Source organism: Mesorhizobium sp. RCC_202 (assembly GCF_041355295.1).
GTDB lineage: Bacteria > Pseudomonadota > Alphaproteobacteria > Rhizobiales > Rhizobiaceae > Mesorhizobium.
Window position 1 is genome coordinate 287,306 of the sequence record NZ_JBFUPO010000005.1, and the last position, 202,419, is coordinate 489,724.

General features: G+C 63.0%; 202 protein-coding genes, 3 tRNA genes and 2 pseudogenes. 100 read left to right on the forward strand and 107 right to left on the reverse strand.

Going from position 1 to position 202,419, the window contains the following annotated elements; all coding sequences use genetic code 11:
* Window positions 1–7: 7 nt before the first annotated feature.
* Genes AB6802_RS14225 through AB6802_RS14235 form a run of 3 tightly spaced genes read right to left on the reverse strand, consistent with a single transcriptional unit; the run spans window position 8 to window position 3,394 of the window.
* Complete coding sequence (locus AB6802_RS14225) at window positions 8–1,381, reverse strand: MlaD family protein (RefSeq protein WP_371010745.1); 1,374 nt, start codon at window positions 1,379–1,381, stop codon at window positions 8–10.
* Window positions 1,382–1,395: 14 nt separating this feature from the next.
* Window positions 1,396–2,205: an ABC transporter ATP-binding protein gene (locus AB6802_RS14230; RefSeq protein ID WP_371010746.1), complete on the reverse strand. Its 810-nt coding sequence runs from the start codon at window positions 2,203–2,205 to the stop codon at window positions 1,396–1,398.
* Window position 2,206: 1 nt separating this feature from the next.
* Entirely contained in the window at window positions 2,207–3,394 is a 1,188-nt protein-coding gene (locus tag AB6802_RS14235; RefSeq protein WP_371010747.1) for an ABC transporter permease, read from the reverse strand.
* A 77-nt stretch (window positions 3,395–3,471) separates the two neighbouring features.
* On the opposite strand from AB6802_RS14235, the gene dgcA reads away from it, so the two are divergent.
* Window positions 3,472–4,455 (forward strand): N-acetyl-D-Glu racemase DgcA, encoded by a 984-nt coding sequence (gene dgcA / locus AB6802_RS14240; protein ID WP_371010748.1) that lies wholly within the window; start codon window positions 3,472–3,474, stop codon window positions 4,453–4,455.
* On the opposite strand, the gene AB6802_RS14245 is transcribed toward dgcA, so the two are convergent.
* Together AB6802_RS14245 and AB6802_RS14250 are read right to left on the reverse strand one after the other, a co-directional pair.
* Window positions 4,426–5,640 (reverse strand): MFS transporter, encoded by a 1,215-nt coding sequence (locus tag AB6802_RS14245; RefSeq protein WP_371010749.1) that lies wholly within the window; start codon window positions 5,638–5,640, stop codon window positions 4,426–4,428. The genes dgcA and AB6802_RS14245 overlap by 30 nt on opposite strands.
* Window positions 5,641–5,835: 195 nt before the next feature.
* A complete protein-coding gene (locus AB6802_RS14250; RefSeq protein ID WP_371010750.1) occupies window positions 5,836–6,633 on the reverse strand; it encodes a UDP-2,3-diacylglucosamine diphosphatase in 798 nt (265 codons plus the stop codon).
* 153 nt (window positions 6,634–6,786) lie between these two features.
* On the opposite strand from AB6802_RS14250, the gene AB6802_RS14255 reads away from it, so the two are divergent.
* Window positions 6,787–7,566 carry an SDR family oxidoreductase gene (locus AB6802_RS14255; RefSeq protein WP_371010751.1) on the forward strand — a complete coding sequence of 260 codons (780 nt, stop codon included), beginning with the start codon at window positions 6,787–6,789 and terminating at the stop codon, window positions 7,564–7,566.
* Between the two features lie 215 nt (window positions 7,567–7,781).
* Window positions 7,782–10,103 (forward strand): NADP-dependent malic enzyme, encoded by a 2,322-nt coding sequence (locus AB6802_RS14260; protein ID WP_371010752.1) that lies wholly within the window; start codon window positions 7,782–7,784, stop codon window positions 10,101–10,103.
* Window positions 10,104–10,124: 21 nt separating this feature from the next.
* Here the strand turns inward: AB6802_RS14260 and AB6802_RS14265 are convergent, their stop codons facing one another.
* On the reverse strand, window positions 10,125–10,238 hold the full coding sequence (locus AB6802_RS14265) for a DUF1287 domain-containing protein (RefSeq protein WP_371010753.1): 114 nt from the start codon (window positions 10,236–10,238) through the stop codon (window positions 10,125–10,127).
* Window positions 10,239–10,337: 99 nt separating this feature from the next.
* Between AB6802_RS14265 and AB6802_RS14270 the strand changes: the two genes are divergently transcribed.
* Entirely contained in the window at window positions 10,338–11,561 is a 1,224-nt protein-coding gene (locus AB6802_RS14270; RefSeq protein WP_371010754.1) for a DUF2865 domain-containing protein, read from the forward strand.
* On the opposite strand, the gene gltX is transcribed toward AB6802_RS14270, so the two are convergent.
* Entirely contained in the window at window positions 11,479–12,852 is a 1,374-nt protein-coding gene (gltX, locus tag AB6802_RS14275; RefSeq protein ID WP_371010755.1) for a glutamate--tRNA ligase, read from the reverse strand. The two genes, AB6802_RS14270 and gltX, sit on opposite strands and share 83 nt — an antisense overlap.
* 712 nt (window positions 12,853–13,564) lie before the next feature.
* Between gltX and AB6802_RS14280 the strand changes: the two genes are divergently transcribed.
* From AB6802_RS14280 to AB6802_RS14300, 5 genes are all read left to right on the forward strand, one after another.
* The gene (locus AB6802_RS14280; protein WP_371010756.1) at window positions 13,565–17,332 is read left to right on the forward strand and encodes a vitamin B12-dependent ribonucleotide reductase; all 3,768 of its coding nucleotides are present in this window, start codon (window positions 13,565–13,567) and stop codon (window positions 17,330–17,332) included.
* 29 nt (window positions 17,333–17,361) lie between these two features.
* The gene (locus AB6802_RS14285) at window positions 17,362–17,979 is read left to right on the forward strand and encodes a hypothetical protein (RefSeq protein ID WP_371010757.1); all 618 of its coding nucleotides are present in this window, start codon (window positions 17,362–17,364) and stop codon (window positions 17,977–17,979) included.
* Window positions 17,980–17,988: 9 nt separating this feature from the next.
* Complete coding sequence (locus tag AB6802_RS14290) at window positions 17,989–18,390, forward strand: hypothetical protein (protein WP_371010758.1); 402 nt, start codon at window positions 17,989–17,991, stop codon at window positions 18,388–18,390.
* Between the two features lie 84 nt (window positions 18,391–18,474).
* The gene (locus AB6802_RS14295) at window positions 18,475–18,681 is read left to right on the forward strand and encodes a type II toxin-antitoxin system HicB family antitoxin (protein WP_371010759.1); all 207 of its coding nucleotides are present in this window, start codon (window positions 18,475–18,477) and stop codon (window positions 18,679–18,681) included.
* 12 nt (window positions 18,682–18,693) lie between these two features.
* Window positions 18,694–19,065 (forward strand): VOC family protein, encoded by a 372-nt coding sequence (locus AB6802_RS14300; protein WP_371010760.1) that lies wholly within the window; start codon window positions 18,694–18,696, stop codon window positions 19,063–19,065.
* Between the two features lie 280 nt (window positions 19,066–19,345).
* Here the strand turns inward: AB6802_RS14300 and AB6802_RS14305 are convergent, their stop codons facing one another.
* Together AB6802_RS14305 and AB6802_RS14310 are read right to left on the reverse strand one after the other, a co-directional pair.
* Window positions 19,346–19,954: a methyltransferase gene (locus AB6802_RS14305; RefSeq protein WP_371010761.1), complete on the reverse strand. Its 609-nt coding sequence runs from the start codon at window positions 19,952–19,954 to the stop codon at window positions 19,346–19,348.
* A 34-nt stretch (window positions 19,955–19,988) separates the two neighbouring features.
* Window positions 19,989–20,153 carry a hypothetical protein gene (locus AB6802_RS14310; protein WP_371010762.1) on the reverse strand — a complete coding sequence of 55 codons (165 nt, stop codon included), beginning with the start codon at window positions 20,151–20,153 and terminating at the stop codon, window positions 19,989–19,991.
* A gap of 105 nt (window positions 20,154–20,258) precedes the next feature.
* Here AB6802_RS14310 and AB6802_RS14315 point away from each other — a divergent pair, with 105 nt between their 5' ends.
* Entirely contained in the window at window positions 20,259–21,176 is a 918-nt protein-coding gene (locus tag AB6802_RS14315) for a LysR substrate-binding domain-containing protein (protein WP_371010763.1), read from the forward strand.
* A 49-nt stretch (window positions 21,177–21,225) separates the two neighbouring features.
* On the opposite strand, the gene AB6802_RS14320 is transcribed toward AB6802_RS14315, so the two are convergent.
* The 3 genes and pseudogenes from AB6802_RS14320 to AB6802_RS14330 all read right to left on the reverse strand — a co-directional run.
* The gene (locus AB6802_RS14320; RefSeq protein ID WP_371010764.1) at window positions 21,226–21,768 is read right to left on the reverse strand and encodes a DUF2314 domain-containing protein; all 543 of its coding nucleotides are present in this window, start codon (window positions 21,766–21,768) and stop codon (window positions 21,226–21,228) included.
* A 192-nt stretch (window positions 21,769–21,960) separates the two neighbouring features.
* Window positions 21,961–22,824 (reverse strand): annotated as a pseudogene (locus AB6802_RS14325) (GH25 family lysozyme); the annotation flags it as partial.
* Window positions 22,825–22,979: 155 nt separating this feature from the next.
* A pseudogene (locus AB6802_RS14330) lies at window positions 22,980–23,118 on the reverse strand (muramidase); the annotation flags it as partial.
* A gap of 272 nt (window positions 23,119–23,390) precedes the next feature.
* Between AB6802_RS14330 and AB6802_RS14335 the strand changes: the two are divergent.
* Both AB6802_RS14335 and AB6802_RS14340 read left to right on the forward strand, forming a co-directional pair.
* Window positions 23,391–24,347, forward strand: a complete 957-nt coding sequence (locus AB6802_RS14335; protein WP_371010765.1) for a DUF1402 family protein — start codon at window positions 23,391–23,393, stop codon at window positions 24,345–24,347.
* Window positions 24,348–24,359: 12 nt separating this feature from the next.
* Window positions 24,360–24,569 carry a hypothetical protein gene (locus tag AB6802_RS14340; RefSeq protein WP_371010766.1) on the forward strand — a complete coding sequence of 70 codons (210 nt, stop codon included), beginning with the start codon at window positions 24,360–24,362 and terminating at the stop codon, window positions 24,567–24,569.
* Here the strand turns inward: AB6802_RS14340 and AB6802_RS14345 are convergent.
* Both AB6802_RS14345 and AB6802_RS14350 read right to left on the reverse strand, forming a co-directional pair.
* Window positions 24,553–25,344: a phosphodiester glycosidase family protein gene (locus AB6802_RS14345; RefSeq protein ID WP_371010767.1), complete on the reverse strand. Its 792-nt coding sequence runs from the start codon at window positions 25,342–25,344 to the stop codon at window positions 24,553–24,555. The two genes, AB6802_RS14340 and AB6802_RS14345, sit on opposite strands and share 17 nt — an antisense overlap.
* A 39-nt stretch (window positions 25,345–25,383) precedes the next feature.
* Window positions 25,384–26,256: an undecaprenyl-diphosphate phosphatase gene (locus AB6802_RS14350; protein ID WP_371010768.1), complete on the reverse strand. Its 873-nt coding sequence runs from the start codon at window positions 26,254–26,256 to the stop codon at window positions 25,384–25,386.
* Window positions 26,257–26,461: 205 nt separating this feature from the next.
* Here AB6802_RS14350 and AB6802_RS14355 point away from each other — a divergent pair, with 205 nt between their 5' ends.
* Window positions 26,462–27,391: a hypothetical protein gene (locus AB6802_RS14355; RefSeq protein ID WP_371010769.1), complete on the forward strand. Its 930-nt coding sequence runs from the start codon at window positions 26,462–26,464 to the stop codon at window positions 27,389–27,391.
* Between the two features lie 47 nt (window positions 27,392–27,438).
* Here AB6802_RS14355 and AB6802_RS14360 read toward each other — a convergent pair whose 3' ends face one another.
* Together AB6802_RS14360 and AB6802_RS14365 are read right to left on the reverse strand one after the other, a co-directional pair.
* Window positions 27,439–27,630: a hypothetical protein gene (locus AB6802_RS14360; protein ID WP_371010770.1), complete on the reverse strand. Its 192-nt coding sequence runs from the start codon at window positions 27,628–27,630 to the stop codon at window positions 27,439–27,441.
* Between the two features lie 121 nt (window positions 27,631–27,751).
* Entirely contained in the window at window positions 27,752–28,147 is a 396-nt protein-coding gene (locus AB6802_RS14365) for a GFA family protein (protein ID WP_371010771.1), read from the reverse strand.
* A 178-nt stretch (window positions 28,148–28,325) separates the two neighbouring features.
* On the opposite strand from AB6802_RS14365, the gene AB6802_RS14370 reads away from it, so the two are divergent.
* Window positions 28,326–29,360 carry an isopenicillin N synthase family dioxygenase gene (locus tag AB6802_RS14370; RefSeq protein ID WP_371010772.1) on the forward strand — a complete coding sequence of 345 codons (1,035 nt, stop codon included), beginning with the start codon at window positions 28,326–28,328 and terminating at the stop codon, window positions 29,358–29,360.
* Between the two features lie 45 nt (window positions 29,361–29,405).
* On the opposite strand, the gene AB6802_RS14375 is transcribed toward AB6802_RS14370, so the two are convergent.
* Together AB6802_RS14375 and AB6802_RS14380 are read right to left on the reverse strand one after the other, a co-directional pair.
* The gene (locus tag AB6802_RS14375) at window positions 29,406–30,356 is read right to left on the reverse strand and encodes an alpha/beta fold hydrolase (protein ID WP_371010948.1); all 951 of its coding nucleotides are present in this window, start codon (window positions 30,354–30,356) and stop codon (window positions 29,406–29,408) included.
* A gap of 120 nt (window positions 30,357–30,476) precedes the next feature.
* Window positions 30,477–30,725, reverse strand: coding sequence for a ParB N-terminal domain-containing protein (locus AB6802_RS14380; RefSeq protein ID WP_096445374.1), 249 nt, complete (start codon window positions 30,723–30,725; stop codon window positions 30,477–30,479).
* A 154-nt stretch (window positions 30,726–30,879) separates the two neighbouring features.
* Here AB6802_RS14380 and AB6802_RS14385 point away from each other — a divergent pair, with 154 nt between their 5' ends.
* The 5 genes from AB6802_RS14385 to AB6802_RS14405 are packed head-to-tail and all read left to right on the forward strand — an operon-like array spanning window position 30,880 to window position 35,969.
* On the forward strand, window positions 30,880–32,529 hold the full coding sequence (locus tag AB6802_RS14385; protein ID WP_371010773.1) for a N,N-dimethylformamidase beta subunit family domain-containing protein: 1,650 nt from the start codon (window positions 30,880–30,882) through the stop codon (window positions 32,527–32,529).
* On the forward strand, window positions 32,530–33,897 hold the full coding sequence (locus tag AB6802_RS14390; RefSeq protein ID WP_371010774.1) for an aspartate aminotransferase family protein: 1,368 nt from the start codon (window positions 32,530–32,532) through the stop codon (window positions 33,895–33,897).
* Window positions 33,898–33,921: 24 nt separating this feature from the next.
* On the forward strand, window positions 33,922–34,425 hold the full coding sequence (locus AB6802_RS14395) for a DUF523 domain-containing protein (protein ID WP_371010775.1): 504 nt from the start codon (window positions 33,922–33,924) through the stop codon (window positions 34,423–34,425).
* A gap of 3 nt (window positions 34,426–34,428) precedes the next feature.
* The gene (locus tag AB6802_RS14400) at window positions 34,429–34,938 is read left to right on the forward strand and encodes an N-acetyltransferase family protein (protein ID WP_371010776.1); all 510 of its coding nucleotides are present in this window, start codon (window positions 34,429–34,431) and stop codon (window positions 34,936–34,938) included.
* A 2-nt stretch (window positions 34,939–34,940) separates the two neighbouring features.
* Window positions 34,941–35,969 carry a histone deacetylase family protein gene (locus AB6802_RS14405; protein ID WP_371010777.1) on the forward strand — a complete coding sequence of 343 codons (1,029 nt, stop codon included), beginning with the start codon at window positions 34,941–34,943 and terminating at the stop codon, window positions 35,967–35,969.
* Window positions 35,970–35,973: 4 nt separating this feature from the next.
* On the opposite strand, the gene AB6802_RS14410 is transcribed toward AB6802_RS14405, so the two are convergent.
* The 3 genes from AB6802_RS14410 to AB6802_RS14420 all read right to left on the reverse strand — a co-directional run bounded on the left by AB6802_RS14410 (window position 35,974) and on the right by AB6802_RS14420 (window position 38,961).
* Window positions 35,974–37,236: a cysteine desulfurase-like protein gene (locus AB6802_RS14410; RefSeq protein WP_371010778.1), complete on the reverse strand. Its 1,263-nt coding sequence runs from the start codon at window positions 37,234–37,236 to the stop codon at window positions 35,974–35,976.
* Between the two features lie 30 nt (window positions 37,237–37,266).
* The gene (locus tag AB6802_RS14415; protein ID WP_371010779.1) at window positions 37,267–38,334 is read right to left on the reverse strand and encodes an aldo/keto reductase; all 1,068 of its coding nucleotides are present in this window, start codon (window positions 38,332–38,334) and stop codon (window positions 37,267–37,269) included.
* A 114-nt stretch (window positions 38,335–38,448) separates the two neighbouring features.
* A complete protein-coding gene (locus tag AB6802_RS14420; RefSeq protein ID WP_371010780.1) occupies window positions 38,449–38,961 on the reverse strand; it encodes a hypothetical protein in 513 nt (170 codons plus the stop codon).
* Window positions 38,962–39,305: 344 nt separating this feature from the next.
* Between AB6802_RS14420 and AB6802_RS14425 the strand changes: the two genes are divergently transcribed.
* Window positions 39,306–39,470, forward strand: a complete 165-nt coding sequence (locus AB6802_RS14425; protein WP_095765222.1) for a DUF1127 domain-containing protein — start codon at window positions 39,306–39,308, stop codon at window positions 39,468–39,470.
* 68 nt (window positions 39,471–39,538) lie between these two features.
* Here AB6802_RS14425 and AB6802_RS14430 read toward each other — a convergent pair whose 3' ends face one another.
* Window positions 39,539–40,045, reverse strand: coding sequence for a DUF1993 family protein (locus AB6802_RS14430; RefSeq protein WP_371010781.1), 507 nt, complete (start codon window positions 40,043–40,045; stop codon window positions 39,539–39,541).
* A gap of 141 nt (window positions 40,046–40,186) precedes the next feature.
* On the opposite strand from AB6802_RS14430, the gene AB6802_RS14435 reads away from it, so the two are divergent.
* A complete protein-coding gene (locus tag AB6802_RS14435; RefSeq protein ID WP_371010782.1) occupies window positions 40,187–41,236 on the forward strand; it encodes a DUF1176 domain-containing protein in 1,050 nt (349 codons plus the stop codon).
* A gap of 111 nt (window positions 41,237–41,347) precedes the next feature.
* Here AB6802_RS14435 and AB6802_RS14440 read toward each other — a convergent pair whose 3' ends face one another.
* From AB6802_RS14440 to AB6802_RS14470, 7 genes are all read right to left on the reverse strand, one after another.
* Window positions 41,348–42,238: an alpha/beta hydrolase family protein gene (locus tag AB6802_RS14440; RefSeq protein WP_371010949.1), complete on the reverse strand. Its 891-nt coding sequence runs from the start codon at window positions 42,236–42,238 to the stop codon at window positions 41,348–41,350.
* A gap of 33 nt (window positions 42,239–42,271) precedes the next feature.
* A complete protein-coding gene (locus tag AB6802_RS14445) occupies window positions 42,272–43,888 on the reverse strand; it encodes an NTP transferase domain-containing protein (protein ID WP_371010783.1) in 1,617 nt (538 codons plus the stop codon).
* Window positions 43,889–43,954: 66 nt separating this feature from the next.
* Window positions 43,955–44,692, reverse strand: coding sequence for an XdhC family protein (locus AB6802_RS14450; RefSeq protein WP_371010784.1), 738 nt, complete (start codon window positions 44,690–44,692; stop codon window positions 43,955–43,957).
* A gap of 2 nt (window positions 44,693–44,694) precedes the next feature.
* Window positions 44,695–45,033: an XdhC family protein gene (locus tag AB6802_RS14455; protein WP_371010785.1), complete on the reverse strand. Its 339-nt coding sequence runs from the start codon at window positions 45,031–45,033 to the stop codon at window positions 44,695–44,697.
* Window positions 45,034–45,083: 50 nt separating this feature from the next.
* The gene (locus AB6802_RS14460; RefSeq protein WP_371010786.1) at window positions 45,084–46,331 is read right to left on the reverse strand and encodes a VWA domain-containing protein; all 1,248 of its coding nucleotides are present in this window, start codon (window positions 46,329–46,331) and stop codon (window positions 45,084–45,086) included.
* Window positions 46,332–46,336: 5 nt separating this feature from the next.
* Window positions 46,337–47,260 carry an AAA family ATPase gene (locus tag AB6802_RS14465; protein WP_371010787.1) on the reverse strand — a complete coding sequence of 308 codons (924 nt, stop codon included), beginning with the start codon at window positions 47,258–47,260 and terminating at the stop codon, window positions 46,337–46,339.
* Between the two features lie 29 nt (window positions 47,261–47,289).
* Window positions 47,290–47,784: a flavin reductase gene (locus tag AB6802_RS14470; protein ID WP_371010788.1), complete on the reverse strand. Its 495-nt coding sequence runs from the start codon at window positions 47,782–47,784 to the stop codon at window positions 47,290–47,292.
* A gap of 192 nt (window positions 47,785–47,976) precedes the next feature.
* Between AB6802_RS14470 and AB6802_RS14475 the strand changes: the two genes are divergently transcribed.
* Window positions 47,977–49,047: a branched-chain amino acid ABC transporter substrate-binding protein gene (locus AB6802_RS14475; protein WP_371010789.1), complete on the forward strand. Its 1,071-nt coding sequence runs from the start codon at window positions 47,977–47,979 to the stop codon at window positions 49,045–49,047.
* Window positions 49,047–50,063: a P1 family peptidase gene (locus tag AB6802_RS14480; protein WP_371010790.1), complete on the forward strand. Its 1,017-nt coding sequence runs from the start codon at window positions 49,047–49,049 to the stop codon at window positions 50,061–50,063. The genes AB6802_RS14475 and AB6802_RS14480 overlap by 1 nt, the downstream gene beginning before the upstream one ends.
* 6 nt (window positions 50,064–50,069) lie before the next feature.
* Here AB6802_RS14480 and AB6802_RS14485 read toward each other — a convergent pair whose 3' ends face one another.
* The gene (locus tag AB6802_RS14485) at window positions 50,070–50,327 is read right to left on the reverse strand and encodes a DUF2171 domain-containing protein (RefSeq protein WP_371010791.1); all 258 of its coding nucleotides are present in this window, start codon (window positions 50,325–50,327) and stop codon (window positions 50,070–50,072) included.
* Between the two features lie 211 nt (window positions 50,328–50,538).
* Between AB6802_RS14485 and purB the strand changes: the two genes are divergently transcribed.
* Window positions 50,539–51,846, forward strand: coding sequence for an adenylosuccinate lyase (gene purB / locus AB6802_RS14490; protein ID WP_371010792.1), 1,308 nt, complete (start codon window positions 50,539–50,541; stop codon window positions 51,844–51,846).
* A 51-nt stretch (window positions 51,847–51,897) separates the two neighbouring features.
* Here the strand turns inward: purB and AB6802_RS14495 are convergent, their stop codons facing one another.
* Window positions 51,898–52,710 (reverse strand): VOC family protein, encoded by an 813-nt coding sequence (locus tag AB6802_RS14495; RefSeq protein WP_371010793.1) that lies wholly within the window; start codon window positions 52,708–52,710, stop codon window positions 51,898–51,900.
* 192 nt (window positions 52,711–52,902) lie between these two features.
* Here AB6802_RS14495 and AB6802_RS14500 point away from each other — a divergent pair, with 192 nt between their 5' ends.
* Complete coding sequence (locus tag AB6802_RS14500; RefSeq protein WP_371010794.1) at window positions 52,903–53,460, forward strand: RBBP9/YdeN family alpha/beta hydrolase; 558 nt, start codon at window positions 52,903–52,905, stop codon at window positions 53,458–53,460.
* 150 nt (window positions 53,461–53,610) lie between these two features.
* Here the strand turns inward: AB6802_RS14500 and AB6802_RS14505 are convergent, their stop codons facing one another.
* Entirely contained in the window at window positions 53,611–54,384 is a 774-nt protein-coding gene (locus tag AB6802_RS14505) for an HpcH/HpaI aldolase/citrate lyase family protein (protein ID WP_371010795.1), read from the reverse strand.
* A 268-nt stretch (window positions 54,385–54,652) separates the two neighbouring features.
* Entirely contained in the window at window positions 54,653–54,973 is a 321-nt protein-coding gene (locus AB6802_RS14510) for a DUF1476 domain-containing protein (RefSeq protein WP_371010796.1), read from the reverse strand.
* Window positions 54,974–55,249: 276 nt separating this feature from the next.
* Here AB6802_RS14510 and purC point away from each other — a divergent pair, with 276 nt between their 5' ends.
* The 7 genes from purC to AB6802_RS14545 all read left to right on the forward strand — a co-directional run bounded on the left by purC (window position 55,250) and on the right by AB6802_RS14545 (window position 59,006).
* The gene (purC, locus tag AB6802_RS14515) at window positions 55,250–56,044 is read left to right on the forward strand and encodes a phosphoribosylaminoimidazolesuccinocarboxamide synthase (protein WP_371010797.1); all 795 of its coding nucleotides are present in this window, start codon (window positions 55,250–55,252) and stop codon (window positions 56,042–56,044) included.
* A 120-nt stretch (window positions 56,045–56,164) separates the two neighbouring features.
* On the forward strand, window positions 56,165–56,404 hold the full coding sequence (gene purS, locus AB6802_RS14520; protein WP_371010798.1) for a phosphoribosylformylglycinamidine synthase subunit PurS: 240 nt from the start codon (window positions 56,165–56,167) through the stop codon (window positions 56,402–56,404).
* 19 nt (window positions 56,405–56,423) lie between these two features.
* Complete coding sequence (locus AB6802_RS14525; protein WP_371010799.1) at window positions 56,424–56,678, forward strand: hypothetical protein; 255 nt, start codon at window positions 56,424–56,426, stop codon at window positions 56,676–56,678.
* 27 nt (window positions 56,679–56,705) lie between these two features.
* Window positions 56,706–57,257 carry an RNA 2'-phosphotransferase gene (locus AB6802_RS14530; protein ID WP_371010800.1) on the forward strand — a complete coding sequence of 184 codons (552 nt, stop codon included), beginning with the start codon at window positions 56,706–56,708 and terminating at the stop codon, window positions 57,255–57,257.
* The gene (gene purQ, locus AB6802_RS14535) at window positions 57,254–57,922 is read left to right on the forward strand and encodes a phosphoribosylformylglycinamidine synthase subunit PurQ (protein WP_371010801.1); all 669 of its coding nucleotides are present in this window, start codon (window positions 57,254–57,256) and stop codon (window positions 57,920–57,922) included. Before AB6802_RS14530 ends, purQ begins: the two co-directional genes overlap by 4 nt.
* A gap of 37 nt (window positions 57,923–57,959) precedes the next feature.
* The gene (locus tag AB6802_RS14540) at window positions 57,960–58,370 is read left to right on the forward strand and encodes a hypothetical protein (RefSeq protein ID WP_371010802.1); all 411 of its coding nucleotides are present in this window, start codon (window positions 57,960–57,962) and stop codon (window positions 58,368–58,370) included.
* Between the two features lie 6 nt (window positions 58,371–58,376).
* The gene (locus AB6802_RS14545) at window positions 58,377–59,006 is read left to right on the forward strand and encodes a Pr6Pr family membrane protein (RefSeq protein ID WP_371010803.1); all 630 of its coding nucleotides are present in this window, start codon (window positions 58,377–58,379) and stop codon (window positions 59,004–59,006) included.
* On the opposite strand, the gene AB6802_RS14550 is transcribed toward AB6802_RS14545, so the two are convergent.
* Window positions 59,007–59,249: a DUF1127 domain-containing protein gene (locus AB6802_RS14550; protein WP_371010950.1), complete on the reverse strand. Its 243-nt coding sequence runs from the start codon at window positions 59,247–59,249 to the stop codon at window positions 59,007–59,009.
* A gap of 91 nt (window positions 59,250–59,340) precedes the next feature.
* On the opposite strand from AB6802_RS14550, the gene AB6802_RS14555 reads away from it, so the two are divergent.
* Window positions 59,341–60,753, forward strand: coding sequence for a PLP-dependent aminotransferase family protein (locus AB6802_RS14555; RefSeq protein WP_371010804.1), 1,413 nt, complete (start codon window positions 59,341–59,343; stop codon window positions 60,751–60,753).
* A gap of 25 nt (window positions 60,754–60,778) precedes the next feature.
* Here AB6802_RS14555 and AB6802_RS14560 read toward each other — a convergent pair whose 3' ends face one another.
* The gene (locus AB6802_RS14560; RefSeq protein WP_371010805.1) at window positions 60,779–60,943 is read right to left on the reverse strand and encodes a hypothetical protein; all 165 of its coding nucleotides are present in this window, start codon (window positions 60,941–60,943) and stop codon (window positions 60,779–60,781) included.
* Window positions 60,944–61,129: 186 nt separating this feature from the next.
* On the opposite strand from AB6802_RS14560, the gene purL reads away from it, so the two are divergent.
* The 5 genes from purL (at window position 61,130) to AB6802_RS14585 (ending at window position 66,152) form a co-directional block, all read left to right on the forward strand.
* Entirely contained in the window at window positions 61,130–63,361 is a 2,232-nt protein-coding gene (gene purL / locus AB6802_RS14565) for a phosphoribosylformylglycinamidine synthase subunit PurL (protein ID WP_371010806.1), read from the forward strand.
* Window positions 63,362–63,397: 36 nt separating this feature from the next.
* Complete coding sequence (locus tag AB6802_RS14570) at window positions 63,398–63,925, forward strand: hypothetical protein (RefSeq protein ID WP_371010807.1); 528 nt, start codon at window positions 63,398–63,400, stop codon at window positions 63,923–63,925.
* A 109-nt stretch (window positions 63,926–64,034) separates the two neighbouring features.
* Window positions 64,035–64,268 carry a BolA/IbaG family iron-sulfur metabolism protein gene (locus tag AB6802_RS14575; protein ID WP_015318146.1) on the forward strand — a complete coding sequence of 78 codons (234 nt, stop codon included), beginning with the start codon at window positions 64,035–64,037 and terminating at the stop codon, window positions 64,266–64,268.
* A 134-nt stretch (window positions 64,269–64,402) separates the two neighbouring features.
* Entirely contained in the window at window positions 64,403–64,738 is a 336-nt protein-coding gene (grxD, locus tag AB6802_RS14580; protein WP_371010808.1) for a Grx4 family monothiol glutaredoxin, read from the forward strand.
* Window positions 64,739–64,928: 190 nt separating this feature from the next.
* Window positions 64,929–66,152: a multidrug effflux MFS transporter gene (locus AB6802_RS14585; RefSeq protein ID WP_371010951.1), complete on the forward strand. Its 1,224-nt coding sequence runs from the start codon at window positions 64,929–64,931 to the stop codon at window positions 66,150–66,152.
* A gap of 107 nt (window positions 66,153–66,259) precedes the next feature.
* Here AB6802_RS14585 and AB6802_RS14590 read toward each other — a convergent pair whose 3' ends face one another.
* The 4 genes from AB6802_RS14590 to rpsD all read right to left on the reverse strand — a co-directional run bounded on the left by AB6802_RS14590 (window position 66,260) and on the right by rpsD (window position 69,181).
* Complete coding sequence (locus AB6802_RS14590) at window positions 66,260–66,667, reverse strand: hypothetical protein (RefSeq protein WP_371010809.1); 408 nt, start codon at window positions 66,665–66,667, stop codon at window positions 66,260–66,262.
* Window positions 66,668–66,734: 67 nt separating this feature from the next.
* Window positions 66,735–67,562 carry an inositol monophosphatase family protein gene (locus AB6802_RS14595; RefSeq protein WP_371010810.1) on the reverse strand — a complete coding sequence of 276 codons (828 nt, stop codon included), beginning with the start codon at window positions 67,560–67,562 and terminating at the stop codon, window positions 66,735–66,737.
* A complete protein-coding gene (ttcA, locus tag AB6802_RS14600) occupies window positions 67,552–68,457 on the reverse strand; it encodes a tRNA 2-thiocytidine(32) synthetase TtcA (protein WP_371010811.1) in 906 nt (301 codons plus the stop codon). Before ttcA ends, AB6802_RS14595 begins: the two co-directional genes overlap by 11 nt.
* 106 nt (window positions 68,458–68,563) lie before the next feature.
* The gene (rpsD, locus tag AB6802_RS14605; RefSeq protein WP_371010812.1) at window positions 68,564–69,181 is read right to left on the reverse strand and encodes a 30S ribosomal protein S4; all 618 of its coding nucleotides are present in this window, start codon (window positions 69,179–69,181) and stop codon (window positions 68,564–68,566) included.
* A 369-nt stretch (window positions 69,182–69,550) separates the two neighbouring features.
* Here rpsD and AB6802_RS14610 point away from each other — a divergent pair, with 369 nt between their 5' ends.
* Window positions 69,551–69,748 (forward strand): hypothetical protein, encoded by a 198-nt coding sequence (locus AB6802_RS14610; RefSeq protein WP_371010813.1) that lies wholly within the window; start codon window positions 69,551–69,553, stop codon window positions 69,746–69,748.
* Between the two features lie 373 nt (window positions 69,749–70,121).
* Window positions 70,122–70,334: a hypothetical protein gene (locus AB6802_RS14615; RefSeq protein ID WP_371010814.1), complete on the forward strand. Its 213-nt coding sequence runs from the start codon at window positions 70,122–70,124 to the stop codon at window positions 70,332–70,334.
* Window positions 70,335–70,341: 7 nt separating this feature from the next.
* Here the strand turns inward: AB6802_RS14615 and AB6802_RS14620 are convergent, their stop codons facing one another.
* Entirely contained in the window at window positions 70,342–70,524 is a 183-nt protein-coding gene (locus AB6802_RS14620) for a DUF3008 family protein (protein WP_371010815.1), read from the reverse strand.
* A 93-nt stretch (window positions 70,525–70,617) separates the two neighbouring features.
* Here AB6802_RS14620 and AB6802_RS14625 point away from each other — a divergent pair, with 93 nt between their 5' ends.
* The gene (locus AB6802_RS14625) at window positions 70,618–72,000 is read left to right on the forward strand and encodes an RNB domain-containing ribonuclease (protein ID WP_371010816.1); all 1,383 of its coding nucleotides are present in this window, start codon (window positions 70,618–70,620) and stop codon (window positions 71,998–72,000) included.
* A 154-nt stretch (window positions 72,001–72,154) separates the two neighbouring features.
* Here the strand turns inward: AB6802_RS14625 and murI are convergent, their stop codons facing one another.
* The 3 genes from murI to AB6802_RS14640 form a co-directional block, all read right to left on the reverse strand.
* On the reverse strand, window positions 72,155–72,955 hold the full coding sequence (gene murI / locus AB6802_RS14630; protein WP_371010817.1) for a glutamate racemase: 801 nt from the start codon (window positions 72,953–72,955) through the stop codon (window positions 72,155–72,157).
* 108 nt (window positions 72,956–73,063) lie between these two features.
* Window positions 73,064–73,711 (reverse strand): hypothetical protein, encoded by a 648-nt coding sequence (locus AB6802_RS14635; protein WP_371010818.1) that lies wholly within the window; start codon window positions 73,709–73,711, stop codon window positions 73,064–73,066.
* A gap of 33 nt (window positions 73,712–73,744) precedes the next feature.
* Window positions 73,745–74,587, reverse strand: a complete 843-nt coding sequence (locus tag AB6802_RS14640) for an RNA methyltransferase (protein WP_371010819.1) — start codon at window positions 74,585–74,587, stop codon at window positions 73,745–73,747.
* 208 nt (window positions 74,588–74,795) lie between these two features.
* On the opposite strand from AB6802_RS14640, the gene AB6802_RS14645 reads away from it, so the two are divergent.
* A complete protein-coding gene (locus tag AB6802_RS14645) occupies window positions 74,796–76,007 on the forward strand; it encodes an NADP-dependent isocitrate dehydrogenase (RefSeq protein WP_371010820.1) in 1,212 nt (403 codons plus the stop codon).
* A 73-nt stretch (window positions 76,008–76,080) separates the two neighbouring features.
* Window positions 76,081–76,707, forward strand: a complete 627-nt coding sequence (locus AB6802_RS14650) for a glutathione S-transferase family protein (RefSeq protein ID WP_371010821.1) — start codon at window positions 76,081–76,083, stop codon at window positions 76,705–76,707.
* 218 nt (window positions 76,708–76,925) lie between these two features.
* On the opposite strand, the gene alaS is transcribed toward AB6802_RS14650, so the two are convergent.
* Window positions 76,926–79,595 (reverse strand): alanine--tRNA ligase, encoded by a 2,670-nt coding sequence (gene alaS / locus AB6802_RS14655; RefSeq protein WP_371010822.1) that lies wholly within the window; start codon window positions 79,593–79,595, stop codon window positions 76,926–76,928.
* Window positions 79,596–80,043: 448 nt separating this feature from the next.
* Complete coding sequence (recA, locus tag AB6802_RS14660; protein ID WP_371010823.1) at window positions 80,044–81,144, reverse strand: recombinase RecA; 1,101 nt, start codon at window positions 81,142–81,144, stop codon at window positions 80,044–80,046.
* Between the two features lie 276 nt (window positions 81,145–81,420).
* On the opposite strand from recA, the gene AB6802_RS14665 reads away from it, so the two are divergent.
* Window positions 81,421–82,359, forward strand: coding sequence for a carbohydrate kinase family protein (locus AB6802_RS14665; protein WP_371010825.1), 939 nt, complete (start codon window positions 81,421–81,423; stop codon window positions 82,357–82,359).
* Window positions 82,360–82,410: 51 nt separating this feature from the next.
* Entirely contained in the window at window positions 82,411–83,328 is a 918-nt protein-coding gene (locus AB6802_RS14670; RefSeq protein ID WP_371010826.1) for a pseudouridine-5'-phosphate glycosidase, read from the forward strand.
* Window positions 83,329–83,516: 188 nt separating this feature from the next.
* On the opposite strand, the gene AB6802_RS14675 is transcribed toward AB6802_RS14670, so the two are convergent.
* Window positions 83,517–83,840 carry a TfoX/Sxy family protein gene (locus AB6802_RS14675; protein WP_371010827.1) on the reverse strand — a complete coding sequence of 108 codons (324 nt, stop codon included), beginning with the start codon at window positions 83,838–83,840 and terminating at the stop codon, window positions 83,517–83,519.
* A gap of 88 nt (window positions 83,841–83,928) precedes the next feature.
* Between AB6802_RS14675 and AB6802_RS14680 the strand changes: the two genes are divergently transcribed.
* Window positions 83,929–84,426, forward strand: coding sequence for a GFA family protein (locus AB6802_RS14680; protein WP_371010828.1), 498 nt, complete (start codon window positions 83,929–83,931; stop codon window positions 84,424–84,426).
* 15 nt (window positions 84,427–84,441) lie between these two features.
* On the forward strand, window positions 84,442–84,900 hold the full coding sequence (locus tag AB6802_RS14685; protein WP_371010829.1) for a RidA family protein: 459 nt from the start codon (window positions 84,442–84,444) through the stop codon (window positions 84,898–84,900).
* Between the two features lie 22 nt (window positions 84,901–84,922).
* Here AB6802_RS14685 and sufA read toward each other — a convergent pair whose 3' ends face one another.
* The 7 genes from sufA to AB6802_RS14720 form a co-directional block, all read right to left on the reverse strand.
* Entirely contained in the window at window positions 84,923–85,303 is a 381-nt protein-coding gene (gene sufA / locus AB6802_RS14690; protein ID WP_371010830.1) for a Fe-S cluster assembly scaffold SufA, read from the reverse strand.
* 183 nt (window positions 85,304–85,486) lie between these two features.
* A complete protein-coding gene (locus tag AB6802_RS14695; RefSeq protein WP_371010831.1) occupies window positions 85,487–85,879 on the reverse strand; it encodes an SUF system Fe-S cluster assembly protein in 393 nt (130 codons plus the stop codon).
* A gap of 5 nt (window positions 85,880–85,884) precedes the next feature.
* Entirely contained in the window at window positions 85,885–87,126 is a 1,242-nt protein-coding gene (locus tag AB6802_RS14700; protein WP_371010832.1) for a cysteine desulfurase, read from the reverse strand.
* A gap of 95 nt (window positions 87,127–87,221) precedes the next feature.
* The gene (sufD, locus tag AB6802_RS14705) at window positions 87,222–88,493 is read right to left on the reverse strand and encodes a Fe-S cluster assembly protein SufD (RefSeq protein ID WP_371010833.1); all 1,272 of its coding nucleotides are present in this window, start codon (window positions 88,491–88,493) and stop codon (window positions 87,222–87,224) included.
* Between the two features lie 22 nt (window positions 88,494–88,515).
* Entirely contained in the window at window positions 88,516–89,271 is a 756-nt protein-coding gene (gene sufC / locus AB6802_RS14710; protein WP_371010834.1) for a Fe-S cluster assembly ATPase SufC, read from the reverse strand.
* 27 nt (window positions 89,272–89,298) lie between these two features.
* The gene (sufB, locus tag AB6802_RS14715; protein WP_371010835.1) at window positions 89,299–90,816 is read right to left on the reverse strand and encodes a Fe-S cluster assembly protein SufB; all 1,518 of its coding nucleotides are present in this window, start codon (window positions 90,814–90,816) and stop codon (window positions 89,299–89,301) included.
* 240 nt (window positions 90,817–91,056) lie between these two features.
* The gene (locus AB6802_RS14720) at window positions 91,057–92,217 is read right to left on the reverse strand and encodes a cysteine desulfurase family protein (RefSeq protein ID WP_371010836.1); all 1,161 of its coding nucleotides are present in this window, start codon (window positions 92,215–92,217) and stop codon (window positions 91,057–91,059) included.
* A 242-nt stretch (window positions 92,218–92,459) separates the two neighbouring features.
* On the opposite strand from AB6802_RS14720, the gene AB6802_RS14725 reads away from it, so the two are divergent.
* Both AB6802_RS14725 and AB6802_RS14730 read left to right on the forward strand, forming a co-directional pair.
* Complete coding sequence (locus AB6802_RS14725; protein WP_371010837.1) at window positions 92,460–93,134, forward strand: alpha/beta hydrolase; 675 nt, start codon at window positions 92,460–92,462, stop codon at window positions 93,132–93,134.
* Between the two features lie 178 nt (window positions 93,135–93,312).
* Window positions 93,313–93,969 (forward strand): FMN-binding negative transcriptional regulator, encoded by a 657-nt coding sequence (locus tag AB6802_RS14730; protein WP_371010838.1) that lies wholly within the window; start codon window positions 93,313–93,315, stop codon window positions 93,967–93,969.
* A 2-nt stretch (window positions 93,970–93,971) separates the two neighbouring features.
* On the opposite strand, the gene AB6802_RS14735 is transcribed toward AB6802_RS14730, so the two are convergent.
* Window positions 93,972–94,835: a phosphatase PAP2 family protein gene (locus AB6802_RS14735; protein ID WP_371010840.1), complete on the reverse strand. Its 864-nt coding sequence runs from the start codon at window positions 94,833–94,835 to the stop codon at window positions 93,972–93,974.
* A 46-nt stretch (window positions 94,836–94,881) separates the two neighbouring features.
* Window positions 94,882–96,525 (reverse strand): ArnT family glycosyltransferase, encoded by a 1,644-nt coding sequence (locus AB6802_RS14740; RefSeq protein ID WP_371010841.1) that lies wholly within the window; start codon window positions 96,523–96,525, stop codon window positions 94,882–94,884.
* Between the two features lie 291 nt (window positions 96,526–96,816).
* Between AB6802_RS14740 and tyrS the strand changes: the two genes are divergently transcribed.
* Both tyrS and AB6802_RS14750 read left to right on the forward strand, forming a co-directional pair.
* A complete protein-coding gene (tyrS, locus tag AB6802_RS14745; protein ID WP_371010842.1) occupies window positions 96,817–98,070 on the forward strand; it encodes a tyrosine--tRNA ligase in 1,254 nt (417 codons plus the stop codon).
* 57 nt (window positions 98,071–98,127) lie between these two features.
* Window positions 98,128–98,745: a cation transporter gene (locus tag AB6802_RS14750; RefSeq protein ID WP_371010843.1), complete on the forward strand. Its 618-nt coding sequence runs from the start codon at window positions 98,128–98,130 to the stop codon at window positions 98,743–98,745.
* Window positions 98,746–98,780: 35 nt separating this feature from the next.
* Here AB6802_RS14750 and AB6802_RS14755 read toward each other — a convergent pair whose 3' ends face one another.
* A complete protein-coding gene (locus tag AB6802_RS14755; protein WP_371010844.1) occupies window positions 98,781–102,200 on the reverse strand; it encodes a DUF3971 domain-containing protein in 3,420 nt (1,139 codons plus the stop codon).
* A 95-nt stretch (window positions 102,201–102,295) separates the two neighbouring features.
* Here AB6802_RS14755 and AB6802_RS14760 point away from each other — a divergent pair, with 95 nt between their 5' ends.
* Window positions 102,296–102,763, forward strand: coding sequence for a peroxiredoxin (locus AB6802_RS14760; RefSeq protein ID WP_371010845.1), 468 nt, complete (start codon window positions 102,296–102,298; stop codon window positions 102,761–102,763).
* Between the two features lie 167 nt (window positions 102,764–102,930).
* Window positions 102,931–104,208, forward strand: a complete 1,278-nt coding sequence (locus AB6802_RS14765; RefSeq protein WP_371010846.1) for a M23 family metallopeptidase — start codon at window positions 102,931–102,933, stop codon at window positions 104,206–104,208.
* Here the strand turns inward: AB6802_RS14765 and AB6802_RS14770 are convergent.
* The 3 genes from AB6802_RS14770 to AB6802_RS14780 form a co-directional block, all read right to left on the reverse strand.
* Window positions 104,205–105,416, reverse strand: coding sequence for a M20 family metallopeptidase (locus AB6802_RS14770; protein ID WP_371010847.1), 1,212 nt, complete (start codon window positions 105,414–105,416; stop codon window positions 104,205–104,207). The genes AB6802_RS14765 and AB6802_RS14770 overlap by 4 nt on opposite strands.
* Window positions 105,403–106,581, reverse strand: a complete 1,179-nt coding sequence (locus AB6802_RS14775) for a M24 family metallopeptidase (RefSeq protein WP_371010848.1) — start codon at window positions 106,579–106,581, stop codon at window positions 105,403–105,405. The genes AB6802_RS14770 and AB6802_RS14775 overlap by 14 nt, the downstream gene beginning before the upstream one ends.
* Before the next feature lie 229 nt (window positions 106,582–106,810).
* A tRNA-Val gene (locus AB6802_RS14780) sits at window positions 106,811–106,886 on the reverse strand.
* 219 nt (window positions 106,887–107,105) lie between these two features.
* On the opposite strand from AB6802_RS14780, the gene AB6802_RS14785 reads away from it, so the two are divergent.
* Window positions 107,106–107,182: transfer RNA gene (locus tag AB6802_RS14785), tRNA-Asp, on the forward strand.
* A 244-nt stretch (window positions 107,183–107,426) separates the two neighbouring features.
* Window positions 107,427–107,630, forward strand: coding sequence for a hypothetical protein (locus tag AB6802_RS14790; RefSeq protein ID WP_371010849.1), 204 nt, complete (start codon window positions 107,427–107,429; stop codon window positions 107,628–107,630).
* A gap of 67 nt (window positions 107,631–107,697) precedes the next feature.
* Here the strand turns inward: AB6802_RS14790 and AB6802_RS14795 are convergent, their stop codons facing one another.
* From AB6802_RS14795 to AB6802_RS14810, 4 genes are all read right to left on the reverse strand, one after another.
* Window positions 107,698–107,919 (reverse strand): hypothetical protein, encoded by a 222-nt coding sequence (locus AB6802_RS14795; RefSeq protein WP_371010850.1) that lies wholly within the window; start codon window positions 107,917–107,919, stop codon window positions 107,698–107,700.
* Between the two features lie 219 nt (window positions 107,920–108,138).
* Window positions 108,139–109,068, reverse strand: a complete 930-nt coding sequence (gene rbsK, locus AB6802_RS14800) for a ribokinase (protein ID WP_371010851.1) — start codon at window positions 109,066–109,068, stop codon at window positions 108,139–108,141.
* Window positions 109,069–109,072: 4 nt separating this feature from the next.
* Window positions 109,073–109,525: an RbsD/FucU family protein gene (locus AB6802_RS14805; RefSeq protein ID WP_371010852.1), complete on the reverse strand. Its 453-nt coding sequence runs from the start codon at window positions 109,523–109,525 to the stop codon at window positions 109,073–109,075.
* Between the two features lie 86 nt (window positions 109,526–109,611).
* A complete protein-coding gene (locus AB6802_RS14810; RefSeq protein ID WP_371010853.1) occupies window positions 109,612–110,667 on the reverse strand; it encodes an ABC transporter ATP-binding protein in 1,056 nt (351 codons plus the stop codon).
* Window positions 110,668–110,948: 281 nt separating this feature from the next.
* Between AB6802_RS14810 and AB6802_RS14815 the strand changes: the two genes are divergently transcribed.
* The 4 genes from AB6802_RS14815 (at window position 110,949) to AB6802_RS14830 (ending at window position 115,057) form a co-directional block, all read left to right on the forward strand.
* Entirely contained in the window at window positions 110,949–112,613 is a 1,665-nt protein-coding gene (locus tag AB6802_RS14815) for an ABC transporter substrate-binding protein (RefSeq protein ID WP_371010854.1), read from the forward strand.
* 76 nt (window positions 112,614–112,689) lie between these two features.
* A complete protein-coding gene (locus AB6802_RS14820) occupies window positions 112,690–113,805 on the forward strand; it encodes a carbohydrate ABC transporter permease (protein ID WP_371010855.1) in 1,116 nt (371 codons plus the stop codon).
* An 8-nt stretch (window positions 113,806–113,813) separates the two neighbouring features.
* Window positions 113,814–114,731 (forward strand): carbohydrate ABC transporter permease, encoded by a 918-nt coding sequence (locus tag AB6802_RS14825; RefSeq protein ID WP_371010856.1) that lies wholly within the window; start codon window positions 113,814–113,816, stop codon window positions 114,729–114,731.
* A gap of 2 nt (window positions 114,732–114,733) precedes the next feature.
* Entirely contained in the window at window positions 114,734–115,057 is a 324-nt protein-coding gene (locus AB6802_RS14830) for a hypothetical protein (RefSeq protein ID WP_371010857.1), read from the forward strand.
* Here AB6802_RS14830 and AB6802_RS14835 read toward each other — a convergent pair whose 3' ends face one another.
* Both AB6802_RS14835 and AB6802_RS14840 read right to left on the reverse strand, forming a co-directional pair.
* Window positions 115,058–115,801 (reverse strand): creatininase family protein, encoded by a 744-nt coding sequence (locus tag AB6802_RS14835; protein ID WP_371010858.1) that lies wholly within the window; start codon window positions 115,799–115,801, stop codon window positions 115,058–115,060.
* Between the two features lie 5 nt (window positions 115,802–115,806).
* Complete coding sequence (locus AB6802_RS14840; protein WP_371010859.1) at window positions 115,807–116,373, reverse strand: SIS domain-containing protein; 567 nt, start codon at window positions 116,371–116,373, stop codon at window positions 115,807–115,809.
* A 177-nt stretch (window positions 116,374–116,550) separates the two neighbouring features.
* Here AB6802_RS14840 and AB6802_RS14845 point away from each other — a divergent pair, with 177 nt between their 5' ends.
* Window positions 116,551–117,573 (forward strand): aldo/keto reductase, encoded by a 1,023-nt coding sequence (locus AB6802_RS14845; protein ID WP_371010860.1) that lies wholly within the window; start codon window positions 116,551–116,553, stop codon window positions 117,571–117,573.
* 78 nt (window positions 117,574–117,651) lie between these two features.
* On the opposite strand, the gene hupB is transcribed toward AB6802_RS14845, so the two are convergent.
* The 4 genes from hupB to clpP all read right to left on the reverse strand — a co-directional run bounded on the left by hupB (window position 117,652) and on the right by clpP (window position 123,010).
* Window positions 117,652–117,924 (reverse strand): DNA-binding protein HupB, encoded by a 273-nt coding sequence (gene hupB / locus AB6802_RS14850; protein WP_027166452.1) that lies wholly within the window; start codon window positions 117,922–117,924, stop codon window positions 117,652–117,654.
* A gap of 196 nt (window positions 117,925–118,120) precedes the next feature.
* Window positions 118,121–120,532, reverse strand: coding sequence for an endopeptidase La (gene lon / locus AB6802_RS14855; RefSeq protein WP_371010862.1), 2,412 nt, complete (start codon window positions 120,530–120,532; stop codon window positions 118,121–118,123).
* 276 nt (window positions 120,533–120,808) lie between these two features.
* A complete protein-coding gene (gene clpX, locus AB6802_RS14860) occupies window positions 120,809–122,083 on the reverse strand; it encodes an ATP-dependent Clp protease ATP-binding subunit ClpX (RefSeq protein ID WP_371010863.1) in 1,275 nt (424 codons plus the stop codon).
* Between the two features lie 297 nt (window positions 122,084–122,380).
* Entirely contained in the window at window positions 122,381–123,010 is a 630-nt protein-coding gene (gene clpP / locus AB6802_RS14865; protein WP_371010864.1) for an ATP-dependent Clp endopeptidase proteolytic subunit ClpP, read from the reverse strand.
* A 348-nt stretch (window positions 123,011–123,358) separates the two neighbouring features.
* On the opposite strand from clpP, the gene AB6802_RS14870 reads away from it, so the two are divergent.
* Window positions 123,359–123,946, forward strand: coding sequence for a hypothetical protein (locus AB6802_RS14870; protein WP_371010865.1), 588 nt, complete (start codon window positions 123,359–123,361; stop codon window positions 123,944–123,946).
* Between the two features lie 67 nt (window positions 123,947–124,013).
* On the opposite strand, the gene AB6802_RS14875 is transcribed toward AB6802_RS14870, so the two are convergent.
* From AB6802_RS14875 to AB6802_RS14885, 3 genes are all read right to left on the reverse strand, one after another.
* Complete coding sequence (locus AB6802_RS14875; protein WP_371010866.1) at window positions 124,014–124,217, reverse strand: DUF3126 family protein; 204 nt, start codon at window positions 124,215–124,217, stop codon at window positions 124,014–124,016.
* A gap of 147 nt (window positions 124,218–124,364) precedes the next feature.
* On the reverse strand, window positions 124,365–125,213 hold the full coding sequence (gene cysE, locus AB6802_RS14880; protein WP_371010867.1) for a serine O-acetyltransferase: 849 nt from the start codon (window positions 125,211–125,213) through the stop codon (window positions 124,365–124,367).
* 195 nt (window positions 125,214–125,408) lie between these two features.
* Window positions 125,409–126,038, reverse strand: a complete 630-nt coding sequence (locus AB6802_RS14885; RefSeq protein ID WP_371010868.1) for a VOC family protein — start codon at window positions 126,036–126,038, stop codon at window positions 125,409–125,411.
* A gap of 132 nt (window positions 126,039–126,170) precedes the next feature.
* Between AB6802_RS14885 and AB6802_RS14890 the strand changes: the two genes are divergently transcribed.
* Window positions 126,171–126,770 carry a hypothetical protein gene (locus tag AB6802_RS14890; RefSeq protein ID WP_371010869.1) on the forward strand — a complete coding sequence of 200 codons (600 nt, stop codon included), beginning with the start codon at window positions 126,171–126,173 and terminating at the stop codon, window positions 126,768–126,770.
* A 164-nt stretch (window positions 126,771–126,934) separates the two neighbouring features.
* On the forward strand, window positions 126,935–127,900 hold the full coding sequence (gene speB, locus AB6802_RS14895; RefSeq protein ID WP_371010870.1) for an agmatinase: 966 nt from the start codon (window positions 126,935–126,937) through the stop codon (window positions 127,898–127,900).
* A 140-nt stretch (window positions 127,901–128,040) separates the two neighbouring features.
* Here the strand turns inward: speB and AB6802_RS14900 are convergent, their stop codons facing one another.
* The 4 genes from AB6802_RS14900 to AB6802_RS14915 all read right to left on the reverse strand — a co-directional run bounded on the left by AB6802_RS14900 (window position 128,041) and on the right by AB6802_RS14915 (window position 130,554).
* Window positions 128,041–128,541, reverse strand: coding sequence for a GNAT family N-acetyltransferase (locus AB6802_RS14900; RefSeq protein WP_371010871.1), 501 nt, complete (start codon window positions 128,539–128,541; stop codon window positions 128,041–128,043).
* Between the two features lie 25 nt (window positions 128,542–128,566).
* Complete coding sequence (locus AB6802_RS14905) at window positions 128,567–129,334, reverse strand: alpha/beta fold hydrolase (RefSeq protein ID WP_371010872.1); 768 nt, start codon at window positions 129,332–129,334, stop codon at window positions 128,567–128,569.
* A gap of 16 nt (window positions 129,335–129,350) precedes the next feature.
* The gene (locus AB6802_RS14910) at window positions 129,351–129,851 is read right to left on the reverse strand and encodes a DUF192 domain-containing protein (RefSeq protein WP_371010873.1); all 501 of its coding nucleotides are present in this window, start codon (window positions 129,849–129,851) and stop codon (window positions 129,351–129,353) included.
* A gap of 109 nt (window positions 129,852–129,960) precedes the next feature.
* On the reverse strand, window positions 129,961–130,554 hold the full coding sequence (locus tag AB6802_RS14915) for a cold-shock protein (RefSeq protein ID WP_371010874.1): 594 nt from the start codon (window positions 130,552–130,554) through the stop codon (window positions 129,961–129,963).
* A 259-nt stretch (window positions 130,555–130,813) separates the two neighbouring features.
* Here AB6802_RS14915 and AB6802_RS14920 point away from each other — a divergent pair, with 259 nt between their 5' ends.
* Both AB6802_RS14920 and AB6802_RS14925 read left to right on the forward strand, forming a co-directional pair.
* Window positions 130,814–131,254 carry a VOC family protein gene (locus AB6802_RS14920; RefSeq protein ID WP_371010875.1) on the forward strand — a complete coding sequence of 147 codons (441 nt, stop codon included), beginning with the start codon at window positions 130,814–130,816 and terminating at the stop codon, window positions 131,252–131,254.
* Window positions 131,255–131,389: 135 nt separating this feature from the next.
* On the forward strand, window positions 131,390–131,683 hold the full coding sequence (locus AB6802_RS14925; RefSeq protein WP_371010876.1) for a DUF2218 domain-containing protein: 294 nt from the start codon (window positions 131,390–131,392) through the stop codon (window positions 131,681–131,683).
* A gap of 3 nt (window positions 131,684–131,686) precedes the next feature.
* Here AB6802_RS14925 and AB6802_RS14930 read toward each other — a convergent pair whose 3' ends face one another.
* Genes AB6802_RS14930 through AB6802_RS14940 form a run of 3 tightly spaced genes read right to left on the reverse strand, consistent with a single transcriptional unit; the run spans window position 131,687 to window position 134,366 of the window.
* Window positions 131,687–132,247: a DUF1697 domain-containing protein gene (locus AB6802_RS14930; protein WP_371010877.1), complete on the reverse strand. Its 561-nt coding sequence runs from the start codon at window positions 132,245–132,247 to the stop codon at window positions 131,687–131,689.
* The gene (gene ilvA / locus AB6802_RS14935; protein WP_371010879.1) at window positions 132,244–133,500 is read right to left on the reverse strand and encodes a threonine ammonia-lyase IlvA; all 1,257 of its coding nucleotides are present in this window, start codon (window positions 133,498–133,500) and stop codon (window positions 132,244–132,246) included. Before ilvA ends, AB6802_RS14930 begins: the two co-directional genes overlap by 4 nt.
* 44 nt (window positions 133,501–133,544) lie before the next feature.
* Window positions 133,545–134,366 (reverse strand): hypothetical protein, encoded by an 822-nt coding sequence (locus tag AB6802_RS14940; RefSeq protein WP_371010880.1) that lies wholly within the window; start codon window positions 134,364–134,366, stop codon window positions 133,545–133,547.
* A gap of 181 nt (window positions 134,367–134,547) precedes the next feature.
* On the opposite strand from AB6802_RS14940, the gene AB6802_RS14945 reads away from it, so the two are divergent.
* The gene (locus AB6802_RS14945) at window positions 134,548–135,660 is read left to right on the forward strand and encodes an alpha/beta hydrolase (RefSeq protein ID WP_371010881.1); all 1,113 of its coding nucleotides are present in this window, start codon (window positions 134,548–134,550) and stop codon (window positions 135,658–135,660) included.
* Between the two features lie 118 nt (window positions 135,661–135,778).
* Window positions 135,779–136,942 carry an alpha/beta hydrolase gene (locus AB6802_RS14950; RefSeq protein WP_371010882.1) on the forward strand — a complete coding sequence of 388 codons (1,164 nt, stop codon included), beginning with the start codon at window positions 135,779–135,781 and terminating at the stop codon, window positions 136,940–136,942.
* Between the two features lie 250 nt (window positions 136,943–137,192).
* On the opposite strand, the gene ade is transcribed toward AB6802_RS14950, so the two are convergent.
* A complete protein-coding gene (gene ade / locus AB6802_RS14955) occupies window positions 137,193–139,010 on the reverse strand; it encodes an adenine deaminase (RefSeq protein WP_371010883.1) in 1,818 nt (605 codons plus the stop codon).
* Window positions 139,011–139,200: 190 nt separating this feature from the next.
* Here ade and AB6802_RS14960 point away from each other — a divergent pair, with 190 nt between their 5' ends.
* Window positions 139,201–139,866: an outer membrane protein gene (locus AB6802_RS14960; protein WP_371010884.1), complete on the forward strand. Its 666-nt coding sequence runs from the start codon at window positions 139,201–139,203 to the stop codon at window positions 139,864–139,866.
* A 223-nt stretch (window positions 139,867–140,089) separates the two neighbouring features.
* On the opposite strand, the gene AB6802_RS14965 is transcribed toward AB6802_RS14960, so the two are convergent.
* Window positions 140,090–140,359, reverse strand: coding sequence for a hypothetical protein (locus AB6802_RS14965; RefSeq protein WP_371010885.1), 270 nt, complete (start codon window positions 140,357–140,359; stop codon window positions 140,090–140,092).
* A 188-nt stretch (window positions 140,360–140,547) separates the two neighbouring features.
* Between AB6802_RS14965 and AB6802_RS14970 the strand changes: the two genes are divergently transcribed.
* Window positions 140,548–140,633, forward strand: a tRNA-Leu gene (locus tag AB6802_RS14970).
* 108 nt (window positions 140,634–140,741) lie between these two features.
* Here the strand turns inward: AB6802_RS14970 and AB6802_RS14975 are convergent.
* Window positions 140,742–141,320: an NUDIX domain-containing protein gene (locus AB6802_RS14975; RefSeq protein ID WP_371010886.1), complete on the reverse strand. Its 579-nt coding sequence runs from the start codon at window positions 141,318–141,320 to the stop codon at window positions 140,742–140,744.
* A gap of 154 nt (window positions 141,321–141,474) precedes the next feature.
* On the opposite strand from AB6802_RS14975, the gene AB6802_RS14980 reads away from it, so the two are divergent.
* From AB6802_RS14980 to AB6802_RS14990, 3 genes are all read left to right on the forward strand, one after another.
* Window positions 141,475–142,578 carry an NADH:flavin oxidoreductase/NADH oxidase gene (locus AB6802_RS14980; RefSeq protein ID WP_371010887.1) on the forward strand — a complete coding sequence of 368 codons (1,104 nt, stop codon included), beginning with the start codon at window positions 141,475–141,477 and terminating at the stop codon, window positions 142,576–142,578.
* A gap of 83 nt (window positions 142,579–142,661) precedes the next feature.
* The gene (locus AB6802_RS14985; RefSeq protein WP_371010888.1) at window positions 142,662–142,940 is read left to right on the forward strand and encodes a DUF982 domain-containing protein; all 279 of its coding nucleotides are present in this window, start codon (window positions 142,662–142,664) and stop codon (window positions 142,938–142,940) included.
* A 26-nt stretch (window positions 142,941–142,966) separates the two neighbouring features.
* Window positions 142,967–143,206: a DUF2188 domain-containing protein gene (locus AB6802_RS14990; RefSeq protein ID WP_371010889.1), complete on the forward strand. Its 240-nt coding sequence runs from the start codon at window positions 142,967–142,969 to the stop codon at window positions 143,204–143,206.
* A gap of 52 nt (window positions 143,207–143,258) precedes the next feature.
* On the opposite strand, the gene AB6802_RS14995 is transcribed toward AB6802_RS14990, so the two are convergent.
* Window positions 143,259–143,543 (reverse strand): hypothetical protein, encoded by a 285-nt coding sequence (locus AB6802_RS14995; protein WP_371010890.1) that lies wholly within the window; start codon window positions 143,541–143,543, stop codon window positions 143,259–143,261.
* Between the two features lie 182 nt (window positions 143,544–143,725).
* Window positions 143,726–144,700 carry an alpha/beta fold hydrolase gene (locus AB6802_RS15000; RefSeq protein ID WP_371010891.1) on the reverse strand — a complete coding sequence of 325 codons (975 nt, stop codon included), beginning with the start codon at window positions 144,698–144,700 and terminating at the stop codon, window positions 143,726–143,728.
* 132 nt (window positions 144,701–144,832) lie between these two features.
* Here AB6802_RS15000 and AB6802_RS15005 point away from each other — a divergent pair, with 132 nt between their 5' ends.
* The 4 genes from AB6802_RS15005 (at window position 144,833) to AB6802_RS15020 (ending at window position 147,990) form a co-directional block, all read left to right on the forward strand.
* Window positions 144,833–145,573: a competence/damage-inducible protein A gene (locus tag AB6802_RS15005; RefSeq protein ID WP_371010892.1), complete on the forward strand. Its 741-nt coding sequence runs from the start codon at window positions 144,833–144,835 to the stop codon at window positions 145,571–145,573.
* Window positions 145,574–145,669: 96 nt separating this feature from the next.
* Window positions 145,670–146,503 (forward strand): universal stress protein, encoded by an 834-nt coding sequence (locus AB6802_RS15010; RefSeq protein WP_371010893.1) that lies wholly within the window; start codon window positions 145,670–145,672, stop codon window positions 146,501–146,503.
* A 196-nt stretch (window positions 146,504–146,699) separates the two neighbouring features.
* Window positions 146,700–147,200, forward strand: coding sequence for a xanthine phosphoribosyltransferase (gene gpt, locus AB6802_RS15015; RefSeq protein WP_371010894.1), 501 nt, complete (start codon window positions 146,700–146,702; stop codon window positions 147,198–147,200).
* Window positions 147,201–147,501: 301 nt separating this feature from the next.
* Entirely contained in the window at window positions 147,502–147,990 is a 489-nt protein-coding gene (locus AB6802_RS15020; protein ID WP_371010895.1) for an NUDIX hydrolase, read from the forward strand.
* A 62-nt stretch (window positions 147,991–148,052) separates the two neighbouring features.
* Here AB6802_RS15020 and AB6802_RS15025 read toward each other — a convergent pair whose 3' ends face one another.
* From AB6802_RS15025 to AB6802_RS15040, 4 genes are all read right to left on the reverse strand, one after another.
* A complete protein-coding gene (locus AB6802_RS15025; protein ID WP_371010896.1) occupies window positions 148,053–149,237 on the reverse strand; it encodes a hypothetical protein in 1,185 nt (394 codons plus the stop codon).
* A gap of 164 nt (window positions 149,238–149,401) precedes the next feature.
* Window positions 149,402–151,207, reverse strand: a complete 1,806-nt coding sequence (locus AB6802_RS15030) for an ABC transporter ATP-binding protein (protein WP_371010897.1) — start codon at window positions 151,205–151,207, stop codon at window positions 149,402–149,404.
* A gap of 397 nt (window positions 151,208–151,604) precedes the next feature.
* Window positions 151,605–153,284, reverse strand: a complete 1,680-nt coding sequence (locus tag AB6802_RS15035; protein WP_371010898.1) for an NAD+ synthase — start codon at window positions 153,282–153,284, stop codon at window positions 151,605–151,607.
* 92 nt (window positions 153,285–153,376) lie between these two features.
* Window positions 153,377–154,090 (reverse strand): DNA-3-methyladenine glycosylase I, encoded by a 714-nt coding sequence (locus AB6802_RS15040; RefSeq protein WP_371010899.1) that lies wholly within the window; start codon window positions 154,088–154,090, stop codon window positions 153,377–153,379.
* A gap of 107 nt (window positions 154,091–154,197) precedes the next feature.
* Here AB6802_RS15040 and AB6802_RS15045 point away from each other — a divergent pair, with 107 nt between their 5' ends.
* Both AB6802_RS15045 and AB6802_RS15050 read left to right on the forward strand, forming a co-directional pair.
* On the forward strand, window positions 154,198–154,761 hold the full coding sequence (locus tag AB6802_RS15045; RefSeq protein WP_371010900.1) for a DUF1003 domain-containing protein: 564 nt from the start codon (window positions 154,198–154,200) through the stop codon (window positions 154,759–154,761).
* Window positions 154,758–155,354 carry a DedA family protein gene (locus AB6802_RS15050; RefSeq protein ID WP_371010901.1) on the forward strand — a complete coding sequence of 199 codons (597 nt, stop codon included), beginning with the start codon at window positions 154,758–154,760 and terminating at the stop codon, window positions 155,352–155,354. Before AB6802_RS15045 ends, AB6802_RS15050 begins: the two co-directional genes overlap by 4 nt.
* A gap of 12 nt (window positions 155,355–155,366) precedes the next feature.
* Here AB6802_RS15050 and AB6802_RS15055 read toward each other — a convergent pair whose 3' ends face one another.
* Both AB6802_RS15055 and AB6802_RS15060 read right to left on the reverse strand, forming a co-directional pair.
* On the reverse strand, window positions 155,367–155,726 hold the full coding sequence (locus AB6802_RS15055) for a diacylglycerol kinase (RefSeq protein ID WP_371010902.1): 360 nt from the start codon (window positions 155,724–155,726) through the stop codon (window positions 155,367–155,369).
* A gap of 77 nt (window positions 155,727–155,803) precedes the next feature.
* Window positions 155,804–156,223, reverse strand: coding sequence for a GFA family protein (locus tag AB6802_RS15060; protein ID WP_371010903.1), 420 nt, complete (start codon window positions 156,221–156,223; stop codon window positions 155,804–155,806).
* Window positions 156,224–156,541: 318 nt separating this feature from the next.
* Here AB6802_RS15060 and AB6802_RS15065 point away from each other — a divergent pair, with 318 nt between their 5' ends.
* The 3 genes from AB6802_RS15065 to AB6802_RS15075 all read left to right on the forward strand — a co-directional run bounded on the left by AB6802_RS15065 (window position 156,542) and on the right by AB6802_RS15075 (window position 158,788).
* Entirely contained in the window at window positions 156,542–157,612 is a 1,071-nt protein-coding gene (locus AB6802_RS15065; protein ID WP_371010904.1) for a GGDEF domain-containing protein, read from the forward strand.
* Window positions 157,613–157,683: 71 nt separating this feature from the next.
* The gene (locus AB6802_RS15070; RefSeq protein WP_371010905.1) at window positions 157,684–158,061 is read left to right on the forward strand and encodes an antitoxin Xre/MbcA/ParS toxin-binding domain-containing protein; all 378 of its coding nucleotides are present in this window, start codon (window positions 157,684–157,686) and stop codon (window positions 158,059–158,061) included.
* Window positions 158,021–158,788: an RES family NAD+ phosphorylase gene (locus AB6802_RS15075; RefSeq protein ID WP_371010906.1), complete on the forward strand. Its 768-nt coding sequence runs from the start codon at window positions 158,021–158,023 to the stop codon at window positions 158,786–158,788. Before AB6802_RS15070 ends, AB6802_RS15075 begins: the two co-directional genes overlap by 41 nt.
* 57 nt (window positions 158,789–158,845) lie before the next feature.
* On the opposite strand, the gene AB6802_RS15080 is transcribed toward AB6802_RS15075, so the two are convergent.
* Complete coding sequence (locus tag AB6802_RS15080; RefSeq protein ID WP_371010907.1) at window positions 158,846–159,550, reverse strand: hypothetical protein; 705 nt, start codon at window positions 159,548–159,550, stop codon at window positions 158,846–158,848.
* Between the two features lie 231 nt (window positions 159,551–159,781).
* Here AB6802_RS15080 and AB6802_RS15085 point away from each other — a divergent pair, with 231 nt between their 5' ends.
* Complete coding sequence (locus tag AB6802_RS15085) at window positions 159,782–161,335, forward strand: glycosyltransferase family 39 protein (protein ID WP_371010908.1); 1,554 nt, start codon at window positions 159,782–159,784, stop codon at window positions 161,333–161,335.
* A 91-nt stretch (window positions 161,336–161,426) separates the two neighbouring features.
* Here AB6802_RS15085 and AB6802_RS15090 read toward each other — a convergent pair whose 3' ends face one another.
* The 5 genes from AB6802_RS15090 to AB6802_RS15110 all read right to left on the reverse strand — a co-directional run bounded on the left by AB6802_RS15090 (window position 161,427) and on the right by AB6802_RS15110 (window position 167,713).
* Entirely contained in the window at window positions 161,427–162,800 is a 1,374-nt protein-coding gene (locus tag AB6802_RS15090; RefSeq protein WP_371010909.1) for a class II 3-deoxy-7-phosphoheptulonate synthase, read from the reverse strand.
* 171 nt (window positions 162,801–162,971) lie between these two features.
* Window positions 162,972–163,403 (reverse strand): DUF3995 domain-containing protein, encoded by a 432-nt coding sequence (locus AB6802_RS15095; RefSeq protein ID WP_371010910.1) that lies wholly within the window; start codon window positions 163,401–163,403, stop codon window positions 162,972–162,974.
* Window positions 163,404–163,405: 2 nt separating this feature from the next.
* Window positions 163,406–163,738, reverse strand: coding sequence for an Mpo1-like protein (locus AB6802_RS15100; protein ID WP_371010911.1), 333 nt, complete (start codon window positions 163,736–163,738; stop codon window positions 163,406–163,408).
* A 115-nt stretch (window positions 163,739–163,853) separates the two neighbouring features.
* Window positions 163,854–167,411 carry a transcription-repair coupling factor gene (gene mfd / locus AB6802_RS15105; RefSeq protein ID WP_371010912.1) on the reverse strand — a complete coding sequence of 1,186 codons (3,558 nt, stop codon included), beginning with the start codon at window positions 167,409–167,411 and terminating at the stop codon, window positions 163,854–163,856.
* Window positions 167,412–167,425: 14 nt separating this feature from the next.
* Window positions 167,426–167,713, reverse strand: coding sequence for a succinate dehydrogenase assembly factor 2 (locus AB6802_RS15110; protein WP_371010913.1), 288 nt, complete (start codon window positions 167,711–167,713; stop codon window positions 167,426–167,428).
* Window positions 167,714–167,805: 92 nt separating this feature from the next.
* Between AB6802_RS15110 and recG the strand changes: the two genes are divergently transcribed.
* Window positions 167,806–169,914: an ATP-dependent DNA helicase RecG gene (gene recG, locus AB6802_RS15115; RefSeq protein ID WP_371010914.1), complete on the forward strand. Its 2,109-nt coding sequence runs from the start codon at window positions 167,806–167,808 to the stop codon at window positions 169,912–169,914.
* Here recG and AB6802_RS15120 read toward each other — a convergent pair.
* The 4 genes from AB6802_RS15120 to AB6802_RS15135 all read right to left on the reverse strand — a co-directional run bounded on the left by AB6802_RS15120 (window position 169,866) and on the right by AB6802_RS15135 (window position 175,376).
* Window positions 169,866–170,621: a DUF502 domain-containing protein gene (locus AB6802_RS15120; protein WP_371010915.1), complete on the reverse strand. Its 756-nt coding sequence runs from the start codon at window positions 170,619–170,621 to the stop codon at window positions 169,866–169,868. The genes recG and AB6802_RS15120 overlap by 49 nt on opposite strands.
* A gap of 98 nt (window positions 170,622–170,719) precedes the next feature.
* Window positions 170,720–172,543 (reverse strand): glutamine--fructose-6-phosphate transaminase (isomerizing), encoded by a 1,824-nt coding sequence (gene glmS / locus AB6802_RS15125; protein ID WP_371010916.1) that lies wholly within the window; start codon window positions 172,541–172,543, stop codon window positions 170,720–170,722.
* Between the two features lie 228 nt (window positions 172,544–172,771).
* Complete coding sequence (gene glmU, locus AB6802_RS15130) at window positions 172,772–174,139, reverse strand: bifunctional UDP-N-acetylglucosamine diphosphorylase/glucosamine-1-phosphate N-acetyltransferase GlmU (protein WP_371010917.1); 1,368 nt, start codon at window positions 174,137–174,139, stop codon at window positions 172,772–172,774.
* Between the two features lie 490 nt (window positions 174,140–174,629).
* Entirely contained in the window at window positions 174,630–175,376 is a 747-nt protein-coding gene (locus AB6802_RS15135; protein ID WP_371010918.1) for a cytochrome c biogenesis CcdA family protein, read from the reverse strand.
* A 160-nt stretch (window positions 175,377–175,536) separates the two neighbouring features.
* On the opposite strand from AB6802_RS15135, the gene AB6802_RS15140 reads away from it, so the two are divergent.
* The 11 genes from AB6802_RS15140 to AB6802_RS15190 all read left to right on the forward strand — a co-directional run bounded on the left by AB6802_RS15140 (window position 175,537) and on the right by AB6802_RS15190 (window position 186,240).
* Entirely contained in the window at window positions 175,537–175,914 is a 378-nt protein-coding gene (locus AB6802_RS15140; protein WP_371010919.1) for a hypothetical protein, read from the forward strand.
* A gap of 268 nt (window positions 175,915–176,182) precedes the next feature.
* Complete coding sequence (gene topA, locus AB6802_RS15145) at window positions 176,183–178,750, forward strand: type I DNA topoisomerase (protein WP_371010920.1); 2,568 nt, start codon at window positions 176,183–176,185, stop codon at window positions 178,748–178,750.
* A 4-nt stretch (window positions 178,751–178,754) separates the two neighbouring features.
* Window positions 178,755–181,064 carry a ribonuclease R gene (gene rnr / locus AB6802_RS15150; protein WP_371010921.1) on the forward strand — a complete coding sequence of 770 codons (2,310 nt, stop codon included), beginning with the start codon at window positions 178,755–178,757 and terminating at the stop codon, window positions 181,062–181,064.
* Entirely contained in the window at window positions 181,064–181,516 is a 453-nt protein-coding gene (locus AB6802_RS15155) for a DUF983 domain-containing protein (RefSeq protein ID WP_371010922.1), read from the forward strand. The genes rnr and AB6802_RS15155 overlap by 1 nt, the downstream gene beginning before the upstream one ends.
* 86 nt (window positions 181,517–181,602) lie before the next feature.
* The gene (locus tag AB6802_RS15160) at window positions 181,603–182,343 is read left to right on the forward strand and encodes an NUDIX hydrolase (protein WP_371010923.1); all 741 of its coding nucleotides are present in this window, start codon (window positions 181,603–181,605) and stop codon (window positions 182,341–182,343) included.
* An 18-nt stretch (window positions 182,344–182,361) separates the two neighbouring features.
* Window positions 182,362–183,540, forward strand: coding sequence for an MFS transporter (locus AB6802_RS15165; RefSeq protein WP_371010924.1), 1,179 nt, complete (start codon window positions 182,362–182,364; stop codon window positions 183,538–183,540).
* Between the two features lie 142 nt (window positions 183,541–183,682).
* Window positions 183,683–184,141, forward strand: coding sequence for a hypothetical protein (locus AB6802_RS15170; RefSeq protein WP_371010925.1), 459 nt, complete (start codon window positions 183,683–183,685; stop codon window positions 184,139–184,141).
* Between the two features lie 155 nt (window positions 184,142–184,296).
* A complete protein-coding gene (gene rpmG, locus AB6802_RS15175; protein WP_006201775.1) occupies window positions 184,297–184,464 on the forward strand; it encodes a 50S ribosomal protein L33 in 168 nt (55 codons plus the stop codon).
* Between the two features lie 327 nt (window positions 184,465–184,791).
* Complete coding sequence (locus AB6802_RS15180; RefSeq protein ID WP_371010926.1) at window positions 184,792–184,905, forward strand: DUF2934 domain-containing protein; 114 nt, start codon at window positions 184,792–184,794, stop codon at window positions 184,903–184,905.
* 72 nt (window positions 184,906–184,977) lie between these two features.
* Window positions 184,978–185,175 (forward strand): hypothetical protein, encoded by a 198-nt coding sequence (locus AB6802_RS15185; RefSeq protein ID WP_371010927.1) that lies wholly within the window; start codon window positions 184,978–184,980, stop codon window positions 185,173–185,175.
* Between the two features lie 63 nt (window positions 185,176–185,238).
* On the forward strand, window positions 185,239–186,240 hold the full coding sequence (locus AB6802_RS15190) for a phosphatase PAP2 family protein (protein WP_371010928.1): 1,002 nt from the start codon (window positions 185,239–185,241) through the stop codon (window positions 186,238–186,240).
* Between the two features lie 541 nt (window positions 186,241–186,781).
* On the opposite strand, the gene AB6802_RS15195 is transcribed toward AB6802_RS15190, so the two are convergent.
* Complete coding sequence (locus tag AB6802_RS15195) at window positions 186,782–188,155, reverse strand: PleD family two-component system response regulator (RefSeq protein WP_371010929.1); 1,374 nt, start codon at window positions 188,153–188,155, stop codon at window positions 186,782–186,784.
* Window positions 188,156–188,188: 33 nt separating this feature from the next.
* Entirely contained in the window at window positions 188,189–188,560 is a 372-nt protein-coding gene (locus AB6802_RS15200) for a response regulator (protein WP_371010930.1), read from the reverse strand.
* Window positions 188,561–188,900: 340 nt separating this feature from the next.
* Here AB6802_RS15200 and AB6802_RS15205 point away from each other — a divergent pair, with 340 nt between their 5' ends.
* Complete coding sequence (locus tag AB6802_RS15205; RefSeq protein WP_371010931.1) at window positions 188,901–189,200, forward strand: DUF3572 domain-containing protein; 300 nt, start codon at window positions 188,901–188,903, stop codon at window positions 189,198–189,200.
* Complete coding sequence (locus AB6802_RS15210; protein ID WP_371010932.1) at window positions 189,197–189,856, forward strand: hypothetical protein; 660 nt, start codon at window positions 189,197–189,199, stop codon at window positions 189,854–189,856. The genes AB6802_RS15205 and AB6802_RS15210 overlap by 4 nt, the downstream gene beginning before the upstream one ends.
* A gap of 8 nt (window positions 189,857–189,864) precedes the next feature.
* Here AB6802_RS15210 and AB6802_RS15215 read toward each other — a convergent pair whose 3' ends face one another.
* Window positions 189,865–191,496, reverse strand: a complete 1,632-nt coding sequence (locus AB6802_RS15215; protein ID WP_371010933.1) for a hypothetical protein — start codon at window positions 191,494–191,496, stop codon at window positions 189,865–189,867.
* Between the two features lie 257 nt (window positions 191,497–191,753).
* Window positions 191,754–192,329, reverse strand: a complete 576-nt coding sequence (locus AB6802_RS15220; protein ID WP_371010934.1) for a GNAT family N-acetyltransferase — start codon at window positions 192,327–192,329, stop codon at window positions 191,754–191,756.
* Between the two features lie 66 nt (window positions 192,330–192,395).
* Between AB6802_RS15220 and AB6802_RS15225 the strand changes: the two genes are divergently transcribed.
* A complete protein-coding gene (locus AB6802_RS15225) occupies window positions 192,396–193,724 on the forward strand; it encodes a DNA polymerase IV (RefSeq protein WP_371010935.1) in 1,329 nt (442 codons plus the stop codon).
* 59 nt (window positions 193,725–193,783) lie between these two features.
* On the opposite strand, the gene AB6802_RS15230 is transcribed toward AB6802_RS15225, so the two are convergent.
* Window positions 193,784–194,290 carry a hypothetical protein gene (locus tag AB6802_RS15230; RefSeq protein ID WP_371010936.1) on the reverse strand — a complete coding sequence of 169 codons (507 nt, stop codon included), beginning with the start codon at window positions 194,288–194,290 and terminating at the stop codon, window positions 193,784–193,786.
* A 187-nt stretch (window positions 194,291–194,477) separates the two neighbouring features.
* Here AB6802_RS15230 and AB6802_RS15235 point away from each other — a divergent pair, with 187 nt between their 5' ends.
* Window positions 194,478–195,365 (forward strand): DMT family transporter, encoded by an 888-nt coding sequence (locus AB6802_RS15235; RefSeq protein ID WP_371010937.1) that lies wholly within the window; start codon window positions 194,478–194,480, stop codon window positions 195,363–195,365.
* Window position 195,366: 1 nt separating this feature from the next.
* Here AB6802_RS15235 and dnaE read toward each other — a convergent pair whose 3' ends face one another.
* On the reverse strand, window positions 195,367–198,861 hold the full coding sequence (gene dnaE, locus AB6802_RS15240) for a DNA polymerase III subunit alpha (RefSeq protein ID WP_371010952.1): 3,495 nt from the start codon (window positions 198,859–198,861) through the stop codon (window positions 195,367–195,369).
* Window positions 198,862–199,170: 309 nt separating this feature from the next.
* On the opposite strand from dnaE, the gene AB6802_RS15245 reads away from it, so the two are divergent.
* On the forward strand, window positions 199,171–199,398 hold the full coding sequence (locus AB6802_RS15245; protein ID WP_371010938.1) for a hypothetical protein: 228 nt from the start codon (window positions 199,171–199,173) through the stop codon (window positions 199,396–199,398).
* 31 nt (window positions 199,399–199,429) lie between these two features.
* Window positions 199,430–199,855, forward strand: a complete 426-nt coding sequence (locus AB6802_RS15250) for a hypothetical protein (protein WP_371010939.1) — start codon at window positions 199,430–199,432, stop codon at window positions 199,853–199,855.
* Window positions 199,856–200,053: 198 nt separating this feature from the next.
* Here AB6802_RS15250 and AB6802_RS15255 read toward each other — a convergent pair whose 3' ends face one another.
* Window positions 200,054–202,066 carry an acetyl-CoA carboxylase biotin carboxylase subunit gene (locus AB6802_RS15255; protein ID WP_371010940.1) on the reverse strand — a complete coding sequence of 671 codons (2,013 nt, stop codon included), beginning with the start codon at window positions 202,064–202,066 and terminating at the stop codon, window positions 200,054–200,056.
* Window positions 202,067–202,419: the final 353 nt, after the last annotated feature.

Here is a 202,419-nt window from a genome sequence, read left to right on the forward strand (position 1 = left end):
GCCGAAGTCAACGCCGCGCCCTCCCGTCAAACTGCCGGACCTCGCCATCGCCACCCGACAGAATACGCTGCGGATTGCGGCTAAGGTCGGTCACGGCTTCCTCGATGCGGTTGATCGAGCGCCGGCTGTCCTGCACCAGCGCCTCGACATTCGTGAGACCTTGGCCTGAGAAACGCGCCAGATTGTCGGTGATGACGCCGAGCCGCGAATTCAGCGTGTCGGCAACCTGCTTGAAGGATTTCAGCGTCGCCCTGGCATCGGCCATCACCCCGTCGGCCTCGCCGGAGCCCAGGATCTTGTCGACCTTGGCGAGGATGCCGTCGACGCGCACCGAGGCATCGTTCAGCCGCTGCGCCAGCTGACGCGCATCCTTGATGGTCTGGTCGATATCGTCCGAACGGTTGGCGATCTTGCCGGTGACCCTGGCGATGTCGGCGGCAGCCTGGTCGGCGCTGGCGCTGGCCTTCTGGATGTTGGCCAAGGCCGCCTTCACATCGGCTGGATCGATACCGTCGAGCACGCCGTTGACCTTGTCCAAGGTGCCTTGCGTCTGCTTGGCGAAGTCGTTGATCGAGACGACCGCCGTGTTGACGTTGCCGATGACGGTGTCGAACTGCTTGCTGGTCTCTTTCAGGTTCGCCGTCACCGTATCGACATTGGCCACGATGCTCTTGATCCGGTCCTTGTCGACCGAATTGAGCAGGCCTTCGGCCGCCTTCAGCGTAGAGTCCAGCCGGCCCGAAACGTTTTTCAGCTGATCCGAAAGCGAGCTCACCGCCGACAGGAACTTGTCGATGCCGTCGGAATTCTTGGCCAGCGCGTCGGAGAAGGTCTCGACATTCTTGACCGTCTGCGTCAGCGGGCCGCGAACATCCTTGGTGAAGCCTTCGAGCTCGGTCAGCACTTTGTCGGCGCGGGTAAAGATGTTCTGCGCCGTCTGCAAAAGATTGGTGACGGCTGACGGGTTGGCGACGATCTCGGCGATCTTGCCTTCCTTTTTCGCCTCGTCGAGAACCCTGGCTTCCTTGGGATCGGCGCCCTTGAGCTCGATATTGGCCTGGCCGCTGAGGCCGGTCAGTCCCAAATCGGCCTGCGTCGACTTGGTGATCGGCGTCCAACTCGCGACTTCGGTATCGGCGATGGCGACGGTCGGATCGTCGCCGTCGATATAGACGTTCTTGACGTCGCCAACCCTGACGCCGTTGAACAGAACCAGGCTGCCGCGGCTGAGACCGGAAGCCGACCCCGGGATGCGCACGCGCAGCATCGTCGTTTCGCCCTTGTCGCCGATCGCCGCGGTCCAGAACACGAAAGCAAAGGCCGCCAGGATCGCGCCCAGCGTGAAGATGCCGACAATTACATAGTTGGCTCTTGTTTCCATCGCCTCACTTATGGCTATGCGCGCGCCGCAAGATCAAGTTGCCGAGCGCGTTTTCCGCGGAAATAGGATTTCACCCACGGCTCATCGCTCTTCAGCATGTCGTCAATCGTGCCTTCGACCAGCACCTTCTTCTTGCCGAGCACTGCCACGTGGTCGCAGGCGGTGAACAGCGTGTCGAGATCGTGCGTGACCATGTAGACGGTCAAATCCATCGTGTCGCGCAGCTTGACGACCAACTCGTCGAATTCGGCCGCGCTGATCGGGTCGAGCCCCGACGTCGGCTCGTCGAGAAAGACGATGTCGGGGTCGAGCGCAAGCGCCCGAGCAAGCGCGGCGCGCTTGATCATGCCGCCGGAAAGCTCGGACGGGAATTTTTGGGCAGCATCCGGCGGCAACCCGACCAGCTCGATCTTGAGCAAGGCGAGTTCATCCATCAACGATCTGGGCAAATCGAGATATTCACGCATCGGCACCTGAACGTTCTCCAGCACCGTCAGCGCCGAAAACAGCGCGCCATGCTGGAAAAGAACGCCGAGACGCATGTCGATACCCAGGCGGTCGGCATCGCTTGCCTTGTCGACGTCGATGCCGAACAGGCTGATCGTTCCCGACTGTTTCGGCATCAAACCAAGGATGGTGCGCAACAGCACCGACTTGCCGGCGCCCGAGGCGCCGACGAAGCCAAGGATCTCACCGCGCTTGATGTCGAGCGAAAGCTTGTCGAGGATCAGCCTGTCGTCGATGGCAACGGTCACATCTCGAACCGAGAGAACGATTTCGTCGTCGTTTTTGGCTTCCTCGGTTGCCGCGCCGCCGCTCGCCATCTCAGAATCCGATCGCTGCGTAGAACATGGCGAAAAGCCCGTCGAGGATGATGACGACGAAGATCGACTTCACCACCGAAGCGGTCACGTGCAGGCCGAGCGATTCGGCGCTGCCGCCGACCTTCATACCTTCCACCGACGCGATGATGCCGATGATCAGCGCCATGAACGGCGCCTTGATCAGGCCGGCAAAGATGGTGCTGAGGTCGATGGCGGCGCGCAACCTGTCGATAAAAGCGGCCGGCGGGATGTCGGAATAAAGCCATGCGGCGGCGATGCCACCGCCAAGTGCGGCGAAATTGGCGATGATGGTGAGGCACGGCAGGCCGATCACCAGCGCCACAAGGCGTGGAAAGACAAGCACGCCGATCGGGTTCAGCCCGATCACCTTCAGCGCGTCGACCTCCTCGCGCATCTTCATCGAACCGATTTCGGCCGTAATCGCGCTTCCCGACCGACCGGCGATCATGATCGCCGTCATCAGCACGCCGAGCTCGCGCAGGATCAGCACGCCGACGAGGTCGACGACAAAGATGTTGGCGCCGAAATAGCTGAGCTGATAGGCGCCTTGCTGGGCAACGATGGCGCCGACGATCGCCGACATCAGCACCACCACCGGTATCGCGCCGACGCCCATGCGGTCGATCTGGTTGAAGACCGCGGCAAGATTGACGCCATGGCCGCGGCCAAGCTTCATCTGCGCACCGCGGATGGTGGCGCCGAGGATGTTCATCGAAGCGAGAAAATCGTCGCGTATCTCATAGACCCGCCGGCCGACCAGCTCGAGCGCCCGCAGGACGATGTTGGGCGGCCTGGACGGCTTCGATTCGGGCTCGCGGCGGACGGCGTCGCTGACAGCGCCGAGCAGAATCGAGGCCACCTCGCTCTGCCCCTGCATATGCACCTCGACACCCTTCTTCTCGAAGACGCTGGCCAGCCGGTCGATCAGCCAGGCGCCGGCCGTGTCTATCTTTTCAATCTTGGAAAGGTCGAGCATCAGCTGCTTTGCGCCACTGCGCTTCTCGATCTTGCGCATGTCGGCATCGATCAGCGCCACGGTGCGCGTCGTCCACACGCCGGAAAACGCGCAGCCCAGCACACCGCCCTCCTCGCCCACGGCGACGCGTGGCTGGTGCTCGGCGTCTTTGGCGGCCTCGCCGCTTGCGCCGCGTTTGCGGATGGTCAACATGGCGTCCTGTGTAGCCTGATGGGACAGGCGTGTCGATTTGCCGGCAGACCGGTGTCGCACAGCCGGAGAAGAAAATTATGGCGCGTGTCATTTCGGTCGAAATGGAGCGATTCCCGATCGCCGGCACCTTCACCATCTCGCGCGGATCGAAAACCGAGGCCGAAGTCATCACGGTGACGATCACCGACAACGGCCATATCGGTCGCGGCGAATGCGTTCCCTATAGGCTTTACGGCGAGACGATGGATGGCGTGCATGCGGCAATCGATGCCATGCGGGGCGAGATCGTCCGCGGGATCGACCGTATGGCCCTGCTCACGGCCATGCCTGCCGGCGCGGCGCGCAACGCCATCGACTGCGCCTTGTGGGATCTGGAAGCAAAGCTGAGCGGTACGTCCGTGGCCGCCGCGATCGGCGCCCTTCCAACCAAGCCGCTCGAAACCGCCTACACGCTGTCGCTTGCCGAACCGGAAGCGATGGCGGCACAGGCCCGCGCCAATGCGCAGCGGCCGCTGCTCAAGGTCAAGATCGGCGGCGACAATGACACGGCCCGCATCCGTGCCGTCACCGCGGCGGCGCCCAACAGCCGCATCATTCTCGACGCCAATGAAGGCTGGACCGACGACAATGTCGAAGCCAACCTCGCCTTTGCCGCAGAGCTTGGCATCACGCTGATCGAGCAGCCTTTGCCGGCGGGCAAGGACGCCATCCTGCGGCGGATCGCGCATCCGGTGCCGATCTGCGCCGACGAAAGCGTGCACGAGGCAAACGGCCTCGAGGCGCTGGTGGGGCTCTACGACGCCGTCAACATCAAGCTCGACAAGGCGGGCGGCCTGACCGAGGCGCTGAAGCTTCGCGACCGTGCCCGCGATCTCGGCTTCGGCATCATGGTCGGTTGCATGGTAGGCACGTCGCTTGCCATGGCGCCGGCGGTGCTGCTGGCCCAGGATGCGGATTTCGTCGATCTCGATGGTCCGCTGCTCTTGGCGCGTGACCGCGAGCCTGGTCTCGTCTACCGGGGATCGCTTGTTTCACCGCCTGAGCGGGCGCTGTGGGGCTGAGCGCGCGGCTAGCCCGATGAGCGCCATGCCGACGATCGCGATCGGGATCATCGCCCAGAAACCGTCGACGCCCAGGCGGTCATAGAGCGGACCGGAAGCAAGCGTCACGGCCGCCATGAAGAAGCCGTTGAAGAAATAGGCAATGCCTTGAGCCGCACCCGTGCGCTCTTCGGAAATCGTCTCGCCGATCATCTTCTGCAACCCGATCAGCACCATCGCGACCGACACCGAATGCAGCGACTGCACGAGGAAGAAGCCGGCAACGCCAAGGCCGAGCGGCCAGACCAGCGGAAAGACGATCCAGCGCACGATCGAGCCGATGCCGGCAATCACCATCACCTTGACCACCGACACCGATGAGAAAATGCGGTTGAAGAACAAGAACATGCAGACTTCGGAGACCACGCCCCAGGCCCACAGCAGGCCGACGACGGAATCGCCGATGCCGATCGATTTCCAGTAGATCGATACGAAGCCATAGAGGAAGGCGTGGCTGGCGGTGATGATGCCGACGCCAAGGGTGAAATACAGGAAATAGGCGTTGAACAGGCTCGGCGCCTTGTGCTGGATCTCGGTCGCCGACAGCGGCGAGGCCTTGCGCGGCCGCCCCATGCGCGGCGCCGCCAATGCCGCGACGAAGGCCGCGCCAAGCGCGACGAAAATGATCACCGGAACCGCCTGCGGGCCGGTGGCCGCCAGGATGAAGCCGCCGGCGACGTTGGCGCACAGGTAGGAGATTGAGCCCCATTTGCGCATGGCGGTGTAGTTGGAGCCGAAGCGGCGCACGCCCGACAAGGCCAGCGAATCGGCCATCGGCGAATGCGGTGTCCAGGCGATCGTCAAAAGCAGCGAGACGGCAAGCACGATGGCGTATGTGGCCGGCAGGAAATAGCCGGCCGACACCGCCATCGAGGCTGCGACCAACGCGATATAGACATTGGCGCGGTCTTTCGCCCGGTCGGCAAGCGCCGTCAGCATCGGCGTCGTCACCACGCGCAGGAACATCGGCGCCGCCAGGATGACCGCGATTTGCTCGGCATGGAAACCTTTCGCCTGCAGCCAGAGCGGAAAATAAGGCAGATGCGTGCCCAGCGACATGAACAAGGTCGCGAAGATCACGCTCATGCGCAGTTCGAAATGGCTTGGCTTGACGAGCTGTTGGGGCGAGAGCGGCGGCAGCGACATGAATCGATCCAATTTCGCTGCACTTGGCGTGCGCGCAACGTGTTTCGATCCCTAACATGCACCAAAGCGCGGCGGAACTGCCTGGACCAATCGATCAAAGGCAAAGCTGTTGATGAACGCTCGAAAGAGCGGGCAAAGCACCTGTTACACCAATGCAATCAAGGCAATGGAGCTGGGCGGGCAAACTTGCCGTAGTCAGGCGGCCTGCGCCGCCCTGCCCTCGAGGTCGATGAGATCGACCGGCACCAGCATGTCGCTGCCCGCCTCGGTCTCCGGCAGCACATGCGCCCAGGTCAGGATCTCCATGTGGCCGTCGAAATGCTCGACCACGGCCGTGCAGCTTTCCACCCAGTCGCCGGTGTTGATGTACTGCACGTCGCCATAGCTCTCGATCGCGGCGTGGTGGATGTGGCCGCAGATGACGCCGTCGACATGTGAGCGGCGGGCCTCGTCGGAAAGCACCGTCTGGAACGAGCCGATGAAGTTGATCGCCTTCTTCACCTTGACCTTGGCCCAGGACGAGAACGACCAGTAAGGCAATCCAAGCAGATGACGCAGCTTGGTCACGACGCGATTGACCAGCATCGCTCCGTCATAGGCATAGTCGCCGAGATAGGCGAGCCAGCGCTGGTTGTGCACCACCGTGTCGAACTGATCGCCATGGATGACCAAAAGCCGCCTGCCGTCGGCGGTTTCATGGATGGCGCGGTCGGCAACGACGATGCCGCCGAAATGCACGCCCTGGAACTGGCGGGCGAATTCGTCATGGTTGCCGGCGATATAGGTGATCGAGGCACCCTTGCGCGCCTTGCGCAGCAGCTTCTGCACGACGTCATTGTGGCTCTGTGGCCAGTGCCAGCTGCGCCGCAACCGCCAGCCATCGACGATATCGCCGACCAGATAGATGATATCGGCGTCGTGATACCGCAGGAAATCGATCAGGAACTCGGCCTTGGCCGCCTTGGAGCCAAGATGCACGTCGGAAATAAACATAGCACGGAAAGTGCGGGGCTCTGCGCCTGACATCGCGATTTCACCTTTGCTTTCGCGTGCCTATGCCCCGATTCATGCAACAACCGTATGACGGTTGCGGTTGGTCCAGCCCAGGCGCTAGCTTGCGCGCAACTCAATCAGGAGAAAATCGTCATGGATCTCGGCATTCGCGGCAAGAAGGCGATCGTCTGCGCTTCGAGCAAGGGACTGGGGCGCGGCTGCGCGATGGCGCTTGCCGAAGCCGGCGTCGATCTCGTCGTCAACGGCCGCAATGCCGAACTCGTGGCCAGCACCGCCAAAGAGATCCGTGACCGGTTCGGGGTCAAGGTGATCGAGATTGTCGGCGACGTGTCGAAGCCGGAGGTGCAGAAGGCGCTGCTCGCCGCCTGTCCCGATCCGGATATCCTGGTCAACAACAATGGCGGCCCGCCCTTGCGCGATTTCCGCGAGCTCGACCGGGCAAAAATCCTCGAAGGCGTCACCCAGAACATGGTGACGCCGATAGAGCTGGTGCAGGCTGTTGTCGACGGCATGGCCAAGCGCGGCTTCGGCCGCATCGTCAACATCACCTCGCTGTCGGTCTATGTGCCGATCCCCGGCCTCGACCTGTCGTCCGGCGCCAGGGCCGGCCTGACGTCGTTCCTCGCCGGCGTGGCGCGCACGGTCATCGACCGCAACGTCACCATCAACAGCCTGTTGCCCGGCAAGCTCGACACCGACCGGCTGCGCGGCCCGCATGAGGCCGGCACCGTGGAAGACCCGGCTGCGGCTGCCGCGCGCAAGACCCGCATCAGCGCCGATGTGCCGGCCAAGCGCCTCGGCACGCCGGAGGAATTCGGCCAGATCTGCGCCTTCCTCTGCTCGGTCCATGCCGGCTATCTCACCGGCCAGAACATCCCGGTCGACGGCGGGCTCTACGTCAGCGCCTTCTGAGACAGGTCGGGCGTCGCAGACTCTCGAAGCAACGAGCTGAAATAACGCGACGATTCCGGTTTCGCGAATGTGAACGCGACGCCCGGGATTTGGCGTCGCGAAAAATCATCGACGCGTGCATCCTGCCCGACACAATTCCGAGCGGAAAACCGTTTCACACTTTTCAGGGAATTGCTCTAAAAGGCTCGGAAAGCAGGAAGCAGAGGGAGGCCGCAATGGACGGCGAGAACAAGAAAACGGCCCGGTCCGACCTCGACGAGGCCGCCCTCTTCTTCCACAAATATCCGATCCCGGGAAAGCTCGAGATCCAGGCGACGAAGCCGCTCGGCAACCAGCGCGACCTGGCGCTTGCCTATTCGCCCGGCGTGGCGGCCCCCTGCCTCGAGATCCGCGACAATCCGGCGACCGCCGCCGACTACACGGCGCGCGCCAACCTGGTCGGCGTCGTCTCCAACGGCTCGGCGGTGCTAGGACTCGGCAATATCGGCCCGCTCGCTTCCAAGCCGGTGATGGAAGGCAAGGCGGTGCTGTTCAAGAAATTCGCCGGCATCGACGTCTTCGACATCGAGATCGACGCGCCCGAGATCGACCGCATGGTCGAGACGGTCGCCGCGCTGGAGCCGACCTTCGGCGGCATCAATCTCGAGGACATCAAGGCGCCGGAATGCTTCGAGGTCGAGGAGCGGCTGAAGGCTCGCATGAGCATCCCGGTCTTCCACGACGACCAGCACGGCACGGCGATCATCGTCGCCGCCGCAGTGCTCAACGGGCTGGAACTGGCCGGCAAGGCGATTTCGGACATCAAGATCGTCACCTCGGGCGCAGGTGCCGCCGCCCTTGCCTGCCTCAACCTCTTGGTCTCGCTCGGCGCCAAGGTGGAAAACATCTGGGTCACCGACCGCTTCGGCGTCGCCCATAAGGGCCGCGTCGAGGAGATGGACCGCTGGAAGGATCCTTATGTGAAGGATACGGCGGCGCGTACGCTGGCCGATGTCATTGCCGGCGCCGATGTCTTCCTTGGCCTGTCTGCCGCCGGTGTGCTGAAGCCGGAGCTTCTGCAGCATATGGCGCCGAAACCGCTGATCCTGGCCTTGGCCAACCCCAATCCCGAGATCATGCCGGAAGCGGCAAGGGCGGCGCGCCCGGACGCCATGATCTGCACCGGACGCTCGGATTTTCCCAATCAAGTCAACAATGTGCTGTGCTTTCCTTACATCTTCCGCGGCGCGCTCGACTGCGGCGCTAGCGCCATCAATGAGGAGATGAAGATGGCCGCGGTCAGGGCAATCGCCGCCCTTGCCCGCGAGGAGCCGTCGGACGTCGCGGCGCGCGCCTATTCCGGCGAGACGCCGATGTTCGGCCCGGATTTCCTGATCCCCTCGCCCTTCGACCCGCGCCTCATCCTGCGCATCGCGCCGGCGGTGGCCAAGGCCGCCTGCGACACCGGCGTGGCGACACGGCCAATCGCCGATTTCGCCGCCTATATCGATAAGCTGAACCGCTTCGTCTTCCGCTCCGGCCTGGTGATGAAGCCGGTGTTTTCCTCCGCCAAGGCGTCGAGCGCCAAGCGCGTCATCTATGCCGACGGCGAGGACGAGCGCGTGCTGCGCGCCGCCCAGGTGGTGCTGGAGGAAGGCATAGCCGAGCCGACCCTGATCGGCCGCCCGCATGTCGTGGAAGTGCGCCTGAAGCGCTATGGCCTGCGCATCAAGCCGGGCGTCGACTTCGCGCTGATCAATCCCGAAGACGATCCGCGCTACCGCCACTATGTCGATCTTCTGATCGAGCTTGCCGGCCGGCGCGGCATCACCACGGAGGCCGCGCGCACCATGGTGCGCACCGACAACACGGTGATCGCGGCGCTGGCGCTGAAGCGGGGCGACGCCGACGCCATGATCTGCGGCCTCGAAGGCCGCTTCGAGCGGCATCTGCGCAACGTCACGCTGATCATCGGGCCACGCGCCGGCATCAAGGATTATGACCTGTCGACGCTGTCGATGCTGATCTCCCAGCGCGGCATCATTTTCCTCACCGACACACATGTTTCGGTCGATCCTACTGCGGAGGAGATCGCCGAGATGACAGTGTTGGCGGCGGAGGAAATCCAGCGCTTCGGCATCGAGCCCAAGGCAGCGCTCCTGTCGCACTCGGATTTCGGCTCGCGCGACTCGGCAAGTGCGTTGAAGATGCGCCAGGCGGCGGCAATCCTCGGCCGCATCGCGCCGGACTTGCAATGCGACGGCGAAATGCACGCCGACACCGCCCTGTCGGAGCATCTGCGCCAGCGTGTCTATCCGCATTCGCGGCTGAAGGGCGAAGCCAACCTTCTGGTGTTCCCGAACCTCGATTCGGCCAACATCACGCTGACGGCGCTGCGCGCCATGATGGACGCGCTGCATGTCGGGCCGATCCTGCTTGGCACCGACAAGCCGGCGCACATCCTGACGCCGTCGGTGACCTCGCGCGGCGTCGTCAACCTGACAGCGCTTGCCGTGGTCGAGGCCGCGCATAAGGCGCAGGCGCTGGCACCGCTCTGAGTCAGGCTCTGCGCTGGCCGCTCAGATTGGCGCGAAGCGGAAATGACCGGTCTGCCGGAAGACGTACAACGTGTCCTCCTGGCGGGCGCCCCAACCGATATTGTGGATAACCAGCGGCCGTTCCGGCACCGGCATCGGCGATTTGGGTCGAGATCATCTTTGGCTGTAGATTGAGGAAACGGTTAACCGCGAATCCGGTAGCATCCCGATAAACGGGCTAGCAGGGGTTGGCACATGACGCGCGGAGGGTTGAGGCTGACCCACCTTGCGGCGCTGCTTGCAGCGCTTGCCGCCTCGGCCGTTGCCGTGACCGAACCGCAGGCGGCGTCGCGCACGTGCCGGCAGCTCGAAGCCGAACTTGCCGCCACGCGCGGCGGTGGCGGCGGGCCCGGCCTGATCCGCAAATATGACGACGCCATCCAGCGCCAGCGCGAGCAGCTCGCCAAGGCACGCAGCCGTGCAAGCGATGCCAATTGCGGCTTCTCGCTGTTTTCCCGCAACGTCAGCCAATGCGCCGGGATCAATGCCTCGATCCAGCGCATGAACGCCAATCTCGACACCTTGCAGGCCAAGCGCGAGCGGCTGGCCGCCGGCGGCTCAAGGCGCGACCGCGGCCGCATCCTGGCGGCGCTCGATGCCAATGGCTGCCGCGACGACGAGATCGCGCCACGGCGCGCGCCAAACCAGGAGGCTGCCCGCGACAATGGCGGCGGCAGTCTGTTCGAGCAGCTTTTCGGACGGCAGGATCCGGGCAGCCCGACGCTGGACGACGTGCCGGAGGAAGCGGACGTCCCGCCTGATGATCCGAGCGTGCGCAATATCCGCCGCGTCATCAACCAGCCCGACGGCATGGACCTGCCGAGATTGGGCGGCGAGTTCCACACGATGTGCGTGCGCACCTGCGACGGCTATTTCTTCCCGATGTCGAACGCGGCTTCCGTCGGTGATTTCGAACGCGACCAGAAAAATTGCGAATCGAGCTGCCCCGGCACGGAGATGCAGGTCTTCTATTCGCGTGGAATGGACGACGATTCGGGCTCGATGACCTCGTCGGCGACAGGCCAGCCCTACAGCGAGTTGCCCAGCGCCTATCTCTACAAGCAGGCCAATTATTCGCGGCCACCGAGTTGCGGCTGCAATGCGCAGGCCGGCAATTTCTCGATCATCGGCGGCAATCCGCCCAATCCCGAACAGTCGCAGCCGGAAAGAGAAACAACGCCGTTCATTCCGGTGCCGGCGGTCAAGCCCGACCCGGGCGCCGATCCGGAAACGCTTGCCAATGCCCAGGGCGGGCTCGACCGCGAGGCGATCAAGCGCCTCACCACCAAGGTGCCGGTATCGCCTGTGTCGGCGCTGCCGCCGGATCAGCGCAAGGTCAGGGTCGTCGGGCCAGCGTTCCTTCCCGACCCATCAGCGGCAATAGATCTGAAAGCTCCGGCCCCGCAGTCCGCCCAGTAAGGGCGAGCCTCAGCGGCATGAACAGCGGCTTGCCCTTACGTCCGGTGGCTTCCTTGATCTTGCCGGTCCAGTCCTTCCAGACCGTGCCGTTCCACGGCTCCTCGGGCAGCACGTCGAACGCCTGGTTGAGGAAATCGCGATCCTCACCGGAAAATTCGGCGGGCTCTGGCGGACCCTCGCTCAGAATTCGCCACCAGGTGACGGCATCGGCCAGCCGGTCGAGATTGCCGCGCACGGCCATCCAGAACGGCTCGGCTTTGTCGCCGGAGATGCCCAGCACCATCAGCCGGTCGCGCGCTTCCTCGAAGGAAAGGTGATGCAAAAGTGAACGATTGAGCACGAACAGTTCATCGGGGTCGAATTTTGCCGCCGATTTCGAGGTTGCCGCCGGGTCGAAATGGCCGGCGAGTTCGTTGAGATCGTGTGCTGCGGTGACGTTCTCCGACGTGCCGACGAGCACGGCCAGCGACGCAACCGCCATCGGCTCGATACCGTCCTCGCGCAGGCTCTCGATCGACAGCGCGCCGCTGCGCTTTGACAATCCCTCGCCTGTCGTGGTGGTCAGCAGATTGTGGTGGCCGAAGACCGGCGGCTCGGCGCCGAGCGCCTTGAAGATCGAAATCTGCACGCCGGTGTTGGTGACATGGTCGTCACCACGGATGACATGGCTGACGCCCATATCGATGTCGTCGACCACCGAGGGCAGCGTGTAGAGATACGTGCCGTCCTCGCGCACCAGGACCGGGTCCGATAGCGAGGCCAGATCGACAGTCTCCTCGCCGCGCACCAGATCGTTCCAGTGCACCTCGGTGCGCTCCGGCTGCTGCGGGTCGCTGGTGAAATTGGGCAAGAGGAAGCGCCAATGCGGCCGACGGCCGTCGGACCGGTATTCGGCCACCTGCTCGGTCGTCAGCGTCAGCGCTTCGCGGCCATAGACCGGCGGCAGGCCGCGCGTGCGCCGCACCTTGCGGCGCAGATCCAGTTCCTCGGGCGTTTCGTAGCAAGGATAAAGCAGCCGCGCCGCCTTCAGCTTCTCGACCGCCGCGTCATAGATCTCGAAACGCCGCGACTGATAGTCGGTGGCGTCGGGGAAGATGCCGAGCCAATGCAGGTCGTAGAGGATGGAATCGGCGAATTCCTGCTTCGAGCGGGCAATGTCGGTGTCGTCGAAGCGCTGGATGAAGCGGCCCTTGTTGTTCATGGCGAACAGCCAGTTGAACAGCGCGGTGCGCGCGTTGCCGATATGGATTCGGCCGGTGGGCGACGGGGCAAAACGTACGGTAACTGTCATGGGCGGGGCGTAGCGGATGCTTTTCACGTTGACAAGGCGCGCCCCCGCGCGAAGGCAACAGATAGTGCAAGCCAGCTAAAATGAAAAGCCGCATAGCCGACGCGGCGCGCGACGCTGCGACAAAACCCGTCAAGAGGCATCGAATCCAAGCTGCCTGTGTCCCCGTTATCCACATATGTGACACACAAGATGTTGGGGTCATAAAAGCTACGCAAACGAATCCTTGACGGTTCGGGACGAGTCGCTTTTTATGGGCCATGCGTTTCTGTTGTAGGCGCGACCGGAGAGTTCTGAGGCCGGTCTTTTTTCCCGGATTTTGTGCGTTTTGCCCGGATTTCCGCCCGTTTACGAGGCCGGCGGAGGCGTGGGGATTGTTGGGGCTTGGGTGGGCGAAAGGGAGAATTGTCGGTCTGGAAAAAATGATCTGTTAACACTATATTTAGTGTTTGCAGGCAGGCTCGACGCTAGATAGTGTGAACCTCCCTCCATGGAGGGAATCGACCAAAGTTTCAGTTGAGGGACCCGCGAGGGTCGGTCTGCAGCCCGGGCAAACGCCCGGCGGCGCGTATCGCTGTCTGCATGCCGGCACTTGCGACGAGGAGAGTGTCGGCGTCGCCTGCGATGCCGGCAAACGGCGGACCGTGCTTTTCGCCATGTGGGGCAGAAATCCCCGGGGAAAAGCGCTATATATAGACACAAAGGGACCGGACCAATGCGCATCGAGCGTCGCTTCACCAAGCCAGACCAGTCTGCCTACGCGGAGATCGAATTCCGCAAGGCGCTGTCGGAGATCAAGAATCCTGACGGTTCGGTGGTGTTCCGCCTGGACAACATCGATGTGCCTGTACAATTCAGCCAGGTCGCGGCCGACATCCTGGCGCAGAAGTATTTCCGCAAGGCCGGCGTGCCGGCGCGGCTGAAGAAGGTCGAGGAGAACGACGTCCCTTCGTTCCTGTGGCGGTCGGTCGCCGACGAGGCCGAGCTCGCCAAGCTGCCCGAGGCCGAGCGCTATGGTTCCGAGACCGACGCCCGCCAGGTCTTCGATCGCCTTGCCGGCACCTGGACTTACTGGGGCTACAAGGGCGGCTACTTCAAGTCCGAGGACGACGCGCGCGCCTTCCGCGATGAGCTTGCCTATATGCTGGCCACCCAGCGCGTCGCGCCGAACTCGCCGCAGTGGTTCAACACCGGCCTGCACTGGGCCTATGGCATCGACGGTCCGAGCCAGGGCCACTTCTATGTCGACCCGTTCACCGGCAAGCTGACCAAGTCGAAGAGCTCCTATGAGCATCCGCAGCCGCATGCCTGCTTCATCCAGGGCGTGCAGGACGACCTCGTCAACGAGGGCGGCATCATGGATCTGTGGGTGCGTGAGGCGCGCCTGTTCAAATACGGCTCCGGCACCGGCTCGAACTTCTCCATGCTGCGCGGCGAAGGCGAGAAGCTGTCCGGCGGCGGCCGCTCGTCCGGCCTGATGAGCTTCCTCAAGATCGGCGACCGCGCCGCCGGCGCCATCAAGTCGGGCGGCACGACCCGCCGCGCGGCGAAAATGGTCATCGTCGACGCCGACCATCCCGATATCGAGGAATTCATCGACTGGAAGGTCAATGAAGAGCAGAAGGTCGCCTCGCTGGTGACCGGCTCCAAGATCGTCAAGAAGCATCTCGAAGCCATCATGAAGGCCTGCGTCAATTGCGAAGGCAATGGCGACGACTGCTTCGACCCGGCGCTGAACACCGCGCTGAAGCGCGAGATCAAGGCGGCCAAGAAGGATGCCGTGCCGGAGAACTACATCTACCGCGTCATCCAGTTCGCCAAGCAGGGCTACAGCTCGATGTCGTTCAAGACCTACGACACCGACTGGGATTCCGACGCCTATCTCACCGTCTCCGGCCAGAACTCCAACAACTCGGTATCGCTGAAGGACAATTTCCTGCGCGCCGTCGAGGCCGACAGCGACTGGCAGCTGACCGCCCGCAAGGACGGCAAGGTGCTGAAGACGCTGAAGGCGCGCGACCTGTGGGAAAAGATCGGCTACGCCGCTTGGGCGTCCGCTGACCCGGGCCTGCATTTCAACACGACGATGAACGACTGGCACACCTGCGCTTCGGCCGGTGCGATCCGGGCCTCCAACCCGTGCTCGGAATACATGTTCCTCGACGACACGGCCTGCAACCTCGCCTCGATCAACCTCCTGCCCTACCGCAACGCCGATGGCACGATCGACATCGCCGCTTACGAGCACACTGTGCGTCTGTGGACCATGGTGCTCGAAATCTCGGTGATGATGGCGCAGTTCCCTTCGAAGGAAATCGCCAAGCTCTCCTACGAATACCGCACGCTCGGCCTCGGCTACGCCAATATCGGCGGCCTGCTGATGACCTCGGGCATTCCTTATGACTCGGACGAGGGCCGCGCCATCTGCGCAGCACTCACCGCCATCATGACCGGCGTCGCCTATTCGACCTCGGCCGAAATGGCCGGCGAGCTCGGCGCCTTCCCGGACTATGACCGCAACGCCCAGAACATGCTGCGCGTCATGCGCAACCACCGCCGCGCCGCCTATGGCGAGAAGCAGGGCTATGAGAAGCTGGCCGTCGATCCGGTGCCGCTGGTCGCTTCCGACCTCAAGCAGCAGGCGCTGGCCGAGCATGCGAAAGCCGCCTGGGACCGCGCAATCGAGCTCGGCGAGGAGCATGGCTATCGCAACGCCCAGGCGACCGTGATCGCGCCAACCGGCACGATCGGCCTCGTCATGGATTGCGACACCACCGGCATCGAGCCCGATTTCGCCCTGGTGAAGTTCAAGAAGCTCGCCGGCGGCGGCTACTTCAAGATCATCAACCGCGCCGTGCCGGAAGCGCTGCGCACGCTCGGCTATTCCGAAAGCCAGATCGCCGAGATCGAGGCTTATGCCGTCGGCCATGGCAACCTCAACCAGGCGCCCGGCATCAACCCCGGCTCGCTGAAGGCCAAGGGCTTCACCGATGAGAAAATCGCGGCGCTCAATGCGGCGATGAAGTCGGCCTTCGACATCAAGTTCGTCTTCAACCAGTGGACGCTCGGCGCCGACTGGGTGAAGGACACGTTTGGCTTCACCGACGAGCAGCTCGGCGACTTTGCCTTCGAGATACTGCCGGCGCTCGGCTTCTCCAAGAAGGACATCGAGGCCGCCAACATCCATGTCTGCGGTGCGATGACTTTGGAAGGCGCCCCCTTCCTCAAGGCCGAACACTTGGCCGTGTTCGATTGCGCCAGCCCTTGCGGCAAGATCGGCAAGCGTTCGCTGTCGATCAACAGCCACATCCTGATGATGGCGGCGGCCCAGCCCTTCATCTCGGGCGCCATCTCCAAGACCATCAACATGCCGAACGACGCGACGGTCGAGGACGCCAAGGGCGCCTATATGCTGTCATGGAAGCTGGCGCTGAAGGCCAACGCGCTCTATCGCGACGGCTCGAAGCTGTCGCAGCCGCTCAATGCCTCGCTGCTCGCCGATGGCGAGGACGACGAGGACGAGGCGGTCGAGCAGCTGATCGCGGCGCCCGCCGCGCAGCGCGCCGTGCAGGTGACGGAAAAGATCGTCGAGCGCGTCATCGAACGCCTTTACCGCGACCGCGAAAAACTGCCGAACCGCCGCAAGGGCTACACGCAGAAGGCCGTCGTCGGTGGTCACAAGGTGTATCTGCGCACCGGCGAGTTCGACGACGGGCGTCTGGGCGAGATCTTCATCGACATGCACAAGGAAGGCGCCGCCTTCCGCGCGATGATGAACAACTTCGCCATCGCCATCTCGCTCGGCCTGCAATATGGCGTGCCGCTCGACGAATATGTCGAGGCCTTCACCTTCACCAAGTTCGAGCCGGCCGGCATGGTGCAGGGCAACGACGCCATCAAGAACGCGACGTCGATCCTCGACTACGTGTTCCGTGAGCTTGCGGTCTCCTACCTCGCCCGCCACGACCTCGCCCATGTCGACCAGTCCGACTTCGACAAGACCGCGCTTGGCCGCGGCATCACCGAGGGCAAGGCGACGCCCTTCTCCAAGGGCCTGACGCGCGGCGTCTCGCCGGTGAAGCTGGTGTCGGGCGTCGGCTCCGAGCCCAAAGGTTTCGCCGGCGCAGCCCCGGCGGCGGCTCCCGGCCGTGCCGCGCCCACCGCGTTTTCCGGCTCCAACGTCCTGACGCTGAAGCCGGCAAGCGACGAGGCGATCGCCTACAAGCGCGACTATGAGGATCGTGCCAAGGAACTGGCCGAGGAGATCGTCGAGGAGGAAGCCGGCGGTGCCGAAGCCCTGTTCACCGACGCCGCCGCCAACGAGGCAGCCGAGGCGAAGAAACTCGCCGCCACCCGCCGCCAGCAGTCGCTGCTGCAAGGCTACACCGGCAACGAATGCACCGAGTGCCACAACTTCACCATGGTGCGGAACGGCACCTGCGAAAAGTGCGACACGTGCGGAAGCACGAGCGGGTGCAGCTGATCAGAGCTTGGTCGACGGAGTAGTCGCCGATGGACAAGCTTGTTCATCCATTCCGCGTAATCGACGGGGGCGGGCAGACGCCCGCCCGATGGCTCGATATTCCTTCGGCCGTCATCGGGCGCTCGCCTTATCGGCGAGACGAGAATGTTGTCTACCGCATTGCTCAGCATGACGCTCGCAAAGCCCTAGAACACGGCCGCAAACAGCCACTTCTTGATCTCTGGAGCGTCGTTCTTGGCGAAATACCGCCTGTGAATAACGCGTTGGCAAAATGGGGAAAAACTGCAGAGGCACATGGGCTGTCGTCCCTGCTTAGCGCGCATGCCTGTTTCCGTGGTATTAAGCGCCCTGCAGGAAATGACGATAAGGGATTTGATTTTTATGCTTTCGTATCGAAGCCTGCCATATTCTTCGTATATGATCCGAGCATCGGCTGCGTGATCAAACCGTCATATGTGCCTGATGACGTAGTGCATGTAACGTACGTACGGCTCGACTACCCGGAGGGCCGTCCGGCAAAAGAATGTTCGATGGTGCCCAATGGCGCAGTCGGTGTTGTCACGCACTGGGAGTTTGTCGAAGCTCACAGAGACGCGCCGAATTTGCCGACAAACTTTACGGAGCGCTATCGACAACAAAAGTGGTGAGCTGACGCTATGGGCAAAATAGACAGGACAAACTCAATCGATAGTTATCGGCCCTGCGCTATATATTATGAGCAGTCGGACAGCCTTGAATATGTGCGACAGGACACTCCAGTTATATATCGTCGGATCGATGATTTTCTGACTTTGATTCTTGCGATGGATAACCGCGCCCCTCTTGGCTTCAAGCTCAAAGGATTTCGACATTTCTATCTTCGTCACCTTAAAAAAAATTATCATTCAGAACGTCAAGAGTTTTTGACACTCGTAAAGATTGTTGAAGATGCTCTTTGCGTTTTAGGGGACAAGGTCTTCGATGATGAAAAGCGCATTGCATATCAAAGGGCTATAGACATTGCTCAAAGCGACAACGTTGAAGTAAGAGACTTCCCATCCATGGCGGCGCACGGCTGAAAATTTGCGTTTAGGATTATTCTAGCGGCTGTTCCTATGCCGGCAACTTGCCTAGGCGCTGTCGTTAGCCTGAAGGGTGATGGCATGCGTTACGCCGTGGTGATCGAAAAGGCAGGAGCCAATTTTTCAGCTTCTGTTCCAGACCTCCCCGGTTGCATCGCGACCGGCGAGACGGTGCCTGAGGTAGCAATCGAAATCCGCGATGCAATCCGTTTTCATATCGAAGGATTGCGCGCCGATGGGCTGGATGTGCCCAGAGGCGTCAGCTTAGCGAAATATGTAGAAGCATAACTGCTATTCCTGATGATCGACCACATCACCATCGAAGTGAGCGACCTCGCCAAGAGCAAGCTCTTCTACGAAAAGGCTTTTGCGCCTTTGGGCTACAGCCTGTCCTTCGGCAAGGAAGGCATTTTCTGGGCCTTCGATGTCGGCAATGGCTGCCTGTTCGAAATCCAGAGCACCGGCGAAAAGCCGCCGCTTACCCATCTGCATGTCGCCTTCCGGGTGAAGAGCAAAGCGGAGGTCGATGCGTTCTATCGCGCGGCGCTCGAAGCGGGCGCCGCTGACAATGGCGCGCCCGGGCCGCGTCCAGACTATGCGGCGAATTACTACGCCTGCTTCGTGCTTGATCCCGACGGCAATAACATCGAGGCGATGATCAACGAGGGGTAGTGCCGTGACTCCCCGACTCCCCTGCACTTCGTCATTCTAGGGCGGAGCAAGAAGCGAAGCGACGCGCGCAGACCCGAGGATGACGAAGGTGCGTTGCGAGGCGTGAGCCGCGCCCTCTCCTTCTCCCCTTGTGGGAGAAGGTGGATCGGCGCGCCAGCGACGAGACGGATGAGGGGTGTTCCAGGGAATGCCAACGTCTCACTCCGCTGGAACACCCCTCATCCGTCCGAGCTTCGCTCGGCCACCTTCTCCCACAAGGGGAGAAGGAAGAAGCGCCCCATCACGCCGGCCGCACAGCCAGGAACGTGTTCCATTCCTCCTCATTGCGCCCCAAATTGAAATCGTCCCGGAGAAGCACCAGCCCGGCGGCCTCGATGCGGGCCGCGAAATCGTCCCTGCGCCAGTAGACCGTATGATATTTACCGTCCGTCTCGCCGTCGCCATTGCGCATCGACACCAGGAAGGCGCCGCCTGGCCGCAGTGAGCCGGCTATCTTGGCGAGCACCTGGTCGATCTGGTCGCGCGGCACATGGATCAGAACAGCGAGCGCCAGGACTGCGTCGTAGGGACCGCCGAGATCGTCGGTGAGGAGATCGAGCAGTTCGCCGTGCTTGCCGCGCGCGGCCTGCAGCTCGAGAAACCGTTTCGTCGCGTCGGTGCGGCGAACCTTGACGCCCAGGCCCTCTAGAAAGTCCGCATCGTATCCGGCCCCTGACCCGACTTCCAGAATCTGGCCGGCCGTGCCGGCGATCGCCACGAGGCGTTTCAGCGACGCCTGCTCTCTCGGGTTGGGAACATGGCGTACGATGGCATCGTAGCGTTCCGCGTAGTCTTCATAGGCATCGATCGTTTGCCGGCTTTTCGCCAGAGCCTCGGACAGATCGCTCAACTTCTCCTCCCCGCATCCATGTCAGTCGAAGAGCTCAGCGAATGGTGCCGGGAGGCACCCGCCCGTCAAGCAGGCCGATGTCGCGCAGGAAATGATCCGATACCGTACGCTGGTCAAGCAAGCCGCGCTTGCGGGGCTTGAACGGCGCGGTGAAGAGGTCGAGCAGCGGATGGCGAAGCGTGTTGTAGAGGATGGTCATTGCCGTGGTCCTTTCGGGTTCGATCTGATGGACAAAGCATGCCGGTTTCCGGTCTTGGTTTCCAATCGAACCTCGCGTATCATGCATCAGGAGGATTGATGCGTCATGAGCTGGGAACTGCCGCCACTGGGAGCCATTCGCGTCTTTGAGGCCGCCTCGCGCCTAGGCAGCTTCACCAAGGCGGCCGAAGAACTCGGCATGACCCAGTCGGCGGCCAGCTATCAGATCAAGGTCCTGGAAGAACGCGCTGGAACACCGCTTTTCATAAGGAAAACAAGGCAGATCGCCTTGACTGAGGCAGGCCAGCAGCTGGCGCCGCACGCGACAGGCGCGTTCTCGTCCTTGGCCGATGCATGGGTCGCCACCAAGGGCGGCGCGACCGGCGTGCTCTCCGTGACGACCATGGAAACCTTCGCCACGAATTGGCTGGCCGTGTGGCTCGGAACATTCCAGTTGATGTATCCCGACCTCGCCGTGAAGGTCAACACATCGCAGCGGGTGTTCGATTTCAATCGCGAGGACGTCGATGTCGGGATACGCACCGGTACCGGGAAATGGCCCGGCCTGACGGCTCACTATCTGTTCAAGGCCGACTACACGCCGATGCTCAGCCCAAGCCTCGCCGAGAGCGTCGGTGGCATCCGCCGCCCCGAGGATCTCTACAAGGTGCCGCTATGCTGCGCCGACGATCCCTGGTGGCCAATCTGGTTCGTGGCGGCCGGTGTTGCCTTCGAACCCGATCGGGTGACCCCAGGCCCGACGCTAGGCTCGCAGGCCTATGATGCGATGGCCGCGCTGACCGATCGGGGCGCCGCGATCCTGACGCGCAACATCTACAGCGCGCTTCTGGCCAAGGGACAGCTGATCCAGCCCTTTGACGTGCTTGGCTCCGATGGCGACGGCTATTGGCTGGTGCATCTGGAGAGCCGCCGCAACACGCCCAAGATCAAGGTCTTTCGCGATTGGGTGCTGGCGCAGACGGCGGAAATCCGCGAGCGCGAAAAGGCCGAGGCAGCGCTATGATGAGGTGTGGCGCCTTTTCCTTCTCCCCACAAGGGAAAGGGAAAGAGCCTCAATCCCTGAACGTGATCCCGTACTTTTCGGCCTGCTCCTTCGGCATATCCGCAAACGCCTGGCGCACGGTGTAGCCGCCATAGACCTCGCCGCCGTCGCGGATCATCCAGTCCTCGACGTCCGCCTCGGCCACGGTCATGCGGTCGCCCATCTTGTATTGGTTGCCATTGACCGGCTCGTCTGCGAGCAGGCCGACGAAATGGCCGTCGGAGAAACCGACAAGCTGCATCCAGATATGCTCGGTGGCGCCATTCTGCGTCAGCGGGAATTTCACCGTGTAGGTGCCGGGCGTGCCGGCTTTAATCAGCGCGTGGAAGCGCGGCAGCGTCGAGTGGCCCTTGGTCTTGGCGTTCTGCATTGCCTTGTCGCCAGTGTAATAGGCGACGACGTTTTCCTTGATCGGGCGCGGCGCCGTGGGCGAGGCGCCGGGCGAGGCTTCCGGAATGGCGACGGGCTTGTCGCTCTGCATGTGCCCAATCGCATTATAAAACCCGTAGCCAAGAGCAGCCAAAAAGGCGAGTGCCACAGCCGGATTGCGCATCGAACCCCTCCGTCCCCGATGAAGCCTGCCCACGCACGCGAACCGTTGGTTGCTTGACAGGCGCGATCACGGACACGTTACAAGAAGGCGGTTGCCGCACCGCTAAGAGATACGGTGAGCGGATGCTTAGCGAAATGCTGAAATTGCCGCCAAGTCAGCTGCAGGCCGCCCCGACCTGAATATCGGCACCCCTCAGTCGGCGTCGGCCATTATCTCACCGCCCCCGCCAAGCCATGCGCGCCAAGCCTTTTCATCGCCGTGGAAGACGTTGAGGTCGATGCGACCCGTAACGCCATGCGACAGGCCGGAGCCGGAATACTGCCAGAACAGCCACTTGCGGCCCGGATAGACCTTGGACGGGTGCGCCGCCACGGCGCGCAACCAGAACGGATAGTTCTGGAACGCGCCCTGCAGGTTGTCGCGATAGAAATCCGGCGATGTATAGATGATCGGCCGCTGGCCGTAATGGCGCTCGAGCTTGTCCATGAACACCTGCATCTTCTCCAGCACTTTTTCGCGCGACGGTTTGCGCCTGCACGAAGAATCGCCGTTCCATTCGACATCGATCACCGGTGGCAGCGCGCCGTCCATTTTCGGCACGTTGCGGATGAACCAGTCGGCCTGTTCGCCGGCGGTGCGGCACCAGTAGAAGAAGTGATAGGCGCCTCGCTTCAGCCCTGCGGCATCGGCATTGCGCCAGTTCTTCATGAACATAGGATCGAGATGGTCGCCGCCATCGGTCGCCTTGATGTAGGCGAAGTTGGCGCCCTGGGCGCGCAGCTTCTGCCAATTGATGTCGCCTTGCCAGCGCGAGACGTCGACGCCGTGGACGGCAAGATGGCGCGGCGAGGCGCGGCCGAAATTGATCGGTTTGGCATCGCGGAAGGCGTAACGCGTGACGGGACCGGCAAGCATGGCCGGCGCCGCGCGCGACAGCCGCTTCGGCGCGGAGACGAGCGCCGCCTCCTGCACCGGCGGCTCGACGCTGTCCGGCAGGCCGGGCGCGGGAAAGTTCACCGTCTCCTCTTCGGCAAGGCCGAAAGGACGCGAATTTTCGTCGTCGGGGCGCGCGTTCTCCTCGTCTAAATTCTGGTCGCTCAGGCGCGAATTTTCGTCGCCAAGCAGCGGCGCCGGCGGCGCGATGCGCGCGGCACCAGACATCGACGCGGTCTCGACGGTTCTTTCGGTCCGGGCCGTCCGCACGGATTTCGACACCGGCGCGCTTGGCCGCACGACCGAACTGGTCGTCTCGTTGGACGGCACCTGCAAGGCATCGACGCCCGACGTGGACGAGCAGCCGGCAAGGCTTAGCGAAGCGAGCACGAAACTGACGACGCTGAGAATCCGCATCTTGACCTGTACGCGATACAAAACAGACCGAGGCAGGAACGGCACCATCGGACAATCAGCCCTTTCCTAACGAGAAATTACCAACAAAGTTTGAATCAAAATTTACTTTTGGCCGACAGGCGCCGGTGCGATTCGGTGTGTCCCGTCACCTCGCCAGTGTGAATTCGACAGAAAACGCGGGCCCGCCGGCCTTCGCCACGCTTGACACCGCGCACGCTTCACCGTTGAGACGACGCGATCCATTCGCTCGCAAAGAAGGCGCCAATTCAAAAATGGTCCGTGTGTTTCGCCTCTTGCTGCTGCTCGTCTGCCTTGTCGGAGCCTTGCAGGGCTCGCCCGCGCGCGCCGGGAAACTGATCGTCGTGCCGCCCGGAAACCGTTCCGAGACCCAGCCACCGATCCCAAGCGCCTCGGCCAACCGCACCCGCGCGTTCAAGACGACCTACGAGGAAAAATACCGAAAGATCATCGCGCTGCTGAAGCGTGAGCCGAAGCTGGTGGCGCATATCAAGCAGGCGGCCGCCGCTTACGACATCGATCCCATCCACATAGTCGGCGCGCTGGTCGGCGAACATACCTACAACGTCACCGCGGTCGGTTCGGTGCAGACCTACTACGTCAAGGCGCTTTCCTATTCCGGGCTCGATTTCGCGTTCCGCTACAAGGGCGTGCGCGTGCAGGATTTCGTCAAGCGCCCGGAATTCGCCGGTTGCGAACAGGCCAAGGGCAGCGCGGCTCTCTGGAGCTGCCGCGACAGGGTCTGGACCGGGCATTTCAAGGGCAAGAAAGTGGACGGCGTCGCTTACGAGCCGATGACCTTCCAGCAGGCGTTCTTCCAACCCTTCTTCGCCGGCCAGACTTTTGGGCTCGGCCAGATCAGCCCGCTGACCGCGCTCGAAGTCACCGACCTCGTCAACCGGGTAAGCGGCTACGACAGGCTGACACCCGACAACCCGCAAGCGATCTATCGCGATGTGATGGATCCCGATCGCAGCATCGTCTACATCGCGGCAATCGTGCATGACGCGATCGAGGCCTATCAGGAACAGGGCTTCGATATTTCCCGCAATCCGGGCATCACGGCCACGCTCTACAATGTCGGCCAGCCCAGGCTGCGCGCCGCCCAGCTGAAGGCCTCGGGGCGCAAGTTTCCGGTCGAGAATTACTACGGCTGGCTGGTCAACGAAAAACTCGACGAGTTGAAAAGCCTGCTCGACAGCGGCAGCTGAGATCGCAACCCGGTGGAGAATTTCGTCGATCAGTGCGTTGGGCTGATCGAAACGCATCAGGCCTGGGCCGGTCTCATTGTCGGTCTGCTTGCCTTCGGCGAATCCCTGATCCTGATCGGCATCCTGCTGCCCGGCACCACGGTGCTCGTCATCGTCGTCGGCATCAGGCTCCTCGCGCGCGGCAAAGTCCAAAGCCGAAGCCGGCCTAGCCGCCTTTCCTGAAGACGCCGATCATCGGGCCGAGATTCCAGAAATCGTCGTTGCGGCCGAGCGCCGGCGCATAGAGGCTCGAGATCGAACCGTCGAGGAAGAGCGCGTTGGGGCAGCCGAGCTCGTCGCGAAACAACCGCGCGAATTCGTGGAAGGTGACGACATCGTTCGAGATGGCGAAGACGGCGACGCCGTCGGCGCGCACGCCGACGCCATCGCGGATTTTCCGCGAGGCGCTGTCGGGCTGGAATTTCGGATGCAGCTTGCCGTCGATCACCAGCATCGGCCCTGACTGCGTCGCAAAATCCACGCGGGGCGTACGCCTCAGATAATCCTTGGTCGCCCGAACGCCGGCCTTGTTGCCGCTCAGATAAAAAATGCCATTCGGCTGCATGGAGAAATTGCCGGTGCCCGCACCGGTTTTCGCCGCTGTGATCTGCTCGCCGCGTTCGACATAGAGGCCGACCGGCGCAAGGTCTGGATGGTACATGCCGGCATTGATGCCGAACAGCATGGTGCGGCCGGCGGCCTGCTCGGCGATGCGCAGATTGTGCAGCGAGCGATAGAGTTCGCCATCCTTGTTCTTCCAGAACAGCTCGATGGAGAACTGCTTCGGATCGGCCTCGCAGACCAGGTAGGTCGCGGTCTCGAAGGTATGGTCGCGGCAAGGCGGAAGCGCCGCCAGCCATTGGCCGGCGCTCAAGCCAGCGCCAACCACCGCCGGCACCGCGGATTTCACCAGCGCAGCCAGCAACGGCACCGATTGCAGCAGCGTGGCGAGATCCATCAGCGCGCCCCCATCAAGGGGTTTTCGACAGAGGGGCGTCTAGGTAAGCCATCCGGTAGCCACGCCGATCAGGAGAACAACGCCAAGCAGGCCACGATAGATCACGAAAGGCCAGGCGGAAAAACGCTCCAGGATGCGCATCAGGCCCCAGATGGCGAAAAAGGCCGAGATCGAGGCGACGACAAGACCGACCGCCAGGATCGACCAGCCATGCGCGTCGAGATGCACCTTGTGCAATTCCCAAAGCTCCTTGAGGCCGGCAAGCGCGATCGCGGGCAGCCCTAGCAGGAAAGACAAACGCGCGGCCTCCGGCCGCGCAAAACCCAGCCCCATGGCCGCCGTCAGCGTCGAGCCCGAGCGCGAGACGCCGGGGATCAGGGCGCCGACCTGGGCGACGCCGACCAACAGCGCATCAAGGATCGACGCCTGGCGCAGCACGAGCTTGTGGCTGGCGAAGATTTCAGCCAGCGCCAGCAGGATTGCCATAACGATACAGGCCCAGCCGATGACGGCCAATCCGCGCAGCGGCGAATTGCAGGCGTTGAGGATGCCGGAAAGCGCCAGGCCGGCAATGACGATCGGAATGGTGGCAAGCACGATGCTGATCGCAAGACGGAAATGCCGATCGCCGAAATCGCGGCGCGAGATCGCAGATAGCGATCCGAAGAGCACGTCCCTGACGTCGCCCCAGAAATAGCTGACCACCGCTGCCAGCGCCGCCAGCTGCATGGCGGCCGAAAACGCCGAGCCGGGGTCCTGCCAGCCGAGCACCGCCGGCACGATGCGCATATGCGCGGTCGACGAAATCGGCAGCAATTCGGTGATGCCTTGCACGATGCCCAGAAATGCCACCTTGGCATAACCCAGGCCGACAAAGCCGGTATCCAACCCTTGAGTGCAGACGTCGGTCATCTCAGTCCTTTTCCCAGCGCCGCAGTCCCTCTCCGACGCCAAAGTGAATCGTCATTCGAAAGCCTTCAGCGACAGGCTTAGCCTCACGATAGCGTGATTCCAACTCACGGATTTGTAAGGCGCCGCTAATCCTGCTTGACAATGGCCATCTTAACATTAACATCAGCTAATCTTACAGTGTAAGGCAAATCGGAGGAGCATCACCATGTCGACCAGCGCCCTCTCGGAACTGCAGCCCGCCGTGCCGCCGCAAACGCATGTCCCGGAAATCGCGATCGAGGAGATATCGCGCGATATCAGCCGTGCCGTCGAGCGCGCCGAAGTCGCTGCCTGGCTCGACCTTTACGAAGCCGCGCCCGCGGATTTCGCGGCGCGGCACGGGCTGTCGATCGCCAGCGACGGCGACCTTGTCTGGACCACCTGCACGACGATCCCGTTCATCCACTTCAACTGCGTGAAGAATATCGGCGTCGATAGCCCGACCTCGGAGGCTCAGCTCGACGCGTTGCTCGCGCATTACCGCGATGTCGGCGTCATGCGGCCGTGGTTCTATGTCAATCCGCATGCGGAGCCGTCACGGCTGAGATGCTGGCTGGAAGCACGCGGGCTGCAGCAGCAAGGCGGTTGGGAGCGCATTTTTCGCGACGCGACGCCGCTGGCGCCCGAACCGCTGTTCCCGACCGACCCGCTCATCCCCGTTGACGATCTGTCGGTTGAGGAAGTCACGTCCGAAACGGCTCCGCAATGGGCTTCCTTCATCGACGGAAAATACAGGCTGCCCACCTCGCCCTGGCTCACGGCGCTCGTCGGCCGCAAGGGCTGGCATCACTACATGCTAAGACGCCGAGGCGCGGTGGAGGCGGTGCGCTCGCTGTTCATCTCAGACGGCGCCGCCTGGACCGGCATCGAGGCGCCGATACCAGGCATCATGACGCAGAGTTTCGATCTCGACGCCATGCTTGGGGAAAGGCTGGTTCGCGACGGCATCGCCGCTGGCGCGAAGCTGTTTGTCGCCGACATCGAGGCGCCGCGCCTCGAGCGTGACGGGCCGGCCTATCGCAACTACGACCGGCTCGGCTTCAAGCTCGCCTATTTCCGGAGCCATTACAGTTATTTGCCCGCATATTCGAGCTGACAGCCTGTCGTCGCCCTGCGCCATTGTCGACGGAAGCCCGTGATGCCTCAGCGGTGCAGCCATTGCTGCAGGCAGGTCTTTGCCACGACATGCGCAGGCGGCAAAGCCTCGTCGATCTTGCTGCGGGCCCTGAGGATATTGGTGCGCAGCTCGGCCGGCTGGACGCGATCGCGCGCCATGACAAGTTGCACCATCGGGTCGTTCAGCAGCTCATCCAGGGTGTTGATGGTCTCGCTCATCCGTCGTCTCCTCGATCTCGGCCCGCACGCCATAAATAGGCAGCCAATCGTGGCCCGCCAATGACGCTTTGCCGGCTATCTCGTGAATCGAAGATGAAATTTTTGTGCAGTAAAAAGTGAATCAGGCCGGCGGCGCGCCTTCATATTGCGGCAGGCCATCGTCCAGCCGCAGCCATGGCTGTTTCGAGGCGGTCCAGAAATGCATGTCGGGCTTGAACACCGAAGGATCATCGAGCGAGCCTGACGTGATGCCGATCATGCCCCTGGAATCGCGCCGCGAAAACATCGTCGTGCCGCAGGCCGGGCAGAAGCCGCGCTTGAGGTCCGGCGAGGTGTTGATGGTCGCCACATGGCCTTCGATGGTCACGTCGTCGAGGCGGAACAGAAGCCGTGCGTTGAAGGTGGCGCCGATCGCCTTCTGGCAAAGCCCGCAATGGCAGACGCGTTCGTTGATCGGCTCCGCCCCGGCCTTGTAGCGCACCGCACCGCACAGGCATCCGCCCTGGTATTTCGTCATCGCAATCACTCGTTCGTGGGATAGGGGCACGGTAGCGGTCGGCGTCACCGCGTCAATCAAAAAGCTCTGATGGGAAGCGATCGATTATGCTGATGCGGTGGCCCAGCGACCAGCATTTGTCTGTGATTGACAATCGGCGGCAGCTACGCCCTGCTTGCATCGTCCGGTGGAGGAGTTGATGGCCGATATCGATACGATCGCGATCGCAGCATTGTTCGGGCCGCCCTCGCCCGCCCGCGATCAAACCGACGCCAGGATCATGGCCGCGGCCTCCGGGATCGGCTTCATGGCGATCCGCGATTTCCCGGGCGACGGCTGGCTGACGCCGCAGAACCGGGCACGGCTGCTGGCGCTCTTTTCGCTGCCTGAGGCCGAGAAGCAGAAGCTGCTGCGCTGGAATTTCGATCCGACGAAGAAAAATGTCTATCGCGGCTGGTTCCCGCTGCAGCCGAATGCCGTCTCCCATAAGGAAGGCATCGACATGGGGCCGGACATCGCCAGCGCACGGGCCGTTCCGACGGGCGTCGATGCCGACGACCCACTCCGCGAGGCGACGCCGCTGCCGCCCGAAAGCGCCCTGCCCGGCTGGCGCGCGGCCGCCGCCGGCTACTACCAGGCGATGGAAGCGGTCGGCAACGCGTTGCTGCGCTCGGTCGCGCGCGGGCTCGGCCTCCCGGAAACCATCTTCGATGCCGATTTCGAAGGCGGCATTTCGACCTTGCGGCTGATCCGTTATCCGCTGCGCGAGCCGAACAGCGGCATCGACCTGCGCGGCCCGGATTTCTCCGTGCTGCACAAAGGCGAGACACGCACGATCATCGGTCGCGAACATGCCGATTCCGGTTTCGTCACCTTGCTGGCGCAAGACGGTGTCGAAGGCTTGCAGGCGAAAAACCTTGCCGGCGAATGGATCGACGTGCCGCCCGCCGACAACACGCTTGCCGTCAATTTCGGTCAGTTGCTGGAGCGCTGGACCACCGGCCGCGTGCGCGCGACGAGACACCGGGTGATCGCGCCGAGAAAGGCGCGCTTTTCGATCCCGTTCTTCTATGAACCGCGCGTCGACGCCGAGATCGCGCCGCTGCCGCTCAAAGACGCCGAGCCCTTCGAGCCGTTCCTTTACGGCGACTATCTTTGGGATACGGCGACGAAATTCGTCGAGATGAACGGCGTCAGGCACCTGCGCCAGCCGCGTCGGGCGAAAGCCTCCTGACGATACGCTGGCCGCTCAGCCGAAGCTGGCGGCCAGCGTCTTTGGTCATTCGCTGACCATTTCGTCCCAGCTCTTCACCTTGGTCTCGCCGTCGAGGAAAGGCAGTGTCGTGGTGACCAGTTCCGGCGCGAAGAAGACATCGTAATGCGTGCGATTGGGCAGGATGGCCAGCCGGTTCTGCGACAGGTGTTCACGCATCCACCCGGCATCCTTGAGCCCGCCGCCAAGCATCTGAAAGAACTTGATCTCGTGCTCGGGCTTGTACATGTCGCTGTCGCCATAGACGAGCATGACCGGCATCGTCAGCTTCGGCACATCGGCCGAAAAATCGTAGTCGACGCGCATGAAATTGCCGAGCGCGTCGAGCAGTTTTGGAAAATCCTCCGGATGCGGCGCCACCGCGACGTAGGATTTGTACATCGGCGTGTCCTTCATGAACGGAGCGGCCGCCGCGCTCACTTGCGCCTGCTGCGGGCGCATCTCGTCGTAGAAGCCGTTGGCAGCGTAGCCGGTCGATATCAGGACCAGACGACGCACCGCCTCGGGATGCTGGACCGCCATGCGGAAAGCGACGCCGCCCCCCAGCGAATAGCCCATGACATCGACCTTGTCGTAGCCGAGCGTCTTGACGATGGCGGCCATGTCGTCGCCATTCGCCTGCAGGCTGAACGGGCTATCGCCCAGCGCGGTCCGGCCGTGTCCCTGCAGGTCGATGGCGATCACCGTGCGATGCTCGGCGAGCTTCGGCAGGATCGGCGCGAACATATCGGTCGAACCGAGACCGCCATGCAGCAGGAGCAGCGGCTCGCCCTTGCCGTAGACGGCGTAATAGTAGTTCAGGCCGTCGATCGGCAGAAGGCCGGATTTCTCCGGTTTTGCGGGCGCTTTGTTCTGAGCGGTGGTCATGGCTGGCTTTACCTCTTCGGATTTGGCGCTTGGCGTGGCCACCAGGGCCACGGCGGAAGCAAGAACGGCGAAAAACAGGGTTTTGGGTATTGGGGTCTCCTCCAGGTGGAATACCCCAAGGACGCTGCGACAGAGCTCGTGCCGACACGGCCCGCAAAGAAATTTGCGGCATTCGCGAAAAACCCAGTGGGATCAGGAGGTTGAGAAAAGCTAGTGGCGCTTGGCCTGGACGAGATAAGCGTCGATTTCGGTCTCGCCCAGCCATTTGGCGGCTTCCAGCCTATGCAACCCTTCGACGAGGATATGGCGCTTGCCGTCGTGGCGCACCTGGATCGGCGTCTTCAGGCCGTTCTCGAGGATATCCTCGGCCAGGTGACGGACCGTTTCGGGGTGGAGTGTCTTCTTGCGCGCCGTCGGCACGTAGATGTCGCCGACCTTGACCTTTTGCACTCTTAGCATGCCCGCTCCCAGGGCGGAAAATACCGCCTTATCTGAAATAGTCGCTTTGGCCGGTATGGCCAAGGGCGGCTAAGCAATTGCTGGCCCGATCGTTTCCATTTGACGCTTGGCCGGCCAATGGTCTCAATGGCGGCCTCTTCGTTTCAGGTGTTCCTTGACGCTGTTGCCGACCGAATTCCCCGATTTCGGGCTGACGCCCGAACAGCGCCGCGAGGCGGTGCGAGGCCATTATTACGAATGGCCGGGCATGGACGGCGAGCGTGGCGAAATCTGGTGCTACGCCGACCGCTTTTCCTACCGTCCGGGCGAGACGGTGACGCTGCATGTCAGCGCGACGGCGCCGCAATACGGCATCGCCGTCTTCCGCGACGGCGGCGTCGAGACCAAAGTCTTTGAGAAGACCGGCCTGTCGGCGCACTGGCAGGACACGCCCGACCAATGCTCGGTAGAAGGCTGCGGCTGGCAAGCCTCGTTCGAATTCCGCGTCGATGCCGACTGGCCGTCCGGCGCCTACCGGATAACGCTGACGGCCGATGGCCGGGACGGCAAGCTGATCCTCAGTCATCACCTTTTCATCGTCGCGCCGCTGCCGGGCAGGAAACCCGGCCGCCTGCTGCAGGTCGCGGCGACCGGCACCTGGCTCGCCTACAACACGTGGGGCGGCTCCAACCACTACCAGGGCATCACCGGCCCGAAGCGCGACCGGTACGCCACAATGGTATCGACGCAACGCCCGTGGTGCCGTGGCTTCGCGGTGCTGCCCAAGGATGCGCCGCGCGTGCCTCTGGAAGTCGCCGTGCCGCCGAAAACCGTGCCGCGCTACCCGCACATGGAATGGGCATTCGCCACCGGCCACTCCAAGAAATACGCCTCTTCCGGCTGGGCGAGCTATGACAGCCATCTCTTCCGCTTCGCCGAGCGCCAAGGCTATGCCATTGATCTCGCCAGCCAGCACGATCTGCACTTTTCGCCCGAAATCCTCGAAGGCTATGACTGCGTCGTCTTCGTCGGCCATGACGAATACTGGACCTGGGAGATGCGCGACGCGGTCGACACCTATGTCGAGCGCGGCGGCCATGCGGCACGCTTCGCCGGCAATTTCATGTGGCAGACCAGGCTGGAGGACGAAGGCCGCCGGCAGGTCTGCTACAAATATCGCGCTCGGGCCGAGGATCCCGCCTATCGCGGCGGCGACGTGACCCGCGCCACCAATTCCTGGGAAGCGCCCGAGATCGGCCGTCCCGGCAGCGCCACCTTCGGCCTCAACGCGACCAGGGGCGTCTACGCCGGCTGGGGCGGCTGTGCGCCGCGCGGCGTGCGCGGCTTCCCGGTCTACCGTCCGGAGCACTGGGCCTTCGCCGGCACCGGCGTCTACTATGGCGACCTGCTCGGCGCCGACAGCCATGTCTATGGTTATGAAGTCGACGGCCTCGATTTCGAGATCCGCGGCGGCCTGCCCTACCCGACATCCGACAGCGGCGCGCCCGACGGATTGCAGGTGCTTGCCGTCGGCATGGCGAGCCAGGTCGAGGAAAGCGCCGACATCCCGATCGAGGACCAGTTCCTCACCGACGAGGACGGGCGCTTCACCGCCGAGACATTGTTCGGCGAGGCGAGCGACGCCAACCTCGACAAGGTCAAGCGCGGCAATGGCATGATCGTCAACTTTCCGCGCGGCAAGGGCGAGGTGTTCCACGCTGGAAGCTGCGAATGGGTCGCTGGCCTGCTAAGGCAGGATCCGATGGTCGAACGCGTGACGAAAAATGTTCTCGACCGCTATCTGGGCCGCGACAAGAGGGGTTGAATGAGCGCTGTGCAGACCATCGACGCCGACCGCCGACCGAACCTTTTCCATTTCACACGCCGGCGTCAGCCGATGGTGGACCGCGCAGACGGCATCTATCTGTGGGACAAGGCCGGCCGCCGCTACATTGATGGCTCGAGCGGCGCGGTCAACGTCAATGTCGGACACGGCAATCGCAACGTCATCGATGCGATGAAGCGGCAGCTGGACCGCGTCAGCTTCGCTTACATCTTCCAGTTCGAAAACGAACCGGCCGTCGCGCTGGCGCGAAGCCTGGCCGACCGGCTTCCGAACGGCCTCGACCGGATTTATTTCGTCTCCGGCGGTTCCGAAGCGGTCGAGGCCTGTATCAAGCTCGCGCGCCAATGGGCGGTGGCGACAAGTCAGGAGAAGCGCTGGAAAATCATCGGGCGCATGCCATCTTATCACGGCATCACGCTCGGCGCGCTTGCCGTCACCGGCGACGATGTCCTGACCAGGACATTCGACACTGTCGGCCGGCCTATGCCGCTGGTGCCGGCCCCGTTTATCCATCGCGATCAAGACAATCTGTCGATGGAACAGCGCGGCATCCGCTATGCGGATATGCTCGAGGAAAAAATCCTGGAGGAAGGGCCAGAAAGCGTTCTCGCCTTCATCATGGAGCCGATCGGCGGCGCCGCGACCGCAGCACTTGTCCCGCCCGATAGCTATTTTCCCCGCATCCGCGAAATCTGCGATCGCCACGGCATCCTGCTTATCCATGACGAGGTGATGACCGGCATTGGCCGTACCGGCAAGTTCCTCGGCGGTGACCACTGGTCCTGCCGGCCGGATATCGTCGCGCTGTCGAAAGGGCTGAGCTCGGGCTATGCGCCGCTCGGCGCGCTGGCCGCGACTGAGAGGATCGTGGGACCGGTTGTCGAAGCGGGTGGGTTCCTGCATGGCCACACCTACGGTGGTAGCCCAGTGGCTTGCGCGGCGGGCGTTGCCGTTCTTGGCGAGGTCGACCGCCTCGGCCTGGTCGAGAATTCCGCCGCCATGGGCGAGGTGCTGCGGAGCGAGCTCGAAGCCCTATCCGGTCGCTTTCCTTTCGTGGCCGATGTGCGCGGCAAGGGCCTGTTCATGGGCGCCGAACTCTACGCCGATCCCGTGGCCAGGACGCCATTGCCTCAAAACCTCAACGCCAATCTGCGGCTCATCGATCTGGCCTTTGAGCGCGGGCTGATCGTCTACTCGCGGCGCGTTCGCGGCGGACCGGTGAGCGACAATTTCATGGTCTGCCCGCCGTTGATCACGACCCGCGACCAGATCGGTGAGATCATCGCGGTGCTTGGCGACACGCTGGAAGCGCTTGCCGCCGAACTCGATTTGCCGGTCAATCGCTGAGGTCGCGCAAGGGGAGGAGCCGAAATGGAAAGGATACTCGTCTCGGCATGCCTGCTTGGCAGCAAGGTGCGCTACAATGGCTCATACCGGCTCAATGACCATCCCGTGCTGTCGCGCTGGCAGTCCGAAGGCCGGATCGTGCAGATTTGCCCGGAGGTCGCGGCCGGCTTCTCCACGCCGCGTCCTCCGGCCGAGATCCAAGGTTCGGGCGACGGCCATGCGGTGCTGCGAGGTGGTGGTCGGGTGATCGAGCGAACCGGAGGAGATGTGACTGCGCTTTACCGTGAGGCCGGCCAGCTTGCGCTCGACCTTGCGCGCGAAACCGGATGCCGCTTCGCCGTCCTCACCGACGGCAGTCCGTCTTGCGGCAGCAGCTTCATCTATGATGGGAGTTTTTCCGGAAGCCGCATATCCGGTCGCGGCACAACCACCGCGTTGCTGGAAGAGAACGGCATCCGCGTCTTCTCGGAGGACCAGATCGACGAACTTGATGATCTTTTGACCCGATCCGATCCAAACGTGGCTTGATCGATGCCACAGAAAACCCCAACCGCCGATACCGTTCTGCGACCAGGCACCATCGACGACGTCGAAACCATCTATGCCGCTCTGCTGCGCCTAGGCGCTCACATCGGCGGCCACCAGGAGATCAAATCGACGGCGAAAGACCTCCGCCGCTACGGTTTCGGCGAGAGGCCGGCCTTCTCGACGCTGATTGCCGAGGTCGACGGCGAGTTTGCAGGCCTTTGCGTGCATTTCCCTGTATTCTCGACCTGGATGGGACGCCCGGGCGTCTATATCCAGGATCTCTATGTCGAGGACCGCTTCCGCGGCCGCCGCATCGGCGAGAAGCTGCTGCGGCGCGTGGCGAAGGATTGCCGCGCGGCGGGCGGCGTTTATCTGCGGCTCTCCGTCGACACCGACAACGAGACCGCCAAGGCCTTCTATGAACGACTGGGCATCGGCTGGGCGAACTACGAGCAGGTGCAAAAAATCGTTGGCGACGCCTTCTTCGCTTTTGCCGACGCCCCGGAGGAATGACGATGAAAGCCTTCTATGCCGAAGAGCAGAAACGCCACGATCCAAAGGCTTTTCTGTCCAGCGGCGCGCCGCAGCCGAACCCGGAAAAACCGGAGCGGATCGAGAGATTGTTAGCCGGCGCAATATCTGCCGGATTGACGGTCGAAAGGCCGAAAAATTATGGACTCGGTCCGATTTCCGCCGTGCACACGCCTGAATATCTCGACTTCCTCGAGCATATTTTCGCGCGCTGGCAGCGCATCGAAGGCGCCTCGGCGGAAGTCATCCCGAACATCCACCCGATTGCCCGAGGCGGCTCCTATCCGGCCTCGGCGGTCGGCCAGGCCGGCTACCACATGGCCGACACCGCCTGCCCGATCTCGGCTGAGACCTGGGACAGCGCGCTCTGGAGCGCCTGGAGCGCGGTGGAGGGAGCGGAAGCCGTCATGGCCGGCGCGCCTGCCGCCTACGCGCTCTGCCGCCCGCCCGGCCACCATGCCTTCGCCGATGTCGCCGGTGGCTTCTGCTTCATCAACAATTCGGCGGTTGCCGCGCAAGTGCTGCGGAAAAACGCTACGCGCGTCGCCATCCTCGATGTCGACCTACATCACGGCAATGGCACGCAAGGCATTTTCTATGCACGACCGGACGTGCTTACCGTCTCGCTGCATGCCGATCCGGTGCGCTTCTACCCGTTCTTCTGGGGCCATGCCGACGAGCGCGGCGAAGGCCCGGGCCTCGGCCATAATTTCAACCTGCCGCTGCCGCGCAAATCCGTCGACGCCGCGTTTCTCGAAGCGCTTGCCACAGCGTTTCAGCGCATACGCGCCTTCGCCCCTGAAGCGCTGGTGGTCGCGCTTGGGCTCGATGCCTTCGAAGGCGACCCGTTCGGCGGACTTTCGGTGACGACGCCCGGTTTCTCACGCATCGGCGAAGCGATTGCCGGGCTTGGGCTGCCGACGGTGATCGTCCAGGAAGGCGGCTATCTCTGCGATGCGCTCGGCGACAACCTTACTGCGTTTCTGACCGGCTTCGGCGGCAAACATAGATAACAGCTCACCGCTGCTGCCGTAGCATCGCGATCACCCGATGCACGCTTTCCAGCGTCTCCTCGATTTCCGCCGCCGTGTTGTAGTGCGCAATGCCGATGCGCACGACACCTTGTTCGGCGGGGATGCCGAGCTGATGGACGATCTCCCACGCGTAATTGTGGCCGGACCACAGAAAAATGTTTTCGGCATTCATCTGCCGCACGATGGTTTCCGGCACGATGCCTTCGACGGTGAAGGAAACGGTGGGCACGCGTTCGTCAAAACGCTCCGGATCGGTGATGCCGCGGATGACCAGACCGTCGATATCCGATAGACCCTCGATCAGCTGCCGGGCCAGGGCATTCTCATAGGCGATCGATACCTCGAAGGCCTTCGCGATCCGCTGCCGGCGCGAACCACTCTCGCCGGCTGCCGCGCCGAGATCGGCGAAGTGGTCAACGGCCGCGGTCAGCCCGGCCATCAGCTCGATCTGCGGCGTGCCGAGCTCGAAACGCTCCGGCAGACCATTGGACGAGCAGCGGCATTTATAAGGTTTCAGCGCGTCGATGACATCGCGGCGACCCCACAGGATACCCATATGCGGGCCGAAGAATTTATAGGCTGAGCAGATCAGGAAGTCGCAGCCGATGTCCTGCACGTCGACAAGGCCATGCGGCGCGAATTGCACGGCATCGACATAGACCAGCGCGCCGGTCTGCCTGGCGATCGCCGTCAACGCTTTCACGCGGTTGATCGATCCGGTGAGGTTGGAGGCATAGTTCAACGCCACCAGCCGCGTCTTGTCCGAAAGCAGCGTCTTCAGCGCCGCTTCCTCGACCTGCCAGCTCTTCTCGTCGAAAGGTAGGAAGCGCACGACCAGCCCAAGATCCTCGGCCAGCTGCAGCCAGGGCGAGACGTTGCCCTCATGGTCCATGCGGGTGACGATGATCTCGTCGCCGGCCTTCATCGTGCGGCCAAGCGTGCGCGACATGTGATAGGTCAGCGTCGTCATGTTGGCGCCGATGACGATTTCCTCGACGCTTGCGGCGTTGAGGAAATCGGCCATCGCGGCATGCGCGTCGTCGACCACCTGCTGTGCCGCCACCGTCGTCTCGAAGAAGCCGCCGAGATTGGCATTGGTGGTGAGCAGACAGCGCGACACAGCGTCAGCCACCGCTTGCGGCACCTGCGTGCCGGCCGGATTGTCGAGATAGATGCGGCGGCCTTTGTCGGTCAGCGAAAGCGCCGGAAATTTGCCGCGCACGGCCTCGATCGGAAAATCTGCCATCGTCCCCCGTCTTTCCTCAACAATTCCCGGTCACGGGCACGGATTGCCGACCCGCTGGTGGATGGCGTCGACCGCCTTCTGCATTTCCTCGGTCCAGGTCACGTCGGCCGAGGACAAAGCGATGTCGAGCTGCGCGACGCTGGTGGCGCCGACGATGTTGGCGGTCACGAACGGCCGGCTCGACACATAAGCGTTGGCAAACAGCGCCGGCTCCATGCCGAAGGAACGCGCCAGCTCGTTGTATTCCAGTTGCACCTCGGCCGCGTTCGGCGTCTCGTAACGCTGGCCGCGGTTGAAGAGCTGTGAACGCGAGCCTTGCGGCCGCGCGCCGTGGTCGTATTTGCCGGTCAGATAGCCCTGCGCCAGCGGCGAATAGGGAAGAAACGCGATATCTTCGCGCGTGCAGACCTCGGCGAGGTTCACTTCGAAGGTGCGGTTGACCAGATTATAGGCGTTCTGCAGCGAGGCGACACGCGGACCGACGCCCTTTTCGGATTCGAAGAGGTAGCGCATGACGCCCCAGGAGCTCTCGTTCGACAGGCCGAAATGGCGGATTTTACCGGCTTTCACCAGATCCTCGAAAACCGCGAGCGTCTCGGCGATCGGCGTCTCGTCGGACGACGCGCCTTCGCTATCGGCGCGGCGCGGCATCGCGCCGATGCGCGTCGGGTTGGATCCCCATGGGATATCCCGCTCCGGCCAATGGATCTGATAGAGATCGATATAGTCGGTGCCGAGCTTGGCCAGCGACTTCTCGACCGCGTCGAAAATGTCGGCGCGGTTGAGCTGCGAAGGCCGGTCGCCGCGAAACCAACTGTTGCCGGTGCGGCCGACAACTTTCGAGGCGACGACGACCTTGTCGCGGTTGCCCTTCGCCTTCAGCCAACTGCCGATGATCTTTTCGGTCCGGCCCTGCGTCTCCGCCTTCGGCGGGATCGGGTAAAGCTCTGCCGTGTCGATGAAATTGACGCCGCGCGAAAAGGCGAGGTCCATCTGCGCATGGCCCTCCGCCTCGGTGTTCTGCTGGCCCCAGGTCATCGACCCGAGACAGATTTGCGAAACAAGAAGATCGGTCCGACCGAGGCGGCGTTTATGCATGGAATTCTCCGGTGGGAGGTTGCGCGGACAGCGCGGGGAGGAAATTCAAGCATAAAGCATAGGCCGGAGGTTCTCCAAGCCCGTTGCGGCAGCTTTTGCGTGAACTTCGAGCCGCTACCTTCTGGCGCCGGCCAGGGCCCGTCGCTTGGCCTCGTCGATCAGCATGTTGGCCACCTGCATACGGATCATGGCGCGTTGGCGCAAATGCGGTGCGACGCGGTCGGGATGGTTGGCGAAGGCGAAGCTGCGGCGTATGCGGCTAAGATCGGCATTCTTGGCGGAACGGTCGAGACCAAGCTCTCCGGCAATCGATTCGGGATCGATCGGCGGCAGCTTTTCTTCCGGGCGCTGTTCCTCAGCGGCCAACGTCAATTTCGCCTGGTCGAGCAGCGCAGCGAATTCGGCGGCCAGGTCGGCACCTGCCTCGCGATACTCGGCGGCGACGCTCTCGCCGGCGACCTTGATGCGGCCGGAATGGAGCTCGTCCGCCACCGACAGATAATCGAACGGAATAGACGGCCTTGCGCCCTCATCCTCGCCCTTCTCGGAGGCGGTGATCAGGTCGTCGAGCAACGAAGCGAAATCACGCTTGGTGCCGATCTCAGCCTCCCTCTGTCGCAACGGCATGCATTTCTCATCCATCGAGCATAGGGCGCTGTCGTTAAAAATGAATGCCTACGGCTATGAGAATTGCCGGCATTCATGGGGACTCTCGAGCGTTCGAAGGGCGCAAACATAAAAAGCCGGACTGCATTTTCACACAGCCCGGCAAAATCGCCAGGAGTGGCGAGGAAAAAGCCGGCCATGTGCCAGCATCTAGGCGTACGTTCCGGCCGAACGGAAAGTTTCAGCGAAAATCGATTGTGTCGAAAAAAATCGTTTGGCATGGCAGCCATGCAATTGCTGCACTGCACAATTTTCACAATTCGTCTATATAGTTGAGCGTGGAGGATGAACTGGGGCACAGAGTCATGGGGTTCTTCACTGAAATGTTCGCGCGGCCAAGGCCGCAGGAGCACCAGCGTTACCGTTCGGCGCTCGCGCTTCTGAATGCGATGAGCAACGCCGACCGCGCCGACATCGGCATCAAGCCGGCGGATTTCCCGCGTATCGCGCGTGAAATGTCGATCCGCTGAAGGCGCAACCAGGCACCGAAAAAGAGGTTTCCCGGAAGGTTCCGGGAAACCTCTAGACTCCTATCCGGTCAGCGATTTCCCAGGAAAGTCTGCTTGCCGAGCGGCACGCCATTGTGGCGCAGGATGTCGTAGGCCGTGGTGATGTGGAAGTAGAAATTCGGCATCGCCAGGTGCAGCAGATATTGCAGGCCTGGCAGCGTGGTTTCGCGCCCGCCGAGCCGCACTTCGACCGTCCTGTCCTCCGAGCTTTCCAGATCGGCCGCCGAAAAAGACGCCAGATGATCGAGCGTCTTGGCGATTCGGGCCTGCAACTCGGCGAAGCTTGATTCATTGTCTTCGTATTTCGGCACCTCGCGGCCGGCGAGCCGCGACGGCGCGCCCTTGGCGTGGTCGGTGGCGATCTGTACTTGCCTCGCCAACGCGAACATGTCGGGTGCGAGCCGGGCTGTCAGCAACACCTGCGGGTCGATCTTGCGCTCGCCGGCGTTCTGCTCGGCCGCTGTCAGCACGCTGGCCAACGCCTTGAGCCGAGCCGAAAAGACGCCGACCGATATGTCGTACATGGAAATGGTCATGGGTTATCTCCCAGGCGGCCCCAGCGCCGCGGGCCGTGACCTAGCGCCTCCCGCCACGATTCTTCAAGCCGTCGCTGAGCGGCGTCACCACGTCGCCGCAATCGCCGTGGTAGTATTTTCGCTACCCCAGTGGAGGACCCGATGAGACGCGCCACTTTCGCAGCGACCGCCTTTCTCTCCCTAATCTGCATAGGACAGCAGGCGCGGGCCGCCGACGCGCCCTATATCGACGACAGGTCCAGCGCAGAGTCGGTCGTCCGCTCGCTTTACAGCGCCATCGGCCGGCACGAGTTCGCCCGCGCCTGGGGTTACTTCGGCGATACCAAGCCGGCAAAGGATTTTGCCGCTTTCGTCAAAGGTTACGACGATACCAACACCGTCGAGGTCATGACTGGCGCCGTATCCGACGAAGGTGCCGCCGGCAGCATCTATTACAGCGTTCCGGTCGCCATCCAGGCGACCGACAAAAAGGGCGAGGCCAAGGTTTTTGCCGGTTGCTACACGCTCCGCCAGGTCAACGCGCAGATCCAGGAACCGCCTTTCCAGCCGATCTTCATCGACAAGGGCGCGCTGAAACCGTCGACCGAGGATTTCGACAGCGCGGTGCCGGCAAGCTGCGGCGACGGCCCGCCGCCGCCGAAGAAGGACACGGCGCTGGAGCAGGCCAAGAAGGCCTTTCTCGCCACCTATGGCGACCAGTGCGACAAGCAGGATACGGAAGGTAAGCCGATTGGAGAACCGGAAGCATACTCTATCCATTACAAAGACAAAGATGCTCAGCCCAACGATCCTGAGCGCGAGACAAGACTGTTCCGCTTTTTCTGCTCAATGGCCGCCTATAACGAAAGCGAGGTCTATTACATCGGGAACGATGTCGATGGCGTGACGCAGTTGCAGTTCACCGAGCCGGAGCTCGATATCCGCTACGAGAACAACGACAGTGAGGGCAAGGTCGAAGCGATCCACATCATCGGCTTCCAGACGAGCGGCTGGGCGACCAACTCTGACTACGACGACAAAACCAAGACCATCAGCACCTTCAACAAATGGCGTGGGATGGCTGATGCCTCGTCATCGGGAACTTACCTGTTCCGCAATGGTGACTTTTCCCTCGTGCAGTATGACGTCGACGCGTCATACGATGGCGAGCAAAATCCGCAGACCATCGTCGACTACAACTCCGCGCCTTGAAGGGAGGCCTTTAGAGCAATTCCAGGAAAAGTGTGAGCGGTTTTCCGCCCGGAATTGCGTAATAACAAAGAGTTAGAGCGCTTCGCCGTTTCTATGAAACGGTGAAACGCTCTAGGGCGCTTTGGTCAGCATCCAGTTCAGCGTGCCGCGCCAGTCGACCATGCGGATCGGTGTGCCATGCGTGCCGGTCTCGAAGCGCACGAAGCGGGTCGGATAGGTCTTCGACTTGGCCAGGATCGAGCGGAAGAAGGCTTCCTGCTTATCGACCGGGAAGACCACGTCGTGGCTGCCCTGGCCGAAAAACACCGGAATGCGGCGCTTAAAGGCGGGGCTCGTCAGAAAACTGTCGTCCCACAGCGAGCCGAGCAGCAACAGCCCGTTGATGCGGCTGCCCATGTCCTTGCGATCGGCGAGCTTCCAGCAGATCATGCCGCCCATCGAACCGCAGGCGACGAAGATCTTCGCCCCTGGCGACTGCTGCGCATAATGGTCGATCAGCGCCGCGACCTGCGCCGCGCCCTTGTCGCCGAAATCGGGGAAATCCGGTGAAAGATAGAGGCCGTTATTGGCCGCCATCAAATTCTTGATGCGGTTGAAATTGCCGCCGAAGGTGAAGTCGTCGACGCCCTGCTTACGGCTGCCGCCCTGCCCGTGCAGGTAAAGCACGACGATCGAAGCGCCTTGTGTTCTGCCGACCGCGACATGCCTTATGTCGCCGGTATCGGATTTCAGCATCAGATCCTGCTGGACCTTGCGCACGCCGGGATCGCTGTACTGGGCGCGCACCCGCTTTTCCGGCACCTCGTCGCGCTGGTTGATGTCGCGCATCTCGTGATAGTCGAGCACCGTGTAGGCGCCGTTGTCGCCGGAAGATAGCGTTGGCGGATAGGCGAAGAGATCGTCCTTGAACGGTTTTAACGACAGCCCCTGGCTGTGGGCAGCCGAGACGGCGAACCCAATTGCGACAGGCAGCACGAAGAGAAAGCGGAAATGGAAAGACATGTCCAAAGGCATGCGAAATTCGCCTTCGGTTTGTCAATCCTGCAGGACGCCGCCCGCCCCTTCCAGCGCCTCGCGGGTGTCGACATCGATCGAGGCGCCCTGCCCGATCTCGACATCGATGACATCGAGCCCGCCGGCCTCGACAAGATGGCGCGCGCCGGTGTCGCCCTCAAGCTGCGCGACGGCCGCAAACAACGCGCGCGGCAAAAGCACCGGATTGCCGCGTTTGCCTTGATGTGATGCCCGCACCACCGCGCGGCCGCCCGAGCGGCGGAACGCGTCGATCAGGCTGTCGAGGTCCTCTGACGAAACACCCGGCATGTCGCCGAGCACGATCATCGCGCCTGCCGCATCATGGGCGACATTGGCGATGCCTGCCTTCAGGGAAGAGGCGAGGCCGTCGGCGAAATCCGGATTGTCGGCGAGCCGCACATCCAGGCCGGCAAGCGCGGAGCGGATGCGCTCGCGCTGATGCCCGGTGACGACGATGGTGCCGTTGGCCTTGGAACCTAGCGTCCGCTCAGCGGTGCGGCGCACCAGCGGCTTGCCCTCGAACAGCGCCATCAGCTTGTTCGGGCCGCCCATGCGGCTGGAACGGCCTGCGGCCAGAAGCACGATGTCGACCTTCAACTCGGAATTTGCCGCTCTTGGTGCCGGCTCACGTGGTTGTGGCCGTGTCGGGATCTCCATCAACAAGCCTCCAACGCCCATGCCGGCAATGTCGCTCGCGGTGACATCGAGCCCGGCAATCAGGCGATCCAGCACCCAGTCGAAGCCATTCTCCTTCGGGCTGCGCGCGCAACCCGGCGCGCCGATGACCCGCTTGCCGTCGAGTGTGCCCAGCACGAGCAGATTGCCGGGATCGACCGGCATGCCGGCGCGGATGACCGTACCACCCGCCTGCTCGATCGCAGCCGGCACGACATCGGCGAAATCGCTCATCGCCGAGGCGCCGAAGATCACCACAAAATCATTGTCGCGCGCCAGCGCCGCGGCAGCCGCCGCGACTGGCACTACCTCATGCGGCGTGCGGCGCTCCGCCGTCACCCGGCTGCCGGAGCGCGCCAGCCGGACTTCGGTGATGCGCAGCGTCTTGTCGAGCACGCTCGGTTTGGTGCCGGGAAGGACAGTCTGGATGACGCCGACCTTGACCGGTCGATAGGCGTTGACCGCGAAGATTTCGCCCGCAGCGCAGATTCCGACGGCCTTTTCGACCAGGCCTCCCGCGACGGCAAACGGAATGATCTTCACCGTCGCCACCATCTGCCCCGGCTCGACCGGCGCGTGCTGCGCCAGCGTGGCGATCGTGATCGCCGGATCGACCGCGTTGATGGCATCGATCATGCCGGCATCGACGGTGAAGACGCCGGCCGCTTCTGCATGCAGGTTGACCCGCCCGGTCGCCGCCGGCCTGGCGTCGATGTTGCGGCGCCTCATCCCGGCTGCGATCCTGGTCGCCGCCGCATCCTCGCTGAGATCGTCGGCTGCCAGGACGGCGGCAACAACCTCGACGATGCCGGCTGCCTTCAGGATCGCGACATCCTCGGCGCTCAAGCGGTGAGCCTTATGGTACCGCCGCCCGCCGGCCGTCACAGCGTGCGCCAGCACCGCGCCTTGCGCCTCGTCGATCGAGACAGGGCCGAACTTCACGCCACGGCGCCCGTAGAGCGCCGCGCGTCCTCTTGGACGCGCAAAGGACGCTCTACTACTTTGAATCTACGCATCGTGCTTTTCCAAAATCGGTTCCGCTTTTGAAGCCAATGCGGTGGCTTCGAGGCCGCGCGAGCGGAAGGCATGGATGGTCTGCGCCAGGATGGCAACGGCGATCTCGGCCGGGCTGGCGGCGCCGATGTCAAGGCCGATCGGCGCATGGATGCGCGCGATCTGGTCCGCGCCGGCGCCCAGTGCCAGCAGCCGCTCGACGCGCTTGGCATGGGTTTTGCGGCTGCCCAGCGCCCCGACATAGAAGCATCTGGCGTCGAGCGCCGCCTTCAAGGCGAAATCGTCGATCTTCGGATCATGGGTCACGGCGGCGAGTGCTGTATAGCTGTCGAGCGGCTGGCGCTTCAGCACATCTTCCGGCCATTCGGCGTGCAGCGCCACATCGGGAAAGCGGTCCGGCGTGGCGAAGGCGGTGCGCGGATCGACGATCTCCAGAGGATAGCCGGCAATCCGGGCCATCGGCGCCAGCGCCTGGCTGATATGGACGGCGCCGATCACCACCAGCCGCGGCTGCGGCAGATGCGCGTTGAGGAAGAAAGTCCGCCCCTCGGCCTCGACCGAACCCGAATTGCCGGTCCGAAATGCCTTGGCGATCGCCGCTCCCAGATCGCCAGCAACCGGATCGCCTTCGCGCACGATGCGGTCGCGACCATCGCCGAGGTCGGTGACCAGGATCGCCGCGCGACGCGCGCGACGTTCGGCATTGAGCGTTTTGAGAGCGTAGGGATCCATATCTAACCGAGCCGCTCCACATAGACCCTGATGCGGCCGCCGCAGGACAGGCCGACCTGCCATGCGGTTTCGTCGGCGACGCCGAATTCAAGCATTTTGGCTTTGCCGGTATCGATAACGTCGATCGCTTCGCTCACCACCGCGCCCTCGACGCAACCACCGGAAACGGAACCGTGGAAATTGCCTTCGGCATCGATCACCAGATGGCTGCCGACCGGGCGCGGCGCCGAACCCCAGGTCTCGACCACGGTGGCGATCGCGACATCCTTGCCATCCTTCATCCAGCCCTCCGCGATGATCAGAGGATCGCGGGCCTCATCGAGATACATGTTCTCGTCCATCGTTGCTTCTCGCAAAGTCGGTTTTTCGGGTGATCCTGCAATTCATATGGCTATGCCGCCTGCCTCCCGCCAGCTTGCAGCCAGCGGCGCAGATCGACCGCGGCAGCCGGTCTCTGGTCGAGCGATGCGCACAGATCGGCCAGCGCATCAAGGTTATGCACCGCGCGGAACTCGTCGACATGCGGCAGCATCGCCTTCACGCCACGAGCCCGCGCCTCGAAACCGTCGAAGCGCAGCAGCGGATTGAGCCAGATCAGCCGGCGGCAGGATTTGTGCAGCCGCTCCATCTCTTCCGCCAGGCCGGCAACGTCGTCGCGTTCGAGCCCATCGGTGATCAAAAGCACCACGGCGCCCTGCCCCAGTACGCGCCGCGACCACATCCGGTTGAATTCGGCAAGCGTGTCGCCGATGCGGGTGCCGCCCGACCAGTCCTTGACGGTCGCCGAGCATTCGGCCAGCGCCGCGTCCGGATCGCGATGGCGCATCTGGCGAGTCAGGTTCGTCAGCCGTGTGCCGAAGACAAAGGCATGCACGCGCCGGCGCTTTTCCGTCAGCGCGTGCAGGAAGTGGAGAAAAATTCGGGTGTACTGGCTCATCGAGCCGGAAATGTCGGCCAGCACCACCAGCGGCGGGTGCACTTCGCGCGGTAAGCGGTACTTCGGCAGGATGAGCGCGCCACTGGTGCGCGCGGCCGAACGCATCATGGCGCGCGGATCGATGCGCCGCCCCTGAGCGTCAGCCTTGAAGCGGCGCGTGCGCACCGTGTCGAACGGCAGGCGCAACGCCGCGATCGCCTTCTTGGCCTCAGCCATCTCGCCTGCGTCCATCTGCGCAAAGTCCTTAGCCCGCAGCACCTCGTTGCCGGAAAAGGTCAGGCGCGCATCGACCTCGATCTCAGGCACTTCCCGTACAGGCTGGTTCTTGCTATGGCCCTCGAACATCGCCTGGCTGACACGGTTTTCCGCCGCGCGCGGCTTTTGCTTCTCACTCGTGTCGGGCGCGACCGGCGAAAACATCGCCAGCATCTTTTCGATCAGTTCGCGCGATTTCCAAAACAGCCGGAAAGCCTCGTCGAAGACCGGATGATCCTCATGCCGAGACACCAGCACGGCATGCAGCGTCCAGTAGAAATCGTCGCGCGAGCCGATGCCGGCGGCAAGCACAGCCTCGATGGCATCCTTGACCGAGGCCGGACCGACACGCATGCCGGCTTTGCGCAGCGTGCGGGCGAAATAGACGATGTTGTCGGCGATGCGTCCGTCGGCGAGCGCCTCCCTGGGTTCCGGTCGCGAAGGCATCCGGGCTACTCCGCCGCCGAAAGCTCGGCCTTCACCTCATTGAGGATGCGCCGGCCCTCGCCCGCGCCGATGCGAGCGATATCGTCCTGGTATTTCAAAAGCACGCCGATCGTGTCGGACACGGTTTCCGGGTCAAGCGCCACCTTGTCGAGCTCGGTCAGCGCGCCGGCCCAGTCGATGGTCTCGGCGACGCCCGGCGCCTTGAACAATTCGACCTGGCGCAATTTCTGGATGAAGGACACCACTTCGGCCGACAGCCGGCTGTTGGCCTGCGGCACCTTGCGGCGTACGATCTCCAGCTCACGCTCGGCATTGGGATAGTCGACCCAGTGATAGAGACAGCGCCGCTTCAGCGCGTCGTGGATCTCGCGCGTGCGGTTGGTGGTGATGATGACGATCGGCGGCTCTTCCGCCTTGATCGTGCCGAGCTCGGGAACCGTCACCTGGAAGTCCGACAGGATTTCGAGCAGGAAGGCCTCGAAGGCCTCGTCGGTTCGGTCAAGCTCGTCGATCAGGAAAACCGGCGCGGCGCCTTTCTTGCCGGTCAGCGCGTCGAGCACGGGCCGGCGGATCAGGTATTTTTCGGAGAAGACATTGCGCTCCATATCGGAGCGCACGACCTTGCCCGCCGCCTCCTCCATGCGGATCTCGATCATCTGGGCGGCATAGTTCCACTCATAGACGGCCGAGGAGACGTCGAGCCCCTCGTAGCATTGCAGGCGGATCAGCCGGCGCCCAAGCGCCGCAGCCAGCACCTTGGCGATCTCGGTCTTGCCGACGCCGGCCTCGCCTTCGAGGAACAGCGGCCGCTGCATGCGCAGCGACAGAAACAGCACCGTTGCCAGGGAGCGGTCGGCGACATAGTCCGCGCCGGTCAAAAGATCGAGCGTCTCGTCGATCGAGTTCGGCGCGGGGCGCGGCGCGGTCATCTTATCTCCGTCGATCCCGCCCACCCGCTTCAAAGAAAATGGTAGCCGCGGTTGTGGTAGATCAGCGGCCGCAAATTATCGCCGATGCGCAGGCCTGTCACCTTGCCAAAAAGCACACGGTGGGTGGCAAGATCCTTGCTGTCGATGATTTCGCAGTCGAACACGGCGAGCGCGCCTTTCAAAGTCGGCGCCCCGGTCGAGATCACGTCCCACTCGGCAAGGGCGAAGCGCTCATCCGCCGGCAAGCCGGTGACGCCCGAAAAGCCGACCGAGACAGCCTCCTGGTCCGAAGCCAGCGTGTTCAGCGCGAACTTGCCGTTTTTGATGAAAGCCTCGTTCTTGGCGTTCTCGCGATTGAGGCAGACCAGCACCGTCGGCGGCGTATCGGAGACCGAGCAGGCGGCGATGACCGTCGCGCCCCTTTTGCCGCCGGGGCCGTCCGTCGTCACCACATGGACATGGCCGGCAAAATGCGCCATCGCGTCGCGATAGTGCTGCGGTCCTATGTCGTTGATCTTGAGCACGCGATAATCCACCTACTAGAGCAAGCTCGTTATATATGGCGGCCTATTGCGCGTCACAAGCCGGCCAGCACGGGCGAAGTGCTTGACCGCAATCCGCAAATTCGCGTGTTGCGCGGCGCTAAGCCAGCCTTTAGGTCTTTGCTGGAACAGTGTCGGAACTATACTCCCGGCACGGAGGATTTCATCACCCGAATGCGCCTTCTCACGACGACTTCAGCCGCGCTGCTTTTGCTGGCGCTGGCCGCCAATGCCAACGCCGAGATTCTTATCGGCGTCGCCGGCCCTCTGTCTGGTCCGTCAGCCACCCTCGGCAAGCAGGTCCAGAACGGTGCCGAGCAGGCCGCGGAGACGAATGGCGTCACCGTCAAGACTGTAGACGATGCCTGCACGGCCGATGGCGGCGCGGCGGCAGCGAAGGAATTCGCGGCCGAAAAAGTCAATATTGTCGTTGGCTTCCTCTGCACCGACGCGATCGAGGCGGCCTTGCCGATCCTGAAGGATGCCAACATTGCGGTGATCACGGTCGGCGTCCGCACCGAAAGCCTGACCGATCGCCGCGCCAAGACCGGCTGGCCGGTCTACCGGCTCGGGCCGCGCGGCGACGATGAACGCAACGCGGTCGCCACCAATCTCATCCAATTGTGGCGCGACGACTTGTTCGCCATTGTCGATGACGGCACCATCTATGGCCGCGAGATCGCCGAGACCTTTCGCGCCGCGGCCGAGCAGGCAGCGCTGAAGCCGGTCTTTACCGACACGTTCCGGCCGCAGCTCGACAACCAGATCGGATTGGTCGGCCGTTTGAAGAAGGCAGGCGCAACCAAAGTGTTTGCCGGCGGCGATGGAGACGACATCGCCATCATGGGTCGCGACGCCGCCCAGCTCGACGCCGGCATCACCCTGGCCGGCGGCGAAAATCTGCGCACGCCGCCCGGCGACGTGCCCTACGCGCCCGGCACGTTGATGATCGCGCCGCCAGAATGGGAACAGGTCGCCGACCCCAAGGTGGTGCAGGCCTTCACGGCCAGCAACATCGTGCCGGAAGGCTATACTCTACCGGCCTATGCCGCAGTTGAAATTGCCAAGGCGGCGCTGGCCGATACGCAAGCGTCCGGCAAATCGATTGCCGAGGCGCTGACCGGGCACGATTTCACCACCGCGATCGGCACCATACGCTTCGACGAAAAAGGCGACCTCAGCCAGAACCCTTTCCGTGTCTTCCGCTTCGACGGCACCAATTTCGTGCCGCTGGAGGCGAAGTGATGTTCCGCGCCGGCCCGCGCAACCTGATCACCGACGTCGCCGGCCTGCGTGTCGGCAATGCCGGCGACGGCAAATTGAAATCCGGCGTCACGGTTGTGCTGTGCGACGAGCCGGCGGTGGCCGGTGTCCAGGTGCTGGGCGGCGCGCCGGGAACGCGCGAGACCGACCTGCTCGAGCCGCAGAACTCGATCGCGACCATCCATGCCGTTGTGCTGTCCGGCGGCTCGGCCTTTGGCCTCGACGCCGCTTCAGGCGTGCAGGCGGCGTTGCGAGAGAAAAACATCGGCGTCGAAGTCGGCGGCTTCCGCGTGCCGATCGTGCCGGCCGCGATCCTGTTCGACCTGCGCAATGGCGGCGACAAGGACTGGGGCCGCTATCCGCCCTATCGCGACCTGGGCTATGCGGCCGTGCAGGCGGCAACCGCGGACTTTCCGATCGGTACGGTCGGCGCCGGTACCGGGGCGCTGACGTCCGGGCTCAAGGGCGGGCTGGGCTCGGCCTCGACCGTGCTCGACAGCGGCGTCACCATCGGCGCGCTTGCCGCCGTCAACCCGACCGGCTCGGTGACCGTCGGCCGCAGCCGCCATTTCTGGGCGGCGCCCTTCGAGATCGGCGCCGAGTTCGGCGGACTGGGCTACCCCAACCCGCTGCCGGAAGACGCAAGGCAGATACTGCTGAAATACCGCGACAAGCGTGTCGGCGGCCAATCGGAGGGTGGCAGCACGACAATTGCCGTCATTGCCACCGACGCGGTTCTGACCAAGGCTGCCGCCAAGCGGCTGGCCATCTCGGCGCATGACGGGTTTGTCCGCGCCATCTGGCCGACGCACACGCCGGCCGACGGCGACCTGGTCTTTGCCCTGGCGACGGGCAAGAGCGGCGTCAAGCTCAACGCCGACGCGGCAATCGACCTGTTCGCGGCGGCCGGTGCGACCATGGCCCGCGCCATCAGCCGCGGCGTATACGCCGCGACGCCGAGCGAGGGGGACTTGTTTCCGGTCTGGTCGTCACGCTAGATCCAATCAGGTCGGATCGGATTTTTCTTCCTCAAAGGTGACCGCCACATCGGAATTGGCCGACAGCCAGACCTTGCCTTCCTCGATCTCGGCAAACAGCGCGAGCGGGATATAGTGGTGATGGCCCTTATGCGCGCCCATGCCGCTGTCGTCCTTGGTCAGCTTGATCCGTTCGCCCTCGACCTTGTCGACGGTGCCGATATGGACGCCGTCGGCGCCGATTACTTCCATATGTTCGCGTATCTTGCTGACGTCGGTGGTCATGTTGATTCTCCACTGGTGGCCGTGCGTCGTTTTGGATGCCTGACGGCCGACAATAACAAATGAACGCCCGATTGGATGCATAGCGCGGCTGCTCATCATGCTTTGACGGGCATGACGCCAATGAGACAGCTGTGCGCGGCAGCGGCGTTGAGCATTTTGTCCACCTCTGTTAGGACGCGACCAACGCTTTTCCAGGCAGGACTTTTAAAGAATGATCCCTCGCTACTCACGGCCGGACATGGTCGCCATCTGGTCGCCCGAAACCCGCTTCCGCATCTGGTTCGAGATCGAGGCACATGCCTGCGATGCACTGGCCGAACTGGGCGTCATCCCGAAGGAAGCGGCAAAAACCATCTGGGAAAGGGGCGGTGCGGCCAAATTCGACGTCGACAAGATCGACGAGATCGAGCGCGTCACCAAGCACGACGTCATCGCCTTCCTGACCCATCTTGCCGAGTTCGTCGGGCCGGACGCCCGCTTCATCCACCAGGGCATGACCTCGTCCGACGTGCTCGATACCTGTCTTGCCGTGCAGTTGAGCCGCGCCAGCGACATCCTGCTGGCCGATATCGATGCCTTGCTCGCCGCGCTGAAGCGGCGCGCCTTCGAGCACAAGGACACCGTCACCATCGGCCGCAGCCATGGCATCCATGCCGAGCCGACGACCTTCGGCGTCAAGCTGGCGCAGGCCTATGCCGAATTCTCGCGCTGCCGCGAGCGGCTGGTGCATGCGCGGGAGGATATTGCCACCTGCGCCATCTCCGGCGCGGTCGGCACCTTCGCCAACATCGAGCCCTATGTCGAAGAGCATGTGGCGGCAAAACTCGGCCTGAAGCCGGAGCCGGTCTCAACGCAGGTGATCCCGCGCGATCGTCACGCCATGTTCTTCGCCACGCTCGGTGTCATCGCCTCGTCGGTCGAGCGGCTTGCGACGGAGGTCCGGCATCTGCAACGCACCGAGGTGCTGGAAGCGGAAGAGTATTTCTCGCCGGGCCAGAAAGGCTCGTCGGCAATGCCGCACAAGCGCAACCCGGTGCTGACGGAAAACCTAACCGGTCTCGCCCGCATGGTGCGCTCGATGGCGATGCCGGCGATGGAAGACGTCGCGCTCTGGCATGAGCGCGACATCTCGCATTCATCGGTCGAGCGCATGATCGGACCGGATGCGACGGTGACGCTCGACTTCGCGCTGGCGCGGCTGACCGGCGTCATCGACAAGTTGCTCGTCTATCCCGACAACATGCTGAGGAACATGAACAAGTTCCGCGGCCTGGTGCATTCGCAACGCGTGCTTCTGGCGCTCACGCAGGCCGGCGTCAGCCGCGAGGACGCCTACCGCCTGGTGCAGCGCAACGCCATGAAAGTCTGGGAGCATGGCGCTGATTTCCTTGAGGAATTGTTAGCTGACAAGGAAGTCACAGCCGCTCTTCCCGAAGCCGAGTTGCGCGAAAAATTCGATCTCGGCTACCACACCAAACACGTCGACACGATCTTCAAGCGGGTGTTCGGGGAAGCATGATCTTTCCTTCTCCCCGTTCACGGGGAGAAAGAAGCTGTCGCCAACGCCCAGTCAAGCTTTCCCAGGAACCGTCCTGATCACCGTGCCCCACGGATCCTCCCGGCTCGTCTCGGCCTTCGCAATATCCGAGCGCATCTCGACCCAGGCGAGGCCCGCGCGGGACGGATCACGGCGGCCGGCGCCGGCGCTCTGCCAAGCATTGGCGCCGATATGGTGGTGGTAGCCGCCAGACGACAGGAACACCGCCTGGCCGCCATATTTCGCCACCGTGTCGAAGCCGAACTGGTCATGCCACCAGGCCTCGGCATCCTGCGGACGGCCGACGCGCAGATGCACGTGACCGATAATGGAGTTTTCCGGCGCACCCTGCCAGCCGGCGTCACCGGCCGGAACGCTGGCCACGACCGCCGGCAGGTTCAGCCGCTCCGTCGCCATGGCGATCTGGTTGCCGTTCCATTTCCAATCTTTCGGCAGGCGGTCGGCATAGATTTCGATGCCGTTGCCTTCCGGGTCGGTCAGGTAAAGCGCCTCGCTGACCAGATGGTCGGATGCCCCCTCGATGCGGATCTGGCTGGCTGCGGCATGGCTGATCCAGCGGCCGAGATCGGCGCGCGACGGCAACAGGAAAGCGGTGTGGAAAAGACCGGCGCTGTGCGGATCGTCGGGCTTGGCCGAAGAATCCTGCTCCACCACCAGCAGCGGACGGTTGGCCGCCCCGAGCGTGATCGCGCCATCGGCGCGGCTCAGTTCCTGCAAGCCGACGACGGCGCGGTAATAGGCAGCCAGACTCTCGGCGTCGCGCGCCTTCAATCCGACGCGCGAGACGCTGACCGGGGTGGTCGCGGCAAAAGGCAATTCGCTCATCAAACTCTCCGTTAGGGCGGCATTTCTCCCAAAAAGGACTCTCCAGGCCGCCAGTCATTGCTCCCCATCCAAATCGTCGATTGCGATCGTTCACACAAGACAGCAAGAATCGAACAGGTTGTTCACGATTGCGATCAGAGCCGATGTTCAGGCGGGGTTGCAGGCGGAAAGGCGGCTCGCTACATCGGCGCCATGAAAGTCAAAGACGCAGACATACTGATCGTGCCAGGCTACACCAATTCCGGCCCCGAACACTGGCAGACCCGCTGGCAGTCGAAACTATCGACGGCACGTCGGGTCGAACAGGCCGAATGGACGAAGCCGGTGCGCGAGGATTGGACGGCAAGCGTGGCGAACGCTGTCAACGAGGCCGAACGTCCGGTGGTGCTTGTCGCCCATTCGCTCGGCGTCGCGGCGGCCGTGCAGGCCATCCCCCAGTTCAGGAAGCCGGTGGCCGGCGCCTTCTTCGTGGCGCCGCCCGACGTCGCCAACCCCGAGATAAGGCCGAGGCACCTGATGACCTTCGGCCCCTACTCACGCGAGCCGCTGCCTTTTCCCTCGATCGTCATCGCCAGCCGCAACGACCCGTTTTGCGCCTTCAATGTCGCCGAGGACATTGCCGGCGCCTGGGGGTCTCTGTTCATCGACGCCGGCGAAACCGGCCATCTCAACGAGGACGCAGGCTTCGGTCCATGGCCGGAGGGCTCGATGACCTTCGCCAAGTTCCTGACCGAGTTGAAGGCGCCCTGATACGGACCAAGGTGTGTGGAGATTCAGGTCAGGCTGAGTCGAAAATGACGATTTCCGAGAACCGGAGCGGAGCGTACTTTAAGTACGTGAGCACCGGAAGCGCAGGAAACCGCCATTTGCAGGCCGGCCTCACCTGAAGATCAACACACCTTAAGCGCCGATCGAATCGCGCATGCTCTTCAAAAGCGTCTTGGCGCCGAGCGAGATAAGCGCGTGGTCCGAGCCCATGGCGAGCAGCCGATAGCCCATCGCCACCATGCGCCCGGCAATCGCCGGCTCGACGATGTAGGTCGCCGCGTGCTTGCCGGCCTTGCGCGTGCGCTCGGCGATCGAAGCCACCGTCTCCATCATGCTTTCCAGCGTCGAATTTATCGTCATGCCGTTCGACCAGGCGATCGAGAAATCCGACGGCCCGACGAAGATGCCGTCGATGCCGGGGGTTTCGAGAATGCCGTCGAGCGCCTCCAAGGCCGCGCGCGTCTCGACCATCGCAAACGCCATGGTGCGCTGGTTGGTGTCGCGCAGCCATTCGGCATGGTCGCCTTTTCCGTGACGCGGAAAGGCATAGGTCGGCCCCCAGGAACGCTCGCCCATCGGCGGATATTTCATGGCTGCCGCGAACTGCCTGGCATCCGCCACGGAGTTGACCATCGGCGCGATCACCGCCTCGGCGCCGAAATCGAGGGCGCGGCTCGCCATATCGAAACGGCCGACCGGGATGCGCACCAAAGCCGGCTTATTGGCGGCAAGCACCGGCACCAGGCCGCGCAACACGCTGTCCTCGTGATGCCCGCCATGCTGCATGTCGAGTGTAACGGCGTCAAAACCCTGCTTGGCGATGATTTCCACTGTCAGCGCGTCCGGCACGCCGGACCAGGCGGTGAACAGCGTTTCATCGGCAGCCAGGCGGGATTTCAGCGACATTGGAACTTTCCTTGTTAACAGCGCATCGGCCCGAAAATCGGGTTCGATTTTCGGAAAGCACGATGCGCCAACTCAAAGCGTTGGAGCGCATACTTTGTGCGTCCAAACGGACGCACGTCGCTCCAATGCAGTTTCAGCGCGAAACAGCGGCAAAGGCAAAGAAAAACCGCCCGGCTAAGCCGGGCGGTCGATTGGTCCAGTTATCCGTTCGCCTGTCGCAGGGTCCGCCGCAAAACGTATGACATTTCGCCGACCTGCTTCGGTCGGATCAGGTGTTTTTGATCTGCTCGATCGCCTGCGCCATCAATTCGTCCATGGTGCGGCGGATCTGATGATCCGACTGGCTGACGCCGGCGGCGTCGAAATCCTTGCGGATCTTGCGGAAGACATCGTGGTCCCCGGCTTCCTCGATATCGGAAACCACCACTTCCTTGGCATAGGCGTCGGCGTCGGCGCCGGATTTGCCGAGTTTTTCGGCGGCCCACAGACCGAGCGCCTTGTTGCGGCGCGCCGAGGCCTTGAAGCGGAGTTCCTCATCGAAGGCGAATTTGCGCTCAAAACCCTCTTCGCGGTCTTTCATGCTGCTCATAACGTCCCTCCGGTCAAAATCCGATTCGCGTGGCGCTGAATATGTGTGGTGGGCAAGCACAAATCAAAAGGCCGCGAGCCGGTCAATATGCTTCGTCATATGCTGCGCTGCGGCATTTCAGTCCGCAAAGCGGTTGATTCGCCGGATTTGCCGATTGAGCAAATAAGGCGATTGCGATAACACCGGCATTGAACACCACCGTCGCCATACTAATTTAGGCAGACGGACAGGAACTGGTCACTTGCCGCCTGCCCGCAGATCCAGAGAAAAAATCAAATGAAAAATCGCCGCCGCATTTATGAAGGCAAGGCCAAGATCCTCTATGAAGGGCCGGAACCGGGCACGCTGATCCAGTTCTTCAAGGATGACGCCACGGCTTTCAACAAGAAGAAGCACGAGGTCATCGACGGCAAGGGCGTGCTCAACAACCGCATTTCCGAATATATCTTCAACCACCTGAACCGCATGGGCATCCCGACTCATTTCATCCGCCGGCTCAACATGCGTGAGCAGCTGATCAAGGAAGTCGAGATCATTCCGCTCGAGGTGGTGGTGCGCAACGTCGCCGCCGGCTCGCTGTCCAAGCGCCTCGGCATCGAGGAAGGCACGGTGCTGCCGCGCTCGATCATCGAGTTCTATTACAAGGCCGATGCGCTCGACGACCCGATGGTGTCGGAAGAGCACGTCACCGCCTTTGGCTGGGCAAGCCCGCAGGAAATCGACGACATCATGGCCTTGGCCATCCGCGTCAACGACTTCCTGTCCGGCCTGTTCCTCGGCGTCGGCATCCAGCTCGTCGACTTCAAGATCGAATGCGGCCGCCTGTTCGAGGGTGACATGATGCGCATCGTGGTTGCCGACGAGATCTCGCCGGATTCCTGCCGGCTGTGGGACGTCGCCACCCAGGACAAGCTCGACAAGGACCGTTTCCGCCGCGACATGGGCGGCCTGGTCGAGGCCTATCAGGAAGTTGCCCGCCGCCTCGGCATCATCAACGAGAACGAGCCGCCGCGCCCGACCGGCCCGGTGCTCGTCGCCTCGTCCGAGCCGCCGAAGGGCTTGAAGCACTAGAGCAATTCCGGGAAAAGTGTGTAACGGTTTTCCGTCCGGAATTGCGCAACAAGACAAATCAGCGGCCTGCCGGCAGCGGCAGGCCCGCCGACCAAACGACCGATCATTTCAGGAGCATCGATGAAAGCCCGCATCACCGTGACCCTCAAAAACGGCGTCCTCGACCCGCAGGGCAAGGCGATCGAACACGCGCTGTCCGGGCTGGGCTTCGACGGCGTCGGCCAGGTACGCCAGGGCAAGGTGTTCGACATCGAGCTCACCGGAACCGACAAGGCCAAGGCCGAGGCCGACCTCAAGGCAATGTGCGACAAGCTTCTGGCAAACACGGTGATTGAGAACTATAGTATGGTCATAACCTGAGGTTGTACCGGAGGCATTGGTGGCCGAGATTGATGGAAGCCTGATATTTGAGATCCTCAGGTCGATTCAATCTCGATTGGACAGGATGGATATGACGCTTGGAGAGGTGAGGTCCGAGCTTGGTTCTATCCGCGGCCACCTGATTGCCACTGAGGGCGACATCCGCAACATTTATGGCGTGCTCGCCCGCCAAGACAATCGGCTTGAACATATTGAACGCCGCCTTGAGTTGCGAGAACTCGCCGAGGCTCAAAAACCGTTTGAGCCGAAATAGAATTGGCTCGGCGTGTGACCCAGACTCATGCCGGACGACATCCAGATTTCGAAATTCATGAGCCTTGTGCTGCGGCATGCTCCGGAGCAGGCAGGCCTCACGCTTGACGAGAATGGCTGGGCCGATCTCGGCGCTCTCTGCGCTGTGATCGAACGGAAATTCGGCGCTTCGACCACCGATGTTGCGCGCATCGTTGCGGAAAACCCGAAACAGCGGTTCGCCATCGAAGGCGACCGCATTCGCGCCGTGCAGGGCCACAGCGTCGACATCGATCTTGGCCTGGCGCCAAGCAACCCGCCTGCCGTCCTCTATCACGGCACCAAGGAAGGGTTTCTCCCGGCCATTCTGCGCGAGGGGCTGCGCAGCCAGTCGCGCCAGCATGTGCATCTGTCGAAAGACATTGGGACGGCTCTCGTCGTGGCACGGCGCCGCAAGGGAAAAGATGTTATCCTGCGCGTCGACTCGGCGGCCATGGCTGGGGATGGGCTGATTTTCTTCCTCTCCGGCAATGGTGTCTGGTTGACCGACCACGTTCCACCCCGGTATCTGCAAGCGACCAGCGAACGGGAACTGCCATGAAATCAGCCGTCGTCCTCCTGCCCGGCCTCAACCGCGACCGCGACATGATCGCGGCGCTGACCAAGATTTCCGGCCAGGCGCCGGCGACCGTGTGGCAGACCGACACCGAAATCCCCGATGTCGACCTGATCGCAATTCCCGGCGGCTTCTCCTTCGGTGACTATCTGCGTTGCGGCGCGATCGCGGCGCGCATGCCGGTGATGCGGGCGGTCGCCGAAAAGGCCGCCAAGGGCGTCACCGTCATCGGTGTCTGCAACGGTTTCCAGATCCTGGTCGAGGCCGGCCTGCTGCCCGGCGCGCTGATGCGCAATTCGTCGCTGAAATTCGTATGCCGGCAGGTCAAGCTCGAGATCGCCAACGCCAATACCATGTTCACCCGCCGCTACCAGCCCGGGCAAATCATCCGCTCGCCGGTGGCGCACCACGACGGCAATTATTTCGCCGACGCCGAGACGCTCGCCCGTCTCGAAGGCGAAGGCCAGGTGGTGTTCCGCTATGCGGAAGGCACCAACCCCAACGGCTCGATCAACGACATCGCCGGCATCGTCAACGACAAGGGCAATGTTCTCGGCCTGATGCCGCATCCGGAGAACTTGATCGAGGCAGCACACGGCGGCAATGACGGCCGGGCGCTGTTCGAAAGCGCGCTCGGCATCGCTGCTTGATCTTTTAAGACTTCCAGAACGCAGGGGCGGACTGACCATGAGACCGACGATTTCTCGCCTTGCTCTCCTGGCCGCCGCCGGGCTTGCCCTGGCTTCCTGCCAGTCCAGCCCGAAGACCGCGCCGGTATCTTCCGGTAAAAGCGCCTCGTTGCTGGCCATGGAGCAGGTCGCCATCTCGGCGCACAAATGCTGGATCGCCAGCAAGGATCCGGCCTTCAAATCCTATCAGATGGCCAATGAGCTGAACTCGTTCAGCGGCACGCCGCGCTTCCTCCTGGTGCCGGCCAAGCAATATGGCGGCAAGCCGCTGCTGGTCGTGCAGGCGCAGGGCAATTCCAGCCGCGTCGACGCCTTCGGACCGCTGATGAACGATCCGCTCGGCGCACGCATCGGTTCCGACATCGCCCGCTGGCAGGCAGGCAATCCGTCCTGCACGGCAGCCGCGTAAGCCGCCATGGCCCGGTTCCTGCAGATCGCGGGACTGGTTATCGGCCTCGCCGGGCTTGTCCTGCAGTTCGCAATCAGCATGCCGGCATCGATGGCGGCCGGCCGCGGCCTGCTCGGCTCGATCGTCTTCTATTTCAGCTTCTTCACCATCCTGACCAACATCGCGGCCGTGCTGGTACACGCTTCGCTGGTGTCACCGGTCGGCTACGCCTGGTTCCCGGCCTTCGCCGGCGCACGGATGCGCGCCGGCGTCGCGGTCTCGATAACTCTGGTCTTCATCGTCTATGCGGCGGTGCTGGCAAGGCTGTGGCAGCCGCAAGGGCTGTTCCTGCTCTGCGACGTGCTGCTGCACTACGTAACGCCGGTGATCTTCGTGCTGTGGTGGCTGTTCGCGGGCGCCGACGGCGCCACGCGTTGGCGCGACATCTCCTGGTGGATGATCTACCCGCTCGCCTACCTCGCCTATGCGCTGATACGCGCGCCTTTTGCCGGCGAGGTGCCCTACCCGTTCCTCGATGTCTCCAAGAACGGCGCGGCCAGCGTCGCCTTGGCATCGCTGGCCATCACCGCGCTGTTTGTCGGATTGAGCGTGTTGGCCGTGCTTGTCGATCGCGGCATCGCACGGCTGCGCCGTTGATCACTCCCAGAACGACCTGATACCTTCGCGGTGTGCGTCGCAGCGCGAGACGCCGATGTCCTTGAGCTGCTCGTCGGTCATTTCCAGCAAGGCAAGGCGGCCGCGGCGGCGTTCGAGCATCCGGTCGAGTTGGCGGGCGATTGAACCGAGCATAATGACGACGCGATTCACAAAGCCCCCGCGAACCTGCGTCCGGACCTTGAGCGCCGGACCGGTGTAGCGAATTGTCTCGATTGTATCCATTGTCGTTCCACCTTGTCTCGATTGCACCCTTTCAATCGCAAACTCGATATGGATTGACTCATCTCGCGGGGCAATATAGAAAATTGTCACCATGACAAATTGGCTCCCTGACCTCTCCTCTGGTTCCGGTCCGCTCTATCAGCGTCTTGCTGACAGCATTGAGTCAGATATCGACAAGGGCGTCATCGATGCCGGTGCGAAACTGCCGCCACAGCGCGACCTTGCCTATGACATCGGCACCACCGTCGGCACGGTGGGCCGCGCCTATCAGCTGCTGCGCGAGCGCGGGCTGGTCAGCGGCGAAGTCGGGCGCGGCACCTATGTGCTGGCCCGGCAATCGGAAACGGCGACGCCCGAATTCGCCGCACCCGCCGTGCAAGGCACGCGCTATGTCGACGCGCCGCCCGGCAAGCTGCGCTTCGACAGCACGGCGGCGCCCGACATCGGCCAGGGCGCCATTGTCGCCGATATGCTGTCGCGCACGGCGCAGGACTATCCGCATGAGATTTCGAGCTACACTAGGGATTTTCCGGATCGCTGGTTCGAAGCCGGCGCCCGCTGGCTGTCGCGCAATTCCTTCCGTCCGGCCACTGAGGCCATCGTTCCCACACTCGGCACCCATGCCGCGGTGATGGCGGCGATCGCGGCGCTGACCACACCCGGCGACTATGTCGCCTTCGAGCACCTCACCTATTCGCAGATTTCGCGCAGTGCCGGCCTGATCGGTCGCCGCACGGCGCTGGTGGCGTCGGACGAGGAAGGCATCGACCCTGAGGATTTCGAGCGCGTCTGCGCGCAAAAGCATCCGAAGATGATCTTCCTGATGCCGACGGCGCAGAATCCCACTTTGGCGTGCCTGTCGGCGCCGCGCCGCGCCGCGATCGCGCGCGTCGCGCGCGAATACAATGTCGTCCTCATCGAGGACGATCTCTATGGCAGCCTGACCGACGATCCGGCGCCGCTGCTGGCCGAATATGCGCCTGAGCGCACCATCGTCGCCGGCGGGTTGTCAAAATCCGTCGCCGCAGGTGTCCGCGGTGGCTGGCTGTCCTGCCCGCCCGCCTACCGCCATCGCATCCGTGTCGCCCACAAGATGATAACCGGCGGCATGCCGTTCCTGCTGGCGGAGGTGAATGCCAGGCTGGTGCTGTCCGGGCAGGCCGATGACATAAGCCGACGCAGCATTGCCGAAATCAGCGCCCGTATGGCGATCGTGCGCGAAACGCTGGCCGGCTTCGCCTTCCGGTCGCACGATAAAGTACCCTTCGTCTGGCTGACCTTGCCAGAACCATGGCTGTCCGGAACCTTCAAGCAGGCCTGTCTCGAGCATGGCGTGCTCATCGACGACGAAGACGAGTTCAAGGCCGGCCGCTCCGAACAGGTTTTTCACGCCGTTCGCTTCGGCGTCTCGCAACCGAAACGGCGCGAGGACGTCGCCGGCGGCGTCGCGGTGATCCGCCGGCTGCTGGAAGAAGGCCGTGCCGGCTACGACAGCTTTTCCTGAGATGCGCGGCCGACGAAGCTGACGGTCAGCCTTCTGCCTTGAAATTCTTGGCTTCCTTCACGGCCTTTTCCTTGCCGTGCTTCTCAGCCAGGTCCTTGGCCTGCTTCGGCGAAACGTCGGTGGTTTCCGCGATATGCATGGCCTCCTTCTCCGAGAGGCGATTGTCTTTCTTGCCTTGCCTGGTAGCCATTTCAAAATCTCCTGATTGGTCGAGCCCCAACGGCTGGGAGGCCATAGCGTTCCGCACCGGCTCCTCGCTGTCGATAGTTGGTTGTTTTGCGTGTTTTTTCCTCGGTCGATGGGTGTATCGGCCGCAAAGCTTGCGATAAGAGGAAGACTCGAAGCTCCCCTTTACCATGGACACAACCCGCCGCCCATGACCATTTCCAATTCCGTGCCGATCACCCCGGAACTCATTGCCGCGCACGGGCTGAAGCCCGACGAATACCAGCGCATCCTCGATCTGGTCGGCCGTGAGCCAAGCTTTACCGAGCTTGGCATCTTCTCGGCGATGTGGAACGAGCACTGCTCCTACAAGTCTTCGAAGAAGTGGCTGCGCACGCTGCCCACCACCGGACCGCAGGTCATCCAGGGTCCGGGCGAGAACGCCGGCGTGGTCGACATCGGCGACGGCGACTGCGTCGTCTTCAAGATGGAGAGCCACAACCACCCGTCCTATATCGAGCCCTACCAGGGTGCGGCGACCGGCGTCGGCGGCATCTTGCGCGACGTCTTCACAATGGGCGCGCGGCCGATCGCGGCGATGAACGCGCTGCGCTTCGGCGCGCCGGACCATCCAAAGACACGCCATCTGGTCAGCGGCGTGGTTTCCGGCGTCGGCGGCTACGGCAACGCTTTCGGCGTGCCGACGGTCGGCGGTGAGGTCAATTTCGACGCCCGCTACAATGGCAACATCCTGGTCAATGCCTTCGCGGCCGGTCTTGCCAAGACCGATGCGATCTTCCTGTCGGAAGCCAAGGGCGTCGGCCTGCCGGTCGTCTATCTCGGCGCCAAGACCGGCCGCGACGGCGTCGGCGGCGCCACCATGGCGTCGGCCGAGTTCGACGACAAGATCGACGAGAAGCGCCCGACCGTGCAGGTCGGCGACCCCTTCACCGAGAAATGCCTGCTCGAAGCCTGCCTCGAATTGATGGCGTCCGGCGCCGTCATCGCCATCCAGGACATGGGCGCGGCCGGCCTCACCTGCTCGGCGGTGGAGATGGGCGCCAAGGGCGATCTCGGCATCGAGCTCGACCTTGACAAGGTGCCGGTGCGCGAGGAGCGCATGAGCGCCTATGAGATGATGCTCTCGGAAAGCCAGGAGCGCATGCTGATGGTGCTGCGCCCCGAGAAGGAGCAGGAAGCCGAGGCGATCTTTCGCAAATGGGGGCTCGACTTCGCCATCGTCGGCAAGACCACCGACGACCTTCGCTTCCGTGTCATCCACCAGGGCGACGAGGTCGCCAACCTGCCGATCAAGGATCTGGGCGACCAGGCGCCGGAATATGACCGTCCCTGGGTCGAATCCAGGAAGCCCGCGCCGCTTGCGGCAAACGACGCGCCGAAAGCCGACGTCGCCGACGCGCTGCTCAAAATGCTCGGCGGACCGAACCTGTCGTCACGTCGCTGGGTATGGGAGCAGTATGACACGCTGATCCAGGGCAATTCGCTGCAGCTTCCCGGCGGCGATGCCGGCGTGGTGCGCGTCGAAGGCCACGCGACCAAGGCGCTCGCCTTTTCCTCCGACGTCACGCCACGCTATTGCGAGGCCGACCCGTATGAGGGCGGCAAGCAGGCCGTTGCCGAATGCTGGCGCAACCTGACCGCCACCGGCGCCCTTCCCCTTGCCGCCACCGACAACCTCAATTTCGGCAATCCGGAACGGCCCGAAATCATGGGCCAGTTGGTCGGCGCGGTGAAAGGCATCGGCGATGCCTGCCGGGCGCTCGGCTTCCCGATCGTGTCTGGCAATGTCTCGCTCTACAACGAAACCAACGGCCAAGGCATCCTGCCGACGCCGACCATCGGCGGCGTCGGCCTCATTGCCGACTGGTCGAAGATGACGCGCATCGGCTTTGCCGACGAAGGCCAGATGATCGTGCTGGTCGGCGCGCCCGCCACCTGGGGCAGCCATCTCGGCCAGTCCGTCTATATGCGCGATATCCATGGCCGCGCCGACGGTCCGCCGCCGCCGGTCGACCTCGCGCATGAGAAGCGTGTTGGCGATCATGTACGCGCGTTGATTGCCTCCGGAATCGTGACCGCCGCGCATGACCTCTCCGACGGCGGCCTCGCGGTAGCGCTGGCCGAAATGGCGATGGCCTCGGGCATCGGCGCCACCATTCCGGGGCTCAGCGGCACCGACCCGATCCCGGTCTGGTTCGGCGAGGACCAGGGCCGCTATCTGCTGACGCTGTCGGTCGATCCGCAAAGCAAGAAATGGGACGCCATCCGCCAGCAGCAGGAAAAGCTTGGCATCTTCGCGCCATGGATCGGCACCACCGGCGGCAGCACGCTGAAGCTCGGCAATGCCCGCGCGATCCCGGTCGGCGACCTGACCGCCGCGCATGAAGGCTGGTTCCCGCGCTTCATGGATCAGGCCAGTTGACCAGGCTGGAAGCATGTCTCCCGAAAGTGTGCAGCGGTGCGACATGATTTAACCGCCAGGGCGCTGATCGCAGTCGTCTTCTGGCCGTCGCTGTTCTTCTTCTGGTTCCTCGGGCCGTTCGTGTTTTTTCTGCTGTCGACGACCTCGAGCGCGGTTTGTCCGCTGTTGGAAAGGCGCGAGCAGTTCCTGGCTTCGGCCAACGCCACGCTGCCGATGCTCGTCGTTCAGAACCTTATCTACGCGGTTCCGATCGTCTGCCTGGTGCTGTGGAACAGGCTTGCGCCGGACCCGGCGCGGGCACGGCATATCGTGACCTGCGTCAAACTCTTCGTCGTTGCCGCAGTGATCGGCGCGGTCTGGGAATATGGCTCCTCGTTGATCTGCGACGGCTACGGCCAGGCTTACTTCTCAACCGCATGGCAGATGACGAGCTATCTTCCCGTCGTCGTCCTGGTGATCAACATCCCGCTCTATGTGCTGACGTTCAGCCTCGGCCGGGCATTCTCGACCCGCGACGACATCACGGAAGACGGTGTGGTCCACTCCAGCCGGGATGACGCTTAGCCTGCCATTCCCGAGCCAACGGCTTCAATCCGGGCCAGAAAGGCTTTAGGCTCGCGCGAGTCACACATCAGGCTGCCGCCTGGCTGCCCGCTTAAAATAGGATTCCGCCATGGCAATGGATGCCCACGACATCGAAAAACTGATCAAGGACGGCATCCCGGACGCCAGGGTGACGATCCGCGATCTTGCCGGCGATGGCGACCATTATGCGGCCGAGGTCGTGGCCGAAAGCTTTCGCGGCAAAAGCCGCGTCCAGCAGCATCAGATGGTCTATGACGCGCTGAAGGGCAATATGGGCGGCGTGCTGCACGCGCTGGCGCTGCAGACCAGCGTTCCCGACTGAGGTTAGCCCAAAATCGCGTTATCCCTTGCGCCATCGCGATGGCGGCGCGGCTAACGTCTTGTTTCAGCCAATCTATGGGTTTATTTGAAGGATATGTTTCGAGCCTGACTCCCACAGGCGTGAAAGGACCTTCCATGACCGGCATCAACGACTACATCGACAATGAAGTGAAGAGCAACGACGTGGTGCTCTTCATGAAGGGCACGCCCGGCTTCCCGCAGTGCGGTTTTTCCGGCCAGGTGGTGCAGATCCTCGACTATATTGGCGCCGACTACAAAGGCGTGAACGTGCTCGACTCGGCCGAACTGCGCCAGGGCATCAAGGAATATTCCAACTGGCCGACCATCCCGCAGCTCTACGTCAAGGGTGAGTTCGTCGGCGGTTGCGACATCGTGCGCGAGATGTTCCAGGCCGGCGAGTTGCAGGATTTCCTGGTCGAAAAAGGCGTCGCCGTCAAAGCCGCCTCTTGATCGAACGCGCCTGCCCGCATCATAGCTGGCAGCGCTAATTCCGAGGCTGCCCCACCTCGGCATTGTAGTTCTCGACAGTGAGAACGAGACGGACCGATGCGCCGGCCAAGCCGGCGCATGTTCGTTTGGAAGATCGGATTTCGCCGTGGACAAGCAGGCAGCAGCGCAGCAATCGGCAACCCGCTTGCCCATTCCGCGCTGGGAGTTCATCGCGCTCTGCGCGGCCCTCATGGCGCTCAATTCCCTGGCCATCGACATCATGCTGCCGGCGCTGCAGCAGATCGGCGCCTCGCTCGGTGTCGTGAGCGAGAACCATCGCCAGTATGTCATCACCGCCTATATGCTCGGCTTCGGTGGCGGACAGCTCTTCTTCGGGCCGATTTCAGACCGCTACGGCCGCCGCGCGCCGCTGGTTTTCGGCCTGATTGTCTATGTCGCCGCCGCGGCCGCCGCCGCCATCGCGCCGAGCTTCGCCCTTTTGCTGACCTGCCGTCTCATCCAAGGCTTCGGCGCCGCAGCCACCCGCGTCATCGCAGTCTCGATCGTGCGCGACACGTTCGACGGACGCCGCATGGCGGAGGTGATGTCGCTGATCTTCATGGTGTTCATGGCGATCCCGGTCGTAGCACCGGGCATCGGCCAGTTCATCATGCTGTTTGCCAGCTGGCACTGGATCTTCGTCACCATGGCCGTCGGGGCGATGCTTGTTTCGGCATGGGCACTGCTGCGGCTGCCGGAGACTCTGCATCCGGAATACCGCCGGCCGCTGACGGTCAGTTCGGTTGTCGGCGGTTTCCGCATCGTGCTCACCAACCGCCTGACACTGTGCTACGCCTTCGCCAGCACCTTCATCTTCGCCGCCATGTTCGGCTTCATCAGCTCCGCGCAGCAGATCTATGTCGACATCTTCCATGTCGGCGAGCTGTTCCCGGTCATCTTCGCCGGCGTCGCCGGCGTGCTCGCTTTCTCGAACTACCTCAACTCGCGGCTGGTTGGCCAGGTCGGCATGCGCCGCCTGTCGCAAGGCGCGCTGCTTGTGTTCCTGTGCATCAGTCTCGCCTGGCTGGTCGTCTCCCTCGAAATGAAGATGCCGCTCTGGCTGTTCATCACCTTCTTTGCCTCAGCGATGCTGCCCTTTGGCGGGCTCGGCGCGAATTTCAACGCCTTGGCCATGGAGCCGCTCGGCGAGCTCGCCGGCACGGCTGCATCCATTCTGGGCTTCATGCAGACCTTTCTCGGCGCCCTCATCGGCGCGGCGATCGGCCAGGCTTTCAACGGCACGGTGACGCCGCTGGCGGCGGGCTTCTGCAGCGTCTCGGTCGCGGCGCTGCTGATGATCCTCATCGCCGAGCGCGGCAAGATGTTCCAGCCGCACAACGCGCCGGTTTCAGGGCACGTCACGGACCTGCACTAGGGCAATCCCAGGAAAAGTGTGAGCGGTTTTCCGTCCGGAATTGCGTCAAAACAAGGAGTTGGAGCGCTTCGCCGTTTCCATGAAACGGTGAAACGCTCTAAGCACGGTCAGGATTTGCGTTCCTCCGCCGCCGTGAAGAGCGGGCACAGTACGCGCCCCGCGATCGCGCCCCCCATGCCTTTGGTGAAAGGCACCGGCAGTTCCTTTCCAAGAGCCGCAACCACCGAAGCGACGAAAGCTCTGTTCAAATCGTCGTCCGGCCCCAACTTGGAGAAGGTGGCGCGCGGCTTGCCGATAAGCGTTCCGTCCCGGCGAAGCGAAAAGCACAATGTCAGCGACATGCCGCCGGTCCCGCGCGGCGGCTGCCAGCAGGCGTAAATGGCTCCCGACATCTCGGCTATGGCATTGACCGGGTCGCGACTGCCGCAGGCGCGGTCCTGCGCCTGGGCCTTGCCGCAACCTGCGCCCAGGATCAAGGCGAAGACAAAAGCGACCGCCGCGGACCGGAAATTCATGCATCCCCCGACTTCTTGCGAAGTCATTGGGATCCTGCCGACCTCCTGCCCCGCAACGGGCCTTATCCTATTCGGCCCAAAGCTCGCGGCGCAACTCGTCCCAGCTCTCTTTGTCCGGCGCCACCAGCAGCCCGCCGTCGACATGCGACGGCAGATAGGCGCTGCCGTCGATCCGCGCCGCATGGCCGCCGGCCTCCTGATGGATCAGCGCGCCGGCAAGATGATCCCACGGCATCAGCTTGTTGTAGACGACGAAATGCGCATGGCCACTGGCCAGGAGCCGGTATTCATGCGCCGCGCAGCGATAGGCGATTTGCGACAGCGCCTTGGTATGGTTGCGGGCAAGCCGCGAGCGCTCCGGCTCCTCGAGAAACTGCCAGGAGACCGCGCCCGTCATCTGCGACAACGGCACCGGCGCCGCGACATGAACCTTTTCCAGCGCGCCATGCGCATGGCGGATATGGCTGCCCGCGCCCCTGGCGCCGATCAGCCAATCCTTGCCGACCGGATCATGGATGATGCCGGCAACCGTCTCGCCCTTGACGACGACAGCCAGCATGACGCCGAACAAGGGCAGGCCGGAAGCGAAGTTGAAGGTGCCGTCGACCGGATCGATGACGAAGGCAAGCTCGGCATCGCCAAGGCCATCAAGCAGCGCCGGATTGTCGGAGCAAGCTTCCTCGCCGACCACCGTTGCGTCGGGATAGCGCTCGCGCAGCCTGGCGGTGATCAGCCTTTCGGCATTCACATCCGCCTCGGTCACCAGGTCGGCAGCTGACGTCTTCTGCCGGATATCGCCTTCGCCCAGCCGGCGGAAGCGCGGCATGATTTCGGCGGTTGCCGCATCGGCGAGAAGCCCGGCCAGCCAGTCGATCGATTGGTCGTCAAATGTCATCGGCCTGCCCTGCTGTGATGCTCTCATTGAGCGCTGCGAAGTCGAACAGTTTTCGGTCGAGCAGATGCGAGGGCCGCACATTGGCCATGGCGCGGATCATCGTGTCCTTGCGACCTGGCATGCGCTTTTCAATGTCGTCGAGCATCGCCTTCATCGCGTTGCGCTGCAGCCCTTCCTGGCTGCCGCAGAGATCGCAAGGGATGATCGGGAACCGCATGGCGTCAGCGAATTTCTCGAGATCGGCCTCGGCATTATAGGCAAGCGGCCGCAGCACCATGACATCGCCTTCGTCATTGAGGAGCTTGGGCGGCATGGCGGCGAGGCGCCCGCCATGAAAGAAGTTCATGAAGAAGGTTTCGAGAATGTCTTCGCGGTGATGGCCGAGCACCAGGGCCGAGCACCCCTCCTCCCGCGCGATGCGGTAGAGATGCCCCCGCCGCAGCCGCGAGCACAGCGAGCAATAGGTGCTGCCCTGCGGCAGCTTGTCGGTCACCACCGAATAGGTGTCCTGGTATTCGATGCGATGCTGAATGCCATTGGCATTGAGGTAATCGGGCAGGATGTGTTTTGGGAAATTCGGCTGGCCCTGGTCGAGATTGCAGGCCAGCAACTCGACCGGCAGCAGCCCGCGCCATTTGAGATCGAGCAGCAGCGCCAGCAGGCCGTAGGAATCCTTGCCGCCCGATAGCGCCACCAGCCAGCGCTCGCCGGGCTTGACCATGGCGAAATCCACGATCGCCTGGCGTGTCAGCCTGAGCAGCCGCTTGCGCAGCTTGTTGAACTCGACCGAGGACGGCACGTCGGCAAACAGTGGATGAAAACCGCCTTCGGCATCGTCGCCGATCGGCTCAATCGATTTTGCGTCAAGCGATTTGGTATCTGGCAGCATATTCATGGCGCTGATGCCCCGCGGTCTGTTGCCGCCCGGATTAACGGACACAGCTCATAAAGAAAAGGCCGCCTCGAGGGCGGCCTTCGATGTTGCGGCTGATAAAGTTCGCTTAGCGCGAATAGAATTCAACGACCAGGTTCGGTTCCATCTGGACGGCGAACGGAACGTCCGCCAGGCCCGGAACGCGGGCGAAGGTCGCGACCATCTTGTTGTGATCGGCTTCGATGTAATCCGGCACGTCGCGCTCGGCGAGACCAACCGACTCCAGCACGATCACGAGCTGCTTCGACTTCTCGCGCACCTCGACGACATCGCCCGGCTTGCAGCGGTACGAGCCGATGTTGACGCGCTTGCCGTTGACGTTGACATGGCCGTGGTTGACGAACTGACGGGCCGCGAAGATGGTCGGCACGAACTTGGCGCGGTAGACGACCGCGTCGAGACGCGACTCCAGCAGGCCGATCAGGTTCTCGGAGGTGTCGCCCTTGCGGCGGTCGGCCTCTTCATAGACCTTGCGGAACTGCTTTTCCGAAACGTCGCCATAGTGACCCTTCAGCTTCTGCTTGGCGCGCAGCTGCAGGCCGAAATCGGAAAGCTTGCCCTTGCGGCGCTGGCCGTGCTGGCCGGGGCCGTATTCACGCTTGTTGACCGGGGACTTCGGGCGGCCCCAGATATTTTCGCCAAGACGGCGATCGATCTTGTATTTCGCGGATTCGCGCTTGCTCATCGCATTCCCTTTCAAAACAACATACCCGGAAACCCCATGGCTCCGGGCGAAGGAAACGCGCCCTCCTCTGGCCCCCGTTTTCGGGACCTGACAGGGTCTTCCACGCAAAGCGACGGAAAACCCACGGGACACGTCGGTTCAGACAAGACCAGGACAACCGAGGCGACTGGTCTTGATGTATACAAAACAAACACCGGACATCGCTGCCCGGCGTTGGCGGCTGGTTAAACCGAGTTTTAACCGGTGTCAAGCTTGTGAGTGGCCTCGGGTAAGGCAACAATATACCGTTCCCGACGCTGATGCAGTGCCGGATGTGGCGGGAGGTTGCTGCGCCAACGGCACCACTGGAGTTAGAGGAGCGCAATTCTTATGAAGAAATTCTTCCTTACCCTGGCAGGCGCCGCGGTGCTTGTAGGTTCGATGGCGATAGCGCCGGAACCGGCCATGGCCCGTCACTGGCACGGCCACAAACAGGTTTGCCGCGTCATCGTCAAGAAGAGAGTGGTGTGGCGGCATGGTCACCGCAAGGTGTTCGTCGAGCGGATAAAGCGCTGCCGCCGCTGGTAACCGTCCGACAACCGGGAACAGCTTCGATGTCTCGGAAAGTGCCAAGGATTTCAAAGAGCCCGCGATTCGTCGTGGGCTTTTTTGCTGGCGGATGGCTGTCAGCATCGGACCACGCATGAGCCTGCAGGCAGAGACAAGCCGCCGAATCTGAAAGAATGGTCACCGCCAGTGGGTCATCCACAAGTTTCGGCGCTGTCACTTGCTCCATTCACGAGCCTCAGTTCCAGCAACGCTTACGACAAATCCAGGAAGGCCGGGGTCCATGCCGCGGTCCTTTCCCTTTGAAGTTGCCGACTTCGTGATTGGGATGCCGCGCCCCAATCGCTAGCATCCGCGCTCGGGCTCTCTGAGCCAGGGCAACCGAGGAGACATCATGAAGTATGCGGCTTTGATAATGGCGGTTCTGCTGTCAGCACCCATGACCTTCAGCGCGCCTGAAGTGGCTTTCGCGGGCAATGCCAAGTTCTCGGGCGGCGCTAAGCAAGTCTGCCGTTGGCAGACGATCACCCGGCGCGTCTGGCGCAACGGCCGCCCGCACAACGTGACCCACCGGGTCAAGCGCTGCTTCGTCAAGAACCACCACTAAGCCGCGGCTACGACTTCTTTTTGGGCAGGCTTTTGCGCTTGGTCTCGGCGAACTCCTCGAGCTGCTTCTCGCTCATCGATTCGTACATCTCGCGCGACGCGCCCTTGAGTTCGCTTTTCTTGGTCTCGCCGCGCTTGGCGGAAAGTGCGGCGCCGGCGGCTTTTTGCTGGGCTTGCGATGTAGCGGGCATGGTCGTTTCTCCTTTTGCTGTCAGGAGAAACGCGGCGCTTCGGCGGCAGTTCCAGCCTTCCCGTACGTGGGGCGCCAGTGTAGGACGGACGGCATGAAATCACTGACAGACCCCTCACAGGCACTCGCCGCCGGTCTTTCGAAAATCCGCACCGCGTTCCACGTGCCGGATGGATTTCCGCCCAATGTGATGGCTTCGGCGGAAGCGGCGGCCAAGCGCGTGCCCAACCGGCATGTGGATCGCACGGCGGTGCCTTTCGTCACGCTCGATCCGGCGAGCTCAACCGATCTTGACCAGGCGTTCTCGATCGAGGCCAGCGGCAGCGACCTGCTGTTGCAATACGCCATCGCCGACGTCGCCTGGTTCGTCGAGGACGGCGACGCGGTGGATCTCGAAGCCTGGACGCGAGGCGAGACGCTTTACCTGCCGGACGGCAAGGCCGGGCTCTACCCGCCGGTGCTTGCCGAGGCCGCGGCGAGCCTGTTGCCCGATGGCCCGCGTCCGGCGGTCATCTTCACAGTTCGCGTCGCCGAGGACGGCGCGGTGAAGCTGAACGGCGCCGAGCGGGCAATCATCCAAAGCCGCGCCAAGCTCGCTTATGACCGCGTGCAGGCCTCCGACGTTCCGGCCGGCTTTGCGGAACTGGCGCGGCGCATCGCGGCAAACGAAGACCGGCGCGGCGCCTCCCGCGTCGACCCGCCCGAGCAGGAAGTGGAAAGGCTGGCCGATGGCAGCTTCCAGCTTTCGTTCAGGCCGCTTCTGCAATCCGAGAAGGACAACGCAGCACTTTCACTGGCCGCCAATATGGCCATTGCCGACGCCATGCTGGCGCACAAGACCGGGTTGTTCCGGGTCATGGCGGAGCCGGATGGCTTCAAGGTGCAAAGGCTGCGCAACGCGGCACAAGCGCTCGGCCTGTCATGGCCGGCCGCCACCAGCTTGCACGACTATCAGCGGACGCTTGATCCGACCAACAAGCAACAGGCGGCGCTGATGCTGGAGATCCGCCATGCCAGCTCCGGCGCGTCCTACCAGCCCTATGAGGAGGGCGTCGTCCCCTGGCATGAGGCGATGGCCGCGACCTACGCACACTCGACCGCGCCGCTCAGGCGGCTGGCGGACCGCTATGTCGTGCGCTGCACGTTGGCAATCGCCAATGGCCAGCCGGTGCCGCAGGCCGTCAGCGACGCGTTCACCAGATTGCCGAAGGCGATGGGGCGCGCGGATGGCCGCGCTCGACAGGTCAACCACGCGGCAATCGACCTTGCCGAGGCTGTCATGCTGAAGGGGCACGAAGGCGAGATGTTCAACGCCGTCGTCACCGACATCGTCGATCAGGGCGTGCGCGTTCAGCTCGCCGACATGCCTGTCGTTGCCAACGTCAAAGCCTCGGGGCTCCGGCAGGGCGACAGTCTGAAGCTAAAGCTGGTCTCCGCCGATCCGGATCAACGCAGCATCGTCTTCGAACCTGCGTGAGCGATGGTCTCCAAGGCGTGTTGAGATTCGGGTCAGGCCGAGCCGAAAATGGTGGGTTCCGAGAACCGGAGCGGAGCGTACTTAAAGTACGTGAGCACCGGAAGCGCAGGAAACCGGCATTTGCAGGCCGGCCTCACCCGAATATCAATACGCCTTAGCGGGTGGTCAGTCCAAAGCCCTGGATCAGGCGCCTCGTGGCGAAGTCCACCTTGCCCGAGGTGAAGATGGCGATATCGGGCTCGTTCTCGCCTGAAGGCTCGCCCACCGGATCAAGCAGCGACATGGCGCGCCGTGCGATCGCTTCCGCCGGATCGATCCAGTCGACCGGCCAGGGCGCCGTCTTGCGCATGCGATTGACCAGAAACGGATAATGCGTGCAGGCGAGCACGACGATGTCGGTGCGATTGCCGTCGCGTTCGATGAAGCACGGCGCGATCTCGGCGCGCACGGCCTCCTCGTCGACAAAGCCCTCGCGCATATAGGTTTCGGTCAGCCCCGCCAGCCTGTCGCTGCCGACCAGGCGGACATGGCATTTCTGCGCCCATTTGCTGATCAGGTCGCGCGTGTACTGACGCTTCACCGTGCCCGGCGTCGCCAGCACCGAGACCAGGCCGGAGCGGGTACGCTCGGCCGCCGGCTTTATCGCCGGCACGGTGCCAACGAAGAGATGGTCGGGAAATTCTTCGCGCAGCGCATCGATCACCAGGGTCGAGGCGGTGTTGCAAGCGATGACCGAAACCGCGGGTCTAAACCGCTCCAGCAATGTGCCGAACAGCGCCAATATGTGGGCGTTCAGCGCCGGCTCTTCCCAGGCGCCGTATGGAAAGGCCGCGTCGTCGGCAACGTAGACGAAGCGGCGGTCCGGCATCAGCACACGCGCCTCGCGCAGCACCGTGAGCCCGCCGACGCCGGAATCGAACATCAGGATCGGCGGCTGGCTTGATCGATCGCTCATTGTCATCCGGTCCTAGAAGGTTCTGGCTCATAATCGGGCCAATGGCGCTTCTATCGCGAATGATCTTGGTCTTGAAGTGGCTAATCCTGGCAGCTTTCGCGCAGTCGACTACACCCCACGCTTGCCGAAGCCGGCAGGGCGAGGCCTGCCAAAAGGCTGCGGCGCGGGCGGAATGCGAACGGCGGCGCGCGGCACGGCCGGGGCACTGCTGGTTGCGATACGCGCAGCGCCGGCCGGCGTTGGCAGCGGACCGTCAAAGTCGAACATCGAGGTCAGTTCTTCGATGTTGCTGCCGGCGACTGGTTTGGCCCACAGGATCGTGCACCAGAGGCCGAATATGGAAAGCCCAACCAGGTTCAGGCCGCCAGGCACGCTTTCCGGATCGCCGAACCTGATGACCAGCAACGTGCCCGCTTGCAGGAGGGCGTAGAGGCCGGAAAGCACGATGTAGGACCACACGATCCAGCGGTTTTTGTTTGCGTCACGGCCTCGGCGGAGCGCGATGTTGCCGCGCAGCGCGACAAAGATGAGCGAAAAAACCAGGACCGCGCCGGCCAGGCTTTGCCGCGACGGGCCGGGCGCTGAATTGAGCAGCCCTTCGAAGCCGATCGTCGCGCCAATGCAGATGATGATCGCCACCACCTCGCCCACCCAGAGGCCGAGAGAGTAGAGAAAGAAGCGCATCCGGCCAATATTGGACGTAAACATATGCCACCCCCATCGTTTCAATAAGGATGGATCAAAACCGAATAACATTCGGTTACTTCAAATGTTCAGAGCTTATCGATTTTAACTTTCTTTGTCCGCCACACGACTGCGTGCGGGCAATCGCCTCGGATCGTCTCCCGGCGACCCATCGCCGCGCGGCATGGCCGGCGAAAACCTGTCGAGCGAGGAAACAATGCCGCGCAATACTTTCAATTCCTGTTCGGCGAAGCCGGCGCGCGTCAGCACGGCGCGCAGATTGTCGACCATCTTCGGCTTCTTCTCTTCCGGCCGGAAGTAACCGCGCGCCTCAAGCGCTCCCTCCAGATAGGCGAACAGGCTGTGCAGCTGTTCCTTGGTCGCCGGCGCCAGCTCCGGTCCGGAGAAATTGGTCGCCGTTTCGTCGGCAAGGCCGGATTTCATCCACTCATAGGACATCAAAAGCACGGCCTGGGCGATGTTGAGCGATGAAAAGCCCGGATCGACCGGAAAGGTGACGATCTCGTCGGCAAGCCCGACCTCGTCATTGTAGAGGCCGAAGCGCTCGCGGCCGAACAGGATGCCGGTGCGAAGCCCTGCCTCGGCGCGGGCGCGCAGTGCCCTGCCCGCTTCGACCGGGCCGCGTACCGGCTTGAAGCCGTCGCGCTCGCGCGCCGTGGTGGCGAAGACGAAGTTGAGGTCGGCGACCGCGGACGCCAGGTCGTCGAACACAACGGTGGCATCGATGACATGGTCGGCGCGGCTGGCGGCGGCGCGGGCCTTCTCGCTCGGCCAGCCGTCGCGCGGATTGACCAGGCGCAACTCGGACAAACCGAAATTGGCCATCGCCCGCGCCACCATGCCGATGTTCTCGCCAAGCTGTGGCTCGACCAGGATGATCGCCGGTCCGGCGGAGGCGGTCTTGGCTGCATCTTCTAGTGCGGGCATGGCTGTCGGTAACCGATGTTTGCGGCGTTTCGGCGTCCCCTGCCACATCCGACGCCTAAAATGAAGCATTCACAACAGCGGCACTCGTCCAACATGAGGCTGATCGCGGTTTGCGCGCTCAAAAAGCCTTTGATATACGCTCCCCATCCCCGGCCGAACGCCATGCGGGCAAGGCCGTTCAGATCCCCAGCAACGAGGCATTCTTTCCATGGCGAAGATCAAGGTGGCGAACCCGGTCGTCGAACTCGACGGCGACGAGATGACCCGCATCATCTGGCAGTTCATCAAGGACAAGCTGATCCACCCTTATCTCGACCTCAAGCTTGAATATTACGACCTCGGCGTCGAGCACCGCGACGCCACTAACGACCAGGTGACGATCGATTCGGCCAACGCCATCAAGAAGTGGGGCGTCGGCGTCAAATGCGCCACGATCACCCCCGACGAGCAGCGCGTCGAGGAATTCAAGCTGAAGAAGATGTGGAAATCGCCCAACGGCACCATCCGCAACATCCTCGGTGGCACCATCTTCCGCGAGCCGATCATCATGAAGAACGTACCGCGCCTGGTGCCCGGCTGGACCAAGCCGATCATCGTCGGCCGTCACGCCTTCGGCGACCAGTACCGTGCCACCGATTTCCGCTTCCCCGGCAAGGGCAAGCTGACGATCAAATTCGTCGGCGAGGACGGCCAGGTGATCGAGCACGACGTCTATGACGCGCCCGGCGCCGGCGTCGCCATGGCCATGTACAATCTCGACGAGTCGATCCGCGAGTTTGCCCGCGCCTCGTTGAATTACGGCCTGCTGCGCAACTATCCGGTCTATCTGTCGACCAAGAACACGATCCTGAAAGCCTATGACGGCCGCTTCAAGGACATCTTCCAGGAGGTCTACGAGAAGGAGTTCGAGGCCGAGTTCAAGGCAAAGAAAATCTGGTACGAGCACCGGCTGATCGACGACATGGTGGCCTCCGCCCTGAAATGGTCGGGCGGCTATGTCTGGGCCTGCAAGAACTATGACGGCGATGTGCAGTCCGACACGGTTGCGCAAGGCTTCGGCTCGCTCGGCCTGATGACCTCGGTGCTGATGACGCCCGACGGCAAGACTGTCGAGGCCGAGGCCGCGCACGGCACCGTCACCCGCCACTACCGCCAGCATCAGAAGGGCGAGGAAACCTCGACCAATTCGATTGCCTCGATCTTCGCCTGGACGCGTGGCCTCGCCCACCGCGCCAAGCTCGACGACAATGCCGAGCTGAAGCGTTTCGCCGACACGCTGGAAAAGGTCTGCATCCAGACGGTCGAGAGCGGCTTCATGACCAAGGACCTGTCGCTCTTGATCGGTCCCGACCAGCCCTGGCTGTCGACCACCGGCTTCCTCGACAAGATCGACGAGAATTTGCAGAAGGCGATGGGGTAATCCCCGACATACCGAAGGCTCCGCAAGGAGCCTTCTTCCTTTGGATGACAACATAGGCAAAGGGCCGGGCCCGATGACCAAACCGATCCTCTATGGCGCCGACTACAGCGTCTATGTGCGCATCGCGCGCATGGCGCTTGAGGAGAAAGGCGTCGGTTACGAGCTCGTGCCGCTCGACATCTTCGCCGCCGAGGGCATTCCCGCCTGGTATCTGGAGCACCATCCCTTCGGCCGCATCCCGGCTTTCGAACATGACGGTTTTCGTTTGTTCGAGACCAATGCCATCACACGCTATATCGACGAGGCCTTCGACGGCCTGGCGCTGCAACCGGCGGATGCGTGTGGCCGCGCCAGGATGACCCAGATTATCGGCATGCTCGACGCCTATGGCTACCGCGCCATGGTCTGGGATGTTGCCGTCGAGCGGCTGGAGAAGGCTGAGCCGGACGAGAGCCTGATTGCCGCCGGCCTTAAGCAGGCGGAAACGATGCTGAAGGTGCTGACCTCGCTGAAAACCCAAGGACCATGGCTGCTCGGCGACCAGCTGACCCTGGCTGACCTGCATGCGGCGCCGATCATCGCCTATTTCGTCAAGGTCGCCGAAGGCCGCGACTTGCTGGCGCGGTTTGCGGATATTCGAGACTGGTACGGGCGCGTTGCGGTCCGGCCGAGCTTCGTACGGACTGAAAAGGTTGGCTGATAAGTATTGAGAGGTCTGCGGGACAGCGCCCCTCTCTGTCCTGCCGGACATCTCCCCCACTTGGGAGATCAGACGTCACATCGGCTTTTGCCAACTTTCAACGGTGCAGAAAAGCGTGCCGGCGCGCGAGCTGCCAATCTCCCCCCTCGTGGGGGAGATGTCCGGCAGGACAGAGGGGGGCGCTGTCCCGCCAACGTTTCGATAAAATCGTCCCGAGCCTACGCCGCTTCGACCGCCGCCCTCACCGCCGCGATCGCGTCATTGGCCTTCGACGCATCGGGGCCGCCGGCCTGCGCCATGTCGGGACGGCCGCCGCCACCCTGCCCGCCAAGCGCGGCGGAAGCAACGCGCACGAGGTCGACGGCGCTGAAGCGGCCGGTGAGGTCGTCGGTGACGGCGACCACCACGCTTGCCTTGTTGTCCTCGCCGGCGCCGACAAAGACGACGACGCCTGAGCCCAGCGTCTTCTTGCCGGCATCGGCGAGCGGCTTCAGGTCCTTCGGCGCAACGCCGCTAACCGCCTTGCCGAGGAAGCCGACACCGGCGACAATCTCGTTGGCCGCCGGAGCATCGGCAGGGCCGGCGCCACCGCCCAGCGCCAGCTTCTTGCGCGCCTCGGTCAGCTCCTTCTCGAGCTTTTTGCGCTCCTCGAGCAGGGTCTCGACGCGCGCCGGCACATCGGCCGGCGAGATCTTCAGCGTCGCCGCCACTGCCTTCAGCCGCTTGTCCTGTTCGTCGAGGTGCCTGCGTGCCGCTTCGCCGGTCAGCGCCTCGATGCGGCGCACGCCGGCCGCGACCGCGCTGTCCGACAGGATGCGCACCAGGCCGATATCGCCGGTCGACCTGACATGCGTGCCGCCGCAGAGCTCGACCGAATAAGGACGGTTGGCCTTGGCGCCATGCAGGCCGGTGCCCATCGACACGACGCGCACCTCGTCGCCATATTTCTCGCCGAACAGCGCCATGGCACCCTCGGCGATCGCGTCGTCGACCGACATCAGGCGCGTCGTCACCGGGCTGTTCTGGACGACGATCTCATTGGCCATGCGCTCGACCTCATCGAGGTCTTCCGCCGAAATCGGCTTGTTGTGCGAGATGTCGAAGCGCAGCCGCTCGGGCGCCACCAGCGAGCCCTTCTGCGCCACATGGGTGCCCAGCACCTCGCGCAGCGCCTCGTGGATCAGGTGCGTCGCGGAATGGTTGGCGCGCAGCTTCGAGCGGCGGGCATGGTCGACCTTCAGTTCAACCGCCGAGCCGGTCTTGACGGTGCCGTTCACCACCTTGCCGATATGGACGAACAGGCCGTCGGCTTTCTTCTGCGTATCGGAAACCTCGATCGAGAAGCCGTCGCCTGAGATTACGCCGGTGTCGCCCATCTGGCCGCCGGATTCAGCGTAGAACGGCGTCTGGTTGACGACAACGGCAACGGCATCGCCCTCGCCGGCGCTGTCGACGCTCAGGCCGTCCTTGACCAGCGCCTGGATCAGGCCTTCGGCAGCTTCCGTCTCATAGCCGAGGAATTCGGTCGCGCCGGTCTTCTCGCGCACCGCAAACCACACCGTCTCGGTCGCCGCCTCGCCGGAGCCTGCCCAATGCGCGCGCGCCTCGGCCTTCTGCCGCTCCATCGCGTCGGTGAAACCGGCGAGATCGACCGAGATGTTGCGCTGGCGTAGCGCATCTTGCGTCAGGTCGAGCGGGAAGCCATAGGTGTCGTAGAGCTTGAAAGCCGTCTCACCATCCAGCATGTCGCCGCCATGCAATGTCTCGGTCGCCTCCGAAAGCAGGCCAAGGCCGCGCGACAGCGTTTTGCCGAAACGCGTCTCCTCGAGCTTCAGCGTCTCGGTGATCAGGTCTTGTCCGCGCAGCAGTTCCGGATAGGCCTGGCCCATTTCGCGCACCAGCGCCGGCACCAGCTGCCACATCAAGGGCTCCTTGGCGCCGAGCAGCTGCGCATGGCGCATGGCGCGGCGCATGATGCGGCGCAGCACATAGCCGCGACCTTCATTCGACGGCAACACGCCGTCGGCCACCAGGAAGGATGACGAGCGCAGATGATCGGCAATGACGCGGTAGGAGGCGACATTCTCCGCCCCCGGGCCATGGCCGAGCGCCGACGACGCGGCGTCGATCAGGTGACGGAACAGGTCGGTCTCGAAGACGCTTTCCACCCCTTGCAGGATGGACGCCATGCGCTCCAGGCCCATGCCGGTATCGATCGACGGGCGCGGCAGGTCGATGCGCTCTTCCTTCGTCACCTGCTCATACTGCATGAACACCAGGTTCCAGAATTCCAGGAACCGGTCGCCGTCTTCCTCCGGGCTGCCGGGCGGGCCGCCCCAGATGTGCTCGCCGCGGTCGATGAAGATTTCCGAGCACGGGCCGCATGGGCCGGTGTCGCCCATCGCCCAGAAATTGTCCGAGGTCGCGATGCGGATGATGCGGTCGTCCGAAAAGCCGGCGATCTTCTTCCAGTAGCCAGCCGCCTCGTCGTCGGTGTGGTAGACGGTGACCAGCAGCTTGTCCTTGTTCAGCCCGAATTCTTTGGTGATCAGGTTCCAGGCAAGCTCGATGGCACGTTCCTTGAAGTAATCGCCGAACGAGAAATTGCCGAGCATCTCGAAGAAGGTGAGATGGCGCGCGGTGTAGCCGACATTGTCGAGGTCATTGTGCTTGCCACCGGCGCGCACGCTCTTCTGCGCCGTCGAGGCGCGCGAGTAAGGGCGCTTCTCCAGGCCGGTGAAGACGTTCTTGAACTGCACCATGCCGGCATTGGTGAACATCAATGTCGGGTCGTTGCGCGGCACCAGCGGGCTCGAGGCGACGATCTCGTGCCCTTCCTTGCGGAAGTAGTCGAGGAATGTCGACCGGATCTCGTTCACGCCAACCATGGTACTTGCCTTTTTCGCGAAAACCGCCGGCACGGCCGGCGGCAATGAGCATTGTGTTTAAAGCAATTCCAGGAAACGTGTGAAGTCCGTCCGGAATGGCGTCAAAACGAAGTGATGGACTGGCCTTTTAGCGATAGGCCTTGGCGCTGTCCAGAAACACGGGAACTAAGCATGTCGCCCAAAAATGCGCAGCGGTTTTGGGGAAACGACATGCGCAAAAACAAGCGTTGAAGCGCGTCGTCTGTTTCAGCGCGACGCGCTTTAGCCAGGCGACAAAGCCCAGCGCTCGAATTCCCGCGCTTAAAACGCAAAACCGCCGGCACGAGGGCCGGCGGTTCGGGTACGCAATACTCAAGAACTCAATTACATAAGCATAAGACAATAAACCGGGATTGTGGCCGAACTCCGGCCAAGCCGGCTAATTGCCCGTTCCCGGAATTCCGGCGCATCAGACAGCGCCAGCTTCATCCTCGAAACCGTCATCGCCGTTGCCTTCGGACCTGTCATTCTCGAGGAATTTCTCGGCGATCAGACCGGCATTCTGGCGCAACGCCAACTCGACTTCGCGCGCGGTGTCGGGATTGTCGCGCAGGAACAGCTTCGCGTTCTCGCGGCCCTGGCCGAGACGTTGCGAATTGTAGGAGAACCAGGCGCCCGACTTCTCGATGACGCCCGCCTTGACGCCGAGATCGACCAGTTCGCCGGTCTTCGACACGCCTTCGCCATACATGATATCGAACTCGACCACCTTGAAGGGCGGCGCCAGCTTGTTCTTGACCACCTTGACGCGGGTCTGGTTACCGACGACCTCGTCGCGGTCCTTGACCGAGCCGATGCGGCGGATGTCGAGGCGCACCGAGGCGTAGAATTTCAGCGCATTGCCGCCGGTCGTGGTTTCCGGCGAGCCGAACATGACGCCGATCTTCATGCGGATCTGGTTGATGAAGATGACCATGGTGTTGGAGCGCGAGATCGAGGCGGTCAGCTTGCGCAGCGCCTGGCTCATCAGGCGAGCCTGCAGACCCGGCAGCGAATCGCCCATCTCACCTTCGATTTCAGCGCGCGGCGTCAGCGCCGCGACCGAATCGACCACCAGCACGTCGATGGCGCCGGAGCGCACCAGCGTGTCGCAGATTTCCAGCGCCTGCTCGCCGGTATCGGGCTGCGAGATCAAAAGGTTCTCCAGATCGACGCCGAGCTTGCGGGCATAGACCGGGTCGAGCGCATGTTCTGCGTCGACGAAGGCGCAGATGCCGCCCTTCTTCTGGGCTTCGGCCACCGTGTGCAGCGCCAGCGTCGTCTTGCCCGAGCTTTCCGGCCCGTAGATCTCGATGATACGGCCGCGCGGCAGGCCGCCGACGCCGAGCGCGATGTCGAGGCCGAGCGATCCGGTCGGCACGGTTTCGATCTCGACCACCTGCTCGTTGGCGCCGAGCCGCATGATCGAGCCCTTGCCGAAAGCGCGCTCGATTTGCGACAGCGCCGCATCCAGAGCCTTTGATTTGTCCACTGCCTTGTCCTCTACAAGCCGCAAAGAATTCTGAGCCATGATACATCACCCCTTGGTCGTCAATGAAGGCCGGACAATCCGTAATCCCTGTTAGTTTGTACCTTTTTTGTTCTCATTTGGCAAGAGGCAACAAACATTTGAAAAACATTCAATATCTGGATTTGTTCTATTTTTGTCTCACCAGGGCTAGTCGCGGCCGCGACGACTGGTCCAGAAGCACCCGCTAAACCGGCCGCCCGAATCGCGAACGATTGCGAGGCTGCCCGGAGAAACCTAGTGTGCGCAGCCGAACGATCAATGAGGTGAACTCCCCGCATGCCGACATCCCCGACAATCCTGGCGCTGGGCGGCGCCCATATCGACCGGCGCGGCCAGGTGTCGGGCGCCTATGTGCCCGCCGCCTCCAATCCGGGCGTCATGCGCGAGGATGTCGGCGGGGTCGTCTTCAACGCGCTGCGCAGCGTGGTCAAGCGCGGCGTGTCGGCCTCGCTGATGTCCGTGCGCGGCGGCGATGTGGCTGCAGAGACAGTTGCCTCGGCCATCGACGATGCCGGCATTACCGACCTTTCGGTGGTGTTTCTCGACCGCGTCACGCCGAGCTATACGGCCTTGATCGACGCAGAGGGCGAGCTGATTGTCGGCCTGGCCGACATGGCGCTCTACGATCTCGCTTTTCCAAAGCAGATAAGACGCGCCAAGGTGCGCGAGGCGATCGACGCCGCCGACGCCATCCTGTGCGACGCCAATTTGCCGACAGCGGCGCTGGAACGGCTGACAGCACTGGCCGGCGGGCGGCCGGTCTTTGCCATCGCCGTCTCGCCGGCCAAGGTCGTCCGCCTGGCGCCGCTGCTCGAGGCGCTGTCACTGCTTTTCATGAACCGCCGCGAAGTGGCGGCCCTTGTCGGCGCCGGTCTGTCGGATGGGGACGCCGTCGGCAAGCTGAGGCAGGCTGGCCTCGGCGCCGGCGTGATCACCGCCGGCAGCGCCCCGGTTCTGGGCTTCGACGATGGCGGCATGTTCGAGATCGATCCGCCCGCGCCGCGCCGGATTGCCGACGTCACGGGCGCCGGCGACGCGCTGACGGGCGCAACGGTTGCCGCGATGCTGCGCGGACTGCCCTTGCGCTCCGCCCTGCGCGAGGGCCTGGCCGCGGCGATGCTTGCCATCGAGAGCGCCGAGGCCGTGCCGGCCTTCACGGCGGCGAGCTTCGCGCAGGCGCTTGCCCTTGTGCCGCAGGCGCGGGAAGTGGCATAGGGCCAGAAAAATCATCTTGCCGGAGCCCAATTCTCCGGATCGGAGACAGACATGACGCCGCAAACCGCCAGCCCCTTCATCGACATCCATCCGCCGGTCGCCGAAGCGCTCCGCGCCGGCAAGCCTGTGGTGGCGCTGGAATCGACCATCATCACCCATGGCATGCCCTACCCCGACAATGGCGCGATGGCGGCCAAGGTCGAGCAGATCATCATCGAGGGCGGCGCCACACCGGCGACGATCGCCGTGGTCAACGGCCGCATCAAGATCGGCCTCTCCGACGGCGAACGCGAATCGCTTGCCATGACCGGCGACGCCATGAAGCTGTCGCGCGCCGATATCGGCTTTGCGGTGGCTGAAAGTCGCACCGGCGGCACCACCGTCGCCGCGACCATGATCGCCGCGCATATCGCCGGGATAAAAGTGTTCGCCACCGGCGGCATCGGCGGCGTCCACAAGGGCGCGGAAAAGAGTTTTGATATTTCGGCCGACCTCGATGAGCTGGCGCGCACGCCGGTCATCGTCGTCTCGGCCGGCGCCAAGGCGATCCTCGACATCGAAAAGACGCTGGAAGTGCTGGAGACGCGCGGCGTGCCGGTGGTCGGCCACGCCTGCGAAACCATGCCGGCCTTCTGGTCGCGGCAGTCGCGCTTCCGCGCCCCGCTCACGCTGCACAACGCGGAAGAGATCGCCCGTTTCTACGAAACACGACAGGCGCTTGGCCTGAGCGGCGGCATTCTGATCGCCAATCCGGTGCCGCGGAATGACGAGATCTCGGCCGACGAGATGGCCGGCTACATCGAAGCCGCGCAAAAGGCGGCCGAAGCACAGAACGTCACCGGCAAGGCGGTGACGCCCTTCCTGCTCGGAAAAATCCTGGAACTGACCGATGGACGGAGTCTGAAGACCAACATCGCGCTGGTCGAGAACAACGCGCGGCTGGCGGCGGAGATTGCCAAGGCGTTGTAGGTTTCACGCGGCGAAGACCCCCTCACCCGGATTGCCAAGACCGAATTGCAGAGAGCAATTCGGGGCAATCCGACCTCTCCCCGAGGGGAGAGGAGCGTGCCTGCGCCGACGCCAACCTCTTCTCCCCCTCGGGGAGAAGGTGGCCGCGGAGCGGCCGGATGAGGGGGCGGCCTCGCGCTTGCGGGAATCTACTTCCCAGCCCTGCGCCCCGCCTCATACGCGCGCCGCGCCCAGACAATCATCTCGTCGGGATCGTCGAAAGCGCTGTCGGGAATGCTCCAATAGGGCATTGCGACCAGCTTGCCATGCCGTGAGCCCGTATAGGTCCACTGTTTGCAGCCGGCAGCCATGAAATCGGGCGCACTTTGTTCGTCGGCCTTGAGCAGCAATTCGCCGCGTAGCACGATGGCCACGATCACGCCGTCGAAATAGATGCCTTTGCCGCCGAACAGTTTTCGGATGCTGACCGGGCCGAGCCCCTCGAACAGTTCGGCGATGCGTTCATTGTCCATGCCGCGATCATGTCACCGGCATGCGGCCTTGTCATGGTCGCAACCAAAAGCATGCTGACAAGTTGAAAAGGTGGAAACGGAGTACCTCATGCCTGTCCTGCTCAAAGGTTCCTGCCGCTGCGGCGCCGTGCGCTTCGAGGTGGAGAGCCACACGCCGGTGCCGTTCATGCTCTGCTACTGCTCGATCTGCCGCAAGCAGCAAGGCGGCGGCGGTTTCGCCATCAATCTCGGCGCCGACTACGAGACCATGAACATCCGCGGCAAGCGCAGCCTCGGCGTTTTCCGCGCCGAGATAGAGGACGATGAGCACCCGCATTGCGAGATATCGACCGGCGAGCGCAACTTCTGCAGGAAATGCGGTTCGGCTCTCTGGCTCTACGACCCGACCTGGCCAGAGCTGGTGCACCCCTTCGCCTCGGCCATCGACAGCGATCTGCCGAAGCCACCGGAAAAGGTGCATCTGATGCTGAAATACAAGGCCAACTGGGTCGAGCCGGTGATCGGCAAGAAGGACAAGGCGTTCGACGTCTATCCGGAGGAGTCGATCGCCGACTGGCACAAAAGAACAGGGACATGGGTGGAATAGCGCCAGGAGGCCGACATGAACCTTACAACCCACAAGAAATTCAAAGGCGATCGTCTGATGCCCTGGGGCAAGGGCACGGTCGTCACCGACGCAAAAGGATATGTTTTCCTGTGCGGCAACACCGCCACGGTCGACGATTATGACCCGTCGAAACATCAAGGCGGCGCGATTGGCGACCCTGCCATGCAGTGGCGGTCAATTCTTGCGAACATCAAAACGGATCTCGAGGAACTTGGCAGTTCGCTCGACCATCTGGTCAAGGTAACGTTTTACATCAAAGGGCCGTTTCCGACCGGCGGCGTCCTCAGCTCACCCAATTTCCGACTGGACGTGCTGGACGAATTCTTTGCCGAACATTGTCCGAAACATTGCAGCTACAACAACCCGCCGCCATCGGAAGTGATCGGCGTCGCCGCCCTGGCGCAGCCTGACCTGGTCGTCGAACTTGTCGTGATCGCAGCGCTGCCAGACTAGGCAGCACCGCCGGAAAGCTTGCTCAGGCGGAAGCGCGCGCCTCGGCCAGCGCCTTGAGATCGGCCGGCTTCAATTCGACCGACTCGCCGCAGCCGCAGGCCGAGCTCTGGTTCGGGTTCTTGAAGGTGAAACCGGTGCGCAGCGTCGTCTGCTCGAAATCCATCTCGGTGCCGAACAGGAAAAGCGCTGCTTCCGGCGCGACATAGACATGGGCGCCATCGCGCTCGATGTGGTCGTCCTTGGTGTTCGGTTCGGTCACCAGATCGACCGTGTATTCCATGCCGGCGCAGCCGCCCTTCTTGATGCCGAGGCGAATGCCATGCGCATTGTCGCGCGTGGCGACGATCTCGCGCACGCGGTCGGCGGCCTTGTCGGTCATCGTGATGACGGCGAAGCGTCCCATGTTCGTCCTTCTCCATTCCATGCAGGTTCAAGGCCTGCCGAATGATTCCTCACCTAAAATGGTGAAGTTTTACCACTGGCGCAAGTGCGCCAGCCCTTTCCTGCCTAAAGCGCGACGCGCTTTAGGTTTTTGTTTTATGCATGTCGTTGTCCCAAAACCGAGGTCACTTTTGGGCGACATGCATTAATACCAGCCCACCGCGACCTGCGCCTCTTCCGACATGCGGTCGGGCGTCCATGGCGGGTCGAAGGTCATGTTGACCTCGACGCCCGACACGCCTTCCACGGCGCCGACGGCGTTTTCCACCCATCCCGGCATTTCGCCGGCCACCGGGCAGCCGGGCGCGGTCAGCGTCATGTCGATCTTGACCGAACGGTCGTCCTCGATGTCGATCTTGTAGACGAGGCCGAGTTCGTAGATGTCGGCCGGGATTTCCGGGTCGTAGACCGTCTTCAACGCCGAGACGATGTCGTCGGTCAGCCGCGCCAGTTCGTCGGCGGGGATGGCCGAGGCCGACACGATGCCGTTGGCGGCCGTTTCCGGAACAGTGTCTGCGGTGGTGCTCACATCATCCATCATCGTCATCCGAAGAACTTTCGCGCCTTTTCCAGCGCCTCGGCCAAAGCGTCGACTTCGGCCCTGGTATTATACATGCCGAACGATGCCCTGCATGTGGAGGTGACGCCGAAGCGTTTCAACAGCGGTTGGGCGCAATGGGTGCCGGCGCGAACCGCCACGCCCTGCCTGTCTATCACCATCGACACGTCATGGGCGTGAATACCCTGCAATTCGAACGATATGATGGCGCCCTTGCCGGGCGCATCGCCGAAGATGCGCAGCGAGTTGATCGACCGCAGTCTTTCGTGGGCGTAATTCTTCAGGTCCGCCTCGTGCGCGGCGATGCGCTCGCGGCCGACCGTCTGCATATATTCCAGCGCAGCACCCAGGCCGATCGCCTGCACGATCGGCGGCGTGCCGGCCTCGAAACGGTGCGGCGGATCGTTGTAGGTGACGATGTCCTCCGTCACCTCCTCGATCATCTCGCCGCCGCCCATGAAGGGCCGCATCTCTTCCAGCCTATCCTTCTTGCCGTAGAGCACGCCGATGCCAGACGGACCGTAGACCTTGTGTCCGGTAAAGACGAAGAAATCGCAGTCGAGGTCCTGGACGTCGATGGGCATATGCACGGCGCTCTGGCTGCCGTCGACGAGCACCGGAATGCCGCGCGAATGCGCGATGCGCACGATTTCCTTGATCGGCGTCACCGTGCCCAGCGCATTGGACATCTGGGTGATGGCGACCAGCTTGGTGCGGCTGGTCAGGCGCTTTTCGAATTCCTCGATGTGGAAGGCGCCGAGATCGTCGACCGGCACCCAGACCAGCTTGGCGCCCTGCCGCTCCCGGATGAAATGCCAGGGCACGATGTTGGAGTGGTGCTCCATGATCGACAGCACGATCTCGTCGCCTTCGCCGATCCGCGGCATGCCATAGCCATAGGCGACGGTGTTGATCGCCGAGGTCGTGTTGGAGGTGAAGACGATGTTGTCGGTGCTCGGCGCGTTCAAAAACCGCTGCACGGACTTGCGGGCCTTCTCATAGGCATCGGTCGCGGCGTTCGACAGGAAATGCAGGCCGCGATGGACGTTGGCGTATTCCTGGGAATAGGCATGCTGGATGGTGTCGAGCACCACCTGCGGCTTCTGCGCCGACGCGCCATTGTCGAGATAGACGAGCGGCTTGCCGTAGACCTGACGCGACAGGATAGGGAAGTCGCGGCGGATCGCCTCGACATCGTAGGGGGTGGTTTCGATCTTCTGGTCCATCACAAGCTCTCTTGAGGCAAAGCCTCACTCTGTCACGCACCCCTCATCCGGCCCTTCGGGCCACCTTCTCCCCGTGAACGGGGAGAAGGAAGGCGCTACCCGTGCGTCAAAAACCAGCCGTCGAGGCGGGCTTCCAGCGCTTCGACCAATGCCTCGTCGTCCAGTTCCTCGATCACCTCGGCGACAAAAGCCTTCACAAGAAGGCCGCGCGCGCTCTTCTCGTCGATGCCGCGCGCCATCAGGTAGAAGAGATGGTTGTGGTCGATCTCGGTGACGGTCGCGCCATGGCCGCAAACGACGTCGTCGGCGAAGATTTCCAGCTCCGGCTTGGTCGAGAACTCGCCGTCGTCCGACAGGAGCAGAGTATTGCAGGCCATCTTGGCGTTGGTCTTCTGCGCGTACTGATGCACGTTGATGCGGCCCTGGAAGACGCCGCGCGCCTTGCCGGTCACGACATTGCGGATCACTTCCGTCGAGGTCGTGTGCGGCACGGCATGGTCGAGCACCATGGTGGTGTCGGTATGGGTGTCGCCGGCCAAAAGATTGATGCCGCGCAGCTGGAAGTCGGCGCCTTCCCCTGTCGTCTTGACCACGATCTCCTGGCGCACCAGTCTGCCTCCGGCATTCATCACGAACAGCGTCAGCTTCGCGTCCTTGCCGATATGCGCCTTGAACTGCGCAAGGTGCGTGGCCGTCTCCGGCTGCTCCTGCACGATCAGCCAGGTCACCTCAGCGCCCTCGTCGAGCACAAGCTGGCTGACGGAACTGACCAGCGCATCGCTGCCCTCGCCCGTTTGCCGCTCGACGATGATCGCCTTGGCGCCGGCGCCGACCTTGGTCAGCAGCCGCACATGCGCCTGACCACCAGCCTGCAAATTCTGCAGCTCGATCGGCTTTTCCAGCTCGGTGCCATCGGCGATCTCGACGAAATAGCCGTCAGCGACGAAGGCCGTGTTGAGCGCGCCGATCGCATCGTCGGAACCGTAGGGGTCGAGCCCCGGCGCCACGCTGCCGTCGGTGAGCTTTTCCGAGAGGCGCTGCACGGCAACGCCTTCGACCTGCGGCAGTTTTGTCTGCGACACGCCGTTCAGCACCGGCAGGACGGCTGAACCGTCCAGGATCGGAGCCAGTGCCTTCGCGACAGCATCGGCCTCGAAACCCGGCACCGACGTCAGCAGGCGGCGCAGATCCGTATAGTGCCAGGATTCGACGCGGCGCGTCGGCAGGCCGTGCTTGATCGCCTCGATCGCGTCGTCGCGCTTGATCATCACCGCGCCGTCGCCCGGCAGCAGCGACAAGCGCTCGCCGAACGCGTCGATCAGCGCCGTCTCGGCCAAGGTCCGCTGGGGCTGTGCATGCATGTTCATGGCTCTTGCCTCGACTGCCATCTCAGGCGGCTTCGCCGATCACGCCGGCATAGCCATTGGCCTCGAGGTCGAGCGCCAGCGACTTGTCGCCCGACTTGATGACCTGGCCTTTGTACAGCACGTGCACGCTGTCGGGCACGATGTGCTCCAGCAGGCGCTGGTAGTGGGTGATGACGACGATGGAGCGCTCCGGCGAGCGCAGCGCGTTGACGCCATCCGAGACGATCTTCAGCGCGTCGATGTCGAGGCCGGAATCGGTCTCGTCGAGCACGCACAGTTTCGGCTCAAGCAGCTTCATCTGCAGGATCTCGGCGCGCTTCTTCTCGCCGCCGGAGAAACCGACATTGAGCGGCCGCTTCAGCATCGCCATGTCCATGCTGAGCGAGGCGGCGGCTTCCTTCACCCGCTTCAAAAATTCCGGGATCTTCAGCGGCTCCTCGCCGCGCGCCTTGCGCTGCTCGTTCATCGCCACTTTGAGGAATTCCATGGTCGCCACGCCCGGTATCTCCATCGGGTACTGGAAGGCGAGGAAGATACCGGCAGTGGCGCGCTCGGCCGGATCCATTTCGAGGATCGACTGGCCGTTGTAGAGGATGTCGCCCTCGGTCACTTCGTAATCCTCGCGGCCGGCCAGGATATAGGACAGCGTCGACTTGCCAGAGCCGTTGGGGCCCATGATCGCGGCGACCTCGCCGTCTTGCACGGTCAGGTTCAAGCCGCGGATGATCTCGGTGCCATCATCGACGATGCGGGCGTGAAGGTTCTTTATCTCAAGCATTCTTTTCTTTCCTGAATATCTTTCCGGTCAGCCGACCGAGCCCTCAAGCGAGATGCCGATCAGCTTCTGCGCTTCGACGGCGAACTCCATCGGCAGCTGCTGGATGACGTCCTTGACGAAGCCGTTGACGATCAGCGCGATCGCCTCTTCTTCGGGGATGCCGCGCTGCATGACATAGAACTTCTGGTCCTCGGAAATCTTCGACGTCGTCGCTTCGTGCTCGAACTGCGCCGTCGAGTTCTTGGCTTCCATGTAAGGCACGGTGTGCGCGCCGCACTGGTCGCCGATCAGGAGCGAGTCGCAATTGGTGAAATTGCGCGCGTTGGTCGCCTTGCGATGCGCCGAGACCTGGCCGCGATAGGTGTTCTGCGAGAAACCGGCGGCGATGCCCTTGGAGATGATGCGGCTCGACGTGTTCTTGCCGAGATGGATCATCTTGGTGCCGCTATCGACCTGCTGATAACCGTTCGACACGGCGATCGAATAGAACTCGCCCTGCGAATCGTCGCCGCGCAGGATGCAGCTCGGGTACTTCCAGGTGATCGCCGAGCCGGTCTCGACCTGCGTCCACGAAATCTTCGAGCGGTCGCCGCGGCAGTCGCCGCGCTTGGTGACGAAATTATAGATGCCGCCCTTGCCCTCGGCGTCGCCCGGATACCAGTTCTGCACCGTCGAATATTTGATCTCGGCATCGTCGAGCGCGACCAGCTCAACGACAGCCGCATGCAACTGGTTCTCGTCGCGCTGCGGCGCTGTGCAGCCTTCGAGATAGGAGACGTAAGCCCCCTCCTCGGCGATGATCAGTGTGCGCTCGAACTGGCCGGTGTTCTTCTCGTTCATGCGGAAATAGGTCGACAGCTCCATCGGGCAGCGCACGCCCTTCGGCACGAAGACGAACGAACCGTCGGTGAACACCGCCGAATTCAGCGTCGCGTAGAAATTGTCCGAGGTCGGCACGACCGAACCCAGATATTTCTGCACCAGCTCCGAATGCTCGCGGATCGCTTCCGAGATCGAGCAGAAGATGACGCCGGCTTGCGCCAGCTCCTTCTTGAAGGTGGTGACGACGGAGACGGAATCGAACACCGCATCGACGGCGACGCGGCCCGACTTGTAGACATTGTCGCTGGCTTCCTCGAACTCGGACACGTCGGTCTTCTGCACGCCGGCGAGGATTTCCTGCTCGCGCAGCGGAATGCCGAGTTTCTCGTAGACCTTGAGCAGTTCGGGATCGACATCACTCAGCGACGTCGGGCCGGGCGTGCTCTTCGGCGCCGCGTAATAGTAGATGTCCTGAAAATCGATCTTCGGATAATGGACGCGCGCCCAATTCGGCTCTTCCAGCGTCAGCCAGCGCCGGTAGGCTTCCAGACGCCATTCCAGCATCCAGGACGGCTCGTCCTTCTTGGCCGAGATGAAGCGAATGATGTCTTCGCTCAGGCCCTTGGGGGCCTTGTCCATCGCGATCTCTGTCTGGAATCCGTATTTATACTGGTCGACGTCGATCTTTCGAACCCGATCGATCGTCTCCTGCACAGCAGGCATCAGCGTTCTCCATCCACGCCGGGTTCAAGGCCCGGCAGTTTTCAAACTATGGCATCGCTTTCAACCGAGCGCCGAAGCGCCCGAAGCGGCGTAAGTTCCATATAGTGCGTTCCAACCGGAAATTCACCCGGCCAGCGCGAAACGCACGGCTCTACCAGGCCAGCTGGCCTGAATTCATCTTCGGGCAGCGGATATGCGAGAACCATGAGGCAATTCTCGCTTCCAATGCCCTGCCGCCCTTCAGGCAGCTTGTTCCTTGCCGGCCCTGCGGCCGGCAATGCCCGCCAGCGCGGCCTTGAACGTCGCGATGTCGTCGGCAGCGGTCGAGCGACCGATCGACACGCGCAGGGCGCCAAGACTGTCGCCATAGCCCATCGCTTTCAGCACATGGCTTGGCCCGACTTTTCCCGACGAGCAGGCCGAGCCAGCCGACAAGGCGACGCCGGCAAGATCGAAAGCGATCTGCGCCGTCTCGGCCTTGACGCCGGGAATAGCGAAGAATGTCGTATTGGCAAGCCTCGGAGCGCCATTTCCGAAGATTTCCGCGTCCGGCACGAGCTCGCGCACCATCGCCTCGATCTCATCGCGACGTCGTGCGATCGCGTCGACATCGCCAAGACCGGCCAGTGCAACGCGCGCGGCGGCGCCGAAGCCGGCAATGCCGGCGATGTTTTCAGTGCCGGCGCGATGGCCCTTCTCCTGGCCACCGCCATGGACCAGCGGCTTCGGCATCATCAGGTCGGACGCGGCGACGATCGCGCCGACGCCCTTCGGACCGCCGATCTTGTGCGAGGACAGGATCAGATAGTCCGCATAAGGAACTGACATATCGAGCGCAACCCGGCCCGCCGCCTGCACGGCGTCGACGACCAGCACCCCGCCCGCGGCCTTGACGATCGCCGCAATACGTTCGATCGGCTGGATGACGCCGGTCTCGTTGTTGGCGGCGTGGATCGCAACCAGCGGCAAGCCGGCGGCCTTGTCATGCGAGGCAAGCGCGGCTGAAAGCGCGTCGAGGTCCACAATGCCATTCCGGTCGACACCGATCTTCGTCATCTGAGCGGCCGCAAACCGTCCACCGCTCAAAATGCAGGGATGGTCGGCTTCGCAAACGTAAAGGTGGCTCATGCGCACGGCGCCGCGTCCCATCCGCCAGTCGGGCGTCAGCAGCGTCGAGGCGGCCTCGGTGGCGCCGGAGGTGAAGACGACGTGCTCAGGCTTGGCGTTGACCAGCCGCGCCACATCGCGGCGCGCTTCCTCGACCAGCCGCCGCGCCGCGCGGCCTTCGACATGCACCGAGGATGGATTGGCGGCGTCGAGCGCAGCGACCATCGCCGTCCGCGCTTCCGCAATAAGCGGCGCGCTGGCGTTGTAGTCGAGATAGGCGCGGGTTGCGGCCATTTTCGCTCAGTTCGTCCTTCCGCCAACTATCCCGCGAGGATAGCGCGTTATTTCCTTGAAATTGCAAGGCAAGCCGTCCTATTTACCCGGCTTGCGGCGCGGGCGTCCGGACCATTGGGTTCCGGCCACCCAGTTTTGAACAATTCTAAACTAGCTTCTAGGAAGACGCTTGCCCGGCGTCAAGGCCGCAGAGCCCAAGGAAGTCGCGGGCGAGCGCACTCGTATGCTACGTGGAGTATTTTATGCCTGAGGTCATTTTTGCCGGTCCGGCCGGTCGCCTGGAGGGTCGCTACCAGCCCTCGAAGGAAAAGAGCGCCCCGATCGCCATCGTGCTGCATCCGCACCCGCAATTCGGCGGCACGATGAACAACAAGATCGTCTACGACCTCTTCTACATGTTCCAGAAGCGGGATTTCACCACGCTGCGCTTCAATTTCCGTGGCATCGGCCGCAGCCAGGGCGAATTCGACCACGGCACCGGCGAATTGTCGGATGCGGCCGCCGCACTCGACTGGGTGCAGTCGCTGCATCCGGATTCCAAGAGCTGCTGGGTCGCCGGCTATTCGTTCGGCTCGTGGATCGGCATGCAGCTTCTGATGCGCCGGCCTGAGATCGAAGGCTTCATCTCGGTGGCGCCGCAGCCCAACACTTACGACTTCTCGTTCCTGGCGCCCTGCCCGTCGTCCGGCCTCATCATCCATGGCGATGCCGACAAGGTGGCGCCGCCCAAGGACGTACAAGGGCTGGTCGACAAGCTGCACACCCAGAAGGGCATCACCATCACCCAGAAGACGCTGCCCGGCGCCAACCATTTCTTCGCCAACGATTCCGAGCTGCTGATCCAGGAATGTTCCGACTATCTCGACCGGCGCCTGGCCGGTGAGCTCGCCGATCCGCGGCCCAAGCGGCTGCGCTGACACAATCGATGGAAGACCGCGCAGCGGCCCTCCATCGGCATACCTTCGGCATGCCAGAAAACCGTTTCCGCTGAGCCATATGGCACAGCCAGCCTGACATGTAGCGCGGCTAGCCTGTACGGTGCACAATGCCGGTTCTGAGAGCCGAGGAAGGCATGCCCGAAAGGCGTGAACGACCATGTACCAACCGCCCCATTTCAAGGAAACGCGGCCTGAAGTGCTGCATGGCCTGATCCGGACGCATCCGCTTGGACTGCTGATTTCCAACGGCGTCGATGGGCCGGTTGCCAACGCCATTCCGTTCCTGCTCGATGCCGACATCGCGCCCAACGGCCGCCTGCGCGCCCATCTGGCCAAGGCCAACCCGCAATGGAAGCTTCTGGCAGACAATCCGGCGTCGCCGGTGCTGGTCGTGTTCCAGGGCGCGGACGCCTATGTGACGCCGTCCTGGTACGAGACCAAGCGCGAGACCGGCAAGGTCGTGCCGACCTGGAATTACGCCATCGTCCAGGTGCGCGGCACGGTCCGGGTGATCGAGGACGGCGAATGGATCGCGCAGCAGATCACCGAGCTGACGGTCTCCCAGGAAGGCAACCGCTCGGCACCCTGGGCGGTCACCGATGCGCCGCCTACCTACATCCAGTCGCAGATCAAAGGCATTGTCGGGCTGGAGATCACTGTCACCAGCATCGAAGGCAAATGGAAAGTCAGCCAGAACCGGCCGGTCGCCGACCGCGTCGGCGTCGCCGAAGGCCTGCAAGGCGAAGCCTCCAATCCGGCGGCGCCTGATATGGCCGGCTTGGTGCGCGCCTGGGGCGGCCTCGACGGCAACTAATCCTACGGCTTGTCCGGCGTCGTCTCTTCGGCCGCACGGGCCTGCCTGGCCATCGAAATCCTGACATTGGGCGGATCGGACCAGCCGAGCCGGAACGTTTTCTTGCGCACCGGGAGTTTCGGCTGGTTCTGCTCGAAGATGAAACCAAGCCGCGCAAAGACCAATCCTGAGAGGATGGCAAAGGCCAGCCCCAGGCCAAAGCCCGCGAACGTGTCGCTCGGATAGTGGGCGCCGACGAAAACGCGTGTCGAGGCGATGCAGGCTGTGACAATCAGCGCGATGGTCCAGCGCCGCGGGAACAGCAAGAGCAGGATGCCGAAGACTGCGCCCATTGTCGTGGCGTGGCCGGATGGAAAGCCGGCAAAGCGCGCATCCATGGCGAACGGATGCAGTGACAGCACGCCAAACTTGTCGAAATAGAGCGGCCGCGCCCGGCCGATGCCGTATTTGACCAGATTGACGACAAGGCCCGAAAGGCCAACCGCGCACAGCACGAAGAAGGCGAAACACGTCCAGTTGTAGACGAGCATCCGGCCATCCCGCGACAGGCCGCGCCAATCCGTCAGGTTGGCGACGACAAGGCAAAACGCCGCCGGAATGAGATACCAGCCCCCAAGCCCGAACTGCGTGAAGAAGTCGGTGAAACGCACGAAACCCGGGGACCATTCGCCTCGCATCTCGCCCGCTCTGGTGTCGAGGCGCAGGAAGACAGCCACGGTCAGCAGCGCCCAGGCAAGCCCCCAGACGGTCCACAAAATCCTCGGATAGCGCGCCGGCCGCACGGCAAAGCGCCGCTGCACGATCCGCATCGTGTCGGTGAAATTGCCGAGCGAGCGGCGATAAAGGGCAAAGGGCGCTACGGACATGGCTGGGAAGCAAGCTTATAGGGCATTCGACGCCCGAGGCTATCGGTCACGGCGCCACCCGATAAAGGCCGAGCGAGAGCTTGTCTCCTGACGAATAGTTGATGCCGTCGATCTCGGTCAGGCGCTGCGCCGCCTTGCCCTGCGCGGCCAGCGCGCCGGTAAGCTTCTGCTCGTCCTTGATCGGCGCCAGCCCAAGCGCGCAGGACGGATCGGCCAAAAGATGCCGCGCCACGCCGTCGACATCGGTAAGCACGGTCTTGGTGCCGACCAGGAACACCAGGCTCGGCTCCTGGTATTTTGCCGAGGCAAGCACGGTGGTGTCGCACAGACGATTGGCGTCGACCGCGGCCTTGATCGCCGGGCTCAGCCAGATCGGCTTCAGCGATGGCGCAATCACCCCGAACAACAGGCTGAAGGTGATGCCGGCGCCGACAGCGATCGCGGCGATACGCGGAAGTGACACCTGCAATTGGCGCGGGAAAGCCAGATACCCGGTGACCAAAGCGGCGATCGCCGCCGGAATGCTCCACCAGGAAAACGTCTTTGTCAGATAGAGCGGCAAGCCGACGCAGACCACGGCAAGGCCGATCGCCACAACGCCAAGGCCGAAGGCGGTCGCCCACCACAGCCAGCTCTGCCAGCGTTTCAGCGGCGCGTTGGCCTGGTCGACCGGCAAGGTCAGCAGCCAGCCGATCAGCAACGCCATGCCCGGATAGGCCGGCATGACGTAGTGCGGCAGCTTGGTCGGGATCGCCTCGAAGACCAGCCAGAACGGAATGTACCAGGCCAGGCAGAAGCGCAGGCGCGGATCGTCCCAGAACCGGTTGATGGCCTGCAGTCCAGCACCGACCGCGATCAGGCCGAACGGCCACATGAACAGCGAATAGGTCAGCATGTAGAAGCCGGGCGGCAGGCCGTGCGATTCCTCGCCTTGCGCCACCTTGTTCAGCATGTCCTTGCCGACCGCTTCCTGGAAAAAGGCGCCGCCGCTCTTCCAGGTGATGAGGATGAGCCAGGGCAGCACGATCGCAAGCACAATAGCGACGCCGCGCACCAGCTTCATCTTGAGAAGCCAGCGCCACTCGCGGTCGAAGGCAATCAACGCTGCCGCCGTGAGCAGCGACAACAGCGGTGCGACCGGCCCCTTGATGAGGATTCCGAGCCCTTGCGCGATCCAGAAGATCCACGGCAGATGGCCGGGAACCGGTTCGTTGCGCCGCGCCGCCAGGTAGACCTGCGCCAGCGCGCCTTGCGCCATCACGCAACAGGCAAGAAGCATGGCGTCGGTCTTGGCGTCGCGCCCTTCGAAGGCGGTGGCGAAGATCGCCGCCATCATCAGGCCGGCGGCAAGGCCGGCATTGGCGCCGAAGAGTTTCGTCCCGGTCCAGCCGATGCCGACGACGGCGAGCCCGATGCCAAGCATGGAGACCAGGCGATAGACCCAGATCGGCGCCTGCGCACCCTCGCCGCTCAGCGCCACGGCCGCCGACTGCAGCCAGTAAATGCCGATCGGTTTCTTGTAGCGCGTGACGTCCTGCAGGCGGATGTCGACATAATCGCCGGTCTCGACCATCTGCTTGGTCGCCTGTACGAAGCGGGATTCGTCGCGGTCGACCGGCGGCAGGCTGGCCAGCCCGCTGACGGTCATGACGATGCTGAACAGAAAGAGGAAGAGGTAGTTCCTGTTCATCGCGGGAGCTGTCCGATCTGTCTGCGGGATGGCCCCGTCGCGGTGTTCTGGCGCTTGGTCTAGAGCATGATGCCGAGAAGTGTGAAGCGGTTTTCGGACAACATCATGCTCCATCTCTGAAATTGGAGCGGCGCCTCATTACGCCAGCAAAAAGGGCGAAGCAAGGACGCGCGGGCGTCGCGCCCAATCGGCCGCAAAACCGGAAACCACTTTTGCTTCGGCCGCTTGGATGCTAAACGCGCGCCTTCATATCGGCTTGGCCGAGTGCCCGGCGATCTCCAGGAAGAAAAAATGTCTGCCTTCAAATCCGATTTCCTGCGCGTCATGAGCGAGCGCGGCTTCATCCACCAGATTTCCGATGAATCCGGCCTCGACCAGCTTTTCGCCAAGGAGACGGTGAGCGCCTATATCGGCTTCGACGCCACCGCCCGGAGTCTGCATGCCGGGTCGCTGATCCAGATCATGATGCTGCACTGGCTGCAGCAGACCGGCCACCGGCCGATCGCGCTGATGGGCGGCGGCACCTCGATGATCGGCGATCCGTCCTTCAAGGACGAGGCACGCAAGCTGCTAACCCCGCAGGACATCGACGACAATCTCGTCGGCATCCGCCGCAATTTCGCGCCTTACCTGAAGTTCGGCAGCGGCGCCGGCGATGCGGTGATGGTCAACAACGCCGATTGGCTGATGGAGATCAACTACGTCAACTTCCTGCGCGACGTCGGCCGCCATTTTTCCGTCAACCGCATGCTCGCCTTCGATAGCGTCAAGCTGAGGCTCGACCGCGAGCAATCGCTGTCGTTCCTCGAATTCAACTACATGATCCTGCAGGCCTACGACTTCGTCGAGCTCTACAAACGCGTCGGCTGCCGGCTGCAGATGGGCGGTTCAGACCAATGGGGCAACATCGTCAACGGCATCGATCTCGGCCATCGCATGGAAGGCGTGCAGCTCTTTGCCATGACCACGCCACTGCTCACCACCTCGTCCGGCGCCAAGATGGGCAAATCCGCATCGGGCGCGGTCTGGCTCGATGGCGACATGCTCTCGCCCTATGAATTCTGGCAATACTGGCGCAACACCGAGGACGCCGACGTCGGCCGCTTCCTCAAGCTTTATACGACGATGCCGCTCGACGAGGTGGCCCGGCTCGCGGCGCTTGGCGGCTCGGAGATCAACGAGGCCAAGAAGATCCTGGCCACCGAGATCACCGCCATGCTGCACGGCCGCGCGGCGGCGGAAACCGCGAGCGAGACGGCCCGCAAGACCTTCGAGGAAGGCGCGCTCGCCGACACGCTGCCCAGCGTCGAGGTGGCAAAATCCGAGCTCAAGGCCGGCGTCGGCATCCTGTCGCTGCTTGTCAGCGCCGGGCTGGCGGGCTCGAATGGCGAAGCGCGCCGCCATATCCAGGGCGGCGCCGTGCGCGTCAACGACCAGCCGCTGACCGACGACCGGCGCGTCGTGACGCTTCAGGACCTCGGTCCGGAAGGCGTCGTGAAGCTTTCGGTTGGCAAGAAGAAGCACGTGCTGGTGCGGCCGAGCTGACCAAATCGGATGGCATCGGTCGACGGCAGGCGTCTCAACTGTTTTCGAGGGTTCTGTATGGCGCCCAACTATGACAAAGATCCTGTTTTTGGCGGAAATGGCCTTCGCCGAACCGTGTTTGCCGTAGCGCTTCTCAATCTTGCCTACGGCGTCGTTGAATTCGCGATCGCGCTCCGCATCGGCTCGGTTTCGCTATTTGCCGACAGTATCGATTTCTTCGAGGATACCTCGGTCAACCTGCTGATATTCTTCGCCCTCGCCTGGTCTTTGAAAATGCGGGCGCGGATTGGAATGGCGCTTGCAGGCATCCTGCTTGTCCCGGCTTTGGCAACCATCTTGACCGCGATACATAAGCTCCAGTCGCCGACCCCGCCCGATCCATTTGCACTGGGCCTCACCGGTCTTGGCGCGCTTTCAGTCAATCTGTTCTGCGCGATCCTGCTTGCCAGGTATCGGGCGCATGGCGGAAGTCTTACCCGGGCCGCATTCCTGTCCGCGCGCAACGACGCGATTGCCAACGTCGCGATCATCGCAGTCGGACTGGTCACGGCCTATTTATGGCAATCGGCATGGCCTGATCTTATCGTCGGCATCGGCATCGCCTGCATGAACGCCGATGCCGCGCGCGAGGTCTGGCACGCAGCACTTGGCGAGCACAGAGCGGCGCAAGGTTAACGACTGTACGCAGACCTTCGTCCGGTGCGACCAGTCTACCGGTACTCGAAGATCGAGCGGAAGATGCCCGGCGCGACCACCGACAGCGGATTGATGTTGAGCGTCGGCTTGTTGGCGTTGCCGCGCAGCCGGTAGGTGACGCCGATCAGGCCGCGGTCGCGGCCGTTGCCGAGCAGCGGGCCAAACAGCGGCAGCTCGCCGAAAATGCGGTTCAGCCCATAGACCGGCATGAATGTGCCGGTCATGTCCATATTGTTGTTCTGGTCGTAAAGTATGCCCTGGAAGGTCGTGCCGATGCGCGGGCCGCGCAGCAGGCCGTTGGCCAGTTTGAGGTAGCCGGAGCCCTTGTCGATCTCGGCAAAGCCGCGCTCGAACTGCACGCGCGACGTGTCGATATTGGCCTTGACCGCCTGGTTCAGGTTGCGCGTGTCGCCGGCCGGCGTTGTCGACACCATCGAGGCGAGCTTGGGCTCGTTGACGACATAGAAATTGCTGGCGTCGACCTGGCCCTTCATCGGTCCGTCGGCGCCGCCGGAGAGGGACAGTGTGATCGTCCCGCCTTCCATATGCTCGTAGACGTTGAGGAAACGCAGGATGGCGCCTGCGTCGGCCGACTTCACGCGGAGCGAACGGCCGCCTTGGTTGGTGGTGTTGGTGATCGCGATCGCGGCGCCCGAACTGGCGGTGGCGCTGACATTGAGCCCGTTCACGCGCGAGCCGGCGGCGCTGTAGTCGAGTTTGAGGTTGGAGAGCGCCTCGTCATGGAACCCGGTCAGCGAATCCACATCGGCGCTGACCGAAATCGCATCGCTGCCGGCGCCCTTGGTCGCCGTGTCGACATCCGAGGTGAACTGCTTGATGAGCGAGCGGGCGTCGAGTGATGAACCGCTGACATTGACCGCGTAGCTCTTGCCGGAGCGCTTCACCGAGACGGCGATGTCGTCGCCCCGGTTGAGCGCAACCTTGCTGAAGCGGGCCGATGACAGCGCGCCATTGACCAGCGTCACGTCGCCGTCGACCGAAAAGCTCTTGCCGTCGAGTTCGAAGTCCGACAGCGTGGTCGTGCCGCCCGACTTCGCCATGTCGAAAGTAACCTTGGCCGGAATGCCGGCGCCCTTGCTCCATCCCGCCCAGGGAATATCGAGTTTGGCGTTGGTGAGATCCGCCGAGACCTGCTGGGCGCCCTCGCCGCTCTTGTCGATCGCCACCTTTATGGTGCCGGATAGCAAATCCGACAGGCCGGGCATGCTGGCATTGCGGGTCTTGTCGTCGAGCACCAGCGTCACCTTGCGGCTGCGCGCAGGCCCGTCATCGGCAAGCGGCTCGACGAGGTCGAGCTCGGCAGGAATGCCGTTGAGCTTCGCATCGGCCGAGATCACCGCCTGCTTCGGCCCGACTGTGATGGAGCCGTCGGCATTTGTCACCGTCTGGTCCTCGAACGGCTTGGCCAGCGACAGGTCCTTGTAGTCGAGCGAAACCAGCCAATCGAGCGTCGAGGTATCCATGCCTTTTGTCAGCGGAATGTCGGCCCTGATGTGGCCGGTAACCGTGCCGGACAGGTCCTCGGCCGCGAAACCGACATGGCGCATGGCATTGATCGGCTCGTAGGAGGCAAGCTCGGCGATCGCCGGCGCCTCACCCGCGACGTCGATTTCGAGCCCGCCGACAACGATCGGCCGGTTCGCGTTCTTGATCGTCAGCGTGCCGCCGCTTGCCGCCACTGTGCGGCCGCTCGGCATATAGACGCTGCCGGAAGACAGGCTGATGTCGACATCATTGCCGTGGAAGGCAACGACGCCGACGGCGTCGCGGATCGGCGGGATGCGGCCTGCCGTGTCGAAGCGCGAGCCGTCGATTTGGAAGCGGCCGAACACCTCGTCGCCGGACAGCGGCACGCCATTGCCCAGCCGCCCGGGCGCGACCTGGAACTGCAGGCTGGCGTCGCTCACATTGCCGCCGAACAGATTGCCGAGCACCCAGAGCCGCGCATTGCGGGCCGAGAACCACGGCCACAATTGCTTGACATGCGAAACCGGCATGTCGTGGACGTTGAGCGACAGCGATATGCCTGGAGGACCGTTGTCGATGAAGGCAAGCGTGGCCGCGCCCAGCACCTCGCTCGAGCCGCCGGACCGGACGCCGATCTGCTCGGCAATGAGCTTGCGGCTGTCGGGCTGGTAGACGCCGGCGATGCGGGCGACGAACGGAAGCGGAGGCTCAGGCGAGTCCGAAGGCGCCAGCGTGGAATCGTCGCTGGTCAGGTCGTAACGATAAGACGGCTCCTCCCCCGCAACCGCCGGCTTCGGCCCGATCGACCCGGCAAAATCGAAGCTGGAGCGGCCGTTCCTGATGAGCAGCTTGTCGACCGAAATCTTGTTGGAGCCTGCCACCAGCGTGGCATTGGCATCGACATCGGCGGGCAGCAGGCCGCGCTCGTCCAGGTCGAGCACCGCACCGGCAAGCGACAATGAGGCTGTCAGTTGCGACGGCGTGTCACCGGCCGCTTCCGAGCCCGAAAGCTTCAGCGCAACCGAACCAAGCTTGCCGCCGCCGGTCGCGGGAGCTGCATTGTTCGCGCTCGCCGCGGCGGAGGTTCCACCGGGCGCATCCGCATCCGCTATCTGAAGGCTGGCATCCAGCGAGGCGATGCGACGGACCGTTGCATCGCGCGCGGCCGATCCCGTCAGGACCACGTGCCTGCCGTCGACATCGGCATCATAGGAAAGCTGTATGCCGCCGGTTCCTGTCTGGGTGACCTTGGCTTCAGTAACGGTCACGCGCTTGGCCAATCCATTGTCGGGGAGGTCGAACTCGACATTGCTGAGTTCGACCTGGCGCATCGAATCCTCGCGCACCGCGTCCAGCGCCTGGTTGACGCCGGCAAAGATCGCTGCCGAGACTTTTTCCGGATCGATCAGGCCGTTCTCGTTGCGCAGTCTTGCCGTCCAGTCGCCGCCACCCGACGGCAGCGCGGCGGCCATGATGTGGGCATCGGAGAAACGGGCGCTGGTCAGCCTGACCTGGCCGGACAGCAGCGGCAACAGGCGCATGCCGAAGCGCACGCGCCCCATATCTGCCATCGGCTTGCCGTCGGCGCTCTTCAGGCTGACGTCGTCCACCTGCAGGGCAACGAAGCTCGACCCGTCCAGGGTCAGTCGCGCCCCTCCGACGGCGACCTGGACATCGACGCCGGCGAGCTTCTCGATCGCCGTCTCGGCTTCGGCGCGAAGCCGTTCGGTGCCGATGCCGGACGCGCCGATGATGTAGACGCCGGCTGCCGCCAGAAGCACCAGCGCGCAAAGCCCGGCAAACACGCGGCCAAGGATGCGAAAGCGGCGACGCACGGCTGCCCGCCCCAGCGGCGGCACCCTGCACGCGGACGGAAGCCTGCCCAGGTCGGTGATCTCGTCACGCCTGAACTTGATCTTCTCGTGCTGCGGTTCTTCCTGATCCACGCAATATTCCGTTGTGACGAACCCGTCGTGGACGAATCCCCGCTTCACGTTATATCGATGCTTTCTCGCGCGTAACCGCAAACAAGGGCATCGATATGGCTGATCTCGAAGTGGGCGACGCAGCACCGCAATTCGATCTTCCGCGTGACGGCGGCGGCTCGCTCAGCCTCGCCGCGTTCCGGGGCAAGCCGGTTGTACTCTACTTTTACCCGCAGGACGACACCACAAGCTGCACCAACGAGGCGATCGGCTTCTCGCAGCTTAGGCCCGAACTCGAGAAGGCCGGCGCCGTGGTGATCGGCCTCTCGCCCGACAGCGTGAAAAAGCACGACAAGTTCAAGAAGAAATACGATCTCACCGTCGATCTGGTTGCCGATGAAGAGCGAAAAGTCATCGAGGCCTACCATCTGTGGGTCGAGAAAAGCATGTATGGCCGCAAATATATGGGCGTCGAGCGCGCCACCTTTCTGATCGGCAAGGATGGCCGCATCGCCCGCATCTGGCGCCAGGTTCGCGTCAAGGGCCATGCCGAGCAGGTTCTGGAGGCGGTGCGAGCGCTCTGACCGTCCGGCGCAATCGCCTTCCGGTCACACCGCGCTCTCTGTCGCCACAACTCGGCACCCGCATCACGGGAATAGATTACGCCGAGATTGCGAACCGCAAAACTTTGTTAACCCTAATAATGTGTAATCGGGCTTCTCGTTCGTGGTCGTAACGAAAGCTTGGTCTCGTGAACCCAACCGGTCAGTCAGCGGTCTTCGGCAGGCGCAAGGAACCACATACGGTCATCATCGCCCGCGGCAATGAAATACGGCATTTCACCATTCGCCCCTGGCTTGCGGCGCTGATCGGCTCCGCTCTTGCCGCCGTCGCCATCGGTTATCTGCTCGCCACCTCCTATCTGGTCCTGCGCGACGATTTGATCGGCGCCACGACAGCCAGGCAGGCGCGCATGCAGCAGGCCTATGAAGACCGCATCTCCGCGCTTCGCGCCCAGGTCGACCGCATCACCAGCCGCCAGCTTCTCGACCAGCAGCTCATGGAAACCAAGGTCAGCGAATTGCTGGCCAGGCAGACCCAGCTCAGCCAACGCCATGGCCGGCTAGGCCCGATCCTCGAGCGCGCCGAAAATGAAGTCGGCGGCGACGTGCCGGCGACAAACGATACGCCGGTCAAGCCCGACGCCGAGATCACCGGCAGCCTTTCGCAGGCGCCGACCTATTCGGTCGCTAGCCTGAGCGCTGGCGACACCAGGCCGTTCTCGCTGTGGTCGACACGCTCCGATCCGCTCGATGGCGAGACGGCCGCCGACCGCGCCGACAAGCTGTTCGTGTCGATCAATACCTCGCTCAAAGCCATTGAAAATCAACAGCTTTCCCGCATCACCACACTTGCCGACAGCGCTTACAAGAATGCCGATGCCATCACCCAGGCGCTGGAGGCGGCCGGCCTGCCGGTCGACAGCGAATTCGGCAAGAGCGATGCCGGCGGCCCGCTGGTTCCGCTCGACCCCTCGATGATCTTCGACAGCAAGGTCAAGGAACTGGACGAAGCGCTCGACACGCTCGACGGCGTCAAGAAGGAAGCGCGCAAGCTGCCGCTGACCAACCCTGCCCCCGGCCATACGGTGACCAGCCCGTTCGGCGTGCGCACCGATCCGATCCTCGGCACCGCCGCCCTGCACACCGGCATGGATTTCAGGGCGCCGATCGGCATGCCGGCCAAGGTGACGGCCGCCGGTGTCGTGACAAGAGCGGGCTGGGCTGGCGGCTACGGCCGCATGGTCGAGGTCGACCACGGTGGCGGCTTCGCCACCCGCTACGGCCATCTAAGCGAGATCGACGTCGTTGTCGGCCAGAAGCTCGCCGCCGGCGACGTTATCGGCAAGACAGGAAGCAGTGGCCGCTCGACCGGCCCGCATCTGCACTATGAGGTGCGCCACGATGGCGAGGCGGTCGACCCGCTGCGCTTTCTCAGCGTCGGCAAGAAGGTCGCGCAGTATCTCTAAGGGTGTGCCGACAGGAACATCGTCGCTGCCGAAACCAACGTAAGCACGCCGTTCTTCAAGGCGGCCTCGTCGACGCGAAATCGGGCGTGGTGGAGCGGATAGACCGATCCCGCCTCTTCATCCCGGATACCGAGCCTGAAATAGACCGACGGGCGTTTCTCGCTGTAGTAGGCGAAATCGTCGGCAATGCTCCACCCCGGCAAGTTCAGCACATTGTCGGCGCCGATGCTGGCCCTGGCGCCGGCGATGATCAGCTCGGCCATCTCGGCATCGTTGACGACGCCAGGTTCGCCCCGGTGGATGTCGACCTTGACGCTCGCCCCATGGCTTGCGGCGATTCCTTCGGCTACCGCGCGAACCCGCCGCCATGCGCGGTCGCGGGTGGCATCGCTGCCACTGCGGATAGTGCCTTTCAGGGTGACCTTGCCGGCAGTGACATTATAGGCACTGCCGCCATTGATGGCGGTCACCGAAATCACCAGCGGGTCGTAAGGGTCGGTCTCGCGCGACACGATCTTCTGCAACTCGCTCACCATCGAGCAGGCCACCGTCAGCGCATCGACGCCCTCATAAGGTTTTGCCGCATGCGCCGCCGAGCCGGTGACCACCACATCGAACGTATCGCAGGCCAAAGTGTAGGGGCCGGCGCCGACACCGACCTTGCCCGATGGCGTATAGGGATCGACATGAACGCAGATCGCGGCGTCGATATCGTCGAGAAGCCCCTCCTCCACCACCCGTTTGCCGCCGGACGGCTCGTCCTCCTCGGCGGGCTGGAAGATGAGGCGGACAGTCCCGCCAAAACTGTAGCGCTGGCGATGCAGATGCGCGGCGACCGCAAAGCCCATCGCGGCATGGGCATCATGGCCGCAGGCATGCATCACGCCCGGATTCTCCGACGCAAACGCGACGCCGGACTCCTCCTCGATCGGCAAGGCGTCGATGTCGGCGCGAATGGCGATCTTGCGGTTCGATGGCCGGCCGGTGCCGACAATGTCGACCGCAAGGCCATAGCCGGCGACATCGCGGATGTCGGCGATACCTTCCCGTGCAAGCACCTCCCGCAAATAACGCTGCGTGCCGGCCTCGCGGTTGGAAAGCTCCGGGCGGCGATGTAGATGCCGGCGGATCTCGATCATGCGATCGAGAATCCCGGCATCGATGTCCAGCGCTGTATCGCTCGCGGCTGGCCGGTCAGGATTTGACATGGATGTCTCGCGGGAACTTCGTCAGCGTCTCATTGCCCTTATCGGTCACCAGAATGGTCTCGCTGACCTCGATGCCCCAGCCGTCCATCCACATGCCCAGGATGGAATGGACGACATTGCCCGGCTGAAGCACCGTCTTGTCGCCGGGCCGCAGGCTGATCGTGTGCTCGCCCCAATCCGGCGGATAGGCGACGCCGATGGAATAGCCGATGCGCGATTCCTTTTTCAGCCCATAGCGCTGGATGACTTTGCGCCAGGCGGCTTCGACCGCTTCGGCGGTCGTTCCAGGCCGTATGGTATCGAGCACCGCGTCCATGCCTTCGATCACCGCCTTCGCCGTGTCCGCGACAATTGCCGGCGTCTTGCCGAGCTGCATCGTCCTGGCAAGCCCCGCGGCATAGCGGCGGCAGACGCCGGCGAGCTCCAGCGCGATCGTCTCGTCCTTTCCGAACCGCCTGTCGCTCCACATGATGTGCGGCGCCGAGGCATTTTCGCCGCCGAGGATGGTGGGCGGCAGCGCCGTGATGTCGCCGGCGAAATCCGGACTGCCGGCGATCTGCGCCGCCTGGATGGCGGCAATCGCGTCGCATTCGCGCACACCCGGCGCGATGACTTCGAAGGCGCGCGCGACCGCTGCTTCGGCTAATGTCGATGCCTTGCGCAGATAGGCGATTTCCGGCGCCGATTTCACCGCGCGGATCCAGTTCACGATGAGATCGGCATCGTGCCATTTGGCATTGGGCAGCCCCGCGACGAGCCGGGCATGCGCCTTCGGCGAGAAATAATAGGCTTCGAGCTCGATGCCGATAGGGCGGTTGCCCCAGCCCTTGGCGACGATCCAGGCCGCGATCCAGTCCATTGGATGGCGGTCGGCGCGTTGGACATGGTCTTCGGGAAAGCCAACCACATTCTCCGGCTTCATCCACGCCGTCAGCAGTCCGCCGGCCGCATCCATGGCGCGGCCGATCCAGACCGGCTCGACGTCCTCGATCGGCACCAGCACCACCTGCGGCGTGTAGAACGACCAGCCGTCATAGCCGGTGATGTAATGCTGGTTGGCGACATCGTTGACGATCAGCAGTTCGATGCCGCGCCTGGCCATCTCGGCGCGGATTTTCGCGAGCCGCTGCTGGTACTCGTCGCGCGCAAAAGGCAGCTCAATCATCTTTTCTCCTTGCCGGATCGACCTGGTCGGGGAAGAGCCGTTACCACCCCTGTTGCGAACCATTGCGGCGGTTTTGGCCGCCGGACAATCGGCCAGGACAATTCATAGACAGGGCCTAGTATGAGATGTCCGGCCCCTTCGCATGAAAGGGGTCGACGCCCTCCATTATGCTTTCATGGGCGTGGTCGTGCCGATCGAGCGTCGAGCCGCAAATACCGATCGGGGAAACTGGTGGGCGATGACGGGCTCGAACCGCCGACATCTTCGGTGTAAACGAAGCGCTCTACCAACTGAGCTAATCGCCCGCCTGAGCGCGGACCTTTAAGCAGTTAGCATCGCATTCGCAAGACCAAATGAACGGCCGGCAACGCCGCTGCCGGCCGGTTTTCCCCAGCCTCGGTGCGGCTGTCAAAAAACCTTCTCCTGTTTGCTGTAAATGCTTCAATGCCGCGCTTGACACCCGGTAACGAACCCCTTATCCACCGCCCCAACGACGAACACGGCTGACACGTGCTCGTTAATGCGCGGGTGTAGCTCAGTTGGTTAGAGTGCCGGCCTGTCACGCCGGAGGTCGCGGGTTCGAGCCCCGTCACTCGCGCCATTTCTCCTCAGGAGAAATGTGACATAAATCGTCCAAAAGACATTGTCTTGCTCACAGCAATTCAGATCCTGCCGGATTTAAATTTGATCTCTCCTGCGGCATCGGCAACGCCTCGACCTCCAGCAATTTCGGCATAAGCCGCGGAGCGACTGCCATGTCGGCAAAATAGTCGACTGGCATGATTCTCGGAACCATCCCATCCTTGTCTCGTTCCATCCAAGGGCAAAAAGACGGGAGAAATCAGATGGCTGTGCGATGCCGTATCTCAATTGACGATGCCAGGGACGTGGACGAGCTGGCATTCCAGGAATTGCCGCGTGTCGGCGAAAGCGTGTCGATGCCGGTCGAAGGATCAGCCAAGGACCTGAGAGTCCTGCGCGTCGTGCACATGCCAGGCAGCGAGCAAGGCGCAACGACCATGCTGGAACTGACCAGCCGGATTCTTTAGCTTTCCGAGATTCAGTAGAAAGAACCCGTCTGCGCATGCAGGCGGGCTTCAAAGGGGCTATCGAAACTTATGCAGGCCCATCCGGATCCGCCTCATCCAAGGCTTCGAGGATGACGCCTTCGAGCGAACCAACCGCCTCCTCGATCTCGGCGACCTCCAGACCGCTATGCCGTGCGTCAAGCGCTATGCGCGTCGTCAGCACCCTGGCGGTGGCCCTATCGGCGGGCAGATCCGCGGGCAGGTGCTCATCAAGCCAGCTTTCCAGGAAATCAACGCCGCGATCACTCATGGTGGCAGCTCCTACTCGCCCAAGATGACACCCGAAGCCGATATCTGCGCGGTGCGTTCGCTCAGCTTCCCTCGCCTCGTAAGTATCGGTTTTTCATAAGCTTTTTTCATATCACCGCTCCAAAATCCGAGCCGTATTGTCCTGGGTTCAAGACAATGAACGCACGCCCGGTGGTTGCGTTCCGAGCGGTGGATAGTCTTGGAACGGGTGAATTGCGGCTCAAGCTCGCGCCAGCAGCGCTTCGACCTCTTGCAGCGTCGGCATGGAAGGCGCTGTTCCCGGACGCGTCACCGAAATGCCGGCGACGGCGCAGGCAAAGCGCACCGCTTCCAGGGGCTCGACGCCCTTGGCAAGGGCCGCCGCCAAGCCTCCATTGAAGGCGTCGCCGGCGCCGGTGGTTTCGACGACCGCGCCGGCGCTGACCGCGCCGACATGCTCGGAGCGATCCTTCGTGTGCAGCAGCGCTCCCTTCTCGCCGAGCGTGACGATCACCGCCCCGACACCCTTGGCCAGCAATGCATCGGCGGCGCGGCGGGCATCCTCGAGCGACGACACCTTGATGCCGGTCAGCCCCTCGGCCTCGGTCTCGTTGGGCGTGACATAGTCGCATAGCGTATAGATGCGATCCGGCAGGCTGGCTGCCGGCGCCGGGTTGAGGATGGTGATCACCCCCGCCCCACGCGCGATCTCAAGCGCCTTGAGAGCCGCATCGATCGGCTGTTCGAGCTGGGTGACGAAGACGCCGGCCGAGCGGATCAGGCCGGCATGCGCCTCGATGTCGGCGGGTGAGATCAGCATCGCGGCACCTGGGCTGACGATGATGGCGTTGTTGCCGCTGCCCTCTTCCACGAAGATATAGGCGGCGCCGGTATAACTGTCGGGCGTGTCGATGACCGCGCTTTTGACGCCCGCGCCCTTCCAAGTCTGCCTGGCCATATCGGCAAAGGCATCGACACCGAGCCTGGTCAGGAAAGTGGTGTCGGCGCCGAGCTTGCCGGCCGCCACCGCCTGGTTCGAGCCCTTGCCGCCCGGCCCGAGCTTGAAGGAATTGCCGAGGATCGTCTCGCCCAGGCGTGGCTGCCGGTCGGCGCGATAGGCCGTGTCGGCGACGAAAACGCCAAGGATAACAATGGGTTTTCCGATGGCCATGGTCTTACTCCGCATCCGGCGGCACGACGCCCTTGCGGAAGGCAAAGCAGCCGTAGAAGCGGCGTTCGCCGGTCTGGATGACGCAATAGGCCTTCCTGGAGCGCTCGTAGAAGGCGTAGCGCTCGATCGAGATCATCGGCCAGGGCTTGCCTTCGGCGGCGTCGATCTCTTTCTGCACCTCCTTCTGCACCGGCGGGATCTCGTTGGGCTTGCCGACGATCTCCATGCGCGCGGCCGCGTCATTGACGAAGGTATCCAGCGGATAGAGGGACAGCACCGCTTTCACCACCTCGGCCGCCGACGCATCGATGCGCAACACTTTTCCGAGCACGGTTTGCCTGGCCACCGAATCGGCCGGGAAATTGGTGTCGGCGATGATCAGGTCGTCGCCATGCCCCATCGCCCGCAGTGCTTGCAGCACATCGGCATTGAGCAGCGGATTGATCCCTTTGAGCATGGTGTCCCCTCGTAAGGTCTGTGTGCAGTCCAGCGCAATTCCAGGAAAAGTGTGAGCGGTTTTCCGGCTGGAATTGCCGTAAAAGTCTAAAGGCGCTTGCCGATCGCCGCGTCGAAAAGATGGACCTGATCGAGCCGCGGCTTCAGCTTCAGCGTGTCGCCCGGCTTGACGTCATGGCGTTCACGGAACAGCGCCACCATCTCGCCCTCGCCGAAGCGCAGGAACACCAGGGTCTCCGAGCCGGTCGGCTCGACCACCGAGACCGTGGCGGCGATGCCGTCGGGATGGATTTCCAGATGCTCCGGCCGCACGCCGTAGACGACGGCGTGGCCGTCCTGGACAGCACTTCCCGGGGGCAGCGGAAATGCCGTGCCGGCGATGTCGACGGCGTTGTCGCCTGTCTTTACCGTGCCTTTGAGCAGATTCATGGCCGGCGAGCCGAGAAAGCCGGCGACGAACAGGTTTGCCGGCCGGTCGAACAGTTCCAGCGGCGCGCCGACCTGCTCGATGCGGCCGTCGCGCATCACCACGATCTTGTCGGCCATGGTCATGGCCTCGATCTGGTCGTGGGTGACATAGATGGTCGTGGTCTTCAGCCGCTGGTGCAGTTCCTTGATCTCGGTGCGCATCTGCACGCGCAATTTGGCGTCGAGATTGGACAGCGGCTCGTCGAACAAAAACACCTGCGGGTTGCGCACGATGGCCCGGCCCATGGCGACGCGCTGGCGCTGGCCGCCGGAAAGCTGGCGCGGATAGCGCTTCAGATAGGGCGCGAGGTCTAGGATGTCGGCGGCGCGCTTGACCCGCTCGGCAACGACGGTCGGATCGGTGCCGCGCAGCTTCAGCGCGAAGGCCATGTTCTGCTCCACCGTCTTGTGCGGATAGAGCGCATAGTTCTGGAACACCATGGCGATGTCGCGCTTTGCCGGCGGCAGATTGTTGACGACGCGCTCGCCGATCGAGATCGTGCCGCCCGAAACGGTCTCCAGGCCGGCCACCATCCTCAGCAGCGTGGACTTGCCGCAACCCGACGGACCGACCAGCACGACGAACTGGCCGTCGGCGATATCGATGCTGACCTCGTGCAGGACCTTGACGGTTCCAAACGCCTTGGCCACACTGCTGATCGCGACTTGAGCCATCGTCTCCCCTTTATCGTTTGCGGTGAAGCTAGCCATTGCGAACCGCAAGGGCAAGTCGGTATATTATAGATAAAAACCCACTCGTGTTGACAAGGTAATCGATTACGCGAATAGTGGCGAGTGCCAATCCGACAACGGGCCTCTTACCCCGAAATCGGAACTCCGGCGACGCAGGGTGGGGTCCCACGTCCCCGTATGTTCGAGGAGAACCGTAAGACGTTTCGACGTCCGATAGATTGGTATTTCCATTCAATGGCTGTTGTTCTGGGAGGAACCTGTAGATGAGAGTCGACCTGTACGAAAAACTGATGCGCGCCGGCGCGAGCCGCCGCGATGTGCTGAAGGGTGCGGCCTCGATGGCCGCGATAGCCGCCGCGTCCGGCGCCGGACTCGGCGCAATGACCAGGCCGGCCGCCGCCGATGACGATCTGCGCAAGAAGATCCTGCAGATCCCGGGCGTCGGCAAAGGCCAGCCGACCGATGCCGACTTCCAGAAAGTTGGCGAACTTTGCCTCGAAGCGACCAAGGCCAATGTCAAGGAAGGCGAGTTCGCCGGCGTCGAGCTCACCTTCATGGGCCTCAACAACCAGAACCTGCACAATGTGCTGTTCCGTGGCTTTCTAAAGCCGTGGGAGGCCTATACCGGGGCCAAGATCAGCTGGATCGACCTTGCCCAGGCCGACTACAACGCCCGTCTGCAGCAGTCGATCGCCACCGGCACCGTCGATTTCGACATCATCGAGATGGGCGCGCCTTTCGAAGGCGATGTCTGCGGCAAAGGCCTGACCTCCGAAATGCCCGACTGGGTCAAGAAGCAGATCGATTTCGACGATCTGGTCAACTATCTGAAGCCGCCCGTCGGCACCTGGGACGGCAAGCAGTATCGCGTCACCATCGACGGCGACGCGCACAACTTCAACTACCGCACCGACGTGTTTTCCGATGCCGACCTCGCCAAGCAGTGGAAGGATGGCGGTGGTGAAGGCGAATGGGGCGTGCCGAAGACCTGGCAGCAGGTGCAGGCCGTGACCAAATTCCTCAAGGGCAAGAAATTCAAGGGCCAGGACGTTTACGGCTATCTCGACGCGCCCAAGCCCTGGGGCGGTTTCGGCTTCTACTTCCTCGGCAGCCGCGCCACGGCCTATGCCAAGCATCCCGACGACAAGGCCTGGCTGTTCGACGCCGACACCATGAAGCCGCGCGTCAACAACCCGGCCTGGGTGCGCGCCATCCAGGACGTCATCGATGCCTTGCCCTCCGAACCCGCCGACCAGATCAACGCCGATCCGAACACGACCGCCTTCCAGCAATTCCTGGCCGGCACCGGCTCGATGATCCCCTGGTGGGGCGACGTCGGCTCGAACGTCAAGACCAACGACTCTTCGGTCATCGGCGACGTCACCGGCTTCTCGATCCTGCCGGGCTCCGACGACGTCTACAATTCCAAGACCGGCAAGTGGGACAAGCTCGCCAGCGGCCCGAACTACGCGCCGAACTGCGCTTATCTCGGCTGGGGCGTCTATGTCATGGCCCGTGTCGACAAGGACGAAAAGAAGAAGAAGGCCGCATGGTCCGCCGCCGCCCATCTCGGCGGCAAGGATCTGTCGATCTGGACGGCGATGTATCCGTCTGGCTTCCAGCCTTACCGCAACTCCCATTTCAACATTCCGGAATGGGTGGCGGCCGGCTATGACGAGGCCTTCATCACCTCCTACCTGAAGTCGGAAGGTGACTCCTACAACCATCCGAACGCGGCGATCGAGCCGCGCATCCCCGGCATCTTCCAGTATTATTCGGCTGCCGAGGACATCCTGGCCAACACCTTCGCCGGCAAGATGAAGGCGCAGGAAGGCGCCGACGCCATCGCCGCCGCCTGGGAAAAGCTGACCGACCAGATCGGCCGCGACAAGCAGGTCAAGCTCTACAAAGCCTCGCTCGGCATGTAGGCTGATATATTGAAAGTCGCGGCCCGGCGACGCCTCGTTGCCGGGCCGCTCCTTTACCAGGCAAGAGGCAAAAGGCGTGGCTGAGCAGATTTCGACCGCAAATGCCTGGTCGGCCAATCCGGCCGACCTGATCCCGGCCGGGCGCAAGCGCCTGGGATGGGCCTTGCTGGCGCTGGCGACGGTTGGCCTTCTCGCGGTCATCGTCGTGCAGATCCTCTACAAGACCGAGATGTCGACGATCGGCTTCGATACCTGGCGCCCGGTCATCTATGCCTATGTCCTGTGGGGCGCCGCGCTCGGCGCCTGGCAGGTGCTGACGCGCGGCGAGGATGGCCAGCGCGCGCTGTTCCTGCTGCCGGCGCTGCTTTTCACCATCGCCATGGTGATCTTCCCGACGCTGTTCGGCTTCTACATCGCGCTCACCGACTGGAACCTCAGCTCGTTTACCGGACGCAGATTCAACGGCCTCGACAATTTCTGGCAGATGCTGGCCGATCCTTATTACCGCAACGCGCTGTTCAACATGGTGCTCTATGTGCTGGCGGTGCTGGTCGAATATGTCATCGCCTTCGGCCTGGCGTTGCTCCTCAACGCGCAGATCCGAGCCAGAAAGTTCTTCCGCGTCGTATTCCTGCTGCCGCTGATGCTGTCGCCGGTGGCTGTCTCCTGGATGGTCGGCAAGTCGCTGATGGAATACCGCTTCGGCCCCGCGGCAACGCTGGCGCGTCATCTCGGCTGGGAAAATCCCGCCTTCTTCTCCGATCCGATCACCGCCCGCATCTCGATCATGATGCTCGACGCATGGACCTTCATCCCGTTCATGATGATCATGCTGCTCGCCGGCCTGCAGGCGATGTCGCGCGAGGTGCTGGAAGCCGCGCGCGTCGACGGCGCGACCGCCTGGCAGACCTTCTGGCAGGTCACCTTCCCGCTGATGCTGCCGGTGTCGGTGACGGCGGTGATCCTGCGCATCATCTTCAAGCTGAAGCTTGCCGACATCATCATCACGCTGACCTCCGGCGGCCCCGGCGGCGCCACCGATTCCGTGTCGAGCTTCATCTATCGCGAGTACCGCGACCGCTCCAATGTCGGCTACGGCACGATGCTGGCCATGGCCTATCTGGTCATCATCGTCGTGTTCGTGACCTGGCTTTTGAAATTCGCCAATCGCTTCGTGCGCAACGTCAACTGAGCGGCATCATGAGCGTCCAGACCACCGACTACACCGTTTCCGAAATACGCTCGCCAGCGGCTTTCGTCGCCAGCCGCGTCTTCATCTATGGCGCGCTGCTCTTCTGGACCTTCGTCTGCCTGTTCCCACTCTACTGGACGATCACCACCTCGTTCAAATCGGCTGTCGATGTCACGCAAGGCCATCTCATTCCCTTCGTCGACTTCCAGCCCGACTGGAAGGGCTGGCGCTCGCTCGGCCTGTCTCCGGATTCGATCTTCGAGACATCGACGGTGCGCGACGAGTTCTTCAAGCGCTTCATGAACTCGATCATCACTTCGGTCGGCGCGTCGGCGCTTGCCATCGTCATCGGCAGTCTCGCCGCTTATGGCCTGACCCGCTATCGCTACAAATTCGCCTGGTTCAAGAACGAGGACATCTCCTTCTTCTTCCTGTCGCAGCTCATCCTGCCGCCGGTCGTGCTGGCGCTGCCCTTCCTGGTGCTCTACCGCGAGGTGGCGCTGCTCGACACGCGCATCGGCCTGATCCTGCTCTACACGCTGATGGTGCTGCCGATCGTCATCTGGATCATGCGCGACCAGTTCAACTCGATCCCCGTCGAGCTCGAGGAGGCGGCTCTGGTCGACGGGCTGTCGATCTGGGGCGCCTTCCTCCGCATCGTCATGCCGATCGCCCTTCCCGGCATGGTCGCCGCCTTCATCCTGGCGATGGTGCTGTGCTGGAACGAGTATTTCTTTGCAGCCCTTCTAACCTCGACGGATGCCAAGACGATCCCGGTCATGGTGGCGAGCCAGACCGGTTCGCAAGGCATCAACTGGTGGTCGATGGCGGCATTGGCTACCGCTGCGATCGCGCCGCTGGCGATCATCGGCATCGCGCTCGAGCGCTATCTGATCATGGGCATGACGGCTGGCTCGGTGAAATAGCGATGGCCGGGCCCTACTGGTTCGCGCGCAACATCCGGGCCGGCTATGTCGGGCGCGACCGCTACGGCAAGGGCGTCATGCCGATCGCCTGGCAGGGTCGCGCGGTCATCGCCGGCTTTGTGGCGGCCATGATCGGCGGCGGCGCGACCATGTTCCTGCTTTTCTTCTATGCCCACCAGATGGCACTGGGCGTGATCATCTATGTCATCCTCGTCATCGCCGGCGCGGGCACCTTCATCTGGGCGGTGGCGACCAGGAGCGACCCGGACAAATCGCTGGCCGAATACCTCGCCGAGCGCCAGCGAGCCCGCTCCACCGGGCGATAGTCAGGCGACCAGAATTTGGCGAAGATGATCGAGGATCATCGCGACCCCGATCTTGCCCTGCCCGGCCGAAGCGTCCGCGGCGCTTTTCGTATACCAGCCGGTGTTGTCGGCGAAACGCGCCGCATCCACCGCCTCCGGGCATAGCGCCAGCATCAGCGACGTTTCGCCGATGCCGGCATGATCGAACGGATACTTGCCGTTCATCGAAACCGGCATCAGCGGATGCACCTGCACCCAGTTGAAGACATTCTCGCCCTGCGCATGGCCGGCGTAGTAATCCGCCATGGTGTTCGACCCCCACCAGCCCTCGCCGCGCTCCTTTTCCAGGAACCGGAAGATCGCCTGCCTGCCGGCGGTCTTGAAGGCGAGATCGGTCGGCATGCCGGCCGCGAAATTCTCAGTTTGGTGATGGATAATCGCATGGATATTGCGAAAGCCGATACGCAGCAGGCCGTAGAACAGCTCCTCGGCAAAAGGCGAAAGCACTGGGCCGCCGACCTGCACGGAACCGCTGCCCTCGGGCGCAGCCACGGCATAGCTCGCCGCGCCATAGTAGAAGGGCGGCAGGATGACGAGGTCTCTCTCCTTCTCGATCAGGTCCACCGTCTTGATGACGGCCAGCGTGTCCATGCCGACCGCCATGTGCTCGCCATGGTATTCGAGCACGCCGAGTGGCAGCACGACCGGCCAGTTCTCCGCGATCGCCTTGCGGATCTGATGCGGCAGCATCAATTCGTAACGCACGGTCCCTACTCCATATTGGTGTGCCTGGCGCGCATGGCTTCCGGCGTAGCGCCCGTCAGGCCTTTAAGCTTCAGCACCATGATCTCGAACAAAACAAACAGCGCGCCTTCAAACAGCGAGCCCATCGGCAGCACCGAGGTTCTGGCGGCACCCTGGTCGCTGGCCATGGTCTGCGCCGGAATGAGCAGCGTGAAGTCGGCAAGTTTTGCGGCACTTCCGTCGGCCTCCGCCGTGAGCAGCAGCACCTTTGCGCCGGCCTCGCGGGCAACGCGCATCAAGGTGAGCACTGTCGTGGTCTCGCCCGGTCCGGAACTCACCAGGAAAACGTCGCCCTGCCCCAGCGGCGGCGTGGTCATGTCGCCGACCACCGAGACCGGCAGGCCGAGATGGTAGAGCCGCATGGCAAAGCCCTTGACCTGCAGCGCCTCGCGGCCGCAGCCATAGACGGCGATCTTGCCGGCGCCGGCAAGCATGGTGCCGGCAGCGTCGATGCGGCTTTCATCGATGCGCGCCAGCACCGCGCCGAGTTCGTCCAGCGCGGTCGCGAACATCCCCGATCCGGCTTTGGTCATGACGGCTCACCTTGGCAACCGGCGTTACGAATTTTGCGGCTGCTCACCCGCGAAACGGTTGTTTTTATTCATGCTATCACCGCGAAAATCGCTATCCAACTCGCCTCGGCGCTTTTGCTGGGCCACGGGCGTTGATAGTGTCATGTCAGACAAATCACTCCGGGAAAATCGTTGGACATGAAGACACGGCATTTCGACCGCCTCGGCAATGGCGGCATCACCTTCACCGAGCTTGGCTTCGGCACCGCGCCGCTCGGCAACCTCTATCGCGCCGTCCCCGACGAAGACGCCAATGCCACGCTCGAAGCGGCATGGACGACCGGCTGCCGCTATTACGATACGGCACCACTCTACGGTCTCGGCCTTGCGGAAACCCGCCTGAACCCCTTCCTGCGCGGCCGCAAGCGCGACGACTACGTGCTGTCCAGCAAGGTCGGCCGCCTCATGCGCGTCGCTGCGCCCGAGCAGCGCACCGGCATCGGTAAGTTCTTCGACACGCCGTCGCGCCGCGAGGTCTACGACTACAGCTATGACGGCGTCATGCGCTCATTCGAGGCCTCATTGGAACGCCTTGGCGTCGACCGCATCGACATCCTCTTCGTGCATGACGTGGACATCTTCACGCATGGCAGCAAGGAAGCCTCCGACCGCCGCATCGAAGAGTTCATGTCGTCGGGCTATTATGGCCTGCTTTCGCTGCGCGACCAGGGCGTGATCAAGGCGTTCGGCGGCGGCATCAACGAATGGCAGGTCGCGCAGACGCTGGCCGAGCGCGGCGATTTCGACCTGTTCCTGCTTGCCGGCCGCTACACGCTGCTCGAGCAGGACGCGCTGGCCACCTTCCTGCCGCTCTGCCAGAAGCGCGGCATCGGCATCGTGCTCGGCGGCCCCTACAATTCCGGCGTGCTTGCGACCGGCCCCAAGCCCGGCGCCTTCTACAATTACAGCGAAGCGCCGAAGGAAATCCTCGATCGCGTGGCGCGCATCGAAGCCGTCTGCCAGCGTCACAGTGTGCGCCTGATCGAGGCGGCGCTGCAGTTCCCTCTGCAGCATCCTTCGGTGGTGTCGGTGATCCCGGGCGGGCAGCGGCCGGCGGAAGTCGAAAGCAACCGCGCGCTTCTCGGCGTCAAGATCCCGGCAGCGCTCTGGGCCGATCTCAAGCAGGAAGGCCTGCTGCGGGCCGACGCGCCGACGGCCTGAGCCTGCGCGCGCCAAGCGAACCGCACAAAAAAGAAAAGCCGGGCATGCCCGGCTTTTCTGCTCTTAAAGAAAAAGGTCTTAGTTGACCGCGTCCTTGAGGCCCTTGCCAGCCGAAAACTTCGGCACGGTGCGCGCCGGAATCTTCACTTCGGCGCCGGTCTGCGGGTTGCGACCCGTCGAAGCAGCGCGTTTTGACACGGTGAAATTTCCGAAGCCGACAAGCCGGACATCGCCGCCCTTCTTCAGTTCGCCGGTGATCACGGAGAACACTGCATCGACGGCGGACTGCGCATCAGCCTTCGAAATGCTAGCGGAGTCGGCGACAGCGGACACCAGTTCGTTCTTGTTCATAAAAATTCCCTTCCATGAGAAAACCGGAACTTACGACTCATCCGGCAGGAAAGGGACTTTAGAAAGAAGCGTTCCGGAACCCAAGTCGAAAACCGCGGAATTCCGGGCTTTTTTCAATTTTTACGTGGGTTTTTCACATGAAAAAGCCGGGCTCGAAGCCCGGCTCTCTCTTTGTGCGACGCAACATTAGAAAATTCTAATGAGCAAGCGACTTTCCGGCATCGTCGCCGGTGTCGACCGGAGCCGGCGCATTGACCGGCTCGACCCATTCGATCGGCTCCGGCATCCTGACCAGCGCGTGCTTCAACACCTCGCCGACGCGTGCGACCGGAATGATCTCCATGCCGTTTTTCACATTGTCCGGAATCTCCGCCAGATCCTTGACGTTTTCTTCCGGGATCAGAACCTTCTTGATGCCGCCACGCAGTGCCGCGAGCAGCTTCTCCTTCAGGCCACCGATCGGCAAGATGCGGCCGCGAAGCGTTATCTCACCAGTCATTGCCACGTCGGCCCGGACCGGGATACCGGTCAGGATCGACACGATCGCCGTGGCCATGGCGGCACCGGCGGACGGACCATCCTTCGGCGTAGCGCCTTCCGGCAGGTGCACGTGGATGTCGCGCTTGTCGAACAACGGCGGCTCGACGCCGAAATCGAGCGCCCGTGAGCGGACATAGGACGCCGCCGCCGAGATCGATTCCTTCATCACGTCGCGCAGGTTGCCGGTCACCGTCATGCGGCCCTTGCCGGGCATCATGACGCCTTCGACCGTCAGCAGTTCGCCGCCGACTTCCGTCCAGGCAAGACCGGTGACAACACCGACCTGATCGTCAGACTCGACCTGGCCGAAGCGGAAGCGAGGCACGCCAAGATAATCGGCGAGATTGGCCGCCGTGATCTTCACCGTCTTCTTCTTCGTCCGCAGGATCTCGGTGACCGCCTTGCGGCCGAGCTTCATAAGCTCGCGCTCAAGGCTGCGCACGCCGGCTTCCCGCGTGTAGGTCTGGATGATGCCGCGGATCGCGTCTTCCGCGACCGAGAATTCGTTCGGCTGCAGCGCGTGATCGCGGATCACCTTCGGCATCAAATGCCGCTTGGCGATCTCGATTTTCTCGTCCTCCGTGTAGCCGGCGATACGGATGATCTCCATGCGGTCCATCAGGGGCGCAGGGATGTTCAGCGTGTTCGCCGTCGTCACGAACATCACGCTCGACAGGTCGTATTCGACCTCGAGGTAATGGTCCATGAACGTCGAGTTCTGCTCCGGATCGAGCACCTCGAGCAAGGCCGATGACGGGTCGCCGCGGAAGTCCTGGCCCATCTTGTCGATTTCGTCGAGCAGGAAGAGCGGGTTGGACTTCTTGGCCTTCTTCATCGACTGGATGACCTTGCCGGGCATCGAGCCGATATAGGTCCGCCGGTGGCCGCGGATCTCGGCCTCGTCACGCACGCCGCCAAGCGCCATGCGGATGAACTCACGGCCGGTCGCCTTGGCGATCGACTTGCCGAGCGAGGTCTTGCCGACGCCGGGAGGCCCGACGAGGCACAGGATCGGCCCCTTGAGCTTCTTCTGGCGGCTCTGCACAGCGAGATACTCGACGATGCGCTCCTTGACCTTGTCGAGGCCGAAGTGATCGGCATCGAGCACGTCTTGCGAGAAAGTCAGGTCCTGCTTGACCTTGGAGTTCTTGCCCCACGGGATCGACAGCAGCCAGTCGAGATAGTTGCGCACGACCGTCGATTCAGCCGACATCGGCGACATCGACCTGAGCTTCTTCAACTCGGCGTCCGCCTTCTCGCGGGCCTCCTTGGAGAGCTTGGTCTTCTTGATGCGCGCCTCGATCTCGGCGGCCTCGTCGCGGCCGTCCTCGCCTTCGCCGAGCTCCTTCTGGATCGCCTTCATCTGCTCGTTGAGGTAGTACTCGCGCTGCGTCTTCTCCATCTGGCGCTTGACGCGCGAACGGATGCGCTTCTCCACCTGGAGCACCGAGATCTCGGCTTCCATGAAGCCCATCGCCTTCTCCAGACGCTCCTTGACCGAAAGCGTGGCGAGCATCTCCTGCTTCTCGGGGATCTTGATGGCGAGGTGCGAGGCAACCGTGTCGGCGAGCTTGGAATAGTCGTCGATCTGGCTGGCCGCGCCCACCACTTCGGGCGAGATCTTCTTGTTCAGCTTGACGTAATTCTCGAAATCGGTGACGACCGAGCGGGCAAGCGCCTCGACCTCGACCTCTTCCTCTTCCGGCTCGACCAGCGCGGTGGCGCGGGCTTCGTGGAAATCGGCGCGGTCGGTGAACGACACGATCTTGGCGCGCGAGGCGCCCTCGACCAGCACCTTCACGGTACCGTCGGGAAGCTTCAAAAGCTGCAGCACATTGGCGAGCGTGCCGATGTCGAAGATCGCATCGGGCTCAGGATCGTCGTCGGCTGCATTCATCTGGGTGGCAAGCAGGATCTGCTTTTCCTGCCCCATCACTTCTTCCAGCGCCTTGATCGACTTTTCACGCCCAACAAAGAGCGGAACGATCATATGCGGAAACACGACGATATCGCGCAGTGGGAGGACCGCGAAAACGCCGTCGCCGGAAGCCTTGGATATCTTGGCCATTGTCCAACCTTTCATGTCGCGGCCGCTTAATTTTAGCCAACCGCGAATCTCATATTAACGACCGAGTGTCGTTCCGCCTACCACCGTTTGTGACGGGAGTTTTACAGCACAGAATGCGGCGCCTCGGCCTTCTGGTGTTAGGTGGATGCAGCCGGGGCAAAGATCAAGGGCTAACACGGGTCGTACCGTCCCTTCCACGGCATGCTTGCGCGCCGCTTACAGCAAAACGGCGCCACGCGGGCGCCGTTCCATGAAAATGCGGGCTCAGATGCCATTTCAGGCGCTGACATTGCCCTTCTTTTCCTTCTGTTCGGAATAGATGTAGAGCGGCCGGGCGCTGCCGGTCACCACCTCTTCCGAGATCACCACCTCGCGCACGCCTTCCAGCGCCGGCAGCTCGAACATGGTGTCGAGCAGGATCGCCTCCATGATGGAGCGCAGGCCGCGCGCGCCGGTCTTGCGCTCGATGGCGCGCTTGGCGATGGCCGACAGGGCGTTCTCGTGGAAGGTCAGATCGACATTTTCCATCTCGAACAGCCGCTGATACTGCTTGACCAGCGCGTTCTTCGGCTCGGTCAGGATCTGGATCAGCGCCGGTTCGTCGAGGTCTTCCAGCGTCGCCAGCACGGGCAGACGGCCGACGAATTCCGGGATCAGGCCGAATTTCAACAAATCCTCCGGCTCGACCTGGCGGAACAGGTCGCCCGTGCGGCGATCCTCGGGCGAAGCGACGGTGGCGCCGAAGCCGATCGAGGTCTTGCGGCCGCGATCCGAGATGATCTTGTCCAGCCCGGCGAAGGCGCCGCCGCAGATGAACAGGATGTTGGCGGTGTCGACCTGCAGGAATTCCTGCTGCGGATGCTTACGGCCGCCCTGCGGCGGCACCGAGGCGACCGTGCCTTCCATGATCTTCAAAAGCGCCTGCTGCACGCCCTCCCCCGACACGTCGCGGGTGATCGAGGGGTTGTCCGACTTGCGCGAAATCTTGTCGATTTCGTCGATATAGACGATGCCGCGCTGGGCGCGCTCGACATTGTAGTCGGCCGATTGCAACAGCTTCAGGATAATGTTTTCAACGTCCTCGCCGACGTAACCGGCTTCGGTCAGCGTCGTGGCGTCGGCCATGGTGAACGGCACATCAATGATGCGGGCGAGCGTCTGAGCCAGCAGCGTCTTGCCGCAGCCGGTCGGGCCGATCAGCAGGATGTTCGACTTGGCCAGCTCGACATCGTTGCTCTTGCCGGCATGCGCGAGGCGCTTGTAGTGGTTGTGGACCGCCACCGACAGCACGCGCTTGGCGTAAGGCTGGCCGATGACATAGTCATCCAGAACTTTCAGGATTTCCTGCGGTGTCGGCACGCCTTCGCGCGACTTCACCATCGAGGTTTTGTTTTCCTCGCGGATGATGTCCATGCACAGTTCGACGCATTCGTCGCAGATGAAAACCGTCGGGCCGGCGATCAGCTTGCGGACCTCGTGCTGGCTTTTGCCGCAAAACGAGCAATAAAGCGTGTTCTTGGAATCACCGCTATTGTTGCCGACCTTGCTCATTTTCCTGTCCTTTCACCGACGCCCGCCGATCGCCTGGCTGCAAGAGGCGTCTCACCAATCTATCGCGGGAATCCGCCGCCGCCAGTGTCTCGGCTCACACTGCGCATCCCGTACGAAACACAAATCAGAAAACGCGGCAATGATTCGCAGCTACCCCCACGCAAAGCTAAGCCGTCGAAAATCAACATAGCCTTAACGTAGGCAATCCCAACGCCCGAGGGAACAGCCAAATGTGGCCGAAATGCCGCAAGCCACGCCAAAAGCGCGTTATCCTGCCATCCGGCTGCCAAGGCGCCCTTACGTGGCGGCGCCTTCGACCGGTTCGCGCGACGAGATGACCTTGTCGATCAGGCCGAAATCCTTGGCCTCGTCGGCGGTCATGAAATGATCGCGATCGAGCGTGCGTTCAATCTCTTCGTAGCTCTTGCCGGTGTGCTTGACATAGACCTCGTTCAAGCGGCGCTTCAGCTTGACGATATCCATCGCATGCCGCTCGATGTCCGAAGCCTGGCCCTGGAAGCCGCCGGACGGCTGATGGACCATGATGCGGGCGTTCGGCGTGGCAAAGCGCATGTCCTTGTGGCCGGCCGTCAGGAGCAGCGAGCCCATCGAAGCGGCCTGGCCGATGCAAAGCGTCGAAACCGCCGGCTTGATGAACTGCATGGTGTCGTAGATCGCCATGCCCGAGGTGACCACGCCACCCGGCGAATTGATATAGAGGTTGATTTCCTTCTTGGGGTTTTCCGCCTCGAGGAACAAAAGCTGTGCACAAACCAGCGTCGCCATCCCGTCCTCGACCGGACCGGTGATGAAAATGATGCGTTCCTTCAAGAGGCGCGAGAAGATGTCGTAGGCGCGCTCGCCGCGATTGGTCTGCTCGACCACCATCGGAACGAGGTTCATGTAGGTTTCAACGGGGTTCTTCATGGACTACCCTTGTTGGAGATTGGGATCCCGGCGCCGTGGTACATCAGCAATCGGGCGGAATCGTTCTGGATCGGTTATGACCTAAATAGGATGCCGGCTCACCCTAGCGCAAGGCCGCCTCTCCTAGCCACCTGGTTAAGTGGAATCAAGCGTTGCGGCCGGCGCGCCGCGCGCACATGGCCAGGCCGCGGACGGCCCGGTTGCCGAAGTCCTGCAGCAGGCCGTCCGCCTCGGTAGCATTTTCTTAACCGCGCCGCTTAACGACAAGCCTTGAAATCGCTGTCTGGCCTGGGACCTTCCGCTACACTCCTGCGTTGAAAATGCGTCCTTTTTCAACGGGGGAATGTCATGATCCGCAAAAGCACCACATCCCTGGCAGTCATAGCGATGCTTGCGGCGGTTTCCGACACCGCCGCCGGCGGCCGCGCGCTCGAATGCTACGAACCCGTGCACAGGCCGGCGCTCTATGACACCGTATATGAAGACGTGATGCTGAGCCCGGGCGGCCAAATGGTCGATTACGACGCGGCGATCTACGGCACCTACCAGAGCGTGGAGCAGATTGCGCCGCCGCGCGTGACCTATGAGACGGTGCCGGCGGAGACGCGCACGGTCTACCATACGGTCAGGGTCGACGATGGCGGTTATGCCTGGGAGTGGCGCGTCATCCACGGCCGCAAGGTGCTTTGCAAAGTGTGGCGCAAGGCCCGCTATGCGCGCGTTGCCGAAATCGTGGTGGTCAGACCCGAACGCGTGCACCGTGTCGTGCAGCCGGCGGAATATGAAAGCGTCGCCCGCGAAGTGCAGGTACGGCCGCAACAAGTGCGGATCCGCGAAATCCCACCCTCATATGGGACGGTGGCGCGCCGGGTGGTGGTGCGGGAAGGCTCGACCAGCTGGCGCCGGGTGCATATCCCAAGGCATTGCCAGGACTAACCGGCATTTCGCCGGTCAGAGGCGGCCGGGCGGCGAAGTGCACGCCCTGGCCGCAACCGAAGCCTGATTAGGCCAGATCGACGTCGAGGATCGCCATCGAGAAATTGTAGTCGCCGTCGTCCTCGTCCTTGAACACGAGGCCCAGGAATTCGTCGCCGATATAGACCTCGGCCGAGTCTTCCTTGCGCGGACGCGCCTTGATCTCGAGCCTGGGATTCTGGAAGACGCGCTTGAAATAGGCGTCCAGCTTTCTGATTTCGTCAGGCTTCAAAAGACTTCTCCGAGATGTCGGTCTGTTCGTTGGAACGCGCTTCTGACACGCAGACGATGGCTATGTAAAGGCAAGCTGGCAGCATTAACGCGTGGCAGGCAGCACCTGAACCGGCGGCCCCGACGGTCGCCGCCGGCGACAAATTGCTCAGATGTCGAAGCTGACCACGTGGTCCATGGTCTGCGACGGCAGGAGCTGGTCCATCTGCCGAGACGGCTGATCGCAGCCGGTTTCTCCCACAACCCGCGCCGGCACGCCGGCGACGGTTTTGTTGTGCGGCACGGGCGACAGCACGACCGAACCGGCGGCGATCTTGGAGCAATGGCCGATCTCGATGTTGCCGAGGATCTTGGCGCCGGCGCCGATCAGCACGCCACGGCGGATCTTCGGATGACGATCGCCATTGGCCTTTCCGGTACCGCCCAGCGTCACGCCGTGCAGGATCGACACGTCATCCTCGATGACCGCCGTCTGGCCGACGACGAGGCCGGTGGCGTGATCGAGGAAAATGCCCTTGCCGATGCGGGCGGCCGGGTTGATGTCGGTCTGGAATACCGAGGAGGAGCGGCTCTGCAGGTAGAGCGCGAAATCGCGGCGGCCATGATTCCACAGCCAATGCGCCAGGCGGTGGGTCTGGATGGCGTGAAAACCCTTGAAATAGAGCACCGGCATGATGAAGCGGTCGCAGGCCGGGTCGCGGTCGTAGTAAGCCTGGATGTCGACGCGCACCGTCGTGCTCCACTCCGGATCGTCGTCCAGCATCGCCTTGAAGGTCTGGCGGATGAGGTCTGAGCCGACGTCCTGATGCGCCAGGCGCTCGGCCAGCCGGTGGATCACGGCCTGTTCCAGGCTCTCCTGGTTGAGGATCGTGGAATAGAGGAACGCCGCGAGCAGCGGATCGCGGTTCACCGCTTCCATCGCCTCATCGCGGATCGAACGCCAGATCGGGTCGACCGGTTGCACCATGCTGGGGCGGGCAATCGTAATGCTGTTCATCGACGCTCTCCGGCCTCGCTCATTATCCGGCGGCACATATAAGCCAAATCATAGCACGGTTGAACTCAATTTTCCTTAAGTAGCTGTTCAAATGGACATGGTTCACGCGGAATCAAGCGACAATGGAAAACGAACCCTTGATCACCGGGGCGCCGGAAAACGCCGGCCCTGCCCGCTGACAAGGCCTCACCGGCCTCAGGTCGGCAGCGTCGTTCCCGCCTGCTCCGCCACCATATAGGCGGCATACCAATCCGGCCAGTTGTGGTCATGCTGCCCGCCATTGCGCTTTTCATGCTCGCCATGCGCCGCGGCTGCTCTGCGCAGCGCGCCCGCAAGCTCCGAGGATGACGTGAAAATCGTGTCATGCGCTTCGACGCGCCCCGGCAGGCGCTGCGTGATCTCCTGCAGCAGCCAACCATTGCCGTCCGGGTCGCTGAATGTGACGAACGAGGAATAGCTGTTGCCATCAGGGTGCCGGCTTTTGATCGGCGGCTGACCCGGGCCGTTACGGTGGAAGACGTCGCTTGCCGCGACGCCCCGCGCCACGAGTTCCGCGCGCGCTGCTTCAATATCGGACACGATCAGATAAAGCACTTTCGCCGAACCGGGGGCGGCCGATGTCAGGCCCGTGCCGAAGTGGATCGAACATGGTGAACCCGGCGGCGTGAACTGCACGACCCGAAACGCATCGCCGACAACGAAGTCGGCGTCGAGCCTCCAGCCCAGGCCAGCGTAAAAGCCCTTGGACCGGTCGACATCCGAGACAGGAATGACGACGGCCTCCAATTTCATGTCGATCATGCCAGGTTTGGTTCCGCTGGTCATGTCACGCTCCTTGCATTAGGTGTCGGCGATACCTTCCCTCCACCGCGCATTTTGGTCAATCGGGCACATAGGCTCTTGAAGCCGACGGCGACTTGCGCTGTCTTGCCCCCCAGCCACCCGGAAAAATTCGTCATGGAAAAAGAACCGCTGCTGGACGATGCGCTGAAAAGCGAGCTTTCCTTGGCTTATCAGGCCGCGGACCGGCACTACCACAACCTTGCCCATATCAAAGCGATGCTGGCGCTGGCCGACGAATACCGGGGCCTGCTCGATGATCCGGACGCCTTCGAGGCGGCGGTCTGGTTGCATGACGCCATCTATGACAGCCGCGCCAAGAACAATGAGGCGAAAAGCGCTGAGCTGGCCGCGGAAAGGCTGGCCGGGCGCGCAAGTTCCGGGCGCCTGGCCCGCATCGTCGCGATGATCAACGCCACCGCGACGCATCAGCTGCCTGCTCTGGAAGACAAGAAAGCGCTCAACGATGCGGCGCTCCTGCTCGATATGGACCTGGCCATCCTTGGCGCCGAACCTGAGGCGTTCGATACCTATGAGCAAGCGGTCCGGCGTGAATATGGCTGGGTCGAGGAGCCGCTGTGGCGCGCCGGACGCGCGGCTGTCCTGAAGACGTTCCTCGCGCGCCCGCATATTTTCTACACGAAACCATTTCGCGATCGGTTCGAGGCGCGCGCCAGGGAAAATCTAGGCCGCTCCCTGCAAGCGCTGCAAGGCTAGGTCCGACAGGCCCACTGTCCCGTCGGGCCTTGCCCCTATGTCTTAATTCCATGTCCTGCGATCACGAGAGCAATTCCAGGAAAAGTGTGAGCGGTTTTCCGTCCGGAATTGCTTCAAACAAAGAGATAGAGCGGCCGCTAGCCGCTCAGGGATGACCGAGACCCATGGAAAACGACTTCCACCAACCCGTCGATGCGGCGCAGGTACCCCGATTTGCCGGTCTTTCCACCTTCATGCGGCTGCCTTCCGTATCGAGCGCCAAGGGGCTCGACATCGCCCTTGTCGGGATTCCGTGGGACGGCGGCACCACCAACCGCGCCGGCGCCCGTCACGGTCCGCGCGAAATCAGGAACCAGTCGAGCCTGATGCGCCGCGTCCATCATGTGTCGGGAACCGAGCCGTTCAGCATCGCCAATGTCGCCGATGTCGGCGACGTCTCGGTCAATCCTATCAATCTCCTCGACGGCTTGAAGCGCATCGAGGACGGCATCGCCGCGATCGTCGCGGATGGAGCTATTCCCTTAGCCGCCGGCGGCGATCACCTGACGACGCTGCCAGTGCTGCGCGCGGTGGCCCGCAACGCGCCAGTCGGCATGGTTCACTTCGATGCCCATTCCGACACCAACGATCGCTATTTCGGCGACAATCCCTATACGCACGGAACGCCTTTCCTCCGCGCCATCGAGGAAGGATTGCTCGACCCGAAGCGAGTGATCCAGATCGGCATCAGGGGGTCGATCTATGAACCCGGCGAACACGATTGGGCGACCGCCCAGGGTATACGCATCATCTATATGGAGGAGTTCGTCAGGCGCGGCGCCGCTTCGGTCATGCAGGAAGCGCGCGATCTTGTCGGCGACGGCCAGACCTATGTGACCTTCGACATCGATTGCATCGATCCGTCGATGGCGCCCGGCACCGGCACGCCCGAGCTTGGCGGTTTCACCACCCGCGAGGCGCAGGAGATGGTTCGATTGCTCGACGGATTGAATTTCGTCGGCGCCGATGTCGTCGAGGTCGCGCCTCCCTTCGATCTTGCCGGCATGACGGCGCTGGCTGGTGCGACGATGATGTTCGAGCTGCTCTGCGTCATGGCGAGATCTGTCGCAGACAGGAAAGCGCGCGCTTAGGGTGTGTCGAGATTCGGGTCAGGCCGAACCGAAAATGGCGGATTTCGAGAACCGGACCGGAGCGTACTTTAGGTACGTGAGGACCGGAAGCGCAGGAAGCCGCCATTTGCAGGCCGGCCTCACCTGAATATCGGCACACCCTAATCCGGAAAGGTTTCCATCCGGCGCGCATAGGCCCTGAAGCCGGCGCGCTCGTAGACCGACTGGGCCGCCGGATGGTCATAGGTGTCGGTGTGAAGCCAGACACGTTCCGGCCGATACGCCCAGGCCGCGCGCAGCGACCGCTCGAGCAGGAACGGCCCCAGCCGATTGCCTTGAACGGCCGGGACCAGCCCGAAATGAACGAGTTCGACGGCTGGCTGCCCGATATCGTTGAATTCGCAAAGGCCGACGGCTGCGCCGTCGACCCGCAGCACGTGAATGTGCGTCGCCTCGCTGGCAAGCAGCGTTGCCAGCTCTGCTTCGGGCATGCGTAGACGCTGGTCCCACTGCACCGGCCCGCCGACGGCACGGTAGAGTTCGACATAGTCCGAAAGATCGAGCCTTTCGCGCGTCACCATCGCGCCGGCCAGCGGCGGCGCAAGCGCATCGCCGGACGGCGGCGCGAGCATTTCCATGTAAGTGACGAGAAGGTCGACCATCGTCAGGTCGGGGCAAGCCGAATGCTCAAAGCGGATTCTCGGCATAAAACTCCAGCACGCGCTGCTTGAAGCTCTTGTCGCCGACGGCGAGCATGTGGTCGCGGCCCTCGATGTGGAAAGCTTTTGCATTGGGCATCAGGGCGGCAAGCTCATCCGGCGAGCCGCCGATATCGTCCGTCGTGCCGACGGCGATCAGCGTCGGCTGCGCGATGCGGGCCATGTCGTCTTCGCTGAGCAGCTCGCGCGATTTGGCGATGCAGGCGGCGAGCGCCCGCCGGTCGCTGCGCGTCTGGTCGGCAAAGGCGCGAAACGAGCGGCCGCGCGGATGCGTGGTCTGGGCTGGGTCCTCCGCCAGCAGCGCGGCCGCGATCGGGTCCCAGTCGCCGACGCCGTCGACCATGCCGATGCCAAGCCCGCCGAACACCAGTGTCGCGACCTTGTCCGGATCTGACAGCGCCAGGAAAGCCGAGACCCGCGCGCCCATCGAATAGCCCATGACATGCGCACGCTCGATGCCGAGATGGTCGAGCAGCGCCGCCGCGTCCGACGCCATCTTCTGCGGCGTGTAGTCGGCCTCGTCATAGCTCTTCGACGACGAGCCGTGGCCGCGATTGTCGAAGGCGATTGCCCGGTAGCCAGCATCGTTCAACGTCTTGAACCAGCCGGGGGAAACCCAGTTGACATAATGGCTGGAGGCAAAGCCGTGGATCATCAGCACCGGGTCACCCTGCCCCGACACCGGCTGGCGATCGAGAAAGGCAAGCTCGAAACCGTCATGGGAGAAGAATTGCATCGGCAGAAATTGCTTTTCAGTTGGAACCGGCACCCGTGCCGATGGAAGGATGGCGCAAAACATCGCCTTCCTTGATGCCGTCCTTGGCCGCAGTTCCTGCCTTCAACTCAAGCACGAAGCGCACGGGTTGTCCGGGTGAGATGATCGCTTCGGATTCGGGCTCGCCGCGCTTGATAGCCTTGATCCTGCCGTCCTGGCCGACAAAGACGAGGTCGAGCGCCATCGGCGTGTTCTTCATCCAGAAATCCACCTCTTCGGCGTTTTCGAACACGAACAACATGCCGTGGTCGTCGGCCATGGTCTGGCGAAACATGAGCCCCGCCTCGCGCTCGGCGGCGGTGTCGGCGATCTCGATGGAGAAGGAGCGATCTCCCGAACCCGTCGCCACCACCAGCGGTGTGCGATCGATCGGCAGCAGCATCGCGTCCGCCATGCTCGGCTTCAAGGCGTTGAAATAGACAGCGAAAACCATCGCGGCGCAGAGCGCGCCTGCAGTCAGCCAGTTGCGGTGAGCCATTTGATACCTCGTGCGGCCTTGTCCTAAACCATGTTCCGCAAGAGTGGAACCGGTTTTCGGACAAGATGATCCCGCCAGCGAAGGCCTTTCCAACAGTGCCGGAAAGACCTTAGTGCGAGACCGACAAGGTGCCCATATCGGGGTGGATTTCGGCGGCCATAAGGCCTTTGTCGCCGCGTCCGAAGCGAACCAGCACGACCTGGCCGGGCCTGAGCTCGGTGATGCCGTAGCGCCGCAAGGTCTCCATGTGGACGAAGATATCCTCGGTGCCATCGCCCCTGGTCAGGAATCCAAAACCCTTGGTGCGATTGAACCACTTGACCAGCGCGCGTTCGAGACCGCTCTCGGGGGTCACGATAACGTGCGTGCGCTGTTCCTGTTCGGCGGGATGGATGGCGGTCGAAGCATCCATCGAAAGAACCCGGAAGGCCTGCAGGCCGCGTTCGCCCTGCTTGACCAGACAGACGACCCGCGCGCCCTCGAGCGCCGTTTGGAAGCCGTCCCGTCGAAGGCAAGTCACATGGAGGAGAATATCGCCCGAGACGCCGTCGTCCGGAAGGATGAAGCCGTAGCCTTTGGCCACGTCGAACCATTTGATAGCGCCAGCGATTTCGACAAGCTCGGCGGAGTCGCCGCCATTGTCTGGACTCAAGGCGTCGTCAAGGCTTCCGTCCCGCCTCGTGAAAGAGGCTTTTTCCCCCATAAGAATGCCCCCTTTTTCAACTGAAACCGTAACTGATTCTTGCCATCAGCTTAACACTGCGGCTTCCGGGGTGTGCAAGGCCTGACGTGCCTTTTTTCACTATTGGACACCGGAAACACTGAAATGTTGTTTGCCGGCGCCGATGAACGAAGTCCGACAGGCCCCAAACAGACCACCCGGCCCTGTATTGTCGGATGATTGCCCTTTGGCGAGGTCGCTCTTATGGTGCGCCGCAATCCAACGCTCCGAGGAAGCCGCCATGCGCTATCTGCACACAATGGTCCGCGTCGCCAACGTCGACCAATCGCTCGATTTCTACTGCAACAAGCTCGGCCTGAAGGAAGTGCGCCGCTACGAAAACGAGCAAGGCCGCTTCACGCTGATCTTCCTCGCTGCCTCGGAAGACGAACAGAGCGGCATCGACGACAAGGCGCCGCTGATCGAATTGACCTACAATTGGGATCCGGAAGAGTATAAGGGCGGCCGCAATTTCGGCCACCTCGCCTATGAGGTCGACGACATCTACGCGACCTGCCAGCATTTGATGGACAATGGCGTCGTCATCAACCGTCCGCCGCGCGACGGCAACATGGCCTTCGTCAAGTCGCCGGACGGCATCTCTTTCGAGCTGCTGCAGAAGGGACCGCCCAAGCCCAAGGCGGAGCCCTGGGCCTCGATGCCCAACACCGGCACCTGGTAGCGATCACGCCATCTTGAAGCGAGGCGGTCGGGGCAAAAGCCGGCCGCCTTTGCCGTTTTGCGCAAAGCTACCTATCTAGCCGGATATCGCGCCCAGCCGACAGCCAGCGCTCCAAGCTTTCAGGAGAAAGCCTTCATGCCCTCCAGCCATGCCGATGTCGCCACCGAACACGCCAGCCGCTACCTGCAGCAGCTGTGCAAGCACTGGGCGCACAAATTTCCCGTCGAGTTCGACCCGAGCCACGGCAGCATCGATCTGTCGCTCGGCCGCACCGTCATGGATGCCGATCCAACCGCGCTGCACATCACGGTATCGACGGATGAAAGCGGATCACTGGAGCGCCTGGAAAGCGTCGTTGCCGATCACATCAAGCGCTTTGCCTTCCGCGAGGAACTGACCTTCGAGTGGAAGCCTGCTGCGGCGGCGTAACCCTTATTTCGCGCCGGCCCGGCCGGCCATTTCGAGCAAAGCCAGGACGCTGCGCCAATTGCGCGCCGTGCCCGGGACTTTCAGCGTACGCGGAATGAGGTTCGCAAACACGGATTTGCCGAGCCCGTCCGGCGCGCTGAGATAGAGCACGTCTCCCTTGACCTCGAAGCGCTCGGGGCCGGTGCATTTCTCGGCCAGCCGCGCCACCTCGTCGGCGGTCGGCTCACGCTCCAGCGCATAGGCATGCAGCTTGGTGTGGTCGGCGGCCGCTTCCGGATAGGGATTTTCGCTCACCAGCCGTTCGAACCAGGAGAGATCGCGCACCATGATGCGCGAATTAAAACCCCATTTCTTTTCGAAGGCCGCTTCCAGTTGCTTGGTCAGCGCCGCCGCATCGCCCTTCTTCGCCCGGAAAACGACATTGCCGCTCTGCACATAGGTCGCGACATCGCCGAAGCCGAGGCTTTCGAAGAACGACTTCAGCTCCGCCATTTTAACGATGCGGTTGCCGCCGACATTGATGCCGGAAAACAGCGCCACGAAAACAGTGCCTTTTGCGCTCATATGATGAACCCCGCCAACGTCTCGTTGTCGGTGATGTCCTGATATTGCACGCCCTCGGCTTCGAAATTGGCCTTCAGCAGATCGAAATTGCGCCGGTCCTTGGTCTCGATGCCGATCAGCACCGAGCCGAAATTGCGCGCCGATTTTTTCAGATATTCGAAGCGGGCGATGTCGTCGTCCGGCCCCAGCATTTCCAGGAAATCGCGCAACGCGCCCGGCCGCTGCGGGAAACGGATGATGAAGTACTTCTTCAAGCCCTCGAAGCGGAGCGCCCGCTCCTTCACATCCGGCAGGCGCTCGAAGTCGAAATTCCCGCCGGAAACGACCGCGACGATGGTCTTGCCCCTGATCTCCTTGCGTGAAAAATCCTTGAGCGCGTCGATGGCCAGCGCGCCGGCGGGCTCCAGCACCACGCCTTCGATATTGAGCATCTCGATCATCGTGGCGCAAAGCCGGTTCTCAGGGACAAGCCGCACGGCATCGGCGGCGAACTCCTTGAGATGACGCAGCGGCTCGCGGCCGATCTCGGCCACCGCGGCGCCATCGACGAAATTGTCGACCTTGGCGAGCTTGACCCGCTTGCCGCTGGCAAGGCTCTCACGCAGGCTTGGCGCGCCCGCCGGTTCGCAGAAGAAGAAGCGCGTGTCGCGGTGCTGATCGGCGAAAAAATGGGTGACGCCGGCGGCGAGGCCGCCGCCGCCGACCGGCAGCATGACGATGTCGGGCATGCGCCCACCGGGCATTTGGGCGGCGATCTCATAGGCCACCGTCGCCTGGCCCTCGATGATGTCCTTGTGGTCGAAGGGCGGCACCATGTGCGCGCCGGCGCTTTCGGTGAATTCGAAGGCGGCACGGTAGCAATCGTCGAAGAAATCGCCGACCAGCTTGATCTCGACGAAATCGCCGCCGAACAGCCGCGTCTTGTCGATCTTCTGCTGCGGCGTGGTCACCGGCATGAAGACCACGCCCTTTTTGCCGAAATGGCGGCAGACAAAGGCAAAGCCCTGCGCATGGTTGCCGGCCGACGCGCAGACGAACAGCTCCGCATTGTTGCCGGCGGCAAGCGCCTTGCGGAAGAAATTGAAGGCGCCCCGGATCTTGTAGGAGCGCACCGGCGTCAGGTCCTCACGCTTCAGCAGCACCCGGGCGCCGGTCTTCTTCGACAGATAGTCGTTCTCCTGCAGCGGCGTTTCCGGAAAAATCTCGCGGACGGCCTCCGCGGCAGCGGCAACACGGGCGGAGAAACTGTTCACTTGCAAAACCTCGCATTCTTTCGCCTGCGACCGCGAGACGAAATTTATTCCGAATTCGGCAGCCTGTGCCAGGACGGCAAAGGGCCGTGCCAGAACGGTTCGTAATACACGGCCCCCCTCGACAACAAGCCGGCAACGTAGCTCAGCGAACTCTTGGCCATGATCAGGCAGTCCGCCCGGATCATCGCCGAGACCGTCGAAAAGACATCCGAATTCAGCTCGAAGTCACAGAATTCCGTCAGCCGCCCGAAATCCGCCGGCGCCCCCTCGGACAGGATCAGGACGCGATGGTGCGGATGCCGGCCAAGCACGTGCTTGATGTTGGCCAGCACCATTGCGTTGTCGGTCAGCCGATGCGTGTATTTGGCATTGCCGATGACATCGCCACGCCGGATGTGAACGGCAATGGTCGGCGTTTCGAATGTCCGCGGCGGCAGGACCACGCGGTTGCGAAGCTCGTCGGCAAGTGCCGGATAAAATCCGAGATTTCGCTCGGCAAAGCCATGGAAATTCTGCGCGGCGACGATCGAGGGTGCGCCGCGGTAACCCTGGTTGAAGTCCTCACTGGAAATGACCGGCACGCCCTTGGGCACCCTTGGCGCGCCAAGCCCAAGATTGAAGGCGCGTTCCCACTGTGCCGCGAAGGCTTTCGGATTGCCGCTATGGCTGACCCTCTCGAATGGCGAATGGAAATACGGAATTCCGTTTACGCGCGAAAACAGCAACGCCGACATGACGGCATGGACCTGCGCGCCGCCGCCATCCCGTTTGCCCACGCATGTGATGCCGAGCAGCGATCCTCTGTCCTTGTCGGATAGATCGAGCTCGACGCCTTCAGTGGGCTTTCGACGTTTGAACCAGAACATCAGCCGGAGCCTATTGCATGAATCGATGTCAGCGGCCACCGATGCCGGCTGCGCGAACCGCTGGACAAATTTGGCGGCTTTCGCGCCACAGTGGCGCGGCCGCAGGTCAGCGCCCACCGGATTTCCGCTGGACACGACTTACTTTGGCCGCACTTGGCCTGTCCGGGAGGGTTCGCGTGGGATGGCCCTTTGCGGCCGGAGTGGAATTTTCGACGTGCGTTTGAAGACAATTTGCATCATTGCCCTTGCCCTGCTGATGGTGGGCTGCGCGGGCCACCAGACACAGGAAATCCTGGGCAGCGTCGTCGTGCCGACGCAAGCGACCGAGATCGCCGGCAACCACGCGATTTTCATCACCACCACGCGCAAGGCCTCGGACGATCCGAACAAGGTGTTCGACGGGGAGCGTTCGGCGACGCTCAATTATGCCCGCGTCAGCGTCACGGTGCCGCCGATCCACCAGACCGGCCAGATCGAGCGGCGCTCGCGCGGCAAGTCGAACGACCCGACCAAGTATTTCATGGCCTCCGAAATGGTCGGCTACGACACGCAGCCGAAATTCGCCAGCGCGCTCAACGCCGATATCGAGGCCCGTGGCGGCCGCGTCATGGTTTTCGTCCATGGCTACAACACCGGCTTTGACGATGCCGTCTACCGGCTGACGCAGATCGTCCATGATTCCGGCTATCCGGGCACGCCGGTGCTGTTCTCCTGGGCCTCCGGCGCCAAGACCACCGACTATGTCTATGACAAGGAAAGTGCCGCCGCCGCCCGCGACCAGCTCGAGGTGACGTTGCGCATGCTGGCCCAGACCGGCGCCCGGCGCATCGACATCGTAGCCCATTCGATGGGCACCTGGGTGACGATGGAGACGCTGCGGCAGCTCGCCATCACCGGCGACCGCGACCTCAGCGGCAAGCTCGGCGATGTCGTGCTGGCCTCGCCCGACATCGACGTCGACGTCTTCAAGAGCCAGATGCGCCGCTACGGCAAGCCCGACAAGCCGTTCATCCTGCTGCTTTCCGATGACGACCGCGCGCTGCGGCTGTCCGGTCTGATCGCCGGCTCGCGGCCGCGCGTTGGCGACTACAGGGACGCCGCCGATCTCGCCTCCTATGGCGTGACGGTGGTCGACCTCTCCAAGGTCAAGGGCACCGACAGCTTCAACCACACCAAGTTCGCCGACAATCCCATGATGGTGCAGATGATCGGGCAGCGGCTGCGCGAGGACGACGGCTTCGCCAGCGATCGCGAGGTGACGGACCGCATCCGCCAGCTCGCCGGCGGCCAGTAACACTGCCACGCGGACGGCGGTATGGTTGCCGCCTTGTATTGACTTTGAACTGGACCCGGCCGCCCTCTGGCCTTATCGGAATAGGGACAGAGGATTTGCCGCCCTTGGGGGACCCCGGGTGACCGTGCGTTGTAAGATTGTCCTTGGCCTTGCCTTCGCGCTCGCCCTGACAGGCTGCGCCGGCCCCACGCATGATCTGCTCAACCGCAAGACGGTGACGGTGCCCGCCTCCGACATCGCGGCCACGCACGAGATCTTCGTCGCCACCACCCGCCAGCAGGCGACCAAGGATCCGCGGCAGGTGTTCGATGGCGACCGATCGCTGACCACGTCCTATGCCCAGGTCGACGTAACGGTTCCAAAAATCCATCAGGTCGGCGCGATCGAGCGCGCCAAGGGTTCGGCCGACTCCAATCCGGCCAAGCAATTCACCGCCACCGATGTCGTCCACTATGCCGACGCGCAGCAGTTCGCCAAGGCGGTCGGCAACAACATAGCCATAAGCGGCGACCGCGCTTTGGTCTTCGTGCACGGCTTCAACAACGGCTTCGACGACGGCGTCTTCAGGCTCACCCAGCTCGCGCACGACACCAAATATCCGGGAACGCCGGTGCTGTTCTCATGGGCGTCGAGCGCCAAGACCACCGGCTATATCTACGACAAGGACAGCTCTACCGCCGCGCGCGACGACCTCGAAGCGACGCTCAGGATGCTGGCCAAGACGAAGGTCAAGAGCATCGACATCATCGCCCATTCGATGGGCACCTGGCTGACGATGGAGGCTTTGCGCCAGCTCGCCATCACCGGCGACCGCGATCTCGGCGGCAAGCTCGGCTATGTCGTCCTGGCTTCGCCCGACATCGACGTCGACGTCTTCAAGAAACAGATGATCCGCTACGGCAAGCCCGACAAGCCCTTCGCTATCCTGCTTTCCGGCGACGACCGGGCGCTAAAATTGTCGAGCTTCATATCCGGCGACAAGCCCCGCGTTGGGGACTACGGCAACGCCGCCGATCTTGCCAGCTATGGCGTCGTCGTGGTCGATCTGACCAAGGCCAAGGGCGGCGACGATGGTCTCAACCATGCCAAGTTCGCCGACAACCCGATCCTGGTCCAGTTGCTCGGCAACCGGCTGCGCACGCCGGCCGGCCTTGCTCCCGACGAGCCGAACCAGGCGCAGCTCGACAATATAGGCCAGGGACTCGGCAAAGCCGTCGGCTCGGCCGCCGAGCTTGTCATCACCACGCCGTTCAGGGTGCTGACTCTCGCCACTGGCGGGTGATAGGTTTAGCTTATGTCGTACTCAATTTTGATATTTGGCGGAATCGGTCTTGCCATTCTGGTCTATTTCAACCTTATGGATAAGAATACGCATCGGTGGCGAAAAATAGAAAATAGAACCGATCTGTACGCTTACATCGTCATGTTTGGATGCATCATCCTCGGAATCTTGGCGTCTTTCTTTGAGAACCGCCTCTTTTGATTACGAAATCCATACAGAGCTGCGACGAGCTCGCGTATTTTGAAAAATTTCACACGAATAGATCGACCTTCTGGAACGTCGTCACATCGACCAGGCCGACGTCCGAGATTCTCAGTTCCGGGATGACGACCAGTGCCAGCAGCGAGTGCTGCATATAGGCGTTGTTGAGCGAGCAGCCGACCTTGCGCATCGCCGCCGTCAGCTGATCGGCCTTGGCCGCCACGATCTCGGCGCGCTCGTCCGACATCAGCCCGGCGATCGGCATCTCTACCAGCGCCAGTTCCTTACCCTTTGAGAACAGCACCACACCGCCACCCACCTCGCCCAGCCGGTTTACCGCCAGCGCCATGTCCGCTTTGTTGGTGCCAACGCAGATGATGTGGTGCGCGTCATGCGCCACGCTCGACGCCATCGCGCAATCTTCCATATAGCCGAAGCCGGAGACAAAGGCGTTGGTGACGCCACCCGTGCCGCGATGGCGCTCGACCAGGGCGATCTGGCAGATGTCGTTGCGCCGGTCCATGGCGACCAGCCCGTCCTCGACCGGCAGGTCGGCCTCGAGCGCCCGCGTCGGCGCCTGGTTCTCGATCACGCCGATCACCCGCACCCGCACCTCGTTCGCCCCTTGCGGTGCGGCGATGTCGAAATCCGCGGCCGCCAGTTTCTTGCCGAGCTTGACCGTGTCCTTGGCCGATTTCGGATAGTCATAGGCTGGAATGTCGATCTCGAGCTTGCCGGCCTTGGCCAGCTTCACGCCGCGGCCATAGACCTCGTCGATCGTCATCTGGGCAAGATCTGAAACGATCAGCAGATCGGCAAGTCGCCCCGGCGCGATCGAGCCGATCTCGCGCTCCAGCCGGAAATGCTGGGCGGTGTTGAGCGTCGCCATCTGGATCGCCGTCACCGGCTTCAGGCCCTGGCTGATCGCATGGCGGACCACGCGGTCCATATGGCCTTCCTGCACCAGCGTGCCGGAATGGCTGTCGTCGGTGCACAAGATGAAGTTGCGTGGATCGATGCCGCCTTCGGTCACCGCCTTGATCTGCAAGGCGACGTCGTACCAGGCCGATCCCAGCCTGAGCATCGCCTTCATGCCCTGGCGCACGCGCGCGATCGCATCCTCGGCGCGCGTGCCTTCATGGTCGTCCTCGGCGCCGCCGGCGACATAGCCGTGGAAAGGCAGGCCGAGATCGCGCGAGGCATAGTGCCCGCCGACCGTCTTGCCGGCCTTGACCGTCTCGGCGATCTCGCCCGACATCACCGGATCATTGGCGGCAACGCCTGGAAAGTTCATCACCTCGCCAAGCCCGATGATGTTTTCCCAGGTCATCGCCTCGGCAACGTCGGCTACCGTGAGTTCGGCGCCCGCATGCTCGAGCCCGGGCGCCGACGGCACGCAGGACGGCATCTGGACATGCACGTTGATCGGCATGGCGACCGCCTCGTCATGCATCAGGCGAACGCCGGGGAGGCCCAGCACATTGGCGATCTCGTGCGGATCGATGAACATCGAGGTGGTGCCGTGCGGAATGACGGCGCGGCAGAATTCCGTCACCGTCACCATGCCGCTTTCGACATGCATATGCGCGTCGCAGAGGCCCGGCACCAGATAACGCCCGCCGGCATCGACCACCTTGGTCCCCCGCCCGATGGCATGGCCGGCATTCGGCCCGCAGTAAGCGAAGCGGCCGGCAGCGATCGCGATATCGGTGCCGGCAATGACCTCGCCCGAATGGACATTGACCCAGCGGCCGTTGCGGATGACGAGATCGGCGGGCTTTCGCCCCATGGCGACATCGACAAGATGCGTCGCCACCTCCGTCCAGGGCTTTGGCTTTGCGGCGCTTCGGGCTTTGGCATTGGTCATTGGCGAGTCCTTTTCTGCGGCCACTCTGGCAAATGTCGGCGCGCGGAGCCAGAGCCGGCACCCGACGGCGAAGACCATGTGCGCGTGGCATTCGCGTAAACCACTGTTGCAGAAACGCAATTTCTTTCCGCGCCGAATAGGGCTAGTTTGACTGTGAGAGTCTTTCGAACCCGCCATTTCGGAGAGCTCGATGCGTCGCCTGACGCTCGCCACTGCCGGTCTTCTCATGCTGCTGTCGGGAGCAACCCGGGCGGCGGACCTGGGCGTTGATCTACCGATGACCGCGCCGGGCTTCGACTGGACAGGCTTCTATGCCGGCGCGCAGGCCGGCTACGGCTGGGGCCGGTCCGATATCACCGGGGACGATGGCGGCCCCTTTTCTTTCAGGCCTGACCTCGATGGCGGTTTTGTCGGCGGCCACATCGCCGGCCTCTGGCAATTCGACCAGGCGGTGCTCGGCGCCGAAGCCGAGCTCAACTATGCCTCGATCAACGGCACGACCGATGCCGGGCCGGGCAACAGCTTCGGCACCGACGTCAAATGGTTCGGATCGGTCAACGCCAAGGCCGGCTACGCGATGGACCGCTTTTTGATCTACGGCATTGGCGGCGTCGCTTTCGCCGGCATCGAAACCTCGCAGGCGGCAGGCGCCGCCTTTGCCCAGACGCATACCAGCACCGGCTGGACGCTTGGCGCCGGGGTCGACTACGCCTTCAGCAACAACGTCGTCGTCGGCGCGCAATACCGCTACTATGATTTCGGCAAGGAGCATTTCGACACCCCCGACGCCTTTTCCGATCGCGACCAGGACGTCAAGCTGCAGACGCTCGGGGTGAATTTCAGCTATAAGTTTTGAGAGCCACCTTCGTCGTGGCGAGCTGGAAAGCTCTCATTTGAAGAGTTCGCTGAAAGGGGTTGGCCGGCGCCCGCAGGGGGCGGGGGAATGGGTAGGGGCCTGATAGACGCCGGCCGCGGCGGAGTGATCCGCCGCGTGAGCTACCCTAACGGCATCCTCGGAAACCGTAATTCCGTGATCGCGCCACTTTCCAACCGGCCCCTGCCCCGCAAGCGCCGTGGCTTTATGGTAAATACGCCCCGCCGGCAGCTTTGCGATCGGATCGGTCAGGCCGGGCCGAAGTCATCTTTCGCGCCGGCATCGCGGCGAGGCATTCCTCCAGCCGCCGCAACTGCGCCTTGTGCCAGCGCAGCGCATGCGCGGTCTCGTGCAGGTTCCGTTTGGCCTTGGAGTTGGCGGCACTCAGCAAATCCCGTTCGAGCTGATCGACCTCGTCGCGCAACTTCAGCGCCTCGGCCTCCCGAAGCCCCCTGATCCAGCCTAACCCACGCATGCCTCACCCCTAAAGCAGGCCTGATGTTGGCAGAAAAACGCTAACGAGGTCGGTTTGGGTAACCTAGAATTTTAAATATCACTAATGTTAAATCTATTGCATTTCGATGATATTGGGCTCGCACGGAACGCGTCCGAGCTGAGACATGACTTGACGGCTCATGTCAGGCATCTGAAAAGGGCTCGCCTGCGGACGTGGCGGAATTGGTAGACGCAAGGGACTTAAAATCCCTCGATCTCTGATCGTACGGGTTCGATTCCCGTCGTCCGCACCACCCTTCGCTCTTCGAGCTTCGGGTGGCAGGGCACCCGGAGATCGTTAGACGAAGGGGTGTCCTCCGAAGCCTTGGCGGGGGCCATTCGATTCGTGATCGACGACAGGCTCAACCCTTCATCGGATAGAGCTTCAAATGCTGGATCAGGATGATCGTCTTGGCATCGATAATCCGTCCGTCGGCAATGCTGGCCAGCGCTTCGTCCAGCTTCATCTCCAGCACCTCGATGTCCTCGCCCTCTTCCGGCGCGCCGCCGCCGGCGGAAATCCGGTCGGCCGGCGAATAGCGCGCGACGAAGAACCAGAGCCGTTCCGTGACGCTGCCCGGGCTCATATAGGGCGCGTACAACCGCTCCACATTTTTCAAGTGATAGCCGAGCTCCTCTTCCGCCTCCTTGCGGATGGCGGTTTCCGGGTCGTTTTCGTCGAGCAGGCCGGCGCAGGCTTCGATCAATGGTTCACGATGGCCGGTGACATAGGCCGGGTAGCGGAACTGGCGTACCAGAAGCACCGTCTGGCGTTCCGGATCGAAGGGCAGGATCACCGCGCCGTCGCCGCGGTTGTAAGTCTGGCGGATCTGCGTTTCCCACCGTCCGTCAAGGCGACGGTAGTCTAGCACGGTTTTCTTCAATACCGCCCAGTCGTCGGAGAGAACTTCTTCGGAACGGATACGAACGCGATCTTCCATGATGAGCTCCGTGTTTGGGCGGCCAGGGGTAGCCGCGAACATGCGCTCGCACAATCCGCGCAATGGCGGGCCAGCAAGACTTTTTTACCGGCCAGTGTGTGGCCTTGGTCGCGACCATCGCTTAGATAAGCGTGACCTTTCCCCGGAGCTTTTCATGACCTCAGCCCTCTTCCAGCCGATCACGCTCGGCGGCCTCACCTTTCCCAACCGGATCGCCGTGGCGCCGATGTGCCAATATTCGGCCGAAGACGGCTCCGCCAGCGACTGGCATCTCTATCACTGGATGAACCTGGCCATGTCGGGCGCCGGCATGGTGACGGTCGAAATGACCGATGTCGAGCGCCGCGGGCGCATCTCGCATGGCTGCCTCGGCCTTTATTCCGACGACAACGAGGCCGCCGCCCGGCGCACGCTCGACGCCGCCAGGCGCGTTGCCTTGCCCGGCGCCAAATTCGGCAGCCAGCTTGCCCACGCCGGCCGCAAGGCCTCCAACAGGAAGCCCTGGGAGGGCGGCGGGCCGTTGCAGGCGGGCGAGGACCCTTGGCAGACGGTTTCAGCCTCGGCCATCGCCTACGACAGCGGCTGGAACGTGCCACATGCGCTGGAGGAGGAAGAAATCCTGCAACTGGTCGCGCGTTTCGCCGAGTCAGCCAAGCGCGCCGAGCGCGCCGGGTTCGACTTCATCGAGCTGCATGCCGCGCACGGATACCTGATCTTCCAGTTCCTTTCGCCACTTTCGAACCAGCGGACCGACCGCTGGGGCGGTTCGCTGGAAAACCGCATGCGCTTCCTGCTCGAAATCGTCAGGGCGGTCAGGAAGGCCGTCCCGGACATGATGCTGGGCGCGCGCCTTTCGGTGAAGGACTGGGTCGATGGCGGCTTTGACGTCGCGGATGCGATCGAGGTGGCCAAGGCGCTGAAGGCCGAAGGCGTTGCCTATCTCTGCTGCTCCAGCGGCGGCAATTCGCCCTTGCAGCAACTACCCACCGGCCCGGGCTACCAGGTGCATCTGGCGGAAGCCGTGCGCAAGGGCGCCGGCATCCCGACGCGTGCCGTCGGGCTGATCGACGATCCGAGCCAGGCCGAGGCGATCATTGCCGATGGCCGCGCCGACATGGTGGCGCTGGCGCGCGCCTTCCTCGCCGATCCTCGTTGGGGCTGGCGCGCGGCGGCGACCTTCGGCGAGGAAATCCAACCTGCGCCGCAACTGGCGCGCTCCGTTGCGACAATGCGCCACTGGGTGAAAGCGGCAGGGTGACTGCGCTGATCGCCGACTGAGACGTTTGGGCGCAGGGCCTTCGCCACCTTCGCAACCAAATTGGGCGTTTTGCGTTGGCGCCCATGACAGACAGCAAACCATTTGAAAAGCCCGTGGTGGTCGAACTTGGCCATGTCGGCAAATATCGCCAGATAAGCAGCACCCGCGAAGCCGCCGAGTGCCTGATGACCGTTTGGCCGCTCAATCGCGGCGAGCGCCATCGTGATGCTCTCGACACTTGCCTCAAAGCGCTGGAAGGTTATCGTTCGATCGCGGACGCACGTCGCGCCCTGATCGAGGCAGCCAGGGAATCGGAAGTTCTGGTTCCCGAAGACAGGCTGCCCGACGGAAGGCTACATTGAGCGAGTGCTCTTAACCGGAGGATTTCATGGCGAAGCTGACTTACAAGATTGTCGAGCATGACGGCGGCTGGGCCTACAAGGTGGGCTCGACTTTCTCGGAAACGTTCCGCACCCATCAGGAGGCGCTGCGGGCCGCCGAGATCGCGTCGGCCGAACAGCAGGTCGCCGGCGCCACCGATGGCATCCAATATGAAGATGCCGATGGCAAGTGGCACGACGAACTGGCCGACGGCCGCGACCGGCCACAGACCGAAGTATCCGACTGATTTTCGCTCCACGCCACGGCCGGCGCTGCCGGCCGCGGGCGGGGCGTGCCGGCTACTTGCCGCAATACTGGTCGTTGACATTGCCCTGGGCATTGGCGTCGGGCCCAGCCGTACTGTAGGCGCAGGGGCCGGCGGCTCCGGTTGAGCCGAGGGAATTCAGCCCGGAAGTGTCCCTGTCAGCGGAAATGCTACCCGTGGTGGTGCGGTCAACCGGCCGCTCGCTCGAGGTCGAGTGGTGCCACCACGACCAGTCGGACCAGTCATCGGACGATTGCGCCATGGCCGAACCACCCAAGGCCAGCACGAGCGCTGAAGCTGCGATAATTTTCCTAAGCATTGGAGTCTCCATTCTGTTGGTCGCCGACAACCGGGTCGACGACGAACATGAAACCCCCGCTTGAAGGCAAAGGTTCCGGCCCGAGAATCACGAACAACCAAGGCGTTCGACACGTTTGTGTGACGGCCCCGTGAGCCGGCGAAGGCTCGGGCACCTGTCGGTTGGCGCAATTACGCCAAAAGTCAGTTCACGCTGGCGAAGGCGCGGGCGGCGATGCGTTCGATGAAGGCGACAACCCGTCCGGCTTCGACGAATTGCGGCATGTGGCCGAGGCCTTCGATCCGCTCGAAGTCTAGTCCCTGGATTTTGTGCAGCATCGGCTCGCCATGGACGGCCTCGCTGATGACACGGTCGGCGCTGCCGAACAGAATGCCAGCCGGCACAGCTATCTCACCATAGCGCTGTTCGATACGGCCAAGATCCTGTTCCACCGCCACGATATCCGTGGAGGTGGCGAAGAAATGCGTCGGGCGCAGCCCAAGCCACCCGCCGCCGCCGAGCATGTAGTCGCGAGGAACCGCCTGGGGGGCGAAAATGAACTGCATGGTCGGTTCCGCGTATCGCAGGCTTGCCGGTATCGCCACCGTATACGCCAGAAGCCGGCGCAGCAGCCGCGACGGAACATAGAGCAGGTCGAAACGCTGGCGTATGCGCGCCTCCAGATGCGTCAGCGGCGAGATCAGCGCGATGCCCGAAATCGCTTCTGGATGCTCGACCGCCAAGGTAAGCGCGATCGCCCCGCCGAGCGAATGGCCGACGACCAGGGGCCGTTCCAGGCCAAGCTTTTCGATGAAGCGCCGCACCAGCGCCGCCTGTTCGGGCAATTGTCCGGTGGCAGTGCTTGCCCGCACCGAATAGCCCGAGCCCGGCCGGTCGAGCGCGATCAGGCGGTAACCGGCGCCGAAACCGCCAAACAGCGTATGGCGGAAATGATGGAGCTGCGCGCCGAGCCCATGCACGAAGACGATCGGCCTGCCCTCGCCTTCTTCCGCATAGTGGATGCGATTGCCGTCGATTTCGACGAATTTTCCGCAAGCCGGCACCAGCCTTTCGGCCTTTGCCGCGATCAGCCGGGTCGCAATCACCAGGCCGACGAGGACCAAAACCACCGCGGTGAGCAGGCCTCCGAGCAGCCACGAGACAATCGATACCAGCATTGTTCACCCGAACCTGACCGGCCGCACCATAACCGCAACTGTCGTCATCACAAGCGCGCTCCCGGCTTTCGCATTGCGACCGGCCACGCGCCGCGTTATCTCAGGCGACCCCCTTTTTTGCCGGAGTCCGTCATGCCTGAAATCGTCACCGCCGCCATGCTCGTCATCGGTGACGAGATCCTCTCCGGCCGCACCAAGGACAAGAACATCGGCCATCTCGCCGACATCATGACGGCGATCGGCATCGACCTGAAGGAAGTGCGCATCGTTCCCGACGAGGAAGATGAGATCGTTGCCGCGGTCAACGCCGTGCGCGCCCGCTACACCTATGTCTTCACCACTGGCGGCATCGGCCCCACGCATGACGACATCACCGCCGATTCCATCGCCAAGGCCTTTGGCGTGCCTTGCGAATACGACGCCAAGGCCTATGCCTTGCTGGAAGCGAGCTATGCCGGGCGCGGCATCGAATTCACCGAGGCGCGCAAACGCATGGCGCGCATGCCGCGTGGCGCCGACCACATCGACAACCCGGTCTCCGTCGCGCCGGGTTTCCGCGTCGGCAACGTCCATGTCATGGCCGGCGTGCCGTCGATCTTCCAGGCCATGCTCGACAATGTCGTGCCGACGCTCAAGGCCGGCACGAAAATGCTGTCGGCGACGGTGCATTGCCCGTTCGGCGAAGGCCTGATCGGCGGGCCGCTGGCCGACATCCAGAAGGCGCATCCCGACACCATCATCGGCTCCTATCCCAAATATGGCGACGGCAAGTTCTGGACCGAGCTTGTCGTGCGCGCCCGGTCACAAGAGGCGCTCGAGGCCGCGCGCAAGGACGTCGAGGCAATGGTTGCGGGCTTCGCCAAGGCAGGCTGATCCAACCGCGCGGCCTCGATCGGGGCCGGAACCAAGCACGACTTTCCAACGTTTCTGCCGCGGCGCTCAATGCGCCGGCAATTTGAGGGATTCGTCATGCGCTTCAAGACCATCGTCGCCATCTTGCAGAACGAGCAGGACGCCGAGCGCGTGCTCGATTGCGCCCTGCCGCTTGCCGAGAGGTTCGAGAGCCATTTGATCGGCATCCATGCCGAGGCGCTGCCTGTTCCCTACACATCGGCAACCGGCTTCCCTGATACCGAGTTCCTGCAGGTCTCGGCCGAGATGAACAAGGAGCGCGCCGACAAGTTGCAGGCGTATTTCCTCAAGCGCATCGAGGAATCCGGCCTCTCCTTCGAGTGGCGAAGCCTGGAAAGCTTCTCCGGCGACAGCGCGTTGAGCGGCATATCGAGCGTACGCGCCGCCGACCTGATCATCGCCGCGCAACGCGATACGGGGGGTGATCCCAGCGCCGATGTCGACACGCTGGTCTACGATGCCGGCCGGCCGGTGCTGGTCGTGCCGCATGCCGGACCGTTGGTGACGACCTTCAGGCGCGTGTTGCTGGCCTGGAACGGCTCCAAGGAAGCCGCGCGCGCCGCTTTCGATGCATTGCCCTTCATCATCGAGGCCGACAAAACGGACATTCTCGTCATCGATCCGCCGGAGACGCTCGACGACGCGCCTGAGGCGGCCGGCGCCGAGATCGCGGCGGCGCTGTCGCGCCATGGCGCCAATGTCAGCGTCTCGGTGCAGAAGTCCGAGGGCGTCGCCATAGACGACATCATCCAAGCGCGGATCACCGAATCCGGCACCGACCTGCTGGTGCTCGGCGCCTACAGCCACTCCTGGCTGCGCCAGCTTCTGTTCGGCGGCGTTACCCGCACGGTGCTGCGCACGACAAACGTGGCGGCTTTCCTGTCGCGCTAGGCATGTCCTCGAGGCAACGACATGCCTGAATCGAAGTCCGAAGCGCATCGGCTGAGTTCGTTTCGGCGCGAAGCGCTTCAAGTCCACAGCCATCGGCTGTCCCTACCCTTGCCAACAGCAAGGCTTTCCGGCTAATTCCGCCTGCATTCCAGTGTTTCTGCGCGCCGATGGCGCGCGCTTGCGGAGTGCGCGAACCATGTCCCTTCCCGAAAAAGCTTTTCCCGTCTCCTGGGACCAGTTCCACCGCGATGCCCGGGCGCTTTCCTGGCGGCTGTCCGGCGCCAACAAGGGACAGTGGAAGGCAATCGTCTGCATCACCCGCGGCGGCCTTGTGCCGGCAGCCATCATCGCGCGCGAGCTTGGCATTCGCGTCATCGAGACGGTGTGCGTCGCTTCCTATCATGACTATACCAGCCAGGGTCAGTTGCAGGTCCTGAAGGAGATCTCGCCGCCGCTGCTCGTCGATGACGGATCTGGCGTGCTCATCATCGACGACCTGACCGACACCGGCAAGACGGCTGGCATAGTGCGCGCCATGATGCCGAAGGCGCATTTCGCGACCGTCTATGCCAAGCCGAAGGGCCGCCCGCTCGTCGACACGTTCGTCACCGAGGTCAGCCAGGACACCTGGATCTACTTCCCGTGGGACATGGGCTTCACTTACCAGAAGCCGATCGCGGACGATTACGCAGGTTGATCGCCGCTCTTCCAAACAACGCCAGCCAATTGCATGTCGCCGCAATATGTGCAGCGGTTTCAGCAAGCGGCATGCAAAAATAAACGCCAAAAAACACGTCGCTCGAATCCGTCTCGGCGCGGTGTGTTCAGGCAATCTCTTGCCTTGAAATCAAGCAAGCCGAGCACAAGCGATTTGTCTCACTGACTTTTTTTGGTGGCGTTTCCTCCAACGTGTGAATTTTTTTACTTCTAAAGCGGACAATTCGCCGTAAGATTCATAAGGCGGCAAATGATTCTGGAGGCTGGGGTAGCTTTCTTCGATGTTGACGAAGCCGACAACGCACAACCAGATGGCCGAAAGGGTCCAACGACTCTTCGGCACGGCGCCTTGTCGCCTGCAGGTCGCCGCCTTGCCCTGGCAGCAAGGCAAAGACGGCATCGAGATCATGCTTATCACCAGTCGCGACACCGGCCGTTGGGTCCTGCCAAAGGGCTGGCCGGAAGCCAGGGAACCGCTTTGCGAGGCGGCGGCCCGCGAAGCAGGCGAGGAAGCCGGGTTGCGCGGCACGGTCTCGCACCGTGAAGCCGGCCGCTATTTCTACGCCAAGGTGCTTGCTTCCGGCGAGGAAGTGCCTTGCGAGGTTCTGGTCTTTCCGCTGCATGTCGACCGCGTCGCCGACCGCTGGAAAGAAAAGCGCGCACGCACGCGCAAATGGGTAAGCTGCGCGGATGCCATCCGCATGGTCAACGAGCCCGACCTTTGCCAGGTCATCGCCGGCTTTTGCGCCGCCCCTCAAAAATTCGCCTGACCCGGAGCGGCAGGCCCTGACTACGCTTGCCGGTCAGCTGCGCTCACCGTTCAGCTGGATTGTCAGTTGCGGCCGAAGTCATCGGAACTGAGCCGGGTCCAGCGGTCGCCCATCAAACCGCCGATGAAGACGTCGCCGGAGCGGACCGCTTCCGTGACCTCCGGGATGCGCGAGCGCACCATCGTCCCGCCGGTATAGCGGAAGAAGACATTCTTGTAGCTGAAGAGTTGCGGCATGAACCGGGTCTGCGTCTGCCCGATGACGCCCGCGCAGCCCATGGTCCATGCATCGGCGATCAGGGCATCCAGCGTCGCGCCCCAATGCGATCCGGAGGCCTGGATTTGCAACAGGTTGGCGATGCCGCCGGGTTCACCGTAGAAAGCATAGCAGCCGAGCATTTTACCGGCTTCGTCGAAGGTTCCACCGAAATGCAGGGGGCCGTCGGCCCGCTTCTCGGCCGCCAGCGCGAGCAGCCGTGGCAGCTCGCCATCCTGCCAACGCGGCCGAAGCGAATAATCGGACACGACGCTCGGCAACCGCTCGGCAAATTGCGCCGCATCCATCGGCTCGCGATGGACCCGGTGCGACGAGGAATGCTGGACGGGGGGCTCGAACCTTTTTCTCGTAAAAGCGTCGAATGCCCTGGCGCAGGGATCGAGCGCGAAGCGAGGCAGGCCAGGCCATTTGCCGCGCAACATGCCGGCGGCCAACGCGGCCGGGCGGAAAATGCGGGTCCATCCCAGACAATGCGCTGGCAGGAGCTGGTATTTCAACGGGCGCGCGAAGGCCAAAGACACCCGGTTGGCAGAATCGGTCAGGTACAGATCGAATTCGCCTTGGTGCAAGGCACGCAGCAATTGCGGTCCGGCCGAGCCATGATCGGTGCCGGGATCGGCCATCAGCGGACCGATGATCGCCGCATTCAACGCCGCTCCGTTGAGCTCGTAGCGGGCTTTCAAGACACCGAGGAAACCACCCAGGCGGCCTTCGGGAGTGATCTGCACAAGCGCGTTGCTCTCACCGCTGTCCAGATAGATCCCCTTCATATACGCGGCGGTTTCGGCGATCGCGCGATCGAGGAGGTGACGGCGGCGGCGAAACTTCGTCAGGAAGAGGGCCGCGACATGCTCGAGATCTTCAGAGACAAGCGGCCGAACCGCGCCGTGGTGAGAGTCCAGCACCGGTGGCGCCGCCAGCTTTTCTGGATCGGCATTTGCCGAAACGAGATGCAATGCGGGCGTGGCCATATTTCCCAAGGATCACCTTTGTGCGTCGGCCACCCCCGGCTTGTTCGACTAGGACAATACACTAATAGGTTTCACAAACAATTTCCCTCAACTAACATCGTGAACAAAGAGCCTTAAGATGCTGGATTTGGAGGCCTTCGGCCGAAGCCGAAGGCCCCCTGCGGTCAGCTGACAAGCCCCTTGGTCAATTCGAGCGCCTGGCGTTCGAACAGCCGCCGGTAGATGCCGCCGCTCAGCCGGATCAGCGCGTCATGCGAGCCTTCCTCGACGATGCGGCCGTGATCGAAGACCAGCAGCCGGTCGAGCGCCCGCACCGTCGACAGCCGGTGCGCGATGACGAGCGTCGTGCGTCCGACCATCAGCCGCTCCATCGCCTTCTGGATGAGAACCTCCGATTCCGAATCGAGGCTCGATGTCGCCTCGTCGAGGATCAGGATGCGGGCATCGGCAAGGAAGGCGCGCGCGATCGCCACGCGCTGGCGCTCGCCGCCCGACAATTTCACGCCGCGCTCGCCGACCAGGGTTCCGTAGCCCTTGGGCAGAGCGACGATGAAATCATGCGCGCTTGCAAGTTTCGCCGCGTGCTCGATCTCGGCCTGCGTGGCGCCGGGCCTGGCATAGGCGATGTTTTCGGCAAGCGACCGGTGGAACAGGATCGGCTCCTGCTGGACGATGGCGATCTGGCCGCGCAGCGAGGCTTGCCCCACCTGCGCGATATTCTGGCCGTCGATCAGGATCTGACCTGCATTCACATCGTAGAGCCGCTGGATCAGCTTGACGAAAGTCGTCTTGCCCGATCCCGAATGCCCGACCAGACCGACGCGTTCGCCCGCCGCGATATCGACCGAGAAATCGCGGTAGAGCGGCAGCCGATGGTTGCCGTAGTGGAACGTCACCTTGTCGAACGCGATGTGACCGTCGGTGATGCGGATCGGCGCGGCATTGGGCCGGTCCTCGATGCCGAGCGGCTCGGACTGGAAGTCGACGAGTTCCTCCATATCGTTGATCGAGCGCTGCAGGTTGCGGATATGCGTGCCGATATCGCGCAGATAACCCTGCAGGACGAAGAACGAGGTCAAGACGAAGGCGACGTCGCCGGCGCTTGCCTGGCCCCAGGCCCACAGCATCAGTGCAAGGCCGATCACTGCCGCCCGCATCGCGAGCAGCATCACGCCTTGCGTGGTGCCGTTGATGGTGCCGCGCACCCATGTGCGCGCCGTGCGCAGCCGCCATTTGGCGACCACCTTGGCAAGGCGCGCTTCCTCGCGCGCCTCCGCGCCAAAACCCTTGACCACGGCGTTGCAGCTCACCGCGTCGGCGAGCGAGCCGCCAAGCCGCGTGTCCCAGCTGTTGGCAAGCCGCGCGGCGGGCGCGACATAGCCAAGCGATAGCATCGTCGTGACGGAGATGAACAGCACCGAACCGGCAGCGACCACCGCGCCCATCAACGGCCAGAACCAGCCAAGCAGCAGCGTCGAGCCGACAAGCATGACCACCGACGGCAGCAACGCGATCAGGATGGTGTCGTTGAGCAGGTCGAGCGCCCACATGCCGCGCGTCACTTTGCGCACGGTCGATCCGGCAAAGCTGTTGGCGTGCCAGTCGGTCGAGAAGCGCTGCACCCGATGGAAGGCGTCCGCCGCGATGTCCGACATCATCTTCAGCGTCAGCTCGACGATCCACATGAAGGCGGCATTGCGCAGCACGACACCGCCCAAGGCGAGCGCCATCAGGGTGAAGAATGCCGTCATTGCGGCATTCCAGGCGACCGCGTCGGCGCCGGCGCTGCTGGCGACGGCGTCGACCAGCCGGCCGGAATAGAGCGGCGTCAGCACGTCTGCCAGCGTCGAAAGCAGGAAGGCGCCCATGATGAACGACAGCCGCCACGGCTGGCGCCGCCAGTGGCTGAGCGTGAAGCCAAGCACGCTGCGAAAGGCGCCGGCGCGCAGATCGAGTTTTAAACGAACCATGATGTCATCCGGGCGCAAAGGAGCCCGGTCCCGGTAATATCGAAAATTGGAAAACCCGCATCGACGCCCAAGCGGCGTTCTCGAAAACGGGAGGTTCAGTATGGGTGGCCGCGCGCCTTTCGGCGGCGACCGGCAGCGGCAAATGCCTGTTCGGCGTCTGGCGTTCCGAAGACACATCGGAGCACCGGCGCAGACCTAGGCTTCGCGGCCTCGCATAACGATGTTGGTACCTGCCATACGTTCCTCCCAAAAGGGAATCGCGGAGAAGCCCTTATAGGGACGACTCATCGCCTCGCCAAGGCAGGGCGCGGGCAAAAGCAAATCTGGTCTAACCACTGAGACCGATTTGCAACAATAGCCCGTTGGACACCAGAAATTCTGCGGGTCAAACGACCCGTTAGCCGCGATCCCGGAACCGGTTTGTGATCGGATAGCGGCGGTCGCGGCCGAAATTCTTGCGGGTGATCTTCACGCCCGGTGCGGCCTGCCGGCGCTTGTATTCGGCGATGTACAGCAGATGTTCGATACGCGTCACGGTCGCCCGCTCATGGCCGCGCGCGACGATGTCGTCGACGCTCATCTCGTTTTCGACCAGGCATTCCAGGATGTCGTCCAGCACCGGATAGGGTGGCAGCGAATCCTGGTCGGTCTGGTTCTCGCGCAGCTCCGCCGACGGCGCCTTGTCGATGATGTTCTTCGGGATCACTTCGCCCGAGGGTCCGAGCGCGCCCGGCGGCACATGCGCATTGCGCCAGCGCGACAGGCCATAGACCTGCATCTTGTAGAGGTCCTTGATCGGGTTGAAGCCGCCATTCATGTCGCCGTAAAGCGTGGCGTAGCCGACCGACATCTCGCTCTTGTTGCCGGTGGTGACGACCATCGAGCCGAACTTGTTGGAGATCGCCATCAGGATCGTGCCGCGCGCGCGGCTCTGCAGGTTTTCCTCGGTGATGCCTTCCTGGGTACCCTCGAACAGCTGCGTCAGCGCGTGCCTGAACCCTTCGACCGGCTCCGAGATCGGCACGATATCGTAGCGGCAGCCGAGCGCGCGGGCGCAATCCTCGGCATCCTTCAGCGAATCCTTCGACGTATAGCGATACGGCATCATCACGGTGCGCAGCCGCTCCTCGCCGAGCGCATCGACGGCAAGAGCCGCGCAGATCGCCGAGTCGATGCCGCCGGACAGGCCGAGCACGACGTTCTTGAAGCCGTTCTTGTTGACGTAGTCGCGCAGGCCAAGCATGCAGGCGCGGTAATCGGCCTCCTCCCGTTCGGGGATTTTCGACATCGGCCCTTCCGAGCAGACCCAGGTTTCGCCTGTCCGCTTCCAGGTGGTGACGTCGACCGCGTCCTCGAACTGGCTCATCTGGAAGGCCAAAGTCTTGTCGGCGCCGATGGCAAACGAGGCGCCGTCGAAAATCAGCTCGTCCTGGCCGCCGAGCTGGTTGGCGTAGATCATCGGCAGACCGGTTTCGATAACCTGGCGGATGACCACCTGATGGCGAACGTCGATCTTGGCGCGGTAGTAAGGCGAGCCGTTCGGCACCAGGAGGATCTCGGCGCCGCTCTCGGCCAGCGTCTCGCAGACGGCGACCTCGCCCCATATGTCCTCGCAGATCGGGATGCCGATGCGCACGCCGCGGAAATTGACCGGACCCTGCAGTTCCAGTCCGGGCTGGAAGACACGCTTCTCGTCGAATTCGCCATAGTTCGGCAGGTCGAGCTTGTAGCGCTCGGCGATGATCTTGCCGCCATCGGCGAAGACAATGGAATTGTGCGTGCCAGTAGGGCGCTTCAACGGCGTGCCGATGATGACGCCCGGCCCGCCATCGGCCGTATCCTTGGCGAAATCCTGCGCGGCCTTTTCGCAGGCCTTCAGAAAGGCCGGCTTCAGCACCAGGTCCTCCGGCGGATAGCCGGCCAGGAAAAGCTCGGTATAGAGCACCAGGTCGGCGCCCTGGCGCGCGGCGTCGGCCCGCGCCTCACGCGCCTTGGCAAGGTTGCCGGCGACATCGCCGACAGTCGGGTTGAGCTGGGCGATAGCGATGCGCAGGATGTCTGGAGCGGTCTTGGTCATGGAGTGGATGTAGCGTGGCCGAAATCGCCGGGCAATGGCGTTTGCTTATGCCAAATAGGGACTGATCGAAGATCGTATCCTGTCGCTCCGGCTCAGTCGCCCGCGTACGCGCTCAACGTCTCGACAGAATGGTTCTCGCCGATCGACATCGCCAGGATGCGCGAGATGTGCCGGCGCGGCAGGCCGGTCTTTGCCGCCCATTGGTTGAGCTGCGCCTGGATCTTGTCGAGGTCGCGTTTCGAGGTCGGGCTCTCGGCGATGTCGAGGCCGGCATCGCGGAGCGCGGCGGCCATGTCGGCCGAAATGACGAACGCGTCCCACTCCAGCCAGCGCAGCAAATACTGGCCGGTATTGCCGCCGAGCCGGCTGCCATGCTTGGCGAGATAGGCGGCCAACCCGACCTGATCGTCGGCCGGCCACTCGGCCAGGAACTTGCCGAAGCCGCCATGCTCCTTCGACACGCGCTCGACGAAGGCGGCGTTGTCGCGCACGGATTTGATCTTCTGCGGGTTGCGCACGATGCGTTTGTCAGCCGTCAGATCATGCCAGAAATCGTCGGGCTGGAACAAAAGCCGCTTCGGCTCGAAGTGGAGGAACGCCTCTTCGAAGCCCGGCCACTTCTGCTCGATGACGCGCCAGACGAAGCCGGCGGCAAAGACGCGCTCGGCCATGGTCGACAGGATGCGGTCGTCCGGGATCTTGGCCACCGCGGCATTATCGGGTATTGGCCCCAGCAGCGATTTCAGCGCGGCATCGCCGCCCTTGCGTTTTGCCGCCCGGGTCCGGATTTTCTCGAAATCAAGCATTCGTGTCCTCGCCTGTTGCGATCAATCTATCACTCCCGTGATCTATCACTTCCCGTTCGGCCCGGCAGCCTCTACCTCTATCCGGGCTCTGGCGAAGGAGGGACAAGATGAACAAGATCGTCGAGGACATGGCGAACCGCCTGCTCAAGCGAAAGCCGGAAGGCTTTGGTCCTCTCGAGAGCCGGGTCCTGCAGTCGACGCTCGAGCGTACCACCATCACGCGCGACACCAACAAGGCCATCGCCTTTCACTCGACCTATGGCGACCGTCTCGCGGACTCCATTGCCCGGGTCGGCGGCTCATGGACCTTCATCCTCGCCTTCCTGGCCTTTCTCGTTGTTTGGACCGCAGGCAACGCCTGGCTGCTGACACGAGACGCCTTCGACCCCTACCCCTTCATCTTCCTCAATCTTGTGCTGTCGATGCTTGCGGCGATCCAGGCGCCCGTGATCATGATGTCGCAGAACCGCCAGACGGAGCGCGACCGCATCGACGCCGCCCATGACTACGAGGTCAATCTGAAGGCGGAGATCGAGATCATGGCCCTGCACGAAAAGCTCGATGAGATACGCCACGGCGAGATCATCGGCATGCGTGACGACATCCAGCGCCTGGCCGAGCAGCTCAGGCAGATCGACGAGAAGCTGTCGGCGCGGCCGGCAACCCAATGAGCGGAATCGTCCACCATCTCATCGAGCAGTACGGACTGATCGCCGTCTTCCTCGGTTGCGTCGCCGAAGGCGAAAGTGCTGCAATCCTCGGCGGCTTCTTCGCGCATCAGCATGTTTTCGTGCTCTGGCAGACTTTTCTCGCTGCTTTCCTCGGCGCCTTCGTCGGCGATACGGGCTTCTTCACCCTCGGCCGCAGCTTTGCCGATCATCCCTATGTGAAGAGACTGCGCCGGCGGCCGGGATTCCGCCGCGCCTACCGGCTGCTCAACACCCACCCCAACATTTTCGTGCTGACCAACCGCTACATCTACGGCATGCGGCTCGTCGGCGGCATCGCCGCCGGCCTGTCGACCGTATCCGTGCCGCGCTTCGTCATCCTCAACGCCATCTCTTCGGCGGCCTGGGCCGTCCTGTTCAGCGGCATCGGCTATGTCTTCGGCCTCGGCGCGGAACAATTGGTGGGCCAGGCCTTTGCCCGGCATGAGCGGCTGCTCATCGCGCTTGCCGTCGGCGTCGTTGTCGCAATTGTCGCCTGGCTGGTCGGCCGTCACTTTGCAGGACGCGAACGCGCCAAGGAACAGGCGGGATCGTGATCCTCGGAGCGATCAGATCGGCGCGCCGAGAAGGCGCTCGATGATGGCGATGCCCCAGACGCCGCCGGCGATCACTATCGAGATCAGCACTGCCAGCGAGCCGCAGTCCTTGGCGAGTTGGATATCGATGTGGAACTCGCGCGAGATCGCGTCGCAGGCTGCCTCGATGCCGGTGTTGAGCACTTCGACCATGATCAGGAGCAGGACAGCGCCGACCAGCAAGGCATAGCTGCGCCAGGACACTGATATGAACCAGCCGGCCGGCAGCGCAAGCGCCAGCAGCAGCAGCTCCTGCTGGAACGCCTTTTCATGCGCGGCGAGCTTGCGGAACGCCCGCACCGAATTGATGAAAGCATCGATCAGCCGCTGCATGCCAGGCCCCTTTGCGAGTCACCGGCAGGGGATATCGCAACAGCGGGATCAAGGGAATAAGGCAGCCGCTGCAAAATTCAGTCGCCCGCGACCTTTATCGACGGTGTCGACAGTGCGAACTGCGGCAACCCGTCGTCGATCGAGTAATAGTCTCCCTTGTCGCCGACGAAGATATGACTTTCGCCGGAGAGGCCGCTTGGTTTGTCGAACGAGCCGGCCATGATCGAGATCGTGTCCAATTCATTGTGCTTCCAGAACAGCAGCGAGCCGCAAATGCGGCAAAAGCCGCGTTTGGCCACGTCGGAGGCGCCATACCAGGCGAGCGTATCGGCACCCTCTATCTCGATATCGGCATCCTTGGAGGCGGTTGCGGCAACGAAGTGGCCGGTTTGGCGCCGGCATTGCGAACAGTGGCAATAGACCACGCCGCGCAGCGGGCCCTTGGTCCTGAAGCGCACGGCCCCGCACAGGCACGATCCACTGTGATTGTCATCCATCCCGGCCTCCTTCGGCAGCTTCCAGCACTTGTCGCCGACGCGAAGAATTCCATTTTTGCGGCCGCCAGGTGCGGGCAAATGCGACATAGAGGGGGCGTGTTTCGAAAATCGTCATCTGCACCGCGCTACAGCCTGAGGTAGCGGAAACAGTGAGGAAATGCAGGCCGTTAACAGAACTTTAGCGCTGCTGCATTTATGTTTCGTACAAGCGAAGGTGGTGATTGGGGAGCCGCCTTTGCATAGTGCGATTCAGGGCAATCCCCGCATGAGCGACATCCGGCGATCGCAGGGTCGGCGTGAAGGGATTGTAGACTGAACATGCAGCCGGCCCCCATCCCCACCGACAGAAACACCGATATCGTCAGTTCGGTCGTGGCCACGATGCGCCAGCTCGGCGTGCTCGGCCTGCCGCGCAACTACGAAATCTTTTACGAAGCGCTGACCGGCAGCAACCGGGAACTCAGCCTCGCCGTCGTGTCGCTGAGCAACCGGCCGACACAGGACGACCTCGACCGCATCGGCCGCACCTTCTTTCCGCAGCACCATGGCCCGGCTATCGTCGAGCATGCCCGTGACGCAATCGCCAGGGAGTTGGAGGATGTCGCGGCACTGCTGCGCAGTGAGCGCACGCATGTCGAAAAGTATGGCCGCATTCTCGACGAAACATCCAGCGGTTTGAGCAATCGCAGCCTGCTTTCGCAGGAATTGCTGCACAAGATCACCACCGCCATGTCGGCCGCGACCCATTCGACGCTGGATCATAACCGCCAGGTCGCCACCACGCTCAGCGAGAAGACGGCCGAGCTCGAAAGCGTCAAGTCGAAGCTCGAGGAATACAAACGGCTTGCCGATACCGATCCGCTGACCCAGCTGTGGAACCGCCGCGCCTTCGACAAGGAAATCACCCGCATCTACAACAGCAACCGCGGCATCCTGTTCAACGCCTTGATCCTCGCCGATATCGACCACTTCAAGGACATCAACGATCGCTACGGCCATCCGGTCGGCGACAAGATCTTGCAGATCATCGCCGAGATCTTCCAGTCCAGCGTGCGCCCCGACATGTTCGTCGCGCGCACCGGCGGCGAGGAATTCGCGCTGATCATCGAAGGCGCCAGCGGGGACGCCACATACGAGATTGCCGAGCGCATCCGGGCGCTGATCGAACAGACCCCGTTCACCAGCAGCCAGACCGGTATGAACTATGGCACCGTGACCATCTCCATGGGCATCTGCATGGCCTCGGAAGCTGAAAATGCCGAGGATCTCTACAGCAAGGCCGACCGGGCGCTGTATCGCTCCAAGGTCGGCGGCCGCAACCGGGTGACCAGGCACTCGGCGATGGCCAGTCGCCCCGGCAAGGGCTGGCTGCTCTACAAGAAAGACTGAAATCCGGCCTGGCCCCTTTCCAAATGAATTTTTGTGGCCTATATTTTCCACAGAAATGAAAGGGTGCGCTTATGCAACGTCCAGTCGCGGCTGCGGCGGCGGCCGAAAATGCCGTCATCACCAAGGCCACGCTGCGCGCGGCCGACCTGCTCGACATCACCGCCAGGACGCTCGCTTTGGTCATCGGCGTTTCGGAAGCAACGGTCTCGCGCATGCGCAAGCAGGAGTTCCAGCTTGAACGCGGCACCAAGCCGTTCGAGCTTGCGGTGCTGTTCGTGCGCCTGTTCCGTTCGCTCGACGCCATTGTCGGCGGCGACGAGAGCGTCGCCCGGGCATGGCTGAAGAACCCCAATACGGTGTTCGACGGCTCCCCGCTCGAAAAGATCCTGACCATTGCCGGACTTGTCGATGTCATTGCCTATCTGGACTCCCGACGCGCTCTCGTCTGAGGCCGTAAGGCTCGAAGGCAAGTACTGGCGCATGGTCGAGGCGCAGCATCGCGTCTCGACGCTGAAGCTTGTCGACACGCTCGACGAGCAGGCGCTGCTGGAGGACCTCGTCGAGGACACCAAGCCGCAGATCCCGATGGAGTGCCGCCACCTGCACTATCTGCTGGCGACGCCGTTCCGCTATGGTTCGGTCTATCCGTACGGCTCGCGTTTCCGTCGCGCCGGCAAGACCAAAGGTGTTTATTACGCCGCCGAGACCGTGCTGACAGCGGTGGCGGAAATGGCCTTCTACCGCCTGCTGTTCTTCGCCGAATCGCCACAGACACAATGGCCGAACGATGCCGCCGAATACACCGCCTTCGCCGCGGCCATCAAATGCGAGACGGCCATCGACCTGACGCGCCCGCCGCTCGACCGCGATGAACAGGCCTGGACGCGTCCGACCGACTATGCCGCCTGCCAGACGATCGCCGACGTGGCGCGGGAAGCCGGGATGCAGGCGATCCGCTACCGCTCGGCGCGCGACCCCAAGGGCGCCAACATCGCGCTTTTGACGTGCCGGGGCTTCGCCAAGGCAAAGCCGATCGAACCGCAGACATGGCGTATCCGCATCGGCTCGTTCGGCATCCAGGCGATCTGCGAATTCCCGGACAAGCGGCTCGAATTCCCTCGCGCCGCCTTCACTGATCCAAGGCTCACCGACATGCGCTGGGAGCGCGGCCACTGAATTCGAAAGCTGTGCCGATATTCAGGTCAGGCCGCCTCACCTGAATATTTGCGCAGTCTAGGCCAATATATTGACGGCTCGCGCGGCCACCAGCGCGATCGTCAAGAGCGAAATCATCGCTTCGGCCATCATCAAAAGCTTGGCGCGCTGCGTCAGCGGCAAGGTGTCGGTCGGCGAGAACGCCGTCGCATTGGTGAAGGCCAGGAAGACATAGTCGACGAAGCCGGGGAGCCAGCCACCGGTCTCGCGGTCGGGCAATGTCATCTGCGGGAACAGGAAATCCGCCTGCGCGCGCTTGACCAGGCCGCAGGTCGGCGGGCCGCCGCGATCCGTGCTCCAGAACCACAGCGCAAAGACAATCACGTTGGTGACCCAGATGTTGAGCGCATCGATGAGCAGCGTCGTGCCGGCACCGGCATGGCCTTCGAGCAGCGCCCGCACCAGGAAGACCAGCGCGCCGCAATTCATGACGCTGATGACGCCGGTCATCACCAGGGCGGCGCGGCGGATATAGAGGCGGAATTGGCCGATCGTGTACCAATGCTCGTGATCGACGGCCTTCTGCGTCGCCATCTGCGTCCAGGCCGTGGCGATTGACAGGGGCACCAGCAATGCCGCCTCGATCGTCGGGGCCAGCCAGCGTGGGCCGAAGGACAGATTGTTGATGACCAGAAGCTGCAGGCAGATGATGACGAGAACCGCGGCGCGCGCCGACCAGAAGTCGAGCCCGCGATGATGAATGACGGCATGCTGGTGATGCATGAAGGCACCTCGATGGTGATGAACGGCGCGCCTCGGAAACAACCTGCCGGCCCCAAGATAACAGGCAGCCGAACACGGCCCGGCTCCGGGCGCCGGAGCAGACATAGTGTTGAATTCCATCGAGATCTTGGTTTTACAATGTTGCGAAAGAATACATTTTCGTAAGCTTTCGCTATTGCGCTATTCAGACATCCGCCGGTGTGATTTTAGGCTCGCATGTCGAGCGAATCCTTGCATCTTTGGCCAGCGGCCGCCGCGGCGGAAGGCACCCGGTCTTCGATATGGACCGGCCTGGTCCAACACCCGTGGCAATTGCTGGCGCTCTTGTGCCTGGCCCAGACCCTGTGCTGGACGATCATGCCGGCGATCGTCAATGTCGGGCCGCCACGCGATGTCGTCGAGGGCTTCATGTGGGGCCGCGAATGGGTCTTGTTGACCTACAAGCACCCGCAACTCCCCTGCTGGCTGCTCGAGATCGGTCATCTGCTGACCGGCTCGACCCGCTGGCCGCAATATCTCATCTCGCAACTGATGATCTCGACGACCTTCGTCCTGGTCTATTGTCTGGCCCGCGACATCATGGGCCCGACCCGCGCGCTCGCCGCCGTGCTCCTGATGCCGTCGATCTATTTCTTCGGCTGGCCGACGCCGCAATTCAATCATGACTATGCGCAGATGCCTTTCTGGGCCGGCATCTGCTGGTTGCTTTGGCGCGCCGCGCGCGACGGGCGCCCTGGCTGGTGGCTGGCGCTCGGCCTCGTCGCCGGCATCGGGCTCTATGCCAAATTCTCCACCGGCCTGCTGCTGCTGTTCGGCGCGGCCTGGATTCTCTATGACGCACGCGCCCGAAACCGTCTGGCCACGCCGTGGCCATGGCTGGGTCTTGCCCTGTTCCTGGCCATCGCGGCACCGCTGGCGATTGCGCTTTATCGCTTCGATTTCCTGCCGCTGACTTATGCCGAGCATCGCGATGCGTGGGTGCTCGCTCACCGTGCCCGCCTCTATTATATCGGCGTCCAGCTTGCCGGACTGTCGGCCTTCCTCGTCGTCCTTGGCCTCTCCGGCCTGCTGCGGCAGCTGAAACAATCCGGGCTGGCTCGCTTGTTATACCCGGCCGTCGAGCGCCGGGCCGTCATCTACCTGGTGTGGATGGGCCTTGGGCCGGCGCTGCTGGTGATGGTTGCTTCGCTGTTCACCGGCACCGGCGAGTCCTGGGGCGCGACCATGTACAACCTCGTCGGCGCCGTGGCTGTCGCCCTGCTCGGCGAGCGGCTCGGCACGACCGAGCTGCGCCGGCTAGCGGTGCTTGCGCTGGTCTGCATCGTCGGCGTGTCCAGCGCCTATGCGGGGACCCGTTGGACAGGCTGCAACGTCATTGGCCGCCTGCAACCCTTCTGCTGGGACGCGCCGTCCATATCGGAGACAGCCGAGACGATCTGGCACCAGACCATGCATGGTCGGTTGGGCATTGTCGGTGGCGAAGACGGCGTGGCGATGCTGGCCGGCCTCGACGCTCCGGACGAGCCCTCGATCTTCACGACGCTCGACAGACGGCTCGCGCCCTGGATCACGGACCAACGCCTGCATGAACAGGGCATGCTGCTGGTATGGCTGGGCGACGCGCCCCCAGCGCGGCTGCGGCCCTGGATTGCCGGTCTGCCGGTCAAGACCGCGTATTTCAACTGGTCGCTGCGGGAGCCGCCGATCGCCGTTAATTTTGCCGTCTTCCCGCCCGGAAGGAGCGATCTGCCGGGCGATCCGCCACAGCCGCCCGATGCGGATTAACCGGCGAACCTACCTCGACGAACACCTCAAAAATGAAAAGGCGCCGGATTTCGATCCAGCGCCTTTCTCATATTGGTAAGGGCTCGCCTGCTCAGGCGTTGGCGGCCTGCCTGTGCTGGATCGGATGGCTCTTCTTGAGCAGATCCGAGACCAGAAAGGCGAGCTCGATCGCCTGATCGGCGTTGAGGCGCGGGTCGCAATGGGTGTGGTAGCGGTCCTGCAAATCCTCGGCCGTGATGGCGCGGGCACCGCCGGTGCACTCGGTGACGTTCTTGCCGGTCATCTCGACATGGATGCCGCCCGGATGCGTGCCTTCGGCACGATGCACCTCGAAGAAGGTCTGCACTTCCTTCAGGATGCGGTCGAACGGACGCGTCTTGTAGCCAGCGGCCTCGATCGTGTTGCCATGCATCGGATCGGACGACCACACGACGTTGCGGCCTTCCTTCTTCACCGCCCGCACCAGCTTCGGCAGGTGCTCGGCAACCTTGTCGGAGCCGAAACGCGCAATCAGGGTCAGCCGTCCGGGCTCGTTCTCGGGATTGAGCAGGTCGATCAGCTCGAGCAACCCGTCCGGCGTCAGCGACGGTCCGCATTTCAAGCCGAGCGGGTTCTTGATGCCACGGCAATATTCGACATGCGCATGGTCGGGCTGGCGGGTGCGGTCGCCGATCCAGATCATATGGCCAGAGGTCGCGTACCAGTCGCCGGATGTGGAATCGACGCGGGTCAGCGCCTGCTCATAGCCGAGCAGCAGCGCCTCGTGGCTGGTGTAGAAATCGGTCTCGCGCAGTGCGTAGTTGGTCTCCGAGGTGATGCCGACGGCCTTCATGAAGTCCATCGTCTCGGTGATGCGGTTGGCCAGGGATTCGTACTTCTCGCCCTGTGGGCTGTCGGCGACGAAGCCGAGCATCCAGCGATGCACGTTCTCAAGGCTGGCATAGCCGCCCTGCGCGAAGGCGCGCAAAAGGTTCAGCGTCGCGGCCGACTGGCGATAGGCCATCTCCTGGCGGGCAGGATCCGGAATGCGCGACTTGGCGTCGAATTCGATGCCGTTGATGATGTCGCCGCGATAGCTCGGCAGCGTCACGCCGCTCTTGGTCTCGTTGTCGGACGAACGCGGCTTGGCGAACTGGCCGGCGACACGGCCGACCTTGACCACCGGCTGCGCGCCGGCGAAGGTCAGCACCACCGACATCTGCAGGAAGACGCGGAAGAAGTCGCGGATGTTGTCGGCGCCATGCTCGGCAAAGCTTTCGGCACAGTCGCCGCCCTGCAGCAGGAAAGCCTCGCCGGCCGCGACCGCCGCCAGCTGCTTCTTCAGCTTGCGCGCCTCACCGGCAAAAACCAGTGGCGGAAAGGTAGCAAGCTGGGCCTCCGTCGCCTTCAGCGCCGCAAGGTCCGGATAGGCCGGAACCTGCTTGATCGGCATTGCTCTCCACGAATTCGGCGACCATTTCGTCATCGCTGCACCCAACGCCCTTTCGGAGCAATTCCAGGGAATTGCGTCAAAACCAACAGGCAGACGCCATCGTCCGCCAAACCCGCCCCATATGGGGGTTGCGGCTCCTTACACGAAGCCGATTACCTATTCTAGCCGGGTTTTTCAGCGGTGGCGAATGGTCCCGCCGGGTGGCTAGACCGCGTCCGCCATCGCCAGACAAAACAGCCCCAGTCCCAGCACCAGGCAGGCAGGGCTGTAGAGCAAACTGTCATATCTGGCGAAACGCGTGTTCCTCACGCGCTTGAACAGCCCGAAATAGCGCGACCAGCTCAACGCACGCAGGGTGAATATGATCGCCCAAACGATTATGGCTGTCTTCAACAGCCAGCGCGGTACTGGCACATCGATCAGGCCGGCAAAGCTGAGAACGAGCAGTAAAACCAGCGCCAAGATAACGCCTATAGCCAATGCGCCGATGGCCGTTTCCTTCATCGCAGGGCTGCCATCCTCGCGCTGGGGCAGCGAAATGCCTGCACCGGCTCGGCCGCCAAATCCCCAATAAAGGTGGAACCCGGCCCCAGCCACCAGGATTGCCGAGCAGACTGCGACGACAGCCGCTTGCATGCCTATCGGCCGACCTCGTCCAGACGCCTGAGCTGGCCGCCGAGACCTCCCGTCAGGTCGAGCGCGAGCATGCGAAGCAGTGCAATGGCGCTCCACAGCGGCCGTTCCGCGAAAGGCTTGTTGCTGTTATGTTCAAGCAGAGGATGCGTGAACAGGGCCGCAAGGTAGAAGAACGGAATGATGACCAGGAAAGCCCACCAGACAACAAGAAATGATGCCGCGACCCCGGCGATCGGCGCAAAGAAAAGACCGAGATAATGGACAAGCCGCGTTGAAGATTTAGAGTGGCCGGCGAGGTAGCCGAGCCAGTATTCATCGAAGGTTCGCGGGTTCATAGTCAGCCCCTGCAGCGATGATCAACGAAACCAATTGCACCTTTCGATAAAAATATTGCAATAGTCCCAATCGTCGCAGGTCCGGCAAATACCGCCGATCTTTTCGGGTAGGTTACTATTTCCTTGTAATAGACAGGCTGCCGCTGCCACCAGCATACAGCTTAGCCCAAGTGCTTAAGCCGCCTTTGTCGACCAGCCGCGCCAGTTGCGTCATCACGACGGCCGAGCCGGCGAGCCGCTTCTCCGCATTCGGCCAGTCGCGCATGAAGACGACGCTGTGGTCTGCCCGGATCTTGGCCAGCGAGCCCTGCTCGCCGATGTATTTGACCAGCCCGACCGGATTGGGGAATTCGCGCTTGCGGAAATGGATGACGACACCCTTGGGGCCGGCGTCGAGCTTCTCGACATTGGCCTTGCGGCAGAGCGCCTTGATGAAGACGATCTTGAGCAGGTGCGTCACCTCTTCCGGCAGCGGCCCGAAGCGGTCGATGAGCTCGGCGCCGAAAGCGTCGATCTCATCGGTGTTTTCGAGGTCGCCGAGTCGGCGGTAAAGCGCCAGCCTGAGTTGCAAGTCCGGCACATAGCTTTCCGGGATCATCACCGCCGTGCCGACGGCGATCTGTGGCGACCAGCCGCCATCCTGGACCTCGCCGGAATCCTTCACTTCGGCCACGGCCTCCTCCAGCATCTGCTGGTACAGCTCGAAGCCGACCTCCTTGATATGGCCGGACTGCTCTTCACCAAGCAGATTGCCGGCGCCCCTGATGTCGAGGTCGTGGCTGGCCAGCTGGAAGCCGGCGCCCAGCGTGTCCAGCGACTGCAGAACCTTCAGCCGGCGCTCGGCGGTGTCGGTCAGCTTGCGCTTGGCCGGCAGCGTGAACAGCGCATAGGCGCGCACCTTGGAGCGGCCGACACGGCCGCGCAGCTGATAGAGCTGCGACAGGCCGAACATGTCGGCGCGGTGGATGATCAGCGTGTTGGCGGTCGGGATGTCGAGCCCGGATTCGACAATGGTGGTCGACAACAGCACGTCGTACTGGCCGTCATAGAAGGCGTTCATGATATCGTCGAGCTCGCCCGGAGGCATCTGGCCATGGGCCACCGCGACTTTCAGTTCCGGCACCGATTCCTTCAGGAAATCATGGATTTCAGCGAGATCGCTGATGCGCGGCACGACATAGAAGGAATGGCCGCCGCGATAGCGCTCTCTGAGCAGCGTTTCGCGGATGACCAGCGGATCGAAAGGCGAGATGAAGGTGCGCACCGCCATGCGGTCGACCGGCGGCGTGGCGATTAGCGATAGCTCGCGCACACCGGTCAGCGCCAGCTGCAAGGTGCGCGGGATCGGCGTTGCCGACAGCGTCAGCACATGGACGTCGGTCTTGAGGTCCTTCAGCCGCTCCTTATGCTTGACGCCGAAATGCTGCTCCTCGTCGATGATCAAGAGGCCGAGATTCTTGAACGAAATCGCCGAGCCGAGCAGCGCATGGGTGCCGATGACGATGTCGACCTGGCCCTCGGCGATGCCTTTCTTGGTTTCCGCCAGTTCCTTGGCGCCGACCAGCCGCGAGGCTTGGGCAACGCGGATCGGCAGGCCGGAGAAGCGCTGCGAGAAGGTCTTGAAATGCTGGCGCGACAGCAAGGTCGTCGGCACGACGACCGCGACCTGGAACCCTTCCATGGCCGCGATGAAGGCCGCGCGCAGCGCCACTTCCGTCTTGCCGAAGCCGACATCGCCGCAGACCAGCCGGTCCATCGGCTTGCCGGCGCCGAGATCGTCCATGACGGAATCGATCGCCGTCTGCTGGTCGTCGGTTTCCTCGTAAGGGAAACGCGCGGAAAACTCGCCATACAGGCCCTCGGCGGGGATCATGGCGGGCGCGGAGCGCATCTGACGCTCGGCGGCGATGCGGATCAGTTGCCCGGCCATGTCGAGCAGGCGTTTCTTCAGCCGCGCCTTGCGCGACTGCCAGGCGCCGCCGCCGAGCTTGTCGAGCGTCGCCTCGGCCGAATCCGAACCGTAGCGCGACAGAAGCTCGATGTTTTCCACCGGCAGGAACAGCCGGTCGTCGCCGGCATAGTGGATTTCGAGGCAGTCATGCGGCGCACCGACGGCCTCGATGGTGCGCAGGCCGATGAAACGGCCGATGCCATGATCGGCATGCACGACGATGTCGCCGGCCGACAGCGACGAGGCCTCGGCGATGAAATCCGAAGCCTTCTTCTTGCGCTTGGAACGCCGGATCAGCCTGTCGCCGAGAATATCCTGCTCGGCGACGACGACCAAGTCGTCGGTCTCGAAGCCCGATTCCAGCGGCAGCACGGCAAGACCCGCCTGCCCCGGCTCCAGCTTTTCGACGTCGGTGAGCGTTGCCACCTGCTTCAGATTGCCGAGATGGTGCTCGGCCAGGATCTGGCCTAGACGGTCGAGCGAACCTTCCGTCCAGCCGGCGACGACAACGCGGCGGCGCGCGGCGCGTTCATCCGCAATGTGTCTTACGACGACGTCGAAGACATTGATGTTGGGGTCGGCGCGCTCCTCGGCAAAACTGCGGCCCTGCCGCGAGCCGGCATGGAAGACTTTTTTGCCGCCGACATCGGGTGCATCGAAGACCGTGAAATCGATATCCTCGCGTGGCCCGAGCGAGGCTTTGAGATTGTCCGGCGACAGATAGAGCAGGTCCGGCGCCACGGGCTTGTAGGGCACCGCGTCCTTCAGCGCGCTGTCGGCCTGTTTGCGGCGCGCCTCGTAGTGATCGACGATCAGCGTGTGCCGCTCGGCCAGCGCCTCATGTGCCAGATGATCGAAAACGACAGGCGCGTCCGGCAGATAATCGAACACGGTCTCCAACCGCTCATAGAAGAACGGCAGCCAGTGCTCCATGCCGGCAAAGCGCCGGCCTTCGCTGACCGCGGCATAGAGCGCGTCGTCGCGCGACGGCGCGCCGAACGCTTCGATATAGGAGCGGCGGAAACGGCTGATCGTCTCCGGCGTCAGCGCTACCTCGCTCATCGCCTGCAGCGACATCGATTTGCGCTGCCCCGTGGTGCGCTGGGTCGCCGCATCGAAGACGCGGATCGATTCCAGCGTGTCGCCGAAGAAATCGAGACGCAGCGCCTCGCTCCATCCCGGCGCGAACAGGTCGAGGATGCCGCCGCGCACCGCGAATTCACCGAGACCGCGCACCGTCGGCACCCGTTCGAAGCCGGAGATTTCAAGCCGCGCGATCAGCGCGTTCATGTCGATCTGGTTGCCGGGCCTGGCATGAAAAGTCTGCGCTTCGATCAACTCGGCCGGCGGAATGCGCTGCAAAAGCGCATTGGCGGTGGTCAGAACCACGGCGCGATGCGGCTTCTGGGCCAGCGCGATCATGGCCGAAAGCGCATCGAGCCGACGGGCCGCGGCATCGGCGCCGGGCGAAACGCGGTCGTAAGGCAGGCAATCCCAGGCCGGCAGTTCCAGCACAGGCAGGCCAGGCGCGGCAAAGGCCAAGGCCTCGATGATGGCCGGCAGCCGCTGGCCGTCGCGCGCCACGAACAGCACCGGCTTGTCGGGTGCGATCTCCAGCGCCGTTTGCACCAGCGCGAAGGCTTCGTAGCCGTCGGCGACGCCGTCGACGATGAACTGGCCGGCGCGGCCTTTCGGCAGGCCGATTGTAGGGATAAGGCTCATGGATATGCTTGTTTTCAAAATGTCATGGTCCGGCGCGACGCCAGGATCTTTTGCAGCACCGCGCAATCGATATCGGGCGGAACCGGGCGCTCGCCGGTGACCATCGGGAAAAATTCGGTGTCGGGGATTTCGAGAAGCATCTCATATTGGTCGATTTCGTCGCCGGTCAAGGCGGCGATCTCTGCATCGGCGAAGGTTCCAAGGATAAGATCCATCTCGCGCATGCCGCGATGCCAGGAGCGGAACAAGAGCTTGCGGCGTCGGGCATCGAGCCCCTCGCTTGATCGCTGTGTTCCGGTCATGGCGCCGCATCCCTGTTCGAAGCGGCGATATAGCGTGGATAGAGAGCGGTGTCAGCCTTTGCGCTGCCGCCGTCGCGACATAAGCTGACACAATGCGTCCCTCCATCCTCGATCCATTGTTCGTGCCCATCACATCGCTTGCCGGCATCGGCCCGAAAGTCGGCACGCTGATCGAGAAGGTCGTGCCCGCCGACCTGGGCGACCGAGCCGCCCGCGCCGCCGACCTTCTGTTCGTGCTGCCCAACACGGTGATCGACCGCCGCAACCGTCCCGGCATCGCGCTCGCGCCCGCAGGCGCAATCGTCACGCTCGAAGTACGCATCGACCGCCATCAGCCGCCGCCGCGCGGCAACCGCTCGGTGCCCTATCGCGTCTACGCCCATGACGACACCGGCGAGATCGGCCTGACCTTCTTCCATGCCCATGCCGCCTATCTCGAAAAGGCGATGCCGGTGGGCGAGCATGTCATCGTCTCCGGCCGCATGGAGTGGTTCAACGGCCGCCCGAGCATGGTCCATCCCGACCATATCGCTTTGACCAGCGAGGCCGACAGCCTGCCCTTGGTCGAGCCGGTCTATCCGCTGACCGCCGGCCTGTCGACCAAGGTGCTGCGCCGCGCCATCGGCCAGGCGCTCGGCCGTCTGCCGGAACTGCCGGAATGGCAGGACGACGCCTTCATGCGTCAGCATACATTCGCCCCCTTCGGCGATGCGCTGGCCCGGGTCCACCATCCCACCGACCCGATCGACGTCGCCGTCGAGGGCCCGGCCTGGCGCCGCCTTGCCTATGACGAATTGCTGGCCGGCCAGGTGTCGCTCGCTTTGGTGCGGGCAAAGATCCGTCGCCTGTCGGGCCGACCGCTCACCGGCCATGGCCAGATCGTCGAGAAATTGCGCGCGGCCCTGCCCTACAAGCTGACGCCCAGCCAGGAGTTCGCGCTGGCCGAGATCAACGCCGACCTTGCCGACCCCGAACGCATGCTGCGCCTGCTGCAGGGCGATGTCGGCTCCGGCAAGACCGTGGTGGCGCTGCTTGCCATGGCGCGCGCCGTCGAGGCCGGCGGCCAGGCAGCGCTGATGGCGCCGACCGAAATCCTGGCGCGCCAGCATCTGGCGACGATCGCGCCGCTGGCGCAAAAGGTCGGGCTTCGGATAGCGATCCTGACCGGCCGCGAAAAAGGCCGCGAGCGGGCCGACACGCTTGCGGGCCTTGCCAGCGGCGCAATCGACATCGTCGTCGGCACCCACGCGCTGTTCCAGGAAAGTGTTGCGTTTCACGACCTCGTCTTCGCGGTGGTAGACGAACAGCATCGCTTCGGCGTCCACCAGCGCCTTGCCATCACCGCCAAGGGCGATGCGCCCGACATGCTGGTGATGACGGCGACGCCCATCCCGCGCACGCTGGTGCTCACCGCTTTCGGCGACATGGATGTCTCCAAGCTCACCGAAAAGCCGGCCGGCCGCCGGCCGATCCGCACCGTCACACTGCCGCTGGAGCGGCTGGACGAGCTGGTCGGCCGTATGCTCGATGCCGTCGCCGATGGCCAGAAGATCTACTGGATCTGTCCGCTCGTCGAGGAATCCGAAGAAATCAAGCTGATGTCGGCCGAGGACCGCTTCGCCTCGCTGAAGCCGCTGTTCGGCGACCGCATCGGCCTCGTGCACGGCCGCATGAAGGGCGCGGAGAAGGACGAGGCGATGCGCGCCTTCAAGGAAGGCGAAACGCGCATCCTGATCGCCACCACCGTCATCGAGGTCGGCGTCGACGTGCCGGACGCCACCATCATGGTCATCGAGCATGCCGAGCGCTTCGGCCTTGCCCAGTTGCACCAGTTGCGCGGCCGCGTCGGGCGCGGCGACAAGTCCTCTTCCTGCGTGCTGCTCTACAAGGACCCGCTCGGCGAGACGGCGAAGCGCCGGCTGTCGGTGATGCGCGAGACCGAGGACGGCTTCAAAATCGCCGAGGAGGATTTGAAACTGCGCGGCGAAGGCGAGCTGCTCGGCACAAGGCAGTCCGGCACGCCCGGCTTCCAGGTGGCGCGCCTGGAATTTCACGCCGACCTGCTCGAAGCCGCGCGCGACGACGCAAGGCTGATCCTGTCGCGCGATCCGGAATTGCAATCCGAGCGCGGTGAGGCGCTGCGGCTCCTGCTTTACCTGTTCGGACGCGACGAAGCGGTACGGCTGCTGCGCGCCGGCTGAGCAGCGCCGACCGCCGGATTGGCGAGCGCGCCTTCGATAGGCTCGCCATTCAGCGTCACCAGCTTGGTCTTGACCTCCGGCGCCACCAGACCAGCCGATACGATCAGCTTGGCGCCGTCCTCGATCGACATGTCGAGCGGCACGATCTCGGATTTCGGCACATACATCAGGAAACCGGTGGTCGGGTTCGGCGTGCACGGCATGAACACCGCGATCAGCGGATCGCCGTCCTGGTCGAGCTTCTGGTTGATCTCGGTTTCCTTCTCGCTGGCGACGAAGACCAGCGACCAGACGCCTTTGCGCGGATATTCGACCAGCCCGACCTGGCGGAACATGTCGCCCTTGTTGGACAGCACCGTCTCGAAAATCTGCTTCAGCGAGCCGTAAATGCCGCGCACCAGCGGCATGCGGCCAAGCAGGCGCTCGCCGAAATTGACGATGGCACGGCCGACGATGTTGGCCGTCAGGAAGCCAATCAGCGTGATCAGCACCAGCGCCACGATCAACCCGAAGCCAGGCACCGGGAATGGCAGATAGGTGTCGGGGTTGTAGCGTGCCGGGATATAGGGTTTTACCCAGGAATCGACCCAGCCGATCAGCGACCAGGCGATATAAACGGTGATCGCCAGCGGCGCGCAGACGATGAAGCCGGTCAGGAAATAATTCCTGAGCCGGGTCATGCCGGAGGTCTTCGGGGCGTCGGACATGGCTCACCGCGGCGGAGGTTGCGCCGCAACATTAGTGAACCGCTTGACGCTTTGGAACTGCGAAGTTTTTAAAGAGCTCGAGCGTCTTGCCCTGCGCCCTACTCCACCGTCACGGACTTCGCCAAATTGCGCGGCTGGTCGACGTCGGTGCCCATGAACACGGCGGTGAAATAGGCCAGCATCTGGATCGGCAGCGCGTAGATGATCGGCGAAATGATCTCCGGCACTTCCGGCAGGATGATCGTTTCCATCGTCTTGACGCTGGCCTGGGCAGCGCCCTTGGCGTCGGTGATCAGGATGATCTTGCCACCGCGCGCCGCCACCTCCTGCATGTTCGACACCGTCTTTTCGAAGATGCGGTCATGCGGCGCGATCACAATCACCGGCATGTTCTCGTCGATCAGCGCAATCGGCCCGTGCTTCAATTCGCCCGCCGCATAGCCTTCGGCATGGATGTAGGAGATTTCCTTGAGCTTCAGCGCGCCTTCCATGGCGAGCGGGAAATTGGTGTCGCGGCCGAGATAGAGCACATCCTTGTAGCGCGACAGCTCGCGCGAGATGCGCTCGATCTGCTCGTCGAGCTTCAACACCTGGGTGGCGAAGCGCGGCGCTTCGGAAAGCTCGCGTACCAGCTGCTTTTCTTGGTCGCGCGAGATCGTGCCGCGCGCAACGCCCGCGCGGACCGCGAGCGCAGCCAAGACAGACAGCTGGCAGGTGAACGCCTTGGTCGAGGCAACACCGATCTCCGGCCCGGCCAGCGTCGGCAGCACGACGTCGGATTCGCGCGCCATGGTCGATTCGCGCACATTGACGACGGCGCCGATCTTCATGCCGGCCTTGCGGCAATAGCGCAGCGAGGCGAGCGTATCGGCCGTTTCGCCCGACTGCGAGATGAAGAAAGCGGCGTCATTGGCCGACAGCGGCATCTCGCGATAGCGGAACTCCGAGGCGACATCGATGTCGACGGGCAGCCGCGCATAGCGCTCGAACCAGTATTTCGAGATCAGCCCGGCGAGATAGGCGGTGCCGCAGGCCGAGAGCGCCAGGCGGCCGATCTTGGCAAAATCGAACGGCAGATCGAGCGGCTTAGACGCGCCCGAGACGAAATCGACATAATGCGCCAGCGTGTGCGAGATCACTTCGGGCTGTTCGTGGATTTCCTTTTCCATGAAGTGGCGGCGGTTGCCCTTGTCGACCATGAAACTGGTCGACAGCGACTGCTGGCGCCCGCGGGCAACCTTGTTGCCGTCGATGTCGTAGATCGTCACGCCGTTGCGGCGCACGACGGCCCAGTCGCCGTCTTCGAGATAGGTGATCGAGTTGGTGAAGGGCGCCAGCGCAATCGCGTCGGAACCCAAAAACATCTCGCCCTCGCCATGGCCGACCGCGAGCGGCGGGCCGTTGCGGGCGCCGACGATAAGGTCCTCGTCGCCCTTGAACATGATCGCCAGCGCGAACGCGCCCGATAGCCGCTTCAGCGCCGCATGCGCCGCCTCGACCGGCTTCAGCCCCTTGGCGAGTTCGCGCGCCACCAGATGCGCGACGACCTCGGTGTCGGTCTGCGAGGCGAAAGCATAGCCGTCACGGGTAAGCTCGTCGCGCAGCTCGGCGAAATTCTCGATGATGCCGTTATGGACGATCGCGACGCCGTTGGAGAAATGCGGATGCGCATTGGTCTCGTTGGGTACGCCATGCGTCGCCCAGCGCGTGTGGCCGATGCCGATCGTGCCGTCGAGCGGCTCTTCCTTCAGCCGGCGTTCGAGATTGATCAGCTTGCCTTCGGCGCGCCGGCGGCCGAGTTCGCCCTTCTCGATGGTGGCGACGCCGGCCGAGTCGTAGCCGCGATATTCAAGCCGCTTCAGCGCATCGACAATGAGCGGCGCGACTTGGGCTTGGCCGACAATTCCAACGATGCCGCACATGCGATAGCCCCCGATTCCCAGCGGAAAACCCAGCGTTATCTAGGGACTGCCGGCCTGCCGCGAAAGTCACTTTGCGTTTCGTTCCGTGTCAGCCGGAACGGTCTTTGACACATGAATATGACAAGTCGCTCTTGCAATCCGGTTACGTGAACCGCTCGGCTTTTCAGGGCCTTGGTTCTGACTCGTTCATATTTGGCGGAGTTGCTTTCCGCAGGTAACCGGCAAAGATCATTCCGCGGCCTTCTTCCTGGCCGCGGCAGCAGAGGCAAAGCGCTCCCGCAGTTCCTTGCCTTTCCCAGGAATCGTCTTCTGGCGGGCGCGGCCGAAGGCCAGCGCGTCGTCGGGCACGCTTTCAGTGATCACGCTGCCCGAGGCGATGTAACCGCCCTTGCCGATCGTGACCGGCGCGACCAGCGAGGAGTTCGAGCCGACAAAAGCGCCCTCGCCGATATCGGTGAAGAATTTCGAATAGCCGTCATAATTGCAGGTGATGGTGCCGGCGCCGATATTGGCCCCGGCGCCGACGCGTGCGTCGCCGATATAGGTCAGATGGTTGACCTTGGCGCCCTCCTCGATCGTCGCCTGCTTGACCTCGCAGAAATTGCCGACCTTGGCCTTTTGCTTGAGTTCGGCGCCCGGCCGCAGCCGCGCGAACGGTCCGACATCGCAATTCGCGGCGATCGTCGCGCCCTCGATATGGCTGAAGGCATGGATTTTCGCGCCATTGGCGATCCGCACCCCCGGCCCGAACCAGACGTTCGGCTCGACAATGGTGTCGGCTCCGATCTCGGTGTCATGCGAGAAATAGACGGTTTCCGGCGCGATCAGCGTGACGCCATCCAGCATGGCCTCGCGCCGCCGGCGGCCCTGCCAGATGGCTTCCGCCTCGGCGAGTTCGGCCCGGTTGTTGATGCCGAGCGCGCTCTCGAAACTCGCTTCGGTGGCCACCACGTCGAGCCCGTCCGCGCCGGCGATCTCGACGATATCGGTGAGATAATATTCGCCCTTGGCGTTCTTGTTGCCGACCTTGTCGAGCAGCCGCAGCGCATGCTTGCCCGCCACCGCCATCATCCCGGCATTGCAGAAGCCGATCTTTTTCTCCGCTTCGGAGCAGTCTTTCTCCTCGCGGATGGCGACGAGCTTGCCGCCCTTCTCGATCAGCCGGCCGTAGCCGGTGGGGCTGGGCGGACGAAAGCCGATGACCGCGACGGCGGCGCCCTCAGCCAGCTTTTGCCGCGCCGCCGCCAGCGCGCCGGCATCGATCAGCGGCGTATCGCCGAACATGACGAGCACGTCGTCGTAACCCTTTGAAATCGCTTCACGCGCGGCAAGCACGGCATGCCCGGTCCCGAGTCGCCTCTCCTGCACGAAGGTCTCAGCCTTAGGCGCGAATTTCTGCGCCGCCTTGCGCATCTCCTCGGCGCCATGACCGATCACCAGCGCTACACCCGTCGCGCCGGCCGCCTCGGCCGCCCTCACCACATGCGCCACCATCGGCAGGCCGGCAATGGCATGCAGCACCTTCGGCATCGCGCTTTTCATGCGCGTTCCCTCGCCGGCGGCAAGGATGACGGACAAGCAGGATCTCTGGCTCATGGATGGGCAACCGTATGAAAAGCGTTTGGAATCAGGGCATGTTAGCAGTGGCACTCATGCTGCACCAATGCGGTTAAATTCCGGTGAGATGAGGGAGCGGCTCACCCGATAGACGAATCCCGCGATGAAGTCGTTATGATTTCCTTACAGATCATCCATACATAATTGCCCGTGGATGGAGCGTTGCCACATCCCTCCCAAAGCAGGAAGATCGATGCCCAGGAAGCTTCAAACCTACCGGTGCAAGCAATTGCTGGAGGCAGACCTAGAGTTTTCCTCGTATCATTTTGAGCGAGGAAAGACCTATACCGATGACGGCACGACAGTGATGGATGCTTACACTAGCAACAGCGGCTGGTTTGAACCAGCTGAGGCCGACGCGCACACTGTTACAGTAACTCATCCCGAAGCCGAGCAGCGTCACGCGGGCCGGCGAAAATAGTCACCCACGCCGCCCAACGGTACGGCTGGTTCTCCGATCGCCGAGCAGCTACCCCAGCCGTCCCAACACCGGGAAATTCTCCAGCAGCCAGTACGACACGCTTTGCACGCCGCCGGTCAGGAAGAACACGCCAGCGACCACCAGCAGCGCGCCGATCGCTTTCTCGACGCGGCCGAGATGGACGCGGAATTTGCCGAGGAAGCGCATGAAGGCGCCGGAAAACAGCGCCGCGATCAGGAACGGGATGCCGAGGCCGAGCGAATAGGCGGCGAGCAGCAGCGCCCCCTCGCCGACCGTCTCGCGGCCGCCGGCCAAAGTCAGGATCGGTCCCAGCACCGGGCCGATGCACGGTGTCCAGCCGAAGGCGAAGGCCAGGCCCATGACATAGGCGGCGACCATGCTGGCCGGCTTGCCCTGCGACTGGAAGCGCGCCTCGCGCGACAGCAGCGGGATGCGCAATATGCCGAGGAAATTCAGCCCCATCAGGATGATCAGCACGCCGGCCGCCATCGCCAGCGGCTCCTGCCAGACGCGCAGCAGCCGGCCGATGGTCGAGGCGCCCGCGCCGAGCGCCACGAAGACGGTGGAGAAGCCGAGCACGAAGGCCAAAGAGGCATAGAGCAGCGCGCCGCGCGCGCCTTGCTTTGCCGTCACGCTTTGGTTGCCGCGGAAATCGTCGACCGAAACACCGGCCATGTAGCAGAGGTAAGGCGGCACCAGCGGCAGCACGCATGGCGACAGGAACGAGACCGCCCCTGCCCCGACCGCGCTGACATAGCCGATGTCCAATGCCATTTTACCTGCCCCGATACGTGCTGGCGCCGATATAGCGATGCGGATGCCGCCCTGCCAATCACCATTCTGTGGCGCATGGTCGCGAGGGAAGAAACAGCCCCGCCTGAGCGTTGATCTGATGAGCGCGAATTGACCGCGCTTGCACTCAGGGAGATTTGTCATGAAACCGATTGCACTCGGGTTTGCCGTGCTTCTGTTCGGCACCGTCGCGTCCCAAGCCACGGAGGCGTGGAAGGAAGCCACTGTCGGTGGCGCCAAGATCTACACCGACGCCAAGGGCATGACGCTTTACACCTACGACAAGGACGAGAAGGGCAAGTCCAACTGCTACGACAAATGCGCCGCCAACTGGCCGCCGCTGAAAGCCAAGGCGAGCGCGAAGGCCGACGGCGAATGGTCTGTCGTCAAGCGCACCGACGGTACCCATATGTGGGCCTATGACGGCAAGCCGGTTTACACCTTTGTCAAGGACAAAAAGGCTGGTGACATGACCGGCGAAGGCGTCGCCGGCGTCTGGCACGTGGCCAAAGCTGATTGAGTCTTGTGGAGTATCGGCTGGGCTGCCCATCCGCGGCAGCCAGCCATCGCCGACCAGACGGTTCCCACGGCTTGAGATACGAACCGCCGCTTGCCCAAAAAATGTGATCTTTGCCATACACTCTAAGAGTGTATTGCCGGCAAGGGCCCGGCAATTTGGCTGCTTCCCCTTGACCGATCGCAAAAGCGCGGCCATGTGAGCGACGAAAAGAGTGGGATTTCGTCGTGTCGCGGAGTTCTTCCGCCGCCTCCAATGATTAAGAGACCTCATGGACGTCGTCGTCGTCGAATCGCCGGCCAAGGCGAAGACAATCAACAAATATCTTGGCAAGAACTATAAGGTCCTGGCCTCGTTCGGGCATGTCCGCGATTTGCCCGCCAAGGACGGCTCGGTGCGCCCGGACGAGGACTTCGCCATGTCCTGGTCGGTCGACACCGCGTCCGGCAAGCGGCTCGCCGATATCGCCAAGGCGGTCAAGGATGCCGACGGCCTGATCCTCGCCACCGACCCGGATCGCGAAGGCGAAGCGATTTCCTGGCATGTCCTCGAAGTCTTGAAGCAGAAGCGCGCGCTGAAGGACAAGCCGGTCAGCCGCGTCGTCTTCAACGCCATCACCAAGGCCTCCGTGCTTGAAGCGATGGCCAATCCGCGCCAGATCGACGCCCCGCTTGTCGATGCCTATCTCGCCCGCCGCGCGCTCGACTACCTTGTCGGCTTCACCCTGTCGCCAGTGCTGTGGCGCAAGTTGCCGGGCGCCCGTTCGGCCGGCCGCGTGCAGTCGGTGGCGCTACGCCTGGTCTGCGACCGCGAATCCGAGATCGAGCGCTTCATCCGCGAGGAATACTGGCAGATCGCCGCCATCCTCAACACGCCGCGCAACGACAATTTCGAAGCGCGGCTGACCGCCTTTGCCGGCAAGAAGCTGCAAAAGCTCGATATCGGCAACAAGGCGCAGGCCGACGACATCAAGGCGATGCTGGAAGGCGCCGCTTTCAAGGCGCTTTCGGTGGAAGCCAAGCCGACAAAACGCAATCCCGGCCCGCCCTTCACCACCTCGACGCTGCAGCAGGCCGCCTCGTCCGGGCTCGGCTTCTCGGCCACGCGCACCATGCAGGTGGCGCAAAAGCTTTATGAAGGCATGGACATCGGCGGCGAGACCGCCGGTCTCATCACCTATATGCGAACCGACGGTGTGCAGATGGCGCCGGAGGCCATCGAGGGCGCGCGCGGCACCATCGTCAGCGAGTTCGGCGCGAAATATTTGCCGGAAAAGCCGCGTCAATATACGGCCAAGGCCAAGAATGCCCAGGAAGCGCACGAGGCGATCCGCCCGACCGATTTCGCGCGCACGCCGCAATCGGTCCGGCAGTATCTCGATGCCGACCAGGCGCGTCTCTACGAGCTGATCTGGAAGCGCGCCATCGCCAGCCAGATGCAGCCGGCCGAGATCGAGCGCACGACGGTCGAGATCGAGGCGGTCAACGGCGTCCGCACCGCCGAGCTGCGCGCGATCGGCTCGGTCGTGCGCTTCGACGGCTTCATCGCCGCCTACACCGACCAGAAGGACGACGACGCCGAGGACGAGGAAAACCGCCGCCTGCCCGAGATCCGCGCCGGCGAGCAGCTTGTCCGCCAGGCGATCAACGCCACACAGCACAGCACAGAACCGCCGCCGCGCTATTCCGAAGCCTCGCTGATCAAGAAGCTGGAAGAGCTCGGCATCGGCCGGCCATCGACCTACACGGCGATCCTGAAGACGCTGGAAGACCGCGACTACGTCACCATCGACAAGCGACGGCTGGTGCCGCAGGCCAAGGGCCGGTTGCTCTCGGCCTTCCTGGAAAGCTTCTTCGAGCGCTATGTCGAATACGACTTCACCGCCTCGCTGGAGGAGAAGCTCGACGAGATTTCCGACGGCAAGCTTGCCTGGAAGGACGTGCTGCGCGACTTCTGGAAGGATTTTTCGGGCGCCGTCGACGACATCAAGGAACTGCGCGTCACCGACGTGCTCGACGCGCTCAACGAAGAACTGGCGCCGCTGGTGTTTCCCGCGCGCGAGGACGGTTCGAACCCGCGCATCTGCCCGAAATGCGGCACCGGCAATCTGTCGCTGAAGCTCGGCAAGTTCGGCGCCTTCGTCGGCTGCTCGAACTATCCGGAGTGCTCGTTCACCCGCCAGCTTGGCGACGCCGCCAACCCCAATGGCGAGAACGGCGGCGGCGACGATGGCACCAAGGTGCTCGGCAAGGACCCCTATACATCAGAGGAAATCACGCTGCGCTCCGGCCGTTTCGGGCCTTACATCCAGCGTGGCGACGGCAAGGAAGCCAAGCGCTCCAGCCTGCCCAAGGGCTGGACGCCGGAATCGATCGATCATGAGAAGGCGCTGGCGCTGCTGTCGCTGCCGCGCGATATCGGCAAGCATCCCGAATCCGGCAAGATGATCTCCGCCGGGCTGGGCCGCTATGGGCCGTTCGTGCTGCATGATGGCACCTACGCCAATGTCGACAGCATCGAGGATGTGTTCTCGATCGGCCTCAACCGCGCCGTCACGGTCATCGCCGAGAAGCAGCAGAAGGGCAAGGGCGGCCGCAACGGCGCCACGCCGGCGGCGCTGAAGGAGCTTGGCGACCATCCCGATGGCGGCGGCAAGATTATCGTGCGCGACGGCAAATACGGCCCGTATGTCAATTACGGCAAGGTCAACGCGACGCTGCCCAAGGGCAAGGATCCGCAATCGGTGACGATGGAAGAGGCGCTCGCCCTGATCGCCGAAAAGGAAGCCAAGGGCGGAGGCGGCAAGAAGCCCTTCCGCAAGGCAGCTAAAAAGGGATAGCAAAGTGGCGCGCAGGATCTCCGGAAGAACCCACGGCGATCCGCGCAACGCCGATACCAGGGCCAAGGTGGTCAAGCACGACTACCGGCCCTCGCGCGAAGAAATCCTGCGCTACATCGCCGAAAATCCCGATCGCTCCGGCAAACGCGAGATCGCGAAGGCCTTCGCGCTGCGCGGCGAGGACCGCGTGTGGCTAAAGGACCTGTTGCGCGATCTGCAGGACGAAGGCTTGCTGACCAAGGAGCGCAAGCGGCTCGCCCGCGTCGGCGCCCTGCCCCATGTCGCAATGCTCGACATTTTCGGCCGCGATGGCGACGGCATCTTGCTGGCCCATCCGGCGGAGCCCGTCGGCACCGGCGAACCGCCTGTCGTCTCGATCCGCGTATCGCGCGGCGGCAGTGGCCCGGCGCCGGGCATCGGCGACCGCGTGCTGGCAAAAACCTTCCCGACCGACGATGCGACCGGGCCCGCCTATACCGGACGGGTGATGAAGATCTTCGAGAAACGGACCGATGCCGTGCTCGGCGTCTTCCGCGTGCTCAAGGACGGCACCTTCCGCATCGAGCCGGTGGAACGGCGTCAGCCTGAACTCATCGTCGACAAGGAATTCCAGAACGGCGCCAAGAATGGCGACTTGGTCGAGGTCGAGCCGGCGCGCGCTTCGCGCTACGGCCTGCCGCGCGCCAAGGTGCTGGCGGTGCTCGGCTCGCTGACCAGTGAGAAGGCGGTCTCGATGATCGCCATCCACGCGCACGACATCCCGCATATCTTCCCGGCCGACGTCCTTGCCGAATCCGAGGCCGTGAAGCCAGCGACGATGGAGCATCGCGAGGACTGGCGTGACCTGGCGCTGGTCACCATCGATCCGGCCGACGCCAAGGACCATGACGACGCCGTCTTCGCCATGCCAGACCCCGACGAGAAGAACCCCGGCGGCGTCATCGCCACGGTGGCGATCGCCGATGTCGCGGCCTATGTCCGCTACGGCACCGCGCTCGATCGTGAAGCGCTGAAGCGCGGCAACTCGGTTTATTTCCCCGACCGGGTCGTGCCGATGCTGCCCGAACGCATCTCCAACGATCTCTGCTCGCTGCGCGAAGGCGAGGACCGGCCGGCGATTGCCGTGCGCATGACTTTCTCCGCGGAAGGCCGCAAGCTGCGCCATTCCTTTCACCGCGTCATGATGAAGTCGAAAGCCAAGCTCGCCTATCCGCAGGCGCAGGCCGCGATCGATGGCGTGACGGACGACAAGACGCGGCCGATCCTCGACAGCGTCCTGAAGCCGCTTTGGGACGCCTATGCCGTGTTGAAGCGTGGCCGCGATGCCCGCCAGCCGCTGGAGCTCGACCTGCCCGAGCGCAAGATCCTGCTCAAGGAAGACGGCACGGTCGACCGCGTCATCGTGCCCGAACGCCTCGATGCGCATAAGCTCATCGAGGAGTTCATGATTCAGGCCAATGTCGCGGCCGCCGAGACCTTGGAAGCGAAGAAAGAACCGCTGGTCTACCGCGTCCACGACGCGCCTTCGCTGGCCAAGCAGGAATCGCTGCGCGAATTCTTGGCAACGCTCAGCCTGTCGCTGGCGCGCGGCGCGCAGATGCGGCCGAGCCAGTTCAACGGCATCCTCGAGCGCGTGCGCGGCGCCGACAACGAAGCGCTGGTCAACGAGGTGGTGCTGCGCTCGCAGAGCCAGGCCGAATATTCGCCCAAGAACATCGGTCATTTCGGCCTCAACCTGAAACGCTACGCGCATTTCACCTCGCCGATCCGCCGTTATGCCGATTTGATCGTCCATCGCGGGCTTATTGCCGCACTTGGTCTTGGCTCGGGCGGCCTGACCCAACAGGAAGCCGACCGGCTGGAAGAGATAGCCGTGTTGATCTCGGCAACGGAACGCCGCGCCATGGCGGCCGAGCGCGACACGGTCGACCGGCTGGTCGCCGCCTATCTCGCCGAGCGCGTCAACGACACGTTCGACGCGCGCATTTCCGGTGTCACCAAGGCTGGACTCTTTGTCCAATTGCCGCAGTTCGGCGCGGATGGTTTCATCCCGGTGTCAACCTTGGGCGGCGATTACTATATCTATGACGAAACCGCCCGTTCGCTGTTCGGCGAACGCACCGGCAAGGGCTATCAGCTCGCCGATCGCGTCGAGGTCCGGCTGATCGAAGTTGCGCCAATGGCCGGCGCGATGCGTTTCGAGATGTTGACCGACCCGAAGCCGCTGCCCGGCTCGAGCCGATCATTCCACAAGGCCAAAGGCCGCGCCCGCGCCTCACAATCGCGCTCTGGGTCGCGCGGCAGGAGACGGTAATGCCAGAAGAACTTAGGCTGGAAGAACAGGTTTTCGGCGGTGAACATCATTCCGGCCGCGTCGCGCGTCCGCTGTGGCCGGCAATCAAGCGCGGCATACTTGGCCGTTGCCCGCGCTGCGGCGAAGGCAAGCTGTTCAAAGGCTTCACCAAGACGGTCGAGGAATGCAGCGTCTGCGGCGAGGAAATCCACCACCATCGCGCCGACGACCTGCCCGCCTATCTGGTGATCGTCATTGTCGGCCACATCGTGCTCGGCGCCTTCATGGCTGTCGAGGCGGCCTACACGCTTGCGAACTGGCAGCACGCGCTGATCTGGGTGCCGCTGACCATTATCCTTTCGCTCGGCCTGCTGCAGCCGGTCAAAGGCGCCGTCATCGGACTGCAATGGGCGCTCTATATGCACGGCTTCGGTGGCGAGAAAGACGAGTTCGAGCCGCATCCGGGCAGCTGAGGCAGCCACCCCGGTTTGGGGCTGGTGCAAAGGCCGGAATGCGCAAGCCACTTTCGCATTCAGGAAGTTTCCGCTAGGTCGAGCGCATGAACGGAATGACCAAGGCGGATGTCGACAAGCTCGATAAAGGCCTGGCCGTGCGCAGCGGCCGGCCACTACGTCCGCGCGACGCCGCCACGCTTATCCTGCTCGACCGCAGGGACGGCGACGTCGTGGTGCTGATGGGCAGGCGTCACGCCGGCCATGCCTTCATGCCCGGGAAATTCGTCTTCCCCGGCGGCCGCACCGACCCCGCCGACAGCCGCATCCCGATCGCCGCTCCGCTGCATCGCGAGATAGAGGCCAAGCTCGCCGCCGGTCCCGGCCGCACGAATCCCGTCCGGGCGCGCGCCATTGCGCTGTCGGCAATCCGCGAGACCTATGAGGAAGCCGGCCTGCTCATCGGCCGCAAAGGCGCTTTGGCGACGACGAAGCGCGACTGGCAGGGCTTTGTCGAACACGGTGTGGCGCCCTCGCTGGATGTGTTGCGCTTCATCGCGCGCGCCATCACCCCGCCCAATCGCGTGCGCCGCTTCGACACCCGCTTCTTTGCCGCGTGGCGCAGCGACGTCGCCGTGGAACTGCCAGGCGGCGGCCCCACCAACGAGTTGGAAGAACTCGTCTGGCTGCCGCTTGCCGAGGCGCGCAAAGCCGATATTCCCGACATCACCCGCATGATTCTGGCAGAGCTGGAAAAGCAGCTCGCCGACGACCCTTTGCTGCGTCCAGGGGGCGCCGTGCCGTTCTTCCGGCTTGTCCGCAACCGCTTCGTCCGCGAAGTCCTTTAGAAACAGAGCATTTATCCCATGACGGTCGATACCCAACAACAGGGCGACGAACGCGTACACTGGCTGCCGATGATCGCGGCGATCTCCTCGATCAGCGTCGTTGGCATCGCCATCGGCCTTGGCATGCCGCTGCTCAGCGTGATCCTCGAAACACGAGGTCATTCGGCTTCGATGATTGGCCTCAACACCGCTGTCGCCGGCCTCGCCTCGATCGCCGGTGCGCCGCTCGCCACGCCGCTCGCCATGCGCTTTGGCGTCGCCTGGACCATGATCGCCATGATCGCCACCGGTGCGCTGGCCTTCGTCGGCTTCCATTTCGCGCCCGATTTCTGGATGTGGTTCCCGCTGCGCATCGTGCTGCATATCGCGCTGACGGTGCTGTTCATCCTGTCCGAGTTCTGGATCAGCACGTCGGCGCCGCCGCAGCGCCGTGGCCTTGTTCTCGGCATCTACGCCACCGTTCTGTCGCTCGGTTTTGCCGCGGGCCCGTGGCTGTTCGCCCATCTCGGCAGTTCCGGCTTCCGGCCGTTCGGCGTGATCATCGCGTTGGTGACGCTTGCCGCCATACCTGTGCTTGCCGCCCGCAACGAAAGCCCAACCATCGTCGCCGACAGCGAGACCAGCCATTTCCTGCGCTACATCTGGCTGGTGCCGACCGCGACCTTCGCCGTGCTGGTGTTCGGCGCGGTCGAGACGGGCGGCTTTGCGCTGTTTCCGATCTACGGCAACCGGATCGGCTATTCGGAGGCCGACGCAGCACTCCTGCTCACGATGATCGGCCTCGGCAACGTGTTGCTGCAAATTCCGATGGGCATGATCAGCGACCGTGTCTCCGATCGCCGCTATCTGCTTCTGGGCTGCGCCACGGTCGGGCTGATCGGTACGGCTTTCATGCCATTCTTCGCCCAGAACTGGCATTTGATGGCAGCGCTCCTGTTCGTCTGGGGCGGCGTGGTCGCGGCCATGTACACGATCGGCCTCGCCCATCTCGGCTCGCAGCTCTCCGGCCACGAGCTCGCCTCCGCCAATGCCGCCTTCGTGCTTTGCTACGGCGTCGGCATGGTGCTGGGCCCGCAGGCGATCGGCATCGGCATGGACGCCTTCGGCCCTTCGGGCTTCGGCTGGTCGCTGGCTTTCTTTTTTGCCGCCTACATGGCGCTGGTCAGCGTCAGGCTTGTGCGCAAGATCCTCCTCTAGACCCGTCGCTTCAGCTGCCCGGCAATTGCTCTGCCGGCTCCTGACGATGGAACGCCGCGGCCGGCAAGGCTGCTGACGTCACCGTGTCAGCAGCACCCCTGCTATACCCAACTTCCAACGCAGGTAAGCAAGGAGAATTGCGATGGTCGACAGCGGGTTCGAAACCAAATCCCTGAGGATGGAATTGCTTTTGCTCGTCAGCTTCCAGGCGCCGGCAGCCGATGTCGAGCGCATCATGCAGGCGGTGGTGGCGATCACGCCGCTGCGCATGGGCAAGTACGACAGCAACGCCTACCAGTCGGCACAAGGCATCGAGCGCTATCGGCCGCTCGAAGGCGCGGCTGCCGGCGCCGAGACGGAGTTGCGCCGGCGCCCAGGCACGGTCGAGGTGTCGTTCGAACTCCCCGACGACCAGCCGCTCGCCGCCCGTGTCGTCGAGGCGATATTCCAGGCCCATTCCTACCAGGAGCCGGTGATCCGCATCCAGCCGCTGCTGGCCAGCCGCTCCAAGGGCCTCGACGACCGCGCCAATCCCAACCGCTGGTGGAACACCACAGGCGACTGGAAAAAGGCAAATGCGCTGATCATCGAGAACGCATGACGCGACGAAAGCTGGCCATGCGGCAATGGGCAAGACGGCGCCTGGGCTTGACTTTCCAGGCGCGTTCTTTATGTGTCGCGCCAAGTTTCCCGCGTCCGGGTGTTTTCCCCGTGCACCAGCGGCCAAAACTCCACGAACATTAACGGACGAAAATCATGGCCAAAGCCGCAAACATCAAGATCAAGCTTCTGTCGACCGCCGACACCGGGTTCTTCTACGTGACGAGCAAGAACAGCCGTACCAAGACCGACAAGCTGTCGTTCCGCAAGTACGACCCGGTCGCCAAGAAGCACGTCGAGTTCAAGGAAACCAAGATCAAGTAATCTGGTCATTCCGAGATATCAAAGCGCCGCCCTCCGGGCGGCGTTTTCCGTATGTAAACCCTTGTTTTTATTGCATACAATCTAATCTAGCATAACGGCTCGCATAACGCGCCGGGTTGCCAGTATGGCTGGCCAGCGAAGATCAGGAACCTTGCCCCAACCGAACGGGTTGAGCTCGTGACGGCGGAGCATTTGTTGTCCCTCAACAGCGATGTAGGGTCTGGTAACCTTAATTGGCCGTCACGCAGGACTGCACACACCTTCAAATCAACAGATCCCTCGGATCATTCCGCCCTACTCCGCGTTGAACCATCACGGAGATTCAACATGGGCGACGATCGGCACCACAGAATTCAGCAGCGCGCCTACGAGATTTGGGAACGCGAAGGCGGCGTGCATGGCGACCCGGAGAAACATTGGCACCCCGCGCGGGCAGATTGATGTCGTAGGTAGGGTTGACGCAAGGTTTGGCGGGCATAATGCCCAGACATCAGGCAAACCGGAGCAAATGCCATGGACCAATTGTCGATCGAACAAATCGGGACAATCGTCGTGGTGGTTCTTCTAACCTGGTGGGGCGCCGACAAGGTTATTTCACATAGTTCTCCCAAGCCGACCGTGACCGAGGCGCCCGTCATGGTGCCGGAATATGTATTGAGGCAACAACGCTTGGATAAATGGATAACAAGACACGGCTACGGGCTCGTTTAAGACTGGGCAGCCGACTTGCTTTGCACGACCTGCAAAAGGATGGTTACCTGAAGGGGTGCTGGGATGAGTCCCTATCAGCGATATTTGCTGACAATCAGCGTGACGATCCTTCTTTTTTCTGTAACTGATTTCGCGCTGCTTCAACGCTCGGATGTTTACCTGACCGCTCACGCGGCAGTATGGACCGCACAAAGTGCGGCCTACGGCGTGGCATTCGTAGTGCTGTCGATGGGGATAGCAGCCGTTGCAAAGCGATCATCAGGGATGATCAAAGATATATTAGCCCGCATTGCCGATGGGCTGCACAATGGCGGCCTATTCCTAACACTTTATATACTCTTTGTGACCGCCGTCGCGCTTTTCATCGATTTGGCTGCTGACATGCAACGTCCGCTGATGGATGGAACTTTCGTCTTGTTCGACCAGACTCTTGGGTTTGATTGGCCTGCGACCGTGGAACGGCTCAACGCATCGCCAACGGTCGCCGCGATCCTGCTGTTTTGTTACCGATCGATCCCGTTCCAAGTCATGCTCACCGGATGCATGTATGCTGCTATTGGCCGTCAAGAACGATTGTTCGAGTTCGCCACGACGCTTGTTTTCGCTCTATCGATCGCGTCGTTGGTGACGATGGCGATACCGACTGCCGGCGCCTATGCCTATTATCATCCTGCGGCTGAGACATTCAGCAACTATACGGCAAGGGGTGGGCTTGCTCATTTGTCTGTGCTTGAGCAGTTGCGGGCGAGCGAACCGTTCGAATTCAAGCCAGACAATATCGTCGGGCTAATATCCTTCCCGTCCTATCATACGTCGCTCGGCATCCTCATTACCTATGCCTGGAGGCGAACCTTTGCCGTCTTTCCCTTGGCGCTCGTCAATTGCCTGATGATCGTCGCCACGGTCCCCGAAGGCGGCCACCATCTCGCCGATGTCATTGGCGGCGCTAACGTTGCGCTTATATCGATAGCGTTTGTCATGTGGATTGGACGTAACGACCGCGGGAAGGCCGAGGTCGGCGCATGGAAGCCGGCATCAGAGGATAGCCGGCAACACCCTTGCTGATTCGCACCTCGTCGATATAGCCGTTGTAATCGCTCTCGGCGCCGGTACCGATTTGCGGCGGGTCCGCGGTGTTGAAAGGAGAACGCGCTGGACGGAGGCGTTGCAGAATTCGCCATGCTGGCATTGCCGCCGATGACAATCGTGCGGCCGCGTGAAACGCCGCTCTCCGGGCGGCGTTTTTGTTTGCGGACAACCCCGCGCGAATTAACCGCCGGCCACCCGTTCAGCATAAGGCTCTGATGTTAGTTTTGCTGAAAAGGGGGCCGGTCGGCGTTTGGCAGCGGTACGAGGAGGCCACTATGTGCCAGCGCCGGCCGGCCGACCCCACGGACCCAGGAGATGCGGCGGACCTGAGCATCATGGGGTATTTTTCGGGTCGGGCCGGCTAGTCTACCCTCGTGCCGGCCTCGTCTTCGGTCTATGCGGCGCAGATTTGCGCAAGAACGTATGAAAATCAACCATTTCTTAACCACCACCCCGAATCGCTCGGGTTAAGGTAAATTTGTAACCCTGTTGGTCAGCCCGGAATTGGCGCGTTCTACTAAGCGGCCTTTGCCACCACTCGGTTGCGTCCACCGCTCTTGGCTTCGTAAAGCGCAAGGTCGGCCCGCTTCATAAGCGCAGCGACCGTGTCGGTCCCTTTCAGCACCGAGGACACTCCGACGCTGACCGTGACCTCGATCATCTTGCCGTCGTTTCCGATCGCGAACGGCGCCTGCGCGATTTCGGCGCGGATGCGCTCGGCCACCTTCTCGGCGACCGCGCCATCGGTATCCGGCATCACCACGACGAACTCCTCGCCGCCGAAGCGGCAGGCGAGATCGATGCCGCGCACATTCTTGCGCAGCCGCTTGGCGAATTCGCGCAGCACGTCATCGCCGCCGTCATGGCCATGCGCGTCGTTGATCGACTTGAAACGGTCGAGATCGGTGATCATCACCGACAACGGCCGCCGTCGCGCCACGGCGCGGTCGAACAATGTCTGCAAATGGCTGTCGAGATAGCGGCGGTTGTGCAGCCCCGTCAGTCCATCGATGACGGCCATCTCGATGGTCTGGGCAACACTGGCGCGCAACTGGTCGTTGTAGCGCTTGCGCCGCACCTGCGTGCGCAGCCGCGCCGTCAGTTCGTGCTGGTCGATCGGTCGGATAAGATAGTCGTTGATGCCGAGCTCCAGCCCACGCAGGATCCGGCCTTCCTCGCCTTCTTCGGCAAGCAGCATGATCGGCAGAAACCGTGTGCGATCGAGCGAGCGCAACTGCGAACAGAGCCGCAGCGCATCGAAGTTGGCGAAAGCCGTCGAGACCAGCACGCACTCATATTGCGTCTCTGCTGCCTGGAAGAAACCGGCATTCGGGTCTGTCGCGACGTCGAGGTCCGCGCTGCTGCGCAGCATCTTCTGGATACGCTCGACCGAGGATTTGCGCTCGTCGATCAAGAGCACGCGTGGCCTGACATCGTCGGTCGCGAAATCGCGGCTCAGGAGCTCCTCGATGCCGATGTTGCGGGTGGTCGAGGCGCGCAGCCTGAGCTCGTCGGTCAGCGACTTCAGCCTGACCAGGCTCTTCACCCGCGTCATCAGTTGCAGATCATTGACCGGCTTGGTGAGAAAATCGTCAGCGCCCGCCTCAAGGCCGCGCACGCGATCGGAGACCTGGTCGAGCGCGGTGATCATGACCACCGGGATATGCGAGGTGGCCGGGTCGCTCTTCAGGCGCCGGCAGACCTCGAACCCGTCCATGTCGGGCATCATCACGTCGAGCAGCACGACGTCGACCTTGCCGTTCTCACAGGTTTCGATGGCATCGGCGCCGTTGTTGGCCGTCAGCACCTCGAAATATTCAGCCAGCAGCCGAACCTCCAGCAGCCGCACATTGGCGGGGATGTCGTCGACGACGAGGATCCGCGCGGTCATATCAGCAGGCTCCGGTTCGGCAAGTGGTATGCATCAGGCATCGCCCAGGTAGGATTTGATCGTCTCGATGAAGCGCGGCACCGAGATCGGCTTGGAAATATAGGCTTCGCAACCACCCTGGCGAATGCGCTCCTCATCCCCTTTCATGGCGAAAGCGGTGACGGCGATGACCGGAATGGTGTGCAATTCATCGTCTTCCTTCAGCCATTTGGTCACTTCCAGGCCGGACACCTCCGGCAGCTGGATGTCCATCAGGATCAGGTCCGGCCGGTGCTGGCGCGCCAGATCGAGCGCCTCCAGCCCATTGCGCGTGCGAACCGTCTCGTAACCGCTGGCTTCGATGAGGTCCCGAAAGAGCTTCATGTTGAGCTCATTGTCCTCGACGATCATCACCTTCTTGGCCATCAATTTCCCATCCCGACCGCCTTCGACGCGAAGACAATCGTCATGCGCCCTTTCCCGGACCGCATCCAACCCGTCTCCACCCTACGTCAATATGATTGACGAAACGGAAACCGGGGGGTGGAAAAGCTGTTCCATTTCCACCTTCCGACGTTGCACCAATGCAGCTCGCCCGGAAATGTTCAGCAGTTCTGGGAGCGACGACATGCATCAAAATAAAGACCTAGGCGCGTCGCCTGAATCTGTTTCAGCGCGACGCGCTTTGGCGAGCGGAGACTTGCCGCAAGCGGCACTTGCCGTTACTGCGGAGAGAGACTCAAAAATCCACCATCCAAAGGTAATGATGGCGAACGCAGCGTCAATGCGCGAAGAAGCGGAAACCATTGCCGTCAGGGCGCTGGGCTTCGTCGCGGCCGATCCCGAACTTCTGCCGCGCTTCCTGGCGATCACCGGCATCGAGGCGAATTCGATCCGCGAGGCCGCGGCCGAGCCGGGCTTTCTCGCAGGCGTGCTGCAATTCATCCTGGCCCACGAGCCGACGCTCCTGCGCTTTGCCGAGGAAACCGGCACGCCGCCCGCATCCGTCGGCAAGGCCTTGCGGGCGCTGCCGCTCGGCAATGACGATCACGAGCATTCGACATGAGTGACGATCCCGAGACAGCACGCCAGATCGAGGAGCTGGCGGCCGACGACCGTCCGCTTCTGGTGCTCGACGTCGACGATGTCGTGCTCGAATTCATCCGCCCTTTCCCGCATTTCCTGAAGTCGCGCGGCTTCGGCCTCACGCTTGCTTCTTTCCGCCTCACCGGCAACATCGCCGAAACGGCAACCGGCCGGCTGATCGAACAGCCCGAAGTGACAGCGCTTTTGGGCGATTTCTTCGATGCCCAGGCCGACTGGCAGACCATCACCCAAGACGCCGCGGAAACACTGGCCGGGCTCGGTCGGCGGGCAGAAATCGTCCTTTTGACCGCCATGCCGCACAGGCATCGCGCGGCGCGCCGAGCCCATCTCGATGCCCTCGGCCTCAATTATCCGCTGCTGACGACGGAAATGGCCAAGGGTCCGGCCATCGCCAAGCTGCGCGGCGCCAAAGGTCGGCCTGTCGTCTTCATCGACGACCAGCCCGGCAATCTGGTGTCGGCGCGCGATTCGGTCGCCGATGCGCACCTGTTCCACCTGATGGCCGACAACTCGCTACGCGCCTTCCTGCCGCCGACGCCCGAGGGCGTCGTCTCCGTCAATGACTGGCAGGAAGCCGCGCCGAAGATCGCGGCCGCGCTGGGTCTCGAACCTTAACCCGGCTTTCAGGGCTGCAGCTTCGCCCCGGCCCCACCGCTGCTATCACCACGAGTGGAGCCGTCGCCCGTCGAGTTGTCGGTCCCGTTCGTGCCGTCATCACCACCCGAATTGCCGTCCTGGTTGGCGCCTTGGCCGGCGCTGTCATCCTGGTCGGCGTTGTCGCCCTGACCCGCGCTGTCATCCTGGACCGCATCGGGACCTTTCAGCATCGCGCCGTTCACCTTGACCGAGCCGTCGGCCTTCGTATCGATCACCCATTCCAGGCGGCCGTCCGGCAGTGTCTTGCCAAAACCTTTGACGGCGAGCGCAAAAGGAAATGCCTGCGCCATCTGCTCGTCGCTCTTGGCAGCCTCTTTCAGGGCGTCGACGATCTTGTCATAGCCGGCGACGTCGACGGTTACGGTCGCATCGGGTTTCTCGCCGCCCGGGAAAGTCATCTCACCTTCCATGGCGACTTCGACATCGCCGTTCTTCACCGTCGAATGGCCGAGCACGACCTTGGGCTTCTTGGCCAGGAATTCAGCTACCAGGCCGTTGCCGAATTCGTCCGTCAGCGGCGGATTCTTGTTGAGATCAAAGGCTTCGATCGCCTTCTTCGCCATGGTGTCGAGATCGATATCGGCGCCGCCGAAATTCAGGTCGATGTCCGTCGGCAGCAACGGAACGGTCCAGGCGGGCAGCATCTGGTGCGGGACCGTCAGGCCCGAAGCCTTGATCGCGTAGTCGACCTTGCCGCTCTGGGAGACGCCATCCATGCCGAAAGCGGTGCTTAGCTGGGTCGCGCCGAACTTGCCGACCGGGCTCTCCACCGCAAAATCCTTGAAGCGGTACGTGCCGTCGATTCTTTCCCAGACAGGCAGTGCGGCAAGCAGGAGCGATTTGAATTCGGCCTGGTTCGCCTTGACCTTTTCGTCGCTTTCATTGGCGACGGCGAAGGCAAGCAGGTCGAGCAGCGGCTTGGTCTTGAATCCCTTGCCGGTGGCGTCCACCGACAGTTCCGGCGACGATATGGAGGCCGGAAAGCTCAACCCGTTTTCGGGATCGTTGACCTTGATCGTCTCGGCAAAGCTCAAGACCTTTTGCGCCACCGTGAAATCGATGCCGCCGTTGGCGGCTTTGGTCGCCATGATCGTCGCGGTGCCGGCGCCGGCGGAGACATCCGCCTCCTGCTTGGCCTCCCGGGTCTTCATCGTCATGCCATCCATCGAGCCGGTGCCGCTGACGAAAGCCGCAAGGCCGGGATCATAGACGCCGGAGAACTTGTTGTTCGAGATCGACAAGTCGATGTGTTGCGGACCCTGAGGGCCGGTGAAATCAAGCGATCCCGCCAGGGACGTATCCGCCGAAACGTCCCACTGCCCGTCTTTGCGCGGCTTGGTCAGCATCGAGTAAGGCGGGACGTCGAACTTGAAGGACTGATCTTTTGCCAGCAGGGCCGCGACCGGCTTGAAATCGAAAGCCAATTTGTAGGCGTCGCCGTCGACCGAGATTTTCAGGAACCCGATATCGAAGATCTGCTTGCCGAAATAGCGCGCCAGGTTGTCGGACAGCTGCTTGGCGCCCTGGTTGTCGACGGTCTGGGCCAGAGCGGGCGCGCTGAGCGCGAGAACAAAAACCAGTGGCAATACACGCTTCACGTCAGTTCTCCGTTCGTCTGGGGACATCGCGCCTGTGGTATGAAAACAGCATTACAGCCGCAAGACCAAAAACACCAACGCATGTCGCCCGAAAGGCGCGAAGCGGTTTTGGGTAACGACACGCATCGAAACGAAGACTTAAAAGCGCGCCGCCCGAACCTGTTTCGACGCGACGCGCATTAAGCCAAAAGATCGCCCGGCTCTTGTTTCGACGCAATTCCGGACGGAAAACCGTTTCACACTTTTCCTGGAATTGCTCAAAGCACCAGTCGCATCAGCGGCCGCCCGGGTTTGCGCTCCACCAGCCGTTCAAAGCCGGCCTTCTCGAACACGCGCGACGAGCCGACGAACAGGCCGATCGAGCGCGAATCGCGTGACAGGTCGATCGGACAGGCTTCGAGCAACCGTGCGCCATGCTCACGCGCAAAGCCAATGCCACCCTCGACCATCCGATGGCTGACACCCCTGCCGCGCGCCTTGACGCGGACGAAGAAGCAGGAAATCGCCCAGACCTTCGGGTCGCTCACATCGGCTGGGTCGACAGGCGCCGAACCCCTGCCCGGGTTGTTCCATTCAGGCACGTCGGCGCGCGGACCGATCTGCATCCAGCCGACCGCCTTGCCGTCCTCGAAAGCCAGAAGCCCCGGCGGCGGCCCGGCTTCGATGCGCGCCTTGATGTGATCCTTGTTGCGCTCCTTGTCGCTGGCGCGGCGTTCCGCGGGTGTGAGCCGAAAATGCGTGCACCAGCATCCGTAGCAGGCGCCCTGCTTGCCGAAGAGGTCCTCGAAATCGGCCCAACGCTGAGGGGTAAGCGGTGCTATGGTCGTGCTCATGCGTTCATCCCCAGGCCGGCCTTGTTGCCGGCGCGGCGCTGTCGTACCATTGCATTTGTTCTCTTTATGTTCGCAGCAATGGCGGCTCCTGTCAACAATCCCGAACGCGGTTTTTGCCGTGACTGCCTGGCCTTCCAGCGCGGCGAAGCGCGGCGCTGCGAGCGCTGCGGCAGCCCGCGCCTTGTCCGCCACCCGGAACTCTACAGCCTGCATATCGCCCATATCGACTGCGACGCCTTTTATGCGGCCGTCGAAAAGCGCGACAATCCGGCGCTGAAGGACAGGCCGGTGATCATCGGCGGCGGTAGGCGTGGCGTCGTCTCCACCGCCTGCTACATCGCCCGCATCCAGGGCGTGCGCTCGGCCATGCCGATGTTCAAGGCGCTCGAGCTCTGTCCTGAAGCCGTGGTGATCCCGCCGAACATGGAGAAATATGTCGGCGTCGGGCGCGAAGTCCGCGCGTTGATGCAAGCGCTGACGCCGCAGGTCGAGCCGCTGTCGATCGACGAGGCGTTTCTCGATCTCGCCGGCACCGAGAAGCTGCACGGCATGCCGCCGGCGCTGGTGCTGGCGCGCTTCGCCCAGACCGTGGAAAAGGAGCTCGGTATCACCGTTTCGGCTGGCCTCTCCTACTGCAAGTTCCTCGCCAAGATCGCCTCGGACTTCCGCAAGCCGCGCGGCTTTTCCGTCATCGGCGAAGCGGAAGCGCCGGCCTTCCTGGCGGAGCATCCGGTGACGCTGATCTGGGGGGTCGGCAAGGCGCTGGCCGCCACGCTGGAGCGCGACGGCATCCGCATGATCGCCCAGTTGCAGCGCATGGAGCGCGGCGAGCTGATGCGCCGCTACGGCGTGATGGGCGACCGCCTCTACCGGCTCTCGCGCGGCGAGGACGACCGGCCGGTCGATCCGGGTGGCGACGCCAAGAGTGTCTCGGCCGAGACCACCTTCGACACCGATATCGCCACCTTGGCGGAACTGGTGCCGGTGTTGCGCGGCCTGTCGGAGAAGGTCTCGGCACGACTGAAGAAATCCGGCATTGCCGGGCGCACCGTTGTGCTCAAGCTCAAGACGCAGGATTTCAAGCTGCGCACCCGCAACCGCCAGCTTGGCGATCCGACACGGCTGGCAGACCGTATCTTTCAAACCGGGCTCGAGCTTCTGCGCCGCGAGACCGACGGGACGAAATTCCGCCTGCTCGGCATCGGCGTCAGCGATCTTTCCGACGACGGAAAGGCAGATCCGCCGGACCTGGTCGACGTCCAGTCGCGCAAGCGCGCGCTTGCCGAAGGCGCCATGGACACGTTGCGCGGCAAATTCGGCCGCAAGGCGGTCGAGACGGGCTATACGTTCGGCAAGGGCCGCGATGCCAATCCGCCGGAGCCGCTCGAGGAGTAAGCTCGGAGAGGTGTAGAGGATCAGGCCGGGCCGACATCACCTGGATATCAAGACACCTCTCAGCTGCGTTTGAGATCGATCCTGCTCGTCACCACCATCTTGCCGGTCGTCGGATCCATGTCGGTGACTGTCATTCGCATCTCGTCCGGGCCGGTCTTTTCGACGGTCAGCTCGGCGTCGCGGTCGCCATTGATGATTTTCGCCCAATGGATATCGAGGTTGATGGCGTTGCCGTCGCGGCTTCCACTGAGGCCGGCGGGTCCGCTGCGCGAGCCGGAATAAATGCCGGTGTATTTCGCTCCGTTGACCTTCAGGTCGGCGCGGATCTGGCGCGTCATGATCAGCATGGCCCGGCAGGTGCCGTCGAGCGACAACGAGGTCGCTGTCGCGTCCGATGTGAAGGAGCAGGTGATGTTCATGATGGGAGAATTCGTCCTGATTCTCACCGTTCCTTTGCCGGCAAACTTCCCCTGCAGCGAACGCAGGAAGCCCGCCTCGTCGGCGTGAGCGCCCGTTGCGCCGAACAGGCAGGCGGCGGCCAGCAAAGCGGCAGTCGATTTGATCAAGACATCCCCTCTCAGATCAGGAAAAGTGGCGGCTTCCATGGGGAAGGCCAAAGTGTGGACTTAACGAGCGCCCAGCTATCAAGTTCCACCGCCGCCGTAACGGTTTTTTGACAACGGCTCCCGCTGGCCCAGTCGAATGCCGCGACTAACGGTTGCGACAAAAGTCCGCTCCTGCGACATAGCGCCGATGGTACCCGCTCCCTCGATCCCAAAAGCCGCATTCTGGATGGCGCTGTCTATCGCCTCGATGCTGGGGATGTCGATCGCCAGCCGCGAGACCACCGCCGAGCTCAATGTCTTCCAGGTGCTGGAGCTGCGCTCGGTGATCGGCTTCTTCATCCTGCTGCCGCTGGTGATGGTTGGCGGCGGCTTCGCCGCCATGCGAACGCAGCGCCCGTCCGCCCATATCGCCCGCAATATCATCCATTATACCGGCCAGGCGGCATGGCTCTACGCGCTGACGCTGATCCCGCTCGCCGTGCTGATCTCGATCGAGTTCACGACGCCGATCTGGACGGCGATCCTGGCGGTCAGCTTTCTCGGCGAAAGGCTCTCGCGGTCCAAGCTGGCGGCGATCGTGCTTGGCTTGATCGGCGTGGTGGTCATCGTCCACCCCAACGCCGGCTCGATGGACCAGGGCCATGTCGTCGTCCTGGGCGCCGCGGTCTGCTTCGGTATCTCGATGGTGCTGGTCAAATCCATGACCAAAACCGAAAGCGTCGTGCGCATCATCTTCTGGATGCTGATCATCCAGTCGACGGTCGGGCTGATCCCGGCGCTCTATGAATGGCGCACACCCTCGGCCGGCCTCTGGCCGTGGATCTTCCTGATCGCCTTCACCGGAATGTCCTCGCATTTTTGCCTGGCGCGCGCGCTGGTCTATGCCGACGCCACCATCATCTCGCCGATGGATTTCCTGCGCGTGCCGCTCTCGGCGCTGGTCGGCTGGCTGCTCTATCACGAGCAGATCGACGTCTTCACCGCCGGCGGCGCGGCGCTCATCCTCGCCGGCAACCTGCTCAACCTGCAGCGCAAGACGCCGCAGGTGGCGGAAGCAGAAGCGGCAACTCCTTGAACTAAACGAGTTCGACCTCGACCACGCCTTGCACAGCACGCATGGCGGAGGCGATTTGCGGCGAGACGCGATAATTACCCAAGCCGATTTCAACCTCGCCCTGCGCCTCTCCCTTGAGAACGATGATGCTGACTTGACTGTCGCCGCGCTGTTTGAGCTGCGATTGAATGATCGATGATGGCCCATCGTCCCTGACAAAGATGCGCAGCGCTTTCTGGATGCGGCTGGCTTCGTCGTCCAGTGATTGCACCGAGTTAATACGCAGGTTTACACCCTCGGGCCTGTCTTCGGCTGCAACCATGATCACCACCGAACTGCCGGGCTCCAGCATGTCGCGATACTGTGCCAGGCCTTCCGAAAACAGCACCGCTTCATACTGACCCGTCGTGTCGGAAAACTGCACGACGCCCATCTTGTTGCCTGTGCGGGTCTTGCGCTCCTGCTTGGAAGTGACGGTGCCGGCGAGGCGTCCGGCCGCCGCACCCCGTTTGACCGCGGCCGAGAATTCGGCCCAGTTCTGCACCCGCATCTTCTCGAGCGCGGCCTTGTATTCATCGAGCGGATGCGCCGAAAGGTAGAAGCCGACCACCTGGAACTCGCGGTGCAGCTTGTCCGCCGCGAGCCACGGATCGGTTGCCGGCAGGTTGAGCGCCTGCGACTGGCTGCCGAGCGAAGCGCCGAAGATGTCGGCCTGTCCCGAGATCGCATTCTGCTGCGCCAGCGAGGCAAGCCCCATCATCCGCTCCACGCCGGCCACCATCTGGGCGCGGTCATGGCCGAAGCAATCGAGCGCACCGGCCATGATCAGGCTTTCGAAGACACGCTTGCCGACAATCTTGGGATCGACGCGCTCGCAGAAATCGGCGAGGTTCTTGAACGGCTTTTCGCCGCGCTTCTCGACAATATGCTCGACAGCGGCGTCGCCGACGCCCTTCAGCGCGGCCAGCGAATAGAAGATCTTGTTATCACCGACCTCGAAGGCGCGGAAACTCGACATCACCGACGGCGCCGCCACTTCGATGCCGAGGCGCAGCGCATCCTGGCGGAAATCGGCCAGTTTGTCGGTGTTGCCCATGTCGAGCGTCATCGACGCGGCCAGGAACTCGACCGGATAATGCGCCTTGAGATAGGCGGTCTGGTAGGAGACGACCGCGTAAGCCGCGGCATGCGACTTGTTGAAACCATAGTCGGCGAACTTGGCCAGCAGGTCGAAAATGAAGTCGGCCTGCGGCTTGCCGACGCCGCGCGCGACCGCACCGGTGACGAAGCGTTCGCGCTGCTTGTCCATCTCGGCGCGGATCTTCTTGCCCATGGCGCGGCGCAGAAGGTCGGCTTCGCCGAGCGAATAGCCGGACAGCTCCTGCGCGATCTGCATGACCTGTTCCTGGTAGACGATGACGCCTTGCGTCTCCTTCACGAGATGGTCGATCTTGGGATGAATCGAGGCCATCTCCTCCTCGCCATGCTTTCTGGCGTTGTAGGTCGGGATGTTTTCCATCGGGCCGGGCCGGTAGAGCGCGACCAGCGCGATGATGTCCTCGATGCAGTCGGGCCGCATGCCGATCAGCGCCTTGCGCATGCCGGCACTTTCCACTTGGAACACGCCGACCACTTCGCCGCGCGACAGCATGGCGTAGGTCTCGGGATCGTCGAGCGGGATCGTCGCCAGGTCGATGTCGATGCCGCGGCGGCGGATCAGCTTGACCGCCGTTTCCAGCACCGTCAGCGTCTTCAGGCCGAGGAAGTCGAATTTCACCAGCCCCGCCTGCTCGACATATTTCATGTTGAACTGGGTGACCGGCATGTCGGAGCGCGGATCGCGGTACATCGGCACCAGTTCCGACAAAGGCCGGTCGCCGATGACGATGCCGGCGGCATGTGTCGAGGCGTGGCGATAGAGACCTTCCAGCTTCTGCGCCATGTCGAGCAGGGTCTGGACGATCGGTTCCTTCTCGGCCTCCTCGGCAAAGCGCGGCTCGTTGGCGATGGCATCCGCCAGCTTGACCGGATTGGCCGGGTTCTGCGGCACCATTTTCGACAGCTTGTCGACCTGGCCGTAGGGCATCTGCAGCACGCGGCCGACGTCGCGCAGCACGGCGCGGGCCTGCAGGGTACCGAAGGTGATGATCTGGCCGACCTGGTCGCGGCCGTATTTCTGCTGGACGTAGCGGATCACCTCCTCGCGACGATCCTGGCAGAAGTCGATGTCGAAGTCCGGCATCGAGACGCGGTCGGGATTGAGGAAGCGCTCGAACAGCAGCGAGAAGCGCAGCGGGTCGATGTCCGTGATGGTCGTCGAATAGGCGACCAGCGATCCGGCGCCGGAGCCACGGCCCGGCCCGACCGGAATGCCTTGCGCCTTGGCCCATTTGATGAAGTCGGCAACGATCAGGAAGTAGCCCGGGAATTTCATCTTCTCAATGATGCCGAGCTCGAATTCGAGCCGCTCGCGATATTGCTCGACCGTGTAGCCAGGCGTCGGGCCATGCGCGGCAAGCCGCGCATCAAGACCTTCCCGCGCCTGGCGGGCCAGCTCGGCGGCCTCGGCCTTCTCGGCCGCATCCTTGTCGGAAGCGTCGGCGCCGGTGAAGCGCGGCAGGATCGGACTGCGGTTCTTTGGATAATAGGAGCAGCGCATCGCGATCTCGACGGTGTTGTCGATCGCTTCCGGCAGGTCGGAAAACAGCCGCGCCATATCGGCCTGGCTGCGCAGGAAATTATCCACGGCGAGCCGCCGGCGGTTGTCGGCGGCCACCACCGAGCCTTCGGCAATCGCAATCAGCGCATCATGCGCCTCGTAGTCGTCGCGCTTGGAAAAGAACGCTTCGTTGGTGGCGACCAGCGGCAGCTGATGCGTATAGGCGAGATCGACCGACGATTTTTCCACCATCCGGTCGTAGCCGGCGACCCGTTCCAGCTCGACATAGAGCCGGTCGCCGAACAGACCTTTGAGGAAGAGCAGCCGTTGTTCGGCGAGATCGCGCCGATCAGCCTTCAGCGCCGCGCCGATCGGACCGCGCGGCCCGCCCGTCAGGCAGATCAGGCCGTCGCTTTGGCCTTCCAGCATGGTGCTGGTCAGATGCACCGGCTCGCCGGGCGGCGTCTCCAGATAGATCTTGCTGATCAGCCGCACGAGATTGCCGTAACCGGCTTCGCTGGCCGCGATCAGCACGACGGGCGACATGTCCGGGCCTTGCCGGCGGCGGTCGCGCTGGGCCTCGGTCGCCTCGCCGGCAAAAGCGAGATCGACCTGGCAGCCGATGATCGGCTGGATGCCGTCCTTGACCGCCTTTTGGGCAAATTCCAGCGCACCGAACAAATTGTTGGTGTCGGTGACGGCGATCGCCGGCGCCTCGTCCTTGACCGCGTGGCCAACGACCGCGCCAAGCTGCAGCGCGCCCTCGAGCAGCGAATAGGCCGAATGCACGCGCAGATGAATGAAAGTCCGCGCCGGCGCTTCCGGCCGGCTCGCCCTTTCACTGGCTTCCCGCTTCAGCGGATCGCGTATCGTTGCTGCGTCTGCCACCGGTTGCGCCCTTGCTGAAGCAATTCCAGGAAAGTGTTGAACGGTCGGGCTCGGCGACTTCGCCGTAGCCTCCGTCCGGAATTGCGAAAAAACAAAAAGTTGTTCGAGAATCTCGGATCGAGGCTAATTTAGTCGTCCGCCGCACCATCCGCCAGCGAAACGACGTCTCGTCCCCGAAAACCAATGGCGATCACTGTGAAGCGCTTCATGGCCGACGCCGCCGCGGTCCGCCACCTTGCCTGGCGTAAATTTCATGCATTTTCATCGAGGAGACTTTCCATGGCCAATCGTTTTGTCGTCGACGTTTCCGGTCTCAAGCTCGCCAAAGGTGTTGACGCCAAGCTTGCCGGCACCATCCAGCAGGCGGTGCTGAAGGCGATCGCCGAAACCCATACCGAGCCGCAGCTCGTGCTGAAATTCCCCAAGGATTGGCTGGGCCTCGTCGCTCATATCGACCAGGCGCAGATCGCCGCCGTCGAGAAGCAGGTCGCCGGCATGATGCGCTGATTTGGTGCCCGCTGAGCAAGGGAGGCGGACCATGCCAGCCAAGTCCAGCATCACCGGCGATGGCGGGAAATCCTGCCCCAGCGCTCGTGCCGAACCCGGCAACCTCTTGATTGGCGTGGTCGGCGGCGATGGCATCGTCCAGCCGCTGCCGACGCGGCTCGAAATCGATGCCGGTTTCGTCGAGCAGGCCAGCAAGTCGGGCGTGCCGGAAGCGCGCTTCCGCTTTGGCGGCCGTTGCGTCGAGGGCAAATGCAAGCAGTGGACCGGCAATTCCTGCGGCGTGATCGAAAAGGTGCTCACCGGCATGGCGGACCAGAATATAATGCCGGTCGAGCACCTGCCGCGCTGTGTCCTCCGCGGCACCTGCCGCTGGTATTCGCAGCGTGGCGCCGACGCTTGTCGGGCCTGCGTCTTCGTCGTCACGGACCATAGCGCCGTGGCGACCGCGGACGCCTGATCCGACAAAAAGCGTCAGACAGCGGGAGCGGAGCCACGGCTCCGCTCCCGCTGCAAGGTCTGTTTGGGATTCAGGTCAGGCCGAGGCGAGAACGATGACTTCCGAGAACCGAAGCGGAACGTACTTAAAGTACGTGAGCACCGGAAGCGCAGGAAGTCGTCGTTCGCAGGCCGGCATCACCTGGATCTCAACAGACCTTCAGGCGAATTCCATGATCACGGCATCGACCGCCAGGCTGTCGCCGGGCTTGGCGTTGAGCTTGGCGACCGTCAGGTCACGTTCTGCGCGCAGCACGTTTTCCATCTTCATCGCCTCGACCACGGCCAGCGTCTCGCCGGCCTTGACCTCCTGCCCTTCGCCGACGGCGATCGACACCACCAGGCCCGGCATCGGGCAAAGCAGCAGCTTCGACGTGTCCGGCGCCAACTTCTCCGGCATCAGCCTTTCCAGCTCCGCCGTGCGCGGCAGCATGGCCCGCGTCGTCACCGACATGCCTTTCCAGGCGATGCGCAGCCCGTTCAGCACCGGGCGGATTTGCGCCGCTATTTTCTTGCCGCCGACCGTGCCATGCCAGATCGCATCGCCCGGCCGCCAGTCGGAGGCGACCGTCAGCGGCTTGCCGCCATCGACCGACAGATCGGCCTCCATCGGAATGGAAACCATGCCGTCAACAATTGCGACGTTGAGATAATCGGAACCGATCTTGACCACCCAATCGCGCTTGAGATGACCGGAATGCGGCGCCAGCCGTCCGCTCAGGCGGTCGAGCCGGTCGCGGCGCAGCAATTCGATCGCGGTGGCGATCGCGGCAAACACCGCCCGCTCCTCGGCATCAGGCTCCACAGGCGCGAACCCGTGCGGATATTCCTCGGCGATAAAACCGGTCGACAGCCGACCCTCGCGCCAGCGCGGATGCTGCATCAGGGCCGCCAGGAACGGGATGTTGTGCTCGATGCCGTTGACGACGAAGCTGTCCAGCGCCTCCGACATGGCGTCGATGGCCTCCAGTCTGGTCGGCGCCCAGGTGCAGAGTTTTGCGACCATCGGATCATAAAACATCGAAATTTCCGAGCCTTCGGTGACGCCGGTGTCGTTGCGAACCACGACATCGCCGAACGTCCCCTCCTCCGGCGGCCGATAGCGCGTCAGCCGGCCGATCGAGGGCAGGAAGTTGCGGAAAGGATCCTCGGCATAGAGCCTGCTCTCGACGGCCCAGCCGTTGAGCTTCACGTCGCCCTGCTTGATGGCAAGTCTCTCGCCGGCGGCAATCCGGATCATCTGCTCGACCAGATCGATGCCGGTGACGAGCTCCGTCACAGGATGCTCGACCTGCAATCGCGTATTCATTTCAAGGAAATAGAAGTTCTTGTCCTTGTCGACGATGAACTCAACCGTGCCGGCGCTCTGGTAGTCGACAGCCTTGGCCAGCGCCACCGCCTGTTGGCCCATCGCCTTGCGCGTCTTGGCGTCGAGGAACGGCGATGGCGCCTCCTCGACGACCTTCTGGTTGCGGCGCTGGATCGAGCATTCGCGCTCGCCGAGATAAAGTGCCGTGCCGTGCGCGTCGGCCAGCACCTGGATCTCGATATGACGCGGATCGACGACGAATTTTTCGATGAAGACACGATCGTCGCCGAACGAACTTTTGGCCTCCGATCGCGCCCGGTCGAAGCCGTCGCGCACTTCGGCCTGGCTCCAGGCGATGCGCATGCCCTTGCCGCCGCCGCCGGCCGAGGCCTTGATCATCACCGGATAGCCGATCTCGCCGGCGATCTTTTCGGCATGGTCGGCGTTCTCGATGACGCCGAGCCAGCCAGGGACGGTCGAAACCTTGGCGGCGTTGGCGAACTTCTTCGATTCGATCTTGTCGCCCATCGCCTGAATAGCCTTGGGCTTCGGACCGATGAAGACGATACCTTCCGCTTCCAGCGCCTCGCAGAAGGCGGCGCGCTCGGACAGGAAGCCATAGCCGGGATGCACGGCCTGAGCTCCGGTTTCCTTGCAGGCGGCGATGATCTTCTCCGGCAGGAGGTAGCTCTGCGCCGCGGACGACGGGCCGATATGCACGGCTTCGTCAGCCATCTCGACATGCACGGCATCGCGATCGGCATCCGAATAGACCGCGACGGTGGCAATCCCCATCTTGCGCGCCGTCTTGATCACGCGGCAGGCGATCTCGCCGCGATTGGCGATCAGGATTTTCGTGAACATCAAAGGCGTTCCCCGGGGTATTCTTTGTTCCTTCTTATGGGCTTCGGGACGCGGGCTCAAGCACGTGCCCTTGTCTGGCGAGGTCAGCCTCCGGCTTGCCGGCAGAACCCGCGGACAATGATCCTGCGGGAAGCCGGTTGCAGCGATGAAGGAATGCGGACGAATGATTTTGCACCATCAGGATGATTTTGCGTCATCATTGGTCGTCAAAACGGGTTGAATGAGCACGAGAATGCTGAGACCTTAGAGCCAAAATCGCTTGGGAGGAATTGCCCGATGAAAACGCGCGCCGCAGTCGCTGTCGCCGCTGGAAAGCCGTTGGAGATCATGGAGGTCGACCTCGAGGGCCCGCG

Coding starts and splice junctions, on each gene's coding strand:
- AB6802_RS15055 (WP_371010902.1), bottom strand. CDS start 155,726: ATGCAGCGGCTGATCGATGCTTTCATCAATTCGGTGCGGGCGTTCCGC.
- AB6802_RS15140 (WP_371010919.1), top strand. CDS start 175,537: ATGAAACCGATTGCACTCGGGTTTGCCGTGCTTCTGTTCGGCACCGTC.
- AB6802_RS14560 (WP_371010805.1), bottom strand. CDS start 60,943: ATGGCTACCAGGCAAGGCAAGAAAGACAATCGCCTCTCGGAGAAGGAG.
- AB6802_RS15235 (WP_371010937.1), top strand. CDS start 194,478: ATGGTACCCGCTCCCTCGATCCCAAAAGCCGCATTCTGGATGGCGCTG.
- AB6802_RS14320 (WP_371010764.1), bottom strand. CDS start 21,768: ATGCGCAATCCGGCTGTGGCACTCGCCTTTTTGGCTGCTCTTGGCTAC.
- purC (WP_371010797.1), top strand. CDS start 55,250: ATGAAAAATCGCCGCCGCATTTATGAAGGCAAGGCCAAGATCCTCTAT.
- AB6802_RS14475 (WP_371010789.1), top strand. CDS start 47,977: ATGCGCCTTCTCACGACGACTTCAGCCGCGCTGCTTTTGCTGGCGCTG.
- AB6802_RS14390 (WP_371010774.1), top strand. CDS start 32,530: ATGAGCGCTGTGCAGACCATCGACGCCGACCGCCGACCGAACCTTTTC.
- cysE (WP_371010867.1), bottom strand. CDS start 125,213: ATGAACAGCATTACGATTGCCCGCCCCAGCATGGTGCAACCGGTCGAC.
- AB6802_RS14310 (WP_371010762.1), bottom strand. CDS start 20,153: ATGACCATCCTCTACAACACGCTTCGCCATCCGCTGCTCGACCTCTTC.
- AB6802_RS14270 (WP_371010754.1), top strand. CDS start 10,338: ATGACGCGCGGAGGGTTGAGGCTGACCCACCTTGCGGCGCTGCTTGCA.
- AB6802_RS14355 (WP_371010769.1), top strand. CDS start 26,462: ATGTCGACCAGCGCCCTCTCGGAACTGCAGCCCGCCGTGCCGCCGCAA.
- AB6802_RS14405 (WP_371010777.1), top strand. CDS start 34,941: ATGAAAGCCTTCTATGCCGAAGAGCAGAAACGCCACGATCCAAAGGCT.
- ttcA (WP_371010811.1), bottom strand. CDS start 68,457: ATGAATATGCTGCCAGATACCAAATCGCTTGACGCAAAATCGATTGAG.
- AB6802_RS14590 (WP_371010809.1), bottom strand. CDS start 66,667: ATGAATTTCCGGTCCGCGGCGGTCGCTTTTGTCTTCGCCTTGATCCTG.
- AB6802_RS15190 (WP_371010928.1), top strand. CDS start 185,239: ATGAGTCCCTATCAGCGATATTTGCTGACAATCAGCGTGACGATCCTT.
- AB6802_RS14545 (WP_371010803.1), top strand. CDS start 58,377: ATGGCCCGGTTCCTGCAGATCGCGGGACTGGTTATCGGCCTCGCCGGG.
- AB6802_RS14695 (WP_371010831.1), bottom strand. CDS start 85,879: ATGGATGATGTGAGCACCACCGCAGACACTGTTCCGGAAACGGCCGCC.
- AB6802_RS15065 (WP_371010904.1), top strand. CDS start 156,542: ATGCAGCCGGCCCCCATCCCCACCGACAGAAACACCGATATCGTCAGT.
- gltX (WP_371010755.1), bottom strand. CDS start 12,852: ATGACAGTTACCGTACGTTTTGCCCCGTCGCCCACCGGCCGAATCCAT.
- AB6802_RS14480 (WP_371010790.1), top strand. CDS start 49,047: ATGTTCCGCGCCGGCCCGCGCAACCTGATCACCGACGTCGCCGGCCTG.
- AB6802_RS14700 (WP_371010832.1), bottom strand. CDS start 87,126: ATGGACCAGAAGATCGAAACCACCCCCTACGATGTCGAGGCGATCCGC.
- AB6802_RS14975 (WP_371010886.1), bottom strand. CDS start 141,320: ATGGAAGATCGCGTTCGTATCCGTTCCGAAGAAGTTCTCTCCGACGAC.
- AB6802_RS14825 (WP_371010856.1), top strand. CDS start 113,814: ATGAGCGTCCAGACCACCGACTACACCGTTTCCGAAATACGCTCGCCA.
- AB6802_RS14685 (WP_371010829.1), top strand. CDS start 84,442: ATGAACCTTACAACCCACAAGAAATTCAAAGGCGATCGTCTGATGCCC.
- AB6802_RS15095 (WP_371010910.1), bottom strand. CDS start 163,403: ATGCAAGCGGCTGTCGTCGCAGTCTGCTCGGCAATCCTGGTGGCTGGG.
- AB6802_RS15090 (WP_371010909.1), bottom strand. CDS start 162,800: ATGACGAAATGGTCGCCGAATTCGTGGAGAGCAATGCCGATCAAGCAG.
- AB6802_RS15210 (WP_371010932.1), top strand. CDS start 189,197: ATGAGTGACGATCCCGAGACAGCACGCCAGATCGAGGAGCTGGCGGCC.
- AB6802_RS14255 (WP_371010751.1), top strand. CDS start 6,787: ATGGATCTCGGCATTCGCGGCAAGAAGGCGATCGTCTGCGCTTCGAGC.
- speB (WP_371010870.1), top strand. CDS start 126,935: ATGGAAAACGACTTCCACCAACCCGTCGATGCGGCGCAGGTACCCCGA.
- AB6802_RS15080 (WP_371010907.1), bottom strand. CDS start 159,550: ATGCATCACCAGCATGCCGTCATTCATCATCGCGGGCTCGACTTCTGG.
- AB6802_RS15205 (WP_371010931.1), top strand. CDS start 188,901: ATGGCGAACGCAGCGTCAATGCGCGAAGAAGCGGAAACCATTGCCGTC.
- AB6802_RS14845 (WP_371010860.1), top strand. CDS start 116,551: ATGAAGACACGGCATTTCGACCGCCTCGGCAATGGCGGCATCACCTTC.
- AB6802_RS14230 (WP_371010746.1), bottom strand. CDS start 2,205: ATGGCGAGCGGCGGCGCGGCAACCGAGGAAGCCAAAAACGACGACGAA.
- AB6802_RS15045 (WP_371010900.1), top strand. CDS start 154,198: ATGAACAAGATCGTCGAGGACATGGCGAACCGCCTGCTCAAGCGAAAG.
- AB6802_RS15170 (WP_371010925.1), top strand. CDS start 183,683: ATGGTCGACAGCGGGTTCGAAACCAAATCCCTGAGGATGGAATTGCTT.
- AB6802_RS15245 (WP_371010938.1), top strand. CDS start 199,171: ATGGCCAATCGTTTTGTCGTCGACGTTTCCGGTCTCAAGCTCGCCAAA.
- AB6802_RS14870 (WP_371010865.1), top strand. CDS start 123,359: ATGATCCGCAAAAGCACCACATCCCTGGCAGTCATAGCGATGCTTGCG.
- AB6802_RS14720 (WP_371010836.1), bottom strand. CDS start 92,217: ATGGCCGCAACCCGCGCCTATCTCGACTACAACGCCAGCGCGCCGCTT.
- AB6802_RS14425 (WP_095765222.1), top strand. CDS start 39,306: ATGGGGTTCTTCACTGAAATGTTCGCGCGGCCAAGGCCGCAGGAGCAC.
- AB6802_RS15025 (WP_371010896.1), bottom strand. CDS start 149,237: ATGGCCACGCCCGCATTGCATCTCGTTTCGGCAAATGCCGATCCAGAA.
- AB6802_RS14505 (WP_371010795.1), bottom strand. CDS start 54,384: ATGTCGCTGAAATCCCGCCTGGCTGCCGATGAAACGCTGTTCACCGCC.
- sufC (WP_371010834.1), bottom strand. CDS start 89,271: ATGCTTGAGATAAAGAACCTTCACGCCCGCATCGTCGATGATGGCACC.
- AB6802_RS14595 (WP_371010810.1), bottom strand. CDS start 67,562: ATGACATTTGACGACCAATCGATCGACTGGCTGGCCGGGCTTCTCGCC.
- murI (WP_371010817.1), bottom strand. CDS start 72,955: ATGAGCGATCGATCAAGCCAGCCGCCGATCCTGATGTTCGATTCCGGC.
- rpmG (WP_006201775.1), top strand. CDS start 184,297: ATGGCCAAAGCCGCAAACATCAAGATCAAGCTTCTGTCGACCGCCGAC.
- AB6802_RS15225 (WP_371010935.1), top strand. CDS start 192,396: ATGTTCGCAGCAATGGCGGCTCCTGTCAACAATCCCGAACGCGGTTTT.
- AB6802_RS14675 (WP_371010827.1), bottom strand. CDS start 83,840: ATGGACAATGAACGCATCGCCGAACTGTTCGAGGGGCTCGGCCCGGTC.
- sufB (WP_371010835.1), bottom strand. CDS start 90,816: ATGCCTGCTGTGCAGGAGACGATCGATCGGGTTCGAAAGATCGACGTC.
- AB6802_RS15100 (WP_371010911.1), bottom strand. CDS start 163,738: ATGAACCCGCGAACCTTCGATGAATACTGGCTCGGCTACCTCGCCGGC.
- AB6802_RS14635 (WP_371010818.1), bottom strand. CDS start 73,711: ATGTTATTCGGTTTTGATCCATCCTTATTGAAACGATGGGGGTGGCAT.
- hupB (WP_027166452.1), bottom strand. CDS start 117,924: ATGAACAAGAACGAACTGGTGTCCGCTGTCGCCGACTCCGCTAGCATT.
- AB6802_RS15180 (WP_371010926.1), top strand. CDS start 184,792: ATGGGCGACGATCGGCACCACAGAATTCAGCAGCGCGCCTACGAGATT.
- AB6802_RS14620 (WP_371010815.1), bottom strand. CDS start 70,524: ATGCCCGCTACATCGCAAGCCCAGCAAAAAGCCGCCGGCGCCGCACTT.
- recA (WP_371010823.1), bottom strand. CDS start 81,144: ATGGCTCAGAATTCTTTGCGGCTTGTAGAGGACAAGGCAGTGGACAAA.
- clpP (WP_371010864.1), bottom strand. CDS start 123,010: ATGAAGAACCCCGTTGAAACCTACATGAACCTCGTTCCGATGGTGGTC.
- rbsK (WP_371010851.1), bottom strand. CDS start 109,068: ATGGCCATCGGAAAACCCATTGTTATCCTTGGCGTTTTCGTCGCCGAC.
- AB6802_RS14400 (WP_371010776.1), top strand. CDS start 34,429: ATGCCACAGAAAACCCCAACCGCCGATACCGTTCTGCGACCAGGCACC.
- AB6802_RS14945 (WP_371010881.1), top strand. CDS start 134,548: ATGGCCCTTTGCGGCCGGAGTGGAATTTTCGACGTGCGTTTGAAGACA.
- alaS (WP_371010822.1), bottom strand. CDS start 79,595: ATGGTTGGCGTGAACGAGATCCGGTCGACATTCCTCGACTACTTCCGC.
- AB6802_RS15135 (WP_371010918.1), bottom strand. CDS start 175,376: ATGGCATTGGACATCGGCTATGTCAGCGCGGTCGGGGCAGGGGCGGTC.
- AB6802_RS14510 (WP_371010796.1), bottom strand. CDS start 54,973: ATGAGCAGCATGAAAGACCGCGAAGAGGGTTTTGAGCGCAAATTCGCC.
- AB6802_RS14280 (WP_371010756.1), top strand. CDS start 13,565: ATGCGCATCGAGCGTCGCTTCACCAAGCCAGACCAGTCTGCCTACGCG.
- AB6802_RS14285 (WP_371010757.1), top strand. CDS start 17,362: ATGGACAAGCTTGTTCATCCATTCCGCGTAATCGACGGGGGCGGGCAG.
- AB6802_RS15165 (WP_371010924.1), top strand. CDS start 182,362: ATGACGGTCGATACCCAACAACAGGGCGACGAACGCGTACACTGGCTG.
- AB6802_RS14460 (WP_371010786.1), bottom strand. CDS start 46,331: ATGCCTTCGCGACCGGAACCCAGGGAGGCGCTCGCCGACGGACGCATC.
- AB6802_RS15255 (WP_371010940.1), bottom strand. CDS start 202,066: ATGTTCACGAAAATCCTGATCGCCAATCGCGGCGAGATCGCCTGCCGC.
- AB6802_RS14740 (WP_371010841.1), bottom strand. CDS start 96,525: ATGAACAGGAACTACCTCTTCCTCTTTCTGTTCAGCATCGTCATGACC.
- AB6802_RS14650 (WP_371010821.1), top strand. CDS start 76,081: ATGACCAAACCGATCCTCTATGGCGCCGACTACAGCGTCTATGTGCGC.
- AB6802_RS15075 (WP_371010906.1), top strand. CDS start 158,021: ATGTCATTGCCTATCTGGACTCCCGACGCGCTCTCGTCTGAGGCCGTA.
- AB6802_RS15020 (WP_371010895.1), top strand. CDS start 147,502: ATGTTGACGAAGCCGACAACGCACAACCAGATGGCCGAAAGGGTCCAA.
- AB6802_RS14365 (WP_371010771.1), bottom strand. CDS start 28,147: ATGACGAAATACCAGGGCGGATGCCTGTGCGGTGCGGTGCGCTACAAG.
- sufA (WP_371010830.1), bottom strand. CDS start 85,303: ATGGGACGCTTCGCCGTCATCACGATGACCGACAAGGCCGCCGACCGC.
- AB6802_RS15000 (WP_371010891.1), bottom strand. CDS start 144,700: ATGCTGGTATCGATTGTCTCGTGGCTGCTCGGAGGCCTGCTCACCGCG.
- AB6802_RS14680 (WP_371010828.1), top strand. CDS start 83,929: ATGCCTGTCCTGCTCAAAGGTTCCTGCCGCTGCGGCGCCGTGCGCTTC.
- lon (WP_371010862.1), bottom strand. CDS start 120,532: ATGGCCAAGATATCCAAGGCTTCCGGCGACGGCGTTTTCGCGGTCCTC.
- purL (WP_371010806.1), top strand. CDS start 61,130: ATGACCATTTCCAATTCCGTGCCGATCACCCCGGAACTCATTGCCGCG.
- AB6802_RS14350 (WP_371010768.1), bottom strand. CDS start 26,256: ATGACCGACGTCTGCACTCAAGGGTTGGATACCGGCTTTGTCGGCCTG.
- AB6802_RS14760 (WP_371010845.1), top strand. CDS start 102,296: ATGGCTGATCTCGAAGTGGGCGACGCAGCACCGCAATTCGATCTTCCG.
- AB6802_RS14930 (WP_371010877.1), bottom strand. CDS start 132,247: ATGAGCGCAAAAGGCACTGTTTTCGTGGCGCTGTTTTCCGGCATCAAT.
- AB6802_RS14245 (WP_371010749.1), bottom strand. CDS start 5,640: ATGTCGCTGCCGCCGCTCTCGCCCCAACAGCTCGTCAAGCCAAGCCAT.
- AB6802_RS14770 (WP_371010847.1), bottom strand. CDS start 105,416: ATGTCAAATCCTGACCGGCCAGCCGCGAGCGATACAGCGCTGGACATC.
- AB6802_RS14665 (WP_371010825.1), top strand. CDS start 81,421: ATGCCGACATCCCCGACAATCCTGGCGCTGGGCGGCGCCCATATCGAC.
- AB6802_RS14370 (WP_371010772.1), top strand. CDS start 28,326: ATGGCCGATATCGATACGATCGCGATCGCAGCATTGTTCGGGCCGCCC.
- grxD (WP_371010808.1), top strand. CDS start 64,403: ATGACCGGCATCAACGACTACATCGACAATGAAGTGAAGAGCAACGAC.
- AB6802_RS14235 (WP_371010747.1), bottom strand. CDS start 3,394: ATGTTGACCATCCGCAAACGCGGCGCAAGCGGCGAGGCCGCCAAAGAC.
- AB6802_RS14345 (WP_371010767.1), bottom strand. CDS start 25,344: ATGGATCTCGCCACGCTGCTGCAATCGGTGCCGTTGCTGGCTGCGCTG.
- AB6802_RS15035 (WP_371010898.1), bottom strand. CDS start 153,284: ATGACCAAGACCGCTCCAGACATCCTGCGCATCGCTATCGCCCAGCTC.
- AB6802_RS15185 (WP_371010927.1), top strand. CDS start 184,978: ATGGACCAATTGTCGATCGAACAAATCGGGACAATCGTCGTGGTGGTT.
- AB6802_RS15070 (WP_371010905.1), top strand. CDS start 157,684: ATGCAACGTCCAGTCGCGGCTGCGGCGGCGGCCGAAAATGCCGTCATC.
- AB6802_RS15010 (WP_371010893.1), top strand. CDS start 145,670: ATGCGCTTCAAGACCATCGTCGCCATCTTGCAGAACGAGCAGGACGCC.
- AB6802_RS14900 (WP_371010871.1), bottom strand. CDS start 128,541: ATGGTCGACCTTCTCGTCACTTACATGGAAATGCTCGCGCCGCCGTCC.
- purS (WP_371010798.1), top strand. CDS start 56,165: ATGAAAGCCCGCATCACCGTGACCCTCAAAAACGGCGTCCTCGACCCG.
- AB6802_RS15040 (WP_371010899.1), bottom strand. CDS start 154,090: ATGCTTGATTTCGAGAAAATCCGGACCCGGGCGGCAAAACGCAAGGGC.
- AB6802_RS14550 (WP_371010950.1), bottom strand. CDS start 59,249: ATGGATACAATCGAGACAATTCGCTACACCGGTCCGGCGCTCAAGGTC.
- AB6802_RS14805 (WP_371010852.1), bottom strand. CDS start 109,525: ATGCTCAAAGGGATCAATCCGCTGCTCAATGCCGATGTGCTGCAAGCA.
- AB6802_RS14555 (WP_371010804.1), top strand. CDS start 59,341: ATGACAAATTGGCTCCCTGACCTCTCCTCTGGTTCCGGTCCGCTCTAT.
- AB6802_RS15250 (WP_371010939.1), top strand. CDS start 199,430: ATGCCAGCCAAGTCCAGCATCACCGGCGATGGCGGGAAATCCTGCCCC.
- AB6802_RS14495 (WP_371010793.1), bottom strand. CDS start 52,710: ATGAGCGAATTGCCTTTTGCCGCGACCACCCCGGTCAGCGTCTCGCGC.
- AB6802_RS14415 (WP_371010779.1), bottom strand. CDS start 38,334: ATGCATAAACGCCGCCTCGGTCGGACCGATCTTCTTGTTTCGCAAATC.
- AB6802_RS14775 (WP_371010848.1), bottom strand. CDS start 106,581: ATGATTGAGCTGCCTTTTGCGCGCGACGAGTACCAGCAGCGGCTCGCG.
- AB6802_RS14645 (WP_371010820.1), top strand. CDS start 74,796: ATGGCGAAGATCAAGGTGGCGAACCCGGTCGTCGAACTCGACGGCGAC.
- AB6802_RS14815 (WP_371010854.1), top strand. CDS start 110,949: ATGAGAGTCGACCTGTACGAAAAACTGATGCGCGCCGGCGCGAGCCGC.
- AB6802_RS14995 (WP_371010890.1), bottom strand. CDS start 143,543: ATGCTTAGGAAAATTATCGCAGCTTCAGCGCTCGTGCTGGCCTTGGGT.
- topA (WP_371010920.1), top strand. CDS start 176,183: ATGGACGTCGTCGTCGTCGAATCGCCGGCCAAGGCGAAGACAATCAAC.
- AB6802_RS14750 (WP_371010843.1), top strand. CDS start 98,128: ATGGCGCCCAACTATGACAAAGATCCTGTTTTTGGCGGAAATGGCCTT.
- rpsD (WP_371010812.1), bottom strand. CDS start 69,181: ATGAGCAAGCGCGAATCCGCGAAATACAAGATCGATCGCCGTCTTGGC.
- AB6802_RS15030 (WP_371010897.1), bottom strand. CDS start 151,207: ATGGTTCGTTTAAAACTCGATCTGCGCGCCGGCGCCTTTCGCAGCGTG.
- AB6802_RS14295 (WP_371010759.1), top strand. CDS start 18,475: ATGCGTTACGCCGTGGTGATCGAAAAGGCAGGAGCCAATTTTTCAGCT.
- AB6802_RS15060 (WP_371010903.1), bottom strand. CDS start 156,223: ATGGATGACAATCACAGTGGATCGTGCCTGTGCGGGGCCGTGCGCTTC.
- AB6802_RS14300 (WP_371010760.1), top strand. CDS start 18,694: ATGATCGACCACATCACCATCGAAGTGAGCGACCTCGCCAAGAGCAAG.
- AB6802_RS14810 (WP_371010853.1), bottom strand. CDS start 110,667: ATGGCTCAAGTCGCGATCAGCAGTGTGGCCAAGGCGTTTGGAACCGTC.
- AB6802_RS14965 (WP_371010885.1), bottom strand. CDS start 140,359: ATGCGTGGGTTAGGCTGGATCAGGGGGCTTCGGGAGGCCGAGGCGCTG.
- sufD (WP_371010833.1), bottom strand. CDS start 88,493: ATGAACATGCATGCACAGCCCCAGCGGACCTTGGCCGAGACGGCGCTG.
- purB (WP_371010792.1), top strand. CDS start 50,539: ATGATCCCTCGCTACTCACGGCCGGACATGGTCGCCATCTGGTCGCCC.
- gpt (WP_371010894.1), top strand. CDS start 146,700: ATGTCCCTTCCCGAAAAAGCTTTTCCCGTCTCCTGGGACCAGTTCCAC.
- AB6802_RS14940 (WP_371010880.1), bottom strand. CDS start 134,366: ATGTTCTGGTTCAAACGTCGAAAGCCCACTGAAGGCGTCGAGCTCGAT.
- AB6802_RS14640 (WP_371010819.1), bottom strand. CDS start 74,587: ATGCCCGCACTAGAAGATGCAGCCAAGACCGCCTCCGCCGGACCGGCG.
- AB6802_RS14420 (WP_371010780.1), bottom strand. CDS start 38,961: ATGCCGTTGCGACAGAGGGAGGCTGAGATCGGCACCAAGCGTGATTTC.
- AB6802_RS14360 (WP_371010770.1), bottom strand. CDS start 27,630: ATGAGCGAGACCATCAACACCCTGGATGAGCTGCTGAACGACCCGATG.
- AB6802_RS14615 (WP_371010814.1), top strand. CDS start 70,122: ATGAAGTATGCGGCTTTGATAATGGCGGTTCTGCTGTCAGCACCCATG.
- recG (WP_371010914.1), top strand. CDS start 167,806: ATGCGTCCCTCCATCCTCGATCCATTGTTCGTGCCCATCACATCGCTT.
- AB6802_RS14925 (WP_371010876.1), top strand. CDS start 131,390: ATGCCCTCCAGCCATGCCGATGTCGCCACCGAACACGCCAGCCGCTAC.
- AB6802_RS15220 (WP_371010934.1), bottom strand. CDS start 192,329: ATGAGCACGACCATAGCACCGCTTACCCCTCAGCGTTGGGCCGATTTC.
- AB6802_RS14380 (WP_096445374.1), bottom strand. CDS start 30,725: ATGCTAAGAGTGCAAAAGGTCAAGGTCGGCGACATCTACGTGCCGACG.
- AB6802_RS14840 (WP_371010859.1), bottom strand. CDS start 116,373: ATGACCAAAGCCGGATCGGGGATGTTCGCGACCGCGCTGGACGAACTC.
- AB6802_RS14265 (WP_371010753.1), bottom strand. CDS start 10,238: ATGCCGGTGCCGGAACGGCCGCTGGTTATCCACAATATCGGTTGGGGC.
- AB6802_RS14830 (WP_371010857.1), top strand. CDS start 114,734: ATGGCCGGGCCCTACTGGTTCGCGCGCAACATCCGGGCCGGCTATGTC.
- AB6802_RS14625 (WP_371010816.1), top strand. CDS start 70,618: ATGAAATCACTGACAGACCCCTCACAGGCACTCGCCGCCGGTCTTTCG.
- AB6802_RS14890 (WP_371010869.1), top strand. CDS start 126,171: ATGGAAAAAGAACCGCTGCTGGACGATGCGCTGAAAAGCGAGCTTTCC.
- AB6802_RS14410 (WP_371010778.1), bottom strand. CDS start 37,236: ATGGCAGATTTTCCGATCGAGGCCGTGCGCGGCAAATTTCCGGCGCTT.
- AB6802_RS14440 (WP_371010949.1), bottom strand. CDS start 42,238: ATGTCTTTCCATTTCCGCTTTCTCTTCGTGCTGCCTGTCGCAATTGGG.
- AB6802_RS14530 (WP_371010800.1), top strand. CDS start 56,706: ATGCCGGACGACATCCAGATTTCGAAATTCATGAGCCTTGTGCTGCGG.
- AB6802_RS14500 (WP_371010794.1), top strand. CDS start 52,903: ATGAAAGTCAAAGACGCAGACATACTGATCGTGCCAGGCTACACCAAT.
- AB6802_RS14735 (WP_371010840.1), bottom strand. CDS start 94,835: ATGTCCGTAGCGCCCTTTGCCCTTTATCGCCGCTCGCTCGGCAATTTC.
- AB6802_RS14290 (WP_371010758.1), top strand. CDS start 17,989: ATGGGCAAAATAGACAGGACAAACTCAATCGATAGTTATCGGCCCTGC.
- AB6802_RS14430 (WP_371010781.1), bottom strand. CDS start 40,045: ATGACCATTTCCATGTACGACATATCGGTCGGCGTCTTTTCGGCTCGG.
- AB6802_RS14790 (WP_371010849.1), top strand. CDS start 107,427: ATGGCTGTGCGATGCCGTATCTCAATTGACGATGCCAGGGACGTGGAC.
- AB6802_RS14485 (WP_371010791.1), bottom strand. CDS start 50,327: ATGACCACCGACGTCAGCAAGATACGCGAACATATGGAAGTAATCGGC.
- AB6802_RS14670 (WP_371010826.1), top strand. CDS start 82,411: ATGACGCCGCAAACCGCCAGCCCCTTCATCGACATCCATCCGCCGGTC.
- AB6802_RS14885 (WP_371010868.1), bottom strand. CDS start 126,038: ATGACCAGCGGAACCAAACCTGGCATGATCGACATGAAATTGGAGGCC.
- AB6802_RS14455 (WP_371010785.1), bottom strand. CDS start 45,033: ATGGACGAGAACATGTATCTCGATGAGGCCCGCGATCCTCTGATCATC.
- AB6802_RS14730 (WP_371010838.1), top strand. CDS start 93,313: ATGTACCAACCGCCCCATTTCAAGGAAACGCGGCCTGAAGTGCTGCAT.
- AB6802_RS14960 (WP_371010884.1), top strand. CDS start 139,201: ATGCGTCGCCTGACGCTCGCCACTGCCGGTCTTCTCATGCTGCTGTCG.
- AB6802_RS14465 (WP_371010787.1), bottom strand. CDS start 47,260: ATGACCGCGCCGCGCCCCGCGCCGAACTCGATCGACGAGACGCTCGAT.
- AB6802_RS14915 (WP_371010874.1), bottom strand. CDS start 130,554: ATGGGGGAAAAAGCCTCTTTCACGAGGCGGGACGGAAGCCTTGACGAC.
- mfd (WP_371010912.1), bottom strand. CDS start 167,411: ATGAGCCTTATCCCTACAATCGGCCTGCCGAAAGGCCGCGCCGGCCAG.
- AB6802_RS14335 (WP_371010765.1), top strand. CDS start 23,391: ATGGTCCGTGTGTTTCGCCTCTTGCTGCTGCTCGTCTGCCTTGTCGGA.
- tyrS (WP_371010842.1), top strand. CDS start 96,817: ATGTCTGCCTTCAAATCCGATTTCCTGCGCGTCATGAGCGAGCGCGGC.
- clpX (WP_371010863.1), bottom strand. CDS start 122,083: ATGAGCAAGGTCGGCAACAATAGCGGTGATTCCAAGAACACGCTTTAT.
- AB6802_RS15155 (WP_371010922.1), top strand. CDS start 181,064: ATGCCAGAAGAACTTAGGCTGGAAGAACAGGTTTTCGGCGGTGAACAT.
- AB6802_RS14315 (WP_371010763.1), top strand. CDS start 20,259: ATGAGCTGGGAACTGCCGCCACTGGGAGCCATTCGCGTCTTTGAGGCC.
- AB6802_RS15200 (WP_371010930.1), bottom strand. CDS start 188,560: ATGGCCAAGAAGGTGATGATCGTCGAGGACAATGAGCTCAACATGAAG.
- AB6802_RS14990 (WP_371010889.1), top strand. CDS start 142,967: ATGGCGAAGCTGACTTACAAGATTGTCGAGCATGACGGCGGCTGGGCC.
- AB6802_RS14980 (WP_371010887.1), top strand. CDS start 141,475: ATGACCTCAGCCCTCTTCCAGCCGATCACGCTCGGCGGCCTCACCTTT.
- AB6802_RS14435 (WP_371010782.1), top strand. CDS start 40,187: ATGAGACGCGCCACTTTCGCAGCGACCGCCTTTCTCTCCCTAATCTGC.
- AB6802_RS15050 (WP_371010901.1), top strand. CDS start 154,758: ATGAGCGGAATCGTCCACCATCTCATCGAGCAGTACGGACTGATCGCC.
- AB6802_RS14920 (WP_371010875.1), top strand. CDS start 130,814: ATGCGCTATCTGCACACAATGGTCCGCGTCGCCAACGTCGACCAATCG.
- glmS (WP_371010916.1), bottom strand. CDS start 172,543: ATGTGCGGCATCGTTGGAATTGTCGGCCAAGCCCAAGTCGCGCCGCTC.
- AB6802_RS14575 (WP_015318146.1), top strand. CDS start 64,035: ATGGCAATGGATGCCCACGACATCGAAAAACTGATCAAGGACGGCATC.
- AB6802_RS15120 (WP_371010915.1), bottom strand. CDS start 170,621: ATGTCCGACGCCCCGAAGACCTCCGGCATGACCCGGCTCAGGAATTAT.
- AB6802_RS14260 (WP_371010752.1), top strand. CDS start 7,782: ATGGACGGCGAGAACAAGAAAACGGCCCGGTCCGACCTCGACGAGGCC.
- AB6802_RS15160 (WP_371010923.1), top strand. CDS start 181,603: ATGAACGGAATGACCAAGGCGGATGTCGACAAGCTCGATAAAGGCCTG.
- AB6802_RS14225 (WP_371010745.1), bottom strand. CDS start 1,381: ATGGAAACAAGAGCCAACTATGTAATTGTCGGCATCTTCACGCTGGGC.
- dgcA (WP_371010748.1), top strand. CDS start 3,472: ATGGCGCGTGTCATTTCGGTCGAAATGGAGCGATTCCCGATCGCCGGC.
- AB6802_RS14540 (WP_371010802.1), top strand. CDS start 57,960: ATGAGACCGACGATTTCTCGCCTTGCTCTCCTGGCCGCCGCCGGGCTT.
- AB6802_RS14250 (WP_371010750.1), bottom strand. CDS start 6,633: ATGTTTATTTCCGACGTGCATCTTGGCTCCAAGGCGGCCAAGGCCGAG.
- ade (WP_371010883.1), bottom strand. CDS start 139,010: ATGACCAATGCCAAAGCCCGAAGCGCCGCAAAGCCAAAGCCCTGGACG.
- AB6802_RS14985 (WP_371010888.1), top strand. CDS start 142,662: ATGACAGACAGCAAACCATTTGAAAAGCCCGTGGTGGTCGAACTTGGC.
- purQ (WP_371010801.1), top strand. CDS start 57,254: ATGAAATCAGCCGTCGTCCTCCTGCCCGGCCTCAACCGCGACCGCGAC.
- AB6802_RS14610 (WP_371010813.1), top strand. CDS start 69,551: ATGAAGAAATTCTTCCTTACCCTGGCAGGCGCCGCGGTGCTTGTAGGT.
- AB6802_RS15195 (WP_371010929.1), bottom strand. CDS start 188,155: ATGACCGCGCGGATCCTCGTCGTCGACGACATCCCCGCCAATGTGCGG.
- AB6802_RS14395 (WP_371010775.1), top strand. CDS start 33,922: ATGGAAAGGATACTCGTCTCGGCATGCCTGCTTGGCAGCAAGGTGCGC.
- AB6802_RS14725 (WP_371010837.1), top strand. CDS start 92,460: ATGCCTGAGGTCATTTTTGCCGGTCCGGCCGGTCGCCTGGAGGGTCGC.
- glmU (WP_371010917.1), bottom strand. CDS start 174,139: ATGAGCCAGAGATCCTGCTTGTCCGTCATCCTTGCCGCCGGCGAGGGA.
- AB6802_RS15005 (WP_371010892.1), top strand. CDS start 144,833: ATGCCTGAAATCGTCACCGCCGCCATGCTCGTCATCGGTGACGAGATC.
- AB6802_RS14905 (WP_371010872.1), bottom strand. CDS start 129,334: ATGCAATTCTTCTCCCATGACGGTTTCGAGCTTGCCTTTCTCGATCGC.
- AB6802_RS14795 (WP_371010850.1), bottom strand. CDS start 107,919: ATGAGTGATCGCGGCGTTGATTTCCTGGAAAGCTGGCTTGATGAGCAC.
- AB6802_RS14450 (WP_371010784.1), bottom strand. CDS start 44,692: ATGGATCCCTACGCTCTCAAAACGCTCAATGCCGAACGTCGCGCGCGT.
- AB6802_RS14910 (WP_371010873.1), bottom strand. CDS start 129,851: ATGGCTCACCGCAACTGGCTGACTGCAGGCGCGCTCTGCGCCGCGATG.
- AB6802_RS15110 (WP_371010913.1), bottom strand. CDS start 167,713: ATGACCGGAACACAGCGATCAAGCGAGGGGCTCGATGCCCGACGCCGC.